Genomic DNA, 199,168 nt, shown 5'->3' with positions numbered 1-199,168 from the left:
CAGTTCCAGGCGCTCCTCCCGGGTGAATCGTTTTCGTAATTTGGACATGATGTCGGGTTGAAGATTTGAAAGATACCAAACCTTCCAGGCCGAAGTCACTGTCTATTTGTTTGAGCACCTCCAGTGGTATGTAATGGTGCAGCGGCCAGACCTGCGCACTTTCCTGACTATTCCGACAGCTGGAACATCACTAACCGAAGTGTACATGGGATTGGCCGGTACGATGAGCATACGAGAAAATAGCGGCTCACACGCTAGCTGTCTCTGTAGCAAAGTTGCGGTACATGTTTCCGGGCAGTTTCGGCAGCAGTATTATTAAGTGCATCAAAATCGGGTACATCACCAATCGGATAAACGGGGCTGACCGCTACCATAAACCTAAGAGTCAGGAGCAGTTCGCATACTAGCTCTATCCGCAGCAAAGTTGCTGTCAACGATTCTGGGCAGCTTCATACCACACCTCAGCACTCACTGCAGGACATGTACCGCCCACTGGAATGTACGTCTCATACATACGCTCCCCTAACGGCCTAACCGCCTAACCGCCTAACCGCCTAACCGCCTAGAAAGCCTCTCTACAAACCAAACGCCTCCTTCACTTCCGCTACGTAATCCAGTTTCTCCCAGGTAAAGGTTTCAACCGTCAAGGTCTTCGTTTCCCCGGAGCCGTTCCGGAAGGTGACCTCCTTGGTTTCACTCTGACGCCCCATGTGGCCGTAGGCCGCGGTGTCCAGATAGATCGGATTGCGGAGTTTTAGCCGCTGCTCGATGGCGTAGGGACGCATATCGAATATCTTGGCGACCTTATTCGCGATGTCGGCATCCGTAAGATTTACTTTAGCACTGCCGTTGGTATTGACGTAGATGTTCGTAGGCTTAGCCACCCCGATGGCGTAGCTCACCTGCACGAGAATTTCGTCGGCCACCCCCGCGGCGACCAGGTTCTTAGCAATATGGCGCGTGGCGTAGGCGGCCGACCGGTCGACCTTGCTGGGATCCTTGCCGCTGAAGGCACCACCACCGTGGGCGCCCTTGCCCCCGTAGGTATCGACGATGATCTTACGCCCCGTCAATCCGGTATCTCCGTGAGGACCGCCGATGACGAACTTGCCCGTAGGGTTAATGTGGTAGGTAATTTCACCGTTAAAGAGCGACTGCAGTTCGGGCTTGAGTTGATCCCGCACGGCGGGAATAACCAGATCAATCACGTCCTGCCGAATGGTCTTTAGCATCAACTCGTCGTCCGCGAAATCATCATGCTGCGTAGAGACGACGATCGAATCGATCCGCACCGGGCGGTGGTTGTCGTCGTACTCGATCGTGACCTGTGACTTGGAGTCGGGTCGTAGGTAAGTCATTTTCTCTCCGGCCCGGCGCACGGCTGCCAGTTCCTTCAGAATACGGTGGCTCAGGTCCAGGGCCAGCGGCATGTAATTTTCGGTTTCGCTCGTGGCGTAGCCGAACATCATTCCCTGATCTCCGGCGCCCTGTTCCTCTGCCTGCTGCCGCACTACGCCCTGGTTGATGTCGGGCGACTGCTCGTGAATAGCCGAAAGCACTCCGCAGCTATTGGCCTCAAACATGTATTCCGACTTGGTGTAACCAATCTTGCGAATGACCTCGCGAGCCAACTCCTGTACGTCCAAGTAAGTGGAAGAATTGACTTCCCCGGCGAGCACCACCTGCCCGGTCGTTACCAGGGTCTCGCAGGCAACCTTGGAGTTGGGGTCGAAAGCCAGAAAATGATCGACCAGGTTGTCGCTGATCTGATCGGAAACTTTGTCCGGGTGACCTTCGGATACGGACTCGGAAGTAAAGAGATAGGGCATGTATAGATGGTTGATCTGGAATAGCGCGCAAGGTAGGTAATTTGCGAATGAACCAATCCCCTACCCCACACCTTGTGCTAGGTCAATACATTACCCAACGGCTTCATATGCTCTATCCTTTTGAAGGCGTCATCCAGCACTATGCCTGGGGCGGCCACAGCTACCTCCCCCAACTCCTTCACCGGGATAATCCGGACCGCGAACCCTGGGCGGAGTTATGGATGGGCGCCCACGCTAAGGGTCCCGCTCAGCTTCGGAACACCGATCAAACCCTCGACGAACTCATCGCCCGACAGCCCCGTGAAACGCTCGGCGAAGACGTTGCCCGGCGATTCGATGACCGCCTCCCCTTCCTGCTCAAGATCCTCGATGTACGGGAGATGCTTTCCATTCAGGTCCACCCGACCAAAGAGGCCGCCGAAGCGGGCTTCGCGCGGGAGGAACGGGACGGACCCGCCCGCGACGCGCCCGACCGCAACTACCGCGACGACAATCATAAACCGGAACTTGGGGTCGCCCTTACCGATTTCTACTTGCTCCACGGCTTCCGCGACCAGGCCGAGATTGAACGCTCCCTGCAGGAGATTCCCGGTTGGGCGGAACTTTTGCCGGTCCTTTCGAATAAGGGTACCGAAGGCCTCTACGCCCACGTCATGGCGGCGGACACGGCTACCGTCGATCGCTTACTGTCTCCCCTGGTGGCCGACTTGCAGGAGCGGCAGTATACCCGCGATCGGCCCCGCTTCTGGGCTAAACGGGCCGTGGAGCAATACACTAAAGACGGCCACCACGATCGGGGGATGTTCTCAATTTTCTGGTTTAACCTTGTCAAGTTATCACCGGGACAGGGCATTTTCCAGGACGCCGGCATTCCACACGCCTACCTGGAAGGTGTGTGCATCGAACTGATGGCCAACAGCGATAACGTGCTGCGGGGAGGCCTGACTCCGAAGCACATCGACGTGCCCGAACTGATGGATAAAACCCGTTTCGAGCCCGTGCAACCCCACTTGCTGTCTCCAGTCGACACCGGAAAAAGCTGGGCGTACTACCCCACCCCGGCACCGGATTTCCGGTTATGGGTAGCCCGTACTACATCCGGCGAGTCATTGGAGATAGACACCACCGGCGGCGCGGCCATTCTCCTACTTATGGAGGGTGAACTACGGGGCCAGAGCTCGGTAAGTGAGGAAGCGCGAACGGTGTTCATCCCGGCCGGTTGTCAGACGACCTTCACGGCGGCAAAGGATAGCGTGACCTACCTGGCTACGGTCAACTAAAAATAGAGGCTTGCCGGAACACTCCGGCAAGCCTCTTCAACAGGGAAAAAGACCTAATCTGGTTACCCGGATGTTAACGCAATAGCGTCACATCACCAGTAAATAGCTGGCTGGTTCCATCGACAAAGTCGACTTCTGCGGCCCAGATATAGACGTTACTTTCGAGGGCCTTACCCCCCAACCGGCCATCCCAACCGGTATTTACGCTTCCCGTGGTGCAGTCCTTACACTCGTAGACCACCGCTCCGTACCGTGACATGATGCGCATCGATCTCAGTGACCGTACGGTGTTGTCCTTCACGTCAAGGCCGAAGTAGTCGTTGTAGCCGTCGTTGTTGGGACTAAAGGCGTTCGGAGCATAAACACGGTCCCGGTAGTCCTTATTGACGCGCACCCGTACGGAATCCGAGGCGGTACACCCGTGTACATCCATAAGATCGACCCGGTAAAAACCATCATCCAGCGGCAGGGCCGAAGTGTAGCGCGCACTAGGGCTGGCGATGGAATCGCCGGACCACCAGATCTGCTGAATGTTGCGGGCGGGGGACACGTGCACCTGGAGGTTGAGTTTATCGCCCAACTCCACGATGGTGTCCTGATTCGTCGCCAGCTGGATGGCCGCGGAGAAGCCGGGGTACACGGAGATCACGGTGCTGCTGTCGATACTGCACCCGTTGGCGCTGGTCGCCTTGAGGTACATGGTATACTTTCCCTCTTCGAAGTAGGGCGTTTCGATGGGATCATCCAGTGAAACCAATCCGTTGCCGTAGTCAAACGTCCAACCCGACTGGGGTGAGATCACCTGGAGATCGAAGGGCGTGTCGGCACAGGCGGTCCGGGGCATCTCGAAGGCCATGTCCGCTCCGTTGTACTCGCCGATGCTGACTTCGGTGCTGTCCACGGAGATACATCCGTTGCGACTGACGACCTGGAGCTTGACCGAGTAGTTACCGGGCTCGTTGAATACGTGGCTAGTATTTTTCTGCTGAGACACCTGACCGTCACCGAAGTCCCAATCCAGTCCGTAGGTAGTCGAGTTTCCGGTGGGCGTAAACTGAATCTCCTTGTCCACGCAGTTCGCTTCCGTAGCTAGTACGTCGAAGGAGGGGTCCGGGGAGGCACGCACTGTGATCGAGTGACTGAAGGTGTCGATACCACACAGTTGGGCAACGAGATCGATCTTGTAAGTGGTGTCGCGTTCGACGTTGTAACTGTGCTTCAGACTTTCCAGGTCGTCGATGAACTGCGGTGAGGAACCGTCACCCCAGTGCACGAACGTCAGGGCACCGGGCGTGGAACTGTTGTCGAGAGTTACCTCGGCTTCCGAACAAATGTCCTTATAGTTAAGCCCGAAGGCGGCCTCCGTAGTGATGGGCAGCACGAAGATCGTGTCCGAATGCATTTCGTCGGCACAGCTCTCGTTGGATCCCTCCAGCGTGATGGGATATTTGAGTACCCGATCCGATGTATTGCGCAGCACGAGCGTACGGGGCAGGGTCGTAGACTGCCGACCGTCGGGATAACTTACCCGGTAGTTGAAGGCATTTACCGAAGTATTAGAGAGGAACACCGTGTCGTCCGAGCACAGGGTATTGTTGTCATTAAGAATGTCGAAGGACACGCGGAAACGCAGCGGCAGTACTACCCCGAAGGTATCGGCCGTCGTATAGCAGGCATTGCTTACGGCCGCATTGACGCCGAGCACCTCGGGAGCGAGCGGCCGGATCAGTTCTACCACCGGATTGGCTTCGGTGCTGCGGTCCGAACTGGTGAACGACCAGTCGTACGTCCACCCTTCGGGCTGTGGGCCGACGGAGAAGCCGATGGTCAGCGAATCACAGATGCTGCTGTCCATGTCCGCGTAGAAGTCGAGCTTCGGGGGGAAGAGAACCTGGATGCTGAGCGTAGTCGTGTCCGTACACTGCCCGCCGGGGAAAGCAACCACCTGTTGCAGGGTATAGGTACCGGGTTCCTGGAGAATGAAGCGGGCCTTTTCGCGATTGCACGCCTGCTGGCCGGTTTCCAAAATTTCGTAACAAAGTACCCGGGCGGTGGAAAGATTTTCCACATTGATGGGATCCAGGCCGGCAAACACGGCTCCCGTCGCTCCGCCGCCGCAACTGTCCGTTACGACCCGGAAGGCCGCCTGCGGAAATTCCTGTACCGTGATGCTGAAGGTGTCCTGACCACCACAGTGGGTCAGGCTGGAGAAGGCGATGCGGTAGACCCCCACGTTCAGTTCGGCGGAATGAAAGACGTTATTTTCCACGCCGGTCCCGGTATAATCTCCCGGCTGTATGCCATAGAGGTCTGCGGTGTCGCCCTGACAGATCACCAGATCTTCGCCGAGGTAGAGTTCCTGGGGAATTACGAGGAAGTCCAGGTCGTAGGATGCGCCACAGCTGTCGATGACCGTGAGCTGTACGTTGCCTTCTACCAGGGAGGGGTTGAAAATGTTATCGGCTACCCCGGGTCCGGAAATGCGGCTCACGTTGTCGGGGCGGGACACGAAATCCAGGAGCGCGACGGGGGGTTCGGTCGTACAGATCGTATCGATCGTGCTGATGTCAATCACCAGTCCGGTACCGTCCCGCACCCGGATGGGAACGGGGATGCGGTACTGCTCGCCGCAGACGTCGGTGCCGGAAGCGGTGATCGTATATTCACCGGGATCGCTGAAGGTAAGGGTAGGACAAACGGCCGTGGAATCGCTAAATCCGACGCCGGGCTTATCGGCCGACCACCGGATGTTGTCCGGAACGGGTTGGTAGCTCAGGCTTTCGCAGAGGTCGAGAACGTAGCCGGTACAGGTGACGATCTCTTCGACAACTTCAATGGTCTGGCCGCGGAAGGTGGTGACTTCAATGGTGTCCGTAACCGCCGAGCAGTATGGATTGGATGCGTTGATGATGATCGTGCGCACACCGGCCTTGTTGTTATCGATATCGATGACGGGATTGGGTGCCGAAGGGTCGGAGAAGGTCACGCCTTCCGAGGGGCTCGACCAGGAAAACTTGGTGGCGTATTCGTAAGTGTTATTCGTGATAATCTGTATCGTAGGATTACAGAGCTGGGTGGTGTCCAGATCGTAGCTCAGCTCGATTCGCGGTTTAGGCCGAATGGTGATGGGCTTTTCGTAGTAGTACTTATCGCAGCCCTTAAAGGCCGTGACCTCCAGTTTTACGATGTGGGAACCCGGTTCGTCAAACTGATAGCCACGTAGCTTTCGGCTGGTCTCGCCTTCCAGCAATTCGCCGTCCATGAACCACTGGTACGATTCCACGAGTTTCTCGCTACACATTTTACCCTCGAAGTCCACGATGAATGGTTCCTCGATACAGATCAGATCGCTGGTCTTGATGTCCACGATGGGATTCGGAACTACCCGAAAATCGTAGGACCCCTTCTGGGTGTCGCCCCGCTCATCCACGCAATCTTCCCGGATGATCGTCAGTGCGCCCTGGTATTCGTAGTAGAGAGCGTCATTACTGGGGGGGGTGGGTTTGCCGGGGGGCTGTTGGCAGTCAAACATGAACCGCTTGGTCACGGTGGCGGTATTGACCACATTGGTGTAGATCGTGTCGCTGCCGTCGGGAAACTTGACGCGGTAGGTACCGGGGTCGCCGTTGTTGTACACCTTAAAGCTCACGGTGACCATCCCACTACTGTCGGCACAGAAGGTGCTGGTGGGGGGGAGCAGAAAGGGTTCCTCCGTTCCACAGCTCGACTGGGCGGAAATAATTCCGACGGGAGCCAGGAGAAACAGGAAGAGAAAAATCTTTAGTAGGTGGGACATCTTAACTGAGGCAATTTTCGCTCAATCCTGTCAGGTCCTACAAACGGGTGGGTATAAAGGTGTCAGCTTGGCCGGTGGGCGCAAATGAGAGATGACGGGGGGTCGGTTCGAAAACAAAAGTGTGGAACCGACGTATTTTTCGTTTGAGAGACGCTGGCAACAATTGACCAGGAAATAAAAAAATCCAAAATCACTGCCCCGAAGGGCCAACACAACGGTCGCGCCGGAATTCATTCCCGGTGCATGTAGTCATATCGGTTTCCGGGGTCGAGATATTGCAGCCGCATTTCAAACTTTAACACTTAAATCACCGCGCACGCTTTGGATGGGGCGGGAACGCAGGAGCTAACTGCCAACCTAGCGAATGAGGGTGAGGTCGCCCGTAAGTACCCTTCTGCTGCCGTCGACGAATTCAATCTCCGCGGCCCATAAGTAAACACCCGACCTGGCCGGTCTTCCCCCGATATTACCGTCCCATCCGGTGGAATTGCCATCAGTGGGACAGTGGCGACATTCGTATACCATGGTACCCCACTGATCGATGATGCGCAGGCTCTGAACCTCGCGAACCGTATGGGGTTTCGCCGCGAGCGCGAAGGCATCGTTGTGCCCGTCGCCGTTGGGGCTGAAGACGTTCGGAGCATACACCCGACCCTCGTAATCCTTACGGACGAAAACCTCCAGGGAGTCCGTGGCCAGACAGCCGTATTCGTCCGTTACGCGCAGTCGATATATACCGTCGTGGTGGGGTACTACCTCGGTCCACTGCGTGTGGGGGTTGTGTACTTGGTGGCCTTCCCACCGGATGCTGTCGAGGTGCCGTTCGGGAGACATGGAGAACGTAAGGTCCAGGGACGTTCCGAATTCTACCGTCACCGGATCCGTGGGCGTAATCGCGACCCTGAACTCGGGATGGACGGCGATCGCGGCGGAGGTATCGGCACGGCAGCCGTTGTGGTCGGTCGCCGTCAGACTCACGATGTACTGCCCCGCTTGTTGGTAAGGCCTGGCCACGGGCTCCCGGGTGCGCATCATATTACCGTAGTCGTAGGTCAACGCTGCCGGGGTGCCGCCTCCGATTACCGCAATGTTCAGCGGCGCATTTACGCATACCGCGGGCGGGATCACTACGTTCAGCGGGGGCCCAGCGTATTCTTCAATGGCTACCTCCAGGCTGTCCACCGCCCGGCAGCCGTTTTCGTTGACAACGTGCAATCGCGCCAGGTAATGACCCGGGTTTCGGTAAGTGTGTCGGGAAGATGGATGGCGCGAAGTGTACCCGTCGCCGAAGTGCCACTCGAAGCTGGTGCCCGGCTCGCTGACGGTCGGTACGAAGGTCATTTCCTCGTCAACGCACGCCGTCCGGACAGGCGCTGCACGAAAGCTGGCGTCAGGGCGGCCACGTACCGTGAAATGGGTGGCAAAGGTGTCCCGACCACAGAGGCGGGCCACCAGGGAGATCAGGAAGGCGCTGTCGCGGGTGGAAGTATAGGTGTGGTAAGCCGTGTCGCCGGCCGCCAGATGCTGCATCGTGCCGTCGCCCCACGAAAGCTGACCACTGCTGCCGGGGGTGGAATGGTTGACGACCTCCACCCTAGTCGGCGAACAGCTTTCGTCGTAATTCAGGCTGAAGGCGGCCTCGGTGGTCACGGGCAGTACGTACAGAGTATCCACCGCGAAGCGCGACGGGCAACCGGGGTTGGTACCATCCACGCGGATGGGATACTTAAGTACGGTTCGGCTCTCGTTGGATACCACCAAATATGGGGGCACCGTCTCGCTCACCCTCCCGTCCGGGAACGTGAACCGGAGTTCGTGGGCATTGACTGAATTATCTACCAGGAAGACCGTATCTCCGGAGCAAACCGTATTGTTATCGTTCAGGATGCCGATGCCGATCTGAAACCGGCGCGGCAGTGGCATACGCAGGGTATCGCGGCGGCTCGTGCACCCGTCGGTTGCCACTACGGTCGCCTGTAGTACGCTGCTTACGTGGGGGCGGGCCAAACTCAGGACCGGGTTTTCGGCGTGACTGGACTCACCCGTCGAGAACGCCCAGGTGTAGGCGGCACCTGACGGGGCGTCGTTGCTGTGGAATAGTATCCGGAGCGAATCACAGCCGGCACTGTCAATTCGGAAGGTGAAGGTTGGACGGAACGTCGGTACGATTTCAATTACTTTTAGCAAGGTATCTGTACACGATCCGTCGGGGGTTGCGACAACTTGTTCGATGCCATAGGTGCCCGGCTTAGACAGGGTGAAGGAAGCCTCCTCCTTTCGCTCTATGCGTTCCCCCGTTTCCCGTATGGCGTAGGAAAGCACCGGGGCGTTCGATCGGTTCACCAGTTGGATGGGCTCGCCGGAAGTATACGTTGCTCCCGCGGCCCCGCCCCCCCGGCAGGCCGTGTTGGCAATAAAAAAGTCCGCCACCGGAACGGGATCAACGGTTACGGTGAAGTCTCCCCCACCCCCGCAGAACGCGGTACTTTCGTAGTGAATGCTGTATTTCCCTTCCGGCAAACCTGCCGAGACGAAGACATTGTCCGTTACTCCGGGACCACTGTACTCCCCTTCCTGAACGGATTGCAAATCAAGAGATCCGCCGTGGCACACCCGCAGGTTCCCTCCGATGTACCTACCCTCCGGAATCACGTAGAAATCAACTGCGTAGCGCAACCCGCAGCTGTCCGTCAACTCAACCGCCACCGGGCCGCTGAGCCCCGTGGGGTCAAAGCGGTTACCGGTAATGCCTTTCCCCGTAATGGCACTCACGTTGTCGGGGCGGTCCACGAAATCCAACAAGGGAAGCGCACCTCCGGCAGCACAGAGAGTATCTACCGCGGAGAAATCGTACGTCAGGGGGGTGCCGTCCCTTACGCGGACGGAGAGGGAATCCGCAAACGGTAGGCCGCAGATGTCGATACCGTGAGCGTACAGGGTGTACACGCCACGGCCCGCAGCTCTGATCTCGGGGCATTCCGCACTCGGATCATCGATGTCGATAGGGTCCGACGAAGACCACCGTATCCGGCGGGGTTGGTGTTCGTAGACGAGTTGATCGCAGAGGGGTGACGGCGTATCCGAGCATACCGTCAGTGGGCCACCGGGTCGGATAACGTTCTTTCCGTAAGTCGAAATGGTAAACGATTCGCTTACCGCGTCGCAGTGGTCATTGCCGGCCGTCACCGTTATGTGCCGGGAACTCGCCTGACCGTTGAGAATAGTAATGACCGGATTCGCCGCCGTCGGGTCGGAAAAGTGTACGTCGGGTGCCGTGCTGGTCCACCGGAAGAAGGTGGCGTTCTCAAATCGTGCACGGGTGGTGACCGTGATTAACGGGGAGCAAAGCGCGGAGCTATCGACTTGATAGTCGAGTTCTATGGACGGGGCAGTGGTGATCTCGATCGTCCGTTCAAACGTAAACGACTCGCACTTGTCGCTGTGGGTGGTGACCGCCAGTCCGACCGTGTGCACGCCGGGCGATGCGAAGACGAAGCCCTTAAGTTCTCGTGCGGTGGCCCCTTCGATTTGCTCACCGTCGACGAACCAGCGATAGCCGCTGACCAGGGCTTCGTTGCATACTTTAGCCGTCAGATCGACCCCGTACGGTGCGCTGCGGCACGAGACGTCGTCGACCACGATATCCTGAATGGGATTGGGCAGAACGTTGAAGGGGTAGGTACCGATTTGCGGCTTCTGATCTTCGTCCACGCAGTCCGTGCGTGTAATCACCAGCTGGCCCTTGTACGTATAGAATTCCGCTCCCGGCCGGGGAGGATCTGGTGACCCCGGCGGATTAGAGCAGTGGAAATAAAGATCATGCTCGACCTGAACGGAGGTGGCAATCCCGATATACGTGGTATCGGTCCCGTCCGGAAAGGCTACGTTGTAGTTTCCCGGTTCACCCTGGTTAATCAGGTTAAAGGATATGCGGGCCACGTCGTTGGTATCGACGCAGAACGTGCGGGCGGGGGGTAGCAAAAAGGGATCTTCCTCACCACAGGCGCTCTGCGCGCCGACGTATGAGGAGGGGCCGATCAGCAAACCCAGCGCCATTATGGAGCGGAAGGAAAGCGTGTTCAAAAGGTAAAGTGTGTGTTAAAGACAAGGTGGTGAACGCAACCGGCGCAAACTGCTCGGCGGGGCAAATGACCCCCCGACGCCGGCATAAAATAAAACAGGCTCTACTGACGGTACGGGACCGTAGCAGAAACTAATAGAAGGTCGGTTTATGGTCTGAGGGACGCCGGAATGTGGCTACTACGAAAAACTAAGTGCTGGTGAAGATAGGCTTTCGCGGAGAAAAATCCCATTCCCGGCGGTTTAAGCAGCTCAATAGCGGGAGAAGGCCTGGAGTATCCGGTCGGGCAGCTTACCCTCCTTGCTGGTCACCAAATAATCCTGGTAGCTGCAGGCGATCAGGCGGTTACGGGCTTCACCGCGGTAGGCGTCGACCGGGACCTGTACCCACCACCGACCGGTGCGGGGTGACCGCCAGAAGGTTAGCCGGCCGGCCAGGCTGGTTTCGACCACGTATTCCGCCATTCCGGTAAGAGTGATTGGAAAGTCGCCGGCCCGTCGGCTCAGGCCGTGCAGGAAGTACCAGACCAGCTGGGCGTAGGCGGCGGCGGTAAGTCGCTGCGCATCCTCGCCCGGGTGGGCCGCATCGAAGCCGTACAGGCCAAAGGAGGATAGCCGGTCGCTGTTGCCCGCGTAATAGCAGAGTTGCCCCGCCTCCTGTAATGTAAATCCGGAGGGATGATACCCCCCCTGCGCGGGGGCCTCCGACCAGCTAATTGCACCGATGTGGAGGGCCAGCAGGTCGGCATCCCGGATTCCCGGCTCCAGATCGGCCAGGTCGGCCCGGGCCTGCCCCAGCGGGTAGGATTCAAAGTGGCGGGAAGCGAATACGTACTCAAGCGCCGGATGCAGTAAATGCCGCTGTGACCCGGCGTGCGCGAGATGGTACACCGGGGACTGGGTACGGTGAATGGCGGCATCGAGGGCACCCGCCGGCTCTTCCGCTCCTTCCGGCCGTAAGCTTACCCGGCGGTCGATGGCGAAGATGCCTACTTGTCGATTCAACTCGCCGAAGGCCAGATACTGAGCGCGTTGCATATGTTCGTCGTCGCCCAGCAGAACGGGTACAATGCTGGCGGAGTGTAATTCGCGAAGCAGCGGAATGGCAAAATCGGTCGTTTGCTTACGGAGATTACCCAGATCAACGATTTCCAGATTTCCGAAGTCCCAGTAGTGCGCGTAGAGCTGGCGCCGCACCCCATCGGCGGTGGCCGCATTCAGTCCGATGAGCGCTACCCGCGTCGCCGTAGAGGGCTTGTCTCCCAGCCGGTGGGCGACGGTGGCGGAGGCGAAATTGGAGCGATCGACGGAGGTGGGTGATAACCAGGTGCTGTACATAGGCAATGGCCGGCAAAGGTAGTCAGCGACGGTAATTACAAAAAGGATGTATGTTTAATGAACAACTGCTACCTTTGACGCATGAACTAGAAGTTAACCTAGCATCGGCATATTGCCGGAACCATACCGTATGAAGAACCACCGCCGACCCACCGGCTACACCCAACAATCTAATTTCTAGAATCATTTCCATGAAAATTCTCAGCTTATCTCTCCTCTGCCTGTGCCTCGGCCTGGGTGGAACCATTTCCGCCCAGGGCACCCCGGTGCCCAGCATGGCCGACACCACGTCCGCGATGACGGGTCAGGATATGCAGGCTCCCGTCAACAAACGAGACCAGAATTCGATGCTGGAGTTTGGCATCACCCCGGTGTACTCGTGGCTGTCGAGCGACGTGACGTCCAAAGGTGGTTACGGAGCCGGAATTCACCTGCGCAAGTCACTGGATCATTTATTCTCGCTCCGGGTAGACGCACTTTACGCCCGTAGCAAGGGCGATGACGAGACAGGCAGCAATGCCGACAACCGTCGGTTCGAAACCAATTGGTTGAGCGGGACCGCATACGGAGTGGTGACCCTCAACAACTTTACCTTCAAGGGGGACATCCGTAACATCAACATCTTTATGATGGCGGGTGCCGGCGGAAACGCGTACTCTAGTCAGTTTCAGTGCAACGGCAATGTTCGTGGCTTCGGTTGCCCCAGCAATAACCCCACCGGCCAACCCTATGATGAAGGCCGCAACGGCGAGATTGACCGCACCTTCCGTACCCACGCCGCTTTCGGAACGGGCATCAATTTCCGCCTCAACGAGCGCGTTAACATCGGAGCTGAATACCAGGTATTCGTACCACTAGGTGACCGCGCCGACCTGATAGACGGCTACGACAATGGTGACTTCCGCGACGTGCAGAACGTAGCCGGTATCTCGCTGAACTTCAACCTCGGCAATCCCGAGCGTAAGACCGAGCCCCGCTACTGGACCAACGCCTTTACTCCCGTCAAGGAAGATATCGCCACGCTCAACCGTCGCGTTGACGAAGCCACGATGGACGACGACGGTGACGGCATTGTCAATTCGATCGATCAGGAAGCCGATACGCCCAGTGGTGTCCCCGTAGATAGCCGCGGCCGCACCCTCGACAGCGATAAGGACGGCGTGCCCGATTACCGCGATCTGGAACCCTTCTTCCCCCCCCGGGAAGGTGAAGTCGTGAACGCCGATGGTGTCGTTACCGAGCGCATCGACGCTCCCCTCACCCAGGGTGAGATCCAGGAAATGATCGATACCAGTATCGCACGTTCCGTAGCCGAGGGCAACCGCAACAATTCTACCCGCATCAACACCGCCGGCGGTGCCATCTACCTGCCGATGATCTACTTCCCCCTCAACTCCGCTGAGGTGAAGTACGACGATTACGGTATGCTGGCCAGCATCGCCCGGGTCATGACCGCTAACCCGGGTATGCGCCTGATCGTCCGCGGGTACACCGACCGCACGGGCAATGCCGAGCACAATACCAAGCTTAGCTACCGCCGCGCCCGCAACGTAATCGATCACCTGGTCACCAACCACGAAATTGAGCGTAACCGCTTTATTCTGCAATACCGTGGTGAAGAGGAAGCTATCGTGCCCCTCGACCGCAGCCTGGTCAACCGTCGGGTTGAGTTCCTTACCGGAATGTCCGACGCCACGGAGGACCCCGCCCCCGAAGGTATGGAGATGGAATCCGGACGCAACTAAACGCACGCGCGTTATCGTTGTCCTGATGTGCAATGCCCCCCGGTCTCACGACCGGGGGGCATTGTCGTTTGGGCCCGGACCGTAAAAGCAATACCTTTCGCCCGTGAACTTAAAGTACTACTTATTCGCGCTACTGTTGACGTGCGGCTGGGCTTCCGCGACCGCTCAGTACCAGGATCTATCCGGTTCGTGGAGTGGACTGCTGTTGCAGAATGAAGGAGGATTTGCCGAGCGTTTCGAGCTCTACTTCAACATCAAGCAAATCGGCCTTAGCGTAAGGGGAACGGCTTTCGTCAAGTTAGGGGAACTGGAAGCGGAGATGCAACTGAGTGGGTTTCAGACCCGCAGCGGCAGTTGGCGTATCTCGGAAACCCAGATCCTCCGGAATAATAAGGCCGGGCTCGCAGTGTCCTGGTGCATGAAGGAGTACGAACTCTGGGTGGACTACCAGGCCGGGGAGTTGGTCCTTACCGGACCGTGGTGGGGCAGTAGTGAGTTCGGTTCCTGCGTACCGGGGTCCATTACCCTGAAGCGGCGCGTAAAGGTAGCCTCCTTACTCCTCCGCGGCCAGCACCCCGTTGATGTCAAGTCGCATGGCCATGTCCATGACGGTCACCACACCCTCAATGGGAGCCTCCCGGTCGGGAGCGATCAACATGCTGTAGCCTCGCCTGGCCTGCGGTTGTAGACGGGCTTCCAGCTCACTTTGGCTGATCCGGCGGTCGTTGAAGAAAAATCCGCCCGCGGCATCAATCCGGACCTCGTCCAACCGCTCCGTGGAGGGGGCGGCCGGGGTATCGGAACGGCCCGGCAGTTTCAGGTTGAGCGCGTTCGGCGCTACCACCGTAGAGGTAAGCATGAAGAAGATGAGGAGCAGGAATATGATGTCCGTCAGCGATGACATGTTGAATTCCGCGCTAACCTTGGATCGTTTTTTGAGGGCCATAACGAAGTGATCGGTTACCCCTGAATGGGTTGGGTGGCAATAATGGCGCGGGCGCGGCGCTGGGCCGCCAGATTCATGATCGGGGTGATGCGACTGAAGGGTACCCCGGTTTCGGCAACGATGGTTACGGTGGCGTCCTTCTGGTTGTTCGTCTGTTCGAGCGCGTCGCTCAGGGCGGCCAGGACGGAGGCTTCGGTGACGGTGATGTTATTCACCCGTAACGCGCCGGACTTTTCCAGTTCAACCACGATGTTCGTGGGGGCAACCGTCTGGCTATCCGATTTGGGTAGATCGAAGGGCCGTATCTGGACGAAATTGGAGGTCAACATGAAGAAGATGAGCAGCAGAAATATGATATCCGTCAGGGACGACATATTGAACTGCGCATTGGCCTTATTCGATCGTTTCAGTCCCATAGTGGTAACGGTTTAGTTTAAGTTGCTCCTTAACTCCTACTGCCCCCTAGCCGGGTTCCTGCAGTAAGTCCATGAATTCGGTGGTGGAACGCTCCATCTTGTACACCACCCGTTCTACCTGGGCAACCAGCAGGTTGTACCCCACGAAGGCCAAAATTCCGATAAACAGTCCGGCAGCGGTGGTGAGCAGTGCCGAATAGATGCCACCGGCCAGTACGTCGGGGGTGATATTCTGGGCATTCGACATTTCGTAGAACGCGTTGATCATACCCGTGACCGTACCGAAGAAGCCGATCATGGGGGCTGCTCCGGCGATACTGGCCAGGGTGCTGAGGCCTTTTTCCAGACGGAAGACTTCCAGGTTGCCCACATTTTCAACGGCGGCATCGATATCCCGGAGGGGGCGACCGATTCGTTGCAGTCCCTTATCTACCATTCTGGCTACCGGGCTGTCGGTGGTCGTACAGAGCGCCCGGGCGTTGGCCATGTTCCCGGTAGAGATCTCCCGCCGGATTCTTTCCATAAAACCTTCGTCGTCGGATCCTGCCGCCTTGATGGTGATGTAACGCTCGGAAAAGATGTACAGTCCGATGATGAACAGCAATAGCAGGATGCCAATGATAACCATGGTGAGGATACCGGACTCGAGCAGAACATCGAGGAGGCTTTCACTTTCAATGGCTGGAGGCGCGACGGGGTCCAGGTTCAGGTCGCCCTGCGCTTGCAGGAGTAAAATAAGGTGGTTCAGGAACATCAGGGTTGCTTTAGCGCTTGCTTAACGTCGCTCGGGCACGGGATATGTCGAGCGGGCGGGTGCAAATGTAAAAAACTTGGCCCGGGGCGCGGATACGCGGGCCGTTCAACCATCACCAATCGTACCGGTTAATTATCCGATCCCGTTTTAACAGCGGGCTTCTAACTTTACCGTATGGATACCTTGATTACCGTGGGGCAGCTCGTCCTCAGCCTTTCCATTTTGATCGTGCTGCACGAATTCGGCCACTTCCTTCCGGCCCGCCTGTTCGGTACCCGTGTGGAAAAATTTTACCTTTTCTTCGACCCGGGCTTTAGTCTCTTCAAGAAGCAGATCGGTGAAACGGAGTACGGTATCGGCTGGCTCCCCCTGGGAGGCTACGTCAAGATAAGTGGGATGATCGACGAAAGTTTCGACAAGGAACAGATGGAGCAAGCTCCCCAGCCCTGGGAATTTCGCTCCAAACCCGCCTGGCAACGGCTCGTCATCATGCTGGGGGGTGTAACGGTCAACTTCGTGCTGGGTTTCTTTATCTACGCCATGGTACTGTTCGGCTACGGGGAAGAGTACTTTCCGGCGGATAACATCACGGCGGGTATTGCGGTAGACAGTCTCGGTCAGGAGATCGGTCTGGAAAACGGGGATAAGATCCTCCGGGTCGGTGACGTGCCCTTCGAACGCTTCAACGACCGGATCGTGCTGCGGGAAATCGCCATCAACAACGCCCGGGAAATCGAGGTGGTCCGCAACGAGCAGCCCGTCGCCGTCGCGGTGGATCCGAAGTGGGTAGACGTGCTTACCCGCTACGAAAACAAGAACTCCCGCCTGTTCACCGCCCGGATGCCCTTCGTGGTCGGGGTAGTGAAGGACGGTGGCCCCGCCGATGTGGCCGGTCTGGTAACCGAAGACCGGATCGTAAGTGTAGATGGATCGCCTACCCCCTACTTCGATCAATTTACGGACGCGGTCCGGGGGCGGGGCGGGGAAACCGTTACGCTGGGCGTACAAAAGAAGGACCAGGAAAACGTGCAGCAGGTCCCGGTGACGCTGACCGATGAAGGACAACTGCTGGTAGCCGCGGCCGGGCCAGATTATTTTTACGACACTGAGCGCCAGGAATACTCCTTCGCGGAGTCCATTCCGGCGGGTATCGATCAGGGAGTTAATTTCCTGAGCGACCAGTTCAAGGCCTTCGGGCAAATGTTTGCCGGCAACATCAAGGTGACCGAAAGCCTGGGTGGTTTTGCCAGCATCGGTTCCATGTTCGGAAGCACCTGGAATTGGGAGCGTTTCTGGTACATGACCGCCTCCCTGTCGCTGATCCTGGCCTTTATGAACCTCCTGCCCATCCCGGCCCTCGATGGTGGGCACGTCATGTTCCTGCTCTACGAAGTTGTCAGCGGCCGTAAACCCAGCGATACCTTTATGGAACGGGCGACCATGGTCGGCTTCGTCATCGTGCTCGGACTCGTACTACTCGCAAACGGCCTGGATATCTGGCGTTGGATCAACGGATAATGACGAATTACTTTTCCTTTTTCGGGCTACGTCCCTCCCCTACCCTGGATCATGCGGCACTGAAGAAGACCTTCTACGCCAATAGTAAGCGGTTCCATCCCGACTTTCACACCCTCGAAAACGCAGATACCCAGGAGGAAGTCCTGGAAAAAAGCACGCTCAATAATCAGGGGTATAAAATCCTCACCGACGAGGATCTCCGACTACGACACTTTCTGGAAGTGAAGGGCGTGCTTGGTGAGGAAGGGACGAATCAGGTCCCCCAGGATTTTCTGTTGGAGATCATGGAAGTGAATGAGGCCCTCATGGAGCTGGAGTTCGAGAATGATCCCAGTGTGCGCCTGAAAGTCACCGGGCTGGTCGATCAACTGGAGTCCGATCTGCAGGAGGAGGTTCATAACATACTTACTAATTACGATGATGCCACCGCTTCGGACGCGGAGCTGACCGCCCTGAAGAATTATTACCTGAAGCGTCGCTACTTGCTGCGCCTGCGGGAGAAAATTTAGCGTATGCTTATTCTGTTATCACCCGCCAAGACACTCGACATGTCGCCGGTGGAGTTAGAGTCTACCCAACCTCGATTACTGGATGAATCCGAAACGCTCGTACGGTCGTTGCGGCGTAAATCCAGACGGGCGCTGAAGGAGCTCATGTCGATCAGTGATAAACTGGCCGAGGAGAACCAGCAACGGTATCACGCATTCGCTCGTCCGTTTACCGCTGAGAATGCCAAGCCCGCCGGACTGGCCTTCAGTGGCGACGTGTACCTCGGACTCCGGGCGGGGGATTTTTCTCCCCGTGAGTTTGACTTTGCGAATCGCCAGATTCGTATCCTTTCTGGATTATACGGGCTCCTGCGTCCCCGCGACCTTATGCAGCCCTACCGTTTGGAAATGAGCACGCGGCTGCCCACCCGGCGGGGGAAGGATCTGTATGCCTTTTGGGGCACCCGGATCACCGATCTTCTTAACCAGGACCTTGCTGATGATTCCTCCAAAACGGTGCTGAACTTAGCCAGTAAAGAATATTTTCAAAGCCTGCAACCCGCACGCATTCAGGGAAGGATTGTCGACATTCAGTTCAAGGAATTGCGCAACGGAACGTATAAGTTCGTCACCTTCAACGCGAAAAAGGCCCGGGGCGCCATGGCCCGGCTCATTACGCTGGAGGGCATCACGGAAGCGGAACCCCTAAAGGACTTGAACGTGGACGGCTACCGCTACAACGAAGCGATGAGTACGCCGGACAACTGGATGTACACCCGGGACTAATCGGCTACCTCTTCCCAGAAGGCTAGCAATTCCTGCGCACGGTGGGCGGTGGTGTGGGCTTCCAGTACGCGCTCACGGGCACAGGCACCGACCTTCCGGCGCCCGGAATCTTCCATGCCGTACAGAATGTCGAGTACGTCCTGTTCTTCCCTGACGCAGAACAACTCCCGGTTATCCTCGAAGAAATCGGACAGGCCCGGCCACTCCTGGGTGAGCACCGGCACGCCACAGGCCGCCGCCGCCAGTAACTGGCGGGAGGGGGTGTACCCCATCATTCGCCGGTCGTCGCGCCCCAGGATCAGGGTGCAGGATTGCCGGTTGTAGAAATCGACGTGGTTGGTGTCCGGCAGATGCTCCAGGTAGGTTAAGTTTTGCGGCCAACAGCGATCGGAGGGGTACCCGTCGCCGGCGAGCACGAATTGCCGGTTGGGGGTTGTTCGCGCCGGAGCCAGCAGCAGAGCATCGATAAGCTCCGTACGGTTCGCCTTGTAGTTGCCGATGAAACCCAGATCGTACGACTTATCGATATCCATGCGGTAGAAAGAGAAGGGATCGATGCTCTCGTACAGGGGCCGTGCGCAACGTATGCCGCACGTTTCCGCCAAGCGCTGAAGGGCCGGGCCGCCGGTGGTAGACAGGTAGAGATTGAAGTCGCGCAGCACGCTACCGGAAACGCAGGTGGTGCACTGGGGTCCCGCCGCGGTCAGGTGCTGGGTTGTCCGCGCCAGGTCCGCGTCGTAGTAGATGGTGATTCCCCGGGCTTCCTGCACCAACCACTGCGCGATGCGGTCAGCGTGGGGTACGCCGGACCCGAGCATGACCAGGTCGGCCGATTGAATAGCGGGGAGGTATTCGTCAAGTAGGATGTCGACCGTCTGGTACGTCCACACTTCGCAGTAGGGGGACCTCAGCAGGTCGCGCCGGGCCATGCTGGCGGCATCGAAGGGTTCCAGGAAGGTGGTGCGGTGACCGTGGTGGGCTAACTCATTGATCAGCCCCCGGTACAGCTCCGCCGTCGGATTGGCATAGCTGCTCAGAATGGAGCGTCCGATAATGACGAGGTCGAGGGTGTTGCTGGCAAAACTCACGGTCCGAAGGTACGCAGATTTGCTCGCCGCGCTTCCGCCCGTAGTAGTCCGCGAAACAATATTAGTACCGTAGCTGACCAACCGGGCCGTCTACGGACGGACGGAGAGTAAGGGGAGGGTTGTTTGTCAGTTTTAAATATATTGCAGGGGTCAAGCTCGTTTTCGAGGCACTATCCAAAAAGCTGTTTTCGCCTAATCCCAGTCTATGAACAAACGTTTACCCACCGCCCTGTGGGTGGCTACCCTCCTATTGGGGACCGGTATGCTATCCGCCCAGTTCCCCGTCGCTAAGCCCGCCGCCGAACGAAAACCCGATCCGCTCGCTCAACTCCGCACTCTTCGGCTGGTCTTGCCCGACGGTGTAACCACGGATGTGCTGCTTCAGGACATGCCCGTCATGGAACCCGGGCTGGCGCGCGAGAAACCCGCCATCCATACCTACCGCATCGATAACGCCGAAATCCGGGGAGCTATTACCCTAAGCGCGGGGAAAGTATACGGAGACGTACTGTACCGGGGGCAGTGGTTGACCGTGCGGCGGATCAGTTCCGCGGATAAGCCGCTTACACTACGGGCGGAGGCCGGTCCTACCGACAATAACGACGCGCCCACCCAACGCCCCTGTGGAGCGGAGAGTCTCCGCAGCCCCGCTCCGGTAGGTGGAAGTGCCGTTACTTTCCGGTCCGGGGCGGCCTCCCTACGCAACGGCGCCACTAAACGCACCTACCGGGTGGCCATCGTCGGCACCGGAGAATTTTACCGCGGCAACGGGAACAATACCACGCAGGCCACCGCCGCAATTGTGCAGACGATCGCCTTTGCCAATCTGATTTTCGAAAATGATCTGGCCGTTAGTCTCACCCTGGCCGGTAGCAAAGTCTACGAAGACCCTGCCACCGATCCTTTTCGGCCCGACACCGAGGGTGGTGACCAACGCGTTAATCAGGCCGCGGAAGTGATCGCGCAAAACTTCGACGGAGAAACGTACGATATCGGTATGGTCTTTCACAATACTAACGGGGAAAGTAGTTGGACGGGCGGAGGCGTAGCGTACCTCGGCGTCGTATGTGATGACGTACTACTTCCCGACTTTGATACCGGCGATCTGCCCAACGAGCCCGACGGAAAGGACGGCCCCTATAAAGCCGGAGCGTGGAGTGGTGCGTACGACAATACATACATCGGCTGGAAACGTCTCGTCACTCACGAACTCGCCCACATGTTCGGCGGCTCCCACACCTTCAACGGTAGCGGCGGCGGGTGTACGAACAACATCGCGGATAATTCGGCGGTGGAGATCGGCAGCGGCACCACCCTGCTCAGCTACGCCGACCTCTGCAACACGGAGCAAAACATCGCCTACGACCCGGAGACCAGCAGCTACTTCCACCAGTACTCCATCGACCAGATGCTGGATTACCTGGAACGGCAGGCCTGCGGCCAGGAGGTTTCCTCGGGTAATACGCCCCCGGTGGTGACCGCTAACCCGTGCGGCAATACCACTACCATTCCCAAAGGTACCCCCTTCCTCCTCCGCGGGGAAGCCACGGATGCCGACGAGGACCTGCTTACCTACTCATGGGAACAGATTGATGACGACGGCGTAGGCGCACCCTCCCAGGGGGCTACCCTCACCCAGCCCGGATCCGACGCCCTGACCGCGGGAGAAAGCACCGTGGCCCCTCTCTTCCGCTCCCGCCCGGCTTCCGACGAGGCCGTCCGCTACTTCCCGGAGGGTGCCGATGGTCAGCCGACCGAATTCGAAGTCCTGCCCGAAGTAGCCCGTTCCATGACTTTCGCCCTGACCGTCCGCGACAACCACCCGGGCGCGGGGGGGATCGCGAGCGAATCCGTCGAAATCACGGTCGCCGACTCCGGCCCGCTCACCTTCGCCGGCCCCACCGCCACCGGGGACCTGAGCGCGGGTAGTAGCTATACCTTTACCTGGGAGACCAATGGTTCGGACAACCTCTGTGACCAGGTCGCCATCGAGATGGCACTCAACGATTCTCAGCAATATCTCTATTCGCTCGGCACGGTGAGTTACGCGGCAAAGACCGCCACGCTGCAGATTCCGCCCGGCGTACCGGCCACCGACCGCCTGCGCTTCCGGCTCATCTGCTCGGATCAGCCCTGCCAGACCTTCTATGCCGTGGATACGCAACTACGAACCCTGACTAACGAAAGCTGTGCGGCTTCTCCGAGTAACGTATACCCCGCGGAAACGATCTTCGCCGGCGTCGGGAGTGCCGAAGCCCAACTCGACATGAATCAGGTGGGTGGTCACGACTTCACCTTTCCGGTATCGGGGGCGCTTACCGGCGAATCCCCCTTGTCTGCCTATGCTTACCGCAGTGTAATTCGGCAAAGGGACGAATGTATGCAGGTGGAAGCGCCGGTCCCCGTAGAGAGCTATACCCTGATTCCGTCCCGCAGCGGAACCTTCCAGTTTAAGTTGTCGGATGCCGAGTTTGGTCTCGGCTTTACCCTGTTCGAGAACAACTTCGATGCGGCGAACGGCTGCGCTACTTTCCTGCAATCCACGTTCAGCAACGGCATCCTTCATTCGGACATCACGGTAGAAATGATCGCGGGACGAACGTACGTACTCATCGTATCGACCTATGACGATACCGCTCCTACCCGTGATGAGTTTAATGTCTTTAAATACAAGGTCAGTGTGAGCATGGAACCCGAAGGCAACCAGTGGTCGGTTCCTTTCGCTTCCACCGAGGAATACGCGTACAGCTACCTGGCGGTCGGCCAGGAAGACAAGCGTATTCGCGCCGTCAGTGCCCGGGCGGATTTCTCTCTTCTCTCCGCGGGTGAATACCGCGTATATGGCGTTAACCATTCGGCGGACGCAGCAACTGACGCCTGGGTAGGGCAGCCCTTTAGCAGTATTACCGACGGCAGCGCCGACGGCCAGTGCCTCCAACTCAGCGACAATTCGCGTCGCCTGAGCTTCTACGGTGCGCAGGCCGTGGTACCCGTCGAGTGGCTATCCTTCACCGGGGCGGCAACCGCTGACGGAATCGACCTGGAATGGACCGTTGCCGATCAGCGCCAAAACGACTATTTCGAAGTACAGGGGTCGAGGGACGGCAGGGTCTGGCGGAAACTCGGCCAGGTAACCGGGGCGGGCAACCGAATCTCCGAAGCTACTTACACCTTCCTGGATACGGACCCACTGGACGGTAGCAACCTCTACCGTCTCCGGCAGGTGGATTTCGACGGCACCAGTGAGCTGTCCACCGTTGTTTCCGTTGACTGGCGACGACCGGTGGCCGCGATGGTCCTCTTTCCGAACCCCTTCGGCGACGAATTTGAGGTACGCTCTCCCGAAGCGCGTACGGAACGGCCCGCCCTCTACGACCTCCACGGTCGCGACCTGACGGCTATGCTGCGGTTCGACCGCTCGTCCACCCTACTCCGGGTGGACGCAGCCGCACTACCCGCCGGCCTGTACCTGCTGCGGTGGGGGGAGGAAACGCTGCGGGTGGTGAAGCGCTAAGGGGGGCACTCCTGATTAGTCAGCTTTCCGTGATGATCGTTGCACCCGCGGCCCCGCCCCGTGCGTCGTTCGGATCAGAGTACCCGAACGACGCGCCGGCTGATGGTGGAACCACTGCGGACGCTTACCACGCAGAAGAGCGGCTCCTTTGCGGAAGTGCCGCGACGTAAGGCAGCGTGTGGAATGCGCAGGCGATACGTGCCTCCCGTAGTCGTTTCGACGTGGTGATACCGGACGCGACCGAGCACGTCAATGAACTGCACGTTCACCTGTCCGCCGGGCATGCCCACGACTTCCAGTTGTACATCTTCGCCGTTGGAAGGATTGGGATACACAGTGACCCCACTGAGGGGAAGGATGCGATCGTGGACCGGATTCAGCACGTCGCCGCACGACAGCGTATCCAGTTGCATACCGACGACCCGTTCGAAGAGCAGGCGGTGGCCGATATCGTTGAGGTGCACCCCATCGCCGCTATCCAGACTATCGATGATGTAGCCGTTCTCGGCCGCTACTCCGGTCCAGAAGTCGATGGATCGCGACCCGTAGATCCGAAGAATAGAATCCCGCACCTCCCGCTGCAGGTCCACTTGGGTAGTGTTAGTGAAGTTGCGCGGCTGGGTGGTGGCGACGTATACGACAACTCCGGCTTCCTCCGCGGCCTCGACGATCGTGGCGAAGTTTCTTAGTTGATCGGCGACGGGGTAATTGTTGGCCGCGTCGTTGGAGGGCATATTGACGATGATGGCCAGGGGGTCCAGCGAAAGAGCCTGGGTAACGTTGCGGGTGACGTCGGGCGTGACATTTACGTTGGCCGGAATGCTGGTTCCCGTCGGCAGGATGTGGTAAGTCGTGTAGCCTCCGCGCCCGAGATTGACGACTTCGAACCGCGTGTCGCCCTCCAACGAACGGGCGTACCGGTTTACCCATGCGCTGTCGGGGGTGGAAGCACCCGTACCCTCCGCCGTGGACGAACCTAGGACCACGATGCGGCAACTCGTGGTATCGGACGATATGGTAAAGAATCCGTCGCTGGTATCCCGCAATTCGCCCGACTGTATGCGCACGAGAGCCGAGTCCGTCGGTTGATCGGGAACGGTCCAACCGTAGGTTCCACTCGCTCCCGGAACCGTATCGATGAGCGTCCAGCTGCGGCCGGCATCCGTGGAATAATCTAGAACGACCTGCGCGAGGTTCCGCGACGACCACCGGATCGTCGGCTGCTTTCCGACTTGCCATACCTCTCCGCCGTTCGGACTCAGGAGGGTCAGCGAAGTACCTCCGGCGGGCGCCTGGTTGGGATAGGTAAGGCGCAGCACGCCGAGGTAATAAAAGCCCGCGCCGTTCGTGTTATTGGGCCCGGTAGAGGCGGTTACGCGGATCGTGCCCGCTGCGTCGGCCATGAGGCTCACCGTTGCCGTGTCGGCCGTATTGGAGGCAGCGTCGAGGTATACGGTAGCGGAAGTCGCTCCCTCCACCACGTACTGGGTTTCCCGGTTATCGGAGGCCGTGCGGGAGGCAAAGAGTTCGACGGTATAGGTTACCTCCGGTAAAAGCCCCGTGAGTTCCACTCCGCCGGTGGGTTCAATCTTTCCACTGAATTCCGTGACGCTGCCGAAGAAGCTGTCGCCGGTGGCCGAGGCGGGAAAACCGAGTCCGGGGTCCGGATTGACCGTACCGGCCGTGTTGAAACCGTTGAATGGATCGAAGATCCGTATACCGTAGCCCGACTGAAACCCGGAAGAGTTCAGCAGGTCCGCAATGGCCCCTTCTTCCGGATCGGTAATGTTGTTCCAGGGAGCGGCGGTCAGCGACGATCCTCCGAAGTCGACGAGTACCGTGTCGGCTACGTCCTCCCCGGCGGGCGGCGGCGGCGGTGGTGGCGGGGCATCTTCGGCGTCGTAGCTGACGGTGAGCGCGCCGAGGTAATAAAAGCCGGAGGGATTGTCGTTGTCGGGCCCCGGGCTGGCCGTCACCGTTATCGTGGAATCGGCCGTGGGACGTAGCGTGGCGGTGACTAACCGGTCCGTATTGTCGGCGGCGTCCAGGTAGAGCGTTTCTTCCGTAGCACCTACCAATACGTAGGCGGCCTGCCGGTTATCGGTGGCGGCCCGGGAGGCGAAGATCGTGAGGGTATACTCTTTTTCCGGTCGCAATCCCGTGAGCTCTACGGCACCCGTGGGTTGCTCCTGGCCACCGAAAGCCACCACGTTTCCGAAAAAACTATCGCCACTGGCCGTGGGTGGAATTCCGGTGCTCGCGGCCGGCTCCTGCGTACCGGCGAAGTTGACGTTGTTAAAGGGATCCGTTACCGTCAGTCCGTACGTCGTCAGATTTCCCAGCTTGTTGAGCAATTGTCCGACGGACCCCGCCGCCGGATCAGTCACGTTGTTCCAGGGGCTGGCCGAAAGGTCGCTACCGAAATCGATGAGCAGGGTATCTCGATCCTGAGCAGTTAAGGATGTGGTGGTCAGGCTAAACAGTAGCCACATCCACCCCGTCAGGGCGGCGTACGTAAAGTGTCGCATAGCGTAAGTATTCGGGTAATAATTGGTGACGAGCAGCAATATATTAGTTTTTCGCTCATTTATTCCCCGATAGTCAGACTCATTTTTTCCGTGTCCAGATAAGCGGTCGCTCCTACTGGTAGAGTGCTCATATGGTCTACGTGACCGATGGGAAAACCATAGGCCACCGGGATGCCCAGATCCCCCAAACGGTCCGTAAGCGTTTCTCGTAACGTAAGCGAGCGATCGTCGGCATCGGCTTCGCAGTCGGCGAAAACGCCCAGTACGATCCCGGCCGCTTCCTCCAGGGGCCAGGCCTGCCGTAATTGGGTGAGCATCCGGTCGATGCGGTAAGGTTTTTCCCCGATGTCCTCCACGAACAGCAGGCTTCCCCGCACGGGAGGGGCGTAATCGGTCCCCGCAACCGAAGCCAGTAAACTCAGGTTCCCGCCCCAGAGTGTCCCGGAGGCCTGCCCCGGCGTGATCACGTACGCCGCCTGGTCTTCGTCCACGGGGCGGATGTCCGCGTACTGCCCCTCCTGCATAACCGCGTTGATCAGTTGTTGGCGGGTATACTGAGACAAGTCGGTACTCCCCACGGGGCCGTGGTAGGTAACCAGTCCGGTACGGAGGGTGATGGCATTGAGGAGAGCGGTGATGTCGCTGTAGCCAAGCAGTACTTTCGGGTGCTCTTCGATCAGGCGGTAGTTCAGTTCGGGCAGTAACCGTCCGCATCCGTAGCCGCCCCGCCCGGCCCAGATACCCTTCACTTCCGGATCGGCAAACATGGCGTGAAGATCATCGAGCCGTTGCGTGTCGGTGCCGGCCAGAAAACCTCTTTCCTCCCGGATGTTCTTTCCCGGTTTTACGCGGAGGCCCAATTCCTCGATTTGTCGGTACGCCCGCTCCAGTCCGTCGTCGGTGAGGTAGCTGCCCGGGGTGATCAGGCCCACCGTATCCCCGCGGTGGAGGCGGTTGGGAAATATGCGGCGGCGGGGCGCGGGTCCGGTGTAGCCGAGGAGAGGCAGTGCGGGTATGGCAAGGAGCCGACGAGTAAAGAGCCTACGGTTCATCATACAGGGTTCGAATAGCCCAAGTACGGCAAAAACATTCAATCCGCCCGAACGGTCGCCACTCCGGTTCGCCGCGGGACCATCCGGTATAGCGACAAGGCCCCTAATCCGATGGCGAACATCCCAACGGCGACCCCGAGCGGAAGGGAAAGTTCCCCCATCATTTCGGTTTCCTCCAAGAAGGTTCCGGCAGCATAAGCAAGCGTGTTGTTGACCGCGTGCAGGATCACCACCAGTGCAAACGATCGGGTCCGGTAGTACAGGTACCCCAGAGCCACGCCCATCAGCGTAGCCGTAACTACGTGGGCGGGTACGAGGTGAGATAAACCGAACGTCAGGGACGTAAGTAGAATTGAGGTCCGCGGCGATCGCAAGCGAAGCATACGTTCTAGCAGAATGCCGCGGAACAAATATTCCTCTACGAGTGGAGCAAGCAGCGCGAGGGTAAGGAATGTGCCTACTCCCGTTGACAGTGAACTTCCCGCCGCCGGGATGAGGTCCGCCGTCGGCAGGTATCCGCCCAGACAACCTACCCCGAAACCGAATACGATGAAGGCAAGCGTGCAACCCAGCAGCATACGCTTGGGTATCGCTCCCGGATCGAACGATACCGACGGCCGGCCGGCCCGCCAGCGAGCGTACGCCACGGCGGGCAGACTTCCGAACAGGTAGACCAGCGGCATCGACCAATCCTGTACCGATTCCGCCGCCGCTCCTTCCCCCGTCGCCCACAGCGCTCCGATGAGTAGAACACCGACCACGAGTTGGCCGGCGAGGAGAAGAAAGAAGACCGTCAGCAGGTGACGGACGCGGGGGAAAGAATGCGAGCGCATGGGATAATGGTGTTTTGTTACCGCCAAAGTTCCCCCGCCGAATCACGAATGAAAAGGACACTTTCCTCCTCGGCGTTCCGCCCGTACAGCTCACTCTATTTCCTCAAATTCACTTATTTGTTTAATTATCAATAGATTACACGAACAGCGCTGCATACCAAGTTTCCGTCTACCCCTTCGTCCGACGTATCCGGGTGTACGTCGACTTCGTTGGCATTCCATTGCGGATGCGCCTACTTTTGGTGCACTAGTTAAAATGATACCTTCATGAGTGTTTTCCGCAGATACTTCCTCTATCTTTTCGACTGCCTCGTCATGTTGGGACTGTTGGGCGTGGTATTCTTCGTCTACCGGGGCGAGTTTCCCTTCCACTACGCTACCGACCGCTGGCTGGAAGTACTACTCGGCGGCAGTGGGGTCTACTTCACTACCCTGATCGGTAGTACCATCTACTGGTACATCGTGGATTATCATCCCTCGATCGTGCGATTCCGTCGGTCCCATATTCTTACCCGTCCCGATCATCGGTCGCCGGACGTCACGACGCGTTTTCTACGGTCCTTCGTCAAGGCCTTTACGCTTTTCGGCGGGGAAGTGCTTCTGCTCTTTGCGATCTTCAGTAGCGAACACCGGTTTCTGCACGATTATATTGCCAAGACGGAGCGGGTCCCGCTGACGCAAGTGGCCCGAGATTAGGCACGCCCACACGAAAAGCCCCCCACACGGGGGTGCGGGGGGCATGTAAGAAGACTACGAAATGTAATCTAGTGCAAACTGTAGGATGTTAGATGCCGTAGCTCACCCCGAAGGAGAACTCACGACCGCGCTCGTAACTCTGGAAAATGTACTCCCGGTCGAAAGTCGAGAAGCTCTCGAAGGCCGGGTTCAGGAGGTTGCGCGCGCGGAGGCTGAACTTGAAGTTCTGGACCTTCTTCGAAATGGATACGTCCAGTTGCCCGCGTCCCCGCTCGAAGATGTCAGGACTGCCCACGGCACCGATGCTCTGCAGACGGTCGGCGAAGTAGTTGTAAGCAACCATGACGTCCAGTCCGCGCTCCGCGTCACCGTAGCTCAGGTTAGCGTTGGCTACAAAGGGTGACTGACCGTTGAACTGACGGCTACCGCTGAAATCAGGATTGACTTCCTGACCGTCCGCCACCTCTTTTGCGTCGATCTGTTGATCCGCTTCGATGAAGGTCAGGTTGGTACCGAGTACGAAGCCGGAGAGCTTGTCCGACACGAAGGCCAGCGATTTGCGGGCTTCGACTTCCAGGCCGTACAGATTGGCCTCTTCCGAGTTGGTCCAGGTGAACTGCTGTTCGCCGGACAGGCGGAAGGTGGTGACGATGGGGTCCCGGAAACGCTTGTAAAAGGCGCTTACGGCGAGTACTTCTCCGGCGTTGGGGAAGATCTCGTACCGTAGGTCGTAGTTATCGACGCTCGTCAGTTTCAGGTCGGGGTTACCGAACACCACGGGCTCACCGAAGAAGCCGAAGGAGCCGAAGGGAGCGACTTCCCGCATGTTGGGCCGGGCTACCGTCTGGGTAAAGCTGGCCCGCAGGTTAGTCTTCTCGCCGAGTTTGTATACCAGGTTAAGGGCGGGCATAAAGGCCACCGTATCGATGTCGGCGGTATTGTTGTCGATACGCACGAGGTCGGGGTCGCGGCCGTTCTCGACGGCCTGGCGATATTCGTTCTCGACGACGTCGCTTTCCACCAGGATCCGGGTATTCTCGGCACGCAGGCCGAAGATCGCCTTCAGGCGGGGGGAAATCTCGTAGGTCATCATCGCGTAGGCGGCCGATACGTCGTAGGTGCCGGTGTAACTGTTGGCCAGGTTCGAGTTATCGTAGATGAATACGCCCACGGCGTTGCGATCGCTCACTTCCTCGAGGACGCCCAGGTTGCCTGCTCCGAAGTACACGTCGAAGTCTCCCCCGGCTTCGCTAAAGGAAATTCCCCGGTCGTTCTCGTAGGCGTAGATCGATTCATTGAAGTCCCGGTTCATGGTCCGGTACTGACCGCCGAACTTGATCGCGTTGCCGCGGCTGCGTTTTTGCAAGACGGGCACGGTGATGTCGAGTCCGCCCTGGTAGGTGTTGTCGGAAAGGTCGCGGAAGTACCGGCTCGGGCGGCTCAGCTGTGAGGGGTCGATGATGTAGCGCTCGCCCTGCTCGATGTATTCCGCGAAACGTAAGTCGGGTTCGTTCTGCTCGCTGTCCACGAAGTTGGCCGACCACTCGATCTTGGTATTTCCGAGTCCGGTGAGGGTATGTTCGCCCTGGACGACGTAATCGATCAACTCCCGTTCCATGAAGCTGGAGGCCTGGGAACGGTAGAAGTTATCCGCCGTACCGGCGGCACCCTTACTCTGGTTGCTGCCCTCCAGAATGCGTCCTTCCAGGAAGCCCTGGTGACTGTAGAGGGTGTAGAACGAAATGTTATTGGAAGGCGACGGGCGGAGGGTAAATCCGAGCATGCCCCCGAGCTTACCGGATTCGACGCTCTTGGAATCGCTCAGGTTATAAATTTCCTGCAGGTTCCCGTCGGCACCGCCGCCCGGGTTCTCGTAGTTTCCGCGGATACCGTTGGTGTACTGACTGAAGTCGCGGCTGTAGCTTACCGTGGCGAAGAAGCCGAGCGGCATGGACCCGATATTGAACTGGTTGCCGATATTGGCGCTCAGACTGTAGTCCGGTCCTACCCGCTTATTATTAAGATTGAAGGCATTGCCGAAGGAGTTGGCGACGTCCTCTACGGCCGAAGCGATTTCGGCGTTTCCGCGTGATTTCCGTCCGGCGGTGCTCAGGAGCGCGCCGAGGTCGTCGAGGCGGGGATCGTTCAGGACGTCGGGCCGGTCCAGGGTACCGTCGTTGTAACCAAGTCCGATCTGCTTGCCCCCGTTGTAGGTCAGGAAGTCGTTGCGGAAGTTGCTCAGGTTGTTGTACGAACCCGAAGCGGATACCCCCCAGGTGAAGCGTTCCGGCAGCGCTTTAATTTTGATGTTGACACTACCTCCGGTGAAGTCGCCGGGCAGATCGGGGGTGAAGGTTTTGCTGGCGACGATGTTGTCCAGTACGTTCGTGGGGATCAGGTCGAGCTGAGCCGAGTTGCGGTACGGGTCGATGCTCGGCAACTGCAGTCCGTTGAGCGTAGTGGCACTGTAGCGGTCACCGAGGCCCCGCACGTATACGTACTTCCCGTCCACGACCGTCGTACCGGTAACTTTAGTGAGGGCCGCCGCGGCCGTGCCCGCACCCAGCCGCTGGATCTCCTGGCTGGAGATGACGTCCTGGACCTTATCGCTGTTCTGGCGCAGCACCAGAACGGCGTTTTCGCTGCGTTCGAGGGCGGTGGCGGTTACCGTAACGTCGACGTCCAGAGCGATGCCCTCGTCGGCACCGAAGGTGACGTCGAGCACGGTCGTTTCGTTGGCGGCTACGTTCACCCCGGAGATGACCTGATTGGCGTAGCCAACGTAGGAAACCACGATGGTGTAGTTACCCGGGTCGGCCTGAAATTGGTACTTTCCTTCCAGGAAGTCAGTTTGCGCACCGACGGAGGTTCCCTCGATGACGACGTTCGCGCCGAGCATCGGAAAGCCGTCCTCGTCGAAGACCGTACCGGAGATTGCCCCCTTCTGGGCAGCGGCAAAATTGGCCACCAGCAGAAAGGCTACCAGTGATGTGATGCGTTGAAGCATGAAATTCATTATTTGATTGTGCACTAGATAAAATGAGGGGGGGGAGACCGCCACGCGGCTATCTCCCCCGCGTAGTTCGTAATCCGGTGGGCCCTAGTGGGCGACCACCATTTTTTGGAGCAGACGGTGCCCGTCGGCATCCAGAATGAGGAGGTAGCTCCCGTTGGGCAGCCCCGTAGCGTCGATGTACTCGGACTGTACGCCGGCGTCGTAGCGACGCGTGGTACGGTATAGCGGACGGCCCGTCAGGTCGATAAGGGTAAGGCTCACGTTGGCCGCCCTGGGCAACTCAAAATTGATGCGGGCCTGCAGGGAAGCGGGGTTAGGGACCGGGGCGTCGAGCATAAAACCGTTGGCTTCCACCTGGCCTACGCCATTGATTATGTCATTGGTCAGCATGTACTGCGACAGGGCGGTCCAGCCGTTGATCCAGCTGGGGGAAGTGAGGTCGAAACCGGGAGCGAAGGCGCCGTAGTAAGCAACCGTCTCGAAGCCTGCTTCCGCGGCCGGGGCGCCGGTAGCGGCGGCTCCGTAAGCGTACACGCGCGCGTCCACGTTGGCCCCGTCCGCGTCACGGTCTCCGATACCGTTCAGTTCGGGGTCGGCAATTACGTTGCCGTTCTGTAAGAAATTCGCGGCGACGGCGGCGGTACTGGCCTCCACTACGGCTTCGTTCTGGTCGACGGCCAGGAAGAGATCGGTGGCTTCGGTGCCCCGACCGAAGGCGAAGAAGTAATTATTGAAGAAACCGAGGTCACCGGCCTGAAACCGACCGTAGGAGTCTACTTCGGTGTCGGTGCGGTCTTCGATAGCAATGGCGGCACCGTTGAAGTCCGTGAAAATGGAGTTGCGGTAGTATCCGCCCGCATTGTCGCGGAACAGGACGCTCAGCGGCAGAGCACGGTTGGCATCTCCCCCGGGGGCCTGGGCGTTGCTGCCGATGCCGATGTAGGTAGCATTATAGATGGTAGGCCGGCTGAAGGGGGTCTGCTCGTCGGGGCTGGCACCGTCGTGTTCCCCGGAACGGCCGGTGGCGTCGCTGGGGCCCTGCAGCGCGAACCAGAACTGGCCGCCGCCGCGCCAGCCGTAATCGTAGTCAAAACCGTCATCGCCGCAGAAGGCTACGGAGGCGTGGGTCACCTTTACCGTACCGCCGAACCATTCGATGCCGTCGTCTTCATTCGCAAACACCTCGATGTAATCCACCGTCGTCCCCGAACCGACCCCACCGAGGGTAAGACCGTTAATTTCATTGTCGGTCGACAACTGAGCACCGCCGTGACGGATGGATACGTACTTGAGAATTCCGCTGTTATCGTCGTCTTCGGAACCCCCGAAGCGGGCCCGTTCCTCACCGGAATCGATGCCTTCGATACCGTCCTCGCCGCCGGGGCGGGCGATGGTGGCCTTACCGAGGATGATCAGTCCACCCCACTCTCCGCGATCCCGGTTATCGAAGTCCAGCAGATCGCTGAGGTCGTCGTCTTCCGCCGTAAAGATGATGGGAGCGGTGGCCGTCCCCTCGGCGTAAATGGATGCTCCCCGCGCAATGATCAGCGCGGCCGTGTTGTCTCCGTTGGAGATGTTCCCCTGACTCCGGCCCCGGATCACGGTACCGGCCGCGATGTTCAGACGACCGCCCTCTTCCAGGTACACTAATCCGTCGAGCAGGTATTCCTTATCGGCGGTCCAGTTGTTTGTAGTTCCTCCCTGCAGGTCGGCGTCGGTAACGATCACCGTCTCCTGAGCGGAGATGGCTGCGGAAGCGAACAGAGCAGCCAGAATAGTGGTAAATCTTAGTTTCATACGGTCAGTTGGAGTTGGTTGCTGGATCTTTAATTCACCGCAAAAGTCCGCCGGGGACATGAACTCCAAATGACAGTTGTGTTAACTTATCATTACATATACACTAAGCTGTTAACTCTGGTGTACGCCACCACCCTGCCGGAGTAGTTCGAGGGCCCGGCGGATGGCCGATGCACTGTCGGGCAGGCGCTCGTCGGCTTCGGTTACCTTATCCGTGAGCGCAATGAGGTAGCACCCCGCCGCCCGGGCCGCGACACCTCCGGGTCCACTATCTTCAATGGCGATGCACTCCCGAGCATCCAGACCCAATTTCCTGGCCGCGAGCAGGTAGATGTCCGGCGCCGGTTTCATTTCCCGTACGTCGGAGGCGGTGACGCTCACCGGGGTGAACCGGTCCAGTTGCGCGGCACCGATCATGACGTCGGCATCTTTCCGCCCGCTATTCGTAGCAATGGCTACGGGAAAGCCCTGGTCTACGATTCTGCTCAGTGCCTCATCGACCCCGGCAAAGGTTTTCCCCTCCCGGGCAACAGCCTCGTGGTAACGATTCTGCTTCCGGGCGATGAGATCTTCCTCGCTAACAGACAGCTCGTCTTTTTCCACGACGTAGCGGGCCAGGACACGGTCGCTGGTACCTATCCACTGCTCGAACCACTGTTCATCGTACGTAATGCCGTAATCTTCCGCCAGGGTCGTCAGCCAGGCCGTGCAGTGTAGGGGTTCGGAGTCGGCCAGGGTACCGTCGAGGTCGCACAGCAGGCCCCGTAGGGTATAATTATGCATACAGGAGTAGAGTAATCCGGATGAAGACGTTAGCCGGAATAAACGTTGGGACCGTAAAAGGTTGTAGCGCCCCCGAGCTTAAGCTCCGTGCGGTAGCCGTAGTTGCGGGTTCAGGAGAAAGTCCTACCGCAGCATCACGCGTTTGATGACCTCTAGACCCCGGTGAATCAACGTAGCATTACTGGCCATTCGCTCGCTTACCTGATGCAACTGATCGAACTTCCCCTCCTGCTGCATACGTACCGTACGGCCGACCAAAAAGCCGGAGCAGGTGGCGCTCGCGATAAGCAAACAAATCAGCAGGGAGAAAAATTTGATCTTAGCATTAGCCATACCGGCGGTGAGGTTTCGTAGGAGTCTGGAAACGAATATACGACCTGCAACACGTAATTCCACCATCCCGGCGAAGTTTAACCCCCGGGAGGCTTGCACTTTTTCCGGATCAGGAAAAGTCCTGCATCACCTTCACGAGGGTTTCGACCCCTTCGTAGGGCATACTGTTGTAAATGCTGGCCCGGAACCCGCCGACACTCCGGTGTCCCTTGATTCCGTCGCAGCCCGCCGCTTCGGCGGCGGCCAGGAAGCGGCCGGTATCGGCTTCGTCCGTACACACGAAGGTGACGTTCATGAGGCTGCGGCTCTCCTTATTGGCCACCGTGCCCCGGAACTTCGGATTGCGATCGATTTCTTCGTACAGCAGCCGTGCCTTGCGTTCGTTGTGGCGTTCCATGGCCTCTAATCCACCCTGTTCCTTGATCCAGCGCAGGGTCAGCATCATGACGTAGATCGGGAATACGGGCGGCGTGTTGAAGGTGCTGCCGCCCTTAATGTGGACCCGGTAGTCAAGCATGCTGGGGAGCTGCCGTTCCACCGTACCCAGGAGGTCCTTGCGCACGATGACCAGGGTGGCACCCGCCGGACCGAGGTTCTTCTGCGCGCCCGCGTAGATGATGCCGAAGCGTTCGAGGGGAAGGCGGCGGCTGAAGATATCGGACGACATATCGGCCACCAGTGGAGCCGTGGTTTCGGGGAAGGTGGCAAACTGGGTACCGAAAATGGTATTGTTGCTGGTCAGGTGCAGATACTTCAGCCCCTCGGGAACGGTATAGCCGGTGGGTATGTGGTCGTAGTTGCTGGGTTTGCTGCTGGCTACGACATCCACCTTACCGAACAGTTTAGCCTCCTTGATGGCTTTGGCGGACCACGATCCGGTATCCAGGTAGCCGGCCGTCTCGTCGGGGTTCAGCAAATTCATGGCCGTATAGAAAAATTGAGTGCTGGCACCGCCGGACAGGAAGAGGACGCCGTACTCTTCCCCCACGCCCAGAATCTCCCGAACGAGTTCTTCGGCCTCCACCAGCACGGCATCGAAGGCCTTGGAGCGGTGGCTGATCTCCAGAATACTAAGTCCGCTGCCGTCCAGATCCCGTACCGCGGCGGCGGCTTGGTCGATGACGCTTGCGGGGAGGATAGCCGGACCGGCACTGAAGTTAATCTTTTTCATTTGGCGATGCTTTGAGGATGCGAAGGTAGCACGTTCACCAGGTTCACGGGTAAGGACTACGGACCAATCTGGTGGACTTATTTTTGCCCGGATGCGTAGGTAGGGATCGGATAAAACGTGCGGTAACCACCCGTACACGGATTTTCACTCTGCCCCGCCCCGTCCGTCAACATACACGGGGAGAACATCCTTATAGTAGCGGCACCTTTGCGGGGATGAACCCAGGCCGTAGCGTGCTACCTTACCTTATACCCCCATTTTACAAACCGAAACTGGCATATGACTCGTCTTTTCACTCTCTTTCTGGCCGGAGCGCTATGGCTGACGCTGACGGCGGGCTGTACGCCGAAAGCCGCCGGACCGTCCGACAACACCGATGGACCCGCCCCCCGCACCACCAGTACCGCCTCGAAACCGGCCAAGCCCGGGGAAACCCTCAGTCCCTGCCCGAAGTTTTCGGACGCCCGCAGCCCCGAGGATGCCGAAACCAATTACGTCATCTACCGCGCCGCACTCAAGGCCAAGGAGATGGACCGGGCAATGTCCACGTGGAGAAAGGTGTACGCCGAAAGCCCCGCCGCTGACGGCCGCCGGCCTACCGTGTACACCGACGGCGTCGCCTTCTACAACAACCTGATCCTGGAAAATCCGGACAAAAAGCAGGCCTACGGCGATACGATCATCATGCTGTACGAACAAGCACGGGAATGCTACCCGGGCGACGGATATATGGCCGGCATTCAGGCCTTCGACAGCTATTATACCTACCCCGGTTCGGCATCGAACGATGAAATCTATCAGCTCTTCAAGGAAAGCATCGAACTCGACGGTCCCGAAGACCTGCAGTACTTCATCATCAATCCGATGTCGCGGCTCGTCGTTGATCAGCACGAAGCCAAAAAGATCGACGATGCGGAGGCCCGCGAAATCGTGACGGCCCTGAACACCCGTCTGGAGAAAGGACTCCGGGAGTGCAAAGGGCAAGCCTGCGAAGCCTGGAATACGATCGAAAGCTACGCCCCCAGTAGCCTGCAGTACTTTGAAACCGTCAAAGGCTTTTACGGATGCCAGTACTACATCGACCAGTACTTCCCGGATTTTGAGGCCAACCCGACCGACTGCGATGCCATCACCACGGCTTACAGCCGCCTGAAGTGGGCCGATTGCGCCGAATCAACACCGGAGTTTCAGAAGGTGAAGGCCGCCTACGACGCCAACTGTGAAGTGGTCGGCTCTACCTCCAACGGGGCGGGCAGTACGCTGCGCCAGGCCTACGACGCCCTCAAGAACGGACGATCCACCGAAGCCGTACGCCTTTTCGAACAGGCCGCCCAGGAAACGGATGATAACGACCGCAAGTCGCGCTACCTCCTTACGGCCGCGAAGATCTACTACCGCGATCTGCGCAACTTCAGCCAGGCCCGCGCCTACGCCCGGCGTGCCTCCAGCGCGAACCCCTCCGACGGTGAACCCTATATGCTCATCGGCACGCTCTACGCCAGCAGCGGTCCCCTGTGCGGCCCGGGTACCGGCTTCGATAGCCAGGTGGTCGTGTGGCCCGCCATCGATCAGTGGCAAAAGGCAAAGTCCGTCGACCCCTCCGTATCCGCTAAAGCTAACCAGTTGATCGGACGCTACACCCAGTACATGCCGTCGAAATCCGACATCTTCCAGCGGGGTATTTCCGAAGGATCGAGCTTCACCGTCGGCTGCTGGATTCAGGAAACCACGCGGGTACGTACACCCTAGTTGGGATTTCCTATATTTGCAAACGGGCCGTGCCGGCCCCTTTGCAGTATACCGAAACCAACTATTTCGTGAATTCATCCTCTAATATCCGGAAGCGTAGACTGCTGCGAGCAGTCTACGCTTTCGACGTTTGTGCTTGCGTAGCCGGCGGTATTCTTGGCGGTTTCGTAGCCGTTTCCAAAGCCCCGGGCGCTCCCCTGCTTTCACCGACGGCCTTCCCCATCGTCGAACCGACCGTTCGCTACGGGGTGGCCCTGGATACCTTCGCCGTACGTACCGACACGATCCGTTACGGTCAGACGCTTTCCGACATCCTCCTCGGTATGGGGCTCGAAGCCCAGCGCGCCTACGAGGTGGCCGGCAACTTCAACGAAATGTTGGACGTACGCAACCTGCGTGCGGGACGTACCTACGAGCTGCTCGACGACGCCGATACCCCCGGACCGGACTTCCTCGTATACGCCCCTACCGTATACCGCTACCTGCGGCTCGACCTGCAGAATACCGGCCGCGATGAATACGTCGAGCGCCCCGTCACCATCTCGGAGCGGCTGGCCGCCGGCGTGATCGAGAGCTCCCTCTGGAACGCCATGGTCGGCGCCGGCCACAGCTACGCGCTCACCGATAAGATGGAAGACGCCCTGCAGTGGTCCGTCGATTTTTACCACGTCCAGCCGGGCGATGCCTTCCAGCTCGTGTACGAGCAGGAGTACGTACACGACGAAGCCGCCGGCTTCGGCAAGGTGCGGGCCGCCCGCTACAGTACCGGCGGCAAAGACATCTACGCCTTCTATTTCGAAAGCGAAGACGGGGAACAGTCGGGTTACTACGGTCTCGACGGGCAACCCATGAAGTCGACCTTCCTCAAGGCGCCCGTACGCTATAGCCGCATCAGCAGCAGCTACAATCTGCGACGCTTTCACCCCGTGCAGCGACGCGTTAAACCTCACCTCGGCACCGATTACGCCGCCCCCTACGGCACTCCCATCGTAGCGGTAGCCGACGGTACGGTGAGCCGGGCGGGACGTACGGGTGGTAACGGCATCTTCGTTAAACTCCACCACGACAAGCGTTTCGACACCCAGTACCTGCACATGCAGCGGCGGGCACCGGGGATCGTCGTCGGAAAACGGGTGCAGCAGGGCGAGGTTATCGGCTACGTAGGCTCCACGGGCCTCGCCACCGGCCCCCACGTCTGCTTCCGTTTCTGGGACAACGGCAAGCAGGTCGACCACACGAAAATGGACTTCCAGGACAACGAGCCGATGCCCGAGAACTATCTCCCCGAGTTCTTTACGGTGCGTGATGCCTACCTGGCCAAGCTCAACAGCGTCGGCAGTCCCGTTGAGGGCGCCGCGAAGTAGCCGGGCTAGAGGATCAGGTCCATATTGATGTTCTCCTCGATCAGTTCGACCGCCCGACGGATCTTCCACGGGGTCTTCAGGTTGATCTTGACCTCCATCTGGCTGATGCGTACCGCCGCGCCGTAGGTGTCCAGGGAACTGGCCACGACCGGAATGTTGTTGGCTTCCAGGAATTTCAGGTGGGGCAGTCGGGGCGATTCGTCCATCAGGCCGGTCACGACCACGCCGGAGATCGTTGTGCCGGGCAGATTACGCTCCTCCAGAATACCCTGCAGGGCGGCGAGAGCTTCGTACAGCCGGCGGTGACTGACGATGACCAGCAAATTCTTCAGGTTCTCCACCTCTTCCTGGGCGAGCAGGCTGCCGCTGGCGATGTTCTCTACCTGATTGTCGAGGCCCTCCCGGTTCAGCAGCGTACGGCCCTTCAGGGAATGGCGTACCGAAGCCATGATTGGGTTGGAAAGTATCTTCTCGAAGGGAAGGACCCCCAGCAACGGAATACCGGTCTTCTCGAGGTACTTGCCGACGTAGTGCCGCACTTTCTCCAGTTTTGCCGGTCGCGTTTTATTCACGATCACCCCCCTCACCTGCACCCGCCGTTCGCGGAACATGGCTAGATTCATGTTCAGGCGGTCGATGGTGCTTCCGATCCCCCCCTCGACGATCATCACTACGGGCGCTCCGAGCAACTGGGCCACCTGGGCATTGCTCACGTCACAGACGCTTCCTACCCCCGGATGCCCCGTGCCTTCGTAGATCACGAAGTCATTCTTTGCCTGCAGTTTGCGGCTGGCCTTGGTGATCGCCCGATTAAATTCGTACTGGGTAGGGTCGTCCAGGTAGCGTGCCGTCACCCCACTACCGATGATCACGGGGCTGTGCAGCTCGGCCTTCAGCTCGAAGTCCATTCCCCGCGCGAACAACAGAGCGTCCTTGTCCACCTGCAGATCGCCGAGTTCCACCCACTCCTGCCCAACCGGTTTGCAGTAACTCACCCGGTGATTGCGGGCACGGATAGCCGCCATCAGGCCGAGGGTGCAGGTCGTTTTCCCTACGTGCTGGGAGGTAGCGGCGATGTAGAGTCGGTCGAGCATGCAGGCAAAGTACAATTATTACCGATGGATACAGTCTGCGGCCTATCAAATAGGTGTTGCGGTAATTGGAGTGAGGAAAGTCCGGCATTTCACGATACCTCCGGTCTTTGGATTACGCAGCCAGGTTAACTTAAAAGTTAGGCGTTGTGGCGGCAGTGCCCGGCAGGTTTGACGCGCCCGACCTTTCATGGCTCCAATGGCAACGTTTGCCTTAAAGGCAGCAATGATGGTCGAAAGAGCACAGCTAACTGTTGCCCTAATGGCTTCAATGGGCAAGTTGAGTTTTTAATCTAGCTCGTGGTCCATTCTTGTCCAAGCATTACAAATGCTACCGCAAATTATTTATTCATTTAATTTACTCAAGATTGCCTGTTTAGTGAATCAAGTGTCGCATTGCGGCAAATAGTCGTCGCAACTGAGCATACAATTCCCATTATGTTATATTACATGCTTGACTATGAACACGCTTTGAAACACTATACAACATGAGATATCTTTCCTTCATATTTTTAATCGCAGGTACGCTTGCAACATCGTCCTACACGCAGGCTCAGACCTTGGTGGAGGATGACAACGTACCTGGTGTGCTCGTTCCGGAAGGCTACGATCTTCAGCTTGCCATAACCGGATTGAACTACCCAAGCAGCATCACCGTGGGCGAAGGCCGTTACTGGATCACCGAATCGGGCTTCGACCCCCAGCTTCCTCCGACGGTCATGGAAATAACTTTATCGGTTGGCGACACCGGAGTTGCCACCGCGATATTAAGCCCGGACATGCTTCCGATGGGAACGCTTGCCCCCCCCTTCACGGATGTTGAATATCATAAGGGAATGCTATACCTCGCGCATCGTCAGAAAGGTGTTAACGACTGGCTAGTAGGAGCATACTCTCGATTCAGTCCGGATGACCCCGTAAACACTTTCGAAACCATAATCACAAATCTACCTTCCGTAGGCGACCACTCAAATAATACCATCGTCTTCAGTCCCGATGGAAGAGCGTATTTCAGTCAGGGTAGCGCTACAAATTCATCCGTAGTAGGGGCGGATAACGCGGACTGGGTCGCGGACGCGCCAATGTTCAGCGAAATACCGGCAGTCGATGTTACGCTAAATGGTACAAGCTTCACCGCACGGGCACCCAGCCCGGTTGATCCCGACAGCAACGCAGTTACGGCCCCCTACCAACCATTCGACTCCGGAGATGTGGAAAGCGGGTTTGTCGTTCCGGCCGCCACGCCTGAAAATCCGGTAAACGGTATAATTGCAGGTTCTGGAACCGTATATTCTTTCGATCCGGATGCGGAAGATAGTGCCGCAACACTCAGGCTTGAGGCATGGGGGCTTCGAAATCCCTTTGGACTTGCCTTTGACGCAACCGACTCCACACGTTTGTTTATTTCCAACAACGGCTCGGACATTCGCGGAAGGGCCGGCGATCCTGCGGATCCGTTCGATCCCTCCACCTTTGTAATTGTTGGTAACCGTCCCATTGCTCAGGATGCTGACGAGATGTTCGAACTGCGTACGGGCGGAGAAGTTGAATTCTTTGGCTGGCCGGAGTTTTTTCACGATCCCGAAACGAATGAGCCGCGCGGTGCGGCCGACATGATGTTCTGCAACTCCCCCGCGTTAAGTGAGGAGGATTGCCCCGGATACATTTTTACCGAATCGTTCAGAAATAGTCTGACCGTTGAAAATGCATTTGCTAGCATCGGGCAGTACGTATCGGTAACTGGTTTCACGGCCGCGAAAACGGACACCTTTGGGTACGACGGAGACCTATTCGTGACGGAGTCGGGATCTTTCGGTCCCCAGACGGGAGCGTTTTCCTTCACCGGCTACAAAGTTACGCGGGTGGATAGCCGGACCGGAGAAACATTTGACTTCGTAGTCAATCAGGGTGATGATGCAGATGCGCTCTTCGTACCGGAAAAACTCAATAAGCCACTGTCAACGGTATTTATTGGTGAGCAGTTGGCCATTGTGGATTTGGGCGTGGCGGAACCGGGAATTAACGTATTTCAAGCTGGAACGGGTAAAGTCTGGTTGCTGGGTCGGAGCGTCACCACTCCTACGGTAGACCTACAACGTGATTTTGGCGTTTCCTTAAGCGGTATTGTTCCCAATCCTGCTTTCGGTAGGTCCGCCGTCCACTTGACGCTCCGCGAGCGTATTGATGCCGACGTGACGGTGCACGATCTAACCGGTCGGTTGGTCCGCACGGTCTATTCGGGTGTGCTCGCTGGAGGGCAACATCGTCTCACTTTCGATGTGGCTTCCTTGCCCAACGGACCCTATATCGTACGACTGATGAGCCAGGGCGGAGTAGTGAGCCGGCGGTTCATCGTTTCGGGCCGCTAGGAGGAGGTCGTCACTCTAGTGGTCACTGGCCCTGCCCGCGCCCCCGGGAATGCGGATCCGTTCGACCATTTCCTGCACTTCACCGGGGGGCGTGGCGGTCATGCGGCTTACGACGAGGGCAACGACGAGGTTGACCACCATGGCAATGCTGCCGAAGCCTTCCGGGCTCACGCCCAGCCACCACTCCGATTCCGGCGGTACGGCGTCGACGAACCAGCCCAACCGGTAAACGGCCATGTACCCGAACATCAGGACGATGCCGACGACCATTCCGGCCACGGCGCCCTCGCGGTTCATGCGCTTATCGAAGATGCCGAGCACGATGGCGGGAAAGAAGCTCGCGGCGGCCAGTCCGAAGGCCAGCGCCACCGTAGCGGCTACGAAGCCCGGCGGATTCACCCCGAAGTAGGCGGCCACGAGTACGGCCGCGGCCGCTCCTCCACGGGCCCACCAGAGTTCTTCCCGTTCGCTCATGTCGGGCTTGATCTGCTTGCGCATCAGGTCACGGCTTACCGCGGTACTGATGACCAGCAGCAGGCCGGCGGCGGTGGAGAGCGCCGCGGCGAGCCCACCGGCGGCCACGAGCGCGATGATCCAGGCCGGCAGGCCCGCGATCTCCGGATTGGCGAGCACCATGATGTCGCGGTCGATGTAGACTTCGTTTTGGTTGTCGGTAGGCGGGTTCAGGAGGATGGCTTCTCCCGAACTACCCCGCTCCGGCGCGCCGCCGCCCGTCCGTTGCTGTTCCACCGCTCCCAGGAAGGGGGGACCGGGAGCGTACTGCAGCTTGCCGTCCTCGTTCTTGTCGATCCAGGCGACCAGGGCCGTCTCCTCCCACTTGGCGAACCAGGGCGGCAGTTCGGCGTAGGGTTGCTCGGAGATCGTCGTGATCAGGTTGGTGCGGGCAAAGGCCGCGATGGCCGGTGCCGTGGTGTAGAGGATAGCGATGAACAGTAGGGCCCAACCGGCACTCACCCGCGCGTCCTTCACCCGGGGAACCGTGAAGAAACGTACGATTACGTGGGGCAGCCCCGCGGTGCCCGCCATCAGGGCCATCGTGATGGCGAAGACGTCGATGGTAGACTTGCTACCGTCGGTATACTCCGCGAAGCCCAGTTCCCGGTGCAGCATATCCAACTTATCCAGGAGGGCCATGCCCGAACCGTCGTTCACTTCGGCGATGAAGCCGAGTTGGGGGATGAGGTGGTCGGTCATCTGCAGGCTGATGAAGATGGCCGGCACCATATAAGCGAAAATAAGGACGCAGTACTGGGCCACCTGGGTGTAGGTGATGCCCTTCATGCCGCCCATGATGGCGTAGAAGAAGACGACGACCGTGCCGATGTAGACCCCGGTGTTGATCTCCACTTCGAGGAAGCGGCTGAACACCAGTCCGACTCCCCGCATCTGTCCGGCCACGTAGGTGAAGCTCACCACAATAGCACAAATGACGGCCACCGTGCGGGCGACATTGGAATAGTAGCGATCACCAATAAAATCCGGGACGGTGAATTTGCCAAACTTGCGCAAATAGGGAGCCAGCAGCAGCGCCAGGAGTACGTACCCGCCCGTCCAGCCCATCAGATACACGGCACCGTCGTAGCCGGCGAAACTGATGATGCCCGCCATGGAAATGAAACTGGCCGCGCTCATCCAGTCGGCGGCCGTGGCCATTCCGTTGGCAATGGGGTGTACGCCGCCCCCGGCTACGTAGAATTCCTTAGTGGAACCGGCGCGGGCCCATACCGCGATCGCGATGTACAGCAGGAAGGTAGCGCCGACGATGAGGTAGGTCCAGGTTTTTACGTCCATTACTCCCCCACCCCGAAGCGGGCATCTAGACGGTTCATCAGGTAGACGTACACGAAGATGAGCACGACGAAGACGTAGATACTTCCCTGCTGAGCGAACCAGAAGCCGAGTTTAGCTCCCCCGACCCGGTACTGATTGAGCTGGTCTACGAAAAGGATGCCGCAGCCGAAGCTGACGGCAAACCATATCGTAAGTAGAATTGCTAAGTACCGCAGATTAGTCCGCCAGTAGCGGCGGTGTTCTCCGGAAGGGGCCATCTAAACAGAGTTGGTGGGTGTATGTGTGGCCCGACGAATAAAAATGTGCACGATCGACAAGGCTCTTGGACGGATGGAATCCGTAACGGCCCCCAAGATATGTGTCCGACCATAGTTCTCCAAATTAAAATGGGGAGAATACGGACCGGTCGCGCTTCCCGACCCGAGGTGGAGTCCGTACTACATTCTATCTGACCATAAACTATGTGTGGAGGGGGCTTACACAGTCCGGCCTGAAGTGGTGCTCGCAACAATACGGGCCCGTATTCCATTCCCTGAGCGTACACTCAAGAGGACCCCATGACCGACTGGAACGAAGGATGGATCGACGCCACCTACCCTATTTTTGAAGGAATGACCGGATGGCCCGGTCAGCCGCCGACCTCCTACGATACGCTTAGCTGCATGCACTGCGGAGACCAGGCGCGGGTGACCATGATTCATCTGACGGCCCATACCGGTACCCATATGGACGCACCAAGCCACTTTCTGGCCGAGGGGGTAGACATCTCCCAGGCTCCGATCTCCGTTGGGCTGGGTCCGGTGCGCATCGCCGCCCTGGACTGCACCGCCGAGGTAACGCCGGACGACCTGCGGGCTTACGAATCCCGTACCCGCCCGCTGGAGGCCGGGGAGCGACTCATCCTGCGTACGCCAAACAGCGATCGCGGTCTGTGGCTTCAACAGGAATTCGACCGGGACTACCACGCTATCGGACCGGCGGCGGCCGCCTACATCGCGGAGCGTAAACTGCAGTTGATCGGGGTGGATTACCTATCGGTGGGACCGTTCTACAAGGGTAACCCCCAGACCCACCGCACCCTGATGGGAGCCGGAGTATGGATCATCGAAGGAATCGATCTGCGCCGCATCGAAGAGGGCGATTATGAGATGATCTGCCTCCCTCTGAAGCTGGCGGGATCGGACGGCTCCCCCATCCGCATTCTACTCAAGCGAGCTTAGACAGGAAAACAATTATTTGTTTTATATAATTTGCTTCAAACAACAAACCGTTGTAACTTTGCTATGCGTCGCAGCAGCTGACGTGGTTGCAAAAACAAACGGTTATGTCACGATCCACTACTCCGGCTCACGCCGCCGGCTCCCAAAAGGTACTTACCATCAACTGGCGCTTGCTCTGGCGCAGATTACGTTCGCGGGGTGGTTTGTTGCTTACCTCCGCCCGTCACCGCGCGGCCAACACGGAGTACATCCCGCCCACCTGGGTGACCCGTCTCCGCCTGACCTGGTTTCGCATCGGCCTGATCGCCCTCGCCGCTTTCGTATTCACCCAAAAGCAGATCGACTTCACGCTGAGCGTCGGCGCCGAGGGGCTAGGCGTCGCTGCCGATGCGGACCGTGCGCCGGTAACGCGTACGAGTACCCTGAGCATGCTGCCCGGATCGTCGACCGCGGCGGCGCCCGCATGGGATGTGAATAGCTTCGATGCGGCAACGGTCCGCGCCTACATCAACCGATTCGACCGGGTGGCCCGCACGGAAGAAGAAAAGTATAATATCCCCGCCCCCGCCAAGATGGCGATGGCCATTCTGGAAAGCGAGGCCGGTGGCCACCACGCCGCCGTCAAGGACAATAATCACTTCCCCCTGGCCAATACGGCCAAGTACTACGACAATGCCTGGAGCAGCTGGCGGGCGCACAGTGAATCGCTGAATCGTCGGTATCCGGAACTGGCCCACGAATCCGTGAATTACCAACAGTGGATCGCCGCCCTCGATCGCAGCGGGTATAGCCGCGATGCCCGGTACGGGCAGAAGTTGCTGCGCATCATCGAGCGCTTCGACCTGGGGGCTCTCTAAGCCGAAGATCTTTTTTTCTCTAAGTGGTTTTCTCGGCCGCCCTCCCCCCGGAAGGCGGTCCTTTTTTTTACAACCACCGGAAGCCTCCACCCGTTGGGTCTGGGTGACCCCTACCGACGACCTTCTCGAACAGGAATACCGCCGCTTCATCGAATTCGGCCCCTTACTCGACGTGCGTACCCGGCGGTACCTCGTCGATTACCTGCGGTCACGGATCGGCGGTAAGGAAGATCTATCCACCCCGGAGCTTAACGACCGTTACGCCATTTACTTCCGGGAAGCGCTGGACGACATCTTCGCCGTCGATCACCTACTGTTCGTCTGCGAGAATAATGCCAGCATCACCCGACAGATCGTGCTAGATACCCTTTACTGGATCAAGAAGACCTTCGCCCGGGTGGAAGCGAAGCATCCATACGGCAAGGAACTCGATCTTTTGAGTGGCTGGTCCGTCACTCCGGCCAGGGCTTTTCGCGCCCGCTATCCCACACTGCTGCAACATCTGTCATCGACCTATCAACGGGAAGAACTGGATACCTCATTCTATCAGGATCGGTTACAGCGCTACTTCGCTACTCCGGTAGAGGACTGGGGGGAAGCCGACCACCGCCAGTTCGAGCGCATCTTTACCGACCTCCTGAGCCAGTGGGACGCGCTGTTGCAGGCGCGGATACTCGCCTACCAACTGCAGAAGTTCGGGGAGGCTAAGGATCACTTCGTTGATCTGCTCGGACAAAAGGTGGAGGAGTTTCGTCGGTTGAAGTCGATCCTGAACCCCTTTACGGATTACCTCGGTTGGGATATGAGTCGCGATCTGTGGCAGACGACCAGTTTCGACGCCCTCCAGCGGTACGATGAGTTGCTGGCCAGCGAAGACAGCGTACGGCAACTGGCCGAAATGCTCGGCAAACTGCGGGAAGCGGAGATCGAGATGGAGGAGGAGTCGTTTGAGAAGACGATCGTCCGCCAGGAGTGGAGGGCCGATCCGCTGCTACGCTCCGAGATCGTGGGCGTTCACGAAAGCAACGACCTGAATCATCTGCTCAGTTCGGAGGCCGGCCTGTTGAGCAGTACCGACACCGAGACCGCTTTTCTCAAAAAGTACGCGGACAATAGTTTGCTTACCCTACGCTACGAAGACCGTCGATTGGTGCGTAGTGAAGATCAAGTGATGGAAGTTCACCAGCGGGTGAAGCAACGGGAGAAGGGTCCTTTCATCGTGTGTGTCGACACGAGCCAGTCCATGATGGGCCGACCGGAGGAAATTGCTAAGGTGCTCACGCTGGGCGTACTGAAAATGGCCATCCACAGCAACCGGCGGGCGTACCTCATCAGTTTCAGTACGGGTATCAAGACCATCGATCTGCACGACATTGCCAACTCCATCGATGAGCTGGCGGCTTTCCTCACCATGTCGTTCTACGGGGGAACCGACGCCACGCTGGCCCTCTACGAAGCGCTACGGCAGCTCAAAACCAACGACTACCAGGACGCCGACGTGCTCATGATCTCCGATTTCGTGATGTACCGGATCGACCAGGACATCCTCAACGAAGTAGCCTACTATCAGCACAACAAGCAAACGGAATTTCACAGCCTCGCGCTGGCCCGGGAAGCCAACGCCGAGTTGCTCGGCCGCTTCGACACCAACTGGATTTACGATCCCGCTACCCGGGGGATTATTCGAGAACTGACGCGGGGCCTGGCTACCATTTCCACCCGCTAGCTACCCTAAACGCCACTGCCCCGGCAGTGTGCCGGGGCAGTGATAAGTTTTACCTACGTCGCTTACGGCCTAGGTCGTTTTACGGTTCCGGGTCACGACGATCAGGATGATGAAAAAGCCCGCGACGGCGATCCAGAGAATGGGATTTTCGTACCATTCCGTCTTGTCGATGTCGATGTCGATGAGGGCGTCGTCCTGGGCCTGGGCGACTGTGGACAGGAGGGTGGCTATTATGGCCGTAAGGGTGAATGCTCGCATGATGTATGAGTGAGTTTCGTGTAAAAGCATCCGTAATAACAGGATGTTCACGGGGGAGGCTCTCCTCCTTACACTTTAACGAAGATGCCCCGACGGTATAACCACGTTCCCAGGAGCAGGTAAAAGGCTACGAGCACGAGCGCGTACAGGAGACTCGAGAGTTCACCGGGGAGGAAGTCGTGCACGAAAATCGTTTCGTACAGGTAGCCGTGCAGGGAAGTATCCCCCACGGGAATGCTACCGAATATCTTGGCAAAGAAACTCGAAAGGAAGTACAGAATCAGCGCATTGGCGCCCGCGTACCGGAATACCCGTCCCCATTCTATCCCTCTGACGTCGGTGAAATAGTAGATCAGTCCGAGAATTAGGAGTGCCCAGCCACTAGTTACCAGTACAAAGCTGCTGGTCCATAGCGCCTTGTTGATGGGAAAGACGAAACTCCATACTTCTCCGGTGATCAGTAGTGCCGCTCCCGCGAGGATAAGTGTGCGGGTCTTGTTGTCGGTGCCACCGATCAGGTAGCGGCCGGTGAGTACGCCGATCAGCGCGGTGGCCACCGCGGGCAGTGTGCTCAACAGTCCTTCAGGGTCGTAATCTTCCTGCCAGGTATGGGTGCCGAGCAGCAGTTTGTCGAGGTACATCGCCCAGTTATTGGGTGCCCGTTCGTAGGTGGGCAGACTGCCATCCGGAAGGGGTACGAAGCCCATGATGAGCCAGTATCCCACGAGCAGCGCGACCGTCACGACGGCCAGGGGGCGGGAACGCAGGTGCAAGGCTAGTGGGGCGGCCAGCAAGAAAACCAGTCCGATGCGTTGCAGGACTCCGGGTAGTCGGATCTCCGGCCAGGCCTTGACGAAGGGCGGGTAGATCAGGAAGGCGCCGAGAAATATACCCAGAGCGATCAGCTTGATGCTCCGGACGATGATTTTTCGGTAGGTCGGCCACTCCGGTTGCTTGCCCCGGTAGGCAAAGGCGATCGAACAGCCTACGATGAACAGGAAGAAGGGGAAAATCAGGTCGGTGGGGGTATATCCGTGCCACTCGGCGTGCCGGAGCGGAGCGTATACGTCAGACCAGGTGCCCGGATTGTTCACCATGATCATCGCGGCAATGGTCAGGCCGCGCAGCAGATCAACCGATTGTATGCGGTTGGAGATGCGAGCCAGGGGTGGGTCGGCGGGGTGCACCTTGCTCACTGCAGAAAGGATTCCGCCTTCTCGACCATGTTGCGGCTGCCGGCGAAGAGGGGTACGCGTTCGTGGATGTGCTGGGGCTTGATGTCCATGATCCGGCGGTATCCGTCGGTCGCTTTACCACCGGCCTGTTCGACGATGAAGGCGATGGGATTGGCTTCGTACACCAGCCGCAATTTGCCGGCTTCCCGTTCCGAGCTCTTCGGATAAATGTAGATGCCCCCCTGGATCAGGTTGCGATGAATATCGCTGACCATACTGCCGATGTAGCGGCTCGTGTAGGGCCGGTCCTCCTCTTCCCGCTGGCAATACTTGATGTAGTCCTTCACTCCCTGGGGGAAGTGGGTATAGTACCCTTCGTTGATGGAATATACCCTGCCCTGTTCCGGCATCCGAATGTTGGGGTGCGACAGATAGTACGTGCCGATCGCCGGGTTGAGCGTGAATCCGTTTACTCCGTTGCCCGTGGTATAGACCAGCATCGTGGAGGTACCGTATATAATGTAGCCGGCGGCCACCTGCATGTTGCCGGGTTGGAGGAAGTCCTCCATGGTCACGGGGGTTCCTTCGGGGGAGATCCGGCGGAAAATGCCGAAGACGGTACCGACCGAGACGCCCGCATCGATGTTAGAGCTCCCGTCGAGGGGGTCCATCACTACGACGTACTTATTGCGGTTGGCATTGTTGGCACCGCTGATGGTGATGAATTCCTCGTTCTCCTCGGACACGATCCCGCACACGATGTTTCGGTTGGTGAGGGCGTTGATGAACACGTTATTGGCGAATACGTCGAGTTTTTTCTGTTCTTCCCCCTGAACGTTCACGTTGCCTACGGTACCGGTAATGTCCACCAGTCCCGCCTGCCGGATTTCGTGGTTGACCACCTTGGCGGCCAGGCGCATACAGTTGAGCAGGCGACTTAGCTCGCCCGAACTGTACTCGAAGTCCTTTTGGTTGCTGATGATGAATTCGCCGAGGGTCTGCGGATGTTGGGTCATGGGGAAGTAAATAGGTAAATGGAAGGGTTAGTGATTATCGGGACGGATGGATACCTAATAGTAGCTTCCCGGAGCCAGGAAATTACGAACGTAGTCGGTAATGCCCTCCTCCAGGGAGTAAAATGGTTCCCGGTAGCCGACCTCGCGGAGTTTGTCCATATCGGCCTGGGTAAAGTACTGGTAATTTTCCCGCAGATCGGCCGGCGTATCGATGTACTCGATCGTGGGCGAAAGGTCCATGGCCCGGAAGGTTGCCGTGGCCAGATCGCGGAAGGAACGGGCGGTGCCGGTGCCCAGGTTAAAGAGTCCGCTTTCCGCGGGCAGGGTATTCATAAGCCAGTGACAGACCCGGCATACGTCCAGGACGTATATGAAATCACGGCTCTGCTCCCCATCGGCAACCCCCGCGCGGTGACTCCGGAAGAGTTTCATTCCCCCGGTGGCCCGCACCTGGCGGTAGGTATGCCACACTACGCTGGCCATACGGCCCTTGTGGTACTCATTGGGTCCGTAGACATTAAAGAACTTCAGGCCGTACCAGTGGGGGGGCGTGGTACGTTCGGCCAGTGCCCAGGCGTCGAAGTCGTTCTTGCTGCGGCCGTAGGCATTGAGGGGAGTCAGCTCAGCCGGGGAAAGGGTGTCGGAAAAACCCTGCTCGCCGTTTCCGTAAGTGGCCGCGCTGCTGGCGTAAACGAGGGGAATTTGCTGGCGGATGCACCGCTTCCAGATTTCTTGGGAATATTCCAGGTTCAGCTTATCGAAGATAGCCGAATCCGCCTCGGTAGTGTCGGTCCGGGCACCCAGGTGGTACACCCCCCGGAGGGGCCACTGCTCCTGGTCCCAGATGGGAAAGAGGGTGTCGCGCTCGACGCGGACCAGGAAGTCCTTCTCTTCCAGGTTAGGGGTCTTGTCGGGATAGTGCACAAAATCGTCGACCAGAATGAGGTCGGTAATTCCCCGGGCATTGAGATAACTGACTAAAGCGCTGCCAATGAACCCATTGGCACCGGTTACTAAGAACATAAGGGTGAATTGTGTGGGTAATGTAAGGCATTTCCCCGGGTGTACTCCCCAACGTGTCCGCTTCTTCCCGGGAACCGCCGGCTCCCGCGTCCCCGCCCTTGCCTTACCTTGTGCCAAAATCCGAACGATGGCGAAGAGCGCAGTAGTAAGAAAGAGCCGCATTACGGTTGACGTAGGCCTGGACGGTCAGAATATGCCCGTGGAAATGAAGTGGGTAGCCAGCGATAATCCTAACGGTAGCGCGCCCCAGGAATGTAAGGCCATGCTGCTGTCGCTCTTCGACGAAAAAACGAAGGAGACGCTCAAGATAGATCTCTGGACGAAGGAGATGCAGGTGATCGAGATGGACCGAATGTTTTACCAAACGTTGCGCGGACTAGCCGATACCTACTTCCGCGCCACCCAGAACAAGGAGCTTGCCAATCAGATGCAGCAGTTCACCTTCTACTTCGGGCAGGCAACGGGAGCCATTCCGAAGGAGGACGAAGTTTAAATTTCGGTACCGGATTAGGCAGGATAGTGATTAGGGGGGCGTGTGTTACCTTGGCGGCTAAGAAAACACCCTTACAAGATCATGGCCACCTACTTTGACAATATTCCCACTATCCAGTACGAAGGTCCCGAGAGCGATAATCCGCTTGCCTTCAAGTACTACCAGAAAGATAAGGTGGTCGCCGGCAAGAGCATGGCCGAGCACTTCAAATTCGCCATGGCCTGGTGGCATACCCTGCGCAATACCGGCGGCGATCCCTTCGGCCCCGGCACGGCCAACTACCCCTGGCTCGGGGATAGCGATCCGGTACAAGAGGCCAAATATGCCGCCGACGCCGGTTTCGAGATCCTCGACAAATTGGGCCTGGACTACTTCTGCTTCCACGACATCGACCTGCTGGAGGAAGCCGGCGCAGATCTGACCACCTATCGCAAACGTCTCGACCAGGTTTCGGACTACATCGCCGAAAAGATGGACGCCACCGGCAAGAAGGTCCTGTGGGGTACCGCTAACCTCTTCAGCCACCCACGGTACATGAACGGGGCCAGCACGAACCCTGATTTCAAGGTCGTGGCCTACGCCGGAGCCCAACTCAAGGGAGCCATCGACACCACCATCAAGCTGAACGGAGAGAACTACGTCTTCTGGGGGGGACGCGAAGGCTACATGAGCCTGCTGAATACCGATCTGAAGCGGGAAGTCGACCACCTGGCTCGCTTCCTCACCATGGCCCGCGACTACGCCCGCGCCCAGGGCTTCAAGGGCTACTTTTTCATCGAGCCCAAACCCTTCGAACCCAGCAAGCACCAGTACGACTTTGACAGCGCGACGGTAGCCGGCTTCCTGCGGCAGTACGACCTGCTGGACGACTTCAAACTCAACATCGAGGTGAACCACGCCACGCTGGCCCAACACACCTTCGAGCACGAACTCGCGGTGGCCGCCAGCCAGAATCTCCTCGGCAGTATCGACGCTAACCGCGGGGACTACCAGAACGGCTGGGACACCGATCAATTCCCCAATAGCGTGCAGGAACTCACCGAGGCGATGATCATCATCCTGGAAGCCGGTGGTCTGCAGGGCGGCGGCGTCAACTTCGACGCCAAAACGCGGCGCAACTCGACCGACCTGGAAGACATCTTCCACGCCCACATCGGGGGAATGGACGTTTTCGCCCGGGCGCTCCTGGCAGCGGACCGTGTGCTGACCAAGTCGAAGTTCAGCGATATGCGACGCGAGCGCTATGCCTCCTTCGATAGTGGCGACGGCAAGAAGTACGAAGACGGTAAGCTGTCCCTGGAGGATTTGGCCCGCATCGGGCTGGCGGGGGGTGAGCCCGCGCAAACCAGCGGCCGTCAGGAACGCTACGAGAACATCATCGCTCAACACATGTAGCGCCGGCGTGCATCCGGCGGAGCGAGCCGTTAGTTACGGGAGCGCCCGCCGGATGCGCACCAGCTTCGTCAGCAGGTCTTCCAGTTGGTCGAGCGGCAGCATGTTCGCCGCATCGCTCTTCGCTTCGGAGGGATTGAAGTGGGTTTCCAGAAAGAGCCCGTCGACCCCCACGGCCACCCCGGCCCGGGCAATGGTTTCGATCATGGCCGGGCGGCCACCCGTCACCCCGCTGCTCTGATTGGGTTGCTGTAGGCTGTGGGTGCAGTCCAGAACGACCGGTGCCCCGAAGGAGCGCATCGTCGGGATTCCCCGGAAGTCAACGACCAGGTCGGTATAGCCGAAAGTGACCCCACGCTCCGTCATCCATACCCGGTCGTTGCCGCTGTCGATGACCTTCTGCTGGGCGTGTTGCATGGCCGACGGACTGAGAAATTGCCCCTTTTTGATGTTCACGACCTTACCCGTTTCGGCGGCCGCCACCAGCAGGGAGGTCTGGCGGCACAAAAAGGCGGGGATCTGGAGGATGTCCACGTATTCAGCGGCCATGGCTGCTTCCTCGTCCGCGTGAATGTCGGTGGTGGTGGGCACGCTGAAGCGTTCCCCAATACCGCGCAGAATTTTAAGGGCTTTTTCGTCACCGATGCCCGCGAAGCTGTCGATGCGACTGCGATTCGCCTTGCGGTAGCTTCCCTTGAAGACGAAAGGAATATCCAGTTTGTCCGTGATGGAGACGATGCGCTCGGCGATCCGCAGCGCCATATCCTCCCCTTCGATGGCACAGGGCCCGGCAATCAGAAAAAAGTTATCGTGATCGGTAATACCTTGCATGGAGGAAGTGATTTAGCCCTGCGCGCGGGTGAGTTCGATAAATTTACCCTTTACTTCCCCGGCCAACTCCGCCGCCCGTTCCCGCGTATCGGCCTCGGCGTATACCCGCACGATCGGTTCGGTATTGGAGCCGCGTAGGTGTACCCAGCCGTCGGGAAAGTCGAGCTTAAGTCCGTCAATGTTGGTTTTCGGCGTATCGGGGAATAGTCCTTCCATAACGGACAGGGCATCCGCCAGGTCGAGTGTCGGGTCCATTTCGATCTTGTCTTTCACCATCTCGTAGTGGGTATACGTGTCGCGGAGGTCGTTGATAGTTGCGCCTCCGGTAGCCAGGTGGCTCAGCACGAGCGCGAGTCCGACCAGACTGTCACGGCCATAGTGCAGGCGCGGATCGATGATACCGCCGTTGCCCTCGCCGCCGATGGTGGCGCCCACCTCCTTCATCTTTTCCACTACGTTGACCTCGCCGACCTTCGAGGCGTGGTACTCCTGCCCGTACTTGCGGGCTACGTCGGCCAGGGCCCGGCTGCTGCTGAGGTTGCTCACGACCGGACCGGGGTCGTGTTGCAGCACGTAGTCGGCCACCGTGACGAGGGTATATTCCTCCCCGATCCAGCGGCCACCGGGTCCGACCAGCGCGAGCCGGTCAACGTCCGGGTCGACGGCGACGCCCAGATCGGCCCCCGAGGTTTTCATCCGCTCGATGAGCCCCGTCAGATTGGCCGGCAGGGGTTCCGGATTGTGGGCGAACTCTCCGTCGAGGGTAGCATTCATGACCTGACAGGCCACGCCGAGTTGTTCGCACAGGGGCGGGATGGAAATGGCCCCTACACTATTCACCGCATCCAGTACGACGGAAAATTTTGCCGCGCGGATCGCTTCGACCCTGACCAGGGGGTGAGCCAGCACGGCGTCGATGTGGTCCTGCAGTGCGCGGTCATCCTGGGTGAGCGTGCCCAGGTCGTCCACCCCCGCATACGTGATGTTTCCGGAACGAACGGTAGCGATGAGGTCCTGGCCGGCATCGTGACTGATGAATTCTCCACGATCGTTGAGCAGCTTCAGGGCATTGTACTCCTTCGGGTTGTGGCTGGCCGAAAGAATGATGCCGCCCCCCGCTTTCCGGGACACGACGGCCATTTCCACGGTAGGCGTGGTGGCGAAGCCGCAGTCGATCACGTCGATGCCCATGCTCTGCAGGGTGGCGGCGGTCAGGGCGGATACGACGGGACCGGAGGGCCGTCCGTCCCGGCCGATCACCACCAGACGGCGGGCACCGCTGCGGATCAGCCAATCGCCGTAACCGGCTACGCTACTTACAATATCTTCCGGGGTCAGATTCTCTCCGGCTCTGCCGCCGATGGTGCCGCGGAAGCCGGAGATGGATTTTATGAGGGGCATGGATCTGGGGTTACTGCCGTTAGGGGGGGCGCGCAAAGTAACTACATAGGCCGTTAACCGGCTACCTTTGGAGCATGCAACACCCCCTGAATGATCAGAAGACCCTCAACGGATGGGCGCTCTTCGACTGGGCTAACTCCGCCTTCGCGCTCGTCATTACCACGGCCATCTTCCCCCCCTATTTCGAGGAGATGGTGGACGAGCAATTCGAGGTTCTGGGTTTCACCTTTACCAACAGCTCCTGGTTCGCTTACCTGATCACATTCAGTTATCTGGTGATCGCCTTGTTATCTCCCCTGCTCAGCGGCATTGCCGACGCGGGAGGGCGACGGAAGTGGTTTTTGCAGTTTTTCACGACCATGGGCGGGCTGGGGTGTCTGAGTCTCTACTTCTTCGACGGTATGGAGACCATGTGGATCGGCAGCCTTGGGTTCATCGTCGGACTCGTCGGCTTCGCGGGCGGGCTGGTTTTTTACAACAGTTTTCTCCCCATCATCGCTTCGCCCGACCGCTTCGACCGCCTGAGTGCCCGGGGCTTCGCGATGGGCTACGTGGGCAGCGTCATTCTACTGCTGCTTAACCTCGCCATGGTACAGCAACCCGCCTGGTTCGGCCTTCCGGCCTCCGGTACTTTATCCGTGCGCCTGGCCTTCGTCACCGTGGGCATTTGGTGGTTGGCGTTTGCTTACCTGTCATTGTCCCGGCTACCCGACGACAAGCGAAAGCCGGGGAACGGGCTGGCGGACATGGCCGCTCTGGGCTGGGCGGAACTCCGGGGGGTCTGGAGGCAGATGAAGGAGTATCCGCAGGCCAAACGGTTTCTCATCGCTTTCTTCTCGTACTCCGCCGGCGTACAGACGGTGATCTTTCTGGCCAGCATCTTCGCCAAAAAGGAACTCGGTTTCGAGACCGCGGAGTTGATCGTGGTCGTGCTGATCCTACAGGTGGTCGCGGTCGCGGGAGCCTACCTGGCAGCCCGCATCAGCGAGGCCCGGGGTAACAAATTCGCCCTTTACTTCGAGCTGATCATCTGGACCCTGATCTGCGTGGTTGCGTACTTCGTCAACGGCAAGTTGCAGTTTTACGTGCTGGCGGGTGCGGTGGGACTGGTTATGGGCGGCGTACAGTCCCTGAGCCGATCTACCTACGCTAAGGTCATTCCCGGCGGATCGGCGGGGAGCACCGTACCCCAGGACACCACCTCCTGGTTCAGCTTTTATGACGTACTGGAAAAGGTAGCCATCGTACTCGGCACCTTCATTTTCGGGTTCCTGGATGCCCTGACGGGTAGCATGCGGGTCAGTATCCTGATGCTGGCCGTCTTCTTCATTCTGGGGATGCTCTTTTTGTCCCGTTTCCGGGTAACGCCCCCGCCGCAAACCTCCGCCCCGCCCGCCGGTTAGGACCATTATGGAAAACGGGATGGAAATCGTAGCCAGTAAAAAGACGGCGCTGCTACTCGGGGCGACGGGTCTGGTCGGACAGCACGTGCTGGAAGGTTTACTCAACCACGGAGCCTACCGGAAGGTGGTAGCTCCGACCCGGCGACGTCTCCACCGGGACCACGACAAACTCGAGAACCCCCTGATCGATTTCAGTAAGCTGGACCGGTACGCGGACCTGTTTCGCTGTCACGATGTGTTCATCACCCTCGGCACGACCATCAAAAAGGCCGGTAGCGAGGAAGCGTTCCGCCGGGTGGATCATGATTACATTCTGCAGGGTGCCCGGCTCGCCCAGGCGCGGGGTGCCAACCAGTGTTTGCTGGTAAGCGCCGCGGCGGCGGATTCCGAAAGCCGCTTTTTCTACAACCGGGTTAAGGGAGAGACCGAAGAAGCCATTACTCGTATTGACTTCTGGGCCATCCACATTTTCCGGCCGGGAGTACTCGTCGGTGACCGCGACGAGACGCGGATCGGCGAACGGGTCGCGGCGGGCATTACCACGCTCTTGCGCAGTATTTCGCCGGGCTTGCTGGGCGATTATAATCCGACCAACGCGGACGTGCTGGCTACCCGCATGATCGAGGCGGCACAGAACATTTCTCCCGGTGTTCACTTTCACGGAGCCCGGGAGCTGGTCTGACCGTTACTCCTCCTCCTGCCGTCCGTTCTTGGGGTAAGCGATCCGGAGGTGGTGAGAACTTTTGAGCACGGAGCGGAAGATGCGCCGCACAACCTCGAGCTCCCGAAAGCTCAACCGGCTCATGATGAGTTGTCCGTTGGTGAGCTTGCCCCGGATGATCGTATCGATCAGCTCGTAGAGCTCCTGCTCCGTCGGCTGCTTCAGCGACTTAGAGGCCGCCTCCACGCTATCGGCCAGCATTAGTACCGTCTGTTCCTTGCTGGTGGGTAGCGGGCCGTCGTAGCGGAAGTACGGCTCGTCGATCTCCCGCTCGGGGTGGTCCTTGATGTGGTTGCGGTAGAAGTATTCCGCCCGGGTCGTCCCGTGGTGGGTTCGGATGAAGTCCAGAATCACTTCCGGCAGACCGGCCGCCTTCGCCAGACGGACGCCCTCGTGCACGTGGTCGATGATGATCTTGGCACTCTCCAGATCGCTGATGCGATCGTGGGGATTCGGGCCGGTCTGATTTTCGATGAAGTATTCGGGGTTCTTCAGCTTGCCGATATCGTGGTAGAGTGCTGCCGTCCGGACCAACAGGGAGTTGATGCCGATCTCACTGGCAACACGCTCCGAGAGGTTGGCTACGTTGAGACTGTGCTGCCAGGTACCCGGAGCCTGACGGGCCAGCTTCTCCAGTAAGGGGCGGTTCATATCGTTCAGTTCGATCAGCGTGATCGGGGAGATGAGACCGAAGAAACGTTCGAGCAGGGGAATCAGGGGGTAAGCGAGCAAGACCAGGAATACGTTGAGCGCCAGCCACATCAGATCGATGTAGTTGATCGCGACGAAGCCCGCACCCTGAACGAGTTGAATGCCGATATAGCCGAAGAGGTAGAAGGCGAAGAGCAGGAGCAGACTACTGAAGAAGCGCGACCAGTCCCGGGTATCGATGTCCATAAAAATGACCACCACTCCGGCCATTATACTCAGGAAAGTGAAGGGATAACCCAGCGAGGTGAGGAAGCTGGCAATCAATACTACGGCCACGTGCACGAAAAAGGCCAGCCGCTCGGTAAAGAAGATCCGCATCACGATGGGTACGATGCAGAAGGGCACCACGTAGGCACTCCACCCCGGGGCCAGCTCGATCGAGCGCACCAACACGGCGTACAGTATGGGCCACAGCAGTATGAAGATCAGGTTCTTGGGACGTACGTACACCAGCGGGAAGAAGGTGCGGAGGTACAGAAAGAGCAGCAGGATTACCAGTCCCACCAGGATTCCGTAGCCCACGATCACCGAAAGGTAGCTGGACGAGCCCTGCAGATTGCTGTTGTAGAGCCTTCGGTAGGATACCAATTTCTGGTACACGTTCTCCGAAATCACCTCTCCCTGCCGCACGAGCAAGTCTCCCTGCTGCACCAGCCCGTCAAAGGGACTCACGGCCTCCAAAGATTGGTTGCGGAGGCGGTTGGTCAGGCTGTCGTTGTAGAAGGTGTTGTACTCCAGCTTGTCTTCCAGCAGGGGTACCAGAAAATCCGGGGCCGCCAGACGAGTGTAGAGCAGGCTGTCAGTGAGCCACTGCCGCGCGCGCCCCGGCGTAGTGAATACTTGCCCGATGGTCCGGGTGTCGACATCGCTACCGTCGACGATCTGAATGACGGAAGCCATGCCCGCCCGGGCCTCGTCTTCCGTCCGTAGCCGTACGATTCCCCGCTGGTATATCCGGTCGAGTATCTCCAGGCCGTACAAGCGGTGGGCCTCCGGCTGCCGGCGCAGGCCGGCGTACGTGCTGCGCGCCTCGGCCGAATCCAGTGCTTCCTTAAAGTCTTCGATGTAGGCGGCCCGCGCCAGGCGGGCGACTTCCGGATCCCGGCGGTAGACCGGGGTGAGTCCGCGAATCACGGCTTGTCGGTCGGCCTCCAGTCGTTCTTCCCGCTTCAGTATGGGAATGTCGTAGGGCGCAGCCAGGTCGGCGTACTGCCACGTCTGGTTGAGTTCGAACTGGTAGGGGAAGGTAAGATTGTTGGGATAAAGCAGGCTGATGAGCACCACGGCCCCCACCCCCAACAAGATGCGTGGCAGTCTGCGCCTCCAGCTTCCGCCATGCGTGGTACCCTCCATAGCGGCAAGTTATTTATTTTCAAGCTTTAACAGCGACCGGCGGCCGTAGACGGAGCAAATCGGACACTCCGACATGCGGTGGCCCCGGGCCGGGCAGTATTCCCGCCCGAAGAAAATAATCTGCAGGTGCAGCTTGTTCCAGGATTCCCGGGGAAAAATCCGTTTCAGATCCGCTTCGGTCCGTACGACGTTCTTCCCGGTCGACAGCGCCCAACGGTAGGCCAACCGATGAATATGGGTATCCACCGGAAAGGCCGGCTCCCCGAATGCCTGGCTCATCACAACACTTGCCGTTTTATGTCCCACGCCGGGTAGCGCTTCCAGAGCCGCCCAGTCCCGGGGGACTTCGCCGCCGTGTTCCTCATCGATGATGCGGCTCAGCTCCTTGATGGCGGCGCTCTTGCTCGGCGACAGGCCACAGGGTCGGATCACGTCCCGGATATCCTCTACGGGAAGGGTTTTCATGACCTCCGGCCGGTCGGTGAGGGCCCACAGGTGGGGCGTGACCTGGTTAACCCGCACGTCCGTACACTGAGCCGACAGCAGCACGGCTACGAGCAAGGTATAGGGGTCCTTATGGTCTAATGGAATGGGTACCGTAGGGTACAACTCGTCCAGAACGTGCCGGATGCCGGCGGCTTTTTCGGCTTTGGTCAAACCAGTGTGCTTGTTTTAGTCAATCCACCGCTTCAGCAGGTCGCCGTAGGCGTCGATGCGACGGTCGCGGAAGAAGGGCCAGATGCGCCGAACGTCCGCGGTCCGTTGCCGGTCGATGGTGACTACCTGCGTCACTTCCTCGTCTTCGGGTGCCTGGTAGAGAAATTCTCCCTGGGGTCCGGTCACGAAGCTACTCCCCCAGAACCGGATCCCGTCGGTCACCGCGCTGGGATCGGACTCGAAGCCGGTGCGGTTCACGGCCACTACGGGTAAACCGTTGGCCACCGCGTGACCCCGCTGGGAGATGATCCAGGCGTCCCGTTGCCGGCCGCGCTCGGGTGCATCGTCGGCGATTTCGTAACCGATGGCCGTGGGGTAAATGAGCACTTCCGCTCCGCCCAGTGCCATGAGTCGGGCGGCTTCCGGATACCACTGATCCCAGCAGACGAGCACCCCGAGCTTGCCCACGCTGGTCTCGACGGGCCGGAAGCCCAGATCGCCCGGCGTGAAGTAGAATTTTTCGTAGTAAGCCGGATCGTCGGGGATATGCATTTTGCGGTACTTCCCCGCGATGCTTCCGTCGCGCTCGATCACGACGGCCGTATTGTGGCAGAGTCCGGGGGCCCGGTTTTCGAAGAGGCTCAGCACCAGCACCAACTGCAATTCGCGGGCGAGGGCGCCGAAAAACTCCGTACTGGGTCCGGGGATGGTTTCGGCCTGGTCGAAAACTTCGGTTGCTTCGGTCTGGCAGAAGTACAGGCCGGTGTGGAGTTCCTGCAGGACTACGAGTTGGGCGCCACCGGCGTGACACCGGCGGATACCGGCTTCCGATTTAGCCAGATTAGCCGCACGATCGCCGGTGTTGGCCTGCTGTACAATACCGATGCTGAGCTTGTTCATGGGGTCGGGGTGGAGGGATAACGAATACTACCAATGTCACGGCTCCTTACATAGTTCGCACCGCTCCCGCGCACCCGCCGCAATGCCTACTCCTGATCGTAGTCGAAGGGCAATCGCTTGACGTCCTTGACCGTCGATAGGGTCATGAGCGTTTTGAGGCGTTCGATCTCGTCGATCTGCTGCAGGGTCTTGAACAGAAGGCGCTCGTAGGTAGGGATGTCCTTGCATACGATCTTCAGCAGAAAATCCGCCTCGCCGGTGATGATGTAGCACTCGGTGATCTCGTCGATGCTCTGCACCTGCTCCAGGAAGTTTTCCCGGGCCTGGTTCTTACGCCAGTCCAGTGATACCAGCACGAAGGTCTTGACCATCAGTCCGATGGCTTCGGGATTCACCTGGGCGTGGTAGCTCTGCACTACGTCGTTCTGCTCCAGCTTCTTCACCCGTTCCAGGGTCGGCGCCGGGCTGAGGCCGATGCGCTTGGATAGATCGAGGTTGGTGATTTTGCTGTTGTCCTGTAGGATCTTGAGGATGCTCAGGTCAATCTTGTCGAGTTTATCGGACATAGAGTATTAAGGCGATGTTGATGCGGCAAAGATAGCCGCACCAACAAATATTTCACAGTTTGCGTGAAATAAGTATTTTATTCGCCAAAACTTACTCTAGGGCCAAATTCCCAGGCTGATGTAGTCGTTGGATATCTTACTGATTGCCAACGCGAAAGCGGCCGTACGCAGATCGTTGACCCCCTCCTGATCGCGGTAGATGGCATAAATACCCTCGAAGCCGTTGACCATAGTTTCCTCCAGACCGGAGCGTACGAGGTCGATCTCATCGGCACCGTGGATGATCATCTGCCGGTCGCGTTCGCTGATGCTCTTACCCGTGGTCTGCTCGATCTGCTCCACGATGCGGCGGTAGTTCCGCTCGTCGAAACGTTTCTGCAGGCGACCGAAGCGCATGTGGCTGAGATTCTTCAACCACTCGAAGTAGCTCACGGTTACGCCGCCGGCATTGAGGTAGATATCGGGAAGCACGATGATGCCCCGTTCGGCCAGAATCGCCGATCCGTCGGCGGTTACCGGTCCGTTGGCGGCCTCGGCGATGATCTTGGCCTGCACCCGGTGGGCGTTGTCGGCATCGATCTGGTTCTCCAGGGCGGCCGGCACGAGGATGTCGCATTCGAACTCCATGACCGAGCGGCGGTCGTCCTTACCGAAGGACTGGGCACCGGGGTAGCTCAGGATGCTGCCGTGTTCGCCGCGGTGACGGATCACGTCGTGGATGTCCAGGCCGTCCGGATTGTAGATCGCGCCCTCCACTTCGGATACGCCGATGATCTTGACGCCACCCTCGTCCTGGCTGATGGTAGCGGTGTGGGAACCGACGTTACCGAGTCCCTGCACGACCATGGTTTTCCCCTCAATGCCGAGCGAAAGGCCGAGCTTGTCCATCAGGTCCTGCTGGTTACAGGCTTCCCGGATGCCGTAAAATACCCCGCGCCCGGTGGCTTCCGACCGCCCGCGGACACCGTTCTGGCTTACGGGCTTACCCGTCACGCAGCCGGCGGCGTTGATATCGTCAGGGTGGAAAGACCGGTAAGTATCGTAGATCCAGGCCATTTCCCGGGGGCCGGTACCGTAGTCGGGGGCCGGCACGTCAATGGCCGGACCGATGAACTTGCGACGGATCAGCTCGGTCGTGTAGCGCCGGGTGATCTTCTCCAGATCGGCCTCGGTGTACTCCCAGGGGTTGATCCGTACGCCCCCCTTCGCCCCGCCGAAGGGAACGTCGACGATGGCGCACTTGTACGACATCAGCGTGGCCAGGGCGACCACCTCTTCCTGATTGACGTGATTGGAGTACCGGATACCCCCCTTGGTGGGGCTGCGGTGGTGGCTGTGCTGGGCACGGTAGGCCTCAATGACCCGTACTTCCCCGTCAATTTTTACCGGGAAGTAAATCTGATAAACCGAGTTGCAGACCTTGATCTGCTTCAAAAGTCCCTCCGGCAATCCGGTATGGGGGGCGGCGGCGTCAAAATAACGTCCGACGCTGTCAAGAAAAGTCTTGTCAGGCATGATCTTCCATTTGATTTTCAATATTGGTTAGGCGTCGGTCCAGCCGCCACAGATAAAGGGCCAGACCGAGGAATACGACGACGATAACTGCGACCACGACGTACATCTTGCCAATACTGCGTAAAAAATCCGGGGCCGGCGCTTCCGCACCCTGACCGAGGAGGCCGAGGGCGGGTACGCAGGAGCAGAGTAACAAGAGATAGCGAAACGGGCGGGGCATATCGATCAGCTGGTTAGGCACGGCGAAGGTAACACGCAAAGCCGACGTAAAGGGGTGGCCGGTTCGGGGAATTTCCCGGTTAATCGACGGGGATCGTTCATTGGTCTATGGAGTTTCCGGTCCGCGGAGCCGGGGGGTAAATTAGGGGAAACGAAAATCGCTATGCGCATCCTCTCTCTACCCATCGACGACGACCTCCTGGAAGTTCACAACAGCCTGTGGACCGGCGAGGAAAAAGTGTACTTCAACGGCCAACTGGCCAGCGTCGGAACCAGCATCTTCGGTCGAAACCACTACTTCACGGTCGACGCGCCCGGCGGGGACGGCATCGATAAGTACCGGGTAGAGATCGGGATGAGCTGGATCGGCTGGGTCACGGTGGATGTATTTCGCAACGATCGCTGTTTGCTGGCCAGCAGCAAGACTCCCATCACCCGCGTGGATGCCCGCCTGCAGGAGGGAAACGATTCCAAGCCTTACCACCTTAAACGCGACCCGCAGGAGACGACCCTGGACGACGAGTTCTTTGTATAGTTGATCGGTTCTTTAGTTCTTTGTGCCTTCGCCGGCGGCAGCGACATTCACGCCGTTACCGGGATTCACCTCACGACTAAAGCTCCTTTCATGTCCCTGAAAGCCATCAGCCCGATTGACGGGCGCTACGCCGCTAAAACGGAAGCGCTTGCCGATTACTTCAGCGAATACGCCCTCATCCGCTACCGCGTATTAGTAGAGGTACGCTACCTGCAGGCCCTGCACCGTGTCGGGCTTCCTCAGCTACAGTCCGCCGAACCCGCCACCATCGCCGCCCTGGAGGAGATCGTAAGCGAGTTCACCGAGGCGGATGCCCAAGAGATCAAGCAAACCGAGCGGGTCACGAACCACGACGTGAAGGCCGTAGAGTACTTCGTGAAACAAAAATTGCGCGATCGGGGACTGGATAGCATCGTAGAGTTCACCCACTTCGGGCTTACGAGTCAGGACATTAATAACACGGCTGTCCCCCTCAGCCTGAAGGAAGGACTCGGGGAGGTGATCCGGCCGGCCATCGACGGACTGGTCGACCGGCTGGAAGCCCTCGTCGGGGAATGGAAGGATATTCCCATGCTGGCCCGCACCCACGGACAACCGGCCTCCCCCACCCTCCTCGGGAAGGAGTTTCGGGTGTGGACCACGCGGTTGCGGGAGCAGTTGCGACAGCTGGATCAGGTCCCGATGTCCGCCAAATTCGGCGGCGCTACCGGCAACCTGAACGCTCACTACGTCAGCTTCCCCGATCGGGACTGGCACGCCTTCGCCACTAGCTTCGTCGAGCAGGACCTCGGACTCCACCGCAGCTATCCGACCACTCAGATCGAGCACTACGATAACCTTGCGGCCCTGTTCCACGCGCTGTCGCGGACCAGTACGATCCTCATCGACCTGTGCCGCGACGTCTGGACCTACATCAGCATGGAATACTTCCGCCAGCGCACGGTGGCCGGAGAGATCGGCAGCTCCGCCATGCCGCACAAGGTCAACCCCATCGACTTCGAGAATGCCGAAGGTAATCTCGGCATCGCCCGGGCCTTGTTCACCCACCTGGCCGACAAACTTCCCGTCAGCCGACTGCAGCGGGACCTTACGGACTCGACCGTGCTGCGCAACATCGGGGTACCCATTGCTCACCTGCTGATTTCCGTACAGGCGATGGAGAAGGGGCTGGGTAAACTGCTCCTGAACGCCGAACGCATCGCCGCCGACCTGGAAGCCAACTGGATGGTGACGGCCGAGGCCATTCAGAACGTGCTGCGCCGCGAAGGATATCCCCAGCCCTACGAGGCCCTTAAGGAACTAACCCGCGGCCGCACGAATATCGACGAGCAGGCTATTCATGCGTTTATCGCCGGGCTCGATGTATCCGGTGAGGTTAAGGAGGAGCTGCGCGCCATCCGGCCGGAGAATTACGTGGGCCGGTTTTGAACGCCTACGTCTCGCTCGTTTCTACGGATGACTACGTTGACGGTCTGCTGTGCATGGCGATGTCGTTGCTGGACACCCAGCCCCGCTACCCCCTGGTGGTGATGACATCCCCCCGTTTATCTCCGGAGGCGGTCGGTAGAATCGAGGGGTTTGGGCTGGCTACCCTTCCACTGACCGACAGGTACCGCTTGCCCGACCATGTGCGGGAGAAGAATGAGGTGCCCCGGTGGCTGGGCACCTTCGCCAAGTTGGAGATGTTCGAGCTGACACAGTACGCTAAGATCGTCTTTCTGGACGCCGATATGCTGGTGACCCGCAATCTGGATCATCTGTTCGATTGCCCCCACCCCTCCGCGGCGGTGTATCAGGCCCGCGTCCCCCCCTTCGAGCACTGGAATTTTCCCAACACCGGCCTGCTGGTCATTAGTCCGCGGCGGGGTCTCGGGCAGGAAATATTCGCTACCTGGCCTACGGTCCATCAGCAATTCGAAACCTTCAGCGAGCAAAACCTGATTCACGAATATTTTCGGGGAATTTTCCGTGAACGGCGCGGTCCCTGGGAAATCTCGGTGATGTACAATGCCTGTGCCTTCATCCTCGACAAGATCATCCGGCAGGAGAATCTCAATCTGAACCTTCGTCAGCCAGATGATCGAACCGTGGCCGTTGTCCACTTCACCTCCCCCAATAAGCCCTGGGCGATGTCGCTATCCTTCCTGGCGTATTTTATACTCCGCAAGACGGCGGGCGGTCGGTGGAATGAATTACGGGCCTACCGCCGGTATCACTATTATTTGCGCAGGGTCCGCAGGAAGACGTAAATGGTATAGAGCAACTCCTTGGTGCCGGACGGGGTAAACGTGCGCAGGCCCTGTGCGAACCCCCATCCCGCCTCCCCGTAAGCGTGCGCCCGCAGACAAAGGCGGGTCCAGTGCCAGCACTGATGTGACATCACCCGCCGGTACAGCCGGGAAGGAATTACCCCACGTACGCCGGGACGTTCGTACAGATCCCGTACGGCCTCCAACCTACTGCGTAAGGCGCTACGATCGCGGAGCACGTACGTTCGGTTTTGGTCGTGCAGACGGAAGACGACGGTGTAGAACGGAAGCTGGCGCACCGGCACTTCCGTCATAAGGCGGCCAAGCCAATTAAAGTCTTCCGAAAGGAAAAAATTAATGCTGGGAACGCGTCGCGCTAAACTCGCGGGAATCACGTACGGAAATATGCCGATCGGATTTTCCCAGTGTTGCAGCAGAGCGGAGCGCCCGTTATCGAATATTGGCCCCTCGGTCAGGGCACCGTCGGCGGTCTGAGTGATCATCCCCGTCTTGTACAAACATTCGCGCTGCTCGTTACGGTGAAAATCCGCGGCGACCACTTCCAGGTGCGTCGGTAGAAGATAATCATCGTCATCAAGGTAACAGAGGAGTTTACCGCGGCTTTTCCGGACACCGACCTGCCGGCTGGCTCCCAGTCCCTGATTAGCATGGTAGTAGTAGGCTATCCGCGGATCTTCAATGTCCTCGAGGAGCGGCTTTACCGGGGGCTCGGAGCCGTCATCGATAATGAGAAGTTCCCAGCTGGTGTACGTCTGGTCGATCACGCTCTGAACGGCCTGACGCAGGTAGGTCGGGCGATTATAGGTTGGAATGATTAAAGTAAACAGCGGTGTATCGTTCATTATGGTTCCAACCTTATCCGCTCGTAAACTTGATTGATCTTCGCCATTACGGCATCTTCGCCGTACCGCCGGACCGAGCTGTTCCGCAGCACGCCTGAGTCAAACGTACGTTGACCGGTGGCAATCAACCGGATGGTATCAACCAGGGCGTCGGTGTCGCCAGACTCCAGAAGTACTCCGAGTGAACAGTCGTGAACGATCTCGGGTATGCCCCCCACCCAGGTCGCCACGACGGGAAGACCACTGCTAAGAGCTTCCAGTAACACGATACCCTGAGTTTCATAATTGCTGAAGAGTACAAACAGATCCGCTCCCTGCATAAGGTGAGCCACTTCCTGCTGGGTGTGCGGTCCGGAGATCGTGAGGCTGTCTTCCGCCAGTGCCGCTGCTGCCGCCAATTGTTTGACGCTTTCTACATCGCCGTCGCCGGCGATCGTCAAATGGTATGCTCCCGGCTCCTCCCGGTACAACCGGGCATAGGCGTCTAGGATCCCCTCTACATTTTTGTAGCGAGCGTCGAAATTGGAAACGTGCAACAGTCGAAAGGCCTCCGGGAAAGGACCAGCTTTTCCCCGCGGTGTTGGTCGGAATAAGTCGGTATCTACTACATTTGGAACCACAGCGTAGTTCCCTTCCAGACCGTTCGCTACCATACCCCGGCTAAGTGCTACCGAGACGGGCAACACCATCATCGCGCGCCGACACGCCCAGCGGCACAGAAGGGACCGCATCGTGGATAAGGCTTCCGGACTCCGGTAAGCACTCGAATGTTCGGAGATGACGTGGGGTACACCATACCACTTTGCGAGAAGTGCCGCAACGATCCCCCCGTCAAGAGTGATGTGTCCGTGTATCAGATCGGGGCGTACGGTGAGTTGGGCGAGGGCGAATCGGTAGGCGATTGCACGGTAGAGCAGATTACGTATTCGGTGGCTGCGATCGGGGCGGCCGTAGTAAACCTGAACCAGTTGATATCCTTCCTCCGTAGTTGCGTGCAATTCCCGCTCGCCGCAGGGTAATCCGGGATCCTCCTGGACGGCTACGACGGTAACCGTATGGTCACGGGCTACCAACCGTACGTGCTTCTGTACGAAGTTGCCGTGGGTGGGGTGTACGCGACTCGGCCACCAGCCGGCAATGTGGAGGATATTCACTGCTCCTGCGTTCCCGCCCCCTAAAAGTCGGGGCTGTTACCGAAAGGATCGTCGGGGAGTCCCTGCCCGTCGCGGAAGAGGTCATCGTTACCGCCGTTGTAAGCGTTACAGTCCATCTCGATGCCGAGCTCTCCGGTCGGTTTCATCCAGTCCGCTTCCGTATCCCAGGCTACGGCTTCATCCTCCTGGGCGGAGCGTACGAAGCGCCGAAAGAAGGGCTTGGCCATGTTTGACCCGGCCCCCAGGGCGAGGCTGCGGAAGCGGATCCAACGATCGTCTCCGCCGACCCACGTGCCCACGATGAGCTCGGGTGTGAGTCCCATGAACCAGCCGTCGGTTTGGTCGTTGGTCGTACCGGTCTTGCCGCCTACGCGTCCCTTAACGCCCGCGAGGTTCCCGACCGAAGCTCGCGATAGCATATTGATCATCACGTAGTTGGCCTGCGGGCTGATGGCGGGACGTTCCTCCGGCAGATACTCATAGATGGTACGCCCGGTGCGGTCCTCGATGCGCGTCAGGTATACCGGCCGGTTGAAGATACCGTTGTTGCCGAAGGTCGTGTAGGCTCCCGTCATTTGCTGCACGGTCAGGTCGACCGAGCCGAGGGCGATGGACGGTGCATCCGGAATTTCCCCCTTCGGGATGCCCATATTGGCAACCATATTGCGGACGGGTTCCGTCGACCCCAGTTCCTTCATCAGATACGCCGAAATGCTATTGACGGAATTTTTCAGCCCCTGGTAGAGCGTGTAATCTTCGTAACTGTAGCCGCCGCTGGCGTTGCGGGGGGTCCATTCCTTGTTGAGGTTAAAGTTGCCGTCGCCCGGCCCGATAGTCACCGGCTGGTCGATCACGCGCTGACAGGGGGTGATGCCGCGAAGGTCGATGCTGGCGGCGTAGATAAACGGCTTAAAGGTGGATCCGACCTGTCGCTTGGTCGTCACGTGATCGTACTGAAACCACTTGAAGTCGCTGCCCCCGATCCACGTACGGACGAAGCCGGTGCTGGGCTCCACCGACATACTTCCGATTTGCAGGATCATTTTATGGTAGCGTACGCTGTCGAGGGGGGTCATGAGCGTGTCGGTTTCCATACGGGCGTTGTCGTAGGTGAACACGCGCATCTCCACCTCCTTATCGAATTCCGCCCGTACGGTTTCCTGCAGCTTCTTCCAGGCTGTCCGCAGTTCGCCGAATTCCGGCAGCTTCATGACCGCGCGGTGGCGGGCGGCGAAGTCATTGGAGATCAGATTGAGCCGTACCGTTTCGGCGATGACCCCGGGATTGGCGGATTCTTCCACCATGCGTTCCACTTCCCGGTCGTTGGCCGAGAAACGGAAGTCCATTTTCGCCGTAATCTTTCGCAGGACCGGTGACAGGATGCGGGAGCGGTACATTTGGTAGCGGTCCGACTGCCGGATGGCGTTGGTCAGGCTTTCCTGTCGCCGATCAACCCGTACTTCGGTTTCGGAACCGGGGTTGGTGTACGTCCAGGGGTCCATGTTCTTCCAGTGGCGGAAGAACTGCTCCTGCAGTTGCTTCATGTGCACCTTAGCCTCCTGTTCGGCATGGCGCTGGAGCAGGGGATCGATCGTAGTGTAGAAGGTGAGGCCGTCGCGGTAAATGTCGTAGGCCTGCCCACTCGATTTCAGATAGGATTCCTGAGCCAGGATTTTTTTGGCTTCTTCCGCCAGGACCATGCGGAAGTAGGGGGCCAGTCCGTCGTCGTGGCGCTGACGGGTGAACTGTACGCCCAGGGGAAGCAGGGAGAGGGAGTCGAATTCCGGCTTTGTAATGCGGTCGTTGCGCACCATTTGCGCAAGAACCTGATTGCGGCGTTCCTGGGTGCGTTCCGGGAAGCGCAGAGGATTGTAGAGGGATGCGTTTTTCAGCATGCCGATAAGCATCGCGGCTTCCTGTACCTCGAGATCCGCCGGCCGCTTACCGTCGAAGTAATTCTCCGCCGCGGCGCGGATACCCTGGGCGCCGTTGATGAAGTCGTAGCGATTGAGGTACATGGCGATGATCTCCTCCTTGGTGTACTTGCGCTCCAGCCGCACGGCGATGATCCACTCCTTAAACTTCTGAAAGCCGCGCTCGATGAGGTTGGAACTCGCCTGCCCGGTAAACAGCAGCTTAGCCAGCTGTTGGGTGATCGTCGAGCCCCCGCCCGCGCTTTCATCCCCCAGTATGGCCGTCTTAATGGCTACCCGGGGAAGCGACCTCCAGTCGATGCCGCTGTGGTCGTAGTAACGTTCGTCCTCCGTACTCACCAGGGCGGCTTCGAGGTGAGGGCCCAGATCCTTAAAGTCGACCATTACCCGGTTTTCCACGAAGTAGCGTCCGAGGACCGTACCGTCGTTTGCCAGAATGGGACTGGCTTCATTGTTTTTAGGATTCTCGAGTTCCGTTACCGATGGGAGATCCGTAAAACTCAGACCCGTAAACAGCAGTACCGTCCCGATCGGGATTGCCAGCACGAAGAGCCAAAAAACGATCAGCGCCGTTCGTTGCCATCCGGAAGTGCCGCCGAGGAGGAAGTGGGTCATGGGGGGAGTCTGTTATTTCTTCAGTTGGTAGGGTGGTAATGTGGTACGATGGTAGGATGGTAGGATGGTAAGTTAACGTGTACGTGGTTAATAACAGTACCATAGAACCATCTGACTAGAAGACCACACTACCAGGACGCTAGTCCAGTTTCAACACATCCAGAAAGGCCTTCTGGGGCACCTCCACCTTACCGAACTGCCGCATCTTACGCTTACCGGCCTTCTGCTTTTCGAGCAATTTGCGTTTCCGGGATATATCACCGCCGTAGCACTTTGCAGTGACGTCCTTACGCATGGCCGAGAGGGTTTCCCGCGCGATCACCTTGGCCCCGATGGCCGCCTGAATGGCGATCATGAACTGCTGGCGGGGCAGGAGTTCGCGGAGCTTTTTACACATCCCCCGACCGACGTACTCGGCCTTCGAGCGGTGGACGAGGGCGGACAGGGCGTCCACGTTCTCGCCGTTAAGCTTGATGTCCATGCGGACGAGGTCGGTTTCCTGGTAGTTCTTGGGCTGGTAATCGAAGCTGGCGTAGCCGCGGGATATGGACTTCAAGCGGTCGTAGAAGTCGAATACGATCTCGGCGAGGGGCAGTATAAAGTGCAGTTCCACCCGTTGCGGACTCAGGTAAGTCTGCTTCGTCAAAGTACCGCGTTTGTCGATACAGAGGGTCATGATGGGCCCGATGTAGTCGGTCGTCGTGATGATCTGGGCGGTGATCATCGGCTCCTCCACTTTGGCCCGGTGATTGACGTCGGGAAGTTCGGCGGGGTTGCGGATCTCGGATACGTTACCCTTGGTGTCGGTGACCTTGTAGGTAACGTTGGGAACCGTCGTGATCACGTCCATATTGAATTCCCGGAACAGGCGCTCCTGCACGATCTCAAGGTGCAGCATGCCGAGGAAGCCGCAGCGGAAACCGTAACCCAGTGCCGCCGAGGTTTCGGGTTCGAACACCAAGCTGGCATCGTTGAGTTGCAACTTTTCTAGGCTGTCGCGCAGGGGCTCGAAATCGTCGTTATCGAGCGGAAAGATTCCCGCGAAGACCATGGGCTTCACTTCCTCGAAACCGGACAGGCGGGAGCCGGGTCGCTCGTCCAGCGTAACCGTATCACCCACCTTGATCTCGGACGACGTCTTCAGGCCGGTGACGATGTAGCCTACGTTGCCGCAGCTGATCTTAGGCTGAGGTTTGGGGGTGATTTCCATGGCGCCGACCTCATTGGCTTCGTACACCGAGCCGGTGGCGATGAAGCGCAAACTGTCGTTCTTCTTCAGTTCGCCGTTCATCACCCGCACGTAGGCGATCACTCCCCGGAAGGGGTTGAAGACCGAGTCGAAGATCAGGGCCTGGAGGGGTGCTTCGGGATCGCCCTTCGGGGCCGGCACTCGCTCTACGACGGCCTTCATGATCTCGGGCACCCCGATGCCGGTCTTGCCGGAGGCCAGGATGATGTCCTCCCGCTCACAGCCGGTCAGGTCGATCATCTGATCGGCCATTTCCTCGATCATGGCGGTTTCCATATCGACCTTGTTCAGCACCGGAATGATTTCCAGTTCGTGCTCGAGAGCCAGGAAGAGGTTGGAAATGGTCTGCGCCTGGATGCCCTGGGTGGCGTCGACCAGGAGCAGTGCCCCCTCGCAGGCGGCGATCGACCGGGACACCTCGTAGCTGAAGTCGACGTGACCCGGCGTATCGATCATATTAAAGGTGTACATCTCCCCGTCGGTGTGGGGATAGTGCATCTGAATGGCGTGGCTCTTGATGGTGATGCCCCGTTCCCGTTCCAGGTCCATATCGTCCAGTTGCTGATCCATCCTTTCGCGTTCGCTGACGGACTGGGTGAAGTCGAGCAGACGGTCGGAGAGGGTCGACTTACCGTGGTCGATGTGGGCGATAACGCAAAAGTTACGAATGTTCTTCAAGGCAGGGCAATTAGCACGATGATCAGGCGGCGCAAAGATACGGAAACAGTCGTGCCGTTTCATTGGTTGACCGCTGCCGACGCCCGGAAGGCCGTTCCCCGGAGGCAACGGGCGAAAGTGCCCCCGGGGTGCGTATCTTAGGGGCAGTATGGATAGGCGGCTACCGATCATGTATTGTATTTGGCTACTGGCATCAAGCCTGATCGCCCAGAGCACACTGCCCGACCGTGTCACTTTCACTGACGGGAAGTCCACGGCCGTAAATCTGCGGCGGACCGCCCCCGCGGAACAGGCGCTCACGGTCACCTTCACCGATCCAGCGGGAGAGCTGCGGCAACTATCTCCCACCGACGTCCGGGAATTCCACTTTAGCCGGAGTGATCGGACGTATCGCTCGGTGGCGGTCGATCTTCCCCGGCCGGGGGCCACGCGCGCGCCACGGACGCAACTTCGTTTCGCGGAGGTACTGGCCCGGGGGGACATTGAACTGCTGCGCGTTGCCCTGGACGGTACGGAGTACGAGCAGGAGGCCGCGGGCAGCGAACCTTACTTGTACATTCTGCGCGATGGAGATGCGGAATTGATCCTGAAGTTGACGAGCATCGTAGTTTACGATCAGCTCCACGCTAACCCCGCCCGCTTTCGCAATTTGCTTAAATTTTTGGCGCGCGACTGCCCTGCCGCCCGGGAACTCGCCCGTACGGCCGGTTTTACGGATCGGGATATCCTGGGCGTACTGTCAGCCTACGCGGACTGTGACCATCGGCGTACGGTCGTGATTGACCAGGATCGCCTTCAGGGGGGCTTCCGTCTCGACCACTACGGACAACTGCTGCACGTGGATATCCGCGATGCCGACTTCAGCCACCGCCAACTGAGTATCGGTGCCGGGTATACGGCCATGGCCCGGTTCACCGAACGCTTCGAGCGGCTGGCCGTGCTGGCTTCGTTGCAATTTATGTACCACTCCTTCCGGTGGGAGATGAGTACCGATGCGGCACAGTCGATGCTACGGGGCAACTTTTCCCTCGGGTATTCCGTGGTGCACCGCGACTCCTGGCAACTGCAACTGACCGGCGGACTGAGCAACTACAACGCCCTGTCGTCGAGCTTCCGCAGTTTCTTCTCCAACAATTACTTCCTGCTCAGCGCGGGAGCCAACCTGCACGGGAAGAACCTGGTCTTTGGCCTACACTACGAACACCTGCCGGGGCAGATTCCGCGACGGCCGGGCAACCAGCTGGTCACCTCCCTGGGGTACCGCGTACGGTTCTGAGCCGGTAAGCGTAGCTCTACACGAATTCGCCGGGCTCCCGCGTTTTCCCGCCTACAAAACCGTCCGCCCCGGGGCGGCGTTCAGTTCACTCAATGGAAGAAGTCAATGACGTAAACGAAGCCCGGCAACCGCGCCGTCGCAAGCGCCGGTGGTGGCACCGTATGCGCAAGACCTTCGTTTGGTTGATCCTTCTCGTCGTAGTGCTGCTCGGCTTACTGCAGTTGCCTTCCTTTCAGAACTACCTGGCGGATCGGGTGACCGCCAGTATTTCCCGCACTCTGGAAACCCGGGTAAGCGTCGACCGGGTGCGGCTTTCCTGGTTCGACGAACTTGAAATCCGGGGAGTTTTTATCGAAGACAAGTACGGCGACACCCTGCTCTACGGCCAACGCCTGGCGGCCGACTTCAACCTGCTGTCCCTGCTCGACAATGCGCTGGAAGTGGAAGCGCTTACCATTGCCGATACCCGGTTCAAGATTCGTCGAGATCTCGGGGATCCGGAAACCAACCTGGAAACGGCCCTGGAGAAGCTCTTCCCGCCCCGCGACCAGCCCGGTAAACCCATTAACCTCGCCCTCGACCGACTGGATCTGGAGAACATCGTGTTCGTACAGAACGACAGCGTGCGCGGACAACGTTTCGACGTGAGCCTGGAGTCGGGGATCATCCGCATGAACCGGCTGGACCTGCCCAACAAGGTCGTGGCGATCGATCACGCGGAACTGCGCCGACCGGTCGTACGGCAGACCAGTTTTCCCCCCACCCCACTGACCACCATTCCCGGAGTAGAGGAGGTCATACGGGCCATGGACAGCACTTCCGTCGATACGAATCAGGTCAGTCTGCACCTGCTGGCTACGAGCTTGGAGGTCATCGACGGGGCCTTTATTCTCGATAATTTCCGCAAGGAGGCCATCGAATACGCGGACATCTCTTCCGTAGACTTCGCCCGCCTGAACACCCACGACGTCGACCTGGAGCTCACGGACATCGACTTTCGCGACAGCGAGTTCGCCGGCAAACTCAAACACCTCAGCCTGGAGGAAGCGAGTGGGTTCGTCCTGAACCGCTTGAGCGTAGCGGACCTGCGCGTGACGCCGACCGACCTACAGCTCTACGATCTCGTCCTGACCACCCCCCAGAGTTCTCTGTCGGACTCGCTTCACTTCACCTTCCCCGGCGGCTGGGAAGCCTGGACGGAATTCAACGACCGGGTCCGCATGGAGATCAGTCTGCAACCGAGTACGCTGGCCGTACGCGACCTGCTGTACTTCGCCCGCAAGTTGCGTTTCAATCCTTTTTTTCGCGACAACCGCGACCGCAGCATTCAGCTCGGCGGCAACTTCGTGGGCCGGGTCAATAACCTACGCGCGGAAGACGTAGTACTGGCCCTGGACGACCGTAACTTTCTGGAGGGGAGCTTCAGTAGCCGCAATCTGGCCCTACCCGGATCGGAAGCCCTGAACCTTAAACTCAACCGACTGAACTCGAGCGTCGCTACCCTGCGCCGGCTTATCCCCCGCATGACGCTGCCGCGTAATTTCGACAAGCTGGGTCGCCTGAATTTCAACGGTCAGTTCGACGGCTTCTTTACCGACTTCGCCGCCAAGGGTGACCTGCGAACGGACATCGGCCGTGCCGTGCTCGATATGCGCATGAACATCGAAAACGGCGCCAACCGGGCGGAATACAGCGGGACACTCTCCCTCGACGACTTTCAGCTCGGACGATGGACGGATAACGAGCAACTAGGCACGGTCAACTTCAACGCGGCCATCAACGACGGGCGGGGCCTGCTTTCGGAGACCGCCAGCGCCAACCTCACGGCCACCATCGAAACCCTCAACTTCCGCGATTACCGCTACGAAAACGCGCGCATCAGCGGCCGCCTCGAGCAGCAGTTCTTCAACGGAAGCCTTGAGATTGCCGACGAGAACATCGACCTGAGCTTCCTGGGCGAACTGAATTTCCGCGACAGTATTCCCGTATTCGACTTCCGGGCCGACATTCGGGAGATCGACCTGCAGGCCCTGAACCTGAGCAAACGCCTCGTAGCCCTGTCCGGTCACGTGGACCTGAACCTCCGCAACACCGTATTCAGCGAAATGGAGGGACGCGTGCAGCTCGATAGTTTCCGGGTGATCCGGGATACCGCGACCATCGATGTCGGACAGTTGCTAGCGTACTCGAACTTTAACGCGGAAGGGCAGAAAGTGGTGAAGCTGGAAAGCGACATCGCGCGGGGGGAGATCGTCGGGCGGTTCGATCTCGACGAGGTGTCTACCAGCCTCACCAAGTATCTGGTCGACTACTATCCCGGCTGGGCGCGACGCCTAAAAATTCCCCCGCCCCGCAACGTGCCGGCCCCCAACCGCTTCAGTTTCGATCTCACCATTATCGATTCCAAGGGACTTAATCGCCTGATTGCCCCCCAACTGGGTCCGTTGGTCGACGTGCACCTCATCGGCAGCTACGACGGCTTCGAGGATAAGATGGTCGCCGAATTGATGGCTCCCCTGTTTACGTTTAACGACGTCTCCCTCGTCGACCTCATCGTCAGGACGAAGGGCAGCGGATCGGAGGGCGAGCTCGACCTAGTCATCGACAGCACTTACATTAAGGGCAAACCCCTGTTCGACCAGCTGACCCTGCTGAGTTTGATCGACCGGGATACTATTGATTTCGGCATTAATTACGGTGGTGCGGGCGGTCTCTTCCTCGGCAAGCTGAACCTCAACGGGGAGATCACGCTCCCCGACAGCGCCAATTACGCCATACGCTTCGACGAGTCGGACCTCGTACTTTTTCAGGAACCGTGGTCAATTCGCCGTGACAACCGCATCATCGTCGGTCCCCAGTATATCGACGCCCGCAACTTCAGTCTGCGCAGCGGCGACCGGAGCATCCGGGTGGCCAAACGCGGTACCCGTGGCCTGGACCTCGATTTCCAGAATATGGCTCTGGGCCTGATCGATTCCGCCTGGTATTACCAGCCCCTGGACTTTTCCGGCCGGGTGAACGTACACGTGGGCGTGGACGACATTTTCCGGATGCAGGGCCTGAGCGCCAACATCCGTAGCGACACCTTCCGCATCAATGGCGATAATTACGGAAGAATGCGCATGGAACTAGCCGCGGCCGACCCGAAAAGCCAATTGACGGGCTATCTGAATATTAACCGCGACACCTCCCAGCTCATCGTCGAAGCCGCCTTCAACCTCGGGGACCTCGCAGCCGACCCCCGGCCCGACCAACTAAAAAACTACCTGGACCTCACCGTCGACCTCACGGGCTACCCCCTCGGCATCGCGCGGTACTGGGTCGGTGGGTCGGTTTCTAATATTGTCGGCAAGATCGACGGCCAACTCAACGTGGTGGGTCCCGCCACCCGCCCCGATGTATCCGGCTATATCGACGCCACGGCCGGGGCCTTCACGCTGGATTACCTGCAAACCCGTTACCACTTCACCGACAGCCGGGTGAGGATCACCAATACCCTCTTCGATCTGGCGGGCACTCAGCTCCTGGACCGGTACGACAACGTCGCGAACCTGACGGGGGGCATCACCCACGATCGCTTGAAAAACCTGGGCATCAGCGCCCGCCTGCAGACCGATCGATTCCTTGCCCTCGACCTGGCCCCCGGGCAAAATCCGAATTTTTACGGTCGGGCCATCGGGAGCGGCACGGTGAACTTCAGCGGCAATTTCCGGCAAACGGATATCTACGTGCGTGCCACCGTCGGACGGGATTCCCGACTGTCGATCCCGGTAGCGGAGGGCAGCGGTGCCGGCCCCATCGAGAACGTGCGGTTTGTCAACCGGAGAATCTACCAGGAAGAGGAGGACCGTACCCCCGCGGCGGATCCCACCGGCGTAAGTTTGGAAATGGAAATTGAAGTCACCGACCAGGCCGTCGGCGAGATCATCTTCGACGAGGAGGTGGGCGACGTGCTGCGCGGCCAGGGCAACGGTGATCTGACTATCCGCATACCCCGCGACGGAAACCTACAGATGTACGGGACGATTACCCTCACGGAAGGCGATTACCTCTTCACCCTGTACCGGGTCGTGAATAAGGAATTTTCCGTCCGCCCCGGAGGGACCATCACCTGGTCCGGCGACCCCTTCGCCGCCCGGATCGACGTGGCTGCCGACTACCAAAACCTGCGGACGCCGATCATCAACTTCATTCAGGAATACCTGACCACCGAGGTAGGCGATAGCGACGCGGCCGGTCTGACGAGTGCCGCCAGTCAGGCGACCGACATCGAGCTGACCCTGAAACTCGACGGCATCCTCACCCAGCCGGACATCAACTTCGACATCGGCTTTCCCAACCTCACCGGCAAGCTGGAGAACTTCGCCAACAATAAACGTCGACAACTCCTCCTGGACCAGAATGAGCTTAACCGCCAGGTATTCGGCCTCATCGCCGTGGGACAGTTTTTGCCCTCCGACCTGAGCTTCAACGTGGCGGACGTAGCGGTCAACACCGTCAGCGAGTGGCTGTCCAGTTACCTCAGCCTGCTCCTGAACGACCTCGTACGGGACGCTTTCGGGGAGGATGCCTTCATTTCCGGTTTCGATTTTGACATCGACTACAGCAACTACTCCACCAGCACCCAGATCAACCGGGAAAGCACGGTGATTCGCGGTCAGGCCGTGGAATTTTCCTTTCGCCGCGACATCAACAATCGCTTGACCCTGCGCGGTGATGTTAACGTGCTTAACAATCAGTTCGCCGGCACTGGAGCCACCGGTACTTTCATCGGTAACGACGTCGTACTCGAGTACGTGCTCAACGATAGTCGCTCCCTCAAGTTGCGGATCTACCAGCGCCGACAGCCCGATATTGCCAGCGGGCGCCGCCTACAGGTCGGCACCGGACTTACCTGGAACCGGGAGTTTGACTCCCTGACCGAATTTTTCGACGGCTTTCGACGCGACGCCGGCAAGTAGCACTCCCGGGGGCTAGTGTTCCCGCCCCAGCCGGGCGAAGTTCTCGCTCAGGATGCGCCAGTCGTCCGACACCGCATAATCCCGGGCATAGAAGAGGTTCAGGTGATGCAGGGTATCGGAGTCGGGCCGGAGGCCCATTCCGGGCCACAGAATCCCCGGCCGGATCGGGGGGAGCACGGCTACTCCGGGATCGCCGGGGTGATAACCCACCCAGCTGCGGCGACCGGCCAGCACCGCAAGAATATTGCGGAGGTACCCTCGCTTATCATTCATCCACCAGACGGTCACTGGGTAGGCCAGTAACAGCAGGATCGCCAGGACCCGGTCAAACAGCCACTTGCCCCGCCGGTTGGTCGGGTCACTGATGCGCAGGTTCACGTTGATGGTGTATAGGGTGCCACGCTGGTCGGGTCGGTGGCTCCCGATGATACTTCCGCTGGCTTCGGGCAGAATCCGGTACTGTATGCCCGGACCGAGCTGGCTCATCCACCGCTGTATGTCCGTATTATCGAGGTCAGCCGAACAGAAGATTATCTCTTCGGCGCGGTATAGGCGTACCAGGGCATCCAGTCGGTCGGCCGATCCGATGGTTTCCTCGTCATCCTGCGCGGGCCGGTCGCCCGGACTGATGCGCCCCAGATAATTCCGGGTAGCGCCGGCGCGCTGCAGTAAACTCAGGGTGCGTTGGGTTTCCGCCGGGTGACCGACGATCAGCAAGCGGGATTCCGAACGGTTACCGATCGTACCGTACGCAAGCACGCGGCCGAGGAAGCGTACGGAGAGGGTCCACCCGGTTGCCCATCCCGCGCCGAGTACGAGGAGTGCGCGGCTCGGACGCAGGTGTTCTGGCAGCAGTCCGTAAATACTCAGCAGCAGCAGCGTACCGATGGCCAGACTACGCAGCAAGCGTCCGGTGTCGTACGGACGATCGTAGCCACCTCCGAGATATATGCTCGTCGTCCAGAGCAGGGTGTAGGCGGGGAAGTGCAGGTAATTGATGTGGTCGGGAAAGTATTCCGCGTCCCCGAAGTGGTAGGCGGACCACAGCCGTCGCAGGACGATCAGGCCGGCGTATATACCAATGGCGTCCACCACGGGAAACCGCAATCGGTCCCAGAGTCCGCCCAGCACCGTCAGGATTGCCCGCAGGTAAATAGCCAGTTGCATCATCCACACTAGTAGTCGGGCCTGGGAGCCCGCGAAGTGCTTCCGCGCGAAGATCACCATGGCCTGGTAGAATACGCGGACGTAGTTCAGGCTCCCGCGTTTGGTGCTTTCCCCCTTGTAGTGAATGATGGTCGTAGCGGGGCAGTAGTAATTTTCGTAGCCCCCCTTCAGGAGACGGTAAGAGAGGTCAATATCTTCCCCGTACATGAAGAAGTCTTCGTCCAGTATGCCGACCTCCTCCAGGGCCGCGGCGCGCATCCACATAAAGGCTCCGGAAAGCACCTCGATGCGGTGGGTTTCCCCGGGATCCAGGTACCCGAGGTGGTAGTGGTTGAAGCGGCGGGAGCGCGGGAGCAAGCGAGACAGGCCAAAAGCCTTGGTAAAGGCCACCCAGGGAGTCGGCAGTCCGCGTTTGCTCTCCGGAAGAAAGCGGCCACTCCCGTCAATCATCTTGACGCCCAGCCCTCCCAGGCGAGGACGGGCTTCCGCGAAGGCGAAACAGGTGCGAAAGGTATCCTCCCGGACCACCGTATCGGGGTTGAGCAGCAATACGTACCGGCCCCGGGCCTGGCGGAGGGCCTGATTGTTGGCGACAGAAAAGCCGGGATTATGGGCGTTAGCGATCACCCGTACCCAGGGAAAGCGACGCCTTACCATCTCCACCGAACCGTCGGCGCTGTTGTTGTCGACCACCCAGGTATCCACCTCCATCCCGGCCGCGGCACGCTCCACGCTGAGTAGGCACTGCTCCAGAAAGTAGCGTACGTTGAAGCTGACGATTATAACGGAGAGCTGCACGGAGTAAAGGTAAAGCAGGGGCTTATCTTTACGCCCTCAACCGACCCCATGGCCGATCCTTTCCGCGGCACTTCGTTGCGTCTTCTGTTATTTACCGTGCTGAGCGTTCTGGCCATGCTGCTGCTCGGCGGAGGCATCGTCGGCGCACTCGCCCTGCACTACGGTCTGCCGATCGGTGATCCGTCCGGTGTCTTCCCGACGGTAGCCGACCGGCAACAACTCCGCTTCGTTCTCCTGCTCAACAACCTGTTCACCTTCGGCCTCTCGGCAACCCTGGCCCTGTACCTGACCTACCGACACCAGTGGCCGGTTGCGGTGGGGCTGGTCTCCCCCACCCGCCCGCGGCAGGTGCCCGCGGCGGTCGGCGCGTTCCTGATCGGCTTGCCCCTCATCGGGCTATCCGCCTACCTGAACTTACAGGTCGATCTACCCGACTGGATGGTCCGGTCCGAGGATACGGGCAACGCGATGCTCGCCGGTGTCCTCACCTTCGAGCGCCTCCCCGAACTCCTGCTGGCACTATTGACCGTAGCCGTGGTGCCGGCCGTTTGCGAAGAACTGATGTTCCGGGGACTTCTGCAGGGTCGCCTGCTGACCGATCTGGCCGGAAGCCACCTCGCCGTCTGGATCGCGGCCCTAATCTTCTCCGCGATCCACGTGGAGTTCGCGGGTTTCGTGCCCCGCCTGCTGCTGGGCGCACTGCTGGGGTACGCTTACCGGTGGACGGGTTCGCTGTGGATTCCCATCGGCCTCCACTTCCTGTTCAACGGGACGCAGGTACTGACCACCTACCTGTCCGGAGAATTTACCCCGGATACCGAAATGGATACCGCGGTAACCCCACTAATGGTCGCGGGTATTTTAAGTCTCGGCGCGGTAATTTACTTGGTTTGGCGTACGGAATCGGCCATTGGGGGCCAGCCGGCGGCGGTCAACGACGATACTTCCGGGTAGCGGCGAAAATAGCCTCGAAAATAGCGCGGTCGTTGTCCGTGAAGGATTCCCCCCGCCGTTGCATGACGCGCTCGGCCGTGGCGACGGCCTTTTCCAACCGGTACGTTTCGTTTGTCTCCTTACCGCCCCAGGTGAAGGAGGGGATGAAGTCGGGCTGAAAACCCGGACCGAAAATGCTGGCCGATACCCCGGCGACGGTTCCCGTATTGAATAAGGTATTAATTCCGGCCTTGGAGTGATCGCCCATGACCAGCCCGTGAAACTGCAAACCGCTCGGGCGCCGTTCCCCGTGTGGGTACGACCACACCTTTACCTCACTGTAGTCATTCTTCAAGTTGGAGGCATTGGTGCCGGCCCCCAAATTGCACCACTGTCCGACAACCGCATTACCCAGAAATCCCTCGTGCCCCTTGTTGCTGTTGGAGTGAAATACCACGTTGTTCACCTCCCCCCCGACCTTACAGTAGTTTCCGATGGTGGTGGCTCCGTAGATGTTTGCTCCCATTTTCAGCACGGCTCCCGCGTTCACCGCAATCGGTCCACGAAACCGTCCACCCTCCAGGATGACGGCGTCCTCACCTAAATAGATCGGACCGGTGGTGGTGTTGAAGGTGCAGGCTTCCACGGTCACCCCGGATTCGATAAACAGTTGGTCGCGGGGTCCGATCAGGATGTTGCTGGCCGGCAGTTCGGCGGACGTACGGTCGCGGGTCAGTAAGGCAAAATCTTCCCGGATGGCCCGGTCGTTCTGACTGAACAGATCCGAGGGTCGCGTGATGCGGAAAAAATCCCGGGCGGGCAGGTCTACCGGAGAAAGCCCGTCCCACTCACCGGTTTCCATGTGTTGTTCCAGCTGAAGACGGTCCAACGAAGCAAACACCACTTCCCCCTCCGAGCGGTAGACGGTGTTCGATGCCGATTCTTCAATTTCCGCAAGCAGGGCATCCGTAGGCAGGTAGCTTCCGTCCAGGAGTACATTGCGGTCCGCCCGTATCGGCGGGAATTTTGCCTGTAGGTAATCCTGAGTGAAGAAGGAAACCCGGGCTCCCGTACGCCGCTGCCACTTTTCGGCGATGGTCAGGCTACCGATCCGCAAGCTCCCCACGGGGCGGGTGTAGGTCAGCGGCAGTAGTGCTTCGCGCACGGCGGAATCAAAAAGAAGAATATTCATACGGGACTAGAGGTCGAATCCGATGTCGGGACGAAAGTTTACGCCGTCAAAGTGTATCCGCCGGGCGTTTTCGTAGCTCTTTGCGAGGGCTTCCTGGATCGTATCTCCGTAACTGGTGACTGAAAGTACCCGGCCACCGTCGGTCAGCAGGTCACTATCGTCTTCGCTCTTCGTTCCGGCGTGAAAGATCATACTGCCCCGGACCTGATCGAGGCCGGTGATTTCCTTTCCATTCTCGTAAGGACCGGGGTACCCTCCGCTCACGAGGACAACGGTGGCGGCCTGGCGATCATCCATATCGATCACCGCGCTGCTTAACCCACCCTCGGCGGTCTCCAGCAAGAGCTGCATCAGATCGTTGTTGAGGCGAGCCATGACGGATTGGGTTTCCGGGTCGCCCATGCGGCAATTGTACTCGATGACGTAGGGCTCGTCCTCTACCGCGATGAGTCCGATAAAGATGAAGCCGTGGTAGTCGAGCTTGCGCGACTGTATGCCCCTTAGCGTCGGCTGAATGATGCGCTGCTCCACCTTGCGCATCATGTCGGCATCCACGAAGGGGGGGTGGCTTACGCTTCCCATGCCCCCGGTGTTCAGTCCGGTATCGCCGGCCCCGATCCGTTTGTAATCCTTCGCTACGGGTAGTATGCGGTAGCTCTCCCCGTCGGTCAGCACGAATACGGAGAATTCGATGCCGTCCAGGAACTCTTCCACGACGACGGTACTTCCCGCGTCCCCGAATTTGCCCCGGAGCATATCGCGAAGTTCGCGCTTGGACTCTTCGCGGTCGTTGAGAATCACCACGCCCTTACCGGCGGCCAGACCGTCGGCCTTCAGCACGTAGGGGCCGTCGATCTCGTCGAGGTACGCCTCGCCGGCTGCCGACTCCTCGACCGTAAAGCGCCGGTAGCCCGCCGTGGGTATGTCGTATTCCTCCATGAATGCCTTGGCGTAGGCCTTACTGCCCTCCAGCCGGGCGGCTTCCTTACTGGGACCGATGAAGTAGACCGACTTAAGTTGATCGTCGGTGCTGAAGTAGTTCTGCAGGCCGCGCACCAGGGGCTCCTCCGGGCCGCAGACCACGAGCCGGACCTGGTGATCGATCACGGCCTGGCGTACCGCGGCAAAATCGTTGGTGTCTACCGGGAGGTTAATCCCGTACTCCTCCGTGCCGCCGTTTCCCGGAGCGATGTAGAGCTGGGCGCAAAGTGGGCTCTGGGTCAGTCGCCAGGCCAGGGCGTGTTCACGGGCACCGTTGCCCAGGAGAAGTACGTTCATGTTCTGAGGTTTTGCGGGGCAAAAGTACGTTGGTTATTCTACGGTAAGGGGACGCGATCGGGTAAAGTACTCCGACTGAATGCTCACCCGCAGGTTTTTGAATCGATCCTTGTACAGTTGTTGCTTGACGAAATAGACCGAATACGTACCGGCCGGTATGTCGTCAATGGCCGACACGGGTAGGGAAACCGTTCCCGATTGCGTCGGTCCCGTGATCAGGATCCGCTTCGGGGTACTCCGATCGGCGGGTTCGAAGAATAGCACCAGGCTCTCCGTTTCTTCCATCCCCCGGTCCGCCACCGGAAAGTTGCTTGCCTCCGACCGGCGCAGGGTGTCCGGCAGGGAATCTATAAAGACGGGATGGACCACGTAGGAAAAATTGGCGACCTCGTCGTCGGCCGTAATGGAAAAACGAATGCGGGGGGGTAACTCCTGCAGCCGTTCCATCCGAAACCGGCGCGTGGGCAACTCCCGGACCGGGCGCATGGGCGTCCCCATGAACGTGGGCGCGCGCTGGGTGGAGTCCGCCAGCAACAGGTCGGCCTGTAGGGTGCGCTCCTCCACCTGATACCGCAGGTGGCCGCTGGCCGTTTTCACTTCGGCAACCGGCGTGGGCTCGGGGGAGCCGCAGGAAGCAAGGAAGAGCACGATCGGGAGGATCAGGTAGCGCAATCGCCAAGATTTGGGGGCAAGGTATCAATCAATTTGCCAATCGATCGGCGTTTTCCCGTGGGCTTCCAGGTATTCGTTGGCCTGCTTGAAGTGGTGGTTGCCGAAGAAACCCTTATCGGCGGAAAACGGGGACGGGTGGGCGCTTTCCAGGACAAGGTGCCGCTGCCCGTCGATCAATTCCGCCTTTTTGCGCGCGAACGCCCCCCACAACATGAAGACCGTATGCTCCGTACGGTCGCTGACCGCCTTGATGCTCGCGTCGGTGAAGAACTGCCAGCCCGACCGCTTATGGCTTCCCGGCTGGTTTTTTTCGACCGTCAGCATGGCATTGAGCAGGAATACGCCCTGCTCGGCCCACTTGGTCAGGTCTCCGTGAGTGGGGATCGGTAGGTCGAGACTGTCGTTAATCTCCTTGTAAATGTTGCGCAGGCTCGGCGGGGGCGTAACTCCCCGGGGCACGCTGAAGCTTAGCCCCATTGCCTGATTGGGATTGTGGTAAGGGTCCTGACCCAGAATGACCACCTTGACCTGGTCGAGGGGCGTGGTATTGTAGGCGTTGAAGATCAGTGACCCGGGGGGGTACACGGTCTTACCGTCGGCTTTTTCCTGCTTGATGAAGCCGATGAGGGTATTGAAGTACGGCTTGCTGAATTCCGCCTCCAGGGCTTCCTTCCAGGAGGGCTCGATCTGTACGTTCGTTGCGGGCATACGGGTGGGGTGTGGGTTGCGGTACTGTAATTGCGTGGAAGCCTCTTTTGTTCCCGCGGCACCCGATAACACCCGCCCCGACCGCCCCTTTCGACGACTACACCTTCACCAGTTCGTCCAGGCGCACCGTCCGGCGCTCGGCCAGACTCCTGCGCGCGGCTACCCCGATCAGTACGGAGAGCGCCCCGTCGCGGGTTCCGGCCATGTGCCCCAGCGGGTCGGCGGCATCGGGGTTAACGAAGAGGTAATCCAGCATCCGCCGGTCGCCGCCGCCGTGGCCGTAACGGTACTTCGGTACCTTGATGCTCTCGAAGTCCCGCTCGAAGTTCTCGTGCACGATGATCTCGTGGAACTCGGTGGGCGTCTCTTCCTGCCCGAAACTCATTTCGGCCTTGTGCAGATCAGCTTGCTCCTCCTCGTTGTACTCCCCGCGCTGGTAAGGAATGTCTTCCCAGGAATCGATACGCCCGTCGTGGCCGTTGAAGGCGATCCGGTACCCCTCGTAGGGTGAGTAGGTCGTGAGGGAATAGTTGACCACTACTCCGTTATCGTACAGGATCTGCGCGCTCATTTTATCCCAGATGTCAATGTCCTCCCGGAAGACGCAGGAATCGCGGATGTACCCGTCGTACTCCTCATTGTCTACGTAAAGCTCCATGGCACGCTTGTCCTTGGTGATGTCCCAGAAGTAGGGGCATTCGTCCTTATGCGGACACGTGCGGCAGGAGGCGCCGCGGAAGGGGCCGTTTTTGCCGTAGTGCTCCAGGGCGCCGTAGGCCGTTACTTCCACCGGCGTGGCGTTCACCCACCAGTTGAGCAGATCGAAGTGGTGGGTAGCCTTGTGCACCCACAGTGATCCGCTGTTCTCGACGTAGGCGTGCCAGCGCCGGAAGTAGCTGGCACCGTGGTATACGTTGAGGTACCAGTGGAAATCTACGCTCGTGACCTTCCCGACCCGCTCGTCGTGCAGGAGTTGCTTGATCGCCGTGTTGTGGGGGGAATGGCGGTAGTTGAAGGTGACGAGCACCTCCCGCCCCGTCCTTGCCTGGGCGTCCAGGATGGCCTGACACTTCTCCGCGTCGGTCGTCATGGGCTTTTCCGTGATCACGTTCACGCCGGCCTCCATGGCCTTGATGATGAATTCACTGTGGGTGGAATCCATGGTCGTCACGATCACCCACTCGGGCCTGGTATCGCGGACCATCTTGTCGAAGTCGGTGAAGGTGGGGCAGTCCACACCCATGTACTGGCGTACGGTTTCCAGGCGGCCGGGGTTGATGTCGCAGAGGCCCACGAAGGTGACCTCGTCGCCGTAGTTCTCCACCAGGTTTTTGCCCCAGAGGGAGGAGCCCCGTACGCCGGTGCCTACTAGGGCGACCCGTTTGTTGGCTCCGTTTTTCCAGAGCTTGTAGGCACTGGCTTGTCCGGCCGCCAGAGCTGCGGCTAGTAAGGAAGTTGATTTCAGAAAGTTTCGTCGGTGCATGATCGTAGTTTGGGCGATCAAGTTAATACATCTTTCTTGGCGGGGGCGCGGGTGCCATGAATATTGGCCAAAAGCCGGCTTTTGCCGCATTTAATGTTCAATATTGCGCCACCTTTGTGGGATACGGCATCATCCCCCCTTCGTGAATAATACCTTCACCGCATGCGTCCCATACTCAATGCTGACCTTGGAGAATCCTGGTACGACCACCACGTCGGCGACGACGCGGGGGTTATGCCCCATCTCGATGCTTGTAACATCGCCTGCGGATTCCATGGCGGAGACGCGCTCACCATTCTACGCACGATCGACCTCGCCGTGCGTCACGGCGTCGCCGTCGGGGCCCACCCCAGTTTCCCGGACCGCAAAAACTTCGGTCGGGTCGCTCAGACACTCGCACCCGATGCCCTCTACGCCATGCTCCTGTATCAGATCAGCGCAGTCGCCGGTATGGTTCGTACGTTGACCGGAGCGCGGTTACATCACGTCAAGGCACACGGGGCGCTCTATCACTACGTCGACCGGGAAGCGGATGCGGCACGGACGCTCGTCCGTGTAGTGAGCGAACTGGATGTACCGATACTCTTCGGTCCCCCGGGAGGCGCCTTAGCGGAGGCGGCCAGGGCCCACCGCATCGACTACTTCGCCGAGGGTTTCGTGGATCGCCGGTACGAACCCTCCTTGCTCCTGCGTGCCCGCACGGAAGCCGACGCATGTATCGCAGACGTTGCCGAAGCCTGTGAACAGGCTAGACTGCTGACGACTGGACAGGTACGCGCAACGGACGGCAAACTGTATCCCCTAGCCGTCCGAACCCTCTGCATTCACGGTGACCATACCGGTGCGGCGACGCGGGCCCGGGCCGTACGGGAAACGCTCGAGGCTATTCCTCCTCGATAACGGCGTCGTCGATCAGGCTATCCCCATCGCCGTCCGCATCCTCAAAACCGGCGATGAGGTCGCTCTTTTTCCGCGGCTTATAATCAGGGTCGTCCTGTACCCGCATGGGTTTGCCGCCTTCGTTGTGGTAATCGCCCCGGGCAAATCGGTCGGCCCGATCGAAGAAGGAGTCCGTGCCGCTCAGGGTGGAGGCATCGGTATCCCGCTCCGTCTCCTTGTTGTCGAAGGCGCGGGCGCGGGCCTCGGCCTGGGCGGCGGCGGCGCGGGCCTGCTCGATGGACTCCTCCAGTTTTATCTTCTCCGCCTCGCGGTTCGCGTGATCGATGAAAGCGTCCGTTTTTCCCTTAAGGTCGGCCCCCACGGCGGCGGCGCGGTTGAGCACCTCATCCCCGATCTTACCGGCCGCATCCTTGGCCTTCAGTCCGGCCCGGGCGGCGGAGTCCAGGGTAGCATCCGTAACCTGCCGGAACGCGGAAGGCTCCCGGGGGACGGCGGGCTCCTCCGGCGGGGTATCGGTGGTCAGGTCGTCCTCGAAGGACACCGTACCTGACTTCGGCGCGGCGGCCGGCGGACTTTCATCGAGGTTGCCCAGGGTGAGTTCCTCGTCGATGATATCGAGCCCCTCCCGGGTTTCCCGGTCGGCCCTGGGACGGAAATCGGCCTGCTTGAAGACGGCGTCTCCGAGCTCGCGTAGGGCGTCCTTACCCTTGTCGATGTATTCGGGTGCCCGCGCGGCTACTTCCCGGGCGGCCTGCTGGGTGAGGTCGATCAACTCGTCTCCCTGGGCGGACAGTTCGTCGCCGACTTCCCGGGCTGCTTCTTCCGCCCGGGCGGCCTGGTGTTTGGCGACGGACTTGGCTCCGAAGAAAATTCGCTTAAGATCGTTGAAGAGCGGCATGGCGGAAGACTTTTGCTGGTACGCGGGTCGATCCCGACCCGGCTAAGCTCTAAAGTACGGCCCTCAGCGAAAAGTTCGGGACTATACGACTACGTTCCCGGGGGTTTCCTTGCCTACCTGCTTACCCTTTTGCGCTTCACTGGCGGACGGTACCTCCCCGTCTTTGTACTTATAGAAGCCGTAATGCTTTTCCTTATCGAGGGTGAGGCCGGGGCCGTGAAACATGATCCGCCACCAGGCTTTGGGATGACGGTACTTCGCCATGTCGCGGAACATATCGACGTGCTCGTGAAAGACGAGGGTCACCGGATTGTAGCTGTTCACCGGTTTGAGGATTCCGTAATTCGGGGTTTCCTCTTCCGGGCAGAACGTGCCGAACATCCGGTCCCAGATGATGAGGCTGGAGCCGTAGTTCTTGTCCAGGTACTTCTCTTCCGTGGCGTGGTGTACGCGGTGGTGACTCGGGGTGACGAAGAAGAACTCTACGGGCGCCCACATCCGGTCGATCAATTCGGTATGGATCCAGAACTGATATAGTACCCCGATCTGCATACAGATGAAGAAGACGAAGGGGTCGAAACCCAGGAGGGCGGCCGGGATGAAGAAGATCACCTTGATGTGCTGCGTCCAGCTGAGCCGGAAGGATACTGAGAAGTTGTACTGCTCGGAGCTGTGGTGGGTCACGTGGGTAGCCCACCAGAAGCGTTGCTCGTGGCTCACGCGGTGGGCCCAGTACCGGCAGAAGTCCACTACGATAAAGCAAAGAATGAAGCTCCACCAGGTCGTAGGGATGTACAGCGGGCTCAAGTTGTAAAAGAACAGAATGATGCCGAAAGTGGCGGCCTTGACCAGTGCCGTGCTGATCAGGTTGCCGATGCCGACGCCGGCGGCGGCTAGTCCGTCCTTGATGTCGTAGTTATGCTTCTCCGCCCGGCTGCTGCCGGCCCGTTCGGCGATGTAGGACTTGAGTTCAGCGGCGTACTGGTTGCGGCGGCGGGTGTAAGCTACCGGGTTCCATCCGCAGTTTCTCAGCGTGGGGGCATAGTCGGTCAGGTATCCCAGTCCTTCGGCGGCCTCCTCCAGCTCGTGGATGTATTCGCGGCGGCGCAGGAACCATTCGAGAACGGTGAGGGCCACCATGACGGGCACGGCGTAGACGATCACGGGAGGAAACTCCAGGTTCTGAATGTCTTCGAAGGTATAGAGCGGTTTGGTCATGTGTCGTTACTTTCCGGTACCGTAGAGACTACGACCGGCGGCTTCGTATTTATCCCCTTCCTTCCAGAAGGGCAGGTCGTCCCGGTTCGCGATCAGCCGGGCCGCCAGGGTGTAAATCTGACAGTACCGCTTCAGGTAAGCGAGATCCACCGTTTCCGGGTTATCGGTGACCTGATGGTAATACTTGAAGATCACGTCGTCAAATTCCGTCATGCCGGGGGCGAAATTGAGGGCCGGTACTCCCTTGGCGGCGAAGCTTACGTTGTCGGAACGGTCGAAGAGCCCCTGTTCGGGAGCGGGATTAGCGATGACCGAAGCGCCGAAGGCCGCCGCCGCCCGTTCGATCTGCTCGTCGATACCGGTGCGGCCCATGCCGATCACCGAAATCGCGGAGGTATCGTTATACCCGGCCCCGTCGGTGTTGAAATTGAAAACGGTTTGTTCCAGGGGAACGAGCGGATGATCGGCGTAGTATTTACTGCCCAGAAGTCCGAGCTCCTCGCCCGTGACCGCCAGCACGATGACCGACCGCCGGGGGGGCGCGTGGGCAAAGGCGCGGGCGGCGGCCAGCAGGCTGGTCGTGCCGAAGGCATTGTCGCGGGCGCCGTTGAAGATGCTGTCGGCGGCCGAGTAGTACCCGCCGCCCTGGGCCCCTACCCCGACGTGGTCGAAGTGAGCCGTCATCAGCATGTACTGGTCGGCGAGTTCGGGGTCGCTTCCGCGCAAGATGCCGCCGACGTTGCGGCTGCCCATATCCGCGCTGCGCATGCCCGTGCTGGTCAGATGACCGTCCAGACCATCCGTGCCTTGCTGCAGTTCCGCCACGAAGGCATCCTCGAATTTGATAAAGCCGTAAGGAATGGTTGCCGCGGGCGTCCCATCATCCACCGACATGCGTTCGCCTCCCAGGAAGCCCTTGAAGCCCTGCCAGGGATACGGAAGGGCATAGATCTCGAAAATACCCACGGCTCCCGCGCTTGCCGCCATTTCCGCCTTTTCACTTACGCCGCGAAAGATCGCCTGCTGCCCCTGGTCGCCGGGGATGCCGGGACGGGTAACGACGATCTTTCCCCGTACATCCAGGTTGGCATAGTCATTGTGCCCCTCTTCCTCGTCTACCCAACCGTAGTTAGCAAAAACCACCGGCCCGCTTACGTCGGCCTCCGGTCCCCGTACGATCAGCATATCTCCGCCGTGTGCGTAGGTCCGCTCTCCGATCCGTACTTCGGCCGAAACCGGCGACTGGATCTTACGCAGGGGTACGGTCTGGAAGTAGGAGCTGTCCGCGGCGTTCAGGGGCGCGTAGCCGTACGCGCGTAGCTGGGCGGCGATGTACTCCGCCGCGATCTCATTGCCCGGCGAACCGGTGCGGCGGCCGGCCAGGTAGTCGGAGGAAAGGAAGAACAGGTCGCCCCCCAGTTCCAGCCGATCGAAACCGAACTCGGGCAGGGTACGGTCGATGGCCGCAGCGGATTGGGGTTGCGCCCACAAACCACCGGACAACAGGAGGAAAAGTACGGGGAGCAGTTTCATAAGCGGCAAAATTTAGGAGACGGGTGCGGCGAATGCTTCCGCCACTTCGGGATAAACGATCTCGCCCCGTACGATATTCAGACCGGCCTTAAGTCCGGGATTTTCCTCCGTGGCGCGTTCCCAACCCTTCTGGGCAATCTGGAGCAGGTAAGGGAAGGTAGCGTTCGTGAGGGCCAGGGTACTGGTAAAGGGAACTGCTCCCGGCATATTGGCCACGCAGTAGTGAATAACGCCATCGATCACGTAGGTCGGATCCTCGTGGGTCGTCGGCTTGCACGTCTCGATACATCCGCCCTGGTCGACGGCCACGTCGATCACCACCGTGCCGTCGCGCATTTCGCTCAGCATCTGGCGGGTGATGAGATGGGGTGCCTTGGCTCCGGGAATAAGTACCGCTCCGATGATCAGGTCGACACGGTCCAGCTCCCGGCGAATGTTATACTCGCTGCTGAAGATCAGGGTTACGTTGGCCGGAAGTACGTTGGCGAGGTGACGCAGGCGGTCGAGGCTGATGTCCATCAGGGTAACGTTGGCGTGCAGGCCAGCGGCCATCTTCGCCGCTTCGGTACCGACCACGCCGGCGCCGAGGATAAGCACGCGGGCGGGCGGCACACCGGGTACTCCGCCGAGCAGGATGCCGCGGCCGCCGGCGGGTTTCTCGAGGTATTTGGCCCCTTCCTGTACGGACATCCGCCCCGCTACTTCACTCATCGGGATGAGGAGCGGCAGTCCGCCGTTCGGGCCCTCTACGGTCTCGTACGCCAGGCAGATAGCCTTGCTCTTGACCATGGCTTCGGTGAGGGGTCGCGAGCTGGCGAAGTGGAAGTAGGTGAACAGGAGCTGCCCTTCCCGGACCAGCGCGTACTCCGACTCGATGGGCTCCTTGACCTTGACGATGGTTTCGGCGCGGGCGTAGACCGTCTCGATGTCGGGCATAATTTCCGCTCCGGCTTCCACGTAGTCGGCGTCGGTATAGCCGCTGTTCAGTCCGGCATCCGTCTGGACCAGCACGGTGTGGCCACGGCGCACCAGTTCGAGGGTACCGCCCGGGGTAAGGGCTACGCGGTTTTCGTTGTTCTTGATTTCTTTCGGACAACCGATGATCATGGGAATGGTATTAAAGTGGTAGGGCTAAAATTGGGTTAGTTCTGGGCGACCAGTGCGAGTTGACCGCGGCCGTCGAAGGCCAGGCGACTAATGCGCCGCAGGCCGTAAAATCCGAGGTCCACCACTTCGCGCCAGGCGGGGCTTGCGCCGGTGGGGTCCAGTCGGTAAAGTTTCGTGTCGCCACCGGCCAGGTAGCTTCCGTCGGGCAGCACGACGAAGTCCTCGGTACCCGCCAGCATGGGCGCGATGACGCGGGGTGATTCGTCCAGGCGGTAGAGATTACGCTCCGTAAGCTGCCAGGGCGTTGTGGACTTGTCCACGTACACCAGATTCCCGTTGGTTAGGCGGGTGAAGGTGCGGCCGGTATTGGTCGCCAGCGTGCGGGGACTCTCGCCGTTGGCCGAGGCGAGCACCAGCGTATTTGGGTTGCCCACCAGGAAGAGGGCCAGTTGATTGTTGTTGAGCCACTCGTAGTATCCGATGCCGTTCGTCGTAGCGAATACGGGTCGACCATTGTCGGACAGGTCCGCCGGAAATTCCCAGAGGCGCAGCACGGTATCCCGGTCCGTAAACTGTTGCCGGACCGCGGAGAAGCGGCTGCCGTCACCCATTTTTTTAGGACTGTATTCCCCCGACTTGGTCTGGGTAAGTCGCGTCCGCGTAGTATTCGCTAAATCAAAACGGTAAATGTCCGGCTGCGCCATGTCCGGCGTGGCGACGGAAGCGAAAAGTACGTTGTTGTCGGCCCAGTGGGGGTGATCGTTGTACCCATTGGTGTTGAAGCCGGACAGATAGCGGGGATTGGTGAGGGTCACTAGGGTATCCCCCACCCGCACGTCGAATACGTAGAGTTGCGATTTAGGGGGCTGCGCCACGGCCGTACCGATAAAGAATACACAGAACAGGCAGCAAATCAGAAAGCGGAGCATGGCGGATAATTGTAGCGTAGGGGCAAAGATAATCGAGTGGGTCAGTCGGGGCGGAGCAAATCCGTCATGGTGAAGACGCCCCGCCGCCCCACGAGCCAGTGGGCGGCTTGCAGGGCTCCGCGGGCGAAACCCTCCCGGGAGTGCGCGGTATGGGTAAGCTCTATCTCGTCGATGTCGGACGTAAACCGCAGGACGTGGGTACCGGGAACGTCCGCTTCCCGGTACGACAAAATGTCCGGCCGGTCGCTCCCGAGTCCCGCGGCCACGGTCTCCGCAAGCGTGAGGGCGGTTCCGGAGGGGGCGTCGAGTTTTTCCGTGTGGTGGGTTTCCTCGATCGCGGCCCGGTAATTTTCCTGAGCCAGTAAGCCGGCGAGGTGACGTGCGGCCGCGAAGAAGACGTTCACGCCCACGCTGAAGTTGGACGCCCAGAAGAGTGCCCCTCCGGAGTCGTCGATCCGTTGGCGTACCTCGGGCAGCTTATCCAACCATCCCGTCGTGCCTACCACGACCGGTACCCCGGCGGCCAGCGCCAGATCGATGTTCGCCACCGCCGCGTCGGGCCGGGAAAAGTCAATGGCCACGTCGGCCGCCGTCAGGTCGGCGGGACTGATGGACGCGCGGTTGTGCTCGTCTACCCGCAGCACCACCTCGTCGCCGCCCTCCGTAGCCAGTCGTTCGATGAACCGACCCATTTTTCCGTAACCCAGCAGCGCGATCTTCATGATGGCGAAAGTACGTCAGACCAGGGAAAGCACCCCCTTCAGGGGAATGGGGAGCCACGCCGGACGACTGTTAAGTTCGTATGCCACCTCGTAGACGGCCTTTTCCAGGATGAACAATTCGAGCAGCGCTTGCCGGTCCGCGGGGTCGGCCGGCAGGAACCCGGCTTCTCCGCAGGTGGTGAAGTACGCCGTGAGATAAGCGTCCGTGACTGCTCGGTACCAGTCCTCGGCCCGCCGTGTCAGGTCACGCCCACGGTAGCGTTCGGGGTTAAGCAGCAGTTGTCCCTGGGCGGCGTAGTGGAAGGAGCGTACCATCCCTCCGACGTCCTTAAGCGGCGGACGCTTCCGGCGCCGTTCGGGGATTGTCAGCAGCGGCTCCCCCTCGAAATCGATGATGTAAAAATCGTCGTCGGTATACAGTACCTGTCCCAGATGATAATCGCCGTGGATGCGCGTCAGCTCGGCCGTCATCTCGCGATCACGTAGTGCACCCAGTTTCTCCCGTAAGCGCGGAGCCGCGTCCAGTACGCTTCCCGCCAGGGACCGGACTTCCGCCGGCAGGTCGTCCAGTCGGTCGGCGAGTTGGGCGAACTGTCGGTCCAGCAGCCGAAGGGCCGCTCCGGTGATCTCGGCCCGGTAGTCGCCGGTGAGGGGCTCGGGGATCAGTTCCGGGCGGTCGGGGCCGGCGGATGCCAGTGCCGCGTGCATTTCCGCGGTCCGCTGACCGAGCAGCCGCGCCCGGTCGAGGGTTTCCTCATCCACCGGTCCGTCTTGGGCGAAGTACCGCCGGGTCAGGTCCTGAAACAGCTCCCAGGCATCCCCGCGGTTGTCCACCTTTCCGCTCATCAGTCCCAGATTGAGGTAGGTATCCTCGCTCATGTCCCCCACGCCCAGGCTGCCGCCGTAGGGCGGGCAGTGGGTGAAGTCCGTCCGTTCGCTCAGGAACCGGACGAGCTCGAGGTCGGGGTTAAGCCCGGGATCGAGTTTGCGGAACAGCTTGAAGAAGAAGCGGTCGTCGTAGATGATCGCCGTATTGCTTGTATCGATGGCCGGCACGGTGCTGCGGACACCGTCCCCTACCCCGCGCAGTACCTTTCCGGACTCGGCGGTCAGCCGGTCACTCCCCGCATCGCTGTCCCGGATCATACGAAAAACGGCGGCCCGAAAATCTTCCCGGACTACGGCGTCCGCCAGTAGTCCCGTCCCGGTGATCTCCCCCAGGATGAGTCCCGGGTGGTGCGACTGGTAAAATCCCCTCTGTTCCCGCCCCACGTTCAGGGAGAGCGGCATCTGGTAGGTCTCCCGGCTGCCGTCCGCGAAGTCCACGTCTATGATGGCGATCCCCGCATCCTCCATAACGGGGTAGAAGTCCCGGAGGCCGCAGCTATCGATGTGTTTACCCTTGCTGGTGAACCACCGTTGCAGCGGCAGGTAAGCCGGGAGCAGGACGCTGGTGAGCGCATCGATGAATTCGGAGTCCCGAAACAGATCGGAAAGGCGGGTAGCTGGCATATGGGGGTTCTCTTTCAGGAGGTACGCAAGGACGATAACTTTGTTTAGCCCGCCTCAGTTGGCGGCACGCAACAGACCGTACATCGTGCGGACGTCGTAGCGGTCCGCGGGAAAGGCCCAGTTCTTCCGGTCCTTGGTTTGGATCAACAGTACGGTTTCGTCGGTGTTGATCCCCCGCCCGACGGCCTCCATGCGTACGTTCGCCAGATTGGGGATGGGATACGCTTCTTCACCAATGGTCAGCGTAGTCGGAGAAACCGCGACCCGGGGGTATTTGAACAGGGTCCAGAAGGCTCCCAGGAAGGCCATCAGGCCGAGTAATGCACCGAAGTACGCCAGCATGGGCAACAGTACCCGCTTGCGCGGATCACTCTCCTCGGACCGGCTTGCCCGCACCGCCAGGTAGATCATGACGGCGATCAGTACCGCGCATCCCGCCAGGGTAAAGTACAGATCGCCCAGTTCGGGGATGAATTCGGTTCCTTCCATTACTTGCCGGGTGCCCGACCCTCTTTTTCGCGCTTCAGGTTGTCCAGGACCTCCCCGAGCTGCTCGGCGCTGATCCGTTTGCTCACGATCTTCTTGTCCTTGTCGAGCAGGAAGATGGCGGGCGTCGACTTGATGTCGTAGTCCTTGTAGTACCGCTGGTACGGGTCGGCTACCTGTACCCAGTCTCCCGTGCCGTTCTCGTCCACGTACTCCCAGCAATGACCCAGATCCTCTACTCCCTTAGTGCAGACGGAAAAGATAGCGATCCCCTCGTCTTTGTACCGCTCGTAAAATTCTTTCATGTGGGGGGTGGACTTTTTACACGCCGGGCAGTCGTAGCGCCAGAAATACAGGACCGTGTATTCGGCATCGACGTCGTAGAGACGTAGGTCTTCCCCTTCCCGGGTGACCATTTCCATATCCGGAGCCTGACGGCCGATAAGGAGGGGCCGCAGCCGGTCGGCGGTTTCGATCATTTTGTTGAGTTGCTCCTCGTCCGCCCAGAAGGCTTTGCCGTTGCGGTAGTAGTTGTCCACCATATGCACGTACAGCGCATCCATTCCGACGATGTTGCTGCTCGCCGCATCGTTGGTAAAGTGTACGGCGTAGAACTTGAAGGCATCGGACAGCGGGTCAAACTTCTCCAGTACGAAGTCAATGGCCCGCGCCAGGGTATCGGGATGGCGGAGTTGCAGCGTATTGACGTAGTAGTTGATTCGCTCGAAGAGGAAGGGGGTCCGCAGAAGCCGTTCGTCCTTGAGATCAAGGCCGTCGAAGTAGTGCGTTTGCAGCCAGCGCCACTGTTTCGTCCGGCGCGCCTCTTCGTCGGTTTCCTCGGGAAAATCGGGGGGGATCGCCGCCTGATTGGCCTGAATAATGGCCGAAACGAAAGCCTCCGGGTGTTCGCTGATTATTTGCTGCTGCCGGGCCTTCACCCTTGCGTCCAGTTCCTGCATCTGCTGCCGGACGTCAGCGGCGAGCGCGGGAGCCAGCGTGGAATCCGACAGCTGCGCCCGTAGAGGACCGCTCTGACCCTGCATTTCCCCCAGAAAGCCCAGGTAGTCGTAGAAAAGCTCGTTTTCCTCGCTCCCGCTCACCTGCATATCGTTCAGGATGGCTCGGTTGGTCTTCATCGTAAATTCCTGATCGTCGTCGTCTCCCACGACAAACTGGAAGTAGCTGTTGTCCGGAGACAGCACGACGAGGTAAATACCCCGGGGCAGCGCAGCCGAATCGCTGGCGAAGACGTAGTTGCCCACCTCCGTCCGGTAGGCGGTATCGATGATGTACTGATTGTCCAGCAGGTAGTAACCGAGGGTCAGGATATCCTCCTCGTACCCGTCGATCTCCACCGTGATCCGGTGAGTACCGTCCTGGGCGGAAAGGCTGAAGGAAAAGAGCGCGAAGAAGAGGAAGAAGCGTAACGGCATCATTATCGGTTAGGGGGGCAAAAGTACGGCAAATCGAACACTGCCTGAACGGTCGTCGTTGCACAAACGTCCGGTAACCAGGACTTTTAGTAAAACATTAAACACCATCATCATGCGAGAATTCACGTCATTTCGGGGCATTACCCCCGCCAACTCCCGGTACCGCCACATCGACCACCTGTTCGACGAACAGCGCAGACGACTCTTCGGCGACCAGACCATGAGCGGTGATTACGAACTCAGCATCCCCGGCGCCAACATCACGGAAATGGACGAGGAAGACCGGGGAGGATACCTCATCGAACTCGCCGCTCCGGGATACCAGCGCGATGACTTTCACGTCAGCGTCCACAACGACATTCTCACCATCAAGGGCGAACTGCACGAAGACCGGGTACGTGACCACAACTCCTACAGCCGGCGGGAGCACAACTACCACACGTTCAGCCGCAGCTTCACCCTCCCCGAAAGCACCGACGAAGAAAACATCCGGGCTACCTACACCAACGGCATCCTGGAGGTATTCGTTCCCGTGCTGCGTCCGGTGGAGGAGACCAAGACTCCCCGCCGCATTCAGGTCGGTTCCTAATCGGCGAATTAGTCCCCCAACGTATTATAGTAGTTCAGCGACCGCGTGATCATATCCGCGGTCGCTGTTCTGTTTACGGCGGCCACCCCGGGTCGGTCAAGGAAGGTGAAGTTGATCTCCTCCCCGTCGTTCTTCTTATCCTGTCGCATCAGGTCCAGCAGCTCCCGGTAGCTCGACTCCGGAACGTGCTGATGTCCGTACGTACGCAGACAGTACTGCCGTATATCGGCCAGTTCCCGCTCCCCCAGCGTACCGAGTTGATGACTAAGCCACGACTCCGTGATCATCCCGATGGCAATAGCCTCCCCGTGCAACAGTCGGTCCTCGCGGTGCAGGAAATAGCTCTCCACGGCGTGCCCGATCGTATGTCCAAAGTTCAGCGCCTTGCGTAAGCCGCGCTCCCGGGGATCTTCCAGCACGACCCGGCGCTTAATGTCTACGCTCCGCGTGATTACCGGCGCCCAGTCGATCGAGTCCAGGTCGCCTATTTGCTGAATCTCCTCCCACTGCCCGGCGTTCGCGATCAGGGCGTGTTTAATGATTTCGGCGTACCCCGACCGTAGCTCCCGCGCGGGCAGCGTACGCAGGAAGCCGGCATCTACCCATACGGCCTGCGGATTAGCGAACAGGCCGATGCTGTTCTTAACGGCAAAGAAGTCAATACCTAATTTCCCCCCGACACTGGCGTCCACCTGGCTCAGCAGGGTCGTAGGGATTTGTACAAAGTCGATCCCCCGCTTAAAGGTAGCCGCCGCGAACCCGCCCATATCGCCGATCACTCCACCCCCTAGATTGAGACAGCACCATCGGCGCCCTACCCCACCCCGGAACATTTCTTCCCAGATGTATTTGCAGGTATCCAGATGTTTATGCAGCTCCCCCGCCGGCACCACAATGGGGACCGTTGGTACATCCTCCAGCCACGGTTGAATGCGGGGCAGACAGTGCCGCTCCGTCTCCTCATCCATAATGACAACCCAGCCCGCATAACCCCGGTCGCGCAACCAGTCAAAGTGCCCGCTTCCAATAGCATCGATCACGATGCTATAATCCTCTCCTACCTTCAATTCCATACAATAGCTTGTGAATTATCCCCCACCATTACCGTCCGCCCATCACCAAAATTACTACCCCCCTAACCGACTAACCCCCTAAACTACTACCCCCTAACGTACTAACCGACTAACCCCCTAAACTACTACCCCCTAACGTACTAACCGACTAACCCCCTAAACTACTACCCCCTAACGTACTAACCGACTAACCCCCTCTCCCTACCACCGCTTTCCGATCTGAAAATTCAGGAACAAGCTTAGAAACAGCGGGCTGTTGGATACCCCCGGTGTCAGGTCGCTCTCGACCATGATGTCCGTATTGCCGAAAAAGTAATCGGCCATCACCCCGGCTTCCAGGGATTTAGCGGTCTCGTCGTAAGCCCCGAAACCGAAGTGGGTAGCGAACTTGACGTGCGCACCCGGGCGGAAACCGATTTCGTCGAGCCCGACCGTCCAGGCCGAGGCGCCGAAGATGTTGGTCTGGTTGTTGATAAATACGTCCAGGTTATCCCCCGTATACCGTACGTCAATCGGAGCGGCGTCGTTACGCTCGATCTCCAGATAGTAGGGTTTGAGCAGACCGAGGCTCGGCCCGAATTCGTAGGAATAGCCGATGGCGACGCCGCGTTCGCGCGCCTTTTCGGACAGAAACCGCTTCTTTCCGAAGCCGAGCCGGAGGGCGTACAGCTGGTTTTGCTTCCCGAACACGTAGGCGCGGCTGACGCGGTTGCTCACCACGTTTACCCGGTCCGGATTCTCCCGTCGTTCCCGGCTGTGCCGGATGTCGCCGAAGGTCAGCGTCCAGTAGCGGGTCTTATCGTAGGTGATCAACTTACCGGAGCGCACGCCGAAGAAGAAGTTGCGCGGCGTGGCCAGCGCCACGTTGAAGGTGAGCTCGTGATTGTAGATAATGCCGAGATCCTTGGCATCGTAAATGTTCCGGTTGCCGGGCAACTCCTGTTGGGCGGCAAGTCCCAGGGTAAATAGCATACCGTAACCAAGAAGGATCAATCGTCGCATGAGGGGAAAGATATACCGAAATTACAGTCCGGGCCACCCCTTTGTTGTTTGCACCTACCTTTAGCCGCTCAATTGTCGCCCGACTTGACTTCCGCTCCCGAGATCACGGTCACCACCGAAATTCGTCACCCCCGCCTGCGGTACGTCCTGCGCGTGGTCGGGGAAGATCTCGGTTACCGCTTTCGCTTCGCCAACGACCGCTCCGTCTTCGGGCAACGAACACCCCGTTACGAAATCCGGTACGGAGGCTACGGGTCCCGGGCCCTGCCCCATCACCCATTGCTTTCCGGAAAAGACACCGGACCCGCGCCCCCCGCCCAGTTGAACGACCGCGGCCTGCCTGTATTCTTCCTGACCGACGCCGGCCCCGACCTGCTGGCTTGCATCTTTTTTTGCCTGAGCCGCTACGAGGAATACGCCCCGTTTACCCCGGACCGCCACGGACGCTTTCCCGCGGAGAGGAGCCATGCTTTGCGCAACGATTACCTGCACCGCCCGGTCGTACGCGAATGGACGGCAGCCATCGGTCACCAGCTACGTGCCTGGTTTCCGGATTTGCCACCGTCCCGCCGTCACCCCTTCGTATTCCGGCCCACTTACGATATCGACCTGCTCTGGGCCTACCGTCACCGGGGCTGGCGCGGACACCTCAGTGGCCTACGCGATCTGCTGACCGGCAAACCCACCCGCTTTCTTCAGCGGCTGCGGTCCTCCACCGACCGTGATCCCTACTTCACCCTGCCCGCCCTGGAATCCCTCCACCGCCGGCACGGACTGCGGGCTATCTACTTCTGGCTGCTCGCCGACGACCGGGATACCCGCGACCCGAACCCCTACCCGATCCCCCCGGAGCAGGAAAAATGGATGCGCTCCCTGGCGACCGGAGCGGACCTCGGCATTCACCCCGGCTACCGTTCGGTGGAGCAGCCCGCGCTGATCGGCCGGGAACTGGAGCGGCTGGAAGGAATCGTTGGTCGCGCGATTACGGATTCCCGCCAACACTTCCTGCGCTTCCGGCTTCCCGACACTTATTGTCAGCTGTTAAAGCACGGAATCCGGTCCGACCACAGCATGGGCTACGCCGACCATTCCGGCTGGCGGGCGGGCACGAACCTGCCCTACCTCTGGTACGACTTGGAGCGGGAACGCGAAACGCGGTTGCGCATTCACCCCTTTGCGGCCATGGACGTTACCCTTAAAAACTACGAACGGCTTGCGGGCGCGGACGCGGGAGCCGCCGTTCTCCGTCTAGCAAGCTTGCTGGGTAGCTACGGGGGTCCCTTTCCCCTGCTATGGCACAACAGCAGTTTCGCGGAGGAATTCGGCTGGAAAGGATGGTGGGACGTCTACTCAGGACTGGTAGAGCGGCTGGTGGCCATGGGCCAGGCTAATCCAGGGTCATAAGATCCCGCACGCCGGGGTAGCGACTGACATTGAAGGCCTCGGCGAACTCGTAACCCGCCTCGCGCCCGAAGTAGCGGTTCTTGGCGGCGAGAAAGTCCATGAAATCCTTGCCGCTGATGGGGGTGGCCGCCTCCGTCGAGTACTCTCCGGGCACGTGATCGTTGAACTGGGAAGTGTAACAGGCAATGGCCTCAAACTTTTGCTGGACGTAGGGGCCGATGTCGACCACGAAATCCGGTTGGCGGTTGCGGTCCTGAATGTAGTGGTAGACGGCGCGGGGTCGCCATTTTTCCTGCTCCTCCCCCTCCAGGTTGTAGGTTTCGATCTTCTGTAGTCCACTGAGGTAGCAGGCTTCGGCGATGATGCTGGCGCTGCGGCCGTGGTCGGGATGGCGATCCGAGAGGGCATTGGCCAGTACCACGTCGGGCTGGCAGTCGCGGATAGCGGAAATGATCTTCAGTAGCGTTTTCTTGTCGGACGTAATGAAGCCATCGGGCAGGTCCAGGTTCTCCCGGAACTTGGCACCCAGCTTCTTGGCGGCCGCGTACGCCTCCCGGGTACGGATCTCGGCGTTTCCGCGGGATCCGAGCTCCCCCCGCGTCAGATCGAGCAGGCCGAAGGTGTGGCCAAGGGCGGCGTGGTGCAGCAGGGTGCCGGAGCAGCTGAGTTCTACGTCGTCCGGATGAACGCCGATGGCGAGTATATTTACTTTCATGGTCTTCGGGTGGTCTATGGTTAAGTGAGTCGCATCCCCCGCCGGAGCCGCAGGGCGGAAGCGGGGGGTGGTGACGCAAAGAACGGTAAACTCCCGGAGGGTGGGAAGTCAATCGCAAGCGTACCCTCCGGGGTCGAATCCATGCGTGCCCCGAACACCGGTGCGGAAGCGTAGTTATAAACCGAACAGTATACTCACGATGCACAAAGCCTTACTTCGCAGCACCGGCCTTTTGGCCGTGCTCCTCTCCGTCAGCCACTGTGCCGACTACAAACTTCACGAAGCAGAGATCGAGGGACTCACCAGCGAAGCCGTACCTACGGGCCAGTTGGAATACTCCACCTTTATGGTCGGCGATCTCGGTTACGATTACCAACGCGGCCTGACGACCCTGGGCACCCTGATCGAGCAGATGCCCGCCGGTAAAAAAGCGAGCTCCCTGCTCCTGTTGGGTGACATCACCGGGCCCGACGGGCTCCGCAAGAATCGTAACGAAGCGGAATCCGCCCACCTGGACGCCGTCATCGAACGCCTGCAGCGGGTACCCGGAAAAATCTACTACACGCCGGGAGAAAACGAACTGGGCCGCGACGGACAGTTCAGTCGCCTGGAACGGCTGGAAGAATACTTCGACGACCACAGCGAAAAGAAGGTGAAGTTCATGCCCAACAACGCCTGCTCCGGACCCGACGACGAAGAGCTCTTCGACCGCATCGGGCTGCTTGGCATCAATACCGCCTGGTACATGAGCGACTGGGATCGCGACGAAGAGGTGAGCGAGGGCTGCGATTTTACTAACCGGGACGCGGTGACGTTCGCGCTGGCCGACGAGATCAAGGGCTACCGCGACCAAGTGAAGATCGTCATGATGCACCACCCCCTCCAGGCCAACGGCAACCGCGGCGGGCAGTACAGTCTCAGCCAACACCTGTTCCCCCTGGCGGACCTCATCCCCGGAGCCTATGTACCCCTTCCGGTCGTGGGCAGCATCTTCCGGCTTATCCAGGGCGTCGGTGGCGGGCAGCAGGACCTCCACAACCTTCGTTACCAGGAGTTCATCAACAAAGTGAAGGCCGGCATCGACGACGAGATCAACGTCATCTTCGTCAGTGGTCACGAGCACAACATGATGCTGGTGCACGAAGGCGAGTATATGCAAGTCGTGGCGGGATCGGGAAGCGTCCGCGGTCCCGGCATCGGCGGCAATGATGCCAACTTCGTACAGGGAGCCGTGGGCTACAGCCGCCTGGACTTCTACGATACGGGCTCCGTATACATCGGATTCTATACCGTTGGGGAAGATGGGCAGGAGGAGCGCGTCTTTTACCGGCGCATCATCGAGGACCGCTTCGCCCCCCAGGACGAAGGGATCGAGGAGGTTCCTACTGAAACCGTTACCGAAAAGACGGTTAAGGCTTCCATCTACGCCAACGAAGCCGAAGACAGAAACCTGGCTTACCGCAAAACCTTCGGTCGGCACTACCGGCCGCTGTACTACCTACCCGTGGAAGTTCCGGTACTCAAGATCGATACCATCTTCGGTGGCCTCAACCCCTACCGCCGGGGCGGGGGCATGACCACCATGAGTCTGCACACCGAGGGAGGCGACGGCCACCTGTACCAGCTGCGGTCGGTACGGAAGAACCCCGCCCAGTTGCTTCCCAGTCTGCTGGAAAAAAGCTTCGCGGCCGACCTGGCCAAGGATCAGTTCACCGCTATCCACCCCTACGCTCCCCTCACCCTGCCTCCGATGCAGGAACGGCTGGGCCTCCTCGCCGCGGATCCCTACCTCTTCTACGTCCCCAAACAACCCGCTCTGGGCAATTTCAACACCAACTTCGGCGGTGAGATGTACTGGCTCGAACAGCGGCCGGACGAAGACTGGAGCGGCACCCGCTTCTTCGGCGGCAGTAAGGAGATCATCAGCAACAGCAAGATGCGCGAAGCCCTGCTGGACGACTGGAAACACTACGCCGACCAGGAGAATTACGCCCGGGCCCGGCTGTTCGACTTTCTGATCGGCGACTGGGACCGTCACCGCGACCAGTGGCGCTGGGCGGCGTTCCCGGAGGAGGACGGACGTACGCGCTACGAGGCCGTCGGCCGGGACCGCGACCAGGTATTCAGCAATTTCGATGGCGGCCTGCTCGGCGTGGCCCGGGTATTCGTCCCCGAAGCCCGGAAGCTGCGGCCCTTCACCGGCGACCTCGATAAAGCCCGGTGGCGGGGACTCAACGGAAAGTGGAACGACCGGGTATTCCTGAACGCCGTAACCCGGGAGCAGATGGTGGCCCAGGCCCAGGAGATCCAAAGCCTCCTCACCGACGAACTCATCGACAGCGCCCTGCAGCGGATGCCCCCGGAAGTACTGCCCTACAGTCTCGAACAGGAAAACATCGCCGGCAAACTCAAGCAGCGCCGCGACCAACTCGACCGCTTTGCCGGCGAATACTACGAGACGCTGGCCAAACGCGTCAACGTTCTGGGTACCGACAGCGACGACTACTTCCTGCTCACGGGCCTTCCCAACGGCGACCTGCACGTCCAGGTATACGACGCCGACAAGGACGGCGAAGCGGACGAGCTGTACTACGACCGCACCTTCCACGCCGGTGAGACGGACTACGTGACCGTGTACGGCATGGACGGAGACGATCACTTCGAACTGACGGGTGAGCGTAGCCGCATCAACCTGCGCGTGATCGGTGGCACCGACGGAGACCGGGTGAATGCCAGCGGTCGCCTGACCGCCCGGGTGTACGACGAGGAGGAAGGTATGGACCTGAGTGGAAATACCGCCCGACTGCGGGACCGCCGCAACGATGACCACCCCGAACTCAATACTTTTGACTTCCAGGAGTATTACCCCAACTACACGACGCCGGTCCCCTCGCTGGGATTCAACGTGGACGACGGCTTTTTCGTCGGTGGCGGACTGGTGCATACGGTCACTGGCTTCAAACCGGACCCTTACGCCCAGCGGCATACCCTCATGGGCAGCTACAGCACCAACGAATTTTACAAGTTCACTTACGCGGGGGAGCTGAACAACACCTTCGGTCGCAAGAAGGACCTGACCATCGGTGCCCATTACTTCAGCCCCGGTTACGTCGCCAACTTCTTCGGCTTGGGCAATGAGGGGGTCGGGCAACCGGATGCCGACGATATCGACCTGGACGAGGACCTCATTCTCGAATACAACCGGGCCCGCCGCCAGGAGGTGTTCTTCAATCCCATGCTCCGGCTCCGGGGCAAACGCAACCGCTTCAGTTTCTCCGTCGGGCCCTTCTACCACAGTTACGACCTCGACGATGCACCCGACTATACCCTCATCCAGAATACCCAGGAAATCGATCCGCTGGTATTCGACCGCCAGGCTTTCGCCGGCATCGAAGCCGCCATCTCCTCCAACAACCTGGCAATCCCGCTGATGGCGGATAACGGCATCAAGTACGAGCTTTTCGCCCGCCAGAGCTGGAACCTCGACAACAGCGACCTGCAAACGACGAAGTACGGAGGCAACCTTACCTTCTACCGGATGCTGACTAAGGCCATCAACTTTGCTACCCGCGTCGGGGTGGAGTTCAATACGGGTGACCCACTGTACTACCAGCTGGCCAGTATGGGGGGACGCATGAACTACCGTGCCGCGCGGGTCGATCGCTACCTGGGAAACAATATGGTCTATCAGAACATTGACCTGCGCTTCATGGGTTTTGGTTTCGGTAAGGGAGAGGTACCGACCGTAGGTGGTTTCATCCTCGGCCTTGACCACGGCCGCGTCTGGCTCGACGGCGAAGACAGCAGTACCTGGCACTTCGGCTACGGCGGCGGTGTCTGGGTCGCTCCTCTGGGAGCCACCATCCTGAGCGCTACCTACTTCCTGGACGAAGAGCGTGGCCGCTTTAACTTTGCCGCAGGATTTCCTTTCTAAAGTATTCGCACATGAACAGTATCTGGGAAAGACCCAACCTAATATCCATCATCATCTTGGTGATCATACTGGCCGTGGGGACCGGATACGTACTCTTCACCCTGCAGCAACGCCCGGAGACGGAGAGCTTCACCGTTGACGATGATTACTACTTCCCGTACAATTTCGACCGGCTGGACCGGGTCGTGAAGCTGCCGGGAGAGCTCGACGAGATCAGCGGGTTGTGCCGGGGCTTCCGGCCCGACGAGGTATTTGCCGTACAGGATGAGGAGGGCATCATGTTTCGGGTCAATACGGTCAGCGGCCAGCTCCTCCAGGAGATCACCTTCGGCAAGGACCTGGACTACGAGGGGTTGACCCGCAAGGACCGCCAGTTCTACGCCCTGGAGGCCGACGGCGACATCCACACCTTCTCCTACACCCAGGATACCCTGACGGAAGTGGAGTCGAATAAACTGGAAACCTCCTTCAGCTACCGCAACGATACGGAGGGCATCTGCTACGATTCCATTACCAATACCCTACTGATCGTCCCGAAGGCTCAGGAACTCAATCCGCAAGGAGATAACGAAACCCGCCGGGGCATCTACACTTACGATCTGCTCGAAAATCGCCTGAATAATCAGCCGACTTACTTCATTGACGGGCTCGTCGTGGGCCAGATCATTTTCGGTAAGAACCGGGAATACGTCATTAAACCCAGCGGGATTGCCGTCGAGCCCGCCACGGGCTACATTTTCGTAATCTCCGCCGTCGGTAATATCCTGGTCGTGATCGACCGCGACAGCCAGGTCAAGCACGTCGAACTACTCGAACAGAACGTATTCCGCCAGCCGGAAGGGATTACCTTCGGTCCCAACGGTGAACTTTACATCAGCAGCGAGGGCCGTGGAGGACACGGTATGATCGCCACACTCACCCGTAATGCACAAATCACCAACGACAATGGATCAAGAGGAGAAGGCGACCGCCGAGAAAACTGAGGATACGGTTTTTGACCGCGCGAAGGGGTACGTCCGCAATCGTTTTAACGAGGCGCTCGACCCTATCTACCTCTTCCACAACTACGCCTACGCCGAAGAGATCGCCGAAAAGATCGTTGAGCTGGCGGAGGACGCCCAGCTAGATGAAACGCTGACCGAACAGCTGCGGCTGGCCGCACTATTCTATCCGCTCGGCTACATCGGTGGCAGCAAAAAATTCGCCGAGCGATCCGCCGCCGAGTTCAAAACCTTCGCCCAGGAGGAAAGCATCCCGGCGGCGGAAGACATTGCTTCCTGGATAACCACCGCACCCGCGGCCACCGCCAAAAGCCCCTTTGAGGTACGCCTGTTACACGATGCCGCCTGGAGCTGGCTGGGACGTAAACGGTACGAGCGCCGGTCAAATCTGCTGCAACTCGAGCGGGAAGCACTCGACGGGAAGGTGGGGGATCCGGTCAAGTTCGGTCAGGAGATGCAAGATTTCCTGCTGAAGTTCAACTACCTCACCGACGTAGGTAAAGAGGAATTCGACGGCCGGCGGCGCAAGAACGTCAGTAAGCAGCAGAGCAACAACTACAAAATCCAGCAGAAGGAAGTCAAGGCCAAGACCGGTAAGAACTTCGGCCGCGGCATCGACACCATGTACCGCACCGCCTTCCGTAACCACATCAACCTAAGCCGTATCGCCGACGACAAGGCGAACATGATGATCTCAATCAATACGATCATCCTGTCGATTCTCATCGCCGTTTCCGGTGCCGGTCTGAGCTTCTTCGAGGAACTCTTCTTCGAGGATCCGGAATTTCTGGCCCCCATCATCATTCTGCTCATCAGCTCCCTCACGGCGGTCATCTTCGCGGTGTTCTCCGCGCGGCCGAAGGTAACCGAATACCGGATCAAGAAGCGCAAACTGCTCGAAAGTAAGGAGGCCAGCCTGCTCTACTTCGGCAACTTTCTGAAGCTCGAAAAATCGGACTTCATCAAGTACATGTCGAAGATGAAAATGGATCAGGACAGTCTCTACGACGATCTGGGGCGCGACCTCTACGACCTGGGGCAGGTCCTGCACCGCAAGTACCTGCTGCTCACGATCAGCTACAATACCTTCATCGGCGGACTGGCCCTGGCGGTCATCATCTTCCTGACGGTCTACATCTTCAATCTGACCTCCCTGTCGTAGGGCGGTTGATCTACCGGGCCGTCAACTCCTTGATCAGCGCGACTTCGGTACTGTCGTAAGCCGTCCCGTCCGGCCGGAATACGTCGTGAAACCACCGATGGGGCTCCGCGGTGAAGGTGCTGTCCCAGCTCGACCACGGATAGATGGTCTGGCTCTTTCCGGACACCAATCCCCAATTGTAGGCGCCGATGTTTTGCTCCCGGAATACCGGTAAGTATCCGGCGAAGGTGCTGCCGTTGGTGCGGGCCATGTACTCGGTACACACGATGGGCCGGCCGTAGCGGGGCAGGACGTCCAGGTACGAAGCTTGCAGTTGCTCCGGCGTACCGTAGGAATGAAAGGAGATGATGTCCGAGTTATTCAGTTGAAACGCATTGAAGGCCCCCAGGCTATCGGGATTGCGCAAGTCGCCGATCCATACGCCGGCCGTCAGCGGCTGGGAGGGGTTTACTTCCCTCCCCCACTCGAAGCAGGACCGCAGCAGCGGGAAGACCCGGTCGCCCTTGGTATTGGCGCGCTCGTTGGGAAACTTGCCGAAGTTGTTGTTGTCCGGCTCGTTGTACAGATCGTACATGAAGATGCGCTCGTCGCCGTCGAAGTGGCGGAGGATGCCCTGGACGTATGATTTGAACTGGGGGAAGTGGCTGCGGTCACCTGGGAGCTGGCGTTCGGGGGGGCTCTGCACCCAGCCGCTGTTGTGCGTATGGGGCTTGGGGGCGGGCTGGGGCCCGAGTTGACTCTCCGGGTTCCAGACGGCGTCGAACAGCACGAAGGTGGTCGATATGCCGTGGCGATCGGCGACGCCGAGGTACTGTTCCAGCCGGTCGAGAAAGGCCGTACTGTCTTGCTCCCAGAGTAGGTTGTGTAGGTACACCCGCATGGAATTCATACCGATGGACGAGGCCCAGGCAAGCTCCTCGCTGATCTGCGCGGTATCGAAGGTGGCGGCCTGGAACATTTCCAGCTGGTTGATGGCCCCGCGGTTGTTGTAGTTAGCGCCCACGATCCACGGACGGTCGTCGTAATAGGCCTGTGCCCGTTCCTTCGACCAGCGCCCCGCTACCGTCGAGGTATCGAAGCGAACGAACTTAGACCCGTCGACGGTCTCTTCGCCCGGTCCTGCGGGGTTTCCGCAGGAAAATAGTGCGGTGAATAACAATAGGAACATGATCGGCTTCATGCGACCAATGTAGCAACTTTCCCGAAGCAACGGAACTCCGCTAATCCAGCACCTGCAACTTAGCGAACTTCAGCATGATGCGCTTTTCCGGTTGGGGCAGATCGCTAAAGTGGATGGTGGCGATGCGGTTGTCCGATCCTCCGTCCACGTGCAGCACCTTTCCCTCCCCGAATTTCAGGTGCAGGACCCGGCGCCCGGTCTCGACTTCGCTGTCCGGACTCGGCTCGAAGGTGGCGGGATCCACCTTAGGCGCGGCGAATTTGGCGGTCCCCCGGCGTTTATTGGGCGTGATGCCCGTGACCCGCGCCCGGTGTTCCCGCTGCCGGGCGACCTTATCGAATTCGAAGTCGTTGCTGCGGCGTCCGCCCCCGGTGGTATTCTCCACGGCGTCGGCCGGCACCTCCGCCAGGAATCGGCTGGGTTCGTTCATGACCATCTTCCCGTAGCGGTACCGGGTATTGGCGTAGCTGAGCGTCAGGTACAGTTCGGCCCGGGTGATGGCGACGTAGAATAGCCGGCGCTCCTCGTCGAGCCCCTCCATACTATCCATGCTCATCCAGCTGGGAAAGAGCTTTTCCTCCAGGCCTACGACGAAGACGGACTTGTACTCCAGGCCCTTGGCGGCGTGTACCGACATGAGGGTGACCACGTCGGTGTTGCTGGAATCGCTCTCGTCGGCGTCGGTAAGGAGGGCGATATTCTGCAGATAGGTAGCGAGGGATTTGTCGGGCAGGGTGTCCGTGTCGATGACAGTGTCGTCTTCGACGAACGATTTGATGCCATCCAGCAGTGCTTCGTGGTTTTCGAGACGCCCCATGCCCTCGATGGATTTATCGTTGCGCAGCATGTCGGTCAGTCCGCTGCCCTTAGCGATCAGGTCCGCGAGCTCGTAAGCATTGGCGGTATCGACCTTTGCCGTGGCTTCCTCGATGAGGCTGATGTAACCGTCGGCGGCGTGGCGGGTACGGTTGGGCAGCGCGACGTGCTTGAGCGCCTCGAACAAAGTCAGATTTTGCTGACGGGCGAGCGCCGTTACTTTCCCGACACTGGTGCCGCCGATGCCCCGTTTGGGGTGATTGATGGAGCGGCGGAAGGCCTCTTCGTCGTTCGGATTGACGACCATGCGCAGGTAGGCGATCAGGTCCTTTACCTCCTTGCGCTGGTAGAAGCTCTGTCCGCCGTACACCCGGTAGGCGATGTTGAAGCGGCGCAGGTATTCCTCGAAGATGCGCGACTGGGAGTTGGTCCGGTACAGGATCGCTACGTCGCTGTTCTGCAGGTGGTAGCGGTTCTTCTGTTCGAGTATGGTGTCCGCCACCCGTCTTCCTTCCTCATTGTCGTCGACGGCCTTGATGATGCGGATCTTGTCACCCACGCCCTTGTCGCTCCAAATATTTTTCTGGATCTGTCGCTTGTTGTAGCTGATGACGGCATTGGCCGTATTTACGATGTTTTCCGTGCTCCGGTAATTCTGTTCCAGTTTGAATACCTGGATGTTGTGCTGGCCGAAGTCGTTCTCGAAATCGAGGATGTTCTGGATGGTCGCTCCACGGAACGCGTAAATCGACTGGGCGTCATCACCGACCACGCAGATGTTGCGGGGACTATCCGGGTACTGCACCAGTTTTTTGATGATGGCGTACTGCAGCGTATTGGTATCCTGAAACTCGTCGACCAGTACGTACTTGAACTTCTCCCGGTACTTCTGCACCACTTCCGGCACGTTCTGCATCAGTTCGAACAGGCGGAACAGCAGGTCGTCGAAGTCCATCGCGCCGGCCTGTTTGCAGCGGGCGACGTAGGCGGTGTAGATCTTGTAGACGAGGGGCATATTGGCCATCTTATCCTGGGCCAGCAGTTCCTCGTTCTTTTCGTACAGCTTGGGGGTGATCAGGCTACTTTTCGCCGAGCTGATCCGGTTCTTGATCGCGTTGGCTCCGTACACCTTGGTGTCGAGGTTCATCTCCCGGATGATGGAGTTCAGCAGGCTCTTGGTATCGTCCGTATCGTAGATCGTGAAGTTGCTCGGGTAGCCGATGTGCTGGGCCTCCACGCGCAGGATGCGCGCGAACAGGCTGTGGAAGGTACCCGCCCAGATGTAGCTGGCCCGTTTACCGACTACGTGCTCGATCCGCTCCTTCATCTCCCGGGCGGCCTTGTTGGTGAAGGTCAGCGCGAGAATTTCCCAGGGGGCCGTTCCCTGCTCGATGATGTAAGCGATGCGGAAGGTGAGCACCCGCGTTTTACCCGATCCCGGTCCGGCAACTACGAGCACCGGCCCGTCCGTGGTCGTGACCGCCTGCCGCTGCACGTCGTTGAGGGAATCAAGGTAGCTGCTGGTCTTGGGTTCGGGCATCATGTATCGGTTTCGAGCGGGCGGCCAAGATAAGCAACAATTTGTTTGGCGGGGCCGCGGGAGCCGGGTATATTAGCACAAAGCAATGAATGATGGCCGTAGCCCAAGTCACTAAACTGCCTATATCTGAATACCTCTCCTTCGAGCACCGGGGAGAAATGCGATACGAATATCATAACGGTGAGGTATATGCTATGGCCGGGGGTACGATCGCTCACACCATTTTAAGTTCTAACACCCAACGTTTAATCGGAAATGCCTTAACTGTTGCGGGTAAAAATTGTATATCGCTGAACTCAGATGTAAAGATCGAGATTGAGGCCGCTCACCGTTACATCTACCCCGACGCCGCCGTCGTCTGTGGAAAAATCAATGAATCCACTATGATAAAGGGTGCCATTCTTAATCCGCGTGTGGTTGTCGAAGTGATCTCGGAGACGTCGGCAGACTACGACCGGGGCGCTAAAATGCGGTACTACCTGTCACTGATCACGCTCAAAGAATATCTCCTGATTGATCAAGACAAAGCGCACGTCACCCTCTACCGACGCCATGAGGAAAGCAATCTTGGCAGCTTCCACTACGCTGATGGACTAGAAGATTCAATCGAGTTGAAAAGTATTGGCGTTATACTCCCACTACGTGAGCTATACCAAAACGTCGATCTTGAAGATAAGTAGTTGTGCCCTAAACACTCGTCGGTAACGCATCGGCCGGATCGTCGGGCAGCCACTTTCCGTGTAACCGCAGGGTCCGCTCGATCACGTCCCGCACCGCTCCCGCGCCCCCGCACCTGCTGCTGACGTACTTGGCGATCGACAGGATTTCCGGGCAGGCATCCTGCGGGCAGGTCGGAAATCCCACCAGCCGCATTACCTCGTAGTCCGGCACGTCGTCGCCCATAAACAGCACGTGCTCGTCGTCTAGGTCGTAGAGGTCCATAAATTCCCGGTACGCCTCTACCTTATCCTGTACGCCGTAATAGATATCCACTACTCCGAGCCCCTGCAGTCGCGACACCACGCCCTGGCTCTTCCCCCCCGTGATCACGCATACCCGGTACCCTTTCTCCAGCGCCCGTTTGATGGCGTACCCATCCCGCACGTTCATCTGCCGCAACAAGCCGCCGTCCTCGAGTATGATCAACTGCGAATTGGTCAGTACCCCATCGACGTCGAAGATGAAGGTGGTAATGTCTGCGAAGCGTTCGAGTTCGTTCATTTCTGGTATGGTGGTAATTTGGTAGGATGGTAGGGTGGTAGGGTGGTAGGGTGGTAGGGTGGTATGGTGGTAATGTGGTAGTCTACAAGACCATATTACCCCACTACCAACCTACCACACTACCAATCACTGATTCTCCCTCCACTCATACACCCACTTCGCCTGAATTTGCTCGAGGTGCTCTTCGGTAGATTGCTCGCGGGTACCGGTGAACTGCGGGATTTCGAGGATCCAGTCGAGTAAGTCGGTGAAGCGGATGCGGTAGATCTTATCCTGTCCGAAGTCATCGCCGAATTTATCGTACAACGCAATGGCGATATCCTCGTGATCGGCCCAGCCGAAGGGAAAGTCGTTGAAGTCTTTAAAGCTCAAAATGTAGTAGTTTAGTTCGTTAGGCAATAAAGCATTAGTGGTCAAATTCCTTAGTCGACGGACTGGGCAAAGCATTGCCTATAACGGACTAAAGAACTAACCTACTACTTAGTGTTCGTGTCCGATGATACGGCTCTGATCCGGGATTTCTACTTCGATGACGGCGTCCTCGTCCAGGATCACGGCCTGGCAGCCGAGGCGGCTTTCGATGCGGGGGTTGATGGCCCGGTCGATGAAGTCCTCTTCCTTATCGCTGATCTCTTCCAGCGCGTCTTCACCACTGTTGACGTAGATATGGCAGGTCGAGCAGGCGCATACCTCACCGCAGTTGTGATTCAGGTGAATGCCATTCTCCTCGGTCACCTCCAGAATGCTTACATCCGTGGGGACGTTTTCCACCGTTTTGGGCGGAATATTCTTATCCTCAAAGGTAAATTTTACGGTAGCCATCGGTCAGGGGTCATTTTCGGGTTGCAAAGCTAGAACATATTTAACGACCGTAGTGCACAGCAGTTCTAAGGCGTCGTCACTTATGACGTAAGGAGGCATCAGGTAGATCAGGCGGCCGAAGGGTCTGATCCAGACTCCGCGCTCCACGCAGAAGGCTTGGAACTTCGCGACGTCCACCGCATCCCGTGTCTCCACCACCCCAATGGCTCCGAGTACGCGCACTTCCTTCACGGCGGCACTCCGGGCGGCGGGGCGCAGGTGCAGCGACAGCCCCCGGGAAATGCGATGAATACGGGCTTGCCAGTCCTCGCGTAGTAGCAGGTCGATACTGGCCACGGCCACGGCACAGGCCAGCGGGTTGGCCATGAAGGTTGGGCCGTGCATCATTACGCCCGCCTCGCCGCGCCCGATGGTATCCGCCACTTCGCCGGTACAGAGCGTAGCCGCCAGGGTCAGGTATCCGCCGGTGAGGGCTTTCCCTACGGTCATTATGTCGGGAATTGCTCCCGCGTCCCCGCCCGCGAAGAGCTTGCCCGTCCGTCCAAAACCGGTGGCAATCTCGTCGTAGATCAGGAGCAGTCCGTGACGGTCGCAGAGTTCCCGAAAGACGCGTAGATAAGCTGGATTGTAAAAGTGCATTCCCCCAGCCCCCTGTACCACCGGTTCGACGATGAAGGCCGCGGCGCGATCGGCGTGGGTGGCGAAAAACGCTTTCAGGCCCGCGAGGTAAGCGGTAGCAACCGGCGCGTCGTAACCACCGGGTGGGCGGTCGTAGAATTCGTGTTTGGGTAGAAAACCCGTAAAGAGTTGGTGCATACCCGTCACCGGATCGCAGACCGACATCGGGCCCGTCGTATCTCCGTGGTAGCCGCCCCGCAGGGTGAGGAAGGTAGTGCGGCTGCGCCCCCGTGCGTGCTGGTACTGAACGGCCATTTTCATGGCGACCTCGACGCTTACCGAACCGCTATCGGCCAGAAATACCCGCTCGAGACCGTCCGGCGTAATCTCCACCAACCGCCTACCTAATTCAATAGCCGGTTCGTGGGTAAGTCCACCAAACATGACGTGCGACATCTTGGCCAGCTGATCGGTGGCCGCCCGGTTGAGTTCCGGCACGTTGTAGCCGTGAATGGCGCACCACCAACTCGACATGCCGTCGACCAACTCGCGCCCGTCAGCCAGTTTCAACCGATACCCATTCGCCGACTCTACCGCATAAACCGGCAGCGGATCGGCCAGACTCGTGTAGGGATGCCATAAGTGACGTCGGTCGAAATCAAGGTCAGAAGAGTCAATCATCTACTGGGCACAGCAGCGTTCCGGGAGCCACCCAACGCCACGAGCGCAGCGAGCTTCCACGCAAATTGTAAATTAGATATTGGAAATGATGAATAGTAAATCCCTTACCCCATTTCCTGCACCACCTCCTTGACCTGCGGCATCATCCGCTTGAGCATCTGCTCGATGCCGGACTTCAGGGTAACGGTAGAGCTCGGGCAGCCGGAACATGCTCCCTGCATGATGACCGTGACTACGCCGTCCTGGAACGATTTGAATTCGATGTTGCCTCCGTCCATTTCCACGGCGGGCTTGACGTAAGTATCGATGAGCTCCTTGATTTGAGCAACGGTTTCCGCCTCGTCTTCGGTGTACTCGTATCCTACCCCACGCTCGGCTTCGATGGCGGCGACGGCCTCGGCGAAGCCATCCTTGATGATGGGCTTGTTCTCCTCCAGGTAACCCTTGACGAATTCCTTCAGCTTGAGCATGATGTCGTCCCAGCCGTAATTGAATTCCTTGGTGATCGTCACGTAGTTATTGGCGATGTACACCTTCTTGACGTAGGGGAAGTCGTAGAGCTCGGTGGCCAGCGGCGACCACTCCCGGGCGAATTCCTCTTCGCGAAATTCCGCGGTGCCGTTGTAGAGCATCCGGTTGGTCACGAATTTCAGCGTTTCGGGGTTCGGGGTCTGTTCGGTGTAGAGCAGGACGGGGCGCTTGGTGGCGGTAGCTTGACTCATGGTGATCTTTTGTACCCTAACGTCTGGTAGAGAAGATGGGTTGAAACGGCCATATGGGAACGGAGCGGGAGGCGCGGTTTACCCTCCATCTGATCATTTGTTGGCTAAAGCCATTCTGCCGACGAAGGTTTTTACACTTCCCTACTACGATTGTCCCCCTCCGTGCCCGTACAAGATACGGACCGGGGAGGGGCCCGATTCACATATATCGCGCATCTTTACACCCATAAACCCCCATCATGAAACTACTGCGCGTCGCCGCCCTGTTGCCCCTCTTATTAGCCTGCACCCTGCTTCCGGGCCAGGAGTTTAGCGGTGGCTTCCGGGCCGGCCTCAACTTCATCACTTTTCAGGGCGATGCCGAAATGGATGACGCGGGTACGACGCTCGAAGAGTTCAAGCGCACCACGGGCTTCCACGTCGGGGCAACGTTTGCCTACGAGATCACCGACCTGTTTGGTCTCAAGGCCGACCTTATGTACAGTCAGAAGGGCGGCGAGGTCCGTTATACGGGCCCCTCCTATTTTTACCTCTATGCCGATGCTAACGATACCCAGGGTACCCGCATTACCGGTTCGCTGGAGAGCGAACGCGACGTGCTGAACAGCTACATCGATATCCCCCTGGTCGCCTACTACCGCCTGGGACCGCTGGAGCTGGAAGGAGGGGTCACCGCGGCCTTCCTGGTGAACAGCCGGGCCTCGGGTTCAGCGACTTACTCCAACAATATAACGGTAGACGAACGGCGGTTACCGGACGTCATCTCCTTTAACTACGACTATAACTACTTCGACGATCGCATCGGCGGAGCGGCGGTTGTCGAGGTCAGCGAAACCCGCCTATCCACGGGCATCTTCCCCCCCTCCGTCATCGATGCCTATTATAACGCCGGCGATAACACCCCCCTCTACCGCCGCTTCGACTTCGGGCTCGTCGGTGGCGCCGCCTTCTTTCTCAACAACGGCCTCTACCTCGGCCTCCGCTACCAGCTCGGCCTCACGGATGCTACCCGGGGCGAGAACGACCAGCGCCTGACCCGCACGGTCGGCTCGACGGAGCGGGAATACAATACCGACGATAAGGACTACAACCGCGTCATCCAGGCGAGCGTCGGATTCAGATTTTAATTGCCGATGAAGTCCCTTCTCACTCAACTGTATGCCCGCCACCCCCTGAGTCGCGCCACGGCCTACACCACCCTATTACGCATCGCGAACGGGGAAGCCGCCGACCCCGAGATCGCCGCCGTGGTCTCCGCCATCAATATGCGCCCCGTATCCCTCTCCGAGATACAGGGCTTCCGGGATGCCCTACTCGAACTCGCCGTCCCCCTCGATCTGGAGGGACGCCACACCATCGACATCGTCGGCACCGGCGGCGACGGAAAGAATACCTTTAATATTTCCACCCTTTCCTGCGTGGTCGTTGCGGGAGCCGGCTACGCGGTGACGAAACACGGCAGCTACGGCGTCAGCAGCAACGTGGGAAGCAGCGACGTACTCCTCGCGCTGGGCTATACCTTCTCCAACGAACGGGACCGCTTGCTCGGCGACCTCGACCGGGCGGGCATCTGCTTTCTCCACGCCCCCCTGTTTCATCCGGCCATGAAGAACGTAGTGCCCGTCCGCAAGGCCCTGCGCGTACGGACCTTCTTCAATCTACTCGGGCCGCTCATCAACCCCGCCCGCCCACGCTACCAATTGCTGGGCACCTATGACCGGGAGGTCAGCCGCATCTACGACTATATGTTGCAGACGGAGGAAGCCCGGGAATACCTGATCGTTCACGCCATGGACGGCTACGACGAAATAAGCCTGACCGGCGGAGCCAGCGTGCGGGGACGCAGGAGCCAGGGGGTACTGAACCCGGAAGATTTTTCGCTCCCGACCCTCCCCCCGGAAGCCCTGTACGGGGGAGAGACCCCCGAAGAAGGGAAAGCCATCTTTCTGGGAGTCCTGGATAATACAGCCACGGAAGCGCAGACGGCGGTCGTGTGCGCCAACGCCGGTTTGGCCATTCACGTCATCCACCCCGACCGCAGCCTGCCCGACTGCGTCGCGGAAGCCCGGGAAAGCATCGTCAGCGGTCGGGCCCGCGCCGTCCTGCGGAAACTCCTGGCCTGAGAGAACTCCGAACCCCGCCCGCGCCTTATCTTGTCAAATCAAGTAACCGTACATGGCCAATATTCTCGATCGGATCGTCGAACACAAACGACTGGAAGTAGACCGCCGGCGCGCACAGGTTCCGATCAGCGCCCTGAAGGACAGTGACGGTTACCATACTGAACGCCGCTGTCTGTGCAAGGCGCTGGAAAACAGCGAGCACTTCGGCATCATTGCGGAGTTCAAACGTAAATCTCCCTCCCAGCAGGACATCAACCTCAACGCCGACGCGACCGCCGTCGCCCGGGGTTACGCCGAAGCCGGAGCCGCCGCCATCTCGTGTCTTACGGATGCCCACTTTTTCGGGGCCCGTCCGGACGACATCGACCGCGTACGGGCCGCGGTCAATCTGCCCATCATCCGCAAGGATTTTCTCATCGACCGTTACCAGATTCACGAGGCCCGGGCCATGGGTGCGGACGCTATTCTGCTGATCGCCTCCTGCCTCTCTGCCGTTCAGCTCGACGAACTCGCCGAAGAGGCCAACGAACTCGGTTTGCGTGTCCTCTGCGAGGTACACGACGAGGAGGAAGTGGCCCGCATCAGCCCGAGCGTCGACATCATCGGCGTCAACAACCGTAACCTGGTCAACTTCGAAGTATCCATTTCCAATAGTCTGGAACTCGAACCCCTCCTGCCCCCCGGGCTACTGCGCATCAGCGAAAGCGGTATTGAGGACCCGCAGTCCATTGTCAAACTACGGCGGCACGGCTTCCGGGGCTTTCTCATCGGCACTTATTTCATGCGCCAGCCGGACCCCGGCTTGGCCTGCGCGCAATTCATTCAACGCACCCACGAGATCGAGGATGTGTACAAGGACGCCATCGCATGAAAGTCAAGGTTTGCGGCCTACGGGAGCCCGATAACATTGCCGAGATCAGCAAACTCCCCACCGACTATCTCGGCCTGATCTTCCACCCCGCCTCCCCGAGGTTTGCCGGCGATTCCGCACTGGAAGCATGGATCGTGAAGAATGAGAAAGCGCTCCGCGACACCCCGCTGGTCGGCGTTTTTGTCAACGCCGAGGTCGATTTCGTACTGAACGCCGTCCACGACTACCGCCTGAGCTGGGTGCAACTGCACGGCGAGGAAAGTGCCGGCTACTGCCAGGAGCTCAAACTCCTGTGGTCCGTCAACACCCTTCGGAAAGCCAGTATTTGTAAAGCCTTCTCCGTCACCGAAGATTTCGATTTCCGGGCCACGAACGAATACGTCAGCAGTTGTTCGCTCTTCGTATTCGATACGGGCGGGCAGGCAACCGCCGGTGGCACGGGGAAAAAGTGGGACTGGAAAAAATTGGAAGAATACCGGGGGCCCATCCCCTTTTTGCTGAGTGGCGGAATTGGTCCCGAGGACGCGGAAGCCATCCGCCGCATTGACCATCCCCAGTTTCGGGGGATTGACCTCAACAGCCGATTCGAATCCGAACCGGGGGTGAAGGATGTTTCCGCCCTCACGCGCTTCCTGCACGAACTGCATGCCTGAAACTCCAACGGTCATCGTCGGAACGGGAAACCTGGCCTGGCACCTCGCCGCCGTACTCCCCGGATCCGTAGTGGTCGTCAGTCGGACCCCCGCGTCCGCCGGAGAGTGGCCGATTCCGGTGGTGTCCTTCGATCACCTGCCCGAAATTCAGCCCGCGTCCATTATACTGGCCGTGCCGGATAACCGAATCGCGGAGGTCAGTCGACAACTCGCCGCGATCCTCCCCCCCACCCTGCCGGTTTACCACACCAGTGGAGCGACCCCGATCGACCGGATCACGGATCACTTCGTGCACCGGGGAGTTCTGTGGCCCATCCGTTCCCTGCGCCGGGACGACGATCCCGCCGACTGGCGTGATCTGCCCCTGATCATCTACGCCAGCAATGAGGCCACGCGTAATCAATTGACCCGATTGGCCGAATCGCTAAGTGATACCGTCGCCTGGCTGGACGATCAACAGCGCGCCCAACTGCACCTGGCCGCCGTCTTTTCCAATAACTTCGTCACGGCCCTCTACGAGGTTGCTTACCAATTGTGCGCGACCTACGCTATCCCCTTCAAACTTCTCCTGCCCATCATCCGCAAGACGGCCGAGCAACAGGACGGCGGCCGACCGGCGGATCGACAGACGGGTGCCGCCGCCCGGGGCGATACGGCGACCATGGAAAGACACCTCAGCCTGATCACCGACGAGCGCTACCACCAACTGTACCGGGACATCAGCGAGTTAATCCTCCAGTACCGGTTGCCCCAGCACCACGCGGACTTCCGGAGTAAGCCGGATGATGATCTTTAAAATCAGGGGATCCATCAGCGGAGCCTTCGTTTGTCGCTGTAATCGGTACGCCGTGCGGATGGCCGTGAATACGGTCAGGATTGCCGTCTCCCCCCGGTGGTTGGCCATTCGCTCCTTGATGTTCTCCTCCGTCCAGTCGCTGTGACTGCCCAAAAGTTCTACGTTGAGCGAGGGGCTCAGGGCCAGAGCCATGGAAAAGCTGGTGATCGTCAGGCCGTAGGTGGACAGCGTCGGAAAGATCTCCAGCCAGTCCTCGATCAGTTTATTGGTCTTTTCACGTGTGCCTTCGCCGACGGTACTGGCCAGTCCGGCCATGGCTTTGCGGGCCCCGTCGAGTATGTCGTCGAGCATGGTAGTCTATTTTTTCCCCAAGGTCGGTGCCCCAGGTGTAACGGGTGGCTACCAATCGACTGGGGCCGGCCGTGAATCGACCGGCTCCCGCGCGCCGCCGCCGCAGGGTGGAAACAAAGTTCGCCAATAGTTCTTTCGGCTTTACCGATCTTTCCTTACCTTTGCGCCCCGAAATCTATTTTTTTCACCAACATCCCCCATAGATGTTTGCAATCGTAACCATAGCCGGTCAGCAATTCAAAGTTGAGGAAGGTCAGGAGATCTTCGTCCACCGGTTAGAAGCCAAAGCTGGCGACTCGGTCAGCTTCGACGCGGTCCATCTGCTCGCCAACGGCGATGATGTCACCGTCGGCACGCCGATGCTCAGCGGCGCCTCCATCGGCGCTACTGTCGTTGATCCCCTCGTAAAGGGCGACAAGGTCGTCGTTTTCAAGAAGAAGCGCCGTAAGGGCTACCGCGTCAAGAACGGCCACCGTCAACAGTACACAAAACTGAAGATCGACTCCATCGCGGGCTAGTCACGGCCCCATTCCTAACGATCCCCCACGGGGGAGCCTAAATACAATATCATGGCACACAAAAAAGGTGTAGGTAGTACCGACAACGGCCGCGACAGTAAATCCAAGCGGCTCGGCGTCAAACTTTTCGGCGGGCAGAGTGCTCAGGCCGGCAACATCATCATTCGCCAGCGGGGCACCAAGTACCACCCCGGGGACAATACGTACATGGGTAAGGATTTTACCATCCACGCCAAGATCGACGGCAAGGTATCCTTCCGGAAGAGCCGCCTGAACCGCATGTTCGTCAGCATCGACCCTCAGGAAGCTACCGTTGCGGAAACGCAGGAGCAGGCCTAAGCCGCGGTACCAATACCGGTAAATGTGAAACGCCCGATCGAGCTAGCTCGATCGGGCGTTTTCGTTTAATTCCACACAAGTCCCCAGGTGGTTTGACTCCTGCTAGAAACATGGTTGGGATAGCTGGCCTGGTTCGGTAATCCCCTTGTCGTCACTCACCGAAGTAAGCTCGGAACCCTGACAAGTCGAAGGGTTTGAGGCCCGCCCTAGACAGGCCGAAGTCACTTCCCAATTTAAATAAATTGTAGGGTCAACCAATTTTAGGACCTGTGTGGATCAGGTAAACGCAGGGGAGTGGATTTGGTTGGGGGGTGAGGGAATGAGTGAGTGAATGGGTGAATGGGTTTCCCGTAATGCTTATTTACAAAGACTGCCGCAGTCGAGCGATTTGCTCAGCCATAACAGAAATGAGCGCAGCAGCTTAGCCAAACAGACGAGCGTAGTGAGCAGAGTCGCAAATTTGCAATGGTAAATCGATAAATGGTAAATTTCACCGCGCGCAGCAAGCAGAGCCGAAAATCGTCAATCACAAATTAAAAATCTCAAATTGTAAATTTTCCTTACCTTTGCGCCGCGAGCCGGGACCCCTATTGCTTCCTCCGATCCACGCCTCGCCCCATATCCCCGAATCAACGGGGCATATGCACATTCGGACTGAAGCCTTTACGAAACGTCCTCCGGCACCGCTGCCGCCGGCCGTTGCTGCCCACGGGACCCGTCGGGCAATTCAACCCCTTTTTACTTTATGGACACTAAACGTCCCTCCCGCTCCGGCAAAGGCCGCGGCAACAACAGTTTTAATCGTAACAAAAAATCCGGCGGTGGCGGCCGGGATCGTCGCGGAAGCGGCGGCGGTCGTTCCAACCACAACTACATTCCCCTACCCGCCGAAATGATGGTGCACGAAGGCGTGCCCCTGAAGAAAGTCGAGTATAAGGCCGATACCAAGTTCGCCGACTGGAAACTTAACCCCAAGCTGAAGAGCGCGATCAAAGCGGCCGGCTGGGTCTACCCCACCGAGATTCAGGAAAAGTCGTTCGAGCACATCAACGCGCTGAAGGACGTGATGGGCATCGCCACCACTGGTACCGGAAAAACGGGCGCCTTCCTTATTCCCCTGGTCGACGCCCTCCTCGCCAGCGAGCAACCCTTCCAGACGCTCGTCCTGGCTCCCACCCGCGAGCTTGCCCTGCAGATCGAAGAGGAGTTTCGTGCCCTAACCATCGGCATGAAGTTCAACGCGATCACCCTCATCGGCGGCCGCAACATCAACACCGACATCGTCAACCTGCGTAAGCGGAGCTACCACCTGGTGGTCGCCACCCCCGGTCGCCTTAAGGACCTCTACCAGCAGGGCAAGATCGACCTGCAGGAGGCCTCCGTACTCGTGCTTGACGAATTTGACCGCATGCTCGACATGGGCTTTCAGAAGGACGTCATGTACCTCGCCGACAAGATCGGAGAACGCGACCAGACGCTGCTCTTCTCCGCTACCCTGGACAAGAGCCAGCAGAAGCTGATCGACCACTTCCTGACCGACCCCGTCACGGTAGCCGTCAGCAGTGGAGAGGCTTCCGCCGAACACATCAATCAGACGGTCCGCTTCGTCGCCCCCGACGATAAGTTCGACGTGTTGATCGAACTGTTACAGGATGCGGAAATGAAGCGCGTACTCGTCTTCGCCGAAACGAAGCACCGCGTAAAGAAAATCACGAAGAAGCTCAACCAGGCCGGCATTTCCGCCGACGAGATTCACGGCAACAAGAGCCAGAACTACCGGCAGAAAGCACTCGGTGCCTTCAAGTCCGGCAAGCTCAAGGCACTCTGCGCTACGGACGTCGCCGCCCGCGGACTGGATATCGATGACATCACCCACGTTATCAACTTCGAAGCACCGACCGACTACGACACCTACATCCACCGCGTCGGCCGTACCGGCCGTGCCGGTAAGGGAGGCGAGGCCATAACGCTGTACGACCAGCAGTAGAGGCCAGATACGACTTGGATTCTGTACGGTGCCCCGTCGCTAGCCTGATCGTCAGGACCAGCGACGGGGCATTTTGCGTGTAGCCCGTGCCTACTCCATGCGGATGTAATCCGACTTCCCCGCGGCTTCCTGAGCGTAGGTATTGAGCTTCACCTGCTTGTCGGAAGACTTGGGACGGATCCGCATATTCAGAAATTCGACGAGCAGGGAGAAGGCGATCGCGAAGTACAGGTACCCCTTCGGTACCGTGCCGATGTGATTGTCGAAGACCACCAGATCCCCCAGGTGAGCCCCCTCGACGATGAGCATGAAGCCGATGAGAATGAGAAAGGCCAGGCCTAGCATCTGAATGGTCGGGTTCCGGTTGACGAAGTTGCCTACCGGAACGGCGAACAACATCATGATCAGTACCGAAATGACCACCGCGATAATCATAATGACCAGGGCACCGACCAGGCCGTTGGTCATCCCAACCGCCGTCAGGATCGAATCGAAACTGAAGACGATGTTAATGATCGTGATCTGAATAATGACGGATTGTAGCGACGCCCCCGCACCCGGCGTCCCCGGGTCACCCTCCACGTGCTCGTCCCCCTCCAGTTTGTGGTGGATCTCGGAGGTTGCTTTATAGAGTAGGAAAACGCCACCGGCGATGAGGATAAGGCTCTGTCCGCTCAGACCGGCGCTTGCCCAGCCCCAGTCGAAACTTACGAAGGGATCCTTCAGCGATACCAACCACGACACTCCGAACAGGAGTGCGATTCGCATGACCATGGCCAGGATCAAGCCGATGTTCGTCGCCCGCTTCCGGTCTTCTTCCTTCTTCAGTTTACCGGAAGCGATGGAGATGAAGATGATGTTGTCGATGCCCAGAACAATCTCCAGGAACGTTAGGGTGAGCAGGGAAAGCCAGACGGCGCCGCTCCCAAAATCGGGTATAGTGAACATAGAATGAGTGGTCGGTAGTGGGCGGGGATTTTCCCGGCTAATCGCAAAACTACGCCACCGGGCATTTGTTTGGGCACACTATGAAGGAAACCAAATTCCGCCGCCTGCGCCGTGACGAGCTCGAAGAGGTTACCCCCCAGTTCGTCAAGTTCCTTAGCGTGAACGGCATCGACGCCAAAAGCTGGGTCAGCATAAAACGGGAGGACCCGACGCGGGCCGACGGACTCATACTGCAGTTCAGTCAGATCGTATTCTCCGGCGTGATCGAGCGGGTGAAGTATTTGGTGCAACGCAAACCCCACGATCTGCGCACCTACCGCACCGGTCCGGACAAGATCGAAATGAGAGGCCTGCTTCTTTCGGGACCGACCAAAGTCGACCTGACCGATACCACCCTCCCCCCGAAGGAAATATTCGCCCAGCTTAGGGCGGATGGCGCAACGCCGAAGATCTATTCCGCGGAGAGAGCCTACCTACCCATCGGCCGCGACCAGGATATTTTCCTGCGCATGGAGGAGGGTGCGCTCATCGATAACGGTGAGTTGTTCGAACTACTCGATTCCCTGTAGCGGCACGCCGGCGCCCACGCACCCGGAAATCCCTTACATTGTCCTACTTTCTGTAACTACGCGTTATCCCATGCTTCGACCCCTTGCTCTTCCGCTGCTGTGTCTTCTGCTCGTCGCGTGTGGGGATACTCCGTCCACGGTCGACTCCGGGGCCGAACCCGTCGCCCTTTCCGACAGCCCCCGGGCCAATACGGAACTGGCTATCTACCGGGACGTCACCCAGCCCATTGACGACCGCATCGCGGACCTCATCGGAAGGATGACGACGGAAGAGAAGGTTGCCCAGATCACTGCGGTGTGGGCCGATAAACACAAGATGGAAGGCGAGGACTATTCCTTCGATCCGACTAAAGCACGGGACGTGATTCCCTACGGCATCGGCCACGTCACCCGCCCCAGCGAACGGGCCGGCAACGGCGAGAGTGGTCGTAGCGGAGCCGAGGAAGTCGCCTACGTAAACGCCATTCAGCGCTACCTGGTGGAAGACACCCGTCTAGGGATTCCCGCCCTCATGCACGAAGAAAGCCTCCACGGTCTTGCCGCGAAAGACGCTACGAGTTGGGGACAACCCATCGCGGTAGCGGCAACCTTCAACCGGCAACTCACGCGGCGCCTGTACTCCGTCGCCGGCCGCCAGGCCGCCAGTCGGGGTGCTCACGTCGTGCTCACGCCCGTAGTCGACGTAGCCCGCGACCCGCGCTGGGGTCGGGTGGAAGAAACCCTCGGCGAGGATCCTTATCTCGCCGCCCAGATAGGATTGCAGGCCGTCCTGGGTTTTCAGGGTGATAACGACCGGTGGGACGAGGGGGAGGTGTACGCTACCCTCAAACACATGGCCGGACACGGAGAGCCGGAGGGTGGCAATAACATCGGACCGGCCAGCGTCAGCGAGCGCACGCTCCGGGAGGTCTTCCTGTTTCCCTTCCGCTACATCGTGGAGAATAGCAACGTCCGCAACATCATGGCCAGCTATAATGAGGTAAACGGTGTACCCAGTCACGCCAACGGATGGATGCTGAACGATATCCTGCGGGGGGAGTGGGGCTACCGGGGGGCCGTCGTATCGGATTATTTCGCCGTGAAGGAACTGCACACCCGGCACGCCGTAGCGGCCAGCCTCCGGGAAGCAGCCATTCGTGCTATCCGCAGCGGGGTGGACATCGAGTTGCCCGATCGCGAAGCCTTTCCCCATCTCGTGGATGCGGTGAACAGCGGTGAACTCAGCGAATCCATTCTCGACACGGCGGTCGGGCGCATCCTGCGGCAAAAATTCGAACGGGGACTCTTCGAAAACCCCTATACCGACCCGGACAAGGTGCTTTCGAATACCCCCGAAGACGACGCCCTCGTGCGGGAGGCCGGCACGGAGAGCATGATCCTCCTGAAGAACGAGGGACTGCTTCCCCTCCGGGGTGACCTGACGATCGGCCTCGTCGGACCGAACGCCGACAAAGTACTGCTGGGCGGCTACAGCGACGAACCCCAGCATTTCGTTACCGTCCGGGAGGGACTGGAACAGTACGTGGCGGCTAACGGGGGGCGAGTTATCTACTCCGAGGGTACCCGCGTCACAAAGCCCGGCAGCTGGTACCGCGATTCGATCACGCCCGTATCCCCGGCTGACGATCGCAAACGCATCGCCAAAGCCGTATCCGATCTTGCCGCTGCCGACATCATCGTCCTCGCGGTCGGGGGCAACGAATTGACCAGCCGCGAAGCCTGGGCGGAAAGCCACCAGGGCGATCGGCCCTCTCTGGAGCTCCTCGGCACCCAGAACGAATTGATCGATGCGTTGGCCGAGCTGGGCAAGCCGATCGTCGGCCTCGTATTTGGCGGACGCCCCCTAGATATTCGCAACCTGCTGGATAAGTCGGATGCCGTGTTTCAGTGCTTTTACCTCGGCCAGGAAACGGGCCACAGTGTTGCCGATGTTCTCTACGGATCGGCCAATCCGAGCGGCAAACTTCCCATCAGCCTGCCCCGCTCGGTTGGACACATTCCCGCCTTCTACAACTACAAGCCCTCCGCGCGCCGGGGGTATCTATTCGACAACGTCAACGCGCTGTTTCCCTTTGGTTACGGATTGAGCTATACGACCTTTACCTACAGCGAACCTCAGCTTGGGGTAGCCCAAATGTCCACGACCGGCAATACGAAAGTCACCGTCGAGGTCACGAACTCCGGCGAGCGCGGCGGTTACGAAGTGATACAATTGTACGTTCGCGACGAATACAGTACGGTAACCCGCCCGGTGAAGGAGCTGCGGGGCTTCCAGAAGATCTACCTCAATCCGGGGGAAACCGTAGCGGTAACCTTTGAGATCGGCTTCGAGCAACTGAATTATCTGAACGAAGCTATGGCCTACGTCGTCGAACCCGGCACCTTCCTCATTATGGTTGGGAGCAGCAGCCGCGACGAAGATCTGAAATCCGCCATCCTTACCATCACGGGTCAGGCGAAGTAGCCACCACGAAAACCCGGCCCAACGACATCGCCGGACCGGGTGGCAAAACAAAAAACAGCAGGATATTCATAAAAGACAAAGCGGTGGCCCGGCGCCGTTTGGCCGGACCACCGCCTGCATACGATAGCTTACTTAGTTCTACAGTTCGCTGATGCGACGCTGTACTTCGTACAGACGCGTATTCTTGTCTACTTCTTCCACCCAGGGGTCATGCTCCAGGTAGTTGGCTGAAATCAGCTTCAGGGAGTGGATACGCCCCTTACCGTCCTTGATGGGTTGTACGTACTTCACCCAGAGACTTCCCTTCGCGCGCACGGCGTAGATCTTATTCTCCTTGATCTCGTGTACTCCGGCGATCTGCCGGCAGATGATCACGTCTCCGTCGTTGATGACCGGCTCCATGGAGTTGCCGTTGATCGGGAAGGCTACGAAGCCGTCGCCGAACAGATCGGGCAGACTGAAGAACTGGGCTTCCTCGCGGATGAAGCTGTCGCTGTCGACGCTGGCACCGGCAAAAGCTTCCGTGGAGGTGAAAAGAATGTTTTGTTTGGTTTCCTTTCCGTCGACATCATTGGCCGTGGGCAGGTCCATCCCGAAGGGCGTACCCGTACCCTCCAGCAGGTAGGTCGTGTTTACCCCGTATTCGCTGCACACCCGCCGGGCTTGCTCGTAGTTGATGCAACGCTTATCCTTGGGGTTGAGGTAAGCCCGGATGATGTGGCCGTAGGAACGATTGTTGAGAATGCGCTTGGCGAAGTCACCAAGCCCACGCCCGTTGCGGTCGTTCTTGATGATCTCCCCGCGATCTTCCAGAATCTGGAAAACCTCGATGAAGCGATCATTCAGTTCGCGGCGGTCGGTGGTAATCATGTTTCAGTATCAGTTTATTCAGGGTCAAATTAAAACATTTTCAAACAGCCGCGCAAGTTTTCCCTCAGTTTTCTTAAATATTTGTAGGTTTTACCGCCTGTTCGGGTGAAATTGTTTGAGCTGCCCCCGCTTCAGTACCGCCAACTCGCGCTCCGTAGGGTGTTTTCCCTTTCGCATGCGGCACCCCGTTTGGTGAGAAACTACTTCCGATCCCTTGGCATCATCACTCCCGCGCTGTACCCCGCTACGTACTCCAGCCCCTCCGCCAGGCTATGGTCGCGCTGGTGCAAGAGGTTTCGTTTAATCCCCGTAATGATCCGGGGCGGTTTGGCGGCAATGGCATCCGCGATCTGCCCGACGTGGTAGTTCAGTTGTTTTTCGCTCGCCAGTACCTCATTGACCAGCCCGATGCGGTGGGCCTCCTTACCGTCAACCCGGCGGGCCGTAAAGGCCAGTTCAGCCGCTATACCCGGTGATACGATGCGGGGCAGACGTTGCAGGGTGCCCAGGTCGGCCACGATACCCAGATCCACTTCCTTTACCGAAAAATAGGCGTCCTTAGTAGCGTACCGGATGTCGCAGGCCGTCATGATGTCCACGCCACCGCCGATACACCCCCCATGGATGGCGGCGATGACCGGCTTACGGCACCGCTCGATGGCCGTAATACAGTCCTGCAGGTTGGCGATAAAGTCCAACAACAGCTGTTCGATCTCCTCCGGCGTCCCGGTCAGGCTCCGTTGCATTTCGCCCAGCACGCTCAGGTCGATGCCCGCGCAGAAGTGCTTGCCGCGCCCCCTCAGGATAACCACGTGCACCGATTCGTCCGCATCCGCCCGCGCGAAGGCCGTCCGCATGGCTTCCCAGCCGGCCAGGTCGAGCGCGTTCGCTTTTTCGGGGCGATCGAAGGTGAGGGTGGCGATGTGTTCGTTTACCGCGTATTCCATAGCGTTGATTTATCGACGAAAAGCGTCGACCAGCCGCATCCGGTCACCGTGCAGATGATCCATGCCGTCGACGTATAGGGTGGTTCCGCTGGTGTAGCTGGAGAGCGGACTGGCCAGGAACAGTACGGCATTAGCCACCTCCTCCACCGTACCGTGGCGTTGCATGAGGTTGTCCTCCCGCATTCGGTCCAGCAGGGCCCGCACGGGTTCGGCGTAGGTATCCAGTCCGGAAGAGATGATGGTACCCGGTGCCACCGAATTGACCCGCACGTGGTAGCGAGCCCATTCCTGCGCCAGGCTCTTCGTGAGGTTCTCTACTCCCGCGCGCGCCGCCCCCGTATGGGCCATCCCGGGAAAACCGCGCAGCATATTGACGATGATGTTGACAATATTTCCTTCCTTTTGCGGAATAAAAAAGCGCTCCGCCATGATCCGGCTGACGTAAAAGGTCCCGTTCAGATTAGTATTGATGACCGCATTCCAACCCTTATCGGTAAGCTGCCGGGCGAGGGCGGGAAATTGGCCGCCGGCGTTGTTGACCAGTAGATCCAGTCGGCCGAATTCGGTGTGAATCAGGTCGGCCAGGGCCTCCACTTCCTCGCTGTTACGTATGTCGCAGGGGCGGGCCACGCAGGTGCCGTATTCGGACAGGGCAGCCGCGGCTGCAGCCAAGGGTTCTGGCTTCCTCGCGCAAATGCATACCCGGGCTCCGAGCTTCAGCAGTGCCTCGGCAGTGCCGAACCCGATGCCGGAACGGCCGCCGGTAACCAGCGCGGTTTTACCGGCAAAAAGATCGGGAGCGTACATGAGTGAATTCTAAATTGAAAATTGAAAATTTTAAATTTTAAATTGGATATTTCAAATTGAAAATTTGAGAGCTCGCTGAGACTGTTCCCGCAGCGCTTCCTTCAACTCGCGTTTCAGGCGATCGATGAGTTCGGCCGCGGGCGGATTGTCGTCGATGGTCGCCACGCCGTGGCCGGCGCTCCAGAGATTTTTCCAGGCCTTGGCTTCGTGTTCGGCCCCGAAGTCGGCCTTGCCCTTCTGGTCCCACATGTCTTTGGTAATCCCGGCGGCTTCGAGGCTGCCCACCATCCAGTTGGCCGGAATGCCGGAAACGGAAGCGGTGTAAACGATCTCCCGCGAACCCGAGCTCATGATCATCTCCTTATACGCCTCGTCGGCAACGGCCTCCCGGGTGGCGATGAACCGCGTACCCATGTAGGCCAGATCGGCACCCATCTGCAGTGCGGTGGCAATGTCCCGACCGGTACTGAGCCCGCCCGCCAGCAGGATGACCCCGTCGAACATTTTACGGATTTCGGCAACGAAGGGAATCGGATTGAGCGTCCCCGCGTGCCCGCCCGCCCCGGCACAAACCAGGATGAGTCCGTCCACGCCGGCATCGATGGCCTTCTGCGCATGGTAGGTATTGGTGACGTCGTGGAAGACCCGTCCGCCGTAACTGTGAACCGCGTCCACGACCTCCCGCGCGGCCCCGAGCGAGGTGATGACGACCGGTACCCGCTGGCGGACGATTACCTCCAGATCGGCCTGGACCCGCGGGTTGGTCTTATGTACGATGAGGTTGACGCCGTAGGCCGACAGCGGCTTACCACGTTCGCCACCCTCGGTCCGTATCGCTTCCTTTATGTCCACGACCCATTGCTCGAATCCCTCCGTACTCCGGTTGTTGAGCGCGGGAAAGGTCCCCAGTACTCCGTTCCTACAGGACTCGAGCACGAGGTGGGGTTGCGAAATGATGAACATGGGAGACACCACCACCGGAATATCCAGGTGGAGCTCGGAGAGTATTTCTGTACGACGATTCATTTCCGCAAAGTAGCGAATTTTCGCTGATCGACGTGCGTGGAGTCCATTTCACCGATGTGCCCGCGGTCGGCTCACTATCTTTCCGCCATGAGCGTATCTCCCCGACAGCAAGCCCTCAGCGACCACTTCTACCGGCGGACCCGGCGGGTGGCCCGGAGCGACGAGATGACCGATTCCCAGCGGGCGGACGCACTCCGCCGCATCATCCTCGAGCTGTTCGAGCGCGCGACCGAGGAGGATTTGCTACACTTCAGCACCGTGTACGCACGCATCACCTACGCCGCCCATAAGTACGGACTGCCGCGGGAGCTTGTAGCCCAGGAACGACTCTTCCGTCGCCACCGGAGCCCGGAGGAGGATCCCGGTGCGCTGAAGATGCGGGTCCGTATCGGCATGCGCCTGGCGACGGAGCTCAATGCTCAGCTATTCGGTACCACGGTGCCGGAGGAGATGGGGCCCTATCTGGACGTCGAATTCCCCCCCTACCGCCCGCCGGAAGTAAAGCGGCATTACTATCAGTTGCGGGTGCTGGCGCTGGAGATCGATGCCGCGGAAGAACTTCTCTACGTTCGACGGGAGGATCGACCCGAGCAGGTATACGTCATTCCCTACGGGGAGGCCGAACTGGCGGACTCCCTCGTCCGGGGGGCGGTAGATATACTGGAAAAGGTCAGCGGCCCCTTCGTGCTGCTCAATCTGCTGAATGCCCAGCTGCGGGAGGGCAACCGCATTTTTCCCACCCAAATCGTGATCGAGCCCGATTTTCTGGTCAACGTGACGGACGTGGCCGGCTGCTTCGGTAGTGGTACGGCCTTTCAGCCCTGGACATCCTTGCCCAAACGACTACTCCCCTTCGAAAAGCGGCCGCCCCTGGTGCGGGGAAACATCGTCAACAGCTTCCTGGACGTACTGATCCATACCCCCCAGGCGCGGTTCCGGGAGGTGCTGCCCACCATCTTCGAGATGCAACCCCTCGAACTCTGTCTGTTCAACGATCAGGAGGTGCGGACCCTGATCGAAGAACTGCAACACCACTTCCTGACGGTCAAGAAATTCGTGGAGCAGCTGCTGCCCGAGCTCGACATCGACCGGGAAACGGTCATGCTGGAACCTACATTTCTAAGTCCCAGTTACGGGCTGCAGGGGCGTCTGGATTTGCTCCAGTCGCAGCGCGACTCCGAGGAGGCCACCACGTCGATCGTGGAGCTCAAGACGAGCAAGATCTACCAGCCCAACCGTCACGGAATCCGCAGCGACAACTTCATCCAGACCCTGCTGTACGACCTCATGATCAACCGGGCACTCGGTCGGGAGGCGAACGTCAGGTCGTACATTCTGTACAGCGTCGACTACAACAACCCCATCCGCTACGCGCCCCCCGAATTCAACCGCCAGATGGAGGCCATTGCCGCGCGGAATCAGCTGGTCGGGATCGAAATGTTGCTGGCCCGCCTCGGTGAGGATGACCTGCGCCGGCAGACCGATGCGCTGCTGGCCCGCATCGAGCCGGACCGACTGGGCCCCCTGGGAAGTTTTACCGAGCGCGATCACCGGACGGTGCTTTCCACTTACGGCCGGCTGGACGATCTCGAACGACGGTACTTCGGCGCCTTCCTCGGCTTCGTGGCCCGCGAACAACGGCTGGCTAAGGTCGGAGAGCAGAAAACCGACCACGTTAACGGCCTGGCCAGCCTCTGGCTCGACGAGCGCGACGACAAGATCGACCGCTTCGAACTGCTCGACGGGCTGACCTTCGAGCACTACGACGCGGAGGAAAACATTCTGACCCTGCGGCGCCCCGCCGAAGACGGCAACCTGGTCAAGTTTCGCCAGGGGGACATCATTGCTCTCTACGGTACCCAGACGCAACGGACGCGGCCCGGCGACGCGGTAAAGGCACAAATCTTCAAGTCCACCATCATGGATGTCCGGGAATCCAGCGTGCTCCTGCGTCCCCGCAACCCCCAACTGAACGACGGGGTGTTCCGGCGCAAGCCATACTGGAGCATCGAAAAAGACGTGCTGGACAGCAGTTTCAAGAACCACTACCTGGGACTGTACCTGTGGGCGCAGGCCGACACCGATCTGCGCCGCCGCTGGTTGGGTCTCCTCCCTCCCCGGCAAGCGCCCCCCTACCCCGAACCGATTTCCCGGGAACTAACCGACGAGCAGGACCGCATTCTGCGTCGGATCATTACCGCGCCCGACTACTTCCTGCTGTGGGGGCCGCCCGGCACCGGAAAGACGAGCAAAATGCTTCACCACCTGGTCCGCCACCTGCTCGAACACACGGAGGAAAACATTCTGCTGGTCGCCTATACGAACCGGGCCGTGGACGAAATTTGCGAGAGCATCGAACGCATCACCGATGCCGACGGAAATCCCTTCCGCGACTACCTGCGCATCGGCAGCCGGCTGGGAACGTCTCTCCGCTACGAAGACCGCTTACTACAGATCAGAAGCAAGCGCCTGCGCCGGCGCAAAGAGCTGCGGCAACTCATCGACGACTGTCGGATCGTCGTGGGTACGGTCTCCAGCGTGGGGGGAAAGGACGAGCTCTTCAAGTTGAAGGCTTTCGACCGCATCGTGGTAGATGAGGCCAGCCAGATCCTGGAGCCCCTGCTCGGGGGGATCCTGCCGCGGGCGCCCCGGTGTCTGCTCATCGGCGACCACCGGCAGCTGCCCGCCGTCGTTCAGCAGGGAGAGGCGGGGACCCGGGTCCGGGATCCGCAGCTGCGCGATCTCGGGCTTACCGATCTGGGGACGAGTCTGTTCGAGCGCCTCTACCTCACGGCGCGGGACAGGAATTGGTCGTGGGCCTTCGACCAGCTGCGCTACCAGGGCCGCATGCACCGCGACATCATGGCCTTTCCCGCTCTTCATTTTTACGGCGGTGGACTGGAGATCCTGCCGGACAGTATCGGCTATCACCTCCGGCAGCTTGCCCCCATCGCGGCGGGCATTCCCGGTGACGAACTACAACGTACGCTCCGCACGCAACGACTGGTATTTCTATCGACTCCCGTGGACGACGCGACGCCGGATCCGAAAGTGAACCGTCACGAAGCGGAAATGCTCGTCCGGCTCGTCAGGGCCTTCACGGCCCTCTACGCAACTACCGAGCGGCCGGTGCGGCCGGGGGACATCGGCATCATTACCCCCTACCGCGCGCAGATCGCCTACATCCGGAAGTTGCTGCAGCAGGAGGGGTACCCACCCGACGACTTCACGGTGGATACCGTAGAACGCTACCAGGGGAGCGCCAAGCGTATCGTGCTGATGTCGCTTTGCGCCAACGATACGACCCAGCTGCAACGCCTTTCGCGGGTGAGTGAAGAGGGGGTCGACCGGAAGCTCAACGTGGCGATGACCCGGGCCCGGGACCACCTCGTTCTCGTGGGGTGCAGCGAGATACTGCGGCAAAACGAGATTTACGCCGCCCTGCTGGACCACGCCCAATTGAGGCCCGCGACCGCTTAACACTACGTTGACAACCCCTGCGTTAGTCGGTTGTATTTTAGCCGTATAATATTGCCCATGACGCTTACTACCCTCCTGATCTACATTTCGATCGCGGCACTGTCCCTGACGGCGCTCACCCACTTTTTCCTCCGGGCGACGCGTAATATTTTCATGTCGGCGTTGCAGAACTTCGCGGGGGCCCTGTTCCTTTTTTCGGGCTACGTGAAGGCGATCGACCCCCTGGGCACGGCCTTTAAAATGGAGCAATACTTCGCCGAATTCGCCGCGACGGCGGAGGGGGCCGGAGCGGGATTTCTGGCGCCGGTCTTTCCGTGGCTGAGTAACCTTTCGGTGGGCTTCTCGGTCTTTATGATCGTCCTGGAGATCATGCTCGGGCTGATGCTCATCGTGGGGGCCCGCCCGAAGCTTACCGCCGGGCTCTTCTTCGGCATCGTGGCCTTCTTTACGGTTCTGACCGGCTTTACCTACCTCACGGGTTACGTGCCCGCCGGCGTCAATTTCTTCGCCTTCGGTGACTGGGGTCCCTACGCGGAATCGAATATGAAGGTCACGGATTGTGGATGTTTCGGCGATTTTCTGAAGCTGGAACCCCGGGTGAGCTTTCTCAAGGATGTCTTTCTGCTGGTACCCGCCCTCTTCTTCCTCCTAGCTCCGGGGAAGATGCACCAATTGTTTTCCGCGGGCACGCGTGCGGGAGCGGTCCTTCTCACCGGAGCAATCGCCCTTGGCTACTGCCTGAGCAATTTCGTGTGGGACATTCCCGGCCAGGACTTTCGTCCGTTCAAGATCGGCACCGACGTGGCCGCCGTAAAGCAAGCCGAGGAGGAAGCCGCCGGCTCGGTGGAAGTGCTGGGCTATACTCTTACGAACAAGCAGGACGGAAGCGTCGTGGAGATGAGCACCGCGGACTTTCTTAAAGTCTACAAGGACTACCCCGAAGCGGATTGGACATACGAGACGTATTCCTCGGAGCCCGCCATCGAAGCTACCAAGATCAGCGACTTCGAGGTGAGCGACGCCGATGGCAACGACATCGTACCGGAATTGCTCACCGACCCCGGGTACACTTTCATAATCGTGGCCTATACCCTGAAGGGTGAACCGGGCAACTGGAACGCGGATTACGTAGAGAAGTGGCGGGATGACATCCAGCCCGTCGTAGAGCAGGCCCAGGCGGCCGGTCACACGGTGATGGCCATGACGAAGTTCGCCGACGATGCTTACCTGGCGGACTTCAGCAAAGCCGTTGGGGCTAACTATCCATTCTACCGGGGTGACGACATTCTGCTGAAAACGATTATCCGGTCCAATCCCGGCGTGGTGCTGATGAAGCAGGGAGTTATCGTGAACAAGTGGCACCACAAGCGCCTGCCCCCCTTCGACAACATTGCGCAAAAGGATATTTTAGCGGCCTCCGGGCAGTAGTCGGTCTTTTTTCGTTGCTTTGCGGGGCAGATCGGGTAGTTCCACCCCTGCGAAATTGAAAACCGGACCCTATTATGCTGAGTCGCCGCAACGTTCGCATCAAGATCATGCAGGTTCTCTACGCCGCCCAGCGACAGGAGCGCAGCGACCTGCGGGCCATCCGCAGCCACTACGCGCTTATGGTCAAGCGGTCCTTCGAGCTTTACCTGCAAAATTTGCTCATTCTGCACCGGGTCTGTGAATACGCCAAGCAGGACCTCGCGACGCGCAACGCCAAATTGCGCCCCACGGCCGAAGACCGGTCCTTCCGCGCTACCCTGGCTACGAACCCGGCGGTTCGGTCCCTCAGCGACAATAAGGAGCTAAGCCGGCTCTACGATCGTTACCGGATCCGGTCGCTGATTGACGCCGACCAAATCAAACAGTTGTACCGGGATTTTCTGACCACGGAGGCTTACGCTACGTACAACGCCGCGGAGGATCCCGATCACCGGCAGACCATCACCCTGCTCCTCGCCCTCTATAAGTGGCTGCAGGGGCAGGAGCTTTTTCTCACCATGGTCGAGGATCATTTCCCCCTCTGGGACGAAGACAAAAGCCTGGTCATCGGGGCCATCAAGAAAACCATCAAGGCCCTGCCGGTCGACGAAGATTTTGCCCGGGATTACGAGAGTAGCTCGGAAGCCGTGAGTGAATTCGGGGACGTATTGCTGAAGTTCGTGGTCGACACCGACGAGCAACTACTCGAACGCATCAAATCCGTCCTGCAGAACTGGGACGCCGAGCGGGTAGCGATCATCGACATGATCCTGCTCAAAATGGCCATCGCCGAATTTTTGGAATTTGATTCCATTCCCCCCCAGGTTACGCTCAATGAGTATCTGGACATTTCCAAGCTTTACAGTACCGACAAGAGTAAAGAGTTCCTGAACGGCGTCCTGGACAAATTGCTGAAGGAATTACAGGCGGAGGGCTTAGTGCGTTAGGCGTCCGCCCGCGGTCAGTGCGGATCCTACCAATCGACCTTGCCCCGCCCGGCTTTCTTCTCCCCGCGACGCTTCTTCTTCTCCAGTCGCTTGCGGTGATTCGCCTGGAAGGCTCCGGCCTTACGCTTTTTGGGCGGGTTACGGATGCCCCGCTCGAGGAGCTGCCGTAGACCGTCGAGGGCGCGCCGGCGGTTCGTGTGCTGCGACCGATCGGACTGATCCGTAACCGAGAGCCGCCCGCGGCCATCGAGGCGATTACCGAGGTGGAAGCGCACGTTGTCCTTTTCCCGGCGGCTCAGGCCCTGGCTGGCATCGACGTCGAGGACGATCTCCACGCGGCTTTCGGTCTTATTGACGTGCTGACCGCCGGCGCCGGACGAGCGGGACGTCCGCAACTCCAGTTCGCGTTCGATCACTTCCCAATTCATCGGTCCAGATTAGGCACGAAGGTAAAGGTACGCTCATCCAGGTTCAGGGCGCAGAGGTGGCCCATACCCGGTTTGACGTGAAAGCAACCGGCGTCAATATCGAATACGGGATACGCCCGGCGGCGCGGATGCATCTGGGCCTCCACTTGTGCTTTGGTGAGGGGCGTGTGCCCGTGTACGATCTTGCGGTCACCCAGCCAGTCGTAGTCTATGTGCCGGTACCAGTTGCGGCGGTTGAGCATCGCTTTCTTGCCCTTCAGGGGGTTCTTCCGGCGGAAGTTGAGTCCGGCATGCACGAGTACGTAATCGTCCAGTAGGTAATAGTACGGGAGTTCGTTGAGCCAGAAGATGTGCAGCGGATTGATCGCTCCCAGGGGGTTACCGGCCTTGATGTAGCTCTTGCGGGTGCTGGCTGCTCCAGCGCTCCGCCAGGTATTGCGCGACCTCTTGTCGCCGATGAGGGCGGCATCGATCATGTACTGATCGTGGTTGCCCCGCAGCGCGTGAATGTTGTACCCCTCCCCCTGCAGCTTGATGATGTAGTCCAGGACCTGGGCGCTGCGTGGTCCCCGGTCTACGAAATCCCCGAGCAGGTAGAGGTGGTCGGTTGTTCCCAGGCTGATCCGGTCTAACAGGGCTTCGAAGGTGCGGGCGCAACCGTGAATGTCGGAAATGGCGAGTCTGCGGGGCATTCGAGAAAATAGGAAAGCGCAAAAGTAGCTTTTACTGCCGTAAGCCGATAAAAAATGCCCCGCCTGCGGCAAGCGGGCGGGGCATAACCACGGTCGTGGAATAAAGTTGTTACTGCATCGAAGCGTTGGGGTCGGCCACTACGGTACCGTCCAGCGAGATGATCGTCTGGGGGGGCGTGGTGTTGGCGGTCACGGTGACCTTCTGCTGGCGTTCGCCAACCTTGTTGCGCGTATCGAAGCGGACGGTGATCTCGCCGGTTTCGCCGGGTGCGATCGGAGCGGTCGGCTTGGAGGGCACGGTACATCCACAGGTTCCACGGGCGTCGGAGACGATCAGGGGTTCGTTACCGGTGTTGGTGAAGGAGTAGGTGTGGGTGATGATCTCCCCCTCGGTCACGGTACCGAAGTTGAACGCGTCCTCGGTGAAGTCCAGGCTGGTGGTGGGGCCGGCGGGGGTAGCGACGCTGGGCTGACCGGGAGCGGCGGCGTTGGGGTTCGCCGGAGCGACCGTTTCGATGTCCTGACGGGCGGCGTCACGGACTTCGTCGTTGCCCTGCTGGCAGGAGAACGTACCGAAGGCCATCACGGTGACGGCGAGGAGGGATAATTTGGATTTGAACATGGCAAGCTGTTTAGTATGCGCAAAGATTACTCTATAAACCGGCTCACCCGGCCAATGCCTCCTAAATTCTTGTTAACGGATTGTCAACGGGATCGCCCGTAATTACCTATCCTTGCCCCTCACCAACAAACTACGGATGTACGAATGGCTACTGTTCGATGCGGACAACACCATCTGGGACTTTGACGCCGCCGAAGCCAGTGCCCTCGAACGCACACTGGTGGAACGCGACCTGGAATGGTCCCAGGAAGTGCTCGGCACCTACCGGCTGATCAACCGGGCGGCCTGGGACGACTACGAGCGCGGGCTGTTGCCAAAAGACCAATTGCGGGACATACGTTTTCGGCGCCTGCTGGAACACTACCGGCACGACCATCCGGCGGAAGCCATGTCCATTAGTTACCGGACCTACCTGGCCGCCAGTAATCATCTCCTGGAGGGCGCGCGGGAAGTGCTCGAGGCGGTCAGCGGGCGCTACCGGCTGGGGCTGGTGACCAACGGACTTACGGAGGTCCAGCGTCCGCGGCTGCTGAATACGGGTATCGAACCCTTCTTTGAGTTCATCGCGATCTCGGACGAGCTGGGCGTGGCTAAACCCCACCGGGCGTTCTTCGACCACGCCCACCGGCAAATGGGCGCACCGGACCCGAAACGCGTACTCGTAATTGGTGATAACCCCAACGCGGACGTGCGGGGCGCCCTGGAGTACGGCTACGACGCCTGCTGGCTCCGGCGACCGGGGGCGGCTAATCGCAAGGGACTGGGAGAGACTTACCGTATCCGGCAGATCGGAGAGCTACTCGACCATCTCGGCTAAGTAACTTTCCGACCCGCCGGCCCGGACCTTATTTCTTCTTTTTGCCGTTCGACTCCGCTTCCTTCTCGGTGTGCAGGAAACCCACGGCCAGGCTATCCTCGCCCAGAAAGTGTTCGCAGTGGTGGGCGCGATCCTCGATCTGGAACAGAAATTCCTCCAGCATCTTCTTGGTTCCGTAGTCCCCGAGCTCGAAGGCCTTCTGGATCGACTTGCGGAACTCCTGCGCCATGGACTTCTCGTTCTCCATATCGGCCTTGATGCCGTCGCGGATACGGAACACTCCCTCCGGTTCCTGGTCGATGTATGACAACTTCACGTAGTTCTCCATGCGGGTGGTGGGGTCATACCCCAGCAGGGTGATCCGCTCCGCTACCGCGTCCGCCTGGGCGTGAATTTCGTTGTAGTTTTCCTCGAGGAACAAGTGAAGGTCGCGGAACTGGGGCCCCTCGACCAGCCAGTGGTGCTTGTGGTACTGGAAGTACTGAATCCAGAGGGCGGCCAGGTGACGGTCGAGGTGTTTGCGCATCTCCGAACACGTCTTTTCGCTCAGGCCAACGGGATTACCTTCGTACTCTTTATGATCTCTTAATTTTTCCATGTGGGTGTTATTTCTTGTGAAAATGTCAACGGGTCGTCCCCTGCATTGTTCGTAGACATACTAGAGCCCTCACTTGCGTCCGTTCTTAGACAAAGGACGAAGTCGACCGCACCGAATCACTGACTTTTCGGTTTGGCAAACGTCTCACTAGTAGTTTCATTAAACCCCCAAAGCCAATGAGCCGCCTCCGACTCGCCATCCTCGACCTGTACAACGGTATTCCCAATCAGGGCATGCGCTGCATCCGCGAAATCGTGGAGCAGTTTTCCGATCGCGTCGAATACGAAGTGTTCGATGTACGGGCAGCTCACCGGATTCCCGACCTCTCTTTCGACATCTACATCAGCTCCGGCGGACCCGGCGATCCCCGGCAGGGCGACGGCGTCTGGGAAGATCTCTGGGGCGACTGGTTCGACGCCGTGCGCGACTTCAACCAGCACAACGAACGCAAAAAATTCGTCTTCTTCATCTGCCACAGCTTCCAGATGGCCGTACACCACCTGGGCCTGGCCGAGGTTACTCAGCGTCGGAGCCTGAGCTTCGGCACCTTCCCGATGCACATCACCGAGGAAGGAGAAGACGATCCCATCTTCCGCGGGCTCGAGGACCCCTTCACGGCCGCCGATTTCCGCCGGTTTCAGGTCATTCAACCCGATATGGATCGTATGCAAGAGATCGGGGCCACCATCCTGGCTATCGAAAAAGACCGGCCCCACGTGGATCTGGAGCGCGCGACCATGGCCATTCGGTGGACACCGGAGATCATCGGCAGTCAGTTTCATCCGGAAGCCGATGCGGAAGGAATGCTCGATCACTTCAGCCGTCCGGAGATCAAAACCGAGGTCATCAACGAGCACGGACTGGATAAATGGGTGAGCCTCATGGCCGACCTCAACAATCCCGATAAGATCGCCCGCACCCACGATGCGGTTATTCCCGGCTTTATCGAGCGGGCCATCGCCGTACTCAGCCCGGCCGAGGAAGTGGCCCAGGGATGATGCTCGACGCCCTGGTGATCGGCGGCGGACAAGCGGGGCTTGCCGCGGCCTACCACCTGCAGCGCCGGAATCTCAATTTTGTTGTTCTGGATGCCCACGTTCGCACCGGTGATTCCTGGCGCCGGCGGTGGGAGGGCTTGCGGCTCTTTAGTCCCCAGCGGTTCAACCGGCTGCCGGGACTGCCCCCGGATCAGGACGACTGGTACCTTCCCACGCGTCGGGAAGTGGCCGACTACCTGGAACATTACGCCCGCCATTTTAACCTACCGATCCACGGCGATCAGCGCGTACGCCGTGTCACTTACGACCGGGGATACCGGGTGGAAACCAATGAGCGCACCTACCACGCCCGCCAGGTGATCGTGGCTACCGGTGCCTACCGCACCCCCCGCATTCCTACGTCGCTGGCGGAGCGGTTTCCCGCCCCGGTCAGCCAGTACCACTCTAGTGAGATCAGGGAATTGGGGGCGGTGGCTGATTCCGGTACGGAAGTCTTGGTGGTGGGGGCCGGAGCCAGCGGACAACAACTGGCGCGGCTGGCGGCGACGGCCGGGGCACAGGTCACGCTCGTGGGACCGCAGGTGCCTAACCTCCCCCGCCGACTACTGGGTCGGGATATATACTGGTGGTTGTACCGCAGCGGCATCATGTCGCTGCGCACGGACCGCATACCCGGCAAGTGGATGCTGGCCGAGGCCGGAGGCGAAGTGACCGTGGGGGAACCGCCGCCGGAGTCGGAAGAGCGCTCGCGCATCCGCAGGCTTACCGGAGAATTGACCGATTACCGCGACGACACCCTCCACTTCAGGAATACCGACGACGGCCCTGACAGCCTTCTCTGGCCCGTCCGCGCCCGTGGCGTGGTGATCTGGTGTACCGGCTTCCGGAACCATTACGACTGGCTCCCCGCCGCCGCCCTGGAACCGGCTTCCCGGCTGCCGACTCACCGCGGCGGGGTAAGCAATTCTCTGGCCGGCCTGTATTTTCTGGGGCTTCCGAATCTGCGCCGACCCAGCTCCAGTTTGCTCGGCGGCGTCGGACGCGACGCGGGAGAAATAGTGGCGATACTGGTGGATCGACACGAAAATGCAGGGGACTGTACCTACCTTTAGCCCGGACGACTTGTCTTTCCCCGAACCCAGCAAACACCCCTCGGATGACCAATGTACCGGATTCCGTAACCGCCGAATGGGCCCTCATTACGGGTGGGAGTCACGGAATCGGACTCGCCCTCGCCCGGGAATGCCTGTCTCAGGGACTGGGGGTCATAGTGGTCGCACTACCCGATCAAGCGCTGGTTGACGCCGAATTCACCCTACGCCCGCTCGCCGGGGGACGGCTGCGCACCTTCGGCATCGACCTCACCGGCTCCGGGGCCATCGATCGGATCATGGACTGGCTGGACGAAGAAGATCTGCGCATCAGTTACCTCATCAACAATGCCGGTTTCGGGCGGGGGGGTCTCTTCGAGCATACCGCCTGGTTGGAGTACCGCAGTATGCTGCAGCTTAACAACCAGGTGATGATCGAGCTGATCTACCGCCTGCTTCCCCAGCTCAAGCTCAGAAGTGGGGGCATCCTCAACATCAGCAGCATGGAGGCTACCCTACCCCTGCCCTATAAGACCGTATACACCGGCACTAAGGCGTTCGTGTACAACTTCTCCCTGGCGCTGCGGGAGGAATTTCGGTACTACGGAGTAAGCGTTTCGGTGCTTTGTCCGGGCCCCGTGATCACTAACGAAGACGGTCTGCGGCGGGTCGAAGCCCAGGGTGCCCGCGCCCGCCTGCTCGTGACCATGCCCGAAGACATCGCGCCGGAGGCAATTCAGGGATTACTGTCGGGACGGGCCGTCATCGTGCCCGGACGCCTCGTCCGTATGCTCATTTTCATCAGCTACCTCACGCCCCGCCCCCTGCGTATGCGTATCCTGGAAAAGTTGTTCAGCCGGTACCGCAGTGACGGTGACCAACCAACGAACAGCGTGCTGCCCGCTAAAAGCGATACGTATAGCTCGTAAGCCGTTCGCTTATTTCCCACAGCTGCCGGGCCTCGTCCTCACTGTAGGAAGAGGAGTACGAGCGTTTGGGTCGTTTTTCGTCCCAGTAGAGCCCCGAGGGCGGCGCAGAGTCGGCGGTCGCCAGAAAAATGCTGGTTGCGGCCCCTTCCGCCGGGGTCTTATTTCCGCTCATCCGCCGACGCACCCGCCACGCCAACCGGTGCAACCAGGTGTTTCCCTTCAGGCCGATGTCCGTCTGCACCAGTCCGGGTTGAACGGCACAAATGGTCGTGGCATCTTCCTTCCGGCGGTCGTATTCGTAGCAGAACAGGATGTTGGCCAGTTTGCTCTGGGCGTAGCTGCGTAAGCCATGGTAATTACCGTCGAGGTTCAGGTTACCGAAGGCCATGCCCTTCACCTGCTTATGACTGTCGCTGGCGACGCAGATGATGCGCCCGTCCGGCAGGAGATGGTCCCGCAGGAGTCCCGTCAGGAGGAAGGGCGCCAGATGGTTCACGACAAAGGTCTTCTCTATGCCTTCGGCCGTGAGTTCCTGCCGGGAGTTCCAGACGCCGGCGTTGTTGATCAGCACGTCCAGCCGCGGGTGATTGGCCCGGACGTTGTCGGCAAGCTGGCGCACGGCGTCGAGGTCGCTCAGGTCGGCGTGCAGGGGCGATACCCGGCCACCCCGGATCTCGGCGGCGGCGGCGCGCGCCTTGGCCAGGGTGCGTCCGTGGAGCAGTACGTGAAATCCTTGCTCGGCCAATCCGCGCGCGGTTTCCAGCCCGATTCCGGCGGTCGCGCCGGTGACGAGGGCAATCTTCATGCAGTCTTAATTTTCGGTAGTCTTCCGGAGCTCGTCCAGTTGCTCCTCCGCCCCCCGCAGTTTGCCGCGGCAGGCGGCGATGAGTTGTTCGGCGCGGGCGACACGGGCGTGCAGCTGATCGATGTCGGCCGGCACTTCCTGGAGCTGGGCCAGTATGGTCTCCAGCTCGGCAACGGCTTCGGCGTAGCTCATGGTGTAATAGGGTTTGGCGCGAATGTACTCCGCATTCGGGGATGAGCGCCGCCGGCACGACCGAATTTAAAGAACATGGTCCCTACCCATCCGTTCCGGTAGGTACAACACAACGTTCCATGATCCGATCATTATTCGCCCTCGCCACCCTACTGATCCTGCTTCCCGTATCCGCCCAGAGCCCCGTCGATGTAGGACGCGGCGGTATGCAGACCACTGCCCCCGAAGCCCGTACCGGTATGGATGAATTCGCCACGCTCTTCGACGAGAGCAATGTCGGCTTCCTCCACATCTACGTCGATCCCGCCGTGGACCCCCTCGAAACCTACCTTCTGCGGGGCGTCGAAATGGGCGAAGCGGAGATCGGGGATTTGCCCGGTGACTTCCTGCGGGACCTGAACGTCCGGAAAGGTAAGATGTACGCCACCATCGCCGTGCAGGGCATCGAGGAAAACCTGTACCTGACCCGCTTCGACGGCCCGACCCGGGACCAGATCGACATGTTCGCTATCCGGGACGGCAAGCTCCTGCACCTCAAAACGCTCGCTTACCTGAATTGCGGTGAACCCGGGAATTGCGCGCAACTCGACAGCTACCTCACGGACGTCAATCTCGACACCACCGCCGACCTGATCCAAATATTCCGCCAGCGCGCCGGAGCCACCGAAGAAAGACAGGTATTCACCATGCCCCGGGAAAGCAGAACGTGGGTGGCGACCGAGAAGCTGGACGTTCCCTGGGAAGGCATCTCCTTCTACGAGCACCCCGGTGCCAACCGCAATCACTAACTATTCTTCTTCCGCCGTCGCAGCAGCCGGTATTCCTACGAACTTCCTCACTCTCCGATACAGCTTGAGGGAAGCCGGACTGAGTTCCGGAGGCAGGTCCGTCGCCCGGTACTGACCGAGAATATCGTACAGAACGTTGATGCGTCCCTCCGTATCGTAGAAGCGGTTCACGATGGCCACCCGCCGCTGCTCTACGAGGCAATAGCCGGAAGTGAAATTTCCCTTTTCGTAACGCACCGTATACCCCAGTTCACCGAGTAAAGTCTCGAGTTTTTTGAGGCTGTGTTTCGTGGTTGGCAGCATGTGCGGGCGCGCGGGAGCGAAGTTGGTTTGGCGGACGCGCAAAAGTAATGGGTGATCTCCGGAAAGCAAGGACGCGACTTACTTTTGCGGCATGCGGCTACTTCTTGCGTGCCTACTGCTCCTTATCACCCCCGTCCTGATGGCCCAAACCTTTCGGGCTTCGGTGCTCACCGGTATCAACCTGAGTCAGGTCGACGGCGATGATCTGCTCGGATTTCACCAACCGGGTTTTAACGGGGGATTGCGGGTCGTGGCTCTGCTCTCCGACAAGTGGCGGGTAGGACCCGAAATTCTGTACAGCCAGCAGGGTGCCCGCCGCAACAAGAACAGCCTCAACGTCAGCGACTTTTACGCTTTCCGCCTACAGACCGTCGAACTGCCCCTGATGGTTTACTACAAGGACTGGCGGCTCACGGCCGAGGGAGGCCTCAGTTACCAACGGCTGATCGATTACCGGATAAGTGACTTTAGGCGGGACGATATCACGGGCAACTTCCCCCTGCGCGACGACCTGCTCGCGATCAAGGTCGGGGTTACCCTGTACCTGACCCCGCGGGTGGGGTTTAACTTCCGGTGGTCCAAACACCTCACCGACCTGCAGGTGGCCGACGAACCCCGGCTGCGGGGCCGTACGATCAGTCTGCGGGCCGTGTATACGCTCGGCTCCGGAGAAGAACTCCCCGCTCCCCCCGCTGTTTCGGAATGAAAGTGGATACCGTAACCCGATCACCGGGTACATTTGCCGGCGCCCTCACGCTTACGGTGGTTTTCCCGGAAGGTTTGCTGCCCTTGTTCCCGCCCGGCTCCCGCGTTCCCGCCGTTTGTACCCCCTTCCGCCGCCGGCGATTATTAACCCCAAAGAAATGACCGACGCCCCACCACACGCCGTAATCGACCTCGGCACCAACACCTTTCACCTGCTCATCGCTTCGGTGGACGAAGCCGATCACGTCGTGGAGGTGTACCGGGAACGGATCTTCGTCAAGCTGGCCAGTGACGGAATCGAAACTATCGGACCGGCCCCCTTCGCGCGCGGGATTGCTGCCCTGACCCACTTTGCCACAGTGATTCGCGAGCATGGCGCCGTTTCGGTGACCGCCATCGGAACCGCCGCCCTGCGCACCGCTACCAACGGGGCCCTGTTCGTCCGCACCGCCGAAGCGGAGTGCGGCATCACCATCCGCCTGATCTCCGGAGATACGGAAGCCGAGCTCATCACGCGGGGCGTACTGGCCGCGCTGCCCCCCCTCACGGACCGTATCCTGATCATGGACATCGGCGGTGGATCTACGGAGTACATTATCGCCTCGGCCGAGGGCGTGCACTGGCGGCGCTCCTTCCCCATCGGCGTGGCGGTCCTGCAACGCGCCTTTCACCACGCCGATCCCATCGGTGAGGACGAGATCCGGCGGCTGGAAGTCTTTCTGGACGAACAGCTGTCTCCCCTCCGGGAGGCCTTGGAGGAATACCCCGCCCACCACCTCGTCGGGGCCGCCGGCACCTTCGACGTGATGGCCGAGGTGCTGCGGGATACGGCCTCCACCCCGGGGCGCCACCACCACGACCTGATGATGACCGGTCTGGAACAACTTCACTTCTCGATCATCTCCTCCACGGCGGAGGGCCGGCTCGCCATTCCCGGCATCCCGCCCGAACGGGTCGACCTCATCGTGGTCGCGATGCTCCTCATTCGTTTTACGATAGACCTGGCGGGTATCCGCAAACTGACCGTAAGTGACTACGCGATGAAGGAAGGTATCCTGCTCAGTGCGTCTGATCGAAATCCTGGATCACCTGCAGCATGAGCGTGATGTCGGTGTAGAATTTCCGGATGAGCTGAAAGGAAACGTTGGAGCGGAAGAAGTGAGGCTCCAACAGGTCGTAACCGTGCTCGAGACCGATGAAGAGATCCTGATCGTGGACGGCGAAGTAGAGGTCGCGCCCTTCCCGCCGGTGAAATTCCAGGAGGGCATCCTGCATGGGTGGCGTAAGTATGCCCGCCACCTTCGTGCCCGGATGGGCGTAGACGGCGAAGGTTTCGCGAAAACCGGGATTGAGGATCTCAATATCGGCCGATCGGCCCCGCGAGCCGATGTAGGCATCAACGGATCGTTTGAGGCGGCGCAGTTTATGCCGGGGCCATACGGCCAGTCTGCCACTGGTCTCCTCGTTGAAGATGGCGTGTACGAACAGTCCGCTGAACACGACCTCCAGGCGGTTGCTGGCCGGACTGATCTCCTGTACGTAGGTCTCCCCCATCTCGAAGGCCATCTCTCCGACGAGTCCGCGGATGTAGTCCTCGGCGCGGTAGCTGTCCGGATGCGGACGGAACAGTCCGCTGCGCTCGAAGCGGTCGCGCAGGATGGGCCGCGTGGCGTTGTATTCCAGCGAACGGAAATTGGGGGCATCGTTGATGAAGTCCAGCAGCAACTGAATGACCGCGGGCTTGAAGGACTGCCGGAAACGCTCGATACGCAGGTAAAGCGAACCGACGTAGAAGGCTACGGGGACGACCAGGATCAGGATCAGAAACCCCAGATCGTACACCAGGAACACGATCCCCACCGTAAAGATCGCCGCCAGCGAAACGGCAATCCCGCGGAGGATGCGCTTGCGGAGGCCCTCCAGTCGCAGCAGCTCCGGGCGGATGGTGGTGTTGTAGTAGAGCCTAAGCTCGTGCAGGCGCGGCGGTATCATCGCGGCGCAAGATAGCGCACGCCCCGCGGCCCGCGACTCCCGGCCCCGTACAACCTTTCGTCCCCCCTGACTTGTCTACTTAAAAAACCCCTATCTTTGCGCGCTTATGCAAAACAGCATTACCCTTACCGCATTCTTCCTGATCCTTACGGTCTTCGGCTGTCGCTCGGAGTTCGAGACGATCCGGACGAGCACGGATCCTGAATTCATCCTCCAGCGGGCTAATGCCTACTACGACGCCGGTGAATACCAGCGCGCCCAGACCCTGTACGAACTGACGATCGCCCCCTTTCGCGGACGGGCCGAGGCGGAGCAGATCGCTTACCGCTATGCCTATACCTACTACTACACGGAGCAGTACGTACTGGCCAGCTACTACTTTAAGAACTTCGCCACTACCTACGGGGGCAGTGAGCTGCGCGAGGAAGCCGACTTCATGTCCGCCTACTCGAACTACGAACTGAGCCCCACCTACCGGCTCGACCAGAGCTACAGCGTTAAGGCCATCGAGGGATTCGAGGAGTTCGCCAACCGCTACCCCAACAGCGAGCGCGTAGCCGAGGCCAACCGCTTGATCGACGAGATGCGGGCCAAGATGGAACGCAAGGACTTCGAGTCCGCCAAACTGTACATGGACATCGAGCGTTATGAATCGGCGCTCGTCAGTTTCGAGAACGTCCTGAAGGACTACCCCGAGACCCAGCGGGCGGAGGAGATCCGCTACCTGATGGCCCGGGTGCAGTACGAGTACGCCAGCCGGAGTTTCCGCCTGCGCAAACCGGAGCGTCTGGAGTCGACCATCGCCCTGGCCACCAACTTCCTTACACGCTATCCCAACAGCGAATACGCGGCGGAAGTAGACACCATTTTACGCAAATCAGAAGCAGAACTAAAAGATCTAGAAGATGTCAGATATCAAAGCACGGGCACAGGGGCTTAGCCCCGACACCGCCGCCCGCGACATTCAGCGCGTCGTCGAGCAGACCGGCAACATTTACGAGTCCCTGGCCGTCGTAAGCCGCCGCGCGCGCCAGCTGGCCGTTGACCTGAAGCACGAACTCGACCAGAAGCTCGAAGAATTCGCCGAGGTTACCGACACCATCGAGGAGGTGGTAGAGAACAAGGAACAGATCGAAATTTCTAAGTTCTACGAGAAGCTCCCCAATCCCGTGCTCATCGCCATGCGCGAATTCCTGGACGACGAGCTCTACAGCCGTTACAACGAGCGCCGGGAGGAAGACGAGGACGACCTGTAGGGCTTGCTCGCCGGTAAAAAGATCATTCTGGGGGTCAGCGGCAGTATCGCCGCCTACAAAAGTGCCCTCATCGTACGTGGCCTGGTCCGCGCCGGAGCCGAGGTGAAGGTGCTGATGACCCAGGCCGCCGCCGATTTTATTACCCCCCTCACGCTCAGCACCCTTTCGCGCAACCCGGTGACTTCGTCCGTACACACCGACGAAAGCTGGAACAACCACGTGGAACTCGGCCTGTGGGCCGACGCTTACCTCATCGCTCCCGCCACCGCGACAACCCTAGCTAAGCTCGCCCACGGCATCTGCGACAGCGCTCTCGTGGCCGTTTATCTTTCCGCCCGCTGTCCCGTTTTCTTCGCCCCGGCCATGGACGTCGATATGTGGCGGCACCCGGCTACCCGGACCAACGTGGAGCGCCTGCAATCTTTCGGAAACCACCTCATCGACGTGGAAGAGGGTGAACTGGCCAGCGGACTCACCGGGGCGGGCCGCCTCGCCGAGCCGGAACATATCCTGCAGCACCTCGCGGATTATTTCGCGGAAGCGGCCAACCGGACATCGCTACAAGATCTCGCCGGCCGTCGCGTGCTCATCACCGCCGGACCGACCCACGAGGACCTCGATCCGGTCCGCTACCTCGGCAACCGCAGTACCGGTAAGATGGGAATTGCCCTGGCCGAAGCCGCCGCCGCCCGCGGGGCCCGCGTGGAACTGATCCTCGGTCCGACTTCGTTGACGACTACCCAAGCCGGGGTCACGGTCGTCCCGGTACGCTCGGCCCGCGAGATGTACGCCGAAGCCGTGGACCGGTGGCCGGAGAGTACCGATGCCATTCTCTGCGCCGCCGTCGCCGACTACCGGCCGGCCACCGTAGCGCCCGAGAAGATCAAAAAAGGGGACGGCGAACTTACCGTCGCCATGGTGCGCAACCCCGACATCGCCGCGGAACTCGGTCGCGGCAAACGTCCCGGTCAGCGGGTGGTGGGCTTCGCGCTGGAAACGGAAAACGGCCTCGAAAACGCCCGGCGCAAGCTCATCGATAAGTCCCTGGATTTCATCGTACTGAACTCCCCGCGCACGCCCGGCGCCGGTTTTGGTCACGACACCAACCAAATCACCCTCGTCGATCGCAATAAGGTGACGCCCTTTGAGTTAAAAACGAAGCGGGCGGTCGCCGACGACATTCTCGACCGGCTCGCCGATAATCCGACACCATGAAACTGACGCTGCTCTTCGTCCTGCTAGCTACCCTGCTTCTTCCCGCCCAGAGCGAGATCAACTGGACCATCAACCTGAATACCCAGCAGATCACCCAAACCGACCGCCGGGTTTTCGAGACGTTGGAAAAGGACCTGGCCGTGTTCCTGAACGGACGGACCTGGACGAACGACCGCTTCGAGCCCGAGGAGCGCATAGACGCCACGCTCTTTCTCACCATTACCGAGCAGACCGAGAAAAACTCCCAGGACGGCGAGCAGGTCATCCCCAACCGCTACTCCGGCACCCTGGCCGTACAAACTTCGCGGCCTGTTTACGGGACCGGTGAAGTGACGCCGATCCTGAATTACCAGGATAAAAGCATCGCCTTCAGCTACGAGCAATTTGCCGCCATCCAACTGTCGGAGCAATCGTACACCTCGGAGTTATCCTCCCTGCTGGGTTTCTACGCCTACCTGCTGTTGGGCCTTGATTACGACACCTTCTCCCTCATGGGTGGCCAACCCTACTACGAGCAAGCGCAGGAAATCTATAACCGCCTACCCGCCGCCATCGCCAACAGCCAGGGCTGGAGTTCCGGAAACAAGAGCAACAACCGTTACTTCCTGCTGGAAAACCTATTGAGCCCCCGCATGGTTCCCGTCCGTCGCGCCCTGTACACCTACCACCGCCTGGGCCTCGACCAGATGCTGACCGACCCGGTGGCCGCCCGCAACAACATCACCCTGGCCATCGAGGACCTTCAGACCGCCAACCAGTCTTACCCGAACTCGGCCCTGGTACAGACCTTCGTGGACGCGAAGCGCGACGAGATCATCGAAATCTATAAGGGAGCGACCGGTGCCGAACAGGGGGCCGTGGTACAGATGATGTCCCGGATCGACCCCTCCCAGGCCGGACAGTACCGCGCGATCCGCACCGCTTCCGCCGCCGCCCCGGCCGGGCGTACCACGATCAACCGCGGGCCAGCCGGTAGGCAATAATTTCGTCGTGGTCGAACTCCCCGTCGAATTGCTTTTCTTCTTTCTTGGTTACCGTGTCCTCCGCCGGCACCCGCTCCTCCGCTACGGCGGCCAGTACACTCGGGTGGATGTAATACTTACGGCATACGGAGGTGGTGTTGCCCAGAAATTCGGCGACCCGTTCCACGACGCGCAGGTCGGGTCGGTCGGGCGGTGAGCCGCCGTTTTCCTCCAGGAGTTCCCAGTAGGCATCTACCGCGGCGGCCGTGCCGGCCCAGGTGCGAAAGTACTTGCTGCTAAATTCGGGGCCGATCAGTTGGCGGACCATCTCGTTGACGTCGCTGCTGTCGAGGTTACACATCTTGCCGTCCTCGCTACGGTAACGGAACACCTCGTAGCCGGGTAATTCGCTCATGTTGGTCAGCAATTTGGTCAGCGTGGGATCGCTGAGGTCCACTTCCCGTTCCTGCCCGCTCTTTCCCGTGTACTCGAAGTGCAGTCCCTCGTCGTCTACTTCCACGTGTTTGCGGCGGAGGGTGGTCAGGCCGATGGTCCCGTTGCGTTTGCGGTAGGAGGAGTTGCCGACGCGCATGCCGGTCTCGTCCATGAGGGCTACGGCGATGGCGGCTACCCGGTCCCGGTCCCAGCCCCGGCTCTTATCCTGAATGATTCCGCGCAGGGTACGCCGGGCACCGGGCAGGGCGGCGGCGAACTCCATGAGCGTGTTGAATTTGTTGAGTTGCTGGAAGGCGAGCCAGTCGGGGTGGTAGCGGTACTGCTTGCGGCCGGCTTCATCGCGGCCCGTACTGAGAAGGTGACCGTTCTCGAGCGGACAGATCCAGACTTCGGTCCAGGCGGGCGGAATGGCCAGGGAGGCCAGGCGGTCCTGGATGAGTTTGTCCGTAATGCGGGTGCCGTCCTCGCGGAAGTAGTGAAACCCCTTTTTGGCGGGTTTGCGGGTCCATCCGGGTTGCTCGTCGCTGACGTGGACGAGGTCGGGAACGGGGAGGCTGTTCGTGCGGGCTTCCGCCATGATGAGGGGTTGTGACCCTGCTTAAAGGAAATTATCGCCCGCGGGTTTTCTAATCTTCCGCCCTAATTCGCTCGATGCGGGCGCGGATGTCGTTCAGCAGATCGGGGGGTGGAGCCTGGGGTCGCATATTGCGCTTCAGGAACACCCGGAAGGATGCCAGGTCGGATCCGGCATCCGTACTCGCGCCGGTATCCCCACCGGTGGGATGTTGATCGGCCACTTCCGGTAGCCGGTGTCCGGCTTGCCCGGGCTTGCCCGGGGATGATTGATTTTGCTTGTTGTACATGACGTCGTGCATTAAAAAGTGCCGACCCGACAGCGTCGGACCGGCACGGGTGATTAGCCTAGATTACGGGTATTCACGATACCGAAAGTAGCTTCGGCGTAGCTGCGCAGTTGCTTGATCAGGGCGATCCGGGAGCGGCGGGTGACGGACTTCACCGTATTGAGGGGCATCTCCATGGCGTCGGCGATTTCCTTTTCGGCGAAGTCGTAGAGGTCGGCCATGAGCACGATGGCCCGCTGACGGTCGGTCAGGAAGGTCATCGCCTTCATGACGGGGTCGCTGAAGTCGCGGTCCAGGGCGCCGGCGATACGCAAATCGGCGAAGCCCGCCATGGGGCTGTCTTCGTCGCGGTAGTGGTAGGCCGCCCGTTCGTCCAGCTCCTGCTCTCCCCGTCGCTTCCGCTTCCGGTAGTCGTTGATGAACAGGTTGCGGGCGAGACAAAAGAGCCAGGCACGCGCGTTCGTCCCGGCCTCGTACTGATCGATCTTGAGGTAAGCGCGGGCAAAGGTTTCCTGGGTCAGATCGGCCGCATCGCTGCTACTGCCCGTCATACGCAACAGAAAATTATAGACCATCTGGTAGTGGCCGAGCAGTTCCGCCTCGAAGACGTACTCGCGGGTCGTGCGTGCCGTGCCGGTGTGTCTCATGGTTAAGGTTGTGGAGGAGTAATGCGATGACTTCGGCCGAAAGTTCCCGTCGGCGCATTTTTTTTGCGGGTGCGCAGGAGCCGACCAAACGAAAGCCGTAGCCGGCCTTTTCCTGATAAATTTGCCAAATCGCGACCTTTCCGTCTGGTGCGGTAAGCACTTCGGGCGACCACGCCCCGTAGCCCTTATGCAATTTAACCCCAACGCGGACAAGCTCTCCCTGCCGGGTGGCCGGACATCCGGCGCCGGCGCCGCAGGGGAAAGCTTTTGCACACGCAGGTACCCCGCTTCCGAATGAATACTACCGGTGGATCGATCGCAATGTAGGGGTGGGCTCGCTGGGTTAGTACCGCCTGCACCAGATCGATGATGACGGGAATTGCGCGCCCGCTACCGTCGTGACGTACCGTTCGGCAGCGTCACCCGGTGCTTCGTGGTACGGTAGCCGGTCGGGAAGCGGCTTCGGCGTTTGGCGGAGCCGCTTTTTTCGGTTCCCGTTTTAGTACCTTTGCCCCCGCTTCACCAAAACGCCCCGCCATGACCAGCTACTATGCCAGCAAGAACGGCCGAATGGGGCAAGTGGAGCAACCGGGGCCGCAAACCTGGATCCACCTCGTGCCCCCTTTCTCCTCCGAAGAGCTGCCCGAGATCGCCGCCCGGTATGACCTGCCCATCGACTTTCTTACGGACCCGTTGGACATCGACGAACGCTCGCGGTACGAACGGGAGGACGACGCCCGCCTGATCGTGATCAACACCCCCGTGCTGAGTCGTGTGGAAACCGAAAACGACAGCATCTACATCACCGTACCGATCGGCATTATCCTGACGCCCGAGGCCCTTATAACCATCACGTCCACGCCGGACCATCCCGTGCTCCAGCTATTTATCGACAACAAACTGCGCAACGTAGACCCCGCCCGGCGTAACCATTTCGTTCTGCGCATCTTCGAGCATACGGTTTACCGCTTCCTCACTTGCCTCAAACGGCTGAACGTAAAGCGGAACCTTATCGAACAGGAGCTTTACGACAGTAGTCGGAACCGGGAGCTTAAGCAGTTGCTGAGTATCGAGAAGTCGCTGGTGTACTTCATCAACGCGCTGAACGGCAATGAACTGCTGAAGATGAAGATGAAGCGGGCCGACTTTCTGGGTATCCGCCACGACGAGGACATGTGGGATCTGTTCGAGGACATCATCATCGACAACGGACAGGCGCTGGAAATGGCCAACATCTACACCAATATCCTGAACGGAACCATGGATGCTTACGGCTCCATCATTTCCAACAACCTGAACATCACGATCCAGCGGCTTACGCTCATTACGATCGTACTGACGGTACCCATGGTCATCGCCAGCTTTTACGGCATGAACGTGCCGATGCCGTTGCAGAACGGCAACTACACTTACTTGTTCATCCTCCTGCTTTCCGTCTTCCTCAGTTTCGCGGTAATCTTTTACTTCCGGCGGAAGCGACTATTCTAGGTCTCCCCTTATCCCCCGCCGCCGGAGGAAATAGGTGCGGCGGGCTAACAGGGTGCAGGCGTATAACTTATTTATCTACCTTTACCGGCCTACGAGCTAAAGTCCCCTACATGCCATTTACTACGATTACCGGAATCGGTCACTACGTACCGAAGAATGTCGTCACCAATCAGGACCTGACGGAGGTGATGGAAACCAGCGACGAATGGATCCGCGAGCGGACCGGAATCGAGGAACGCCGGTACATCGACCGGGGCAAGGAGACCACTACTTCCCTGGCGGTCGAAGCCAGTCTGCGGGCCATCGCGGATGCCGGTATCGACAAGGAAGACATTGACTTTATCGTCTTCGCTACCCTGAGTCCGGATTATTACTTTCCCGGTGCCGGCGTCCTGCTGCAACGCGAGCTGGGAATCGCCAAAACCGAGATTGCCGCCCTCGACATTCGGGCCCAGTGCTCCGGTTTCCTCTACGGTCTCAGCACCGCCGACCAGTTCATCAAGTCGGGCATGTACAAGCGGATCCTCCTCGTCGGAGCGGAAGTGCACAGCGTGGGGCTCGACTTCACCACCCGGGGCCGCAACGTAAGCGTCATCTTCGGCGACGGAGCGGGTGCGGTCGTGCTGGAGGCCACCGAGGATAAGGACATCTCCGTACTTTCCACCACCATGCACAGCGACGGCACCTACGCCGAAAAACTGAGCTACATGTACCCCGGTGCCCACGGAGGCTACTTCATCGAGAAGTACGGTATCGAAGGTTTTGACGTCGACTATAACCTCGAGGAGAACAGCTACGGAGGCGTATTCTGGAACCAGGATATGCTCGACAAGGGGCGGGTGTTCCCCCATATGGAGGGACAGGCCGTCTTCAAGATGGCCGTACGCAAATTTCCCGAAGTAATCATGGAGGCCCTTAAAATGGCCGGTTTGGGCATCGAAGACCTCGACATGCTCATTCCCCACCAGGCTAACCTGCGCATCAATCAGTTCGTCGCCCATACGATGGGACTGAGCGAGGACAAGGTGTACAACAACATCATGCGGTACGGTAATACCACGGCGGCCTCCATCCCGCTGGCGCTCTCCGAAGCCCGCGACGAAGGCCGGGTAAAAAAGGGCGACGTGGTCACCCTGGCCGCCTTCGGTGCCGGGTTTACCTGGGCGGCCGCCGTGCTGAAGTGGGGCAAGTAAACCGACCGTCCCTCAGAGCACCTCGGCCACGGTGAAAATGCTTCCGCCCACGAAAATTATGTCGTGAGGCTTTGCCTGCTTCCGGGCGGCGGCCAGTCCTTTCGCTACGGTGGCGTAAGTGTCCCCCAGCAGCCGGTAATCTGCGGCGGCGTCCTTCAACTCTTCCGCCAGCAAACCGCGGGGAATGTCGGCCTTTACAAAATAGTAGGTAGCGTTCGTTGGAAACAGGGGCAACACCCGACTTAAGTCCTTGTCGTTCACGACGCCAATCACCAGGTGTTGGTGTCCCTTGCGGTAGACATTTAGTTCGTTGAGCAGGTCGATCACCGGTCCCAGTCCCTCGGCGTTGTGGGCACTGTCGGCAATGGTCAGCGGGGACTCCCCCAGCACCTGCCACCGCCCGATGTAGTAGGTCAGTTCCCCCAGTTCGAGCCATGCCCGATGGAGCGCGGCCGACTCCAATCGCAGTAGCCCGTCTTCGTGGAGCCGCAACAGGGCCGCCAGGGCGGTACGGTGATTTTCGGCCACGTACGGTCCCGCCGCGGCGACCGGAAAGGGGAAATCGATCGGGGGAATGGGTTCGGTGGAGTACAGATGCTGGTGGGTGAAGTTATCGTCCCGGGTGTAGTTGGCCCGCAGCGCGTAGTGCTGATCCGCGAAGATGATGGGACTGCCTTCCTTCCGTGCCTTGTCCCGGAAGACCCCCTGCGTCTCCGCCTGGGTGAGGCCGATGACCACGGGGCGGCCCGGCTTGATGATGCCCGCCTTTTCCCCGGCGATCTCGGGCAGCGTATCTCCGAGGAACTGGGTGTGATCGTAGCCGATGTTCGTGATTACGGACAGTACGGGATCCACGACGTTGGTGCTGTCGAGTCGTCCGCCAAGTCCGACTTCCAGGACTACCCATTGCACCTGCGCCCCCGCAAAGTAATGCAAGGCCATGGCCACCGTAATCTCAAAAAAGCTCGGCTCGATGCGTTCGATGACCGGCTCGATCCGCTCCACGAATTCCACCACCGCCGTTTCACTGATGAACTGACCGTCAATCTTAATGCGTTCGCGAAAGTCCTTATAGTGAGGACTGGTGTACAGCCCCACCCGCTGGCCGTGCGCCTGGAGAGCCGCGGCAAGCAGGTGACTGACCGTACCCTTGCCGTTGGTACCTCCTACATGGATAAACCGCAGCTTCCGCTCCGGATGGTCGAGCTCCGCCAGTAGGAGCCGAATATTGGTCAGGTCCTTCTTCATGGCCGCTCCGCCGGTACGCTGGAACATGGGCAACCGAGTGAAGAGGTAATCGAGAGTCTGGGAGTACGTCATGCGTGCGCGGATGGTAGCGTGGGCGGCTTCCGGTGCGTGGGAATGCTACCTTTGCGCCATGAGCCGGAAAGATCAGATTTTACAGTTGCTGGAAGCTTCGCCAAAGGATGCATTCCTGCGTTTTGCCCTGGCAAAGGAATGGGAAAATGAGGGGAATGACCCTACCGCCCTCAATATTTACCGGAGCCTGGTAAACGACCAGCCGGAATACGTGGGCACCTACTATCACCTCGGTAAAACGCTCGAACGCATGGAACGCCCGCGGGAAGCCTGGAACGTCTATTCCCGCGGCATGGAGATCACCCGCAAGCTGGGGGAAACCCACGCCATGCGGGAGCTGGCCGGGGCCCGGCTAGAGCTCGGCGACGAGGACGATTTCGCGGAGTGATGCCGGATCAGAGGCGGTACTTCGGCGCGACCATCAGGCGCGAGCGTTGTTCGGTGGGCGACACCAGGCTGGCGTTCGCACGCCCCTCGGTAAGGGGCTGGTAGTCCGGGAGGCGGGTTCCGCGAACGATGACTTCTGCATCGAGTTCCTCCACGGTCTGCGCGCGCTGGGCCAGGGGGTCGCCCGCCGGCTCGGGGTTCAGCATATTCACCGCGGCGTAACCGGCAAAGAGCAGGAGGATCGCGGCGATCATCCAGGGACGAACGCCCAGCAGACGGGGTCCGGCACCGCGGCCATCGAGTCGGGCTTCGATCCGGTCCCAGTTAGCGGGGGAAGGCCGGCGGCGCATGTTCCGGGCGGTGCGGCGAAATTGGCGTTCGAAGGAATCGTGACTAGACATGGCGGATGGTTAGCGGGCGTAGCCCAGTTTTTCAAGTTGCTCCCGCAGCCGTTTTTTGGCCAGGATGAGTTGGGATTTGCTGGTGTTGATGCTGATGTCCAGCAGATCGGCGATTTCACGGTGTTTATACCCCTCGATCACGTAGAGGTTGAAGACGGTCCGGTACCCGACGGGCATGGCATCCAGCAGATCGAGAATGTCCCGCTCGGCGAGTCTCTCGGCAGCCGTGGCGGGTATGGAAAAGCTGGCCGGATTGACCTCGGTAAGCTCACTGGCCTGCTTGAGGGCGTGTTTCTTCCGTAGGAGCATCAGGGCTTCGTTGACTACGATGCGCCGGATCCAGCCCTCAAAACTGCCGCTTTCCGTGAACGTATCGATGCGATCGAAGGCCCGGAAAAAAGCGGTGACCAGTACATCGTCGGCGTCGGCCTCCCGCCGGCAGTACCGCCGGGCAATGGCCCCCATCAGCGGTGCATATCGCTCGTAAACCGCCCGTTGGGCCCGGCGGTCGTTCGCTTTACAGCCGGCGATGAGTTGCTGCTCGGTCAAGGGGTTCGTTTCATTTGATTACGGCGAACAGATGCCCGGAACCGGAGAATTGGTGGGTGTAAAACGGAATACCTCGGCGAAGTGCCCTTCCAGGTAGGGAAGTACCTCATCGATCTCGACCGGGCGCCCCAGTTCCACGCTCAGGCTGGTCACCCCGCGGTCGGCGTCGGCGATCCCACAGGGCACGATATTGCGGAAGTGCCTAAGGTTGGGGCGCACGTTGAAGGCCAGTCCGTGCATGGTGGTCCAGCGGCTCAGGTGAACGCCGATGGCGCAGATCTTGCGCCGGGGTTGCCGTCGGGAGGCGTCGCCCGCCAACCAGACCCCCGTATAGCCCGGGTCGCGTTCACCCACCAGTCCGAAATCGTGCATGGTGCGTATCACCACTTCCTCCAGACAACGGACGTAGCGGTGGACGTCGTTAAAGAAGGCATCGAGGTTAAATATGGGATACGCCACCAGTTGACCCGGACCGTGGTAGGTGATGTCCCCGCCGCGGTTGATCTTTACGAAGGTGAATCCCTGACGGTGCAACTCGTCTTCGCTCAGCAGCAGATGGTCGACGGAGCCGGACTTACCCAGCGTATACACCGGCGGGTGCTCCACGAAGAGTAAGTGATGATCGGGCCCGTCCGGAACCGTTTCCCCCCGCCGGGCCAGCAATTTGCGCTCCACGATCGCGGCATGTAAACGGGACTGCAGGTCCCAGGCCGCCGGGTAACTCATACGGCCGAGACGATGGAGATGGACGAGGGGCATAATTGAATTAACCGACCAGACCCGCAAAAGGTCGCAGGAAAGGGCGGGCGGATCGTGCCTAGGGTTCGATGATTCCGATGGTCATGACGATTTTACCCACGTTGGCGTTGCTGGCCATGTAGCGGTGGGCTTCGTCTACCTGCTCCCAGTCGTAGATGGTGTCTACCACGGGCTGCAGACTACCGTCGGCGAAGTGTGGCCAGATCCGTTCGCGGAAGTCGGCGGTAAGGCGGCGGCGGAAATCCTCCGTGCGACTGCGCATGGTGGTGCCGGTAAGTTGAAGCCGTTTGCGCAGGAAGGGGGCCATGCTGAAGTCGGGGACGCGTGCCCCGCCGAGGGCGGCCAGGCTCACGATACGGGCATCCTGGGCGCAGGCTTCCAGATTCTTTTTGAGGTAGGGGCCGCCGACGAAATCCAGGATCACGTCGGCCCCCTTGCCTTCAGTGAAGTCGAGGACCGCTTCGGCGAAGTTCTCACTCCGGTAGTCGATGCAGCGGGCCGCTCCGAGGTCATAGAGTCGCTCGTGCTTGTGGGCACTGGCGGTAACGATGGGAAGGGCACCGGCCAGTTTAGCGAGCTGGATGGCCGCGGTGCCTACCCCGCTGGCACCGGCGTGAATCAGTACGGTATCATCACGCTCGAGGCGGGCCGCCCAGTGCAGGGCCTGGAAGGCCGTCAGGAACACTTCCGGGACGGCGGCAGCCTTCGTAAACGAAAGCCGTTCGGGCAGCTTGAGGAGCATTCGGTGATCGACCGCGATGCGCTGGGCATAGCCTCCCCCGTTGACCAGGGCGCAGACGTTGTCGCCTACTTCGAATCCCTGGGCTTCGGACCCGACCTCGATGACGGTACCGGCCACCTCCAGTCCGAGAATAGGGCTGGCCCCCGGCGGTACCGGGTAATGCCCCTCGCGCTGCAGGAGGTCGGCCCGGTTGAGGGCGGTCGCCGCGATGTGCAATAGGACGGAAGCCGGAGCCACGACGGGCTCCGCTACTTCATCGATACGCAGTTGACTCTCGTCTCCGGGCTGGTCGAATACAATGGCTTTCATACGGAATTTTTTCCCAGTTCGACGGCGCGGTCGAGCGCGGCGCGGGCACCGGATTTAATGTCTTCGAATACGCTGGTAGCACGAAAGGTGTTCAGTGCGGCCTCGGTGGTTCCCCCCTTGCTGGATACGCGCTCAATCCATTCCCGGCACGTGATGTCATTTTTCATCTGCAGTTCTACGGCCCCCCGGAAGGTCTGAGCCACCAGCAGTTCGGCCTGGCTTTCGTTGAAGCCCATCTCGGTGGCCGCCTCGATCATGGCTTCCATGAAGTACAGGACGTAGGCAGGGCCGCTGCCGCTGATGGCGGTGGTCGCATCGATACTGTACTCGTCGTCGACGTAAATGGCCTTGCCCGTAGTATTCAGCAAGTTTTGCACGAGCACCAGTTCGATACGGGTGACGGATTCGCTGGCCGTATAACTGGTCATGCCGAGGCCGATCTGGGCGGGGAGGTTCGGCATGGCCCGGATGACCTTTTCGATCCCGAGGCCGTCCTGAATGGATTTGATGGTCACGCCCGCCATGATGGAGAGGTATACCTGCTGCGGATCCGTTATGGGGCGCAGTTTTTCGAAGAGGGCCGCGCTGTCCTGGGGCTTGACGGCCAGAATGATGAGATCGGCTACCCGCAGGCAGGTTTCGGCGGAGGTATATACGGTACCGACATCCTCCCGGGACAGCTCCTCGGCCTTCTCCGCCTGCCGCTCGAGGATCATGAGATCCTCTTTTTTGACGAGATGCGCCCGGAGCAAACTCCGGGCGTAGGTTTTGCCCATATTCCCTCCCCCGATCACCAGAATCTTCATCGTTGCCGCGTATTAAGTGGGCAAAGATAGAATAAGGCCCGGCAGGCGCAAGAAGCAACCTTCCCGCGGCGGTGCTTGTATTATGATCAACACTTAGAAGCCATGTCATCCATTGAAGAGGAAATTCAGCAACCGACGTTCAGCTCGCCGGCGCACCGGGCACAGGTGAACATTCTGTACACGGCCGCCTGGATCGATCAGCAGACCATGGCCGCCCTGAGAGACTTCGGCCTGAGCGTACAACAATTCAACATCCTCCGCATCCTGCGGGGCCGGGGCGGTAAGCCCGCTACCGTGAAACTGCTCACCGAGCGGATGATCGACAAGATGAGTAATGCCAGCCGACTGGTCGACAAGCTCAAGGAAAAAGGTTACGTCGATCGACAGGAATGTCCCACGGACCGCCGACGGGTAGATATATTCATCACCCAGGAAGGTCTGCGAGTAGTCGGGGAAGCCAGCACCGCCCTCGAGAATGCGGTCATCCCGAAGTTTCGGGACCTCAAGGACCATGAATTCGATCAACTCAGTGAATTACTGGACCGCATGCGCGGTTAAATAAGCGGTCGGGCACTCGTTATATATCCATTAGAATTTACCGTATCTTCAGTAAACACTACCGTGGGCACCCTTCACCTGATGTTACGATCGCCGCTATGTCCCACGCACTACTACTGATCTGCGGAATGCTCCTCGCTACGACGAGCCTGTCCGCCCAACGCACGCTCACCGGATCGGTTACCGACGATACCGGAGCCCCCCTCCCGGGAGCCTACGTGACCATTAAAGGCTCTACGCTCGGCACGACTACCGACACCGAAGGCACCTATACCCTGGCGGTGCCGGAGGCCGCAAATACCCTCGTCTTCTCCTTTCTCGGGTTCGGAACCGTAGAGGTCGCGATTGGGGACAGCGACCGCATCGACGCCGTTCTCTCCGCCGGAACCGTACTGGACGAGGTCGTTCTCATCGGGTCCCGCTCGGCCGGCCGGACCAAGCTGACCACCCCCGTGCCCGTGGATGTGGTGAACGTAACGGAAGTAGCCTCGGCGTCGGCACAGACCAACGTCAATCAGCTTCTCAACTACGTCGCCCCCAGCTTTAGCTCGAATACCCAGACGATATCCGACGGCACGGATCACATCGATCCTGCCTCCCTGCGGGGGCTCGGCCCGGACCAGGTACTGGTACTCATCAACGGTAAGCGGCGCCACAATACCTCGCTGGTCAACGTCAACGGCACCTTCGGCCGCGGCAACGTGGGCACGGACCTGAATAGCATTCCCGTAGCCGCCATCGAGCGAATCGAAATCCTGCGGGACGGGGCCTCGGCCCAGTACGGCTCGGACGCCATCGCGGGCGTAATCAACATCATCCTGAAGGAGAAGACGGGTCTGAGCCTCAACGCCGAAACCGGTGCCTACCTCAGTTCCGAAATTCCGGACTACCAGGGCACTACCGACGGCGAATTCAACCAGATCAGTGCCAATTACGGCATCCAGTTGAACGACGCTGGGGGAGCACTCAACTTCACCGGCGTTTTCGACAACCGGGAGTACACCAACCGGATGCGGGAGTTTACCGGAAGCATCTTCAGCGGCTATAATAATCCGGACTATACCGGTGCCCCCTCCGACGACATCACCGAACAGGAGCTCAGCCGCCGGGGCCTGCAACGCAGCGACTTCAACATGCGGGTAGGACAGTCCGCGCTCCGTAACGGTGGGGTGATGTATAATTTGAAGTTGCCCGTGGCGGCGGCCACCGAAGTCTACAGCTTCGGGGGACTCAACTACCGCCGCGGCAACGCAACGGGCTTCTACCGACTGCCGAACCAGAGCCGGACGGTGACCGACATCTATCCCAACGGGTTTCTCCCTGCGATCAACTCCAACATCGGCGACGCCAGTCTCGCCCTGGGCATGGTGAGCGTGTACAATAAATGGGAGGTCGACTTTTCCAACGTATACGGCCGTAACGGCTTCAATTACCTGATCGACAACACCCTGAACGCGAGTTTAGGAGCGGCCAGCCCGACGTCCTTCGACGCCGGCGGGTTCAGCTTCGCGCAGAATACGGCCAACCTGGACGTGCGGCGCTATTTCGACGATGCTCTGCACGGACTCAACATCGCCTTTGGCGCCGAATACCGTCTGGAAAATTACCGGATAGCGGCGGGAGAGGAAGGCAGCTACCGCGACTACGGGGCGGCCAGCCAGGTCGTCACGACGGGGGGCGACACCCTCATAATCCGCGACGGACAGGGCCCCATCAGTACGGTATTCGACCCCCTGGGGCGTAGCCGGCCCGGGGGCGCCCAGGTCTTTCCGGGCTTCCGCCCCGACAACGAAGTGAATGCCTACCGCAGCAGCGTTGGCGTGTACGGCGACGTGGAGGCCGACGTGACGGAAGATCTGCTCCTCGGGGCCGCCGTACGCTTCGAAAATTATTCCGATTTCGGATCCACCGTCAACGGTAAGCTCACGACCCGGCTGAAGCTTAGCGACGACTGGACCCTCCGCGGCGGGGCCAGCACCGGATTTCGCGCTCCCAGCCTGCACCAGCTCAACTTCAATTCCACGTCCACCCTCTTCGTCGACGGAGTTCCCTTCGAGGTGGGCGTCTTCAGCAACGACAGCCGGCCGGCGCAGCTCCTCGGCATTCCCCGCCTGAAGCAGGAGAAGAGCATCAACTACAGCGGCGGCTTCACGGGACGTATCCCCGCCGCCAACCTCAGCATCACCATCGACGGATACCTCATCGACATCAACGATCGGGTGGTCCTGACGGGCCAGTTCCAGGGGGGTGACGCTACCCCCCAGCTGCGGGAGATCAGCCGCTTACTCCAGCAGGCTAACGCCAACCGGGCCGCTTTCTTCGCCAATGCCATCGACAGCCGTACGCGGGGTATCGACGTGGTCGTCACCCACAACGGTCGCCTCGGCGCGGGCAGCCTGCAAACCTCCCTGGCCGCGACCTTTGCCAAGACCACCCTGGAGGAAGTCAATACCAGTTCGGTACTGGAAGGCTTCGAGGATACTTACTTCGACCGGACGAGCCAGATCTTCCTGGAGAGCGCCGTACCCCGGACGAAGGCCAACCTGACCTTCAATTACGTGCTCGAGCGGTTCGACGTCTTCTTCCGCAACGTTTTCTTCGGACCGGTCGACGAGGCCACCAACAGCCTGGACAACGACCAGGTCTTCAGCGGCAAGGTGGTGACGGACCTGAGCTTCGGTTACGCCTTCAGCGACCGACTTAAGCTGACGGTGGGCTCCAACAATCTACTCGACGTCTACCCCGACCTAAACTCCCCGGAAAATCAATCGGACGGACGCTTCCTGTACAGCCGCCGCAGTCAGCAGTTCGGCGCCAACGGACGCTACTTGTTCGCCCGCCTGCGGTTCTCCCTCTGACGTACTGAAACGGATCCGCCGGAGAACGTACCTTGGGCGGGAGGATGAATTCACCCCGTATGCTTCTGCGTTTTTTACTTTGCTCCTGCGTATGCGCCCCCCTGTTCCTCTGCGCCCAGTGGCGGCTCTCCGTAAGCGATGACGGCAGCCACTTACGCGATACCGTACGGAACGAAGCCTTCTTTTATCTCGGAGACACCGCCTGGGAATTGCTCCACCGCACCCGGGAATCGGAAGCGCGCGCTTACCTGACAGACCGCGCACGGAAGGGATTCAACGTGATCCAGACCGTGGTGCTGGCCGAACTCGATGGGCTCACCACGGCAAACGCCAACGGGGATTTACCCCTGAAGGAACTCGATCCCACGCAGTTGAACGAGCCCTACTTCGCCTACGTAGACCGCGTCGCGGAGCTCGCCGATAGCCTAGATATATTTTTGGGGCTGCTACCGACCTGGGGAGACAAGTTCAACCGGAAGTGGGGGGTAGGGCCGGAGATATTCACGGTCGAGAATGCCGGGATCTACGGACGACTACTCGGGGAGCGCTACGCCCGAAACAACGTGATCTGGATCCTCGGGGGAGATCGCAACCCCGAGAATGCGGAAGATCTCGCCATCATCCGGGCCATGGCAAGGGGGATCCGGCAGGCCGTAGGGAGGTCGCAGTTGATCACTTACCACCCCCAGGGTGGCTCCCGGTCCTCCGACTTTTTTGCCGGGGAAGCCTGGATCGACTTCCACATGTTCCAGAGCGGCCACGGCCGGCGCGATGACCGCGCGAACTACGATTTCCCCCGGCAGGTACGCTCAGCCGATCCCGGGAAGCCCGTAGTGAACGGAGAACCGGCCTACGAGGACCACCCCGTAAACTGGCAACCGGCAAACGGCTGGTTCAACGATTTCGACGCGCGCCAGGCCGCCTGGTGGAGCGTGCTGGCGGGTGCGGCCGGACACACCTTCGGCAACCACAACATCTGGCAAATGTGGCTGCCCGGCCGGGAACCCATCAGCCGGGCCCGTACGCCGTGGACGGAGGCCATGCACTATCCGGCGGCCGCCCAGATCGGTCACCTCGGGCGACTCTTATCGTCCCTACCCTTCCATACCCTGCACCCCGATCCGGAATTTTTCTCCGGCGCGCCAAACAGTAGCGGACGCGAAACGCTGGCCGCCCGTACCCCCGACGGAAAGCTGGTACTGGCGTACACTCCCTATGGTCAAACCCTACGCTTAGACGCTCGACGGGCGCCGCCGCAGGCCACCTACACGTGGTTCGACCCCCGTACGGGGGAAATCATCCCGTTCGTGCCGGGTGAAGAAGACGGGTTGTTGATCCTGAACCCTCCTTACGCCCCCGGACGAGGGAATGACTGGGTGGTGATCATCCGGGGAAATCAACCCTGATCTACGCTACAGACGTGCACCACGGAGGACTCTCCCGCGGTGTCCGTCCAGGCTACCCGTAGCTGTCCCGCGAATAACGACAGGCGGGGGAATCCGGAACTTCTCGTGCCCGGCATCGCGGCAATCCGTTGCGAACTCACCTCGCCAACTTGCGGAATGGTCCACAAACGGATATCGGCCCGGTTCGGATCGTCGGTAGTGCATACGCCAAGGACGTAGGCCGTACCGTCCGGACCCAGCTTAATATCCACCCGCCCGAGGGGGTCACGGTCTTCCAGCACCACCGGTTCACCGAACGCTTCCCCCGTAGTATCGTAGCGGGCAAACTGGATGCGGGGGTTCCCGTCTCCGGCCGTATACCACGCAACGGCGATCGCGCCGGCTTCGTTGGCGGCGAGCGCCGGACCGTTGACCGGGCAACCCGTAACCTCCCAATCGTCGGCGTGTACCCGGCCGGGCGATGACCATTCCCCCCCGTGTTGACGACTGACGAAGCCGATGTCCCGGATCTCCTCTTCGGTGCGGTCCCGGTACACCACCAGGGTTCGGTCAGCCGTGACCACCGTCGCCGTGTTGCAGCAGTCACAGACCCGGTCGTCCAGTTCGGTGCGATCGGTAACGGTACCGTCCGCGGTGAGGGTCGCCGTGCGGAGGGTCATGGCGCCGCCCCCACCGTGGTGATCGTGGGCCGTTGTGGACGCCGCCCCATCCGCGCTCTTCGTATTGCGCCCGTCGAGCCAGGTGATCTGCAGGCCACCCTCCGGCAGGTGGGCGCTGGAGACGAAGCCGTGTTCCGCAGCCACCCCGTCGGTATGCAGGGTGCCGCGCTCGGTGTTGCCGGTCCCGAAGCGGATGTCGTAGTCGTAAGTGCCCTGGCCGGAATACGCCAGGTAGTGGTAAAAGAGGCTGTCCCCCGTAGGCTTGACCGAGGGGAAGTCGGCCCAGTTCACGAACCAGTTATCACCCTGGGCGACCTCCCGCTCCGTGCCCCAGCCGCTGCCGGCGAATTCCCGCGCGTAAAGTCGGCTACCGCTGCTATCGGAGACTACGTACGACAGCAGTAGCCGGCCGTCTCCCGTGCCGAAACGGGGCAGGCGGGAACCGGGAGGCAGTTCGGTACAGTCCGTGACGGCCCGGGGCGATTCATCGGGGCTAGCGGCGGCGACGGATTCATCGCCCCCGCAGGCGAAAAGACAGCAGAGGGCTAGGCACAATCCGAAGGTAAGTTTGTCCAGCAAGGGGGGGTATATTTTAGTAAGCCTACAGGCCCAGAATGGTACGATTACCGGCCTCGTCCGTACCCGCGTCCGCGAAGTCGTCGAAGGCCCGTTCGGTGACCTGGATGATGTGTTCGGCGATGAAGGGCGCTCCCTCCGCGGCCCCCTGCTCGCTGCTCTTGATGGCGCATTCCCATTCCAGGACGGCCCAGCTGTCGTAGTCGTACTTGCTGAGGCGGGAGAAGATGCCCTTGAAGTCGACCTGCCCGTCCCCTAGGCTGCGGAAACGACCGGCGCGGTCGGCCCATCCCTGATACCCGCCGTAGACGCCTTGCTTACCGGTGGGATTGAACTCGGCGTCCTTGACGTGAAAAGCGCAGATGCGCTCGTGGTAGTGGTCGATGAAGGTAAGGTAGTCTAGTTGCTGCAGGATAAAGTGGCTGGGATCGTAATTAATCTGGGCGCGCTCGTGGCCGTCCAGGGCTTCCACGAACATCTCGAAACTGATGCCGTCGTGAAGATCCTCGCCCGGGTGCAGCTCGTAGCCGACGTCGACCCCGACCTCGTCGAAGGCGTTGAGGATCGGGCGCCAGCGGTCGGCGAGTTCCTTGAAGGCCATGTCCACCAGTCCGGCCGGCCGTTGCGGCCAGGGATACACGAAGGGCCACAGCAGCGCTCCGGAGAAGGTGGGATGCGCCTTCAGGCCCATGTTCGCGCTGGCCCGGGCATTGAGTATCATTTGCTGGGTGCCCCACTCCATCTTCGCCTTACGGTTATTGGCGGCCTCCTTCGGCGCGAAGGCGTTGTACATCGTGTCGTAGGCGGGGTGGACGGCCACCATTTGCCCCTGCAGGTGACTGGCCAGCTCGGTGATCTCCAGTCCGTGCTCGGCTACCCGCCCCTTAATCTCGTCGCAGTAGTCCTTGCTTTCGGCGGCCTTTTCCAGATCGATCAGCCGGCTCTCCCAGGTCGGGATTTGCACGCCCTTATATCCGAGACCGGCCATGTAACGGCAGATATCGTCGAGATTATTGAAGGGGGGCTCGTCGCCCATAAACTGAGCCAGGAATATGGCGGGGCCTTTGATGGTGGTCATACGGTGGAATGATTTCTGAGGTATCGCGAGGATTTCGGCGTGCCGCCGCCGGTATTTCAGCGGGCGGGGACGCAGGAGCGGACAAACTACTAAATAGCTGCGTACTTTGGCAACTCTTCCCGACAACACTACCCCCGTACAAACCAATGGTAAAACGCAACGTCCTCTCCCCCGCCGAATACGCTCCGTTCTACGCGGGCTACATCGACCTGGTCCCCGCCGACATCACGCTGCGGACTTCCCTCGACGATTCGGCCGCATTACTTACGGATTACCTGACGAACCTCCCGGACGAAAAGGTCAATCACGCCTACGCTTCCGGGAAGTGGACGGTAAAGGAGGCCCTGCAACACATCATCGACGCCGAGCGCATTTTCGCCTACCGGGCCCTGTGCCTGGGTCGCCATGATGCCACCCCGCTGCCGGCCTTCGAACACACCGATTACGCCCTCTGGGTGGACGTGACCCGCCGGGAGTTCGAGCGGATGATCGAGGAGTTCCGTACGGTGCGTAAGAGCACGATCTCCCTGTTCAACAGTTTCAGCGAAACCGACCTGTCCTTCACCGGGACGGTCAGCGAAATGCCCATGACGTGCCGGGCCATGGGCTTCGTGATCAGTGGCCATACCTACCACCACAACAATATTTTCCGGGAGCGCTACTGAGTCCGCCCGCGGAAGTTGCCTGACTTCCGTACTTTAGGATGGCCACCCCCCGTTTGCAGTAGCGTACCCCCTTATTTTCCGACGACTGATGCGCATTATCTGCCTCCTCACACTTTTCCTGTTCTGTTTCCGCGTCGGTGCCTCCGATCTGGGCCACCGCCTGCGTTTGCTCTTCCCGGGGGAGGAGCCCACGGCGGTCAGCGAGCGCACCTACCTGACGAAGCAACTCGAAAACGTGTTCCGGCAGTTGCGGTACCGCGATCGGGTCGACCGGCGGTCAATAAAACGTCAGGCAAAACAGATTCTGGAACGTTACGAAAAACAGGTGTTCCGGACCTACGACCCCGCCGCCGAACTATCCGACGCCTTCCGGAGCGGGCGGTACAACGACGCTACGGCGGCGGTCCTGCTTGCCCTGACCCTCGAGGAATTCAACATAGCGTACGAGAGCTACGTCGATCACTGGGAAAGCTATCTGGTGCTGGACCCCGCGGGAAAACGCTTGCTCCTGCGCAACCCCGCCGCCCAACCCCACGAACCGGAAGCCGAGCGCGCCTTTCGCCGGGAATACCTGACGTTGGTGCGCAGCATGCTCGATCAGGACCTGACGGCTCTGTCTCCCGCCCAGGCGGACAGTGTCTTTTATCAGTACTACTACCGGCCGAATCAGCGGCTGAACTTCGTGCAACTGAGCGCCTACGAGCAGTTTCGCCTGGCCCAGTCGGCTTACGCGGCCGCTGACTACGCGGCGACATCGCGGCACGTGGCCACCGCCCTGGAACGAGAGGCACGACTAGCCTTCGTTGTGCTCGACGAAGCGGCAAAAGTGCAGCTATCTTCCCTCCAGCGCCCCGATGAGGCCGCGTACCTCCGCCGGATGTTCTCGGTGTGGCGGGCCGAACCCTCCAACCGCTACGTCGCCGCGACTCTGTTACGGCACTTCGATGGTGGCCAGGAAGCATTGCTGGCGGAAGACCGGCCCACGGAAGCCGCCAGCCTCCTCACCCGGTACCTGACCGAAAGCCCCGCCTCCGCCACCGCATGGCGTACGGAACTGCAACTGCTGCAACGGCTGCGCCTGCTGGGGTACTACCAGGGAAAGGGAGCACTGAAGGAAGCCCGCCAACTGGCCGAAATCCTGCACGCCGAGGACCCCACGGACCAGCGCTACCAAGACTACGTGGCCGAGCTCGTCCTGGTCGACCTGCGCAACTCCTACCCCGACGCGGAGGAACTCGTGGCGCAGACGGAACAAGCGGCCGAGCAGTATCCCTTCCTTCGCAGCCACGACCGGTACGCCGACGTGATCCTGCGGCGGCACGCGATCCGGGTGCGGGATTATTTCGCCCGTCTGGACGCGCCCGGAGGACTGAGTGCGCTCGCTGAATTCCGCAAAGTACTGGCCGAGGTGCCCGGTGGACTGGATCGCCGGCTCTGGACGCTGACGGCCTTCGTCGCCGCCAGCAACTACTACTTCGCGGAAGAAGATTACGCGCCGGCCCGCGCCTACATCGAAGAGGCGCTGAGCCACGACCCGGCTAACGACTTTTTACTACACCAGCAGGACTTACTGAGCCGGTACTGAGGGGTCGTCGTCAAGCAGTTCCCGTACGCTGCGGTCAAAGCTCTTCTTGAAGCTCGCGTACTTCGAGGTAGCCGGACCGTTGAAGCCCGTGTGGATGCGGCGTACCCGATTATCGCGATTCACGAACAGCATCGTTGGGTAGCTGATCACTTTGTTAAGCATCGGCAACGCACGGCCGGCTTCCTGCTTATCGTTACTTCCCGCCAACAGAACGGGCCACTCCACTCCCTGCTTTTCTACGTAGCGGCGCACGGCCGCCCGGCTGCGGTCGTCGGAAGCTCCGTAGCGCTCGAAGGCCAGGGCAATCACCTGCAGGTCCCGGGTGTCGTTCGCCGCCAGGTACTCCTGTAGGAAGTTGGTTTCGTCGCGGCAGTTGGGGCACCAGGTGCCGAAGAGCTGAATGATTTTCGGTCCGGCGACGTCACGAAGACGTAAAGTGTCGCCGTTCACGTCGGGAAAGGCAAAGGCCAGGGGTACGTCCTCGCGTAGGCGGGTGAGCTGGTCGGGGTCGGTCAGTTCGGCCGCATCATCCCGTCGGGCGGTCCAGTCGGTCAGGTAGTGGCGGCCGCTGCGAAAGGTTCCGGCGAGCGACCCGTCCTCCCTGATCAGGGCTTCGAAGAGGAAGGCGTGGCTGCCGTCGAATACGCTGAGGTAGAGCTTAGTGGCCTGTACCGTACCCTCCAGGTAGCGGTAGTCTCCGGTTTCGGTACGAATGGTGCCGGTGATGCGGTTGCCCTCCTGCCTGAACTCCGCGACGCCGGGATAGGGGTCCTCCGTGGCGTCGCCGGCGAAGGTAACGGCCCACTGTCCGCTGAGATCCGTCGCGGGCGCTTTGCGTAAGGGGGTAAAACGGTAATCCTTACCGAAGTAGGCCTTGAAGGGGATGCGGTAATTGTCGCGGTAATGAACGACCCAGACTCCTTCGATGACGTTTTCCTCGTGGTAGGCGCTGATGTGAGTGTCGTACACCGGGAAATCAATGCGGAGGGTGTCTCGACCCGCCTGTTGGTCACGTCCGGTAAGGATGTCTTCGGCCGGCACGACGATCTCCTCATCTCCGTTATGGATGACGAGGTGAAAGGTGGTATCGTTGTCGTAGACGACCTCGAAATTGAAGGGAAGCTGTCCGCCGGTCACCTCAGCAAATTCCATGTCGAGCTTTTCCGGGATCGGTGCTCCCTTGGGGTTGGGGACGATCGGATTGTACTCCAGCTCGAGTACGCCCCGGTAGGGGCCCGGAGGAAGCGTAGGGTACCGTTGCTGCACGAAGACGCAAGCTGTCAGCAGAACGAGCACCGTGCAGAGCGCTCCGGAGACGAAGGGAAAATAAGGTAGGCGATTCCGGGTAGCGGACATGGGGCGGGTTGCGTTTTAAAGATACCCGGACAACGCTTTTCGGCTTCGGTAGTTGGTCATATCAACCCGGGGCCGTACTTTTGCGTCCGCTTGACAAAGCACCGGGTCTCGTAGTACAACGGATAGTATACAGGTTTCCGAAGCCTGCGATGATGGTTCGATTCCATCCGAGACCACAACAGAGATTGATAGTCAGTAAGTTACGCATTTTGCGGACACTTTTACTGACACTTCTCGATTCCCCACGTTTCCAACGGATTGTGGCAAATTGATCAGCTTCTGAACACCCGCGGCGGCTTCCGATTTTCCTTCCCACTACCCCACCCTATGCTGCGATCGGTCCAGCAGGAAGCGCCGCACCTCGTCCACGTGATATTTTTCCGACTGTGGGGCGTTCGTACCCACGCGCAGTAATCCTTGAGCTGACCAGTTGCGTACGGTAGTGGCCGTGACGCCCGCAAGCTCGGCCACTTGATTCGTGGTCAGGTAAGTCAGTCGGCGCAGGACGTCCGGTTTAGGATCAGAAGGCTGGACACCGCGCAGCGCATCCACCATGGCCGCCGAGACGACCTCCCTTAACTGGTCCGGCGAAAGGACAACCACTTCGTTATTCATCATTCGGGGATTGTAGCAACGTGGGCAGCGGGCGTGGCACCGAAGAGGTTGCAAAACTCCTCCAGAGAGTAGCCGCGGCTGGTTTTCAGGTAGTGGTGAGAGTGCAGGAAAGTGCAGCAGGGTTGCGCTTCGAAGTAGAAGCCTTGCGTCGCTACGCAGAACACCAGGCCCTTGCGCTGCAGTTCGAACAGCGTTTTGGTGATCACGCAGGGACTTAAGCCCGAGCGCCGGGAGATCTCCTCCACGGAACTGCCGGGGTAGGCTTTAAGCACCCCACTGACGCTTAGCTCATTGCCCTGGCGGCGTTGTTTGCGGCTACGGGTGTTACGATCTCTGCGACGCACGATCTTGCGGCTGGTGCGTACGGTGATAAGGGGGTAGGTCATACAGGAATCAGTTTGATCCGCTCGCGGCGGTGGTTGAAGAGTTCGCGGCCGGCCGCCGTGACGTCGTACCGGGCCGTGCGGTGTTGGCAGTAGATAAAACCAGCCTTGCGAAGCCGGGGTACCCCCTCGTACAGCGTACCGCGATGGGCGTCGCCGAACCAGGCGCAGAGGTCGGGGAATTGGTGCGCGCCCTCCAGGGCGAGAATGCAAAGCACCAGAAAGTCGGTAGGGTGCAGCTGGATCATTCGGCGGGGAGGTTTGGACCGGCGGACGCAGCGGATACCCGGCGCCGAAAAGAATCTCCCCGCATCGCCACCATTTCGTACTGCTCGATCAGGCGGTCGGTCAGGCGGGGAGTGGTTTCGTTTCTCTCCAGCTCCCGGGCCAGGTCGTCGGGGCGCAGGTTGGAGGTAATGACGGTTTGCACGCCGTCGCGCACCCAGTTTTGGTAGCGGACCATGAGCAGGTCGTACATCAGGCTCACCCGGTCCCCGTAGTGGGTGTAAGTGAGGTGATTTTCGCGGATCTCATCCAGCACCAGCGATGAGCGGCAGAGTTCTTCCACGGGCGCCAGCGACTGACTGGTCCGGATGGTCATCATCACGTTGTCGAAGTTGCGGTAACCCAGCCGCATGCCGGTGTCGTAGGCGTGGGAGAGCTGCACGCTGGCCACCGCCGCGGCTTCGGCCACGGTGCTCTTCCCATTGCCCGGGGGGCCGTAGACGAGGACCGACTTCAGTACCGGGATGCAGTCCACCGGCTCGGGGCAGGTGCAGATCTCATCGCCCACCAGCCAGTGGGCCAACCGGTGGAGCAGGGTGATGATCTCCTGGCGCCCGGTGAAGGCGGGCGGTGCGCCAGTGCGGTCCATCACCAGGCGCTGGTAGGCCATGTAAATCAACTGCCGGGCGGCCTGGTAGGCATCGGCGGCGTCAACCCTGCGGCCCACGTAGCGGCGGTTGAGTGTGCGGTGCATGCGCGCCTTTGAGGCCTGGAGGATCAGCTCCTTATCCGAGCGCTTCAGGTCCAGCTGCTCACACTTTTCCAGGAACTTCACTTCGTCCTGCAGGCGGCGCTCTTCCAGGCGGCGGGCCCGGGCGGCCTTCCACTCGCGGTAGGCTGCCTGCTGCTCCGGAGTACCGTGGCCGGCATCGAGCATCTTGCGCTTCAGGGGGCCGAAGGTTTGGGTATCAGCCGAAGTCGAGGGGGGCGGCATAGTCGACGGGGGTTGTGGGGTTACGTGGATCGTCTCCGGGGCGGGAGGGCTTGCGCTGGTTGCGTTCATGCGGCTGGCGTTGGTGGTTTTGAGATTCGACGCGGGCCAGCTCAAGCTGCTCGCGGCGGCGGGCGGTGCGTTCCTTGGTGAGTTGGACGGCGGCAAAGCCCGGCAGAGCTTTGACGGCGGTGCCGATGACGCTCCAGACCTCGGGGTTGTCGATGGTCTCGACCATGGCTTGCACGGACAGGTAGGGCTCGATCAGCTCCCCCTCCCCCGCCCCGGCGCCCGTGCGGATCCTGTCCCAAACCTGCTGACCACGCTCGCCCTCGAAGTAGATCTCGAGCATGTCCATGGCGTCGCTCTTGCTGAGCAGGGCGGCGGAAGCCAGCGGGCGAATCACTCCGGAACCGGCGGACGGCGCGGAACCTTTTTTCGCGGAACTTTTTTGGAGGGCGTCAGCGGCGCACTGACGGTCGAGGTCGGCGATCTCGTCCAAATCGAAATTTCGATTTCCTCGCGCGCCAGCCAGCTTTCCCTTTACATTCCCTTTATATTCTACTTTATATTCTTCTGTATGGCGTTCAATATTTGAACGGTCCGCGTTCACTTTTTGAACGTCCTCGTTCAATATCTGAACGTCTGCGTTCACTTTTTGAACGGGGATTTCCCCAAGGACACGGCCCGCGTTCATTTTTTGAACGTCCTCATAAGCGACACCGTACCAGGCAGGGGTAGTCCGCTTCTGCTTGGGATTAGCTGGGTTCACCTCCATCAGGCCTCGCTCAACGAAGCGCGATACCATCGCGTGAATAGCCCCTTTACTGAACCCCAGGAAAGTGGCCACCTGCGCATAGGTGTTTTCCGCCCACCCATCGACGCCGTAACGCGGGCTGGACTGCGTTTGGTAATACACGTCCAGAACGCAGTAATCGTTGGGCGTAAGACTTAACAGCAGCCGCGGACCGTGTAGAATGTTGGTGTACCTCCAGTTCATGACCTTCAGCCTTTACTTACCCAGCAGAGACCGCCACTTCGCGATCAGACCCGCATCTATGTGAATGTAGTCGTGTCCCTTAATGCTCTCAATCTGGCAGAGTTCCTTCCTCTGAAGGGCTCGGAACAGGCGGTACATCGTATCTGGCTTGTCGGTAACTACCGGCAGATACCGACAAGCATCTTCTCGGTTTACTTCCCAAAAATTCAACTCGCGAAAGACCGCATCATGTCGGACCCTGCGTATTCTGCTCACTAAATGGTCAAAGACGATCGCCTCGCTTAGAGTGAGCGAGAATTCAAGCGTGAACGGCTGATTGAGTGTGATGGAATTTTGCATAGGGTTTTCATTTATTTTGAAGAAGAGAACCTTCCAAATTCTTTATGGCGTTGGCGAAGCGGACGTATTTCTTGTCCAGGTTAAGTGAGCTATTGTATACAGGGCTGTAGAGGCTGATGAGTATGGACTCAATGGCGCATAGGTTGGTAGCTTCCATCCCCGGAAGAGGCAAGTATTTGAAGTGAGTAAACTGTTTCTTACCGGCGTGCTCACTGACTCTGCTCGGACCGGCCATCGTCATTCCGATGTAGACAAGGGCATCCTGGTCGAATAGGAGATAAATTCCCGGTACTTCGTCAGGACACTCCTGAAGGGGGCGGCTGTTTAGAGCTCTGATGACTGCTCCTATCCCATCGTGTTGCCGTAATTGTGGATTCATGATAAAGGGTTTTACTGCTCCTAAGGGCTTTCGCAAGTAGCAGGTTCCCTTCTCGTCACACGCCTCCAGTAGTCTGGCGTTTACGTTCAGCATGACCCGGCGTTATTGATGCGATCGAGTATGTCGCAGTACTCCCGCGCGGCGCTGAGCACGCTGGAACGGATCCCCTTGGCCCGGCGGTTGGCCCGTAGCTCTTCGGCGTGCTTGCGCGCCAGGGCATAGTACGTTCGCCGCCAGACGCCCAGGAGGAACACGTCGACGTTACACGCTGATGGAGGGGGAGGGAGGGGAATAGGGTCTTGCTGCTGGGCCACGGGCTGGATGGTTTGCACCGGGGCCCGCGCACAAAAAGCGAACGCCACCCCGGAAGGATTCCGAAGGGTGGCGTCGTTTTGCGGCTAAGCAGGGACCGGGGGAAGTGTCGCATGGGATGGCAGGCCCAATCTTCACCCGGAAGTTCTTCATCTACACCCGCTAGCCGCAAAGGTGCCATCCTTCACGGGTGCAAGGTAGCGGCGTTAATACAATAATGCAAATAAAACGATATAATTAAGTCGATCGTATTAAACCTTCCTCATCACAAAACGCCTCGATCTCTTCCGCTAAAGCGGTGTATGATTCAATTAGGTATAGGTTATCCTGGAGAGGTTGTATTGACTCGGCAGTGTTAGGTGAGTCTAGGTTGGATGTGCGTTCTACAGTGTCTTCCATGTCACGAATGATTCAGACAAATATAGTCCCAAATCATACGTTTTAACGCCCGGAATCAATATTAAAAACTTTTTGTTTGAAAGACTTTAACACCTTTTGTAAATAGGCCTTCCTTTCTGGGTCCTGTTCAACATGTATGCCAGCTTGAAGACGGGACAATGCCGTTTGAACACGTTTAATCGCCTGTTCAAGTTCCTGATTACGCGATGCCATTTGGGCATTCTGCGCGATTAGATAGGCTCGCTGGTCTTCCAACGGCTCGATTATGTTGGCCAGATCTCGTAAAATTGGAGCAACCCTACCCGGTTTAGATCTAAGGGCAGTCATAGCCTCCTTCGCAATTGATTCGATCTGGCTATCTATGTCTACTGGCTCAAGCTTAAGAAGATCCTTGAAGTTATTTTCTACCCCCTCTCCCTCCATCTCTTCAATGGCCTGACGGACATTTTTCCACCCAAGACTACCTTGATCAACTAGAAGGAACCGACAAACATTCTCCAGGTCGGTCGACCCAATGTAGCTATCGGTTTTATTAAGCTTTCTTCCCTGTAGTATCTTTTTTCCGATTGACTTACCATAGGTAAGGGTTTGCTTATTACTAAGGGAATAGGTGTTGTGGACAAGGCGGTTGAATTCGCTAAGGCTAAAGTTTGTGGTCCGGAATCCGCTTTTTGCCTGTTGCTTGTAGTCTTTTTCCATGGCGAGAGCTATGTTATGGATTAAGACCGTCACAAGTTCCTTATCTGCCTCTGGGTTTAAAATTGGTTTGGTTGAGTTGCTCAAAACTGGGTAGGTTTGTGAGCAAAAGTAAGTCTACAGCATCAGATTTGTGTTGTTAATACTACAACACTGTATTAATATATTGTTAGAAACAGGGTGTATGCAAAACAAATTGTTGCATCAAAAGCCGTAATCCGCCTCTGTCCTATCTAAGTACATCTTCATACTTCTTTTCAGAGCTTCTAGCTCATCGATAAGCGCGCTGGCTTTTTCAAGTTGATTCTTCCACTCCCTAGGATTTTGATTTGTGATTGGGAAAAGCGAGTCTACATAATTTGAAACTTGGACGTTTGATGTCCCCCCCTGCGTCCCGGATATGGTTTTGCGTAAAGAATAAGATGGAGCTAGAAACTCAAGCTTGACCAAGCCGTCCTTGACATATACACTCATGGTGTAACTAATAAAAACTGTTTGGACTTCTTCAGTTTGAGCTAAGCCAAAGAGCGTTGGGATTGACTTTGAGTACAACAGTGGCGATACATGCTTCACAATCAGTCGGCCATGCTCCTCGTCTACGTACTGCGAATATTCATCATAGTTGTTGCTATGAATTGCTGACCACTCCTTAAGCCTGCGCAGCGATTGGTTCCTGGGCAAGTTTGTTTCTATTAGTCCCCCTAACTTTATAGTCCCTGAACTATCAACTGGAAAGTGGGGGTACCCCCCCATATCAGTCATCAGCTTACTTAATTGTTGGGCCATCCCTCGGAACTCTTCGGGCGACAATTCACCCCTTTCTACTCTGTCTTTAAGTGCTAAAAGTTCGAGTTCCTTAGTCTGAGAGGAACCTAAAACAGAAACACCCAACAACATTAGGATAAGCAGTATTCGCATAGCTTTTTGTCAAATATAACCAGAATCGGGAGCTAAGAGAAATCAGTCACAAACCGAATTATATCGTTTTATTTGTATTAATGATATAATTACCCTTATCTTAGCCGTGCCGTCACACCGACGTGCCCTCCGACCGGGTGTGTGTTCATAGTATCAGTGTTGGTCGGGGGTGGATTTTCATGAGAGTGATCACGCCCGCGCTGCGGTGCGGGCGTGCTTTTCTCTCTAATCCCCCAGCTCTTCATGAATCATCCAAATCCACGGCCCATGCAGCCTCTCGACGTCCTTATTATAGTAGCAGCCGTTGTGTTGCTGGCCCTGCTCTACCGCTCGGTCACTTCCTCCGGCACGGCTCCCGCGTCCCCGCCCCCGGCCCCCTCTACCATGGCGGACGCCCTGCCCCCGTCGCCGGAGCTGTCCGCGGCGGTAAGTGCCCACGCCGCCCGGCAGTACGGGGCCATCCGCGTAGTCCGTACCCGCTGGGATGAAGTGGGCCTGGTGCTTCGGGGGGAGCGGCAGGGCACCATGATTATCCTGACCGCCCAGCAGGCCGAAATCCTACGGCAAGACCTGGGCAGCGTGGTGGAAGATATCCACGAGGACCGGCAGATCGCCAAACTAACGGATTACTGATGGCCCGCTCCGTAGCCAAACCGCTCTGCGAGAAGGAGGTCGCCCGCGAGCTGAGCATGCGCCGCCTGGTGTACCCGAAGCAGATCCGCGACGGGCGGCTGGCCAAGCAACGCGCCAACCGGCAGTACCTGGCCATCGAAACCCTGCAGCTGCTGCTGGAGGGCCTCACGGTGAAGGAATTCGACGACATCATCCGGCGGGCCAAGGAAGCGCGCCAGCATAAGGTTGACCAGGGTAAGCTGTTCACCTAGCTGCCCCTACCCCACCACAAGACCGTATTCACCCCTCTGACCATGATCGAAGACATCATCCTCTAAATCCATTCCTATGAGTAAGCCAAGTTTCCCAGAAATCGCCGCATCGATCGACGTCGAGCTGCTGCGCGATAACTACGACCTACGCAAGAAAGATCTCGTACGTCACACCTTCGACCCCGAGCAGCTGCTGGAAATGAAGGAGGAGTACTTCCGCCTGTCCAGTCAACTGGCCGCGCGGCAGGAGCTGGCCGCCCACCTGAAGGCCGCCGCCGAACAGAGCCCCGAGCCGCGGGAGGCCATCGAGGAGATCATGTCCGACCGGGTGGATGCCATTGATTACGGCCAGGCTACGCGTAAGGAGCTGCTGGCCAGTACCGCCGCCCTGCTCAAGAAGATCAACAGCGGCCACGAGGTCGTCGAGGAGCAGCTCTTCGGCATCGCGCACCACGAGGTGGGCTTCATGGCCTACTACGACGTCCACGGGCTATTCGTGTACGACCGCCCGCTCAAAGTCACCGAGCGGCAAACTTCCATTCGAACCATCAAAACCGCTTAAACCACTACCCCTATGTCCGATTCCAACCCACGCCACTCCATCATCGGAGACCCCGGAGAATACACCGTCCGCTACGGCGAGGCCGAGCCCGTCATCGTCGCTAAGCGCATCCACATTTCCGGCACCATCACCGCCCCGGCGGACTGGGCCGAGCAAAAGGAAACCGCCGGCTACAGCTACCTGCCCGAAGAGCACCACGCGGTGGTCGACCGTGACGGTGGCACCATCGTATTCATGAGCAACGACGAGCAGGCCTCCCCGGGCGGGCATACCATCACCGGCAAACTCCGGCCGGCCACGGCCCTGGACGGCCTGCACATCAACACCCAGCGCACCTACACGGCCAAGGAGCTCGGAGCGCTGCTGAAGATGAACCGGGCCCTGTTTGCCGACCGCGACGAGAACATGGCCATCGTGACCTCCCTGCAGAAGTTCCGGGCCACCGTAACCCAGGAGCTGGAGAAGAACAACGATCTGCGGGGCAACGTGCTGCACCACTTCGAGCAGCGGGTGAGCAGCGAGTTCAACCTGACCTTCAAGCTCACCACGCCCATCTATAAGGGGCAGCCGGCCAGGAGCTTCGGCGTGGAGATCCGCTACGACGTCTGCGATTCGGCAGTGACCTACTGGCTGGAAAGCGTAGAACTGAAGGAGCTGCAGGACACGGAACGGGATGCCATCATCGACCACGAAATCGGTCGGCTGCGCGCCCTGGACGTACCGATCGTCGAGCAGTAAACAACGGGGCTCCGGCCCGTACTGATGTTTCTATTAACCTGCTGATCGCGGCCCGGAGTTGACCGGGCCGCCTTTACCCCCCCCCCCTTCATCCTGCAACCAACTGTCACCCCATGAACGTAGCCGAGATGATCGCCCAGCTGGAAAGTGTGCGATCGTTCATCCTCGCCCACCCGGACTGTGAGCCCGACAGCGCACTCGCTGATCAGGTTACCACCCTGGATCGGGTGCTTCTCTCACTGCTGAACATGGATCGTCTCCTGGCCGGCTACCGGCGGTTACAGGCGGCACTCGATAAACTTGAAGAAGAATGAGTCACACCACCAGTTATGATGAGTTCCTGGATTCCAAGATAAAACTGGCGCCCCAGGGAGGTTTTGCCATTACCCCCGACCGGGTACACCCCATGCTCTTTCCACACCAGCGTGACGTCGTCGTATGGAACGTTCGCGGGGGCCAGCGGGCCGACTTCCTGTCCTTCGGGCTGGGTAAGACCTTCATCCAACTGGAGACAAACCGCATCGTACACGACGAAAAGGACTGTTGCTGCCTGATTACCTGCCCGCTGGGCGTAAAGCACGAGTTCGTACTGGCCGCCCGAATGCTGGGGATGCAGGAGCCGCGCTACATCACCCACACCGACCAAATGGAGGCGGGTCAGTGGCTCTACATCACCAATTACGAGCGCGTACGGATGGGCGACATTGATCCGGCCCGCTTCGGGTGCTGCAGCCTGGACGAGGCCAGCATCATGCGGGGGCGAGCTACCGAGACTACCGAGGCCCTGATGCGGGAGTTTCGCGTAATTCCGTTTCGCTTCGTCTGTACGGCCACCCCCTCCCCCAACCGCTACCTCGAGCTAACGCACTACGCCGACTTCCTGGGCGTCATGGACCGCGGTGCCATCCTGACCCGGTGGTTCAAGCGCGACAGTCAGAAGGCGGGCAACCTGAAGCTGTACGAGCGCCGGGAAGCTGAATTCTGGCACTGGATGGCCAGCTGGGCTTGCTTCATTACCAAACCCTCTGATCTGGGATACAGTGATGCGGGGTACACTCTGCCGCCCCTGGCCATCGTGCGGCACCGCGTGAAGGTGAAGCGGGGCGTAATCACGGATGCCCGCAACGAGCAGCAGACGGCCATGTTCGCCAACCAAGCGGTCCGGTTTCAGGATCAGAGTGCCGAAAAGCGCCGCAGCCTACGCGACCGCGTACGGCGGGCCGTGGAGATCCTGCGCGAGGATCCGGATGGCCACTACATCATCTGGCACGATCGGAATGACGAGCGCGACCTGATCGCGGAGATGCTCGACGCGGGCGACCGGCTAGTGACCGTGACCGGCAGCATGACCCCGGACGAAAAGGAAGCCGCCCTCATTGACTTTGCCGAGGGGCGGGTGCAGTACTTGAGCACCAAGCCCACGATCGCGGGCAGTGGCTGTAACCTGCAGCGTCACTGCCACAAACAGATATTCGTAACGGTGGGCTACAAATTCAACGACCTCATCCAGGCCGTTCACCGCACGTACCGCTTCGGGCAGGCACGGGCCTGCGAGGCGCACTTCATTTACACCGATGCCGAGGACAAGCAGATCGATACCGTCGACCGCAAATGGGCCCTGCATACCAACCTACAATCCAAGATGACCGACATTATCCAGGAACATGGCCTCAACGCAGAACTGTACGGCAGCGAACTGAAGCGTCAGAAATTCAGCGAGCGGCGGGTTAAGACCGGCCGGGGGTACACGCTGGTGAATAATGACAACGTGCCGGAGACGGCGGCTATGGCTAGCGAGAGCGTAGGTCTGATTGTCACCTCCATCCCATTCGGCAATCACTACGAGTACAGTGACAACTACAACTGTATGGGCCACAACGAGACCAATGCGGATTTCTTCCGTCAAATGGACTTTCTCACGCCCCAACTCTTCCGCGTCTTGCAGCCCGGCCGCATCTGTGCCGTTCACGTAAAGGACCGGATCCGCTACGGCTACCAGAACGGGGTAGGTTTCACGACGGTCGACCCCTTCAGCGACGATACCAGCGCTCACTTTCGCCGGCACGGATTCCACCTGATGGGTCGCGTCACGATCACCACGGATGTGGTCAGCGAGAACAATCAGACGAACCGACTGGGTCACTCCGAAAAGTGCAAGGATGGCACCGCCCGCGGGCACGGACTTCCGGAGTACGTCCTGATCTTCCGTAAGCCCCCGACCGATCGGTCGAACGGTTACGCGGACGTGCCGGTTGTACACTCTAAGGAGGATTACACCGTCGACCGCTGGCAGATCGATGCACACGCCTACTGGAAAAGTGACGGCCGCCGATTGATCAGCGCCGAGTTCCTGGAACGCGCCGACCTGTCGCAAATCGGCAAGGCCTGGAAAGCACTGCAGGAAACCGAAACGTATTCGTACGAGGATCACCTGACCATTTGCCGGCAGCTCGAGGCCGTGGGAAAATTGCCGCGGACCTTCATGGCCGTACCGCCCCTAAGTACGCACCCCGAAGTATGGACCGACGTACTCCGCATGCGCACCCTCAACAGCGAGCAAACCAAAAAGAACGAGGAAAAGCACATCTGCCCGTTCCAGCTGGACATTCCGGAGCGGCTCATCGAGCTTTACTCCAACCCCGATGACCTCGTGCTTGACCCCTTTAACGGGCTGGGCACCACCACCGTCCAGGCGGTCAAGATGGGGCGACGAGCCTACGGCATCGAGCTAAAAACCGACTACTGGCGGGACAGCTGTACCCACATGCGGGCGGTGGAGCTAAAGGCTGCGGCAGTTACGCTGTTTTAAGCACATAAACTTGCTTCGTGCAAATCTATACAGATGACATCCCACAGTCCGTTCAGCCTTTGGGACCGTCAAACCTGAATGCTGTTCCAGCGAAAGTTGGGCGGCCCTATGGGGTTAATAGTCAGGCCAATTGTCACCAACAAGTAGTTTTATGACTTGAACAACTGTCCGTATTCCTTCAAAAATTGAACCCCATGGTAATTGAAAACGGCGTCTCTTATTGGATTTCATGACTTGAGTTGTTCGTGAGAAACAGCTCCCACGCCACACCACAAATTTCCCTCTACAACCAACCAATCATGGGAAGTTGGCGGGCCAGTTCTCAAACGTTCATTAGATTTGACCATGAACGAGTACGTCCGTATTACCGCAGGGTCAGATGATTTAATTGGAACAAAGCACAGGTTCCACGATTGGACCACAATGAACACATTGGTGGACAACGAGTATCTACTCCTTCCCATCGCAATCGTATCTTCTGTAGACGATGGTCAAGTAAGACTCCTGAATCCCGAGCACATTGCGTTTATAAGCTTCAAGGAGGCCCGGCAGCTGGACAGTAAGTTAAAAGGGGGTCGTGGTATGAATGCACTTTGAATCGCCGGTTTGATAACCATACACACATGCCCGACTCACATCACCTCACCGACGACGAGTACCAGCGCCTCCTCGACCAGGACAACGCCGACGACCCAGGTGATCCCTGGCGGGTGGGACCGCGTGTTCCCGACCCCGAGCCGATCGGACCCATTCGCCTCGTCCCCGAACTTCCCCGGCGGCACCGCCTGGTACAGAGTGACCGAATTTGGCCCACGGAAGCACCGCAGCCCCTGTGCCGGTGTTGTTACCGCCCGCGCCCTGTTTGCATCTGTGCGTCTACTTTGTAGAAACGAGCTGGCCTACAAACCAGCTAGCGGTAGTGAACGGTAGAGTATCGTTTGAGAGTAGGCGATTACGTCCGCACGCCCCCATTTATCGTTAAAGTGCTGCAAAACAGGCAGGAAAACGTAACTAATCTTTGGTGGTGTCATTAATAGTCGACTAACTTAGGTGTAACACTACGCACTTTGAACCCACCTAAGCCGTTCCAACACTGAACGTTACCCCTAGCCTGAGTTCGCCTCAGGCGACTGAAAACGACATCCTGTATGGCTAACCCACTCAATAGAATCAGCCGCTTGTTTAACGACTATGCCGATTCAGTTCGCTCTCTTTTCGCTGTTCACCACGAAAATGCACCAGCGGACTGTGCACCGGTGTCCTCGCCAGCCACAATGAGAGATGACCTGGAGGCATTCGGTTCTGACTTCAAACGTGCCTTCGAAGCAACAAAAGCCAAATTCCCGGAAGCAAATCTCCGCAGGCAGATAATAGAGGAAGTAGAGGTAAAAGACCGGGCAAAGTGTGATTCCGAACCCCAGGCGGAATATTGGCATTTCTGAAATTTACTTTAACGAACACCTTTGAACTCTCCCCAAGATCTTCCCGCACGGCCCGGGGGCAGGTTTGGAAACGAACCAGCTACTAAACTTCTTGGTCCTGGCCCGGGAGATTCCCCGACGTTGGATCCACTGAGTGGTTGGCCAAGTGCTAAGGAACTGCGGGCGTATAACGATGCTTGCCCCGGGTTTGCTGAAATGATGATAGATTACGTCAAGAAGGCACAGGATCATCGCCACAATCTCGATAAGTCCAGGCTTGAGCATACAACAAAGGTTCACAACGACTACATTGACCTGGAGAAGCGCCGGTACTTCTCCGTGATCGGCATTATTGTCTTTTTGGTAGTCGCGGCGGGCGTTTGCGGTCGCTTCGTTCACCCCTACGTCGGCACAGCTCTGGCTGCCTCCTCCGGCCTCACCATGGTAGTACCCTTCCTCAAGCGCACTCAGAATAAGTAGATCGCTGCTGTGCTGGAACGCTGATTAATGCAGAGGTGAAGTTTGTGCCTCCCTCGCTTGGCGGCAAAGGTTTCAGTTACTTCGTTGTTGTAAGAAGAACCCTTTTGTTAGCAAAGATTGAAGCTCAATAATCTTCTGATCGCGCGTCCCTGATTGTAATTAGGGGTCATCTTTTCCTTTTACGAGTTACTCCACTTAGATCATCGCTAACCTTTGCTATATCAGCAAAAAGAGACTCAGATTTCATGTTCTTTTTAGACATCACCTCACGAATCTTATTAAGATCGTCTTCTCGGGTCAGCTTATTCAACTTCTTGCGCTCGGATTCCAGTTCCTCCCTCTCATCTATTGACAAACCTTCTACCCCTAGCTGTTTCTCAATGTTTGCTAGTCCGATCTTAATATATCTCTTGAATTTCCTTTCCTGCCACTCCTGATCTAGCCACAGAAAAAACTGATTCCAAAAGATGGCGACGAAGTGACCAACAAAGGGTGAGCCGAATTTTAGGATCAGAGCCCAAATTGAGTTATCGGGAACGACCTCTGAGGCAGTTAGTAGAAACCCAACTCCACAACTACCGGCTAAACTGTTACTGTTATGGTCCCGAACAACAACTTCTGGACCTGGGCCCTCCTTTCCCCCCATGCTAAGCCGGTACCGACTTCAAAGCGGACGCATTCGCTCCCGACTCTCCTGAAAAATAGGTTAGAATGCTTTCAATATCTTGTTTGCTAGGATTTCGATTCACCCTAATTCTAGCGGGCGCATCTGGTCGGGGCAAGGTAGCCTTGTAGTTTGCCAGAAATTGCTCTGATTCAAGTATTGATTCCTTTCCCTCTCGGATTCGCTGGCCGAGTTCAATCAACGCTGCCTTGACTTCTTGTAGGATAACTCGCTTCTCGGGAGTAAGGTGATCTCCCCGTCCTATCCTGGCCGTTTGGTACTGAAGGCTGATGTACTTCTTTTCTGTCGCTTGCATCTTAGCTTTAGATGCGTCCAATATAGCTTTGAGCTCCCAGTAAGTCTCTGTTCTCTCCTGCCCAGGCAGCTCCAAATCGATTTTCCCGTCATGTTTCAAAATTGAACGCAAGGACCGCTTGAGGTCCACCAGCCTAAAAATAGGCGAGATCATCCCTAAAAAGGAAATTCCAAGTAAGATCCAAAGAATGGAATTGGGTATCATTTGTTGCCTGCCTGTACCCAATCCTGCCAAAGACTGGGCTGTGTGTGTTTGGTCGAATTCGCCTGTAAAACTGCTTCCAATATAGGATAAGTATCTTGGTAACAGCCAAAATAGCAAGTGGTTTGCATGCCCTTTTACCACAACGCCCCCGCGCGGAACGAAACCGGCGAGGGCGTGTGGTCCAAACGAACAGCAGACAATAGAGCCTAAGCGGCCTGGGCTTTCTCCGCCTTGATCTTCGATTGCTCGATGGTGGTGATGACGGCTTCGGGGTCGAATACGTCCGCCTCGGCCAGGTCGATCGCGCCTTCCCGGATCCCGGTCTCGAGGGCCTCCATGATCAGGGCGCGCAGCATGGGATTCGGTACGCGCTTCTCGATGATCGGTACCAGCAGCTCGGTCATGGCGAAGTCTTGCACGGCGGGATTTAGGATGAACGTATCGAGCACGACCTCGGCCTGGGCGGCGTTGTCGGGCTCATCATCGGTAAGTAGGCGCATCGTGTCCACGACGGGCACCGCCAGGAGGGTAAGACCGCGGCGGGCCCTCAAATTCGGGATCAACAGGAGCTTTTCGTCGATCACCCCGTCTGCAATCGGTACGGCGTCCTCGCTGACGAAGCGGCGAGCGATGCGCTCGGCCTGTTCGGCGTCGTTGGGATCCTCGTCGGTCATGGCCGCGATGAGCTCCTGCACGCGCAGCAGTAGGGCCGACACGGCAATCTTGAGGGAGGGGGAGACGATGAGGGCGAGCAGGGCCGGGGTGTAGGCCTTGAGCAGCTTACCGAGTAAGCCGCCGCCCCATTTGATGATACTGCTTTTCATGGCATGTAAGGGTTTGGTAATGCCGGGTACCGCCCGGCCGGGTTATTCTATCTTTTCCTCCCGGTAATTGTGGGCCTCCCCGCGGATGCCCTGGAACTCTCCGTAGTCGTCGATGAGCGGCTCCTTGATGACACGCCACCATACGCGGTAAGTACCGTCGGCGCGCTTCTCAATGGTCACTCCATCGTCGTAGCTGATGGGTTGTAGGGTTCGCTTTACGCCGAGGTCCGTTCGGCGGGCATTGTCGGCGACCTCCTTCGGGAGCAACTCGTGCCAGGTCTTACCATAAGTTTCGAAAGGATTGATGCCGGCCGGCTGCCATACCCCACGGCGAAAGGCGGGGTTGAACCAGTATACCTTTAAATCCTTATCCAGCTCCCAGCGCTTCACCTTACTCTGGTCATCGGCCCGGCGATTCATCCGGATCTCGGCCGTGAGGTCAGCAATCTCCTGCTGCATCACTTTCATCTCCGAGATCACCAGGTCATATTTCGCGGCGAGTTTGTCGTAATCCTGGCGAAGCTGGGCATTGACCCAGTAGCAGTCAGTGCGCTGTTGAGCCTGGGAAGCCGCCTCGTTATCCAGATAGGTTTTGTACATGGGTTGCGCGTGGTTGCCCGCGATGTAGGCCAGTACGAGCACACTGAAGAGCACGGCCCCCCGAAAACCCTGACTTTTATAGAGACCCGTGATATCGAAGTTTTTCCAGATCATTCCCCGTTAGTTCTTGGGGTATGCTCCGTCGTCCATCCGTAACCGTCGACCGGCCATGAAGCGGGAGACCGGATAATTGGACTGTCTCACGGCGTTGGATTGGTTACCGCCAAAGACGGTGAGGTTGGGTCCGTTGCGGCGCATGAAGAAAGCCACGTGACCGCGCCAGTCGGTTGGCTCTCCCCGGTGGAAAATGACGATATCGCCCCGTTGCAGGTCGTCCAGCGCTACCGGCTCGCCGACGTGGCGCCAGTCCTTGGCAACCATTGGGTTCAACTGCAGGGTGGTTTCGGCTCCCACTTCATCGGCAACGATGTTGGCGAAGATCGAGCACCAGGCCAGGCTGGAATCATCCGTCCAGTCTGGCATAAACCGATTGATCCACCGGAGAATTGTTGGGTCGGACTTTGGGCCCTGTACCTCGGTAATCCCGGCGTACTGGATGGCGCAGTAGATGATGGCGGGGTTCAGCATGCTGTTACGGGTTCGTGACTGCAAGTTCCGACCGTGCGCCCGCCCGTTGCGTCAACTCCGTTGACCGAGTTTCTTTACTTAGCAAAGATCAGCGCAAGTCCCTCGTAGAGGCTTTTGGCTTGATCCATCTCCAGTGCGACGTCTATAGTGTGTTCACCTGCCCGGATTGTGAAGGCTACATTGTCCTTCTCATCTTGCGGTCTGGAGGGAACACCCTGTTGAATACGGACAACTTGGGGATCGGACAGTGAAATGTCGTAGGAGGAATGAACTTCACTTCTCGTGATGGATGCGGTCAGTTTGGCCATGAATAAAGTCTTTGAATTGTAGGTTGCCCCGACATGTAGCAATATCCACAATGTCCGACTACTCCGGCGCCGATCGCGTCAACTCCGTTGACCGAGATTACTCCTCTTCCTGCATCCGGATCGCCCTGGCCAGATACTCCGGGGTTGGAGGATCCTCCCAGACCTTGCGCAGTGCCAGTTGGGCCATCAGCCAGTCGTAGCCCGCTGGCGTGATCTCTTTTTTGCGCTCCCACTTCTGATACTTTGCCGGGGCTTTCTCGATGTCACGGTCCAGCCGTGCGGCCCGCCGGGCGGCACGGCCCTCGGCGGTGCTGGAAAGGAGCTTCTTGATGGCGCTGAGCACGCCGAGGCCGGTTTGTACGGCTTCCACGATGACTTTAAGACGGAGGGTTTCGGAGGGGAGCATGGGTAGGGGTACTAGGGCTTAATGCGCCGCAGGATATAGTAATACCTTCCGCTGCCGTCGGATGGCGCGGGGTTGGTGTGGTTAACCCGGAAACTGGATGCCGTTACGTTCGTGATGGAATAATTTCCGAGAAAGAAATTCGGAGACGAAATGACCGGTCGGTAGTTCGTATCGGGCTGAGCGACCGGCAGAGGAACATCTACGAAGGTGCTGTCAGCAGGCACCACGATCTCGATGAGCTGATTCGACTCGGTAATCGAGACCAGCGATGATTCCGCGGAGGTGATTCGGGAAGCATTCTCCATGGCTTCCAGAGCAGTGGAGTCTATCGCGGCCGATAAAGTATTCGTTCCTCCGTACGGATTGGCGTGAGAGCTTTTTGCGTAGTCTGGTGTGAGCCAGGCACTTCCATCCCAAATGATGGTGGCGCGCAAGTCGGTGTCGTAATACTGCCACCCATCACGGCGCGCGGAGAGTACAGGTCGCTGGGCGGTAGTCCCTACCCGACGGATGCCATTCCAGGTTCGAGAGATCTCCTGCACGATGTTCGACAGCTTTACGAACCAAACAATTTCCCGGTGTCCTACGACAACCTCTGTGCCGCCATCCAGCGCCTTTACAACCCCCGCCGCCGCCACGCGAATCGTGGATCCATTATCTACGCCAGTCGTAAGCGCGAACATAGATCCATTCGGCACATTGGAGGCGTCGAGCGTAACGCTACATTCCGAGTTCGCGAGCGTGTGGTTCACCACGATTATGCTTTTTTCCGCCACGTTCACCGAAGCGGTGGTGGCTGCGGTCGACACCACTGATTCGACCTCGAACGCTATGCCGTCCACGAGCACGGGCGGCTGCACGACTCCACTGGTCGGGTGAGGCACGCCGCCAAGCTGCTCTGTGTCTGCTCCATTATCACGGAAGGAAAACGCTGGCTGGGTTTCCCCCGAAACCAGTACCAAGTTCCCGCTGGCTAAATCATTATCGATTACACCATCGGCACGGAAGGTATTTCGGGCCATGTACACATTCCCGCCCGATTCCACAAACTTCTCGGTGGCAAGCCAGGCGCCCGCGCTGTACGTGATCGTATCGTAGGAGCCCTTGCGCTCGGCACGCGCTTTCATGGATAGACCGGCGGGGCCAAAGTAGTCGATGGTACCCGCCGCGCTGATGCGGAAAACATCCTTCTCGTCCCGCAGGAAGCGGGCCAGGGAGGAGGCGTCGGTGTTCGACTGGGACTCAACCTTTAAACTGGTATTCTCACCCTGCGACGAGAAGTAATCGGCACCTGGGAGGTGGGTAGAGCCGGCTGCATTGATTGTGGGGATAAAACTTCTATCCTCCCAAATGGACCCAAAGATCGTGGATCCATCAGGATGGGTTGGGATCGTAGCGGCGCTGCCCGATGTAGAATAGTAAACGCCGAGCGGGACGAGGGTTTCAATATTTATGAGGCCGTAGCCGCTAATGCTGCTTCCCTTGCTGTTCTCGGTGAAGTAGAGCTGTTTTGCCCGCACTCCTTCAAGCCGGCAGTTCAAAAACACGTTGTACGGCCCATCATTGTACACGGCATACTTGTAGTTGGTCGACCCCTCGAAGTTGAGATTGACAAACGTATTGTTATCTCCCGAGTTATTTTTCAGGTACGCGCAGTCAATGTCTACTGCGTAATTCCGTCCGACGAGACCAGTCCCATTGGCCCGCCCGCCAATGAAGGTGTTACTGTTGCTCCACCCCCCGTTCACGTTCAAGATGTGGTAGTTGTATCTATTGTTAAAGACTTCTTGCCCGTAGATCACATTATTGACGTTGCCGTCCCCATCGCCCTGCAGGAGAATTCCATCGACGAACTTCATGGCGGTCACGTAGAAAAAGCTGTTCCGGGAGTTGGCGATACGAACCCCCGTCGAGGTGGTGTCCAGTGGGGTAAGGTTATTGCCCGTCGGATACCACTCACTCGTGGTGGTGCCGATCCAGGTCTTCCTGGAAAGGCGCACCGTGTGGGTCATCGATACATGTCCATCGAATACGAAGACGTCCTGGTTCCCCGCTACGTGAAGCATACTGGTGCCGACCGCGTGGATCTCTACGCCGTTTGCGGGGCGTATCTCCAGATCGTTTATGTAGTACTGGCCGTCGTAGACTAGAACCCTTGGGTTCGTTTTCGTATTCAGCTTGGTTTGTGCATTGAGAAACGCAATTGCTCGGCGAAACGCGTCATCGGAAAAATCGGCTGCGGTCGGTGCGGGTGGAGCGATCGGGTTCTTGCGGACGAAGTAATTCGCGCGGTCCTTGGCGCCGAATGCCTGGACGTTCGCCACGCCGTTGGCGAATTGGAGAATGGCGTAGCCCCCAATCACTGGAATGACCGCTACACTATCCACGGGGTACCCGGCGAGGCTGTCCTTTTGGACTACGTAGGTCGCGCGCCCTCCGTCGCCTGGCGCGTAATACCCCCTGGTGCGCAGCAGCACTCCCCTGGGGTAGAACCGCCCGACCATAGCGGAAGGGGAATCCACCTCGCGCAGTGAAAGTTCCCGGACGAGCAAGTCTACGCGCGAGGCGAGGCTTCTCGTTCCGGATGTGTCCACGTTGGCAATTTCGGTTGCGAGGGACAGCGCCTGGCTTTCCGTGGCCGAGCGGGGTGGAGCCACTGCGCCACTAGCAAGGTCCGGCTGCCAGGGCAGACTGTCCCGGTCGGGGTTGTACTCCCAGCGAACACCGTACAGGTCCGTCACCGTCCAGTACTGTTCACTGGTTGCCGGTTGGTTTTGGAGAAGGGGGATGTTATTGGGATTCCCGGAGATGCGCCCGAGGCCCGGGTTCGATACGATAGAGTCCAATGTCACTGGCGCGGATGCCTTCGCGACGATCGTCGTGTCGAGGATCGCCGTGCAGCCCCCGCGGCTGGTGTAAGTGTAAGAATAGGTACCCGCCGAAATGGGCCCACTGGAGAAGCCACTCGACCCCGTAGACCAGGTGATTGAGCCGCCATCGGTTAGCGACCGGACTACACCTCGCGAATCCTTCACCAGCGCCACGAGCTCCCCGTCCAGGCTGGCGGTCGAGGTCGGGTAGGTTATGGAAAGCAGGCTGACCGTGGGCGGCGTAGCGTCGAACTTCAGGAAAACGGGGGCGGTCGTGTCCCGGGCCCCCACCGCATCCGCGACGGCCACCACGTAGCGGGAGCCACCGAGGACATTGAAGGTGACGAGCTCGTCGTCGACAGCAGACGTGTCCAGCACGGGGACGGACTCACCACTCGCAGCCTTCAGCTCGAAGTAGTACGGGGCCGTTCCACCACTGGCGGAAACCACCAGTGTCGCAAATCCCTGTCCCTTTGGGACGCACTGATCGAGCGCCTGATCAACGCGGATAGATACCTGAGCCGAGAGACCGGCCGTGAAAATTAGAAGGACGAATAATAGTCTCATGATCATTGTTTTCTGATGGCACAGTATCCGGCGGGTAGACCGGTATCGTTTCGGGGTTTCACGCGGTAGAAGCCACCGATCGGCACACCGAGGGCAGCGGCTTCTTCGTCGCTGTAGGCTTCTATGGCTCCCTCGCAGGGGTCCGTGGCGGAGCCGGTGGGGAATGGAACGATGACGTCCTCGCGCCCCTGCAGATAGAAGCCACTACCGTCCGGCGTAGGAATGGGGATCTGGATTTCATCCGTCGTGTTCTCCGTCTGAATAGCTCCCTGGGAAGTACACCCACCCCCCACGCAGATGGTGGTATCCTTCGTGATGCCGGTGTAGGTCTCGTTGGTGTTGTAGATCGGGCACTGCGTACAGTTGATCCGGATGTAGTCATTAGGGCCGCTGAGGTTGCCTGGGTACTTGATCTCCGAATCAAGGCCCAGGGGGAAGTTCGCCAAGTTGGCCGTGAGCTGAATACGCAGAGGCTTGCCCGTAAATCCGTCGCGGTGAAATACGATGCCGTAGTCTTGAGAGAAGTTACTGGGAATGTTGGCGCCGTTGTAGGACTTGATGCGCGAAGCGTTCACGGTACCCACCGCGTACGAAGAGTAGTTCCCAAACACGCGGTCGAAGTTCCCAACGAAGTCGAGACCCACGTTCGTAGGCCCGCCGCGGCTCCATACTACTCCCGTGCTGCCGTAAGACATGCCAGTAGTGGATCCCGTGCCCGCTTTCGGGGAACCACCCACCGAACCGAAGAGGTCGCGGACGTTTCCGGACATCGATATGCCGCGCAGGTCCGCCCCGGCGGGTCCGACGTTTACGCCCGTCTGTACGTTGTGCAGCCGCATGAGGACACCGCTCGTGAGGATCCCGCCCCCACTCGTAGCACCGTACTCACCGATGTCGCTGTTACCGATCGCGTTGTCGCAGTTCGACACGTTGAACGTGACGTCTTCAAGAACGGTAGCGGCGGTCGTGGCGCCAACGTGGAGCGCCGCATTCTTATACTTCGGCTTGAACGGAGCCCGAATAGTGTCCACGTCGAACACCACACCTCGCAGGGTGGATAGCTTCGAAAATTCGGTGAGCTCCAAGGAGATGTCCCTAAACTGGACGTTCTCGATGAGCAAGCCCGTGCCGGACCGGGCGGCCTGGCCTACCTCGGTGCGGCCACTGACCGAATAGACGATCAGGTTGCGCAGGTTGAGGCCCCGGTAGCCGTCAGCGTTCAGCCACAGGCCGTTCACGTCCGTGCCCTGCTTGGCGTAGACCAGGGTCATATTCTCCACGGTCGAATTGAACAAGTTCGATGACCGGATCAGGTCCCGACGCCCGACCATGATGGACCCGGGTCCCGACCCCCGAACGTAAAAGTTTTCCGGTGCCCCGGGCGTGTGAATAAGTACCCGTCGGAAGTACGCCTTTGTACCCGTGGGGATCACCGTTCCCGCAGCCTTATTCCCTTTGCCGATGTTTCGGATGGTGTACAGCGTTCCGCCGTCGCTGCTAATCAGCTCGTAGAGGTCGTTGCCAATGCTGAAGTACTTCCCCTTCGGGCCCACCGGCGGGGACTTGGAGAGGTTCACCTGCACGTTAGACCCTACGGCTGGCTGCGTGAAACTGGCGTTGAGATCCCCGTAGTGGCTGTTGCGGCTGGGGAAGTAGTCCAGGGCCAGGGGCTGGTTCAGGTGGACGTTTAGCCCCACGACGGAATCGATGAGCAACTGCTCCCCGTGCTGCTGATCTCCGTAGCTGGCCCCGCCGGACAAAAAGGCTTTACGCCGCCCGACCCACACCGCTGCATCCGCGGCGGTCTTGAGTTGGAATACCCGGGAATTCAGGGTGGCCGAAGTGGTGTCGTAAGTGGCCACGTCCACCAGGTCGTAGTCCCAGTTCGTATCGCGGTAGCCGAGGCCCAGGTCCACGGCCCAGTAGGTCGTGTTCGCGGGGTTGTTCGGGGGCACAACCACGGCACCGTCCTCCAGGATGAAGCCGCCGTTATCTACCACTTCGTAAGTGGTTACTCCATTGTTGTACAGCCGCTCGTAGGCACTTAGGCTGCCTTCGTTTTCGCGGTAGTACACTTCCGACGTGCCGCCGGCGTAGGCGGAGCGAACCGCCTGGCTGGCATCATTTCCAATGTAGAGACCGGCCGGGACGCGAATCTCCCAGTCGCGCTGCCCGTCCATCGCGTACTTCGCCTGACGCACCGCGTGCTTAAAGGGGTTCGCGGCCGTACCACCGCTGATGACCGCCCACCGATCGGCTACGTCGACTACACCGTCCGCCGTAGCACCAAACCAGGTGAGGTACACCGAGAGCTTCTTCTGCAGGTAGCGGCCGTTGCCGCGAAAGATCCACTGGTAGGCCGGAGCCTCGTACTCCCGCCCCAGCGTGACGATGGAGCCAGCAGTTACCGTTAAATAGCCGGACGGACCGAAGCGCAGCTTCACCGAGTCGGCAATGGTCGTGTTGGCGGTGAAGGTGACTCCGTTATTTACGTAGACCTCCTTCGGCGCGTTCGGCAGGCCCGCCAGGTAGGATGCAGTGATCACGAAGTACTCCCCCGCAGCCGCGGTGGCGATCTGCTGCTGTAGTCGCTGCTTTTCTACCGCGAGGGAATCTTGCGCTCTGCGCTCCGCAGCCAGGGCCACCGAATCGGCGTATGTCTGACTAGCACCGCCGAGGGACGTCGTGTCGATCAGCGCGAAGAGGCTGTCGGTATAGCGCGCGGCGCTGTCGCGGGCCGTGAGGGCCTCCTGGGCGGCGTAGGCTCTGCCGCGTTGCTCGGCAGCCAGGGCGCTGTCGCGGGCGATGACGCGAACCACTCCCTCCGTCACCCGGGTGTTGATGGCACTGTCTAGTTTAGACTGTAACACGATGCTATCGGGAACTACGGGAATCAGGTTGCGCACCAGCTGAATGCTGTCGCTCACCCGCCGGATGATGGCTTCCTCGTTGGCGGCCGTGGATCCGGTCATGCGAAGGCCCCGCCGGCCGGCATCGATGTAGTAGATGAGGCTGTCGGCTGCTCGGATGAACTTGAAGCGATCGGCGGCAGGCACGGGGTTGACACCGGGAATGTAGGTGCGTATCAGTCCGGTATCGACCTCCGGGGCCATATAGGCGCGCATGGTGTCCAGGCGCAGCACCGTGGGGAATCCGCGGCTGTAGGAATAGATCGCATCCTCATCCTTGGGATCGTCCACGGCGGGGACCTGACCGTAGGCCGTGACCGAAAGGGTCAGAAGGAAAAGCGAGGCGAGCAGGTTGCGTAAATTCATAATTTCAGACGTCTTACGGTATCAATAGTTAGTTGCAAGCCGCGGGGCGAGTCCCCGTCGATGCGCTCCACCTGAAGGCGGTAGTAGCCCCCGCGGATGATCCCCCTCACGGCTACGTGACCCCCGCGACCGCTTCCCTGGTAGGTGGCTACCGTGTAGCGCTCCTCTCCGTCGTCGAAGTATTTGAGGTTGATCTTAACGGCGGCGGCCGTCGGGTTGCGCACCAGGGAAAAGGTCACCCCGCGCAGCTCGTGGCCCTCCAGGGCGGTGGGGTACCAGAACCAGTCGAGGTACCCCTCGAACAGCGGAGTGTCGTAGCCGGCCACCACGGCGGTGAAGGGCGCCGCGCGCAGGGCATTGACGCTCTGCAGTACGAAGCCGGGGTCGTACTGCACGTAGCTGCCGGCCGGAAGCACGATGGGCTCTCCGTCCTCATCCTCTACCTCGAGATCTCCGCCCGACTGCTTTAAAAAGCGCAGCGTGCCGTCGGCTTCGTAGTAGGGGCGTGCATCCGGATCTCCAGCGTCGGTCTCCACGCCCAGCTCGTAGTCGAAGCGCGCCCGCACGGTCTTTTTGGCCCCCGTGGCCGGGTCGGTCAGAAAAAGTCGCTGATCGCGGTAGATGGGCAGTTCGGACGGGGGGCGCCCCAAATTGATCTTGCGCACGGTCGTCGGCTCCTCCTCGGGCAGCCCCACGACGACCTCACGGGTGAGGACGGTAGGAAGTGAGTTGAGCTGCGTACGCTTGATCCCCAGGTCGGCGGCTCCCCGCTCCGCTTCGCGTTCACCCCCTCCACCACCGGTACCCGGTCGTCCTACGCTACCCGGCAGGGGCAGTTCCGGTCTGGAGATGTCGAGGGGATCCTTTGATCCGATATCCTCGCGTTTGCGCGGGGGCTCCGGCGGCGGCGGCGGGCGAAAGGAAATGTGCAGCCAGGATCCGCGCCACTCGTCGCGCAGCACGTCCTGCTCGCCGTCCTCGCAGAGGTACACCTTTGAGTCGTAAACCAGGAGCATGTGGGGGGCATAGCCGGTAGTGCGTACCGAGATGTCCAGGCGCTCGCGCTGTACGCGCTGCAGGCCCAGCGCCATCCAGGCACAGAGTTCCGTATGCGCCAGACTACCGATGCTGTCCCGGTCGAGATAGTACTGGTTGTCCCAGCGCCGCCAGCCGCTGGTCAATTCATAAATTGGCTGACCGAAGTTGTCCTCCCCCGAAAGCGATTCGATACGCCCGAAGGTGTTGTCGCCGGGTCCGTCGCCGAAGAGGTGTACCGTTTCCAAAGCTGCACTATTGCGGTACTCGCTTTGATTGGCGACCTCGAAGACGGTTTCGTTGTACTGATCGTCAATAGATCCAGTGAGCAGGCTTTCCAGGAAAAGATTGGAGACCGTGTAGTCTACCGCGGCCGGATCTATCGGGGCAGCATCTTGATAAAGTCCTTCACCGGAAATGGAAAAGTACAGAGTGCCCGACCGGGGAACGACCGGCGTCGTGATATTGAATGACACGGTAGTACCGGAAGAGAACTGCAGCGGGGGCATGCTGAACACGAAATAGCAGGCGTTACTCATGCCGCCCGGCTTCCATTCCTCGGCTTTGTACGTCGCCCCGGCGGCAGTGATGATCACCTCGCGGGCCAGGCCATCTCCGTTGTTCGCGTCGTCGTCCTCGGCAATCGCCATACGGACGGCCAGTCGCAGCAGTGCCGACTTTCCCGGAAGCGGAATCGTCACGCTGGCCTGCGGCGTGTACTTTATGGAAACTTTACCGGAGAGCAGCAGTTGCCCGGCGCCTTCGCTGGCCCGGAAGTTGCGAACCTTCCTGACGGGCGCCGATAGCCGTCCCCACGTCCCATTCTCCCCCGGCAGCAGGTTCTGCCGGCTGAAGTGACGGTAGGTCGCCGTTACGCCCTTGAGCGGTGGCAGGAAAGTAATGTTGCCGCCGGCCAGGGCCGTAGAATCGCTACCGTTGATCTCGGTAGACAGCTCGTACCAGCCTACCGGGGTGCGACCGTCGAGGTGCTGGCCCCAGGCGTCGTAGTCGTGCCAGGAGAGTACCTGGTCCTGGCGGCTGTAGTCGACCGTCTCCACCAGGTAGTAGCGTCCGCCCGCGAAGGTCAGCCGGGCACCGAGCATCCGCAGGAGCTCCTCGAGTACCTGGTAGAAGGTGCGGTACTTGATCTCTCCCTTAGCGTCGACGGTGCGCAGGGCTTTGATGTTGATGCGCAGGAGCTCCAGCTGGGCCACCCCCAGGGCCGGCGTGAGCTGATCCGGCCACAGCGTGGAGTGTACCGACAGGAACACCTGCCCGGGGCCGAAGTAGCGCGCCAGGGGCATCTCGGTAAAGATGCGGTACAGGTGGGCCAGGTAGTGATCAAAGCCCTCGATCCCCTTCGGGTCGTAGTCGATTTCCTTGAGCCTGGCCAGGCCGTCCGTTGCGGCCACCGTGAAGTCATAGCGATCTACGCCGAACTCCACGCTCACCAAATCCATGAGCACGAAACCCGCCCACTCCAGTTGGTCGTTGAGCAGCAGCCGGAGGCAGAATTCCAGTTCCGAGGCCTCGGTCAACTGAAAGAGGGCATCTTTCTGGGCTTGGGTGGT

177 protein-coding genes and 1 tRNA gene (1 of these 178 running past the window's edge) are annotated in these 199,168 nt (G+C 59.3%); 72 read left to right on the top strand and 106 right to left on the bottom strand.

The features are described 5' to 3' along the window. Positions 1-575: 575 nt before the first annotated feature. Entirely contained in the window at positions 576-1,829 is a 1,254-nt protein-coding gene (gene metK / locus NMA52_RS15370) for a methionine adenosyltransferase (protein ID WP_254828585.1), read from the bottom strand. A gap of 107 nt (positions 1,830-1,936) precedes the next feature. Between metK and manA the strand changes: the two genes are divergently transcribed. Continuing rightward, positions 1,937-3,109 carry a mannose-6-phosphate isomerase, class I gene (gene manA, locus NMA52_RS15365; RefSeq protein WP_254828584.1) on the top strand — a complete coding sequence of 391 codons (1,173 nt, stop codon included), beginning with the start codon at positions 1,937-1,939 and terminating at the stop codon, positions 3,107-3,109. Between the two features lie 73 nt (positions 3,110-3,182). Here the strand turns inward: manA and NMA52_RS15360 are convergent, their stop codons facing one another. From NMA52_RS15360 to NMA52_RS15350, 3 genes are all read right to left on the bottom strand, one after another. Further along, the gene (locus NMA52_RS15360) at positions 3,183-6,905 is read right to left on the bottom strand and encodes a PKD domain-containing protein (protein WP_254828583.1); all 3,723 of its coding nucleotides are present in this window, start codon (positions 6,903-6,905) and stop codon (positions 3,183-3,185) included. A gap of 357 nt (positions 6,906-7,262) precedes the next feature. Further along, a complete protein-coding gene (locus tag NMA52_RS15355) occupies positions 7,263-10,988 on the bottom strand; it encodes a PKD domain-containing protein (RefSeq protein WP_254828582.1) in 3,726 nt (1,241 codons plus the stop codon). A gap of 249 nt (positions 10,989-11,237) precedes the next feature. Next, entirely contained in the window at positions 11,238-12,329 is a 1,092-nt protein-coding gene (locus tag NMA52_RS15350) for a hypothetical protein (RefSeq protein ID WP_254828581.1), read from the bottom strand. 185 nt (positions 12,330-12,514) lie between these two features. On the opposite strand from NMA52_RS15350, the gene NMA52_RS15345 reads away from it, so the two are divergent. Further along, positions 12,515-14,068 (top strand): OmpA family protein, encoded by a 1,554-nt coding sequence (locus NMA52_RS15345; RefSeq protein ID WP_254828580.1) that lies wholly within the window; start codon positions 12,515-12,517, stop codon positions 14,066-14,068. 553 nt (positions 14,069-14,621) lie between these two features. Here the strand turns inward: NMA52_RS15345 and NMA52_RS15340 are convergent. Genes NMA52_RS15340 through NMA52_RS15330 form a run of 3 tightly spaced genes read right to left on the bottom strand, consistent with a single transcriptional unit; the run spans position 14,622 to position 16,184 of the window. Next, a complete protein-coding gene (locus tag NMA52_RS15340; protein WP_254828579.1) occupies positions 14,622-15,014 on the bottom strand; it encodes a biopolymer transporter ExbD in 393 nt (130 codons plus the stop codon). A 14-nt stretch (positions 15,015-15,028) separates the two neighbouring features. After that, positions 15,029-15,430, bottom strand: coding sequence for a biopolymer transporter ExbD (locus NMA52_RS15335; protein ID WP_183493825.1), 402 nt, complete (start codon positions 15,428-15,430; stop codon positions 15,029-15,031). A gap of 46 nt (positions 15,431-15,476) precedes the next feature. After that, positions 15,477-16,184 (bottom strand): MotA/TolQ/ExbB proton channel family protein, encoded by a 708-nt coding sequence (locus NMA52_RS15330; RefSeq protein WP_254828578.1) that lies wholly within the window; start codon positions 16,182-16,184, stop codon positions 15,477-15,479. A gap of 174 nt (positions 16,185-16,358) precedes the next feature. On the opposite strand from NMA52_RS15330, the gene rseP reads away from it, so the two are divergent. Genes rseP through yaaA form a run of 3 tightly spaced genes read left to right on the top strand, consistent with a single transcriptional unit; the run spans position 16,359 to position 18,976 of the window. Beyond that, entirely contained in the window at positions 16,359-17,702 is a 1,344-nt protein-coding gene (rseP, locus tag NMA52_RS15325) for an RIP metalloprotease RseP (RefSeq protein WP_254828577.1), read from the top strand. Next, positions 17,702-18,211: an iron-sulfur cluster co-chaperone HscB C-terminal domain-containing protein gene (locus NMA52_RS15320; protein WP_254828576.1), complete on the top strand. Its 510-nt coding sequence runs from the start codon at positions 17,702-17,704 to the stop codon at positions 18,209-18,211. Before rseP ends, NMA52_RS15320 begins: the two co-directional genes overlap by 1 nt. Positions 18,212-18,214: 3 nt before the next feature. After that, positions 18,215-18,976, top strand: coding sequence for a peroxide stress protein YaaA (yaaA, locus tag NMA52_RS15315; protein WP_254828575.1), 762 nt, complete (start codon positions 18,215-18,217; stop codon positions 18,974-18,976). On the opposite strand, the gene NMA52_RS19225 is transcribed toward yaaA, so the two are convergent. Further along, on the bottom strand, positions 18,973-20,064 hold the full coding sequence (locus NMA52_RS19225) for a glycosyltransferase (RefSeq protein WP_254828574.1): 1,092 nt from the start codon (positions 20,062-20,064) through the stop codon (positions 18,973-18,975). The genes yaaA and NMA52_RS19225 overlap by 4 nt on opposite strands. Positions 20,065-20,269: 205 nt before the next feature. On the opposite strand from NMA52_RS19225, the gene NMA52_RS15305 reads away from it, so the two are divergent. Then, positions 20,270-23,578, top strand: a complete 3,309-nt coding sequence (locus NMA52_RS15305; protein WP_254828573.1) for a reprolysin-like metallopeptidase — start codon at positions 20,270-20,272, stop codon at positions 23,576-23,578. Positions 23,579-23,652: 74 nt separating this feature from the next. On the opposite strand, the gene NMA52_RS15300 is transcribed toward NMA52_RS15305, so the two are convergent. From NMA52_RS15300 to NMA52_RS15290, 3 genes are read right to left on the bottom strand one after another with little or no spacing between them, the layout of a single operon-like run. Continuing rightward, positions 23,653-26,106: an SGNH/GDSL hydrolase family protein gene (locus tag NMA52_RS15300; RefSeq protein WP_254828572.1), complete on the bottom strand. Its 2,454-nt coding sequence runs from the start codon at positions 26,104-26,106 to the stop codon at positions 23,653-23,655. 59 nt (positions 26,107-26,165) lie between these two features. Further along, a complete protein-coding gene (locus NMA52_RS15295) occupies positions 26,166-27,161 on the bottom strand; it encodes an LD-carboxypeptidase (RefSeq protein WP_254828571.1) in 996 nt (331 codons plus the stop codon). 35 nt (positions 27,162-27,196) lie between these two features. Further along, positions 27,197-27,991 carry a CPBP family intramembrane glutamic endopeptidase gene (locus NMA52_RS15290; protein ID WP_254828570.1) on the bottom strand — a complete coding sequence of 265 codons (795 nt, stop codon included), beginning with the start codon at positions 27,989-27,991 and terminating at the stop codon, positions 27,197-27,199. A gap of 267 nt (positions 27,992-28,258) precedes the next feature. Between NMA52_RS15290 and NMA52_RS15285 the strand changes: the two genes are divergently transcribed. Then, entirely contained in the window at positions 28,259-28,687 is a 429-nt protein-coding gene (locus tag NMA52_RS15285) for an RDD family protein (RefSeq protein WP_254828569.1), read from the top strand. Positions 28,688-28,775: 88 nt separating this feature from the next. Here NMA52_RS15285 and NMA52_RS15280 read toward each other — a convergent pair whose 3' ends face one another. The 5 genes from NMA52_RS15280 to serC all read right to left on the bottom strand — a co-directional run bounded on the left by NMA52_RS15280 (position 28,776) and on the right by serC (position 35,787). Continuing rightward, entirely contained in the window at positions 28,776-31,694 is a 2,919-nt protein-coding gene (locus NMA52_RS15280) for a TonB-dependent receptor (RefSeq protein WP_254828568.1), read from the bottom strand. A 93-nt stretch (positions 31,695-31,787) separates the two neighbouring features. Then, positions 31,788-33,500, bottom strand: coding sequence for a T9SS type A sorting domain-containing protein (locus NMA52_RS15275; RefSeq protein WP_254828567.1), 1,713 nt, complete (start codon positions 33,498-33,500; stop codon positions 31,788-31,790). Between the two features lie 111 nt (positions 33,501-33,611). Next, complete coding sequence (locus tag NMA52_RS15270; protein ID WP_254828566.1) at positions 33,612-34,283, bottom strand: HAD family phosphatase; 672 nt, start codon at positions 34,281-34,283, stop codon at positions 33,612-33,614. Between the two features lie 123 nt (positions 34,284-34,406). Further along, the gene (locus tag NMA52_RS15265; RefSeq protein ID WP_254828565.1) at positions 34,407-34,616 is read right to left on the bottom strand and encodes a hypothetical protein; all 210 of its coding nucleotides are present in this window, start codon (positions 34,614-34,616) and stop codon (positions 34,407-34,409) included. A 109-nt stretch (positions 34,617-34,725) separates the two neighbouring features. Next, positions 34,726-35,787, bottom strand: a complete 1,062-nt coding sequence (gene serC, locus NMA52_RS15260) for a 3-phosphoserine/phosphohydroxythreonine transaminase (protein WP_254828564.1) — start codon at positions 35,785-35,787, stop codon at positions 34,726-34,728. A 279-nt stretch (positions 35,788-36,066) separates the two neighbouring features. Here serC and NMA52_RS15255 point away from each other — a divergent pair, with 279 nt between their 5' ends. After that, positions 36,067-37,536 carry a lipopolysaccharide assembly protein LapB gene (locus tag NMA52_RS15255; protein ID WP_254828563.1) on the top strand — a complete coding sequence of 490 codons (1,470 nt, stop codon included), beginning with the start codon at positions 36,067-36,069 and terminating at the stop codon, positions 37,534-37,536. A gap of 68 nt (positions 37,537-37,604) precedes the next feature. Next, complete coding sequence (locus NMA52_RS15250; RefSeq protein ID WP_254828562.1) at positions 37,605-38,900, top strand: peptidoglycan DD-metalloendopeptidase family protein; 1,296 nt, start codon at positions 37,605-37,607, stop codon at positions 38,898-38,900. A gap of 5 nt (positions 38,901-38,905) precedes the next feature. Here the strand turns inward: NMA52_RS15250 and NMA52_RS15245 are convergent, their stop codons facing one another. Continuing rightward, a complete protein-coding gene (locus NMA52_RS15245; RefSeq protein ID WP_254828561.1) occupies positions 38,906-39,994 on the bottom strand; it encodes an AAA family ATPase in 1,089 nt (362 codons plus the stop codon). Between the two features lie 485 nt (positions 39,995-40,479). On the opposite strand from NMA52_RS15245, the gene NMA52_RS15240 reads away from it, so the two are divergent. Beyond that, on the top strand, positions 40,480-42,360 hold the full coding sequence (locus NMA52_RS15240) for a T9SS type A sorting domain-containing protein (RefSeq protein WP_254828560.1): 1,881 nt from the start codon (positions 40,480-40,482) through the stop codon (positions 42,358-42,360). Between the two features lie 15 nt (positions 42,361-42,375). Here NMA52_RS15240 and NMA52_RS15235 read toward each other — a convergent pair whose 3' ends face one another. Both NMA52_RS15235 and NMA52_RS15230 read right to left on the bottom strand, forming a co-directional pair. Further along, positions 42,376-44,172 (bottom strand): sodium:solute symporter family protein, encoded by a 1,797-nt coding sequence (locus NMA52_RS15235; protein ID WP_254828559.1) that lies wholly within the window; start codon positions 44,170-44,172, stop codon positions 42,376-42,378. Further along, entirely contained in the window at positions 44,172-44,429 is a 258-nt protein-coding gene (locus NMA52_RS15230; RefSeq protein ID WP_254828558.1) for a DUF4212 domain-containing protein, read from the bottom strand. Before NMA52_RS15230 ends, NMA52_RS15235 begins: the two co-directional genes overlap by 1 nt. 300 nt (positions 44,430-44,729) lie before the next feature. On the opposite strand from NMA52_RS15230, the gene NMA52_RS15225 reads away from it, so the two are divergent. From NMA52_RS15225 to NMA52_RS19220, 3 genes are all read left to right on the top strand, one after another. After that, entirely contained in the window at positions 44,730-45,392 is a 663-nt protein-coding gene (locus NMA52_RS15225) for a cyclase family protein (RefSeq protein WP_254828557.1), read from the top strand. A gap of 104 nt (positions 45,393-45,496) precedes the next feature. Beyond that, on the top strand, positions 45,497-46,249 hold the full coding sequence (locus tag NMA52_RS15220) for a glucosaminidase domain-containing protein (protein WP_254828556.1): 753 nt from the start codon (positions 45,497-45,499) through the stop codon (positions 46,247-46,249). Positions 46,250-46,352: 103 nt separating this feature from the next. Beyond that, the gene (locus tag NMA52_RS19220; RefSeq protein WP_254828555.1) at positions 46,353-47,975 is read left to right on the top strand and encodes a VWA domain-containing protein; all 1,623 of its coding nucleotides are present in this window, start codon (positions 46,353-46,355) and stop codon (positions 47,973-47,975) included. A gap of 69 nt (positions 47,976-48,044) precedes the next feature. Here the strand turns inward: NMA52_RS19220 and NMA52_RS15210 are convergent, their stop codons facing one another. The 4 genes from NMA52_RS15210 to rfaD all read right to left on the bottom strand — a co-directional run bounded on the left by NMA52_RS15210 (position 48,045) and on the right by rfaD (position 51,447). Continuing rightward, on the bottom strand, positions 48,045-48,233 hold the full coding sequence (locus tag NMA52_RS15210) for a hypothetical protein (protein WP_254828554.1): 189 nt from the start codon (positions 48,231-48,233) through the stop codon (positions 48,045-48,047). Positions 48,234-48,301: 68 nt separating this feature from the next. Then, the gene (locus tag NMA52_RS15205) at positions 48,302-49,429 is read right to left on the bottom strand and encodes a heparan-alpha-glucosaminide N-acetyltransferase domain-containing protein (protein WP_254828553.1); all 1,128 of its coding nucleotides are present in this window, start codon (positions 49,427-49,429) and stop codon (positions 48,302-48,304) included. After that, a complete protein-coding gene (fbp, locus tag NMA52_RS15200) occupies positions 49,426-50,424 on the bottom strand; it encodes a class 1 fructose-bisphosphatase (RefSeq protein WP_254828552.1) in 999 nt (332 codons plus the stop codon). Before fbp ends, NMA52_RS15205 begins: the two co-directional genes overlap by 4 nt. Positions 50,425-50,478: 54 nt before the next feature. Then, complete coding sequence (gene rfaD / locus NMA52_RS15195; protein WP_254828551.1) at positions 50,479-51,447, bottom strand: ADP-glyceromanno-heptose 6-epimerase; 969 nt, start codon at positions 51,445-51,447, stop codon at positions 50,479-50,481. Between the two features lie 127 nt (positions 51,448-51,574). Between rfaD and NMA52_RS15190 the strand changes: the two genes are divergently transcribed. Together NMA52_RS15190 and xylA are read left to right on the top strand one after the other, a co-directional pair. Then, positions 51,575-51,940 carry a gliding motility protein GldC gene (locus tag NMA52_RS15190; RefSeq protein ID WP_254828550.1) on the top strand — a complete coding sequence of 122 codons (366 nt, stop codon included), beginning with the start codon at positions 51,575-51,577 and terminating at the stop codon, positions 51,938-51,940. A gap of 81 nt (positions 51,941-52,021) precedes the next feature. Further along, positions 52,022-53,335 carry a xylose isomerase gene (xylA, locus tag NMA52_RS15185; protein WP_254828549.1) on the top strand — a complete coding sequence of 438 codons (1,314 nt, stop codon included), beginning with the start codon at positions 52,022-52,024 and terminating at the stop codon, positions 53,333-53,335. A gap of 33 nt (positions 53,336-53,368) precedes the next feature. Here xylA and kdsA read toward each other — a convergent pair whose 3' ends face one another. Beyond that, a complete protein-coding gene (kdsA, locus tag NMA52_RS15180; protein WP_254828548.1) occupies positions 53,369-54,163 on the bottom strand; it encodes a 3-deoxy-8-phosphooctulonate synthase in 795 nt (264 codons plus the stop codon). A gap of 12 nt (positions 54,164-54,175) precedes the next feature. Beyond that, the gene (gene glmM, locus NMA52_RS15175) at positions 54,176-55,564 is read right to left on the bottom strand and encodes a phosphoglucosamine mutase (protein ID WP_254828547.1); all 1,389 of its coding nucleotides are present in this window, start codon (positions 55,562-55,564) and stop codon (positions 54,176-54,178) included. A gap of 74 nt (positions 55,565-55,638) precedes the next feature. Here glmM and NMA52_RS15170 point away from each other — a divergent pair, with 74 nt between their 5' ends. Then, the gene (locus NMA52_RS15170) at positions 55,639-56,967 is read left to right on the top strand and encodes an MFS transporter (protein ID WP_254828546.1); all 1,329 of its coding nucleotides are present in this window, start codon (positions 55,639-55,641) and stop codon (positions 56,965-56,967) included. Positions 56,968-56,986: 19 nt separating this feature from the next. Next, the gene (locus tag NMA52_RS15165; RefSeq protein ID WP_254828545.1) at positions 56,987-57,649 is read left to right on the top strand and encodes an NAD-dependent epimerase/dehydratase family protein; all 663 of its coding nucleotides are present in this window, start codon (positions 56,987-56,989) and stop codon (positions 57,647-57,649) included. Positions 57,650-57,652: 3 nt separating this feature from the next. Here NMA52_RS15165 and NMA52_RS15160 read toward each other — a convergent pair whose 3' ends face one another. The 6 genes from NMA52_RS15160 to NMA52_RS15135 all read right to left on the bottom strand — a co-directional run bounded on the left by NMA52_RS15160 (position 57,653) and on the right by NMA52_RS15135 (position 63,631). Beyond that, on the bottom strand, positions 57,653-59,752 hold the full coding sequence (locus tag NMA52_RS15160) for an HD family phosphohydrolase (RefSeq protein WP_254828544.1): 2,100 nt from the start codon (positions 59,750-59,752) through the stop codon (positions 57,653-57,655). A 9-nt stretch (positions 59,753-59,761) separates the two neighbouring features. Beyond that, entirely contained in the window at positions 59,762-60,409 is a 648-nt protein-coding gene (gene nth, locus NMA52_RS15155; protein WP_254828543.1) for an endonuclease III, read from the bottom strand. Between the two features lie 15 nt (positions 60,410-60,424). After that, positions 60,425-61,309 carry a carbon-nitrogen hydrolase gene (locus NMA52_RS15150; RefSeq protein WP_254828542.1) on the bottom strand — a complete coding sequence of 295 codons (885 nt, stop codon included), beginning with the start codon at positions 61,307-61,309 and terminating at the stop codon, positions 60,425-60,427. Between the two features lie 86 nt (positions 61,310-61,395). Beyond that, positions 61,396-61,875 (bottom strand): Lrp/AsnC family transcriptional regulator, encoded by a 480-nt coding sequence (locus NMA52_RS15145; RefSeq protein ID WP_254828541.1) that lies wholly within the window; start codon positions 61,873-61,875, stop codon positions 61,396-61,398. 96 nt (positions 61,876-61,971) lie between these two features. After that, positions 61,972-63,390 (bottom strand): Glu/Leu/Phe/Val dehydrogenase, encoded by a 1,419-nt coding sequence (locus NMA52_RS15140; RefSeq protein WP_254828540.1) that lies wholly within the window; start codon positions 63,388-63,390, stop codon positions 61,972-61,974. After that, the gene (locus tag NMA52_RS15135; protein WP_254828539.1) at positions 63,383-63,631 is read right to left on the bottom strand and encodes a CcmD family protein; all 249 of its coding nucleotides are present in this window, start codon (positions 63,629-63,631) and stop codon (positions 63,383-63,385) included. The genes NMA52_RS15140 and NMA52_RS15135 overlap by 8 nt, the downstream gene beginning before the upstream one ends. A 141-nt stretch (positions 63,632-63,772) precedes the next feature. Between NMA52_RS15135 and NMA52_RS15130 the strand changes: the two genes are divergently transcribed. The 3 genes from NMA52_RS15130 (at position 63,773) to NMA52_RS15120 (ending at position 66,393) form a co-directional block, all read left to right on the top strand. Continuing rightward, positions 63,773-64,144 carry a hypothetical protein gene (locus NMA52_RS15130; protein WP_254828538.1) on the top strand — a complete coding sequence of 124 codons (372 nt, stop codon included), beginning with the start codon at positions 63,773-63,775 and terminating at the stop codon, positions 64,142-64,144. Between the two features lie 90 nt (positions 64,145-64,234). Beyond that, positions 64,235-65,572, top strand: a complete 1,338-nt coding sequence (gene purB, locus NMA52_RS15125) for an adenylosuccinate lyase (protein ID WP_254828537.1) — start codon at positions 64,235-64,237, stop codon at positions 65,570-65,572. Continuing rightward, a complete protein-coding gene (locus NMA52_RS15120) occupies positions 65,569-66,393 on the top strand; it encodes a glycosyltransferase (RefSeq protein ID WP_254828536.1) in 825 nt (274 codons plus the stop codon). The genes purB and NMA52_RS15120 overlap by 4 nt, the downstream gene beginning before the upstream one ends. Here the strand turns inward: NMA52_RS15120 and NMA52_RS15115 are convergent. The 4 genes from NMA52_RS15115 to lepA all read right to left on the bottom strand — a co-directional run bounded on the left by NMA52_RS15115 (position 66,363) and on the right by lepA (position 72,886). Further along, a complete protein-coding gene (locus NMA52_RS15115; protein WP_254828535.1) occupies positions 66,363-67,256 on the bottom strand; it encodes a glycosyltransferase family A protein in 894 nt (297 codons plus the stop codon). The genes NMA52_RS15120 and NMA52_RS15115 overlap by 31 nt on opposite strands. Beyond that, positions 67,256-68,410, bottom strand: coding sequence for a glycosyltransferase (locus NMA52_RS15110; RefSeq protein ID WP_254828534.1), 1,155 nt, complete (start codon positions 68,408-68,410; stop codon positions 67,256-67,258). The genes NMA52_RS15115 and NMA52_RS15110 overlap by 1 nt, the downstream gene beginning before the upstream one ends. 20 nt (positions 68,411-68,430) lie before the next feature. Next, entirely contained in the window at positions 68,431-70,959 is a 2,529-nt protein-coding gene (locus tag NMA52_RS15105) for a transglycosylase domain-containing protein (RefSeq protein ID WP_254828533.1), read from the bottom strand. A 139-nt stretch (positions 70,960-71,098) separates the two neighbouring features. Further along, complete coding sequence (lepA, locus tag NMA52_RS15100) at positions 71,099-72,886, bottom strand: translation elongation factor 4 (protein WP_254828532.1); 1,788 nt, start codon at positions 72,884-72,886, stop codon at positions 71,099-71,101. A 169-nt stretch (positions 72,887-73,055) separates the two neighbouring features. On the opposite strand from lepA, the gene NMA52_RS15095 reads away from it, so the two are divergent. Then, entirely contained in the window at positions 73,056-74,162 is a 1,107-nt protein-coding gene (locus tag NMA52_RS15095; RefSeq protein WP_254828531.1) for a hypothetical protein, read from the top strand. A 92-nt stretch (positions 74,163-74,254) separates the two neighbouring features. Further along, the gene (locus tag NMA52_RS15090) at positions 74,255-79,123 is read left to right on the top strand and encodes a translocation/assembly module TamB domain-containing protein (RefSeq protein WP_254828530.1); all 4,869 of its coding nucleotides are present in this window, start codon (positions 74,255-74,257) and stop codon (positions 79,121-79,123) included. Positions 79,124-79,135: 12 nt separating this feature from the next. On the opposite strand, the gene NMA52_RS15085 is transcribed toward NMA52_RS15090, so the two are convergent. Beyond that, the gene (locus NMA52_RS15085) at positions 79,136-81,088 is read right to left on the bottom strand and encodes a glycosyltransferase (protein ID WP_254828529.1); all 1,953 of its coding nucleotides are present in this window, start codon (positions 81,086-81,088) and stop codon (positions 79,136-79,138) included. A 48-nt stretch (positions 81,089-81,136) separates the two neighbouring features. Here NMA52_RS15085 and NMA52_RS15080 point away from each other — a divergent pair, with 48 nt between their 5' ends. Continuing rightward, complete coding sequence (locus tag NMA52_RS15080; protein ID WP_254828528.1) at positions 81,137-82,042, top strand: CPBP family intramembrane glutamic endopeptidase; 906 nt, start codon at positions 81,137-81,139, stop codon at positions 82,040-82,042. Here NMA52_RS15080 and NMA52_RS15075 read toward each other — a convergent pair. The 5 genes from NMA52_RS15075 to NMA52_RS15055 form a co-directional block, all read right to left on the bottom strand. Next, the gene (locus NMA52_RS15075) at positions 82,020-83,213 is read right to left on the bottom strand and encodes a putative sugar nucleotidyl transferase (protein ID WP_254828527.1); all 1,194 of its coding nucleotides are present in this window, start codon (positions 83,211-83,213) and stop codon (positions 82,020-82,022) included. The two genes, NMA52_RS15080 and NMA52_RS15075, sit on opposite strands and share 23 nt — an antisense overlap. Positions 83,214-83,219: 6 nt before the next feature. After that, positions 83,220-84,491: a phosphoribosylamine--glycine ligase gene (gene purD, locus NMA52_RS15070; RefSeq protein ID WP_254828526.1), complete on the bottom strand. Its 1,272-nt coding sequence runs from the start codon at positions 84,489-84,491 to the stop codon at positions 83,220-83,222. A gap of 33 nt (positions 84,492-84,524) precedes the next feature. After that, complete coding sequence (locus tag NMA52_RS15065) at positions 84,525-85,163, bottom strand: hypothetical protein (RefSeq protein WP_254828525.1); 639 nt, start codon at positions 85,161-85,163, stop codon at positions 84,525-84,527. Between the two features lie 24 nt (positions 85,164-85,187). Next, on the bottom strand, positions 85,188-85,871 hold the full coding sequence (ung, locus tag NMA52_RS15060; protein ID WP_254828524.1) for a uracil-DNA glycosylase: 684 nt from the start codon (positions 85,869-85,871) through the stop codon (positions 85,188-85,190). Positions 85,872-85,968: 97 nt separating this feature from the next. After that, positions 85,969-87,354 (bottom strand): Gfo/Idh/MocA family protein, encoded by a 1,386-nt coding sequence (locus NMA52_RS15055; protein WP_254828523.1) that lies wholly within the window; start codon positions 87,352-87,354, stop codon positions 85,969-85,971. A gap of 162 nt (positions 87,355-87,516) precedes the next feature. Between NMA52_RS15055 and NMA52_RS15050 the strand changes: the two genes are divergently transcribed. Continuing rightward, positions 87,517-88,254, top strand: a complete 738-nt coding sequence (locus NMA52_RS15050; RefSeq protein WP_254828522.1) for a 5-oxoprolinase subunit PxpA — start codon at positions 87,517-87,519, stop codon at positions 88,252-88,254. Here the strand turns inward: NMA52_RS15050 and NMA52_RS15045 are convergent. The 9 genes from NMA52_RS15045 to NMA52_RS15005 form a co-directional block, all read right to left on the bottom strand. Then, positions 88,238-89,152 carry a hypothetical protein gene (locus NMA52_RS15045; protein WP_254828521.1) on the bottom strand — a complete coding sequence of 305 codons (915 nt, stop codon included), beginning with the start codon at positions 89,150-89,152 and terminating at the stop codon, positions 88,238-88,240. The two genes, NMA52_RS15050 and NMA52_RS15045, sit on opposite strands and share 17 nt — an antisense overlap. A gap of 81 nt (positions 89,153-89,233) precedes the next feature. Then, on the bottom strand, positions 89,234-90,370 hold the full coding sequence (locus tag NMA52_RS15040) for a sterol desaturase family protein (protein ID WP_254828520.1): 1,137 nt from the start codon (positions 90,368-90,370) through the stop codon (positions 89,234-89,236). Positions 90,371-90,376: 6 nt separating this feature from the next. Continuing rightward, positions 90,377-91,903: a M28 family peptidase gene (locus NMA52_RS15035; protein ID WP_254828519.1), complete on the bottom strand. Its 1,527-nt coding sequence runs from the start codon at positions 91,901-91,903 to the stop codon at positions 90,377-90,379. A 12-nt stretch (positions 91,904-91,915) separates the two neighbouring features. Next, positions 91,916-93,010 carry an alanine dehydrogenase gene (gene ald / locus NMA52_RS15030; RefSeq protein ID WP_254828518.1) on the bottom strand — a complete coding sequence of 365 codons (1,095 nt, stop codon included), beginning with the start codon at positions 93,008-93,010 and terminating at the stop codon, positions 91,916-91,918. Between the two features lie 35 nt (positions 93,011-93,045). Continuing rightward, the gene (locus tag NMA52_RS15025; protein ID WP_254828517.1) at positions 93,046-93,939 is read right to left on the bottom strand and encodes a hypothetical protein; all 894 of its coding nucleotides are present in this window, start codon (positions 93,937-93,939) and stop codon (positions 93,046-93,048) included. A 41-nt stretch (positions 93,940-93,980) separates the two neighbouring features. Then, complete coding sequence (locus NMA52_RS15020) at positions 93,981-94,661, bottom strand: 4-hydroxy-tetrahydrodipicolinate reductase (RefSeq protein WP_254828516.1); 681 nt, start codon at positions 94,659-94,661, stop codon at positions 93,981-93,983. A gap of 15 nt (positions 94,662-94,676) precedes the next feature. Continuing rightward, complete coding sequence (locus NMA52_RS15015; RefSeq protein ID WP_254828515.1) at positions 94,677-96,173, bottom strand: phosphotransferase; 1,497 nt, start codon at positions 96,171-96,173, stop codon at positions 94,677-94,679. 54 nt (positions 96,174-96,227) lie between these two features. Then, entirely contained in the window at positions 96,228-96,662 is a 435-nt protein-coding gene (locus tag NMA52_RS15010; protein ID WP_254828514.1) for a hypothetical protein, read from the bottom strand. Beyond that, on the bottom strand, positions 96,662-98,092 hold the full coding sequence (locus NMA52_RS15005) for a redoxin domain-containing protein (protein WP_254828513.1): 1,431 nt from the start codon (positions 98,090-98,092) through the stop codon (positions 96,662-96,664). Before NMA52_RS15005 ends, NMA52_RS15010 begins: the two co-directional genes overlap by 1 nt. A 112-nt stretch (positions 98,093-98,204) precedes the next feature. On the opposite strand from NMA52_RS15005, the gene NMA52_RS15000 reads away from it, so the two are divergent. Next, positions 98,205-98,681 (top strand): Hsp20/alpha crystallin family protein, encoded by a 477-nt coding sequence (locus NMA52_RS15000; RefSeq protein ID WP_254828512.1) that lies wholly within the window; start codon positions 98,205-98,207, stop codon positions 98,679-98,681. An 8-nt stretch (positions 98,682-98,689) separates the two neighbouring features. Here the strand turns inward: NMA52_RS15000 and aroB are convergent, their stop codons facing one another. After that, on the bottom strand, positions 98,690-99,754 hold the full coding sequence (aroB, locus tag NMA52_RS14995; RefSeq protein WP_254828511.1) for a 3-dehydroquinate synthase: 1,065 nt from the start codon (positions 99,752-99,754) through the stop codon (positions 98,690-98,692). Positions 99,755-99,955: 201 nt separating this feature from the next. After that, a complete protein-coding gene (locus NMA52_RS14990) occupies positions 99,956-100,756 on the bottom strand; it encodes a hypothetical protein (RefSeq protein WP_254828510.1) in 801 nt (266 codons plus the stop codon). 72 nt (positions 100,757-100,828) lie between these two features. On the opposite strand from NMA52_RS14990, the gene NMA52_RS14985 reads away from it, so the two are divergent. Beyond that, entirely contained in the window at positions 100,829-102,160 is a 1,332-nt protein-coding gene (locus NMA52_RS14985; protein ID WP_254828509.1) for a polysaccharide deacetylase family protein, read from the top strand. Here NMA52_RS14985 and bshB1 read toward each other — a convergent pair. Continuing rightward, positions 102,144-102,875 carry a bacillithiol biosynthesis deacetylase BshB1 gene (bshB1, locus tag NMA52_RS14980; protein ID WP_254828508.1) on the bottom strand — a complete coding sequence of 244 codons (732 nt, stop codon included), beginning with the start codon at positions 102,873-102,875 and terminating at the stop codon, positions 102,144-102,146. The two genes, NMA52_RS14985 and bshB1, sit on opposite strands and share 17 nt — an antisense overlap. A 199-nt stretch (positions 102,876-103,074) precedes the next feature. Between bshB1 and NMA52_RS14975 the strand changes: the two genes are divergently transcribed. The 3 genes from NMA52_RS14975 to NMA52_RS14965 are packed head-to-tail and all read left to right on the top strand — an operon-like array spanning position 103,075 to position 108,972. Next, positions 103,075-106,809: a hypothetical protein gene (locus NMA52_RS14975; protein ID WP_254828507.1), complete on the top strand. Its 3,735-nt coding sequence runs from the start codon at positions 103,075-103,077 to the stop codon at positions 106,807-106,809. Positions 106,810-106,820: 11 nt separating this feature from the next. Beyond that, entirely contained in the window at positions 106,821-107,792 is a 972-nt protein-coding gene (locus tag NMA52_RS14970) for an SdiA-regulated domain-containing protein (protein ID WP_254828506.1), read from the top strand. Further along, positions 107,755-108,972 carry a Pycsar system effector family protein gene (locus NMA52_RS14965; protein ID WP_254828505.1) on the top strand — a complete coding sequence of 406 codons (1,218 nt, stop codon included), beginning with the start codon at positions 107,755-107,757 and terminating at the stop codon, positions 108,970-108,972. The genes NMA52_RS14970 and NMA52_RS14965 overlap by 38 nt, the downstream gene beginning before the upstream one ends. 10 nt (positions 108,973-108,982) lie before the next feature. Here the strand turns inward: NMA52_RS14965 and NMA52_RS14960 are convergent, their stop codons facing one another. Continuing rightward, a complete protein-coding gene (locus NMA52_RS14960; protein ID WP_254828504.1) occupies positions 108,983-110,152 on the bottom strand; it encodes a cellulase family glycosylhydrolase in 1,170 nt (389 codons plus the stop codon). Between the two features lie 40 nt (positions 110,153-110,192). Beyond that, positions 110,193-112,511 carry an ATP-dependent helicase gene (locus tag NMA52_RS14955; protein ID WP_371930977.1) on the bottom strand — a complete coding sequence of 773 codons (2,319 nt, stop codon included), beginning with the start codon at positions 112,509-112,511 and terminating at the stop codon, positions 110,193-110,195. A gap of 89 nt (positions 112,512-112,600) precedes the next feature. Between NMA52_RS14955 and NMA52_RS14950 the strand changes: the two genes are divergently transcribed. After that, entirely contained in the window at positions 112,601-113,188 is a 588-nt protein-coding gene (locus NMA52_RS14950; RefSeq protein ID WP_254828502.1) for a Uma2 family endonuclease, read from the top strand. 7 nt (positions 113,189-113,195) lie between these two features. On the opposite strand, the gene NMA52_RS14945 is transcribed toward NMA52_RS14950, so the two are convergent. The 5 genes from NMA52_RS14945 to NMA52_RS14925 all read right to left on the bottom strand — a co-directional run bounded on the left by NMA52_RS14945 (position 113,196) and on the right by NMA52_RS14925 (position 116,572). Then, positions 113,196-113,729 carry an HAD family hydrolase gene (locus tag NMA52_RS14945; protein WP_254828501.1) on the bottom strand — a complete coding sequence of 178 codons (534 nt, stop codon included), beginning with the start codon at positions 113,727-113,729 and terminating at the stop codon, positions 113,196-113,198. A 126-nt stretch (positions 113,730-113,855) separates the two neighbouring features. Beyond that, complete coding sequence (iscX, locus tag NMA52_RS14940; protein ID WP_254828500.1) at positions 113,856-114,101, bottom strand: Fe-S cluster assembly protein IscX; 246 nt, start codon at positions 114,099-114,101, stop codon at positions 113,856-113,858. A 108-nt stretch (positions 114,102-114,209) separates the two neighbouring features. Continuing rightward, positions 114,210-114,551 carry a 2Fe-2S iron-sulfur cluster-binding protein gene (locus tag NMA52_RS14935; protein WP_254828499.1) on the bottom strand — a complete coding sequence of 114 codons (342 nt, stop codon included), beginning with the start codon at positions 114,549-114,551 and terminating at the stop codon, positions 114,210-114,212. A gap of 3 nt (positions 114,552-114,554) precedes the next feature. Beyond that, complete coding sequence (bioA, locus tag NMA52_RS14930; protein ID WP_254828498.1) at positions 114,555-115,850, bottom strand: adenosylmethionine--8-amino-7-oxononanoate transaminase; 1,296 nt, start codon at positions 115,848-115,850, stop codon at positions 114,555-114,557. Positions 115,851-115,954: 104 nt separating this feature from the next. After that, positions 115,955-116,572: a NifU family protein gene (locus tag NMA52_RS14925; RefSeq protein WP_254828497.1), complete on the bottom strand. Its 618-nt coding sequence runs from the start codon at positions 116,570-116,572 to the stop codon at positions 115,955-115,957. A 239-nt stretch (positions 116,573-116,811) separates the two neighbouring features. Between NMA52_RS14925 and NMA52_RS14920 the strand changes: the two genes are divergently transcribed. From NMA52_RS14920 to NMA52_RS14900, 5 genes are read left to right on the top strand one after another with little or no spacing between them, the layout of a single operon-like run. Next, positions 116,812-117,699 (top strand): porin family protein, encoded by an 888-nt coding sequence (locus tag NMA52_RS14920; protein WP_254828496.1) that lies wholly within the window; start codon positions 116,812-116,814, stop codon positions 117,697-117,699. 6 nt (positions 117,700-117,705) lie between these two features. Then, positions 117,706-118,695, top strand: a complete 990-nt coding sequence (trpD, locus tag NMA52_RS14915) for an anthranilate phosphoribosyltransferase (protein ID WP_254828495.1) — start codon at positions 117,706-117,708, stop codon at positions 118,693-118,695. Between the two features lie 52 nt (positions 118,696-118,747). Then, on the top strand, positions 118,748-119,566 hold the full coding sequence (gene trpC, locus NMA52_RS14910; RefSeq protein ID WP_254828494.1) for an indole-3-glycerol phosphate synthase TrpC: 819 nt from the start codon (positions 118,748-118,750) through the stop codon (positions 119,564-119,566). Continuing rightward, positions 119,563-120,219 (top strand): phosphoribosylanthranilate isomerase, encoded by a 657-nt coding sequence (locus NMA52_RS14905; protein WP_254828493.1) that lies wholly within the window; start codon positions 119,563-119,565, stop codon positions 120,217-120,219. The genes trpC and NMA52_RS14905 overlap by 4 nt, the downstream gene beginning before the upstream one ends. Next, positions 120,212-121,015: a Rossmann-like and DUF2520 domain-containing protein gene (locus tag NMA52_RS14900; protein WP_254828492.1), complete on the top strand. Its 804-nt coding sequence runs from the start codon at positions 120,212-120,214 to the stop codon at positions 121,013-121,015. Before NMA52_RS14905 ends, NMA52_RS14900 begins: the two co-directional genes overlap by 8 nt. Here the strand turns inward: NMA52_RS14900 and NMA52_RS14895 are convergent. After that, entirely contained in the window at positions 120,947-121,366 is a 420-nt protein-coding gene (locus tag NMA52_RS14895) for a hypothetical protein (protein WP_254828491.1), read from the bottom strand. The genes NMA52_RS14900 and NMA52_RS14895 overlap by 69 nt on opposite strands. Before the next feature lie 203 nt (positions 121,367-121,569). Between NMA52_RS14895 and rplU the strand changes: the two genes are divergently transcribed. The 3 genes from rplU to NMA52_RS14880 all read left to right on the top strand — a co-directional run bounded on the left by rplU (position 121,570) and on the right by NMA52_RS14880 (position 124,210). Next, positions 121,570-121,884 carry a 50S ribosomal protein L21 gene (rplU, locus tag NMA52_RS14890; RefSeq protein ID WP_254828490.1) on the top strand — a complete coding sequence of 105 codons (315 nt, stop codon included), beginning with the start codon at positions 121,570-121,572 and terminating at the stop codon, positions 121,882-121,884. 51 nt (positions 121,885-121,935) lie between these two features. Continuing rightward, the gene (gene rpmA / locus NMA52_RS14885; RefSeq protein WP_254828489.1) at positions 121,936-122,223 is read left to right on the top strand and encodes a 50S ribosomal protein L27; all 288 of its coding nucleotides are present in this window, start codon (positions 121,936-121,938) and stop codon (positions 122,221-122,223) included. Between the two features lie 745 nt (positions 122,224-122,968). Further along, positions 122,969-124,210 carry a DEAD/DEAH box helicase gene (locus tag NMA52_RS14880; protein WP_254828488.1) on the top strand — a complete coding sequence of 414 codons (1,242 nt, stop codon included), beginning with the start codon at positions 122,969-122,971 and terminating at the stop codon, positions 124,208-124,210. A gap of 90 nt (positions 124,211-124,300) precedes the next feature. On the opposite strand, the gene NMA52_RS14875 is transcribed toward NMA52_RS14880, so the two are convergent. Further along, entirely contained in the window at positions 124,301-125,158 is an 858-nt protein-coding gene (locus NMA52_RS14875; RefSeq protein ID WP_254828487.1) for a TerC family protein, read from the bottom strand. A gap of 80 nt (positions 125,159-125,238) precedes the next feature. On the opposite strand from NMA52_RS14875, the gene NMA52_RS14870 reads away from it, so the two are divergent. Together NMA52_RS14870 and NMA52_RS14865 are read left to right on the top strand one after the other, a co-directional pair. After that, on the top strand, positions 125,239-125,727 hold the full coding sequence (locus NMA52_RS14870) for a DUF6495 family protein (protein WP_254828486.1): 489 nt from the start codon (positions 125,239-125,241) through the stop codon (positions 125,725-125,727). A gap of 70 nt (positions 125,728-125,797) precedes the next feature. Then, entirely contained in the window at positions 125,798-128,191 is a 2,394-nt protein-coding gene (locus NMA52_RS14865; protein ID WP_254828485.1) for a glycoside hydrolase family 3 N-terminal domain-containing protein, read from the top strand. A gap of 138 nt (positions 128,192-128,329) precedes the next feature. On the opposite strand, the gene NMA52_RS14860 is transcribed toward NMA52_RS14865, so the two are convergent. The 4 genes from NMA52_RS14860 to NMA52_RS14845 form a co-directional block, all read right to left on the bottom strand. Further along, a complete protein-coding gene (locus tag NMA52_RS14860; protein WP_254828484.1) occupies positions 128,330-129,061 on the bottom strand; it encodes a S24 family peptidase in 732 nt (243 codons plus the stop codon). A gap of 200 nt (positions 129,062-129,261) precedes the next feature. Further along, the gene (locus NMA52_RS14855; RefSeq protein WP_254828483.1) at positions 129,262-130,008 is read right to left on the bottom strand and encodes an enoyl-CoA hydratase-related protein; all 747 of its coding nucleotides are present in this window, start codon (positions 130,006-130,008) and stop codon (positions 129,262-129,264) included. A gap of 9 nt (positions 130,009-130,017) precedes the next feature. Then, a complete protein-coding gene (locus tag NMA52_RS14850; RefSeq protein ID WP_254828482.1) occupies positions 130,018-130,815 on the bottom strand; it encodes an SDR family oxidoreductase in 798 nt (265 codons plus the stop codon). A gap of 51 nt (positions 130,816-130,866) precedes the next feature. Next, a complete protein-coding gene (locus NMA52_RS14845) occupies positions 130,867-131,841 on the bottom strand; it encodes a nitronate monooxygenase family protein (RefSeq protein WP_254828481.1) in 975 nt (324 codons plus the stop codon). Between the two features lie 87 nt (positions 131,842-131,928). Here NMA52_RS14845 and NMA52_RS14840 point away from each other — a divergent pair, with 87 nt between their 5' ends. The 3 genes from NMA52_RS14840 (at position 131,929) to NMA52_RS14830 (ending at position 137,735) form a co-directional block, all read left to right on the top strand. Further along, positions 131,929-135,321 carry a DEAD/DEAH box helicase gene (locus NMA52_RS14840; protein WP_254828480.1) on the top strand — a complete coding sequence of 1,131 codons (3,393 nt, stop codon included), beginning with the start codon at positions 131,929-131,931 and terminating at the stop codon, positions 135,319-135,321. Positions 135,322-135,378: 57 nt separating this feature from the next. Next, positions 135,379-136,749 carry a hypothetical protein gene (locus NMA52_RS14835; RefSeq protein ID WP_254828479.1) on the top strand — a complete coding sequence of 457 codons (1,371 nt, stop codon included), beginning with the start codon at positions 135,379-135,381 and terminating at the stop codon, positions 136,747-136,749. A gap of 74 nt (positions 136,750-136,823) precedes the next feature. Next, positions 136,824-137,735, top strand: coding sequence for a transcription antitermination protein NusB (locus NMA52_RS14830; protein WP_254828478.1), 912 nt, complete (start codon positions 136,824-136,826; stop codon positions 137,733-137,735). Positions 137,736-137,761: 26 nt separating this feature from the next. Here NMA52_RS14830 and arfB read toward each other — a convergent pair whose 3' ends face one another. The 3 genes from arfB to NMA52_RS14815 form a co-directional block, all read right to left on the bottom strand. Next, positions 137,762-138,163, bottom strand: a complete 402-nt coding sequence (gene arfB / locus NMA52_RS14825; protein ID WP_371930976.1) for an alternative ribosome rescue aminoacyl-tRNA hydrolase ArfB — start codon at positions 138,161-138,163, stop codon at positions 137,762-137,764. Next, entirely contained in the window at positions 138,160-138,855 is a 696-nt protein-coding gene (locus tag NMA52_RS14820) for a metallophosphoesterase family protein (protein WP_254828477.1), read from the bottom strand. The genes arfB and NMA52_RS14820 overlap by 4 nt, the downstream gene beginning before the upstream one ends. Positions 138,856-138,964: 109 nt before the next feature. Beyond that, the gene (locus NMA52_RS14815; RefSeq protein ID WP_254828476.1) at positions 138,965-139,477 is read right to left on the bottom strand and encodes a DUF1573 domain-containing protein; all 513 of its coding nucleotides are present in this window, start codon (positions 139,475-139,477) and stop codon (positions 138,965-138,967) included. Positions 139,478-139,589: 112 nt separating this feature from the next. Here NMA52_RS14815 and NMA52_RS14810 point away from each other — a divergent pair, with 112 nt between their 5' ends. Next, complete coding sequence (locus NMA52_RS14810; protein WP_254828475.1) at positions 139,590-140,294, top strand: YjjG family noncanonical pyrimidine nucleotidase; 705 nt, start codon at positions 139,590-139,592, stop codon at positions 140,292-140,294. 28 nt (positions 140,295-140,322) lie between these two features. Here NMA52_RS14810 and NMA52_RS14805 read toward each other — a convergent pair whose 3' ends face one another. Next, positions 140,323-140,892, bottom strand: coding sequence for a ferritin-like domain-containing protein (locus NMA52_RS14805; RefSeq protein WP_254828474.1), 570 nt, complete (start codon positions 140,890-140,892; stop codon positions 140,323-140,325). Between the two features lie 176 nt (positions 140,893-141,068). Between NMA52_RS14805 and NMA52_RS14800 the strand changes: the two genes are divergently transcribed. From NMA52_RS14800 to NMA52_RS14790, 3 genes are read left to right on the top strand one after another with little or no spacing between them, the layout of a single operon-like run. After that, positions 141,069-141,890 carry a type 1 glutamine amidotransferase gene (locus NMA52_RS14800; RefSeq protein ID WP_254828473.1) on the top strand — a complete coding sequence of 274 codons (822 nt, stop codon included), beginning with the start codon at positions 141,069-141,071 and terminating at the stop codon, positions 141,888-141,890. Next, positions 141,887-143,002 carry an NAD(P)/FAD-dependent oxidoreductase gene (locus tag NMA52_RS14795; protein WP_254828472.1) on the top strand — a complete coding sequence of 372 codons (1,116 nt, stop codon included), beginning with the start codon at positions 141,887-141,889 and terminating at the stop codon, positions 143,000-143,002. Before NMA52_RS14800 ends, NMA52_RS14795 begins: the two co-directional genes overlap by 4 nt. 44 nt (positions 143,003-143,046) lie before the next feature. Then, positions 143,047-143,910 (top strand): SDR family oxidoreductase, encoded by an 864-nt coding sequence (locus NMA52_RS14790; RefSeq protein ID WP_254828471.1) that lies wholly within the window; start codon positions 143,047-143,049, stop codon positions 143,908-143,910. Here NMA52_RS14790 and NMA52_RS14785 read toward each other — a convergent pair. Next, the gene (locus NMA52_RS14785; RefSeq protein WP_254828470.1) at positions 143,885-144,715 is read right to left on the bottom strand and encodes an SDR family NAD(P)-dependent oxidoreductase; all 831 of its coding nucleotides are present in this window, start codon (positions 144,713-144,715) and stop codon (positions 143,885-143,887) included. The two genes, NMA52_RS14790 and NMA52_RS14785, sit on opposite strands and share 26 nt — an antisense overlap. Positions 144,716-144,721: 6 nt before the next feature. Then, complete coding sequence (gene xseB, locus NMA52_RS14780) at positions 144,722-144,907, bottom strand: exodeoxyribonuclease VII small subunit (protein WP_254828469.1); 186 nt, start codon at positions 144,905-144,907, stop codon at positions 144,722-144,724. 119 nt (positions 144,908-145,026) lie between these two features. Here xseB and NMA52_RS14775 point away from each other — a divergent pair, with 119 nt between their 5' ends. Continuing rightward, positions 145,027-145,695, top strand: a complete 669-nt coding sequence (locus NMA52_RS14775; protein WP_254828468.1) for a hypothetical protein — start codon at positions 145,027-145,029, stop codon at positions 145,693-145,695. Here the strand turns inward: NMA52_RS14775 and NMA52_RS14770 are convergent, their stop codons facing one another. Then, a complete protein-coding gene (locus tag NMA52_RS14770) occupies positions 145,696-146,040 on the bottom strand; it encodes a hypothetical protein (protein ID WP_254828467.1) in 345 nt (114 codons plus the stop codon). A 49-nt stretch (positions 146,041-146,089) separates the two neighbouring features. On the opposite strand from NMA52_RS14770, the gene NMA52_RS14765 reads away from it, so the two are divergent. Together NMA52_RS14765 and NMA52_RS14760 are read left to right on the top strand one after the other, a co-directional pair. Then, entirely contained in the window at positions 146,090-146,704 is a 615-nt protein-coding gene (locus tag NMA52_RS14765) for an outer membrane beta-barrel protein (RefSeq protein WP_254828466.1), read from the top strand. 157 nt (positions 146,705-146,861) lie between these two features. Then, the gene (locus tag NMA52_RS14760; RefSeq protein WP_254828465.1) at positions 146,862-147,803 is read left to right on the top strand and encodes a hypothetical protein; all 942 of its coding nucleotides are present in this window, start codon (positions 146,862-146,864) and stop codon (positions 147,801-147,803) included. Here NMA52_RS14760 and NMA52_RS14755 read toward each other — a convergent pair. Beyond that, the gene (locus tag NMA52_RS14755) at positions 147,763-148,695 is read right to left on the bottom strand and encodes a DUF3137 domain-containing protein (RefSeq protein ID WP_254828464.1); all 933 of its coding nucleotides are present in this window, start codon (positions 148,693-148,695) and stop codon (positions 147,763-147,765) included. The two genes, NMA52_RS14760 and NMA52_RS14755, sit on opposite strands and share 41 nt — an antisense overlap. A 106-nt stretch (positions 148,696-148,801) precedes the next feature. Between NMA52_RS14755 and NMA52_RS14750 the strand changes: the two genes are divergently transcribed. The 4 genes from NMA52_RS14750 to NMA52_RS14735 are packed head-to-tail and all read left to right on the top strand — an operon-like array spanning position 148,802 to position 152,149. Next, entirely contained in the window at positions 148,802-149,635 is an 834-nt protein-coding gene (locus tag NMA52_RS14750) for an outer membrane protein assembly factor BamD (protein ID WP_254828463.1), read from the top strand. Next, a complete protein-coding gene (locus tag NMA52_RS14745) occupies positions 149,601-149,951 on the top strand; it encodes a DNA-directed RNA polymerase subunit omega (RefSeq protein WP_254828462.1) in 351 nt (116 codons plus the stop codon). The genes NMA52_RS14750 and NMA52_RS14745 overlap by 35 nt, the downstream gene beginning before the upstream one ends. A 3-nt stretch (positions 149,952-149,954) precedes the next feature. Continuing rightward, complete coding sequence (gene coaBC, locus NMA52_RS14740; protein ID WP_254828461.1) at positions 149,955-151,166, top strand: bifunctional phosphopantothenoylcysteine decarboxylase/phosphopantothenate--cysteine ligase CoaBC; 1,212 nt, start codon at positions 149,955-149,957, stop codon at positions 151,164-151,166. Further along, complete coding sequence (locus NMA52_RS14735; RefSeq protein ID WP_254828460.1) at positions 151,163-152,149, top strand: DUF4835 family protein; 987 nt, start codon at positions 151,163-151,165, stop codon at positions 152,147-152,149. The genes coaBC and NMA52_RS14735 overlap by 4 nt, the downstream gene beginning before the upstream one ends. On the opposite strand, the gene NMA52_RS14730 is transcribed toward NMA52_RS14735, so the two are convergent. The 3 genes from NMA52_RS14730 to NMA52_RS14720 are packed head-to-tail and all read right to left on the bottom strand — an operon-like array spanning position 152,121 to position 154,094. Continuing rightward, positions 152,121-153,161, bottom strand: a complete 1,041-nt coding sequence (locus NMA52_RS14730) for a DNA topoisomerase IB (protein ID WP_254828459.1) — start codon at positions 153,159-153,161, stop codon at positions 152,121-152,123. The two genes, NMA52_RS14735 and NMA52_RS14730, sit on opposite strands and share 29 nt — an antisense overlap. 49 nt (positions 153,162-153,210) lie before the next feature. Continuing rightward, complete coding sequence (locus NMA52_RS14725) at positions 153,211-153,447, bottom strand: hypothetical protein (RefSeq protein ID WP_254828458.1); 237 nt, start codon at positions 153,445-153,447, stop codon at positions 153,211-153,213. Positions 153,448-153,500: 53 nt separating this feature from the next. Further along, positions 153,501-154,094, bottom strand: a complete 594-nt coding sequence (locus NMA52_RS14720; protein ID WP_254828457.1) for a sigma-70 family RNA polymerase sigma factor — start codon at positions 154,092-154,094, stop codon at positions 153,501-153,503. 537 nt (positions 154,095-154,631) lie between these two features. Here NMA52_RS14720 and NMA52_RS14715 point away from each other — a divergent pair. Together NMA52_RS14715 and NMA52_RS14710 are read left to right on the top strand one after the other, a co-directional pair. After that, positions 154,632-155,582 carry a magnesium transporter CorA family protein gene (locus tag NMA52_RS14715; RefSeq protein ID WP_254828456.1) on the top strand — a complete coding sequence of 317 codons (951 nt, stop codon included), beginning with the start codon at positions 154,632-154,634 and terminating at the stop codon, positions 155,580-155,582. 110 nt (positions 155,583-155,692) lie between these two features. Beyond that, a complete protein-coding gene (locus NMA52_RS14710) occupies positions 155,693-156,775 on the top strand; it encodes a beta-ketoacyl-ACP synthase III (RefSeq protein ID WP_254828455.1) in 1,083 nt (360 codons plus the stop codon). 12 nt (positions 156,776-156,787) lie between these two features. Here NMA52_RS14710 and NMA52_RS14705 read toward each other — a convergent pair whose 3' ends face one another. Further along, positions 156,788-158,095, bottom strand: a complete 1,308-nt coding sequence (locus NMA52_RS14705) for a folylpolyglutamate synthase/dihydrofolate synthase family protein (protein WP_254828454.1) — start codon at positions 158,093-158,095, stop codon at positions 156,788-156,790. Between the two features lie 58 nt (positions 158,096-158,153). On the opposite strand from NMA52_RS14705, the gene NMA52_RS14700 reads away from it, so the two are divergent. Next, the gene (locus NMA52_RS14700; protein ID WP_254828453.1) at positions 158,154-158,483 is read left to right on the top strand and encodes a lipopolysaccharide assembly protein LapB; all 330 of its coding nucleotides are present in this window, start codon (positions 158,154-158,156) and stop codon (positions 158,481-158,483) included. A gap of 7 nt (positions 158,484-158,490) precedes the next feature. Here the strand turns inward: NMA52_RS14700 and NMA52_RS14695 are convergent, their stop codons facing one another. Genes NMA52_RS14695 through proC form a run of 5 tightly spaced genes read right to left on the bottom strand, consistent with a single transcriptional unit; the run spans position 158,491 to position 162,048 of the window. Then, positions 158,491-158,883: a hypothetical protein gene (locus NMA52_RS14695; protein WP_254828452.1), complete on the bottom strand. Its 393-nt coding sequence runs from the start codon at positions 158,881-158,883 to the stop codon at positions 158,491-158,493. A 9-nt stretch (positions 158,884-158,892) separates the two neighbouring features. Next, the gene (locus tag NMA52_RS14690) at positions 158,893-159,432 is read right to left on the bottom strand and encodes an RNA polymerase sigma factor (protein WP_254828451.1); all 540 of its coding nucleotides are present in this window, start codon (positions 159,430-159,432) and stop codon (positions 158,893-158,895) included. A gap of 18 nt (positions 159,433-159,450) precedes the next feature. Continuing rightward, positions 159,451-160,191 (bottom strand): lipoyl(octanoyl) transferase LipB, encoded by a 741-nt coding sequence (gene lipB, locus NMA52_RS14685; RefSeq protein WP_254828450.1) that lies wholly within the window; start codon positions 160,189-160,191, stop codon positions 159,451-159,453. 58 nt (positions 160,192-160,249) lie between these two features. Beyond that, a complete protein-coding gene (locus NMA52_RS14680) occupies positions 160,250-161,242 on the bottom strand; it encodes an NAD(P)H-quinone oxidoreductase (protein WP_254828449.1) in 993 nt (330 codons plus the stop codon). Then, positions 161,239-162,048 carry a pyrroline-5-carboxylate reductase gene (gene proC / locus NMA52_RS14675; protein ID WP_254828448.1) on the bottom strand — a complete coding sequence of 270 codons (810 nt, stop codon included), beginning with the start codon at positions 162,046-162,048 and terminating at the stop codon, positions 161,239-161,241. The genes NMA52_RS14680 and proC overlap by 4 nt, the downstream gene beginning before the upstream one ends. Positions 162,049-162,150: 102 nt before the next feature. On the opposite strand from proC, the gene NMA52_RS14670 reads away from it, so the two are divergent. The 3 genes from NMA52_RS14670 (at position 162,151) to NMA52_RS14660 (ending at position 166,870) form a co-directional block, all read left to right on the top strand. Then, on the top strand, positions 162,151-162,606 hold the full coding sequence (locus NMA52_RS14670) for a MarR family winged helix-turn-helix transcriptional regulator (protein WP_254828447.1): 456 nt from the start codon (positions 162,151-162,153) through the stop codon (positions 162,604-162,606). Between the two features lie 98 nt (positions 162,607-162,704). Further along, the gene (locus NMA52_RS14665; protein WP_305884747.1) at positions 162,705-165,464 is read left to right on the top strand and encodes a TonB-dependent receptor; all 2,760 of its coding nucleotides are present in this window, start codon (positions 162,705-162,707) and stop codon (positions 165,462-165,464) included. Positions 165,465-165,523: 59 nt separating this feature from the next. Beyond that, the gene (locus NMA52_RS14660; RefSeq protein WP_254828446.1) at positions 165,524-166,870 is read left to right on the top strand and encodes a DUF4038 domain-containing protein; all 1,347 of its coding nucleotides are present in this window, start codon (positions 165,524-165,526) and stop codon (positions 166,868-166,870) included. Here NMA52_RS14660 and NMA52_RS14655 read toward each other — a convergent pair. Continuing rightward, positions 166,861-168,108 carry a hypothetical protein gene (locus tag NMA52_RS14655; protein ID WP_254828445.1) on the bottom strand — a complete coding sequence of 416 codons (1,248 nt, stop codon included), beginning with the start codon at positions 168,106-168,108 and terminating at the stop codon, positions 166,861-166,863. The two genes, NMA52_RS14660 and NMA52_RS14655, sit on opposite strands and share 10 nt — an antisense overlap. A gap of 22 nt (positions 168,109-168,130) precedes the next feature. Continuing rightward, a complete protein-coding gene (locus NMA52_RS14650; RefSeq protein WP_254828444.1) occupies positions 168,131-169,183 on the bottom strand; it encodes a sugar phosphate isomerase/epimerase in 1,053 nt (350 codons plus the stop codon). A 146-nt stretch (positions 169,184-169,329) separates the two neighbouring features. On the opposite strand from NMA52_RS14650, the gene NMA52_RS14645 reads away from it, so the two are divergent. Together NMA52_RS14645 and NMA52_RS14640 are read left to right on the top strand one after the other, a co-directional pair. Beyond that, positions 169,330-169,848 carry a DinB family protein gene (locus NMA52_RS14645; protein WP_254828443.1) on the top strand — a complete coding sequence of 173 codons (519 nt, stop codon included), beginning with the start codon at positions 169,330-169,332 and terminating at the stop codon, positions 169,846-169,848. An 88-nt stretch (positions 169,849-169,936) separates the two neighbouring features. Continuing rightward, positions 169,937-171,433: a hypothetical protein gene (locus tag NMA52_RS14640; protein WP_254828442.1), complete on the top strand. Its 1,497-nt coding sequence runs from the start codon at positions 169,937-169,939 to the stop codon at positions 171,431-171,433. Here the strand turns inward: NMA52_RS14640 and NMA52_RS14635 are convergent. Next, positions 171,416-172,789: a TlpA disulfide reductase family protein gene (locus tag NMA52_RS14635; protein ID WP_254828441.1), complete on the bottom strand. Its 1,374-nt coding sequence runs from the start codon at positions 172,787-172,789 to the stop codon at positions 171,416-171,418. The genes NMA52_RS14640 and NMA52_RS14635 overlap by 18 nt on opposite strands. A gap of 104 nt (positions 172,790-172,893) precedes the next feature. On the opposite strand from NMA52_RS14635, the gene NMA52_RS14630 reads away from it, so the two are divergent. Beyond that, positions 172,894-172,965: transfer RNA gene (locus tag NMA52_RS14630), tRNA-Arg, on the top strand. A gap of 139 nt (positions 172,966-173,104) precedes the next feature. Here NMA52_RS14630 and NMA52_RS14625 read toward each other — a convergent pair. From NMA52_RS14625 to NMA52_RS14580, 10 genes are all read right to left on the bottom strand, one after another. After that, entirely contained in the window at positions 173,105-173,407 is a 303-nt protein-coding gene (locus NMA52_RS14625; protein WP_254828440.1) for a MerR family transcriptional regulator, read from the bottom strand. After that, a complete protein-coding gene (locus NMA52_RS14620) occupies positions 173,404-173,790 on the bottom strand; it encodes a hypothetical protein (protein ID WP_254828439.1) in 387 nt (128 codons plus the stop codon). The genes NMA52_RS14625 and NMA52_RS14620 overlap by 4 nt, the downstream gene beginning before the upstream one ends. After that, a complete protein-coding gene (locus NMA52_RS14615; RefSeq protein ID WP_254828438.1) occupies positions 173,787-174,035 on the bottom strand; it encodes a hypothetical protein in 249 nt (82 codons plus the stop codon). The genes NMA52_RS14620 and NMA52_RS14615 overlap by 4 nt, the downstream gene beginning before the upstream one ends. Continuing rightward, positions 174,032-175,006 carry an ATP-binding protein gene (locus tag NMA52_RS14610; RefSeq protein WP_254828437.1) on the bottom strand — a complete coding sequence of 325 codons (975 nt, stop codon included), beginning with the start codon at positions 175,004-175,006 and terminating at the stop codon, positions 174,032-174,034. The genes NMA52_RS14615 and NMA52_RS14610 overlap by 4 nt, the downstream gene beginning before the upstream one ends. Continuing rightward, positions 174,981-176,003, bottom strand: coding sequence for a hypothetical protein (locus NMA52_RS14605; RefSeq protein WP_254828436.1), 1,023 nt, complete (start codon positions 176,001-176,003; stop codon positions 174,981-174,983). The genes NMA52_RS14610 and NMA52_RS14605 overlap by 26 nt, the downstream gene beginning before the upstream one ends. A 12-nt stretch (positions 176,004-176,015) precedes the next feature. Then, on the bottom strand, positions 176,016-176,342 hold the full coding sequence (locus tag NMA52_RS14600) for a hypothetical protein (RefSeq protein ID WP_254828435.1): 327 nt from the start codon (positions 176,340-176,342) through the stop codon (positions 176,016-176,018). 7 nt (positions 176,343-176,349) lie between these two features. Next, a complete protein-coding gene (locus NMA52_RS14595; RefSeq protein WP_254828434.1) occupies positions 176,350-176,814 on the bottom strand; it encodes a GIY-YIG nuclease family protein in 465 nt (154 codons plus the stop codon). After that, positions 176,808-177,035, bottom strand: coding sequence for a hypothetical protein (locus NMA52_RS14590; protein WP_254828433.1), 228 nt, complete (start codon positions 177,033-177,035; stop codon positions 176,808-176,810). The genes NMA52_RS14595 and NMA52_RS14590 overlap by 7 nt, the downstream gene beginning before the upstream one ends. A gap of 439 nt (positions 177,036-177,474) precedes the next feature. After that, positions 177,475-178,215 (bottom strand): hypothetical protein, encoded by a 741-nt coding sequence (locus tag NMA52_RS14585; protein WP_254828432.1) that lies wholly within the window; start codon positions 178,213-178,215, stop codon positions 177,475-177,477. Between the two features lie 117 nt (positions 178,216-178,332). Next, positions 178,333-179,046, bottom strand: coding sequence for a hypothetical protein (locus tag NMA52_RS14580; protein WP_254828431.1), 714 nt, complete (start codon positions 179,044-179,046; stop codon positions 178,333-178,335). Between the two features lie 267 nt (positions 179,047-179,313). Here NMA52_RS14580 and NMA52_RS14575 point away from each other — a divergent pair, with 267 nt between their 5' ends. From NMA52_RS14575 to NMA52_RS14535, 9 genes are all read left to right on the top strand, one after another. Next, the gene (locus NMA52_RS14575) at positions 179,314-179,679 is read left to right on the top strand and encodes a hypothetical protein (RefSeq protein WP_254828430.1); all 366 of its coding nucleotides are present in this window, start codon (positions 179,314-179,316) and stop codon (positions 179,677-179,679) included. Then, a complete protein-coding gene (locus NMA52_RS14570) occupies positions 179,679-179,930 on the top strand; it encodes a hypothetical protein (RefSeq protein ID WP_254828429.1) in 252 nt (83 codons plus the stop codon). Before NMA52_RS14575 ends, NMA52_RS14570 begins: the two co-directional genes overlap by 1 nt. Before the next feature lie 76 nt (positions 179,931-180,006). After that, positions 180,007-180,492: a hypothetical protein gene (locus NMA52_RS14565; protein WP_254828428.1), complete on the top strand. Its 486-nt coding sequence runs from the start codon at positions 180,007-180,009 to the stop codon at positions 180,490-180,492. A 12-nt stretch (positions 180,493-180,504) separates the two neighbouring features. Next, positions 180,505-181,230, top strand: coding sequence for a hypothetical protein (locus NMA52_RS14560; RefSeq protein ID WP_254828427.1), 726 nt, complete (start codon positions 180,505-180,507; stop codon positions 181,228-181,230). Between the two features lie 113 nt (positions 181,231-181,343). Further along, positions 181,344-181,544 (top strand): hypothetical protein, encoded by a 201-nt coding sequence (locus NMA52_RS14555; protein ID WP_254828426.1) that lies wholly within the window; start codon positions 181,344-181,346, stop codon positions 181,542-181,544. Continuing rightward, on the top strand, positions 181,541-184,039 hold the full coding sequence (locus NMA52_RS14550; protein WP_254828425.1) for a DNA methyltransferase: 2,499 nt from the start codon (positions 181,541-181,543) through the stop codon (positions 184,037-184,039). Before NMA52_RS14555 ends, NMA52_RS14550 begins: the two co-directional genes overlap by 4 nt. Positions 184,040-184,662: 623 nt before the next feature. Next, the gene (locus tag NMA52_RS14545; protein ID WP_254828424.1) at positions 184,663-184,926 is read left to right on the top strand and encodes a hypothetical protein; all 264 of its coding nucleotides are present in this window, start codon (positions 184,663-184,665) and stop codon (positions 184,924-184,926) included. Positions 184,927-185,187: 261 nt separating this feature from the next. Next, positions 185,188-185,481 (top strand): hypothetical protein, encoded by a 294-nt coding sequence (locus NMA52_RS14540; RefSeq protein ID WP_254828423.1) that lies wholly within the window; start codon positions 185,188-185,190, stop codon positions 185,479-185,481. A 21-nt stretch (positions 185,482-185,502) separates the two neighbouring features. Further along, the gene (locus tag NMA52_RS14535; protein ID WP_371930975.1) at positions 185,503-185,940 is read left to right on the top strand and encodes a DUF2335 domain-containing protein; all 438 of its coding nucleotides are present in this window, start codon (positions 185,503-185,505) and stop codon (positions 185,938-185,940) included. A 166-nt stretch (positions 185,941-186,106) separates the two neighbouring features. Here the strand turns inward: NMA52_RS14535 and NMA52_RS14530 are convergent, their stop codons facing one another. From NMA52_RS14530 to NMA52_RS14485, 10 genes are all read right to left on the bottom strand, one after another. After that, entirely contained in the window at positions 186,107-186,586 is a 480-nt protein-coding gene (locus NMA52_RS14530; RefSeq protein WP_254828421.1) for a hypothetical protein, read from the bottom strand. Between the two features lies 1 nt (position 186,587). Beyond that, positions 186,588-187,241 (bottom strand): hypothetical protein, encoded by a 654-nt coding sequence (locus NMA52_RS14525; protein ID WP_254828420.1) that lies wholly within the window; start codon positions 187,239-187,241, stop codon positions 186,588-186,590. 89 nt (positions 187,242-187,330) lie between these two features. Next, positions 187,331-187,948 carry a hypothetical protein gene (locus tag NMA52_RS14520; RefSeq protein ID WP_254828419.1) on the bottom strand — a complete coding sequence of 206 codons (618 nt, stop codon included), beginning with the start codon at positions 187,946-187,948 and terminating at the stop codon, positions 187,331-187,333. Positions 187,949-187,990: 42 nt separating this feature from the next. Further along, complete coding sequence (locus tag NMA52_RS14515; protein ID WP_254828418.1) at positions 187,991-188,662, bottom strand: PAS domain-containing protein; 672 nt, start codon at positions 188,660-188,662, stop codon at positions 187,991-187,993. Between the two features lie 6 nt (positions 188,663-188,668). Next, positions 188,669-189,136 carry a TIGR02594 family protein gene (locus NMA52_RS14510; RefSeq protein WP_254828417.1) on the bottom strand — a complete coding sequence of 156 codons (468 nt, stop codon included), beginning with the start codon at positions 189,134-189,136 and terminating at the stop codon, positions 188,669-188,671. A 74-nt stretch (positions 189,137-189,210) separates the two neighbouring features. Beyond that, complete coding sequence (locus NMA52_RS14505; RefSeq protein WP_254828416.1) at positions 189,211-189,444, bottom strand: hypothetical protein; 234 nt, start codon at positions 189,442-189,444, stop codon at positions 189,211-189,213. Between the two features lie 97 nt (positions 189,445-189,541). After that, positions 189,542-189,850: a hypothetical protein gene (locus tag NMA52_RS14500; protein WP_254828415.1), complete on the bottom strand. Its 309-nt coding sequence runs from the start codon at positions 189,848-189,850 to the stop codon at positions 189,542-189,544. A gap of 11 nt (positions 189,851-189,861) precedes the next feature. Further along, a complete protein-coding gene (locus tag NMA52_RS14495; protein WP_254828414.1) occupies positions 189,862-193,287 on the bottom strand; it encodes a hypothetical protein in 3,426 nt (1,141 codons plus the stop codon). A 2-nt stretch (positions 193,288-193,289) separates the two neighbouring features. After that, positions 193,290-196,562, bottom strand: coding sequence for a hypothetical protein (locus tag NMA52_RS14490; protein ID WP_254828413.1), 3,273 nt, complete (start codon positions 196,560-196,562; stop codon positions 193,290-193,292). Beyond that, positions 196,559-199,168 carry the 3' portion of a hypothetical protein gene (locus NMA52_RS14485; RefSeq protein WP_254828412.1) on the bottom strand. 192 nt of this gene lie beyond the right edge of the window, so the window shows 2,610 of its 2,802 coding nt (coding positions 193-2,802); its start codon lies beyond the right edge, outside the window; it ends in the stop codon at positions 196,559-196,561. The genes NMA52_RS14490 and NMA52_RS14485 overlap by 4 nt, the downstream gene beginning before the upstream one ends.

The organism is Lewinella sp. JB7 (assembly GCF_024297185.1).
Lineage (GTDB): Bacteria > Bacteroidota > Bacteroidia > Chitinophagales > Saprospiraceae > Neolewinella.
The sequence above is the reverse complement of the archived record's forward strand: the minus strand, read 5'-3'. Positions and strand labels throughout refer to the sequence as shown.

Bases quoted from the DNA above. Each gene is read 5' to 3' on its own strand.
- NMA52_RS14515 (WP_254828418.1), bottom strand. From the start codon at position 188,662: ATGATCTGGAAAAACTTCGATATCACGGGTCTCTATAAAAGTCAGGGT.
- NMA52_RS14545 (WP_254828424.1), top strand. From the start codon at position 184,663: ATGCCCGACTCACATCACCTCACCGACGACGAGTACCAGCGCCTCCTC.
- NMA52_RS14775 (WP_254828468.1), top strand. From the start codon at position 145,027: ATGATCCGATCATTATTCGCCCTCGCCACCCTACTGATCCTGCTTCCC.
- NMA52_RS14850 (WP_254828482.1), bottom strand. From the start codon at position 130,815: ATGTACGCTCCCGATCTTTTTGCCGGTAAAACCGCGCTGGTTACCGGC.
- NMA52_RS15265 (WP_254828565.1), bottom strand. From the start codon at position 34,616: ATGGCTAATGCTAAGATCAAATTTTTCTCCCTGCTGATTTGTTTGCTT.
- NMA52_RS15235 (WP_254828559.1), bottom strand. From the start codon at position 44,172: ATGGACGTAAAAACCTGGACCTACCTCATCGTCGGCGCTACCTTCCTG.
- NMA52_RS14960 (WP_254828504.1), bottom strand. From the start codon at position 110,152: ATGAAGCCGATCATGTTCCTATTGTTATTCACCGCACTATTTTCCTGC.
- NMA52_RS14975 (WP_254828507.1), top strand. From the start codon at position 103,075: ATGCACAAAGCCTTACTTCGCAGCACCGGCCTTTTGGCCGTGCTCCTC.
- NMA52_RS15095 (WP_254828531.1), top strand. From the start codon at position 73,056: ATGTATTGTATTTGGCTACTGGCATCAAGCCTGATCGCCCAGAGCACA.
- NMA52_RS14920 (WP_254828496.1), top strand. From the start codon at position 116,812: ATGAAACTACTGCGCGTCGCCGCCCTGTTGCCCCTCTTATTAGCCTGC.
- NMA52_RS14870 (WP_254828486.1), top strand. From the start codon at position 125,239: ATGAAGGAAACCAAATTCCGCCGCCTGCGCCGTGACGAGCTCGAAGAG.
- purD (WP_254828526.1), bottom strand. From the start codon at position 84,491: ATGAACGTACTTCTCCTGGGCAACGGTGCCCGTGAACACGCCCTGGCC.
- NMA52_RS15240 (WP_254828560.1), top strand. From the start codon at position 40,480: ATGAGATATCTTTCCTTCATATTTTTAATCGCAGGTACGCTTGCAACA.
- NMA52_RS15330 (WP_254828578.1), bottom strand. From the start codon at position 16,184: ATGTTCCTGAACCACCTTATTTTACTCCTGCAAGCGCAGGGCGACCTG.
- NMA52_RS14490 (WP_254828413.1), bottom strand. From the start codon at position 196,562: ATGAATTTACGCAACCTGCTCGCCTCGCTTTTCCTTCTGACCCTTTCG.
- NMA52_RS15090 (WP_254828530.1), top strand. From the start codon at position 74,255: ATGGAAGAAGTCAATGACGTAAACGAAGCCCGGCAACCGCGCCGTCGC.
- NMA52_RS14880 (WP_254828488.1), top strand. From the start codon at position 122,969: ATGGACACTAAACGTCCCTCCCGCTCCGGCAAAGGCCGCGGCAACAAC.
- NMA52_RS15320 (WP_254828576.1), top strand. From the start codon at position 17,702: ATGACGAATTACTTTTCCTTTTTCGGGCTACGTCCCTCCCCTACCCTG.
- NMA52_RS15340 (WP_254828579.1), bottom strand. From the start codon at position 15,014: ATGGCCCTCAAAAAACGATCCAAGGTTAGCGCGGAATTCAACATGTCA.
- metK (WP_254828585.1), bottom strand. From the start codon at position 1,829: ATGCCCTATCTCTTTACTTCCGAGTCCGTATCCGAAGGTCACCCGGAC.
- NMA52_RS15035 (WP_254828519.1), bottom strand. From the start codon at position 91,903: ATGAAACTGCTCCCCGTACTTTTCCTCCTGTTGTCCGGTGGTTTGTGG.
- NMA52_RS14755 (WP_254828464.1), bottom strand. From the start codon at position 148,695: ATGATACCGCCGCGCCTGCACGAGCTTAGGCTCTACTACAACACCACC.
- NMA52_RS15300 (WP_254828572.1), bottom strand. From the start codon at position 26,106: ATGCGACACTTTACGTACGCCGCCCTGACGGGGTGGATGTGGCTACTG.
- NMA52_RS15290 (WP_254828570.1), bottom strand. From the start codon at position 27,991: ATGCGCTCGCATTCTTTCCCCCGCGTCCGTCACCTGCTGACGGTCTTC.
- bioA (WP_254828498.1), bottom strand. From the start codon at position 115,850: ATGATTGACTCTTCTGACCTTGATTTCGACCGACGTCACTTATGGCAT.
- NMA52_RS14595 (WP_254828434.1), bottom strand. From the start codon at position 176,814: ATGCTGAACGTAAACGCCAGACTACTGGAGGCGTGTGACGAGAAGGGA.
- NMA52_RS14560 (WP_254828427.1), top strand. From the start codon at position 180,505: ATGTCCGATTCCAACCCACGCCACTCCATCATCGGAGACCCCGGAGAA.
- NMA52_RS14790 (WP_254828471.1), top strand. From the start codon at position 143,047: ATGACCAATGTACCGGATTCCGTAACCGCCGAATGGGCCCTCATTACG.
- NMA52_RS14635 (WP_254828441.1), bottom strand. From the start codon at position 172,789: ATGTCCGCTACCCGGAATCGCCTACCTTATTTTCCCTTCGTCTCCGGA.
- NMA52_RS14705 (WP_254828454.1), bottom strand. From the start codon at position 158,095: ATGACGTACTCCCAGACTCTCGATTACCTCTTCACTCGGTTGCCCATG.
- NMA52_RS14725 (WP_254828458.1), bottom strand. From the start codon at position 153,447: ATGTACAACAAGCAAAATCAATCATCCCCGGGCAAGCCCGGGCAAGCC.
- NMA52_RS15170 (WP_254828546.1), top strand. From the start codon at position 55,639: ATGCAACACCCCCTGAATGATCAGAAGACCCTCAACGGATGGGCGCTC.
- NMA52_RS15160 (WP_254828544.1), bottom strand. From the start codon at position 59,752: ATGGAGGGTACCACGCATGGCGGAAGCTGGAGGCGCAGACTGCCACGC.
- purB (WP_254828537.1), top strand. From the start codon at position 64,235: ATGTCCCTGAAAGCCATCAGCCCGATTGACGGGCGCTACGCCGCTAAA.
- NMA52_RS14510 (WP_254828417.1), bottom strand. From the start codon at position 189,136: ATGCTGAACCCCGCCATCATCTACTGCGCCATCCAGTACGCCGGGATT.
- NMA52_RS14900 (WP_254828492.1), top strand. From the start codon at position 120,212: ATGCCTGAAACTCCAACGGTCATCGTCGGAACGGGAAACCTGGCCTGG.
- NMA52_RS15040 (WP_254828520.1), bottom strand. From the start codon at position 90,370: ATGACCAAACCGCTCTATACCTTCGAAGACATTCAGAACCTGGAGTTT.
- NMA52_RS14815 (WP_254828476.1), bottom strand. From the start codon at position 139,477: ATGTTCAAATCCAAATTATCCCTCCTCGCCGTCACCGTGATGGCCTTC.
- trpC (WP_254828494.1), top strand. From the start codon at position 118,748: ATGGCCAATATTCTCGATCGGATCGTCGAACACAAACGACTGGAAGTA.
- NMA52_RS14830 (WP_254828478.1), top strand. From the start codon at position 136,824: ATGCTGAGTCGCCGCAACGTTCGCATCAAGATCATGCAGGTTCTCTAC.
- NMA52_RS14620 (WP_254828439.1), bottom strand. From the start codon at position 173,790: ATGACCTACCCCCTTATCACCGTACGCACCAGCCGCAAGATCGTGCGT.
- NMA52_RS14860 (WP_254828484.1), bottom strand. From the start codon at position 129,061: ATGATTACCACCGACCGCCGCGAACTGAATGATCGCTTCATCGAGGTT.
- serC (WP_254828564.1), bottom strand. From the start codon at position 35,787: ATGAAAAAGATTAACTTCAGTGCCGGTCCGGCTATCCTCCCCGCAAGC.
- NMA52_RS14720 (WP_254828457.1), bottom strand. From the start codon at position 154,094: ATGAGACACACCGGCACGGCACGCACGACCCGCGAGTACGTCTTCGAG.
- rpmA (WP_254828489.1), top strand. From the start codon at position 121,936: ATGGCACACAAAAAAGGTGTAGGTAGTACCGACAACGGCCGCGACAGT.
- trpD (WP_254828495.1), top strand. From the start codon at position 117,706: ATGAAGTCCCTTCTCACTCAACTGTATGCCCGCCACCCCCTGAGTCGC.
- NMA52_RS14795 (WP_254828472.1), top strand. From the start codon at position 141,887: ATGATGCTCGACGCCCTGGTGATCGGCGGCGGACAAGCGGGGCTTGCC.
- NMA52_RS14530 (WP_254828421.1), bottom strand. From the start codon at position 186,586: ATGGGGGGAAAGGAGGGCCCAGGTCCAGAAGTTGTTGTTCGGGACCAT.
- NMA52_RS15075 (WP_254828527.1), bottom strand. From the start codon at position 83,213: ATGAATATTCTTCTTTTTGATTCCGCCGTGCGCGAAGCACTACTGCCG.
- NMA52_RS14505 (WP_254828416.1), bottom strand. From the start codon at position 189,444: ATGGCCAAACTGACCGCATCCATCACGAGAAGTGAAGTTCATTCCTCC.
- NMA52_RS14640 (WP_254828442.1), top strand. From the start codon at position 169,937: ATGCGCATTATCTGCCTCCTCACACTTTTCCTGTTCTGTTTCCGCGTC.
- NMA52_RS14875 (WP_254828487.1), bottom strand. From the start codon at position 125,158: ATGTTCACTATACCCGATTTTGGGAGCGGCGCCGTCTGGCTTTCCCTG.
- lipB (WP_254828450.1), bottom strand. From the start codon at position 160,191: ATGCCCCTCGTCCATCTCCATCGTCTCGGCCGTATGAGTTACCCGGCG.
- NMA52_RS14670 (WP_254828447.1), top strand. From the start codon at position 162,151: ATGTCATCCATTGAAGAGGAAATTCAGCAACCGACGTTCAGCTCGCCG.
- NMA52_RS14710 (WP_254828455.1), top strand. From the start codon at position 155,693: ATGCCATTTACTACGATTACCGGAATCGGTCACTACGTACCGAAGAAT.
- NMA52_RS14800 (WP_254828473.1), top strand. From the start codon at position 141,069: ATGAGCCGCCTCCGACTCGCCATCCTCGACCTGTACAACGGTATTCCC.
- NMA52_RS15005 (WP_254828513.1), bottom strand. From the start codon at position 98,092: ATGCCGTTACGCTTCTTCCTCTTCTTCGCGCTCTTTTCCTTCAGCCTT.
- NMA52_RS14580 (WP_254828431.1), bottom strand. From the start codon at position 179,046: ATGCGAATACTGCTTATCCTAATGTTGTTGGGTGTTTCTGTTTTAGGT.
- NMA52_RS15010 (WP_254828514.1), bottom strand. From the start codon at position 96,662: ATGGAAGGAACCGAATTCATCCCCGAACTGGGCGATCTGTACTTTACC.
- NMA52_RS15045 (WP_254828521.1), bottom strand. From the start codon at position 89,152: ATGCCGCTCTTCAACGATCTTAAGCGAATTTTCTTCGGAGCCAAGTCC.
- NMA52_RS14520 (WP_254828419.1), bottom strand. From the start codon at position 187,948: ATGAAAAGCAGTATCATCAAATGGGGCGGCGGCTTACTCGGTAAGCTG.
- NMA52_RS14760 (WP_254828465.1), top strand. From the start codon at position 146,862: ATGACCGACGCCCCACCACACGCCGTAATCGACCTCGGCACCAACACC.
- NMA52_RS15230 (WP_254828558.1), bottom strand. From the start codon at position 44,429: ATGGCCCCTTCCGGAGAACACCGCCGCTACTGGCGGACTAATCTGCGG.
- NMA52_RS14735 (WP_254828460.1), top strand. From the start codon at position 151,163: ATGAAACTGACGCTGCTCTTCGTCCTGCTAGCTACCCTGCTTCTTCCC.
- NMA52_RS14610 (WP_254828437.1), bottom strand. From the start codon at position 175,006: ATGCCGCCCCCCTCGACTTCGGCTGATACCCAAACCTTCGGCCCCCTG.
- NMA52_RS15360 (WP_254828583.1), bottom strand. From the start codon at position 6,905: ATGTCCCACCTACTAAAGATTTTTCTCTTCCTGTTTCTCCTGGCTCCC.
- NMA52_RS15105 (WP_254828533.1), bottom strand. From the start codon at position 70,959: ATGACCCACTTCCTCCTCGGCGGCACTTCCGGATGGCAACGAACGGCG.
- bshB1 (WP_254828508.1), bottom strand. From the start codon at position 102,875: ATGAAAGTAAATATACTCGCCATCGGCGTTCATCCGGACGACGTAGAA.
- NMA52_RS14855 (WP_254828483.1), bottom strand. From the start codon at position 130,008: ATGGAATACGCGGTAAACGAACACATCGCCACCCTCACCTTCGATCGC.
- arfB (WP_371930976.1), bottom strand. From the start codon at position 138,163: ATGAATTGGGAAGTGATCGAACGCGAACTGGAGTTGCGGACGTCCCGC.
- NMA52_RS14500 (WP_254828415.1), bottom strand. From the start codon at position 189,850: ATGCTCCCCTCCGAAACCCTCCGTCTTAAAGTCATCGTGGAAGCCGTA.
- NMA52_RS14935 (WP_254828499.1), bottom strand. From the start codon at position 114,551: ATGGCTACCGTAAAATTTACCTTTGAGGATAAGAATATTCCGCCCAAA.
- NMA52_RS15080 (WP_254828528.1), top strand. From the start codon at position 81,137: ATGGCCGATCCTTTCCGCGGCACTTCGTTGCGTCTTCTGTTATTTACC.
- NMA52_RS15270 (WP_254828566.1), bottom strand. From the start codon at position 34,283: ATGCATAATTATACCCTACGGGGCCTGCTGTGCGACCTCGACGGTACC.
- NMA52_RS14840 (WP_254828480.1), top strand. From the start codon at position 131,929: ATGAGCGTATCTCCCCGACAGCAAGCCCTCAGCGACCACTTCTACCGG.
- NMA52_RS14785 (WP_254828470.1), bottom strand. From the start codon at position 144,715: ATGAAGATTGCCCTCGTCACCGGCGCGACCGCCGGAATCGGGCTGGAA.
- NMA52_RS14820 (WP_254828477.1), bottom strand. From the start codon at position 138,855: ATGCCCCGCAGACTCGCCATTTCCGACATTCACGGTTGCGCCCGCACC.
- xylA (WP_254828549.1), top strand. From the start codon at position 52,022: ATGGCCACCTACTTTGACAATATTCCCACTATCCAGTACGAAGGTCCC.
- NMA52_RS15015 (WP_254828515.1), bottom strand. From the start codon at position 96,173: ATGCCAGCTACCCGCCTTTCCGATCTGTTTCGGGACTCCGAATTCATC.
- NMA52_RS15245 (WP_254828561.1), bottom strand. From the start codon at position 39,994: ATGCTCGACCGACTCTACATCGCCGCTACCTCCCAGCACGTAGGGAAA.
- NMA52_RS14540 (WP_254828423.1), top strand. From the start codon at position 185,188: ATGGCTAACCCACTCAATAGAATCAGCCGCTTGTTTAACGACTATGCC.
- NMA52_RS15020 (WP_254828516.1), bottom strand. From the start codon at position 94,661: ATGAAGATCGCGCTGCTGGGTTACGGAAAAATGGGTCGGTTCATCGAA.
- NMA52_RS15140 (WP_254828540.1), bottom strand. From the start codon at position 63,390: ATGCCTGACAAGACTTTTCTTGACAGCGTCGGACGTTATTTTGACGCC.
- NMA52_RS14495 (WP_254828414.1), bottom strand. From the start codon at position 193,287: ATGAGACTATTATTCGTCCTTCTAATTTTCACGGCCGGTCTCTCGGCT.
- NMA52_RS15050 (WP_254828522.1), top strand. From the start codon at position 87,517: ATGCGTCCCATACTCAATGCTGACCTTGGAGAATCCTGGTACGACCAC.
- NMA52_RS15305 (WP_254828573.1), top strand. From the start codon at position 20,270: ATGAACAAACGTTTACCCACCGCCCTGTGGGTGGCTACCCTCCTATTG.
- NMA52_RS15220 (WP_254828556.1), top strand. From the start codon at position 45,497: ATGTCACGATCCACTACTCCGGCTCACGCCGCCGGCTCCCAAAAGGTA.
- NMA52_RS14835 (WP_254828479.1), top strand. From the start codon at position 135,379: ATGACGCTTACTACCCTCCTGATCTACATTTCGATCGCGGCACTGTCC.
- proC (WP_254828448.1), bottom strand. From the start codon at position 162,048: ATGAAGATTCTGGTGATCGGGGGAGGGAATATGGGCAAAACCTACGCC.
- NMA52_RS14570 (WP_254828429.1), top strand. From the start codon at position 179,679: ATGGCCCGCTCCGTAGCCAAACCGCTCTGCGAGAAGGAGGTCGCCCGC.
- NMA52_RS14955 (WP_371930977.1), bottom strand. From the start codon at position 112,511: ATGATGCCCGAACCCAAGACCAGCAGCTACCTTGATTCCCTCAACGAC.
- NMA52_RS14895 (WP_254828491.1), bottom strand. From the start codon at position 121,366: ATGCTCGACGACATACTCGACGGGGCCCGCAAAGCCATGGCCGGACTG.
- NMA52_RS14845 (WP_254828481.1), bottom strand. From the start codon at position 131,841: ATGAATCGTCGTACAGAAATACTCTCCGAGCTCCACCTGGATATTCCG.
- NMA52_RS14680 (WP_254828449.1), bottom strand. From the start codon at position 161,242: ATGAAAGCCATTGTATTCGACCAGCCCGGAGACGAGAGTCAACTGCGT.
- NMA52_RS15130 (WP_254828538.1), top strand. From the start codon at position 63,773: ATGCGCATCCTCTCTCTACCCATCGACGACGACCTCCTGGAAGTTCAC.
- NMA52_RS14695 (WP_254828452.1), bottom strand. From the start codon at position 158,883: ATGTCTAGTCACGATTCCTTCGAACGCCAATTTCGCCGCACCGCCCGG.
- NMA52_RS15345 (WP_254828580.1), top strand. From the start codon at position 12,515: ATGAAAATTCTCAGCTTATCTCTCCTCTGCCTGTGCCTCGGCCTGGGT.
- NMA52_RS14660 (WP_254828446.1), top strand. From the start codon at position 165,524: ATGCTTCTGCGTTTTTTACTTTGCTCCTGCGTATGCGCCCCCCTGTTC.
- NMA52_RS14600 (WP_254828435.1), bottom strand. From the start codon at position 176,342: ATGCAAAATTCCATCACACTCAATCAGCCGTTCACGCTTGAATTCTCG.
- fbp (WP_254828552.1), bottom strand. From the start codon at position 50,424: ATGACCCAACATCCGCAGACCCTCGGCGAATTCATCATCAGCAACCAA.
- NMA52_RS14965 (WP_254828505.1), top strand. From the start codon at position 107,755: ATGGATCAAGAGGAGAAGGCGACCGCCGAGAAAACTGAGGATACGGTT.
- NMA52_RS14715 (WP_254828456.1), top strand. From the start codon at position 154,632: ATGACCAGCTACTATGCCAGCAAGAACGGCCGAATGGGGCAAGTGGAG.
- NMA52_RS14805 (WP_254828474.1), bottom strand. From the start codon at position 140,892: ATGGAAAAATTAAGAGATCATAAAGAGTACGAAGGTAATCCCGTTGGC.
- NMA52_RS15190 (WP_254828550.1), top strand. From the start codon at position 51,575: ATGGCGAAGAGCGCAGTAGTAAGAAAGAGCCGCATTACGGTTGACGTA.
- NMA52_RS15025 (WP_254828517.1), bottom strand. From the start codon at position 93,939: ATGCTCCGCTTTCTGATTTGCTGCCTGTTCTGTGTATTCTTTATCGGT.
- NMA52_RS14645 (WP_254828443.1), top strand. From the start codon at position 169,330: ATGGTAAAACGCAACGTCCTCTCCCCCGCCGAATACGCTCCGTTCTAC.
- NMA52_RS14990 (WP_254828510.1), bottom strand. From the start codon at position 100,756: ATGCGACGATTGATCCTTCTTGGTTACGGTATGCTATTTACCCTGGGA.
- NMA52_RS15115 (WP_254828535.1), bottom strand. From the start codon at position 67,256: ATGAACGATACACCGCTGTTTACTTTAATCATTCCAACCTATAATCGC.
- ald (WP_254828518.1), bottom strand. From the start codon at position 93,010: ATGATCATCGGTTGTCCGAAAGAAATCAAGAACAACGAAAACCGCGTA.
- rplU (WP_254828490.1), top strand. From the start codon at position 121,570: ATGTTTGCAATCGTAACCATAGCCGGTCAGCAATTCAAAGTTGAGGAA.
- NMA52_RS14905 (WP_254828493.1), top strand. From the start codon at position 119,563: ATGAAAGTCAAGGTTTGCGGCCTACGGGAGCCCGATAACATTGCCGAG.
- NMA52_RS14625 (WP_254828440.1), bottom strand. From the start codon at position 173,407: ATGATGAATAACGAAGTGGTTGTCCTTTCGCCGGACCAGTTAAGGGAG.
- NMA52_RS14565 (WP_254828428.1), top strand. From the start codon at position 180,007: ATGAGTAAGCCAAGTTTCCCAGAAATCGCCGCATCGATCGACGTCGAG.
- NMA52_RS14615 (WP_254828438.1), bottom strand. From the start codon at position 174,035: ATGATCCAGCTGCACCCTACCGACTTTCTGGTGCTTTGCATTCTCGCC.
- NMA52_RS14765 (WP_254828466.1), top strand. From the start codon at position 146,090: ATGCGGCTACTTCTTGCGTGCCTACTGCTCCTTATCACCCCCGTCCTG.
- NMA52_RS15285 (WP_254828569.1), top strand. From the start codon at position 28,259: ATGAGTGTTTTCCGCAGATACTTCCTCTATCTTTTCGACTGCCTCGTC.
- NMA52_RS15150 (WP_254828542.1), bottom strand. From the start codon at position 61,309: ATGAACAAGCTCAGCATCGGTATTGTACAGCAGGCCAACACCGGCGAT.
- NMA52_RS14555 (WP_254828426.1), top strand. From the start codon at position 181,344: ATGAACGTAGCCGAGATGATCGCCCAGCTGGAAAGTGTGCGATCGTTC.
- NMA52_RS14700 (WP_254828453.1), top strand. From the start codon at position 158,154: ATGAGCCGGAAAGATCAGATTTTACAGTTGCTGGAAGCTTCGCCAAAG.
- NMA52_RS15280 (WP_254828568.1), bottom strand. From the start codon at position 31,694: ATGCTTCAACGCATCACATCACTGGTAGCCTTTCTGCTGGTGGCCAAT.
- NMA52_RS14945 (WP_254828501.1), bottom strand. From the start codon at position 113,729: ATGAACGAACTCGAACGCTTCGCAGACATTACCACCTTCATCTTCGAC.
- NMA52_RS15335 (WP_183493825.1), bottom strand. From the start codon at position 15,430: ATGGGACTGAAACGATCGAATAAGGCCAATGCGCAGTTCAATATGTCG.
- NMA52_RS14550 (WP_254828425.1), top strand. From the start codon at position 181,541: ATGAGTCACACCACCAGTTATGATGAGTTCCTGGATTCCAAGATAAAA.
- NMA52_RS15145 (WP_254828541.1), bottom strand. From the start codon at position 61,875: ATGTCCGATAAACTCGACAAGATTGACCTGAGCATCCTCAAGATCCTA.
- NMA52_RS15165 (WP_254828545.1), top strand. From the start codon at position 56,987: ATGGAAATCGTAGCCAGTAAAAAGACGGCGCTGCTACTCGGGGCGACG.
- yaaA (WP_254828575.1), top strand. From the start codon at position 18,215: ATGCTTATTCTGTTATCACCCGCCAAGACACTCGACATGTCGCCGGTG.
- NMA52_RS14865 (WP_254828485.1), top strand. From the start codon at position 125,798: ATGCTTCGACCCCTTGCTCTTCCGCTGCTGTGTCTTCTGCTCGTCGCG.
- rfaD (WP_254828551.1), bottom strand. From the start codon at position 51,447: ATGTTCTTAGTAACCGGTGCCAATGGGTTCATTGGCAGCGCTTTAGTC.
- NMA52_RS15225 (WP_254828557.1), top strand. From the start codon at position 44,730: ATGACCGACTGGAACGAAGGATGGATCGACGCCACCTACCCTATTTTT.
- NMA52_RS14650 (WP_254828444.1), bottom strand. From the start codon at position 169,183: ATGACCACCATCAAAGGCCCCGCCATATTCCTGGCTCAGTTTATGGGC.
- NMA52_RS14750 (WP_254828463.1), top strand. From the start codon at position 148,802: ATGCAAAACAGCATTACCCTTACCGCATTCTTCCTGATCCTTACGGTC.
- NMA52_RS14970 (WP_254828506.1), top strand. From the start codon at position 106,821: ATGAACAGTATCTGGGAAAGACCCAACCTAATATCCATCATCATCTTG.
- xseB (WP_254828469.1), bottom strand. From the start codon at position 144,907: ATGAGCTACGCCGAAGCCGTTGCCGAGCTGGAGACCATACTGGCCCAG.
- rseP (WP_254828577.1), top strand. From the start codon at position 16,359: ATGGATACCTTGATTACCGTGGGGCAGCTCGTCCTCAGCCTTTCCATT.
- aroB (WP_254828511.1), bottom strand. From the start codon at position 99,754: ATGGAATTGAAGGTAGGAGAGGATTATAGCATCGTGATCGATGCTATT.
- NMA52_RS14665 (WP_305884747.1), top strand. From the start codon at position 162,705: ATGTCCCACGCACTACTACTGATCTGCGGAATGCTCCTCGCTACGACG.
- NMA52_RS14950 (WP_254828502.1), top strand. From the start codon at position 112,601: ATGGCCGTAGCCCAAGTCACTAAACTGCCTATATCTGAATACCTCTCC.
- kdsA (WP_254828548.1), bottom strand. From the start codon at position 54,163: ATGCAAGGTATTACCGATCACGATAACTTTTTTCTGATTGCCGGGCCC.
- ung (WP_254828524.1), bottom strand. From the start codon at position 85,871: ATGCCCGCAACGAACGTACAGATCGAGCCCTCCTGGAAGGAAGCCCTG.
- NMA52_RS14575 (WP_254828430.1), top strand. From the start codon at position 179,314: ATGCAGCCTCTCGACGTCCTTATTATAGTAGCAGCCGTTGTGTTGCTG.
- manA (WP_254828584.1), top strand. From the start codon at position 1,937: ATGCTCTATCCTTTTGAAGGCGTCATCCAGCACTATGCCTGGGGCGGC.
- NMA52_RS14730 (WP_254828459.1), bottom strand. From the start codon at position 153,161: ATGGCGGAAGCCCGCACGAACAGCCTCCCCGTTCCCGACCTCGTCCAC.
- glmM (WP_254828547.1), bottom strand. From the start codon at position 55,564: ATGCCCCTCATAAAATCCATCTCCGGCTTCCGCGGCACCATCGGCGGC.
- NMA52_RS15000 (WP_254828512.1), top strand. From the start codon at position 98,205: ATGCGAGAATTCACGTCATTTCGGGGCATTACCCCCGCCAACTCCCGG.
- NMA52_RS15255 (WP_254828563.1), top strand. From the start codon at position 36,067: ATGACTCGTCTTTTCACTCTCTTTCTGGCCGGAGCGCTATGGCTGACG.
- NMA52_RS14745 (WP_254828462.1), top strand. From the start codon at position 149,601: ATGTCAGATATCAAAGCACGGGCACAGGGGCTTAGCCCCGACACCGCC.
- NMA52_RS15275 (WP_254828567.1), bottom strand. From the start codon at position 33,500: ATGAAACTAAGATTTACCACTATTCTGGCTGCTCTGTTCGCTTCCGCA.
- NMA52_RS14925 (WP_254828497.1), bottom strand. From the start codon at position 116,572: ATGAGTCAAGCTACCGCCACCAAGCGCCCCGTCCTGCTCTACACCGAA.
- NMA52_RS15210 (WP_254828554.1), bottom strand. From the start codon at position 48,233: ATGCGAGCATTCACCCTTACGGCCATAATAGCCACCCTCCTGTCCACA.
- NMA52_RS15295 (WP_254828571.1), bottom strand. From the start codon at position 27,161: ATGATGAACCGTAGGCTCTTTACTCGTCGGCTCCTTGCCATACCCGCA.
- NMA52_RS14605 (WP_254828436.1), bottom strand. From the start codon at position 176,003: ATGAACTGGAGGTACACCAACATTCTACACGGTCCGCGGCTGCTGTTA.
- NMA52_RS15055 (WP_254828523.1), bottom strand. From the start codon at position 87,354: ATGCACCGACGAAACTTTCTGAAATCAACTTCCTTACTAGCCGCAGCT.